The sequence below is a fragment of the Aquamicrobium segne genome, assembly GCF_042656785.1.
GTDB classification, from domain to species: Bacteria; Pseudomonadota; Alphaproteobacteria; order Rhizobiales; family Rhizobiaceae; genus Mesorhizobium; species Mesorhizobium segne.
This window is the reverse complement of sequence record NZ_JBHSLL010000003.1, coordinates 1-164121: the sequence shown is the minus strand read 5'-3', so window position 1 is coordinate 164121 and position 164121 is coordinate 1. Positions and strand designations below refer to the sequence as shown.

Annotated in this window: 168 protein-coding genes, 3 tRNA genes and 4 pseudogenes; 118 read left to right on the top strand and 57 right to left on the bottom strand. The window is 59.4% G+C overall.

The annotated features are described in order from the left end of the window. Window positions 1–78: 78 nt before the first annotated feature. From ACFPLB_RS01220 to ACFPLB_RS01200, 5 genes are all read right to left on the bottom strand, one after another. Window positions 79–1116, bottom strand: a complete 1038-nt coding sequence (locus ACFPLB_RS01220) for an Ldh family oxidoreductase (protein WP_378227420.1) — start codon at window positions 1114–1116, stop codon at window positions 79–81. Window positions 1117–1183: 67 nt separating this feature from the next. Continuing rightward, entirely contained in the window at window positions 1184–2029 is an 846-nt protein-coding gene (locus ACFPLB_RS01215) for a metal ABC transporter permease (protein WP_378227419.1), read from the bottom strand. Continuing rightward, window positions 2026–2886 carry a metal ABC transporter permease gene (locus tag ACFPLB_RS01210; RefSeq protein WP_378227418.1) on the bottom strand — a complete coding sequence of 287 codons (861 nt, stop codon included), beginning with the start codon at window positions 2884–2886 and terminating at the stop codon, window positions 2026–2028. Before ACFPLB_RS01210 ends, ACFPLB_RS01215 begins: the two co-directional genes overlap by 4 nt. Next, window positions 2883–3791, bottom strand: coding sequence for a manganese/iron ABC transporter ATP-binding protein (locus ACFPLB_RS01205; RefSeq protein ID WP_378227417.1), 909 nt, complete (start codon window positions 3789–3791; stop codon window positions 2883–2885). The genes ACFPLB_RS01210 and ACFPLB_RS01205 overlap by 4 nt, the downstream gene beginning before the upstream one ends. Before the next feature lie 13 nt (window positions 3792–3804). Beyond that, window positions 3805–4737, bottom strand: coding sequence for a metal ABC transporter substrate-binding protein (locus ACFPLB_RS01200; RefSeq protein ID WP_378227416.1), 933 nt, complete (start codon window positions 4735–4737; stop codon window positions 3805–3807). Between ACFPLB_RS01200 and ACFPLB_RS01195 the strand changes: the two genes are divergently transcribed. Continuing rightward, window positions 4664–4873 (top strand): hypothetical protein, encoded by a 210-nt coding sequence (locus tag ACFPLB_RS01195; protein WP_378227429.1) that lies wholly within the window; start codon window positions 4664–4666, stop codon window positions 4871–4873. The genes ACFPLB_RS01200 and ACFPLB_RS01195 overlap by 74 nt on opposite strands. Before the next feature lie 50 nt (window positions 4874–4923). Continuing rightward, the gene (gene ade, locus ACFPLB_RS01190) at window positions 4924–6624 is read left to right on the top strand and encodes an adenine deaminase (protein ID WP_378227415.1); all 1701 of its coding nucleotides are present in this window, start codon (window positions 4924–4926) and stop codon (window positions 6622–6624) included. A gap of 33 nt (window positions 6625–6657) precedes the next feature. On the opposite strand, the gene selD is transcribed toward ade, so the two are convergent. Beyond that, a complete protein-coding gene (gene selD / locus ACFPLB_RS01185) occupies window positions 6658–7713 on the bottom strand; it encodes a selenide, water dikinase SelD (protein ID WP_378227414.1) in 1056 nt (351 codons plus the stop codon). 198 nt (window positions 7714–7911) lie between these two features. Here selD and fdnG point away from each other — a divergent pair, with 198 nt between their 5' ends. The 8 genes from fdnG to ACFPLB_RS01145 all read left to right on the top strand — a co-directional run bounded on the left by fdnG (window position 7912) and on the right by ACFPLB_RS01145 (window position 17902). Further along, window positions 7912–10992, top strand: a complete 3081-nt coding sequence (gene fdnG / locus ACFPLB_RS01180) for a formate dehydrogenase-N subunit alpha (RefSeq protein WP_378227412.1) — start codon at window positions 7912–7914, stop codon at window positions 10990–10992. A gap of 13 nt (window positions 10993–11005) precedes the next feature. After that, window positions 11006–11983 (top strand): formate dehydrogenase subunit beta, encoded by a 978-nt coding sequence (gene fdxH, locus ACFPLB_RS01175; protein ID WP_378227410.1) that lies wholly within the window; start codon window positions 11006–11008, stop codon window positions 11981–11983. Continuing rightward, window positions 11980–12723 carry a formate dehydrogenase subunit gamma gene (locus ACFPLB_RS01170; protein WP_378227409.1) on the top strand — a complete coding sequence of 248 codons (744 nt, stop codon included), beginning with the start codon at window positions 11980–11982 and terminating at the stop codon, window positions 12721–12723. Before fdxH ends, ACFPLB_RS01170 begins: the two co-directional genes overlap by 4 nt. Window positions 12724–12933: 210 nt before the next feature. Beyond that, the gene (gene fdhE, locus ACFPLB_RS01165; protein ID WP_378227407.1) at window positions 12934–13851 is read left to right on the top strand and encodes a formate dehydrogenase accessory protein FdhE; all 918 of its coding nucleotides are present in this window, start codon (window positions 12934–12936) and stop codon (window positions 13849–13851) included. A gap of 4 nt (window positions 13852–13855) precedes the next feature. Further along, complete coding sequence (selA, locus tag ACFPLB_RS01160; protein WP_378227406.1) at window positions 13856–15259, top strand: L-seryl-tRNA(Sec) selenium transferase; 1404 nt, start codon at window positions 13856–13858, stop codon at window positions 15257–15259. 18 nt (window positions 15260–15277) lie between these two features. Continuing rightward, window positions 15278–17200, top strand: coding sequence for a selenocysteine-specific translation elongation factor (selB, locus tag ACFPLB_RS01155; protein ID WP_378227405.1), 1923 nt, complete (start codon window positions 15278–15280; stop codon window positions 17198–17200). Between the two features lie 16 nt (window positions 17201–17216). Beyond that, window positions 17217–17312 (top strand) — tRNA-Sec (locus ACFPLB_RS01150). 122 nt (window positions 17313–17434) lie between these two features. After that, the gene (locus ACFPLB_RS01145) at window positions 17435–17902 is read left to right on the top strand and encodes a Ros/MucR family transcriptional regulator (protein ID WP_378227404.1); all 468 of its coding nucleotides are present in this window, start codon (window positions 17435–17437) and stop codon (window positions 17900–17902) included. A gap of 107 nt (window positions 17903–18009) precedes the next feature. Here the strand turns inward: ACFPLB_RS01145 and dnaQ are convergent, their stop codons facing one another. The 5 genes from dnaQ to ACFPLB_RS01120 are packed head-to-tail and all read right to left on the bottom strand — an operon-like array spanning window position 18010 to window position 21605. Next, on the bottom strand, window positions 18010–18708 hold the full coding sequence (gene dnaQ, locus ACFPLB_RS01140; RefSeq protein WP_378227403.1) for a DNA polymerase III subunit epsilon: 699 nt from the start codon (window positions 18706–18708) through the stop codon (window positions 18010–18012). Then, entirely contained in the window at window positions 18701–19303 is a 603-nt protein-coding gene (coaE, locus tag ACFPLB_RS01135; RefSeq protein ID WP_378227402.1) for a dephospho-CoA kinase, read from the bottom strand. Before coaE ends, dnaQ begins: the two co-directional genes overlap by 8 nt. Then, complete coding sequence (locus ACFPLB_RS01130) at window positions 19300–20154, bottom strand: shikimate dehydrogenase (protein WP_378227401.1); 855 nt, start codon at window positions 20152–20154, stop codon at window positions 19300–19302. Before ACFPLB_RS01130 ends, coaE begins: the two co-directional genes overlap by 4 nt. Then, window positions 20147–20746: a Maf-like protein gene (locus tag ACFPLB_RS01125; RefSeq protein ID WP_378227400.1), complete on the bottom strand. Its 600-nt coding sequence runs from the start codon at window positions 20744–20746 to the stop codon at window positions 20147–20149. The genes ACFPLB_RS01130 and ACFPLB_RS01125 overlap by 8 nt, the downstream gene beginning before the upstream one ends. A gap of 37 nt (window positions 20747–20783) precedes the next feature. Next, a complete protein-coding gene (locus ACFPLB_RS01120; protein ID WP_378227399.1) occupies window positions 20784–21605 on the bottom strand; it encodes a pyruvate, water dikinase regulatory protein in 822 nt (273 codons plus the stop codon). 390 nt (window positions 21606–21995) lie between these two features. Between ACFPLB_RS01120 and hemE the strand changes: the two genes are divergently transcribed. The 3 genes from hemE to rho all read left to right on the top strand — a co-directional run bounded on the left by hemE (window position 21996) and on the right by rho (window position 25038). Next, a complete protein-coding gene (gene hemE, locus ACFPLB_RS01115; protein ID WP_378227398.1) occupies window positions 21996–23027 on the top strand; it encodes a uroporphyrinogen decarboxylase in 1032 nt (343 codons plus the stop codon). Further along, window positions 23027–23560, top strand: coding sequence for a protoporphyrinogen oxidase HemJ (gene hemJ / locus ACFPLB_RS01110; RefSeq protein ID WP_378227397.1), 534 nt, complete (start codon window positions 23027–23029; stop codon window positions 23558–23560). The genes hemE and hemJ overlap by 1 nt, the downstream gene beginning before the upstream one ends. A gap of 209 nt (window positions 23561–23769) precedes the next feature. Beyond that, entirely contained in the window at window positions 23770–25038 is a 1269-nt protein-coding gene (gene rho, locus ACFPLB_RS01105; protein WP_378227396.1) for a transcription termination factor Rho, read from the top strand. A gap of 105 nt (window positions 25039–25143) precedes the next feature. Here rho and ACFPLB_RS01100 read toward each other — a convergent pair whose 3' ends face one another. After that, window positions 25144–27315 carry a thioredoxin domain-containing protein gene (locus ACFPLB_RS01100; RefSeq protein WP_378227395.1) on the bottom strand — a complete coding sequence of 724 codons (2172 nt, stop codon included), beginning with the start codon at window positions 27313–27315 and terminating at the stop codon, window positions 25144–25146. Window positions 27316–27371: 56 nt separating this feature from the next. Between ACFPLB_RS01100 and mnmE the strand changes: the two genes are divergently transcribed. The 7 genes from mnmE to ACFPLB_RS01065 all read left to right on the top strand — a co-directional run bounded on the left by mnmE (window position 27372) and on the right by ACFPLB_RS01065 (window position 34490). Continuing rightward, window positions 27372–28697: a tRNA uridine-5-carboxymethylaminomethyl(34) synthesis GTPase MnmE gene (mnmE, locus tag ACFPLB_RS01095; protein ID WP_378227394.1), complete on the top strand. Its 1326-nt coding sequence runs from the start codon at window positions 27372–27374 to the stop codon at window positions 28695–28697. A 141-nt stretch (window positions 28698–28838) separates the two neighbouring features. Next, a complete protein-coding gene (gene mnmG / locus ACFPLB_RS01090) occupies window positions 28839–30713 on the top strand; it encodes a tRNA uridine-5-carboxymethylaminomethyl(34) synthesis enzyme MnmG (protein ID WP_378227428.1) in 1875 nt (624 codons plus the stop codon). Then, window positions 30710–31339: a 16S rRNA (guanine(527)-N(7))-methyltransferase RsmG gene (gene rsmG / locus ACFPLB_RS01085; protein WP_378227393.1), complete on the top strand. Its 630-nt coding sequence runs from the start codon at window positions 30710–30712 to the stop codon at window positions 31337–31339. Before mnmG ends, rsmG begins: the two co-directional genes overlap by 4 nt. A 39-nt stretch (window positions 31340–31378) precedes the next feature. Next, window positions 31379–32179 carry a ParA family protein gene (locus ACFPLB_RS01080; RefSeq protein WP_378227391.1) on the top strand — a complete coding sequence of 267 codons (801 nt, stop codon included), beginning with the start codon at window positions 31379–31381 and terminating at the stop codon, window positions 32177–32179. 45 nt (window positions 32180–32224) lie between these two features. Then, window positions 32225–33103, top strand: coding sequence for a ParB/RepB/Spo0J family partition protein (locus ACFPLB_RS01075; RefSeq protein WP_378227427.1), 879 nt, complete (start codon window positions 32225–32227; stop codon window positions 33101–33103). A gap of 159 nt (window positions 33104–33262) precedes the next feature. Beyond that, window positions 33263–34309 carry a DNA polymerase III subunit delta gene (holA, locus tag ACFPLB_RS01070; protein WP_378227390.1) on the top strand — a complete coding sequence of 349 codons (1047 nt, stop codon included), beginning with the start codon at window positions 33263–33265 and terminating at the stop codon, window positions 34307–34309. 107 nt (window positions 34310–34416) lie between these two features. Next, a tRNA-Gly gene (locus tag ACFPLB_RS01065) sits at window positions 34417–34490 on the top strand. Window positions 34491–34645: 155 nt separating this feature from the next. Here the strand turns inward: ACFPLB_RS01065 and ACFPLB_RS01060 are convergent. After that, window positions 34646–35134 carry a GlcG/HbpS family heme-binding protein gene (locus ACFPLB_RS01060; protein ID WP_378227389.1) on the bottom strand — a complete coding sequence of 163 codons (489 nt, stop codon included), beginning with the start codon at window positions 35132–35134 and terminating at the stop codon, window positions 34646–34648. Between the two features lie 292 nt (window positions 35135–35426). Between ACFPLB_RS01060 and ACFPLB_RS01055 the strand changes: the two genes are divergently transcribed. Next, window positions 35427–36011: an ankyrin repeat domain-containing protein gene (locus tag ACFPLB_RS01055; RefSeq protein WP_378227426.1), complete on the top strand. Its 585-nt coding sequence runs from the start codon at window positions 35427–35429 to the stop codon at window positions 36009–36011. 102 nt (window positions 36012–36113) lie between these two features. Here ACFPLB_RS01055 and ACFPLB_RS01050 read toward each other — a convergent pair whose 3' ends face one another. Beyond that, window positions 36114–36479 carry a DUF805 domain-containing protein gene (locus ACFPLB_RS01050; RefSeq protein WP_378227388.1) on the bottom strand — a complete coding sequence of 122 codons (366 nt, stop codon included), beginning with the start codon at window positions 36477–36479 and terminating at the stop codon, window positions 36114–36116. A gap of 322 nt (window positions 36480–36801) precedes the next feature. Here ACFPLB_RS01050 and ACFPLB_RS01045 point away from each other — a divergent pair, with 322 nt between their 5' ends. Next, entirely contained in the window at window positions 36802–37641 is an 840-nt protein-coding gene (locus ACFPLB_RS01045) for an LOG family protein (RefSeq protein ID WP_378227425.1), read from the top strand. 29 nt (window positions 37642–37670) lie between these two features. On the opposite strand, the gene ACFPLB_RS01040 is transcribed toward ACFPLB_RS01045, so the two are convergent. Next, window positions 37671–38378 carry a pyrimidine 5'-nucleotidase gene (locus tag ACFPLB_RS01040; protein ID WP_378227386.1) on the bottom strand — a complete coding sequence of 236 codons (708 nt, stop codon included), beginning with the start codon at window positions 38376–38378 and terminating at the stop codon, window positions 37671–37673. A gap of 126 nt (window positions 38379–38504) precedes the next feature. Between ACFPLB_RS01040 and ACFPLB_RS01035 the strand changes: the two genes are divergently transcribed. Further along, window positions 38505–39242, top strand: coding sequence for a GGDEF domain-containing protein (locus ACFPLB_RS01035; protein ID WP_378227385.1), 738 nt, complete (start codon window positions 38505–38507; stop codon window positions 39240–39242). Between the two features lie 180 nt (window positions 39243–39422). Here the strand turns inward: ACFPLB_RS01035 and argB are convergent, their stop codons facing one another. After that, entirely contained in the window at window positions 39423–40316 is an 894-nt protein-coding gene (gene argB, locus ACFPLB_RS01030) for an acetylglutamate kinase (protein ID WP_378227384.1), read from the bottom strand. A 320-nt stretch (window positions 40317–40636) separates the two neighbouring features. On the opposite strand from argB, the gene ACFPLB_RS01025 reads away from it, so the two are divergent. Then, the gene (locus ACFPLB_RS01025) at window positions 40637–40990 is read left to right on the top strand and encodes a YbaN family protein (protein WP_378227424.1); all 354 of its coding nucleotides are present in this window, start codon (window positions 40637–40639) and stop codon (window positions 40988–40990) included. 285 nt (window positions 40991–41275) lie between these two features. Here ACFPLB_RS01025 and ACFPLB_RS01020 read toward each other — a convergent pair whose 3' ends face one another. Next, entirely contained in the window at window positions 41276–42769 is a 1494-nt protein-coding gene (locus ACFPLB_RS01020; RefSeq protein ID WP_378227383.1) for a UbiD family decarboxylase, read from the bottom strand. 167 nt (window positions 42770–42936) lie between these two features. Between ACFPLB_RS01020 and ubiT the strand changes: the two genes are divergently transcribed. The 3 genes from ubiT to ubiV are packed head-to-tail and all read left to right on the top strand — an operon-like array spanning window position 42937 to window position 45431. Further along, complete coding sequence (gene ubiT, locus ACFPLB_RS01015; protein WP_378227382.1) at window positions 42937–43497, top strand: ubiquinone anaerobic biosynthesis accessory factor UbiT; 561 nt, start codon at window positions 42937–42939, stop codon at window positions 43495–43497. Between the two features lie 14 nt (window positions 43498–43511). Further along, complete coding sequence (ubiU, locus tag ACFPLB_RS01010) at window positions 43512–44495, top strand: ubiquinone anaerobic biosynthesis protein UbiU (protein WP_417281647.1); 984 nt, start codon at window positions 43512–43514, stop codon at window positions 44493–44495. Window positions 44496–44528: 33 nt separating this feature from the next. Beyond that, window positions 44529–45431 (top strand): ubiquinone anaerobic biosynthesis protein UbiV, encoded by a 903-nt coding sequence (gene ubiV / locus ACFPLB_RS01005; RefSeq protein WP_378227423.1) that lies wholly within the window; start codon window positions 44529–44531, stop codon window positions 45429–45431. Between the two features lie 27 nt (window positions 45432–45458). Here ubiV and ACFPLB_RS01000 read toward each other — a convergent pair whose 3' ends face one another. Next, window positions 45459–46556, bottom strand: coding sequence for a CobW family GTP-binding protein (locus ACFPLB_RS01000; protein ID WP_378227380.1), 1098 nt, complete (start codon window positions 46554–46556; stop codon window positions 45459–45461). 9 nt (window positions 46557–46565) lie between these two features. Then, window positions 46566–47678, bottom strand: coding sequence for a D-alanyl-D-alanine carboxypeptidase family protein (locus tag ACFPLB_RS00995; protein ID WP_378227379.1), 1113 nt, complete (start codon window positions 47676–47678; stop codon window positions 46566–46568). A 304-nt stretch (window positions 47679–47982) separates the two neighbouring features. Here ACFPLB_RS00995 and ACFPLB_RS00990 point away from each other — a divergent pair. The 21 genes from ACFPLB_RS00990 (at window position 47983) to ACFPLB_RS00890 (ending at window position 63825) form a co-directional block, all read left to right on the top strand. After that, window positions 47983–48057 (top strand) — tRNA-Gly (locus ACFPLB_RS00990). A gap of 286 nt (window positions 48058–48343) precedes the next feature. Continuing rightward, window positions 48344–48643: a hypothetical protein gene (locus ACFPLB_RS00985; RefSeq protein ID WP_354151914.1), complete on the top strand. Its 300-nt coding sequence runs from the start codon at window positions 48344–48346 to the stop codon at window positions 48641–48643. Then, window positions 48643–49062 (top strand): PIN domain-containing protein, encoded by a 420-nt coding sequence (locus ACFPLB_RS00980; RefSeq protein ID WP_378227378.1) that lies wholly within the window; start codon window positions 48643–48645, stop codon window positions 49060–49062. Before ACFPLB_RS00985 ends, ACFPLB_RS00980 begins: the two co-directional genes overlap by 1 nt. A 189-nt stretch (window positions 49063–49251) precedes the next feature. Beyond that, window positions 49252–49512: an antitoxin gene (locus tag ACFPLB_RS00975; protein WP_378227377.1), complete on the top strand. Its 261-nt coding sequence runs from the start codon at window positions 49252–49254 to the stop codon at window positions 49510–49512. 279 nt (window positions 49513–49791) lie between these two features. Further along, on the top strand, window positions 49792–50091 hold the full coding sequence (locus ACFPLB_RS00970) for a type II toxin-antitoxin system TacA family antitoxin (protein WP_378227376.1): 300 nt from the start codon (window positions 49792–49794) through the stop codon (window positions 50089–50091). Window positions 50092–50094: 3 nt separating this feature from the next. Continuing rightward, on the top strand, window positions 50095–50604 hold the full coding sequence (locus ACFPLB_RS00965) for a GNAT family N-acetyltransferase (RefSeq protein ID WP_378227375.1): 510 nt from the start codon (window positions 50095–50097) through the stop codon (window positions 50602–50604). A 334-nt stretch (window positions 50605–50938) separates the two neighbouring features. Further along, the gene (locus ACFPLB_RS00960) at window positions 50939–51430 is read left to right on the top strand and encodes a LexA family protein (RefSeq protein ID WP_378227374.1); all 492 of its coding nucleotides are present in this window, start codon (window positions 50939–50941) and stop codon (window positions 51428–51430) included. Between the two features lie 127 nt (window positions 51431–51557). Next, window positions 51558–52229, top strand: a complete 672-nt coding sequence (locus ACFPLB_RS00955; RefSeq protein WP_354193232.1) for an Abi family protein — start codon at window positions 51558–51560, stop codon at window positions 52227–52229. 130 nt (window positions 52230–52359) lie between these two features. Next, window positions 52360–53652, top strand: a complete 1293-nt coding sequence (locus ACFPLB_RS00950) for a dsDNA nuclease domain-containing protein (RefSeq protein WP_378227373.1) — start codon at window positions 52360–52362, stop codon at window positions 53650–53652. Further along, window positions 53649–54218: a hypothetical protein gene (locus ACFPLB_RS00945; RefSeq protein WP_378227372.1), complete on the top strand. Its 570-nt coding sequence runs from the start codon at window positions 53649–53651 to the stop codon at window positions 54216–54218. Before ACFPLB_RS00950 ends, ACFPLB_RS00945 begins: the two co-directional genes overlap by 4 nt. Before the next feature lie 8 nt (window positions 54219–54226). After that, window positions 54227–56155 carry an AAA family ATPase gene (locus ACFPLB_RS00940; RefSeq protein WP_378227371.1) on the top strand — a complete coding sequence of 643 codons (1929 nt, stop codon included), beginning with the start codon at window positions 54227–54229 and terminating at the stop codon, window positions 56153–56155. Between the two features lie 222 nt (window positions 56156–56377). Beyond that, complete coding sequence (locus tag ACFPLB_RS00935) at window positions 56378–56809, top strand: type II toxin-antitoxin system VapC family toxin (protein WP_378227369.1); 432 nt, start codon at window positions 56378–56380, stop codon at window positions 56807–56809. Window positions 56810–57021: 212 nt separating this feature from the next. After that, entirely contained in the window at window positions 57022–57984 is a 963-nt protein-coding gene (locus ACFPLB_RS00930) for an ArdC family protein (protein ID WP_378227367.1), read from the top strand. Continuing rightward, the gene (locus ACFPLB_RS00925) at window positions 57981–58352 is read left to right on the top strand and encodes a DUF2958 domain-containing protein (RefSeq protein WP_378227365.1); all 372 of its coding nucleotides are present in this window, start codon (window positions 57981–57983) and stop codon (window positions 58350–58352) included. The genes ACFPLB_RS00930 and ACFPLB_RS00925 overlap by 4 nt, the downstream gene beginning before the upstream one ends. 54 nt (window positions 58353–58406) lie before the next feature. Beyond that, a complete protein-coding gene (locus ACFPLB_RS00920) occupies window positions 58407–58748 on the top strand; it encodes a hypothetical protein (RefSeq protein WP_378227363.1) in 342 nt (113 codons plus the stop codon). 105 nt (window positions 58749–58853) lie between these two features. Beyond that, on the top strand, window positions 58854–61007 hold the full coding sequence (locus tag ACFPLB_RS00915; protein ID WP_378227362.1) for a ParB/RepB/Spo0J family partition protein: 2154 nt from the start codon (window positions 58854–58856) through the stop codon (window positions 61005–61007). 84 nt (window positions 61008–61091) lie between these two features. Then, window positions 61092–61397 (top strand): hypothetical protein, encoded by a 306-nt coding sequence (locus ACFPLB_RS00910; protein ID WP_378227360.1) that lies wholly within the window; start codon window positions 61092–61094, stop codon window positions 61395–61397. A 387-nt stretch (window positions 61398–61784) separates the two neighbouring features. Beyond that, window positions 61785–61949, top strand: a complete 165-nt coding sequence (locus tag ACFPLB_RS00905; RefSeq protein ID WP_009451523.1) for a hypothetical protein — start codon at window positions 61785–61787, stop codon at window positions 61947–61949. A gap of 201 nt (window positions 61950–62150) precedes the next feature. Continuing rightward, on the top strand, window positions 62151–62708 hold the full coding sequence (locus ACFPLB_RS00900; protein WP_378227359.1) for a hypothetical protein: 558 nt from the start codon (window positions 62151–62153) through the stop codon (window positions 62706–62708). A 63-nt stretch (window positions 62709–62771) separates the two neighbouring features. Then, entirely contained in the window at window positions 62772–63188 is a 417-nt protein-coding gene (locus ACFPLB_RS00895) for a hypothetical protein (protein WP_378227358.1), read from the top strand. After that, window positions 63181–63825: an antitoxin of toxin-antitoxin stability system gene (locus tag ACFPLB_RS00890; RefSeq protein WP_378227357.1), complete on the top strand. Its 645-nt coding sequence runs from the start codon at window positions 63181–63183 to the stop codon at window positions 63823–63825. The genes ACFPLB_RS00895 and ACFPLB_RS00890 overlap by 8 nt, the downstream gene beginning before the upstream one ends. Window positions 63826–63831: 6 nt before the next feature. Here the strand turns inward: ACFPLB_RS00890 and ACFPLB_RS00885 are convergent, their stop codons facing one another. Together ACFPLB_RS00885 and ACFPLB_RS00880 are read right to left on the bottom strand one after the other, a co-directional pair. Next, entirely contained in the window at window positions 63832–64221 is a 390-nt protein-coding gene (locus tag ACFPLB_RS00885) for a type II toxin-antitoxin system VapC family toxin (RefSeq protein ID WP_378227356.1), read from the bottom strand. Then, window positions 64208–64483, bottom strand: coding sequence for an AbrB/MazE/SpoVT family DNA-binding domain-containing protein (locus ACFPLB_RS00880; protein ID WP_378227355.1), 276 nt, complete (start codon window positions 64481–64483; stop codon window positions 64208–64210). The genes ACFPLB_RS00885 and ACFPLB_RS00880 overlap by 14 nt, the downstream gene beginning before the upstream one ends. Before the next feature lie 187 nt (window positions 64484–64670). Between ACFPLB_RS00880 and ACFPLB_RS00875 the strand changes: the two genes are divergently transcribed. The 5 genes from ACFPLB_RS00875 to ACFPLB_RS00855 all read left to right on the top strand — a co-directional run bounded on the left by ACFPLB_RS00875 (window position 64671) and on the right by ACFPLB_RS00855 (window position 73004). Beyond that, window positions 64671–69017: a strawberry notch-like NTP hydrolase domain-containing protein gene (locus ACFPLB_RS00875; protein WP_378227354.1), complete on the top strand. Its 4347-nt coding sequence runs from the start codon at window positions 64671–64673 to the stop codon at window positions 69015–69017. Next, on the top strand, window positions 69017–70063 hold the full coding sequence (locus ACFPLB_RS00870; protein WP_378227353.1) for a DUF7146 domain-containing protein: 1047 nt from the start codon (window positions 69017–69019) through the stop codon (window positions 70061–70063). Before ACFPLB_RS00875 ends, ACFPLB_RS00870 begins: the two co-directional genes overlap by 1 nt. Before the next feature lie 323 nt (window positions 70064–70386). Continuing rightward, complete coding sequence (locus tag ACFPLB_RS00865; RefSeq protein ID WP_378227352.1) at window positions 70387–71322, top strand: DUF2493 domain-containing protein; 936 nt, start codon at window positions 70387–70389, stop codon at window positions 71320–71322. Window positions 71323–71484: 162 nt separating this feature from the next. Continuing rightward, the gene (locus tag ACFPLB_RS00860; RefSeq protein ID WP_009451514.1) at window positions 71485–71901 is read left to right on the top strand and encodes a hypothetical protein; all 417 of its coding nucleotides are present in this window, start codon (window positions 71485–71487) and stop codon (window positions 71899–71901) included. Between the two features lie 698 nt (window positions 71902–72599). Beyond that, window positions 72600–73004, top strand: a complete 405-nt coding sequence (locus tag ACFPLB_RS00855; RefSeq protein ID WP_009451513.1) for a single-stranded DNA-binding protein — start codon at window positions 72600–72602, stop codon at window positions 73002–73004. 72 nt (window positions 73005–73076) lie between these two features. Here ACFPLB_RS00855 and ACFPLB_RS00850 read toward each other — a convergent pair whose 3' ends face one another. Beyond that, on the bottom strand, window positions 73077–73580 hold the full coding sequence (locus ACFPLB_RS00850; RefSeq protein ID WP_122519264.1) for a hypothetical protein: 504 nt from the start codon (window positions 73578–73580) through the stop codon (window positions 73077–73079). Between the two features lie 278 nt (window positions 73581–73858). Between ACFPLB_RS00850 and ACFPLB_RS00845 the strand changes: the two genes are divergently transcribed. From ACFPLB_RS00845 to ACFPLB_RS00675, 35 genes are all read left to right on the top strand, one after another. Further along, the gene (locus ACFPLB_RS00845; RefSeq protein WP_009451511.1) at window positions 73859–74104 is read left to right on the top strand and encodes a helix-turn-helix domain-containing protein; all 246 of its coding nucleotides are present in this window, start codon (window positions 73859–73861) and stop codon (window positions 74102–74104) included. Between the two features lie 128 nt (window positions 74105–74232). Beyond that, on the top strand, window positions 74233–74496 hold the full coding sequence (locus ACFPLB_RS00840; protein WP_009451510.1) for a hypothetical protein: 264 nt from the start codon (window positions 74233–74235) through the stop codon (window positions 74494–74496). A gap of 125 nt (window positions 74497–74621) precedes the next feature. Further along, entirely contained in the window at window positions 74622–74867 is a 246-nt protein-coding gene (locus ACFPLB_RS00835; RefSeq protein WP_009451509.1) for a transcriptional regulator domain-containing protein, read from the top strand. Between the two features lie 37 nt (window positions 74868–74904). Next, window positions 74905–75393 carry a DUF2285 domain-containing protein gene (locus ACFPLB_RS00830; protein WP_009451508.1) on the top strand — a complete coding sequence of 163 codons (489 nt, stop codon included), beginning with the start codon at window positions 74905–74907 and terminating at the stop codon, window positions 75391–75393. Between the two features lie 133 nt (window positions 75394–75526). Continuing rightward, complete coding sequence (locus ACFPLB_RS00825; protein ID WP_009451507.1) at window positions 75527–75808, top strand: helix-turn-helix transcriptional regulator; 282 nt, start codon at window positions 75527–75529, stop codon at window positions 75806–75808. A gap of 12 nt (window positions 75809–75820) precedes the next feature. Further along, complete coding sequence (locus ACFPLB_RS00820; protein WP_009451506.1) at window positions 75821–76999, top strand: replication initiator protein A; 1179 nt, start codon at window positions 75821–75823, stop codon at window positions 76997–76999. Continuing rightward, window positions 76996–77649: a ParA family partition ATPase gene (gene parA, locus ACFPLB_RS00815; protein ID WP_009451505.1), complete on the top strand. Its 654-nt coding sequence runs from the start codon at window positions 76996–76998 to the stop codon at window positions 77647–77649. Before ACFPLB_RS00820 ends, parA begins: the two co-directional genes overlap by 4 nt. Then, window positions 77646–78404 carry a DNA-methyltransferase gene (locus ACFPLB_RS00810; RefSeq protein WP_009451504.1) on the top strand — a complete coding sequence of 253 codons (759 nt, stop codon included), beginning with the start codon at window positions 77646–77648 and terminating at the stop codon, window positions 78402–78404. Before parA ends, ACFPLB_RS00810 begins: the two co-directional genes overlap by 4 nt. After that, the gene (locus ACFPLB_RS00805) at window positions 78401–78655 is read left to right on the top strand and encodes a hypothetical protein (protein ID WP_009452117.1); all 255 of its coding nucleotides are present in this window, start codon (window positions 78401–78403) and stop codon (window positions 78653–78655) included. Before ACFPLB_RS00810 ends, ACFPLB_RS00805 begins: the two co-directional genes overlap by 4 nt. Continuing rightward, a complete protein-coding gene (locus ACFPLB_RS00800) occupies window positions 78652–79170 on the top strand; it encodes a DUF2840 domain-containing protein (RefSeq protein ID WP_009452796.1) in 519 nt (172 codons plus the stop codon). Before ACFPLB_RS00805 ends, ACFPLB_RS00800 begins: the two co-directional genes overlap by 4 nt. Beyond that, on the top strand, window positions 79167–79727 hold the full coding sequence (locus tag ACFPLB_RS00795; RefSeq protein WP_009452794.1) for a S26 family signal peptidase: 561 nt from the start codon (window positions 79167–79169) through the stop codon (window positions 79725–79727). The genes ACFPLB_RS00800 and ACFPLB_RS00795 overlap by 4 nt, the downstream gene beginning before the upstream one ends. Window positions 79728–79761: 34 nt before the next feature. Then, a complete protein-coding gene (locus ACFPLB_RS00790; protein ID WP_009452793.1) occupies window positions 79762–80106 on the top strand; it encodes a DUF736 domain-containing protein in 345 nt (114 codons plus the stop codon). After that, window positions 80103–80870, top strand: a complete 768-nt coding sequence (locus tag ACFPLB_RS00785) for a lytic transglycosylase domain-containing protein (protein WP_009452792.1) — start codon at window positions 80103–80105, stop codon at window positions 80868–80870. Before ACFPLB_RS00790 ends, ACFPLB_RS00785 begins: the two co-directional genes overlap by 4 nt. A 247-nt stretch (window positions 80871–81117) precedes the next feature. Further along, the gene (locus ACFPLB_RS00780; RefSeq protein ID WP_074896798.1) at window positions 81118–82896 is read left to right on the top strand and encodes a relaxase/mobilization nuclease domain-containing protein; all 1779 of its coding nucleotides are present in this window, start codon (window positions 81118–81120) and stop codon (window positions 82894–82896) included. A gap of 15 nt (window positions 82897–82911) precedes the next feature. After that, complete coding sequence (locus ACFPLB_RS00775; RefSeq protein WP_378227349.1) at window positions 82912–84912, top strand: conjugal transfer protein TraG; 2001 nt, start codon at window positions 82912–82914, stop codon at window positions 84910–84912. A gap of 3 nt (window positions 84913–84915) precedes the next feature. Next, window positions 84916–85347 carry a ribbon-helix-helix domain-containing protein gene (locus ACFPLB_RS00770; protein WP_378227348.1) on the top strand — a complete coding sequence of 144 codons (432 nt, stop codon included), beginning with the start codon at window positions 84916–84918 and terminating at the stop codon, window positions 85345–85347. Window positions 85348–85408: 61 nt separating this feature from the next. After that, window positions 85409–85669 (top strand): AbrB/MazE/SpoVT family DNA-binding domain-containing protein, encoded by a 261-nt coding sequence (locus ACFPLB_RS00765; RefSeq protein WP_009452788.1) that lies wholly within the window; start codon window positions 85409–85411, stop codon window positions 85667–85669. Next, window positions 85666–86076, top strand: coding sequence for a type II toxin-antitoxin system VapC family toxin (locus tag ACFPLB_RS00760; RefSeq protein WP_378227347.1), 411 nt, complete (start codon window positions 85666–85668; stop codon window positions 86074–86076). The genes ACFPLB_RS00765 and ACFPLB_RS00760 overlap by 4 nt, the downstream gene beginning before the upstream one ends. Window positions 86077–86399: 323 nt before the next feature. Next, window positions 86400–86555 carry a hypothetical protein gene (locus tag ACFPLB_RS00755; protein WP_378227346.1) on the top strand — a complete coding sequence of 52 codons (156 nt, stop codon included), beginning with the start codon at window positions 86400–86402 and terminating at the stop codon, window positions 86553–86555. An 8-nt stretch (window positions 86556–86563) separates the two neighbouring features. Then, complete coding sequence (locus tag ACFPLB_RS00750) at window positions 86564–87829, top strand: DUF2235 domain-containing protein (RefSeq protein ID WP_378227345.1); 1266 nt, start codon at window positions 86564–86566, stop codon at window positions 87827–87829. Window positions 87830–87832: 3 nt separating this feature from the next. Continuing rightward, the gene (locus tag ACFPLB_RS00745; RefSeq protein WP_378227344.1) at window positions 87833–89635 is read left to right on the top strand and encodes a hypothetical protein; all 1803 of its coding nucleotides are present in this window, start codon (window positions 87833–87835) and stop codon (window positions 89633–89635) included. Between the two features lie 256 nt (window positions 89636–89891). Beyond that, window positions 89892–90836: a HamA C-terminal domain-containing protein gene (locus tag ACFPLB_RS00740; RefSeq protein WP_378227343.1), complete on the top strand. Its 945-nt coding sequence runs from the start codon at window positions 89892–89894 to the stop codon at window positions 90834–90836. Next, window positions 90833–93439 carry a DEAD/DEAH box helicase gene (locus tag ACFPLB_RS00735; protein WP_378227342.1) on the top strand — a complete coding sequence of 869 codons (2607 nt, stop codon included), beginning with the start codon at window positions 90833–90835 and terminating at the stop codon, window positions 93437–93439. The genes ACFPLB_RS00740 and ACFPLB_RS00735 overlap by 4 nt, the downstream gene beginning before the upstream one ends. Continuing rightward, a complete protein-coding gene (locus ACFPLB_RS00730) occupies window positions 93439–94176 on the top strand; it encodes a DCL family protein (RefSeq protein WP_378227341.1) in 738 nt (245 codons plus the stop codon). The genes ACFPLB_RS00735 and ACFPLB_RS00730 overlap by 1 nt, the downstream gene beginning before the upstream one ends. A 566-nt stretch (window positions 94177–94742) precedes the next feature. Further along, window positions 94743–95741 carry a P-type conjugative transfer ATPase TrbB gene (trbB, locus tag ACFPLB_RS00725; protein ID WP_378227340.1) on the top strand — a complete coding sequence of 333 codons (999 nt, stop codon included), beginning with the start codon at window positions 94743–94745 and terminating at the stop codon, window positions 95739–95741. Next, window positions 95738–96067, top strand: coding sequence for a TrbC/VirB2 family type IV secretion system protein (locus ACFPLB_RS00720; RefSeq protein WP_009452106.1), 330 nt, complete (start codon window positions 95738–95740; stop codon window positions 96065–96067). The genes trbB and ACFPLB_RS00720 overlap by 4 nt, the downstream gene beginning before the upstream one ends. Next, window positions 96067–96348: a VirB3 family type IV secretion system protein gene (locus tag ACFPLB_RS00715; RefSeq protein ID WP_378227339.1), complete on the top strand. Its 282-nt coding sequence runs from the start codon at window positions 96067–96069 to the stop codon at window positions 96346–96348. Before ACFPLB_RS00720 ends, ACFPLB_RS00715 begins: the two co-directional genes overlap by 1 nt. Before the next feature lie 10 nt (window positions 96349–96358). Beyond that, window positions 96359–98872: a conjugal transfer protein TrbE gene (gene trbE, locus ACFPLB_RS00710; RefSeq protein WP_378227338.1), complete on the top strand. Its 2514-nt coding sequence runs from the start codon at window positions 96359–96361 to the stop codon at window positions 98870–98872. Further along, a complete protein-coding gene (trbJ, locus tag ACFPLB_RS00705) occupies window positions 98869–99645 on the top strand; it encodes a P-type conjugative transfer protein TrbJ (RefSeq protein WP_378227337.1) in 777 nt (258 codons plus the stop codon). Before trbE ends, trbJ begins: the two co-directional genes overlap by 4 nt. A gap of 20 nt (window positions 99646–99665) precedes the next feature. Continuing rightward, the gene (trbK-alt, locus tag ACFPLB_RS00700; RefSeq protein WP_378227336.1) at window positions 99666–99953 is read left to right on the top strand and encodes a putative entry exclusion protein TrbK-alt; all 288 of its coding nucleotides are present in this window, start codon (window positions 99666–99668) and stop codon (window positions 99951–99953) included. A 3-nt stretch (window positions 99954–99956) separates the two neighbouring features. Further along, a complete protein-coding gene (gene trbL / locus ACFPLB_RS00695) occupies window positions 99957–101315 on the top strand; it encodes a P-type conjugative transfer protein TrbL (protein WP_378227335.1) in 1359 nt (452 codons plus the stop codon). Then, window positions 101312–102001, top strand: coding sequence for a conjugal transfer protein TrbF (gene trbF / locus ACFPLB_RS00690; protein ID WP_378227334.1), 690 nt, complete (start codon window positions 101312–101314; stop codon window positions 101999–102001). The genes trbL and trbF overlap by 4 nt, the downstream gene beginning before the upstream one ends. Then, entirely contained in the window at window positions 101998–103014 is a 1017-nt protein-coding gene (gene trbG, locus ACFPLB_RS00685; RefSeq protein WP_378227333.1) for a P-type conjugative transfer protein TrbG, read from the top strand. The genes trbF and trbG overlap by 4 nt, the downstream gene beginning before the upstream one ends. Then, window positions 103011–104186, top strand: a complete 1176-nt coding sequence (locus ACFPLB_RS00680) for a TraB/TrbI/VirB10 family type IV secretion system protein (protein WP_378227332.1) — start codon at window positions 103011–103013, stop codon at window positions 104184–104186. The genes trbG and ACFPLB_RS00680 overlap by 4 nt, the downstream gene beginning before the upstream one ends. Continuing rightward, the gene (locus ACFPLB_RS00675; RefSeq protein ID WP_378227331.1) at window positions 104186–104455 is read left to right on the top strand and encodes a DUF2274 domain-containing protein; all 270 of its coding nucleotides are present in this window, start codon (window positions 104186–104188) and stop codon (window positions 104453–104455) included. Before ACFPLB_RS00680 ends, ACFPLB_RS00675 begins: the two co-directional genes overlap by 1 nt. Here the strand turns inward: ACFPLB_RS00675 and ACFPLB_RS00670 are convergent. The 8 genes from ACFPLB_RS00670 to ACFPLB_RS00635 form a co-directional block, all read right to left on the bottom strand. Further along, entirely contained in the window at window positions 104449–105348 is a 900-nt protein-coding gene (locus ACFPLB_RS00670; RefSeq protein ID WP_378227330.1) for a LysR family transcriptional regulator, read from the bottom strand. The two genes, ACFPLB_RS00675 and ACFPLB_RS00670, sit on opposite strands and share 7 nt — an antisense overlap. A gap of 412 nt (window positions 105349–105760) precedes the next feature. Further along, window positions 105761–106447, bottom strand: coding sequence for a thiol:disulfide interchange protein TlpA (gene tlpA / locus ACFPLB_RS00665; protein ID WP_378227329.1), 687 nt, complete (start codon window positions 106445–106447; stop codon window positions 105761–105763). Window positions 106448–106498: 51 nt separating this feature from the next. Continuing rightward, window positions 106499–107116 (bottom strand): SCO family protein, encoded by a 618-nt coding sequence (locus ACFPLB_RS00660; RefSeq protein WP_378227328.1) that lies wholly within the window; start codon window positions 107114–107116, stop codon window positions 106499–106501. Continuing rightward, window positions 107116–107619 carry a copper chaperone PCu(A)C gene (locus tag ACFPLB_RS00655; protein ID WP_378227327.1) on the bottom strand — a complete coding sequence of 168 codons (504 nt, stop codon included), beginning with the start codon at window positions 107617–107619 and terminating at the stop codon, window positions 107116–107118. The genes ACFPLB_RS00660 and ACFPLB_RS00655 overlap by 1 nt, the downstream gene beginning before the upstream one ends. A 53-nt stretch (window positions 107620–107672) precedes the next feature. Next, window positions 107673–108077: a hypothetical protein gene (locus ACFPLB_RS00650; RefSeq protein WP_378227326.1), complete on the bottom strand. Its 405-nt coding sequence runs from the start codon at window positions 108075–108077 to the stop codon at window positions 107673–107675. 210 nt (window positions 108078–108287) lie between these two features. After that, window positions 108288–108743: a pseudoazurin gene (locus tag ACFPLB_RS00645; RefSeq protein WP_050475089.1), complete on the bottom strand. Its 456-nt coding sequence runs from the start codon at window positions 108741–108743 to the stop codon at window positions 108288–108290. 22 nt (window positions 108744–108765) lie between these two features. After that, window positions 108766–109434 carry a class I SAM-dependent methyltransferase gene (locus ACFPLB_RS00640; RefSeq protein ID WP_378227325.1) on the bottom strand — a complete coding sequence of 223 codons (669 nt, stop codon included), beginning with the start codon at window positions 109432–109434 and terminating at the stop codon, window positions 108766–108768. A 13-nt stretch (window positions 109435–109447) separates the two neighbouring features. After that, window positions 109448–111697 (bottom strand): heavy metal translocating P-type ATPase, encoded by a 2250-nt coding sequence (locus ACFPLB_RS00635; protein ID WP_378227324.1) that lies wholly within the window; start codon window positions 111695–111697, stop codon window positions 109448–109450. A 146-nt stretch (window positions 111698–111843) separates the two neighbouring features. On the opposite strand from ACFPLB_RS00635, the gene ACFPLB_RS00630 reads away from it, so the two are divergent. The 3 genes from ACFPLB_RS00630 to ACFPLB_RS00620 all read left to right on the top strand — a co-directional run bounded on the left by ACFPLB_RS00630 (window position 111844) and on the right by ACFPLB_RS00620 (window position 114835). Next, window positions 111844–112821: an endonuclease/exonuclease/phosphatase family protein gene (locus tag ACFPLB_RS00630; protein WP_378227323.1), complete on the top strand. Its 978-nt coding sequence runs from the start codon at window positions 111844–111846 to the stop codon at window positions 112819–112821. Window positions 112822–113250: 429 nt separating this feature from the next. Continuing rightward, the gene (locus tag ACFPLB_RS00625; protein WP_378227322.1) at window positions 113251–114402 is read left to right on the top strand and encodes a cell wall hydrolase; all 1152 of its coding nucleotides are present in this window, start codon (window positions 113251–113253) and stop codon (window positions 114400–114402) included. Window positions 114403–114406: 4 nt separating this feature from the next. Continuing rightward, window positions 114407–114835: a methyltransferase family protein gene (locus ACFPLB_RS00620; protein WP_378227321.1), complete on the top strand. Its 429-nt coding sequence runs from the start codon at window positions 114407–114409 to the stop codon at window positions 114833–114835. Window positions 114836–115351: 516 nt separating this feature from the next. On the opposite strand, the pseudogene ACFPLB_RS00615 reads toward ACFPLB_RS00620, so the two are convergent. Then, window positions 115352–116326: pseudogene (locus tag ACFPLB_RS00615) on the bottom strand (IS1595 family transposase); the annotation flags it as partial. Between the two features lie 630 nt (window positions 116327–116956). Between ACFPLB_RS00615 and ACFPLB_RS00610 the strand changes: the two are divergent. The 3 genes from ACFPLB_RS00610 (at window position 116957) to ACFPLB_RS00600 (ending at window position 118795) form a co-directional block, all read left to right on the top strand. After that, window positions 116957–117517 (top strand): manganese efflux pump MntP, encoded by a 561-nt coding sequence (locus ACFPLB_RS00610; protein WP_378227320.1) that lies wholly within the window; start codon window positions 116957–116959, stop codon window positions 117515–117517. 153 nt (window positions 117518–117670) lie between these two features. Then, window positions 117671–118030, top strand: coding sequence for a TFIIB-type zinc ribbon-containing protein (locus tag ACFPLB_RS00605; protein WP_009453085.1), 360 nt, complete (start codon window positions 117671–117673; stop codon window positions 118028–118030). Window positions 118031–118051: 21 nt separating this feature from the next. Next, entirely contained in the window at window positions 118052–118795 is a 744-nt protein-coding gene (locus ACFPLB_RS00600; protein WP_378227319.1) for a DsbA family protein, read from the top strand. A gap of 40 nt (window positions 118796–118835) precedes the next feature. On the opposite strand, the pseudogene ACFPLB_RS00595 reads toward ACFPLB_RS00600, so the two are convergent. From ACFPLB_RS00595 to ACFPLB_RS00585, 3 genes and pseudogenes are all read right to left on the bottom strand, one after another. Further along, window positions 118836–119215: pseudogene (locus tag ACFPLB_RS00595) on the bottom strand (transposase); the annotation flags it as partial. Continuing rightward, entirely contained in the window at window positions 119190–119663 is a 474-nt protein-coding gene (gene lspA / locus ACFPLB_RS00590; RefSeq protein ID WP_009452636.1) for a signal peptidase II, read from the bottom strand. The gene lspA and the pseudogene ACFPLB_RS00595, both read right to left, overlap by 26 nt. 99 nt (window positions 119664–119762) lie before the next feature. After that, window positions 119763–119969, bottom strand: a complete 207-nt coding sequence (locus ACFPLB_RS00585) for a heavy-metal-associated domain-containing protein (RefSeq protein ID WP_009452637.1) — start codon at window positions 119967–119969, stop codon at window positions 119763–119765. Between the two features lie 203 nt (window positions 119970–120172). Between ACFPLB_RS00585 and ACFPLB_RS00580 the strand changes: the two genes are divergently transcribed. Next, on the top strand, window positions 120173–120721 hold the full coding sequence (locus ACFPLB_RS00580) for a hypothetical protein (RefSeq protein WP_378227318.1): 549 nt from the start codon (window positions 120173–120175) through the stop codon (window positions 120719–120721). Here the strand turns inward: ACFPLB_RS00580 and ACFPLB_RS00575 are convergent. Continuing rightward, window positions 120678–121091, bottom strand: coding sequence for a MerR family transcriptional regulator (locus ACFPLB_RS00575; RefSeq protein ID WP_035029533.1), 414 nt, complete (start codon window positions 121089–121091; stop codon window positions 120678–120680). The two genes, ACFPLB_RS00580 and ACFPLB_RS00575, sit on opposite strands and share 44 nt — an antisense overlap. Window positions 121092–121246: 155 nt before the next feature. Here ACFPLB_RS00575 and ACFPLB_RS00570 point away from each other — a divergent pair, with 155 nt between their 5' ends. From ACFPLB_RS00570 to cydX, 14 genes are all read left to right on the top strand, one after another. Next, window positions 121247–121756, top strand: a complete 510-nt coding sequence (locus tag ACFPLB_RS00570; RefSeq protein WP_009452640.1) for a copper chaperone PCu(A)C — start codon at window positions 121247–121249, stop codon at window positions 121754–121756. Window positions 121757–121907: 151 nt separating this feature from the next. After that, window positions 121908–122558, top strand: a complete 651-nt coding sequence (locus ACFPLB_RS00565; RefSeq protein WP_035029367.1) for a transglutaminase-like cysteine peptidase — start codon at window positions 121908–121910, stop codon at window positions 122556–122558. A gap of 588 nt (window positions 122559–123146) precedes the next feature. Continuing rightward, window positions 123147–124154, top strand: coding sequence for a L,D-transpeptidase family protein (locus ACFPLB_RS00560; RefSeq protein WP_378227316.1), 1008 nt, complete (start codon window positions 123147–123149; stop codon window positions 124152–124154). 485 nt (window positions 124155–124639) lie between these two features. Then, the gene (locus ACFPLB_RS00555) at window positions 124640–125326 is read left to right on the top strand and encodes a L,D-transpeptidase (RefSeq protein WP_035029365.1); all 687 of its coding nucleotides are present in this window, start codon (window positions 124640–124642) and stop codon (window positions 125324–125326) included. Window positions 125327–125400: 74 nt separating this feature from the next. Further along, window positions 125401–126033 carry a DsbA family protein gene (locus tag ACFPLB_RS00550; protein ID WP_009452645.1) on the top strand — a complete coding sequence of 211 codons (633 nt, stop codon included), beginning with the start codon at window positions 125401–125403 and terminating at the stop codon, window positions 126031–126033. Between the two features lie 12 nt (window positions 126034–126045). Beyond that, complete coding sequence (locus tag ACFPLB_RS00545) at window positions 126046–126912, top strand: peptidylprolyl isomerase (RefSeq protein WP_009452646.1); 867 nt, start codon at window positions 126046–126048, stop codon at window positions 126910–126912. Then, window positions 126896–127471: a L,D-transpeptidase gene (locus ACFPLB_RS00540; protein ID WP_009452647.1), complete on the top strand. Its 576-nt coding sequence runs from the start codon at window positions 126896–126898 to the stop codon at window positions 127469–127471. The genes ACFPLB_RS00545 and ACFPLB_RS00540 overlap by 17 nt, the downstream gene beginning before the upstream one ends. Beyond that, window positions 127471–128526 (top strand): flavin-containing monooxygenase, encoded by a 1056-nt coding sequence (locus ACFPLB_RS00535; RefSeq protein WP_378227315.1) that lies wholly within the window; start codon window positions 127471–127473, stop codon window positions 128524–128526. Before ACFPLB_RS00540 ends, ACFPLB_RS00535 begins: the two co-directional genes overlap by 1 nt. A gap of 231 nt (window positions 128527–128757) precedes the next feature. Next, on the top strand, window positions 128758–129330 hold the full coding sequence (locus tag ACFPLB_RS00530) for a GbsR/MarR family transcriptional regulator (protein WP_378227422.1): 573 nt from the start codon (window positions 128758–128760) through the stop codon (window positions 129328–129330). A 13-nt stretch (window positions 129331–129343) separates the two neighbouring features. Then, window positions 129344–131077 carry a thiol reductant ABC exporter subunit CydD gene (gene cydD, locus ACFPLB_RS00525; RefSeq protein ID WP_378227314.1) on the top strand — a complete coding sequence of 578 codons (1734 nt, stop codon included), beginning with the start codon at window positions 129344–129346 and terminating at the stop codon, window positions 131075–131077. Next, on the top strand, window positions 131074–132765 hold the full coding sequence (gene cydC, locus ACFPLB_RS00520; protein ID WP_378227313.1) for a thiol reductant ABC exporter subunit CydC: 1692 nt from the start codon (window positions 131074–131076) through the stop codon (window positions 132763–132765). The genes cydD and cydC overlap by 4 nt, the downstream gene beginning before the upstream one ends. 21 nt (window positions 132766–132786) lie before the next feature. Continuing rightward, on the top strand, window positions 132787–134364 hold the full coding sequence (locus ACFPLB_RS00515; protein WP_378227312.1) for a cytochrome ubiquinol oxidase subunit I: 1578 nt from the start codon (window positions 132787–132789) through the stop codon (window positions 134362–134364). 6 nt (window positions 134365–134370) lie between these two features. Further along, complete coding sequence (gene cydB / locus ACFPLB_RS00510) at window positions 134371–135528, top strand: cytochrome d ubiquinol oxidase subunit II (RefSeq protein WP_378227310.1); 1158 nt, start codon at window positions 134371–134373, stop codon at window positions 135526–135528. Window positions 135529–135653: 125 nt separating this feature from the next. Then, a complete protein-coding gene (gene cydX / locus ACFPLB_RS00505; RefSeq protein ID WP_082206143.1) occupies window positions 135654–135767 on the top strand; it encodes a cytochrome bd-I oxidase subunit CydX in 114 nt (37 codons plus the stop codon). A gap of 70 nt (window positions 135768–135837) precedes the next feature. On the opposite strand, the gene ACFPLB_RS00500 is transcribed toward cydX, so the two are convergent. Next, window positions 135838–136536, bottom strand: coding sequence for a heparan-alpha-glucosaminide N-acetyltransferase (locus ACFPLB_RS00500; RefSeq protein WP_378227308.1), 699 nt, complete (start codon window positions 136534–136536; stop codon window positions 135838–135840). Window positions 136537–136673: 137 nt separating this feature from the next. Here ACFPLB_RS00500 and ACFPLB_RS00495 point away from each other — a divergent pair, with 137 nt between their 5' ends. Next, window positions 136674–137411 (top strand): cytochrome c biogenesis CcdA family protein, encoded by a 738-nt coding sequence (locus tag ACFPLB_RS00495; RefSeq protein WP_050475065.1) that lies wholly within the window; start codon window positions 136674–136676, stop codon window positions 137409–137411. A 29-nt stretch (window positions 137412–137440) separates the two neighbouring features. On the opposite strand, the gene ACFPLB_RS00490 is transcribed toward ACFPLB_RS00495, so the two are convergent. Together ACFPLB_RS00490 and ACFPLB_RS00485 are read right to left on the bottom strand one after the other, a co-directional pair. After that, a complete protein-coding gene (locus tag ACFPLB_RS00490) occupies window positions 137441–138358 on the bottom strand; it encodes a cation diffusion facilitator family transporter (RefSeq protein ID WP_378227307.1) in 918 nt (305 codons plus the stop codon). A gap of 133 nt (window positions 138359–138491) precedes the next feature. Continuing rightward, window positions 138492–139778, bottom strand: coding sequence for an Nramp family divalent metal transporter (locus ACFPLB_RS00485; RefSeq protein WP_378227306.1), 1287 nt, complete (start codon window positions 139776–139778; stop codon window positions 138492–138494). Window positions 139779–139962: 184 nt separating this feature from the next. Between ACFPLB_RS00485 and mntR the strand changes: the two genes are divergently transcribed. Continuing rightward, window positions 139963–140403: a manganese-binding transcriptional regulator MntR gene (gene mntR / locus ACFPLB_RS00480; RefSeq protein WP_378227305.1), complete on the top strand. Its 441-nt coding sequence runs from the start codon at window positions 139963–139965 to the stop codon at window positions 140401–140403. A 49-nt stretch (window positions 140404–140452) separates the two neighbouring features. Here the strand turns inward: mntR and ACFPLB_RS00475 are convergent, their stop codons facing one another. The 5 genes from ACFPLB_RS00475 to ACFPLB_RS00455 all read right to left on the bottom strand — a co-directional run bounded on the left by ACFPLB_RS00475 (window position 140453) and on the right by ACFPLB_RS00455 (window position 144354). Continuing rightward, window positions 140453–140938 carry a cytochrome b gene (locus ACFPLB_RS00475; protein ID WP_378227304.1) on the bottom strand — a complete coding sequence of 162 codons (486 nt, stop codon included), beginning with the start codon at window positions 140936–140938 and terminating at the stop codon, window positions 140453–140455. Window positions 140939–141081: 143 nt separating this feature from the next. After that, window positions 141082–142548, bottom strand: coding sequence for a multicopper oxidase family protein (locus ACFPLB_RS00470; RefSeq protein ID WP_378227303.1), 1467 nt, complete (start codon window positions 142546–142548; stop codon window positions 141082–141084). A 90-nt stretch (window positions 142549–142638) separates the two neighbouring features. Further along, window positions 142639–142989: a hypothetical protein gene (locus ACFPLB_RS00465; RefSeq protein ID WP_378227302.1), complete on the bottom strand. Its 351-nt coding sequence runs from the start codon at window positions 142987–142989 to the stop codon at window positions 142639–142641. Between the two features lie 95 nt (window positions 142990–143084). After that, window positions 143085–143576, bottom strand: coding sequence for a DUF305 domain-containing protein (locus ACFPLB_RS00460; protein WP_378227301.1), 492 nt, complete (start codon window positions 143574–143576; stop codon window positions 143085–143087). A gap of 16 nt (window positions 143577–143592) precedes the next feature. Beyond that, window positions 143593–144354 carry a MauE/DoxX family redox-associated membrane protein gene (locus ACFPLB_RS00455; RefSeq protein ID WP_378227300.1) on the bottom strand — a complete coding sequence of 254 codons (762 nt, stop codon included), beginning with the start codon at window positions 144352–144354 and terminating at the stop codon, window positions 143593–143595. 252 nt (window positions 144355–144606) lie between these two features. Between ACFPLB_RS00455 and ACFPLB_RS00450 the strand changes: the two genes are divergently transcribed. Then, complete coding sequence (locus ACFPLB_RS00450; protein ID WP_378227421.1) at window positions 144607–144867, top strand: DUF411 domain-containing protein; 261 nt, start codon at window positions 144607–144609, stop codon at window positions 144865–144867. Window positions 144868–144928: 61 nt separating this feature from the next. Here the strand turns inward: ACFPLB_RS00450 and ACFPLB_RS00445 are convergent, their stop codons facing one another. Together ACFPLB_RS00445 and ACFPLB_RS00440 are read right to left on the bottom strand one after the other, a co-directional pair. Then, on the bottom strand, window positions 144929–145672 hold the full coding sequence (locus ACFPLB_RS00445) for a GGDEF domain-containing protein (protein ID WP_378227299.1): 744 nt from the start codon (window positions 145670–145672) through the stop codon (window positions 144929–144931). A 191-nt stretch (window positions 145673–145863) separates the two neighbouring features. After that, window positions 145864–146451, bottom strand: a pseudogene (locus tag ACFPLB_RS00440) (arsenic resistance protein); the annotation flags it as partial. Here ACFPLB_RS00440 and ACFPLB_RS00435 point away from each other — a divergent pair. Beyond that, window positions 146446–146841: pseudogene (locus tag ACFPLB_RS00435) on the top strand (hypothetical protein); the annotation flags it as partial. The pseudogenes ACFPLB_RS00440 and ACFPLB_RS00435 overlap by 6 nt on opposite strands. Window positions 146842–146988: 147 nt before the next feature. Beyond that, a complete protein-coding gene (locus ACFPLB_RS00430) occupies window positions 146989–148251 on the top strand; it encodes a DUF2254 domain-containing protein (protein WP_378227298.1) in 1263 nt (420 codons plus the stop codon). A 579-nt stretch (window positions 148252–148830) separates the two neighbouring features. Here ACFPLB_RS00430 and ACFPLB_RS00425 read toward each other — a convergent pair. Both ACFPLB_RS00425 and ACFPLB_RS00420 read right to left on the bottom strand, forming a co-directional pair. Then, a complete protein-coding gene (locus tag ACFPLB_RS00425) occupies window positions 148831–149403 on the bottom strand; it encodes a hypothetical protein (RefSeq protein ID WP_378227297.1) in 573 nt (190 codons plus the stop codon). Further along, entirely contained in the window at window positions 149400–150551 is a 1152-nt protein-coding gene (locus ACFPLB_RS00420) for a response regulator (protein WP_378227296.1), read from the bottom strand. Before ACFPLB_RS00420 ends, ACFPLB_RS00425 begins: the two co-directional genes overlap by 4 nt. Window positions 150552–150665: 114 nt before the next feature. Here ACFPLB_RS00420 and ACFPLB_RS00415 point away from each other — a divergent pair, with 114 nt between their 5' ends. The 4 genes from ACFPLB_RS00415 (at window position 150666) to ACFPLB_RS00400 (ending at window position 154240) form a co-directional block, all read left to right on the top strand. Continuing rightward, window positions 150666–151655: a hypothetical protein gene (locus ACFPLB_RS00415; protein ID WP_378227295.1), complete on the top strand. Its 990-nt coding sequence runs from the start codon at window positions 150666–150668 to the stop codon at window positions 151653–151655. Window positions 151656–151666: 11 nt separating this feature from the next. Beyond that, entirely contained in the window at window positions 151667–152182 is a 516-nt protein-coding gene (locus ACFPLB_RS00410) for a hypothetical protein (RefSeq protein WP_378227294.1), read from the top strand. Window positions 152183–152300: 118 nt separating this feature from the next. Beyond that, window positions 152301–152876: a putative pterin-binding protein gene (locus tag ACFPLB_RS00405; RefSeq protein ID WP_378227293.1), complete on the top strand. Its 576-nt coding sequence runs from the start codon at window positions 152301–152303 to the stop codon at window positions 152874–152876. Further along, window positions 152873–154240 carry a sensor histidine kinase gene (locus ACFPLB_RS00400; RefSeq protein WP_378227292.1) on the top strand — a complete coding sequence of 456 codons (1368 nt, stop codon included), beginning with the start codon at window positions 152873–152875 and terminating at the stop codon, window positions 154238–154240. Before ACFPLB_RS00405 ends, ACFPLB_RS00400 begins: the two co-directional genes overlap by 4 nt. 3 nt (window positions 154241–154243) lie before the next feature. On the opposite strand, the gene ACFPLB_RS00395 is transcribed toward ACFPLB_RS00400, so the two are convergent. The 10 genes from ACFPLB_RS00395 to ACFPLB_RS00350 all read right to left on the bottom strand — a co-directional run. Beyond that, on the bottom strand, window positions 154244–154816 hold the full coding sequence (locus ACFPLB_RS00395; RefSeq protein WP_378227291.1) for a hypothetical protein: 573 nt from the start codon (window positions 154814–154816) through the stop codon (window positions 154244–154246). Window positions 154817–154831: 15 nt separating this feature from the next. Further along, entirely contained in the window at window positions 154832–155371 is a 540-nt protein-coding gene (locus ACFPLB_RS00390) for a hypothetical protein (protein WP_378227290.1), read from the bottom strand. A gap of 168 nt (window positions 155372–155539) precedes the next feature. Further along, window positions 155540–157357, bottom strand: a complete 1818-nt coding sequence (locus ACFPLB_RS00385; RefSeq protein ID WP_378227289.1) for a hypothetical protein — start codon at window positions 157355–157357, stop codon at window positions 155540–155542. Window positions 157358–157365: 8 nt separating this feature from the next. After that, window positions 157366–157911, bottom strand: a complete 546-nt coding sequence (locus ACFPLB_RS00380; RefSeq protein WP_378227288.1) for a hypothetical protein — start codon at window positions 157909–157911, stop codon at window positions 157366–157368. Window positions 157912–157933: 22 nt separating this feature from the next. Continuing rightward, the gene (locus ACFPLB_RS00375; RefSeq protein WP_378227287.1) at window positions 157934–158470 is read right to left on the bottom strand and encodes a hypothetical protein; all 537 of its coding nucleotides are present in this window, start codon (window positions 158468–158470) and stop codon (window positions 157934–157936) included. A 34-nt stretch (window positions 158471–158504) separates the two neighbouring features. Next, complete coding sequence (locus tag ACFPLB_RS00370) at window positions 158505–160526, bottom strand: VWA domain-containing protein (RefSeq protein WP_378227286.1); 2022 nt, start codon at window positions 160524–160526, stop codon at window positions 158505–158507. 128 nt (window positions 160527–160654) lie between these two features. Next, window positions 160655–161149, bottom strand: coding sequence for a DUF805 domain-containing protein (locus tag ACFPLB_RS00365; RefSeq protein WP_378227285.1), 495 nt, complete (start codon window positions 161147–161149; stop codon window positions 160655–160657). 303 nt (window positions 161150–161452) lie between these two features. Continuing rightward, a complete protein-coding gene (locus ACFPLB_RS00360) occupies window positions 161453–162754 on the bottom strand; it encodes a tyrosine-type recombinase/integrase (RefSeq protein WP_378227284.1) in 1302 nt (433 codons plus the stop codon). Between the two features lie 392 nt (window positions 162755–163146). Continuing rightward, complete coding sequence (locus ACFPLB_RS00355) at window positions 163147–163317, bottom strand: hypothetical protein (RefSeq protein WP_378227283.1); 171 nt, start codon at window positions 163315–163317, stop codon at window positions 163147–163149. A gap of 12 nt (window positions 163318–163329) precedes the next feature. Next, the coding region (locus ACFPLB_RS00350) for a terminase TerL endonuclease subunit (RefSeq protein WP_378227281.1) at window positions 163330–164121 on the bottom strand (792 nt) is incomplete at its 5' end.

Genomic DNA, 164121 nt, shown 5'->3' with positions numbered 1-164121 from the left:
TTTCTCTTCCGCTCTGGCACTCGCAGCAACCGTTATCTTCTGGCTGTGATCAACGAGTCCTGAGCCTAGTCAGTAGCTTCAGGAAATAGCCGCCAGCCCCACTTCCTCCAACCGGTCAAGTTGCGCCGATTCTTCGGCGCTCAATGCAATACCTTCAGCCAATGTCTGCTTGCGGGCTGCAAAGCGCCGCTGTGAAGGCAGGCGTGCACCTTGTCCGACAATGGCTTCAAACAGCACTTCAGCCCGCGCAAAGGGATCGCCCGGCCGGCCGGCGGCAAAACGTTCGGGGCTCATGGCGATAATCAATTCGCCATGGCGCGGGGCCAGCGTGGTGGTGCCCAGAAAATCCAGGGCTTCCTTGCTGGTAAAATCACCGATCATGATGCCAGCCAGCAATTCAATCATGGTCGAGATGGCCGACCCCTTATGGCCGCCAAATGGCAGCATGGCGCCAGCAAGGGCAGCTTCCGGGTCGGTGGTAGGCTTGCCATCGACATCAATTGCCCAGCCTTCAGGCAATTGGCGGCCTTCGCGGCGATAAAGCTCAATCTCGCCGCGTGCTGCAACGCTGGTGGCAAAATCAAACACATAAGGCGGCTTGTCTTCGCCACGCGGCCAGCCAAAGGCAAAAGGGTTGGTGCCAAGCAGCGGCTGGCTGCCGCCGCTGGGGGCAACCGTGGCATAGCTGGGGCACATGGCGATTGCCGCCACACCCAGCCCATTCAATGTTTCCACCTCCGGCCACAGGGCAGAAAAATGGGTGCAATCATTGATGACAAGGGCTGCAATACCAAGTTTTCTGGCGCGTTCGGCAAGCGCAGGAGCGCCAAGCGCAAAAGCTGCACAGGAATAAGCACCACCTGCCCCCACACGCAAAATTGCCGAACCGTCATCTTCAAGCACGGGCTTTGCATCAGGCGACACCTTGCCGGCCTTGAGCGTGCGCAGGCAGCCTTCAATGCGGTAAATACCGTGTGATTTGCAGCCGTCACGCTCTCCGGCCACAATCACGCTGGCCAGTGCTGCGGCATGTTCAGGCGAAAGCCCGCCTTTGCCGAAGATAGAAGCAACCCGTGCTTCCAGTTTCGCAACACTGATCACGACGGTTTTGCTCATGGCAGCGCCTGCTCCTTTGTCACTGGTCTGTGCCTGTTATCTGTATTGTCGCAAGCAGGCTGCTTTTTCAAGCCGCAGGCCCGCCAGACACAGGCGCCCTTCCGGCAATGGAGTATAAAAAAGCGCCCAGAAAAAGAACCGTCATGACCAGCACAATGGTTGGAGCCGGTGCACTGTCGATAAAAAAGGACGCATAAACACCGATGAAGGATGAGACCACCCCCACCAGCATGGCAACACACAACATGCCGGAAAAACTGCGCGCCAGAAGAAATGCAATAGCTCCCGGTGCAATCAGCATGGCAATGGCCAGAATAATGCCAACGGCCTGCAAGGCACCGACGATTGTCAGCGAAATCAGCGCCAGCAATCCATAATGCAGCACCCCCACCGGCAGACCGGCCACCTGCGCCTGCCCGGGATCGAAGGCATGGAGCAAAAGATCACGCCATTTTACCAGAACGGCACCGCTGGTCAAAACAGCGATGGCGGCAGACAGCGCAATATCATGGCCCGACACGCCCAATATATCGCCAAACAATATATGGTCGAGATGCACATCGGTCTGCACCTTGACGTAAAGCACCAGCCCCAGCCCAAACATGCCGGAAAAGACGATGCCCATCACCGTATCCTGCTTGATACGGCTGTTGTCTTTCAAAAACCCGGTGGCGACAGCGGCAAACATACCCGCAGCAAAGGCGCCGATCGCATAGGGAAAGCCGATAATATAGGCAATCACCACGCCCGGAAACACCGCATGGCTGATGGCATCGCCCATTAGCGACCAGCCCTTGAGCACCAGAAAACAGGACAAGAGCGCCATCGGCAACGCCACAAGCACAGCAATGATCATAGCGCTGACCATGAAATCAAAGCGAAAAGGCAGGCCAAGCGTCTCAATCAGGCTCATGGCGCAGCCTCTTTAAGTGTAATAGCCGCCTTCCGCCGCGCGGCCAGCCAGCCATGTTTGGGAGCAAGCAGGAAGGCGGCAAGGAAGATAAGCGTTTGCATCACCACGATGATGCCGCCCGTCGCCCCATCCAGAAAATAGCTGATATAGGCACCCAAAAAACTGGTGAGCGCGCCAATAGCGACAGCCAGCACCAGCAGGCGTTCAAACCGGTCGGTCAACAGATAGGCGGTGGCACCTGGCGTCACCACCATGCAGATGACCAGAAACGCCCCCACCGTCTGCATGGCGGCCACTGCGCAGGCTGAAAGCAGGGAAAAAAACACCACTTTAAGCGCTGTCGGATTGAGGCCAATCGTGCGGGCATGGCTTTCATCGAAGAAAGTGACCATCAAATCCTTCCATTTGAACAAAAGCACCATAAGCGAGACGAAGCCGATCAGCGCCAGTTGCAACGTATCTTGCGGGGTGATGGCCAGGATATTGCCCAGCACAATGGTCTGGATGCTCACCGGCGTGGGCGAGATCGAGATCATGAACAGGCCCAGCCCGAAAAAGGCGGAAAATATCAGGCCGATAATGGCATCTTCCTTCAGCCGTGTGCGCTGGTTGAAAAACAGCATGGCAGCCGCCGCCAGCCCGCCGGAAAAGAAAGCGCCGATGGAAAAGGGCAGGCCCAGCATATAGGCCCCGGCCACACCCGGCACGATGGAATGCGAAAGCGCATCGCCGATCAGTGACCAGCCCTTGAGCATCAGATAGCACGACAGGAAGGCGCAGACCCCGCCCACCAGTGCCGACACCCACATGGCGTTGACCATGTAATGATAGGAAAACGGCTCTAAAAGCAGGCTCATTTGGCGTCTCCGCCAAGCTTGTGTTCCATATTGTCCTTCTCGCCATAAAAGACGAGGGGCCGCTCATCATCAGAAAAAACGGAAAGGCGGCGGCGGTCGTCATCGTCATGCAGATGTTCGCCACCCAGCACGAAATGGCGCAACACGCCGCCAAAGGCGGCTTCCAGATTGGCTTGTGTGAAAACCTCGCTGGTGAGGCCATAAGCCAGCACCGTGCCTTTCAAAAGAATGGTGCGATCACAAAATTCCGGCACGGAACCGAGATTATGGGTGGAAACCAGCATCACCCTGCCCTCGTCACGCAATTGACGCAACAGGACAATGATCTGCTCTTCCGTTTTGACATCAACGCCGGTGAATGGCTCATCAAGCAGGATCACACCGCTGTCCTGCGCCAGCGCCCGGGCCAGAAACACACGCTTTTTCTGCCCCCCGGACAATTCGCCAATCTGACGCTTGCGATAGGCGCTCATGTCAACACGGGCCAGTGCAGCAGTCACCGCCTCATGATCGCTGGAGCGAGCCATGCGCATCATGCCCATATGGCCATAACGGCCCATCATCACCACATCTTCAACCAGAACCGGAAAATTCCAGTCCACTTCTTCCGCCTGCGGCACATAGGCGACAAGATTTTGACGCAGTGCCTGTTTTACCGGCAGATCAAGAATGGAAATTGTGCCCTTCGCCAGTTTTGCAAAGCCCATGATGGCTTTAAACAGGGTGGATTTTCCTGATCCATTGACGCCGACAAGAGCGGCAATCGTGCCTGTCGGTATTGAAAAGCTGGCATTTTGCAGCGCCGTATGCCCATTGCGATAGGTAACGGTTGCGTCTCTCACCATAATGCCCGATTGCGCATCCGAGGATGGTGAGTTGGCCTGTTCTTTTACAGAGGCTGTCACTTTACCGGTTCCCTTATGGTATGTCTGTCCGTGTCAACCCCTTGACGATGGTGTCGGACGTTACTCGCAGCAGATCCAGATAGGTCGGCACCGGGCCATCCGTGTCGCTGAGCGAATCGACATAAAGCACACCGCCATACTGAGCGCCGGTCTCGCGCGCCACCTGACGGGCTGGCTTGTCGGAAATGGTGCTTTCTGAAAAAATCACCGGAATGTTATTTTCACGGACCGCATCAATCACTTTCCTGACCTGCTGCGGGGTGCCCTGCTGATCGGCATTGACGGGCCACAGATACAGTTCTTTCAAATCAAAATCGCGGGCCAGATAGGAAAAAGCACCCTCGCTCGACACCAGCCAGCGCCTGTCTGCAGGAAGGGCATCAAGTTCAGCCTTGATCGGACCAATCATGGCCCTGATCTTGTCTTTATAGATTTCTGCATTTTCTGTGTAGGTTTCCGCATTTTCCGGGTCATATGTGACAAAGGCATCACGAATATTATCAACGTAAATCAGCGCTGCATTTGGCGACATCCAGGCATGCGGATTGGGCTTATCCGTATAAGGGCCTTGCGAAATGCTGATCGGCTCCACGCCATTTGAAACGACAACATCTGGCACATCTTTCAAATTCTGGAAGAATTTTTCAAACCAGAGCTCCAGATTCAAGCCGTTCCATAAAACAAGATTTGCGCCTTGCGCCCGCAAAATATCGCCCGGTGTGGGCGCATAGCCATGGATTTCTGCACCCGGCCGGGTGATGGATTCCACGATAGCGGCATCACCGGCAACATTTTTTGCCATGTCGGCAATCACCGTAAAACTGGTCACTGCCTTGAATTTTTCTGTCGCGTGAGCGGGTGCATGAACAGGCATGATCGCCAACAATGCAGCAAACACACTACCTGTCAGCCCGGCCAATAAAGAGCGCCTTTTCAGGAAAGACATTAAGATTTCCTTGGATATTAAAATTGCTGTAGCCTTACTTATGCTATTGAGAATGAATTGCAATAAGAAAATAGCACTTAAATCAGATAACGCCTGTTTTATGGATATTCGTCCAAACACCTTCCCAGCATCTTGAAACATGCTGTACCTTTGCGCTGATTTTCAAAGATTGATGGAGCAGCGATAATGGCGACAAGACTGGGGCAGATGATCGATCAGGGCGCAGGACGCGAACCGGCTGATCTGGTGCTAAAAAACGGCCGCTTCTTCGATCTTGTCAGCGGGGAACTGGTTGAGGGCGACATTGCCATTTGCGGTGATCGCATTGTCGGCACCTGTGCTTCTTACAAGGGCGTGAAGGAAATCGACATTTCCGGGCGTATTGCCGTGCCCGGCTTTATCGACACGCATCTGCATATTGAATCTTCACTGGTCACACCGCAGGAATTTGACCGCTGCGTGCTGCCGCGTGGCATCACAACGGCCATCTGCGATCCACATGAGATTGCCAATGTGCTGGGACTGGAAGGTGTTACCTATTTCCTCGACAGTGTAGCGCACACCATCATGGATATTCGGGTGCAACTGCCAAGCTGTGTGCCGGCCACGCATCTGGAAACTTCTGGCGCACAACTGACCATTGATGATCTGTTGCCGCTGGCTCATCATCCAAAAGTAATCGGCCTTGCCGAGTTCATGAATTTCCCCGGCGTTCTGGCGCGTGACCCGCACTGCATGGCCAAGCTGGAAGCCTTTCAGGAAGGGCATATTGATGGTCATGCACCGCTGTTGAGCGGCTATGGGCTGAATGGTTATCTTGCTGCCAAAATCCGCACCGAGCATGAGGCGACTTCCGCAGAAGAAGCGCTGGAAAAACTGCGCAAGGGCATGTATGTTCTGGTGCGTGAAGGCTCGGTCTCAAAAGATCTGGCCGCCTTGCTGCCGATCCTGACCGAGCGCAATTCGCCTTTCCTTGCACTGTGCACCGATGACCGCAATCCGCTCGATATTGCCGATCAGGGGCATCTCGATCACATGATCCGCACCGCCATTGCCGCAGGCGTCGAGCCGCTGACCATTTACCGGGCGGCTTCCATTTCAGGAGCGCGCGCCTTCGGGCTGTCAGATCGCGGCCTGATTGCCCCCGGCTGGCGGGCCGATCTTGTGGTGCTTGATACGCTGGAAGATTGCCATGCACAGATGGTGTTTTCGGCAGGACGCCTCGTTGATGATGCGCTGTTTGCTGCCCGCCAGCCCGTGGCCCCGGTCGGGCGTCACAGCGTGCGGGCGCGCCCCGTTGCAGCCGCCGATTTTCACATTCGCTCCAATAATGGCCATACCCGCCGTACCATCGGCATTGTTCCGGGCAAGATCATTACCCGCGATCTCGAATTTGACCTGCCCGTCGGTGAAAACGGCTTGGAAATCAGCCTTGCCGATGATGTTTTAAAGGTCGCTGTTGTGGAACGGCATGGCAAAAACGGCAATATTGCCACCGGCTTTGTCCATGGCTTTGGCTTGACGGCAGGGGCCATTGCCTCAACCGTCAGCCATGACAGTCACAATATCTGCATTGTCGGCTGTTCGGATGAAGATATGGCGCTGGCCGCCAACCGGCTGGGCGAAATCGAAGGCGGTTTTGTCGTGGTGCGCGATGGACAGATATTGGCCGAACTGGCCCTGCCCGTTGCCGGGCTGATAAGTCTCGACCGCTATGAAACCGTGCGCGACAAGCTGAAGGCGCTGCGCGCCGCCGCCCTGCAACTCGGCTCCACACTGGAAGAGCCGTTTTTGCAGCTTGCCTTCATTGCCCTTCCGGTCATTCCCCATCTTAAAATCACCGATATGGGGCTGGTCGATGTCGATCGCTTTGAATTTGTCCAATAAAGCGGCCTACGTCCTTCTGGATGCACGGCGTTCTCAAGTCTCAACAATCAGCCGGGCAGGCCCGCTTTCCACATGTCCGACAAGCGCTGTGCGGGGATAGCCTGCCGTCTTGATGCGCTCGATCAGGGTTTGCGCCATGGCAGGATCGACGCTGACAAGCAGCCCGCCGGACGTCTGCGGATCGGTCAGCAGATGTCGCTGCCAGTCTGGCATGTTTTGCGGCAAACTCACCTCATGCCCATAGCTTTTCCAGTTGCGATGGGAAGCGCCTGTTACAAAACCTTCTTGAGCCAATGCGGCAGCCTGAGCAAAAAACGGCACATATGATGCGTTCAGCCTGATGGTGACACCAGAGCCGCGCGCCATTTCAAGCCCGTGGCCCAGAATGCCAAAGCCGGTCACATCCGTCATCGCATGTACGTTGTTTTCAGCCCCAAGCTCGGCTCCGATCCGGTTGAGCAGCGTGGTGGAAGCCAGCATTTCCTCATAGGCTGCTGGCGCCAAAGCCTGCTTCTTGATGGCAGCAGAATAGATGCCAACGCCAATAGCCTTGGTCAGGATCAGGCTGTCGCCTGGCCGAGCCGCATCGTTGCGACGAATTTGTGCGGTCGGGCAGGTGCCGATCACCGCCAGCCCATAAACAGGTTCGGGACAATCGATGGAATGGCCCCCGGCAACCGGGATGCCGGCCTCAGCACAGATTGAAGCACCACCGGCCAATATCTGGCGAATATCGGCAGGGTCCATCTTGTCGATCGGCATGCCGACAATGGCCAGCGCAAAGATCGGTGTGCCGCCCATGGCATAGACATCGGAAATGGCGTTGGTGGCGGCAATGCGCCCAAAACTTGCCGGGTCATCAACCATCGGCATGAAAAAATCCGTCGTGGCAATCACCGAGGTTGTGCCGTCAAAGTCCCACACGGCTGCATCATCTGCCGTGTCAGTGCCAACCAGCAGCGAGGCGTAAGGGCCTGCCTTGGGCATTTCGCTTAACAGATCCTGAAGCACGGCAGGCGCCAGCTTGCATCCGCAACCGCCACCATGAGCAAGGCTGGTCAGTCTTGGTTTTTCAGCAGAACTACTCATGCAGAACCCCATATCTGATGCTGTAACCACAGTAACTTCTTGCATCAACAACAGTACAGAACAAGCTTTAATAAACATGACTAATTATATCATATTTATATACTTTGACAGAATGCCGCAGCAGGCGTAGCCTTTATTTCACAGTTGGTCTGAATTCTGATCGACCAAAGAGTCAAATTGCCAAGGAGGAGGTCTCCCATGAATATGGAAATCTCGCGGCGTAACTTCCTGAAAGGAGCCGGGGCCGGTGTCGCTTTGACGACGCTGGGCGCATTTGGCTTTGGGGAGGCAGAGGCCGCATTTGTTGAAGGGCTGCGCGCCTACAAACTTGCAGGCACCACCGAAACACGCAACACCTGCCCCTATTGCTCGGTTGCCTGCGGCGTCATCATCTATTCAAAGGGAGATCTGGCGCAGGGTACGGCCAGGGCCGTGCATCTGGAAGGCGATGTCGACCATCCCACCAATCGCGGCACGCTGTGCCCCAAGGGTGCGGCCCTGCTCGGCTTCATTCAGGCTGAAACCCGCCTGACCACCCCGAAAGTGCGCCATCCCGGCTCCGACCGTTTTGAGGAAATCTCCTGGGACGAGGCGCTGGATGATATTGCAAGGCTGATGAAGAAGGACCGCGACGCCAACTTCATCGAGCGCAATCAGGCTGGCGTAACGGTCAATCGCTGGACGAGCACCGGTTTTCTTGCAGCTTCCGCGACAACCAATGAGACGGCATTTCTGACCTATAAGGCTGTACGATCGACAGGCATTGTTGCCTTCGACAATCAGGCGAGGGTCTGACACGGCCCCACGGTGTCCAGTCTGGGCCCAACTTTCGGTCGTGGTGCAATGACAAATTCGTGGACGGATATCCGTAACACGGATCTGGTTATCATCATGGGCGGCAATGCCGCCGAAGCACATCCTTGCGGTTTCAAATGGGTGACGGAGGCGAAAGCCAACCGTGGCGCCAAGCTGATCGTCGTCGATCCGCGCTATACGCGCTCGGCAGCCGTTTCAGACTATTACGCCCCCATTCGGCAAGGCTCCGACATCGCCTTCCTGCTTGGCGTCATCAACTATTGCATCAACAACGACAAGGTGCAGTGGGATTATGTGCGCGCCTTCACCAATGCCTCCTATATCGTCAAGGATGGCTTTGACTATCAGGACGGGCTGTTTACCGGCTATGATGAGGAAAAGCGCGATTACGACCGCCAGACTTGGGATTATGTCATCGGCGAAGATGGCTATGCACAAGTTGATGAAACATTGCAAAATCCACGCTGTGTGTGGAACCTGTTAAAACAGCATGTTTCGATCTACACGCCCGAAATGGTCGAACGCATTTGCGGCACACCGAAGGAAAAATTCCTGAAAGTATGCGAAATGATCGCCGAATGTTCCACGCCGACAAAGACGATGACGTCGATGTATGCACTGGGCTGGACACAGCATTCCAAGGGTTCGCAAAACATTCGCTGCATGGCGATGCTGCAGCTTATCCTCGGCAATATCGGTGTGCGTGGCGGTGGCATGAATGCGCTGCGTGGCCACTCCAACATTCAAGGGCTCACCGACATCGGCCTGATGTCGAATCTGATCCCCGGTTATCTGAATATTCCCAATGAAAAGGAGACCAGTTACGACAGCTATATCAGTTCGCGCGGCTTCAAGCCGTTGCGGCCGAACCAGATAAGCTATTGGCAAAATTACGAAAAATTCTTCGTTTCGTTCCAGAAAGCGATGTGGGGCAAGGCTGCCACACCGCAAAATGACTTTGCCTATGATTATCTGCCCAAGCTCGATGTGCCCGCCTATGACGTGTTACGGGCCTTCGAGATGATGGATCAGGGGCAGATGCATGGCTATTTCTGTCAGGGCTTCAATCCCTTGCTGGCCTTTCCCAACCGGGGCAAGATCGCACGCTCCTTGTCGAAGCTTGACTATCTGGTCGTTATCGATCCGCTGGAAACCGAAACGGCCCGTTTCTGGGAAAATCACGGCATCCACAATGATGTGGAGACAGAAACGGTCCAGACCAGAGTCTACCAGCTTCCTTCCACCTGCTTTGCAGAAGATGAGGGAGCGCTGGTCAATTCAGGGCGCTGGCTGCAATGGCACTGGGCGGCACAAAACGCACCAGGCCAAGCCAAGCATGACACCTGGATCATGGCACAGCTTTGGCTGCGTCTGAAGAAGCTCTATGAAGAGGAAGGCGGTCCCTTCCCCGATGCCATGCTCAATCTTCACTGGCCCTATCAGGATCCGGGCAATCCGCATCCGGCCGAACTGGCAAGAGAGATGAACGGCTATGCCGTCACCGATCTTGTCGATCCGGACGATCCGACCAAGGTGGTGCTGGAAGCTGGCAAGCAGGTTCCGGGCTTTGGCGCCTTGCGTGATGATGGCTCCACCGCCTGTGGCTGCTGGATCTATTCCGGCTGCTACACCGAGGTCGGCAACATGATGGCGCGGCGCGACAATAGCGATCCTGATGACACCGGGGCCTATTCGAACTGGTCGTTCTCATGGCCTGCCAATCGGCGCATTCTCTATAATCGCGCTTCTGCCGATCTCAATGGAAAGGCCTGGGATCCAACCCGCAAGCTCATTGAGTGGGATGGTGAAAAATGGAGCGGTTATGATGTGCCCGACATTCCAGTCACCGCCCATCCACGCGATGTCGGACCGTTCATCATGAATGCGGAAGGGCAATCACGCCTGTTCAGCCGTGGTCTGATGCGTGATGGACCATTCCCGGCGCATTACGAGCCGTTTGAATCGCCGGTGGCCAATGTCGTGGCCCCTGACATACGCGGCAATCCGGTCGCCCGGGTGTTTTCCAGCGATTTGGAGACTTTCGGTGATGCGCAGGAATATCCTTATGCAGCAACATCTTACCGGCTGACCGAGCATTTCCACTACTGGACCAAGCATGTTCAGGTCAATTCCGTTCTCCAGCCAGAATTTTTTGTCGAAATTTCGGAGGAACTGGCAAAGGAGAAGGGCATTGCCAAGGGCGGCTGGTGCCGGGTGTGGAACAAACGTGGCTCCATCTTTGCCAAAGCGCTGGTTACCAAACGCATCCAGCCGCTGATCTGCGATGGCAAGCCCGTCCATGTGGTCGGCATTCCGCTGCATTGGGGCTTCCTTGGCAAGGCGAAAAAGGGCTTTGGTCCAAACTCGCTAAGCCCGTTTGTGGGGGATGCCAATATCGAAACGCCGGAAACCAAGGCGTTCCTGGTCAATATCGAGCCGTCTGACGGCCCGGCGGCAGTATAGGGAGGATGATGCCATGACAATCAACGTCAACCCTCCTGTCGCTCCCGATGTAACCATGCAAATGGGACCGCAGGACTATATCAGGCGCTCCGCCTCCTCCGTTCCAGAGCCGGCGCGCCAGCTTGAACCGGTTGCCAAGCTGATCGATGTTTCCAAATGCATCGGCTGCAAGGCCTGTCAGTCGGCCTGTTATGAGTGGAATGATCTGCAGGAAGAAATCGGTTTCAACACCGGTGTCTATGACAATCCGCTCGACCTGACGCCGGATAGTTTTACGGTGATGCGGTTTACCGAATGGGTGAACCCTGAATCGGAAAATCTCGAATGGCTGATCCGCAAGGATGGCTGCATGCATTGTGCCGATCCGGGCTGTCTGAAAGCATGTCCGGCCCCCGGCGCCATCGTGCAATATTCCAATGGTGTGGTGGATTTCATTCAGGAAAACTGCATCGGCTGCGGCTATTGCGTGAAGGGTTGTCCCTTCGATATTCCGCGCATTTCCAAGGTCGATAACCGGGCTTATAAATGCACCTTGTGTTCCGACCGTATCGCGGTCGGGCAGGGGCCTGCCTGCGCAAAGGCCTGCCCCACCAAGGCCATTGTGTTCGGCACCAAGGACGAGATGAAGGCTCATGCGGCTGACCGCATCGAAGATCTGAAATCACGCGGCTATGACAAGGCCGGGCTTTACGATCCGGCTGGCGTTGGCGGCACCCATGTCATGTATGTTCTGCAACATGCCGACAAGCCGTCAATCTATGCCGGACTGCCGGACAATCCGCGCATTTCACCGCTTGTGGAAGCGTGGAAGGGGGTCAGCAAATATGCCGGTTTTGCCGTCATGGGCTTTGCGGCTGTTGCCGGCGCCCTGCATCTGGCCGTCTCGGGGCGCAACCGGGTAACTGTTGCTGATGATGAAGATGCCCGCCATCTGGTTGAAAACGCCCCCGGCACAGAAAGGCTCGATCCCGACAAGGAGACGCTCTCATGACCGACAGCACCTTGCACGGCCATAATGCGCCAAAGGCGAGCAAAGACGAGATTGACCATGGTGATCGCCTTTTGATGGGGCGCAAGATCGTGGTCAATCGCTACACCAGATGGGCCCGCCTCAACCACTGGATCACGGCCATCAGCCTGATCCTGCTGGCCCTGTCAGGAATGGCGCTGTTTCACCCCTCGCTCTATTGGCTGACCGCCCTGTTTGGCGGTGGGCAATGGACACGCACACTCCACCCATGGATTGGCGTGGTCCTGTTTATCTCCTTTACCGGCCTGTTCATCCGCTTTTTCAGGCTGAACCTGCCGCGCCGCGAAGACGGGCAATGGGTGGCGCAGCTTGGCGATGTCTTGAAAAGCAATCCCGACAAGGTACCTGAAGTCGGCAAATATAATGCCGGTCAGAAATTCATCTTCTGGGCCATGTCCTTGCTGATCATCATTCTCATCATTACCGGTCTGATGATCTGGGAGCGTTATTTTTCCCATTATCTGACCATTCCGCAATCGCGTGTGGCGGTGCTGGTTCATTCCATGGCCGCAATTGCCATCATCTGTGTGTGGTTCATCCATGTCTATGCCGCCTTCTGGGTGGCAGACACGTTGCGCGCCATGACACGCGGCCATGTCAGCGGCGGCTGGGCCTGGCGTCACCATCGCAAATGGTTACGCGCCCTTGCCGCCTATGGCGGGGAGCGTGACAAAAAACCTGTATCCAAAAAGCAGGTCTGACTTATCAAAATGCCGTCGTTTTAAAAGCGGCGGCATTTATTGCAACCGGGCAGCAAGAATACTCTAAGCTCTTGTTTTAGCCGCATTTTGCAGCCAGATGGTTCCATCTGGCTGCAAAATGCTCAAAAACCTGTCTCTCAAAACTGGTTTCCAGTTCGGGAAACAGGCTTTAAAATGCCCCGTGGCCGGTGCGGCTCGAGGAGAAATCGCATGTCTCGCAAAAATCCCATTCCGGGAGATATGACGGCAATCGGCGAAATGAGAAACCCGCCTTTTGCACGGATGCCCGATCCGGTTCGCCTTTTTGAACGCCGCGCAAAGCGCTTTCATCAATTTTCCAGCCCTGACGGCATTGGCCCTTATCTTGATTTTCTGGCTGGCATTGCCGGAGCGCAGCAGAAACTGGCAGGAGAACTGCCTGAACCTGCCCCGCTTGACGAGGCAAGGCTGCAACGGGCGCTGAACCATGCCATACCGCCGCTTGATCGCAATGCTTTCAAAGCCGATGTACAATTCTGGTCACTGACTGACCAGCTTTTTGGCCAGTTGGAAAGTTTAAAAAAGCCGGCAGCAGCACAAGCAGCCCTGTCAAAAGTGCAAAAAGCCGACAAGGCTGCTCTCAACACCATGATCGCCGATCTGATGGCCGATTCCGTCCCGGTCGAGGCCATGGCTGAATATGCTTATGTCGCAGCCACCCTCCAGCTTTTCTTTGTTTGCGCGGCTGCCGTGTTGCCGGAAAAAGAATTGAAACCGGTAGGGGATGGTGCCTGTCCGGCCTGCGGCGGGCCGCCGGTTTCTTCACTCATCGTTGCCTGGCCACATGCCAACGGCAATCGCTTCTGTTCCTGCGCATTATGCGGCACCTTATGGCACCATGTGCGCATCAAATGTGCAATCTGCTCATCGACAAAGGGAATCCGCTATCAGGAGATCGAAGACGGCCCCGGTTCCATCAAGGCGGAAACCTGCGATGAATGCGGCTGCTACGTCAAAATCTTCAATCAGCAAAAAGACAGCTCGCTTGATCCTTTTGCCGATGATGTCGGCAGTCTCGGGCTTGATCTTTTGATGCGGGAAACAAATTTCCGGCGCGGTGCATTCAATCCATTCCTGCTGGGCTATTAGCCTTATGAACACAAATTTCCGTGCCATCCCCTCCACTGACAGCGTGTTGCAATCCTCAACCGGACAGGCGGCAGTGCAGCGTTTTGGCCATCAGCAAACGATTGCCCATATCCGTGCCCTGCTGGAGCAGGAGCGGGATGCAGTGCGCCAGAACGGCAAGCTGCGGGATGCCGAAACCCTTGGCGCGCTGGTGCTAGGCAATCTGGAAGCCACTTCACAGGCGGCCCTGCGGCCGGTTTTCAACCTCACCGGCACAGTGCTGCACACCAATCTGGGCCGGGCACTTCTGGCAGAAGAGGCTGTTGAGGCGGTAATTGCTGCCATGCGCGCACCGGTGGCGCTCGAATATGATCTTGCAAAGGGCCAGCGCGGCGAGCGTGACGACCATTTGCGGGCGCTGATCTGCGAACTGACCGGCGCAGAAGATGCAACCGTGGTCAATAATAATGCTGCTGCGGTTCTGCTTGTTCTCAATACGCTGGCTGGCCATGGTGGGGGAGCCATCGTCTCGCGCGGCGAACTGGTTGAAATTGGTGGCGCTTTCCGTATGCCCGACATCATGGCGCAAGCAGGCGCACGCCTGATTGAGGTCGGCACCACCAATCGGACCCATGAGAAGGATTATCGCGCCGCCCTTGAACAGGAAAATGTTGCTCTCCTGCTGCGGGTGCACACCTCCAACTACCGTATTGAAGGGTTCACCAGTGCGGTTCCAGCCGCCATTCTGGCAAGGCTGGCCCGCTCATCTGGCATACCGCTGGTCAATGATCTTGGCTCCGGCACGCTGGTTGATCTGTCCCGCTGGGGCATCAAGCGCGAACCGACCGTGCGTGAGGCCATCGCTGAGGGCTGCGATCTTGTCACCTTCTCCGGCGACAAGCTGTTGGGTGGGCCACAGGCAGGCTTTATCATTGGCAAAAAAGAGTTGATTGCCGCCATCAATCGCAATCCGATGAAGCGGGCATTGCGCATCGACAAGATGCGCATGGCGGCACTGGAAGCAACTCTGAAGCTGTATCGTAATCCCGACCGGCTGGCGCAGCACCTGCCTACCTTGCGCCTGCTGGCCCGTAGCCATGAAGACATTGCGACCCTTGCCCGCCATATGCAGCCGGCTGTTGCCGCAGCACTGGGGCCTGCTTGCAAGGTATCCATCATCGACTGTGCCAGCCAGATCGGCTCTGGCGCCCTGCCTTTAGATATGCTGGCATCTGCCGGGCTGGCGCTTTGCCCTATAAAAGGCACTGGAGCAGCACTGGAGCAACTGGCAACACGCCTGCGCCAATTGCCCATCCCGGTTATTGGCCGCATTACCGAAGGCGCGCTGGTGCTTGACCTGCGCTGTCTGGAAGATGAGGCAGGTTTTATTGCCAATCTTGCGGGATTTTCCAATGTCCGGCTCATATAAAAGGCAAGGGGCCAGACCATGATCGTCGGCACAGCCGGTCATATTGATCATGGCAAAAGCGCGCTGGTTCGCGCTTTGACCGGCATTGAGCCTGACCGGCTCGCCCAGGAAAAATCCCGCGGCATCTCCATTGAGCTTGGCTTTGCCTATCGCACATTTCCCAATGGCAAGCGCATTGGTTTTGTCGATGTTCCCGGCCATGAGCGCTTCATTCACACCATGCTGGCGGGCGCTGCCAGCATTGATTTTGCCTTGCTGATTATCGCCGCCGATGATGGCGTGATGCCGCAAACGCGCGAGCATCTGGCTATTTTGCAGCTACTCGGCCTCCGGCACGGACTTGTCGTGATCAGCAAGGCTGATCTGGCCGATGATGAACGTCTTTTAGCCGTCGAAATCGAGATTGAAGGCCTGTTGGCAGGGACGCTATTGGAAGGCGCTGAGGTGCTGGCTGTTTCCAGCCTGACCGGTCAGGGCATGGCGGAACTGGAACACAGGCTGATGCAGGCCGCAGAAATGATGGGGCTTCGCAATGCCTCTGGCCTGTTTCGCCTGTCGGTTGATCGCGCCTTTACCCTTTCAGGTGCGGGCACGGTGGTGACTGGCAGCGTCCTTTCAGGGCAGGCAGAAATTGGAGATATGGTACGCATCAGCCCCAGCGGATTAACAGGCCGTATCCGCTCCATCCATGCGCAGAATGAAAAGGCTGAGCGCACTCATGCTGGCGACCGCTGCGCGCTGAACCTTGTTGGCGATGGCATCGGGCGTAATACCATCGCACGCGGTGATATGGTGATTGATCCTCTCCTTCATGCGCCAACGACCCGCATCGATGCCGAACTCGATATATTGGCAACCGAGCCACAGCCGATCAGCCAATGGTTTCCGGTTCATCTGCACCATACGGCAAACCAGATACCGGCGCGCATTGTTTTGTTGAGCGATGAGCCAATCCAGCCGGGATATAAAAAAATCGTGCAGCTTGTGCTGGAACGCCCCATAGCAGCCAGTGTCGGAGACCGCTTCGTCATTCGCGACACATCAGCCCGCCGCACGATTGGTGGCGGCCGCTTTCTTGATCTTAAAGCACCGGCCCGGCGGCGACGTTCACCTGAGCGGCAAGCGCAACTGGCTGCACTTTCTGCCACTGATCCGGCTATCGTCCTTGCCACCCTTCTCGGCACCTCGCCTTTTTGGATTGATTTTGATCAGTTTGCCAAAGATCGGGCACTTGGTCCGAATGAGAGAGCGCGGCTTGCTGAGACTGTCATCCTGATCCCGCCAGAAAATGGAACAATTGCAATAGCGCCGCCGCGCTGGCTGCGCTTGCGCCAACGCATTCTGGCAGATCTTGAAGCTTATCACATAGAAAACCCGGATCAGCCGGGCATTGGACTGGAGCGGTTGCGAATAGCGGGCGAAATAAAGCCACCTGCACCCATTTTTCGTCTCATCCTGCAAGGTTTGCAAAGGCAAGGTAAAATCTCGCTCGATGGAGCATGGGTTCGCTTGCCCGGCCATGCGGTGCAGTTTGCTGAGGAGGACGAACCCATATGGAACCAGATCTGGCCCCATCTTGTCGGTGCGGAGCGTTTTCGCCCGCCCCGCACCCGCGACTTTTCAACCATGACCGGGCTGAGCGAACAGAAGATGCGCGATCTGCTGAAAAAATCAGCCCGCATGGGGCTGGTTCATGAAGTTGCCCATGACAGTTTTTTTGCCCGTTCTGTTTTAGCCGACATCGTTAAAATCATGCGCGATATAACGTCCACGAGGCCAAAGGGCGAATTCATCGCTGCCGATCTGCGGGACCGGCTGGACAATGGCCGAAAGGTCTCTATTGAAATATTAGAGTTCTTTGACCGCCATGGCGTGACAATCCGGCGTGGTGACCTGCGCCGCCTCAATCCGCACAGGCTCGACCTGTTCGGTGCACCATGACCGGCAATGCTCTAATGGAGGAGAATCGTCCCCGGTGGGGCGTCCGGACTTCAAATCCGGGTGGGGCTGCGAGACAGTCCCAGGTGGGTTCGACCCCCACTCTCTTCCGCCAGTTTTATAAATAATCATTTTAGGGCCAGGACCTGTCCCCAGAACCTGTTTTTAAAGATCAACACTGTTGCTTTTAAGTTCACAACAGTTTTAAAAACAAGAAGGGCGGACAGGAGATTAAAAATGGCTGAACAAAATAATCCTATTCCACATCCTGAACTAGATATTGAACTGACCGCGGATATTGTTTCCGCCTATGTATCCAATAATCCGGTTCCGGCCAGTGAACTTGCCGCTCTTATCGCCAATGTTCATGCATCACTGAAACTATTGGCTGGCGGAGCTTCGGCTCCTGTTGAAGAACCTCAAAAACCGGCAGTCAATATCAAGAAATCTATTCATGACGATTATATTATCTGCCTGGAAGATGGTAAAAAATTCAAATCGCTCAAGCGACATCTTGCGACCTATCATGGCCTGACCCCGGAAGAATATCGGGCCAAGTGGAATTTGCCGGCCGACTATCCGCTGGTTGCTCCAAATTACGCTATTGCTCGCTCCAATCTGGCAAAACAGATGGGCTTGGGACGAAAAAAATCCACTGGCCCTACATCTGAAGTCAAAAAACGCGGGAGCCGCAAAACGACCTAATGCATTTTGTGAGTACAGATGGAATCATCTGACGCAAGCACAATGCGGTTAAAACAAGAGTTTGGAGCCTTTTGCAGTCAGCCGATTCTGTCTGACTGCAAGAACCTTTAAAAAATCTGTCGCCAGATGGCTTTTTCACCAATGGTTTCAACCAATTGGGCGTGCGCTGCCCGCTCATCCTGACTTAGGCGCGAGGGCAGGGCGGCAGGGCGCGCATCAATCTTTATTGCAACCGTGCTTGTGCTGGTCTGTTCTGCTGTTGTCTCGACAACGACATCCAGCCCCAGCGCGGCCTGTTTTCCGCCAATAAGCTCGATATAGACTTCAGCCAGAAGCTCGGAGTCAAGCAAGGCGCCATGCCTGGTGCGGTGGCTGTTGTCGATGCCATAGCGGCGGCACAGCGCATCAAGTGAATTGGGCCCCATCGGATGTTTGCGCTTGGCCAGAACCAGCGTGTCCACCACCAGTTCAGGCATAATGGGCGGATGACCAATCCGGGCAAATTCGGCATTGATGAAATTAATGTCGAAACTGGCATTATGCGCCACCAGCTTTGCACCTTCGATGAAAGCCATGAACTCTTCCGCAATGCCGGGAAAATCCGGTTTGTCAGCCAGATCTTCGGCACTGATGCCATGCACCGCCTGCGCTTCAGGATGAATTGGATGCCCCTGCGGATTGATATAGCAATGGAAGCTGCGCCCGGTTGGAAAGCGGTTTACCAGTTCGATCCCGCCAATCTCGATAATACGATCCTCGCGTGAATCCAGTCCTGTCGTTTCCGTATCGAAAATGATCTCACGCATCGGGTAACTCCTCAATATCAGACAATTCGGCAATGATTTTGCGGATATGGGCGCGGGTAGTGTCAAATCCCTGACTTGTATCCAGAACATAATCCGCCAGCCGACGCTTTTGAGCATCCGGCATCTGCCGTGCCAAAATTGCCTCAAACTTTTCAGGCGTCATGCCGGGCCGTTTCAACACCCTTTCGCGTTGCAGTTCAGCCGGGGCAGAAACAACAATAATTTTATCCACCCGCTCGCTGCCGCCTGTTTCAAACAGGAGCGGAATATCAAGAACAGCAAGTTTTGCGCTTAAGCCACGCTGTGTTTGTAAAAATCTATCCGCATCTGCTTGCACCAGCGGATGAACAATGGCTTCCAGCCGCTTTATCGCCGCTGCATCACCAAGCACCATCCGACCAAGAACTTCACGATCCACGATTTTATTTATAGTGCTTCCGGGAAATTCTGCCTCAACCAGCGGTGCAGCCACCCCGGCATAAAGACGATGCACGGCTTCATCCGCATCATGAACCGCAATCCCTTCCTCGCGAAACATCGCACCTGCCGTTGATTTGCCCATACCGATGGAACCGGTAAGGCCAAGCACAATCATGTGGCCACTCCAAGATCATTCAAAATAAGCCTGCGCAATTCTGGCGTGACCTTGGGGCGTGTTCCAAACCAGCGTTCAAAACTGGGAACAGCCTGGTGCAGCAACATGCCAAGACCATCAACGCAGCGCAGGCCGCGCTGGCGAGCAGCTGCCAGCAAGGGCGTTTCCAGCGGCACATAAACAATATCGGTGACAATGGCCGTATCAGGCAGAAGCATCGGATCTGCTGGCAACCCTTCATTACCAGCCATGCCTAACGCTGTGGTATTGACCAGCAGACCGGCATCAGGCAGCAAATCACCAACTTCTTCCAGACGATGGGCTGAAATTCTGTCTGAAATGCCGCCGCCAAAGCGATCGCGCAACTCTTGTGCGCGCTTAAATGTGCGGTTGACGATGCGAATATCGCGCACGCCACGCTCTTTCAAGGCATGGATGATAGCGCGCGCCGCACCACCAGCCCCCAGCACAATAGCGGCTCCATTATCGGCCCAGCCTGGTGCATGTTCATCCAGATTGGCAGCAAAACCATGCGCATCCGTATTGCCACCCCACAGACGACCCTTTTCAAACCACAGCGTATTGGCCGCACCGATCAATTCAGCAGCCTCATCGCGATGCGCAACCAGTTCAAAGATGGCTTCCTTGTGCGGAATGGTGACATTGCCCCCGCAAAAGCCATTTTTTTGCAGATCCGCAATAAAATCTGTCAGATTTTGAGGCGCAACATCGATTGCCTCATAGCTGCCCGATAAATTACTGGTTTTCAGCCAATGAATATGGATTTTTGGCGAACGCGAATGAGCGACCGGGTGGCCAATAATAAAAGCTTTTTTTTCAATATTACCCATCAATGACTCCCATATCGCGTAATTTTGTCAGAAGCGGCATCAAAGGCAGACCGACAATCGTAAAATAATCGCCCTCGATCTTTTCAAAAAGCTGAATACCTTCACCCTCAATCTGATAGGCGCCGACACTGGACAAAGCCTTGTAGCCGACCCGCGCCAGATGCCGACCGATAAAAGCCGGGTCAAGCGCACGCATGGTCAAATTGGCAATGCCAATATGCGTCCATAAAACCTGACCATCACGAACCAGAACGGCTGCGCTGTTCAACTGATGGGTCTTGCCCGATAGGCTCAACAGATGACGGCGCGCCCCTTCCATATTGGCAGGCTTGTGAAAGATTTTATCACCCAAAGACAAGGTCTGGTCACAGCCCAGCACCAGCGCACCGGGCCGTCTTTTACTCACCTCGACAGCCTTGGCTTCAGCCAGAATGGCTGCCACATCTTCAGGCGAAACGCCACTATCAGCCAATGGGGCTTCCACGGCACGCTCATCAATTTCAGCAGGTACCGCCTCAAGATCAAGACCGGCATTGACCAGCATCGCCTTGCGAAACGGACTGCCAGAGGCAAGGATCAGTTTTTCTGCCATGAAGATTTTTGCCTTGATTGTAGCCCGTTGCAAGGATTTACCGGCTCTTAGCCCGCAGGGCAAGAATGGCAGCCGCCGTTTCCTCAATGGAGCGGCGGCTGACATCAATCATTGGCCAGTTATAACGGGTACAGATCTGGCGCGCATAAGAAAGCTCTTCGGAAATTGAAACACGATCCACATAGCTGCCACCTTCAAAAGTGCTGGTGGTGCCAAGCGTGCGGTTCTGGCGAATATGAGAAATGCGCTCTGCCGTTGCCACCAGTCCGACAATCAGCGGTTTTTTGGCCTTGATAAGGCTTTCAGGGATCGGAACCCCGAGCACAATGGGAATATTGGCAGTTTTAATGCCCCGATTGGCCAGATAGATGCTTGTTGGTGTCTTTGACGTGCGCGAAATACCAATCAAAACAATGTCAGCTTCTTCCATGTCAGCCGGCAATTGCCCGTCATCATGCTCCATGGTAAAATTGAGGGCGTCGATCCGGCGGAAATATTCCTTGTCCAGCACATGCTGCGCTCCAACCCTGCGCCCCGCCGGTGTTCCCAGATAAGACTGAAAAACGGCCAGAACCGGCTCCAGAACCGAAACACAAGGCAGGCCCATTGCCGCACATCGCGCATCAATAAGGCCGGAAAGTTCCTGATCAACCATTGTGTATAAAATAATGCCGGGTTGGTCTTCGATCTCCTCAAACACCTGCAATAGCTGCTTTTCATTCCGGATCAGCGGATAAGTATGCTCGATGACGCCCGCATTTTTATATTGGGCGGAAGCAGCACGGCCGGCGGCCAGCAGAGTTTCGCCAGTCGCATCAGAAATCATATGAAGATGAAAGAAACTCTGCGGCTTGTTCACATTATACATCCAGGTCTGTGGGCGAGTGTGGACAAGAGGGGAGGAAACTCGTTCTTGTTCAAGGCACATGTATTAAATGCCGACTTGTCCACAATTTGGTCCGGCGTGAATCTGTTTGCCAGGCTGGGGACAAGAGTGGGAATAAGAAAAACCGCTATTTTAAAATCCACAGCCAGAATTTTTTAGTTTTGCCCAAATCTTTTTGATTCAATTCGGGTTTTGATCCTTGTCCCCAATATTCTACAATTTTTAATGAGGACAGTCGCGACAATATGCTGAATGGCCTTTTGGCTCAAAAATCTGGAAAACTCATAATCATCGATTCTAACAGACTCATAGAATCAGAAGAATCTTTCATTCAAAGATTTGTTTTTAAGTTTTGGAGACGCTATGAGCGCCGACCGGAAAATGATGCGAGTTTTAAAGGGTGAAACAGTTTTTCCACCTCCCTTATGGATGATGCGTCAGGCTGGTCGCTATCTGCCCGAATATAAAGAAGCACGCAAAGAAGCCGGATCATTTCTCGACCTGTGCTATAATCCTGACCGGGCGGTGGAAGTGACATTGCAGCCGATTGAGCGCTTTGGCTTTGACGCATCGATCCTGTTTTCTGATATTCTTGTTGTGCCACATGCGTTGGGCCGTGATTTGCGCTTTGAAGAAGGACGTGGACCGCTGATGACACCGATCACGGTTGGTGAAATCGAGGCGCTCCACGCAGAAGCGTTTCACGTGAATCTGGAGCCTGTTTATGAAACAGTGCGCCGATTGCGCCAGAAATTGCCACAGGAAACCACGCTGATCGGCTTTTGCGGGGCGCCATGGACAGTCGCCACCTATATGATTGCAGGACATGGAACGCCCGATCAGGCTCCGGCCCGGTTGTTTGCGTATCGTGAGCCGGAAGCTTTTAAAAAACTTCTTTCCATTCTGGCCGATCAATCGGCAGAGTATCTGATCCGCCAGATCAAGGCGGGTGCTGATACGGTTCAGATTTTTGATTCCTGGTCAGGGGTTCTGGATGAAGCTTCTTTTGAGGCTTTTTGTGTAGAGCCAGTTGCCCAAATCGTGCGCAAGGTTCATGAAATCTATCCTGAAATTCCCATTATCGGTTTTCCAAAAGGGGCAGGTGCTCTTTATGCAACCTATCGGGAAAAAACCGGAGTGGCAGCACTTGGGCTTGATTGGTCAGTGCCGCTTTCTCAGGCAGTCGAATTGCAAAAGCAGGGGCCGGTACAAGGTAATCTTGATCCCTTGCGGCTCGTTGTCGGCGGCAAGGCTCTGTCTGACGGAGTGGCGACAATCCTTGATGCGCTAAAGGACGGGCCGTTTATTTTCAATCTTGGACATGGCATCGTTCCTCAAACGCCAATTGAGCATGTTGAAGCGATGGTGCGTCAGGTTCGTGGGGAAATGGGCTGATGAAAACGACTGTACAGGCAAGCAATCATAATGCAGCCTGGCGGGCTCTGATATCGGTTGTCATCCTTATTGCGCTGACATTTGTACTTTTTCTTTTTGCCCCTGAGGAAAGTTACGACTGGATCAAGGCAGCCCATGTGATTGCGGTCATCTCATGGATGGCCGGGATGCTTTATCTGCCTCGCCTGTTTGTCTATCACGCAGATGTTGAAAAAGGGTCTGCCCAGTCTGAAACCTTCAAACTGATGGAACGGCGCTTGTTGCGCGCCATCATCAACCCGGCCATGATGGCAAGCTGGATTTTTGGGCTATGGCTGGCCTGGAGCAGGTTTGGCTTTCAAGGTGGCTGGTTGCATGCCAAGATAAGTTTTGTTTTGATCTTGTCGGGTGTTCACGGCTATTTGTCGGCTGCAACACGCAAATTTGCCGAGGATCGGAACGAAAAAACAGCCAGGCATTGGCGGATCATCAATGAAGTGCCAACTGTGTTGATGATTGTGATCGTCATTTTGGTGATTGTAAAACCGTTTTAAATCTTTGTTTTAACCGCATTGTGTTTGCGCCAGATGGCGCCATTTATGCTCATAAATGTTCTAAAAGCCCTTATTGCGCTCTGGCTGGCATAAGAGTAAAAGGAAACTCCTTCCTTCTTTATGCGTCGTCGGTTTATCCACCTTTGAGCGCGCATAGCATATCATCGCATTCGCCGATAATTTTCTTCCCTACACTTTAGAGTCCCGCCATGCAGGAAATGAAACTCGCAGAGTTTAAAAACAAGAAGCCGCCCGAGTTGATTGCTTATGCTGAATCACTTGAGGTCGAAAATGCCAGTGTCATGCGCAAGCAAGAGTTGATGTTTGCCATTCTCAAGAAACTGGCTGCACAAGATATTGAAATTATTGGCGACGGTGTCGTTGAGGTGTTGCAGGATGGTTTTGGCTTTCTGCGTTCAGCCAATGCCAATTATCTGCCAGGCCCGGATGATATTTATATCTCGCCTTCGCAGATTCGCCGTTTCTCGCTAAAAACCGGCGATACGGTGGAAGGGCCGATTCGCAGCCCCAAGGAAGGGGAGCGCTATTTTGCGCTGCTCAAGGTCAATACGATCAATTTCGATGACCCGGAGAAAATTCGCCATAAAATCCATTTTGACAATCTGACGCCGCTTTATCCCAATGAGCGTTTGAACATGGAGGTGGATACTCCTACCACCTCCAAGGATATTTCTGCGCGGGTGATTGATCTGGTTGCCCCATTGGGCAAGGGCCAGCGTGGCTTGATTGTCGCGCCGCCACGCACTGGTAAAACGGTGTTGTTGCAAAATATCGCCCATTCCATCACCACCAATCATCCTGAATGCTATTTGATTGTGTTGCTGATCGATGAGCGCCCTGAGGAAGTGACTGACATGCAGCGCTCGGTGAAGGGTGAGGTCGTGTCCTCAACCTTTGATGAACCGGCCACACGTCACGTTCAGGTGGCTGAAATGGTGATCGAGAAGGCCAAGCGTCTGGTTGAGCATGGCCGCGATGTTGTCATTCTACTTGATTCCATCACTCGTCTGGGCCGTGCTTACAACACGGTGGTGCCGTCCTCCGGCAAGGTGCTGACCGGTGGTGTGGATGCAAATGCCTTGCAGCGCCCGAAGCGGTTTTTCGGGGCAGCCCGCAATATCGAAGAAGGTGGCTCGCTGACCATTATTGCAACAGCGCTGATCGATACCGGAAGCCGCATGGATGAAGTGATTTTTGAAGAGTTCAAGGGTACCGGCAATTCGGAAATCGTTCTGGATCGCAAGGTTGCCGACAAGCGCATCTTCCCGGCCATGGATATTCTGAAATCGGGAACCCGCAAGGAAGACCTTTTGGTACAGCGTCAGGATCTGCAAAAGATTTTTGTATTGCGTCGTATTCTTGCCCCGATGGGAACAACCGATGCGGTTGAATTCCTGATTGACAAGCTCAAGCAGACGAAGACCAATTCGGACTTTTTCGATTCAATGAACACCTGATCTGTGTTTTACCTATCGTCAGGTTGATTGGAAGGCGGGACCATGGATCATGGTTCCGCCTTTAAAGCGGGTTACGTTGAATCTTTCAGATTTACGTAACCCGCTTTAAGCTTTTGTTTTTATGCATGTCTTTATCTCGAAACTGGTTCTCAAGTCTCGAGAGACAGGCTTTAATATGCTCTCCAGAAGATCAGGGTCGGTGATGACGGGGCGGCAGCTTTGTCCTGTGCACAGATAGGCCCCGGCCTTGTCTGTTACAGGCGCCATATTGCCGGGAAGGCTGACATCCATTTGGCTGCCAATGGGTAAAACAAGATCAACCCGGCGGGGATCAGGATATCGATTCGCAACCGGAACAAAGCTGTAATTCTGTGGGTGTTCCACCATCACCAGCTTGTGTGGTTCACGTGCCAGTTCACAGGCGGTGAAAATACCAATCTGGCCGTAGCTTTGCCTGGCTGCCCGCCCGGCTGCATATTCTGCTACTGTCCAGGCTTTCTGCTGGAGATCAGGATCACCGGTCAGTGAGGCCAGACGTGTCAGGGCTTCAATGATTTGTGCGGTTGCCGATGGGATTGCTTCATCAACATCGCCACGAATACGAACCGGAACATCAAGACTGTCTGAGGCGCTTAGATAATAGCCGGTTTTACTGTCATCACTGTACCATTGGTCCAATTGATGGATAAAATGATGAGCGTTCTCAATATAGGTTTTTTCTCCGGTCGCCTCAAACAGGGAAATGGCTGCATTGATCATCGCTCCATAATCAGATGATAATGCTGGAAACTGGTTTTTTTCACCTAGAGCATCGGACCAAAAAGTGGAATCGGTTTTTGGATAATTCCGATGCTCATTCAAAGAGTTAGAGCGTCCTTTGTGCGTCCGATAGGACGCACGGCGCTCTAATGTGGAATGTGGCAAACGCCCATCCTGCGCCGTCGTGAGGATATGTTGAAAAGCCTGTTTTGCTGCTTTTATCCAGTCACAACGGCCAAAACTACGCCCACATTCAGCCAGTGCAGAGATTACCAGTCCGTTCCAGTCGGTCAAAATCTTGTCATCACGGCCGGGTCGTATTCGCTTTTCTCTGGCGGCAAGCAGGCGCTGTTTTAGTGGGGTTAATTCAGTTAAATGATCCGTTGCGGCCAATGCCTGTTTGCGGGTCTGAAACAGGATTGGCTTTCCCTCCCATGCTGGTGGCCTGGCAAGAAAATGATGGGCGAAGAAAAATGGGGCATCATTTTTAAGAACCTCTTCTATATCTTCTTTTTCCCAGAGATAGAAAAGCCCTTCCTGACCTTCACTGTCGGCATCAAGACTAGAGGCAAAAGCTCCCTCTTCGGTTCTCATTTCGCGCAGCAGAAAACCGATGGTTTCTTCGATTCGGATACGAAACAATTCTGAATTGCTTTGGGCATAGGCCCAGTTGGCAAGACGCAGCAACTGGGCATTGTCGTAAAGCATTTTTTCAAAATGCGGAACCAGCCATTCGGCATCGGTGGCATAGCGGGCAAGTCCGCCGCCAATGTGATCATATATGCCACCGGCAAGCATATGTTCGAGGCTTTCAATCACGCTTGAGCGCTGTTTTTCATTGCCGGTATTGAGAAAGGACAGCCACAATGCCTGCATGAAAGGAGCATTGGGAAATTTAGGCGCACCTTTCAGCCCGCCCGCCTGCCGATCAATCATCTGTTCGATATTTTCAGCCAGATCAGGCAGTGTGTTCTTCTCTATGGCTGCTTTATCATGTGAGGAACCAAGTTTTTCCTGAATATGACGGCTCAAATTATCAGAGCTGTTTAATATGTCAGCGCGTTTGTTGCGCCATGCGCCTGCGACTGCTTCAAGCACTTCAACAAAGCCGTGTCGGCCAAATCGGCTTTGCGGTGGAAAATACGTACCGCCCCAGAAGGGTCTGGCATCGGGTGTTAAAAACATGGTAAGGGGCCAGCCACCCTGATCTCCCATTGCGGTCAGGGCTGCCATATAGGTCTGGTCAATTTCCGGCCGTTCTTCGCGATCGACCTTGATATTGACGAAGAGACGGTTCATGACGGCAGCAATTTCAGGGTTTTCAAAGCTCTCATGAGCCATGACATGGCACCAGTGACATGCTGCATAGCCGACGGAAAGCAAAACAGGGCGGTCAAGTGCCTGCGCTTCTTCCAATGCAGCGGAAGACCAAGGGCGCCAGTGCACAGGGTTGTTCGCGTGCTGCTGTAAATAGGGGCTTGCTTCGTCAAAAAGCAGATTGTGCGCGGGCAGGGTCATAGGCCAGTCCTTCCCGGAATGAGCCAAAGTGTTGAAGTTATTGTAATATGGAACAAATGATATTCAATGACACAATTGTTGCGCTGTCGAGCGGAAGGCTTCCAGCGGGCGTTGCTGTCATTCGAATTTCCGGTCCTCAAACTCGATTCGTTATCGAAACGATGAGCGGTCATTTGCCTTTACCAAGACAAGCGGTCTTGCGGGCATTTTACTCACAAGGCGATGGTGAGATTCTTGATCGTGGCCTGCTTGTATTCTTCCCGGGACCGCGGAGCTTTACCGGCGAAGATGTAGCAGAGCTGCAAATTCATGGTGGTCAGGCTGTTGTTAGCGCCATGTTAAAGGAACTGACGGGCTTCCAGCATGTTCGCTCTGCCGAGCCTGGAGAATTTACCCGGCGGGCTTTCATGAATGGAAAGCTGGATCTGGTGAAGACCGAGGCGCTGGCTGATCTGATCAATGCCGATACGCAGGCACAAAGGCGTTTTGCCCAGCGCAATGCGGATGGTGCTCAAAGTGTGCTTTATGCAGATTGGCGCAAGCGACTGATTCATGCCCGCGCCATGATTGAGGCCGAGATAGATTTTGCCGATGAGAGTGATGTGCCGGGCTCGGTTGCTGCAACAATATGGGCCGATACGGCGTGTCTGGCACAGGAAATTGAGAAGCATATTGAAGGCTTTACCGCGGCTGAAATCATCCAGGATGGTTTCAGGGTGGTTATATTAGGCGCTCCAAATGCCGGAAAATCAAGTTTGCTGAATGCCTTGGCTCAACGAGATGCAGCGATTGTTACGGATGAAGCTGGAACTACGCGGGATCTTCTTGATATTGTTCTTGATCTTGGCGGCTTGAAAATCATTGTAACCGACACCGCCGGCTTGCGTGAAAACCCCGGCCGCGTTGAGGCGATCGGCATTGAAAAGGCGCAAGCCAGAGGCAAGAAGGCTGATCTGGTTCTTTTTCTGGAAGACATGTCAGACCCACAAATGGTTGAGATCGACTGGCTGGCCGGGGATCATATCAAGGTTGGAACAAAGCTGGACCTCATCGAATTCGACCAGACACAGCATGATCAATATGATTTCTGCATTTCTCATTTAAGCGGTCATGGAATAGCTGATCTTCTGGAAGCGATAAAACAAAAAGCTGAAGCGCGACTTGCGGCAGCTGGAGACATTCTCCCATTTCGGATGCGGCATGTTGAATTGTTGGAAGAATCGCTGGAGCATTTGACAGAAGCTCAAAATACCCTGCAGCCGCTGGAAATCCGGGCCGAGGAATTGCGTCTCTGCGCCAATTTACTTGGACGAATTTCAGGGGCGGTCAATGTCGAGGATTTGCTTGATGTCATTTTTTCACAATTCTGTATCGGCAAGTGATTCACGTGAAACAGGTTTTATGGGGTGACTCACGTGAAACACCCAAATGGCATGAATTAAAAGTTTCACGTGAAACATTTAAAATACTCATTGACCTTCAAAAATATGATAGAAGTTGCTTTTCCGACCAGAGAAACTGTCATGAAATCCGAATATGATGTCATTGTTGTAGGTGGTGGCCATGCCGGTTGTGAGGCCGCCAGTGCTGCGGCTCGCAGTGGTGCAATAACGGCATTGGTCACTCTTCGTGCTGATACGATTGGCGCCATGTCGTGCAATCCGGCGATTGGTGGACTTGGCAAAGGTCAGCTTGTGCGCGAAATTGATGCGCTGGATGGCTTGATGGGCCGGATTACCGATCAGGCTGGCATTCAATTTCGTATGTTGAATCGTCGTAAAGGCCCGGCGGTGAGAGGCCCGCGAACACAAGCGGATCGTGAGCTGTATAAACAGGCTGCTCAACAGGCCCTGCAGAAACAGGCTGGGCTTACGATTATTGAAGGTGAAGTTCAGGATCTTGAAATTCAGGATGGTGGGATCAGGGCCGTCATCCTTGCCAATGGCAGAAGGTTGCCCTGTGGTGCCGTTGTTTTGACGACCGGCACATTTTTGCAGGGCCTGATCCATATCGGGGATCGTAAAATTATTGCTGGTCGCATGAATGAGCAGGCCACAACCGGGTTGTCGGCCACTCTGGCACGAGAAAATTTCAAGCTTGGCCGCCTCAAGACAGGCACGCCACCGCGGCTTGATGGGCGCACAATTGACTGGAAGTCGTTGGAAATGCAGGCTGCTGACGACGAGCCAGTGCCTTTTTCTTCAATGACAGATCGTATCACTGTTCCTCAAATCGAATGCGGGATTACGCGCACCACCCCTGCTACACATCAGTTGATCCGGGATAATATAAAGCGCTCGGCCTTATATTCCGGTTCGATCGGAGGGATCGGGCCACGCTATTGCCCGTCTATTGAAGACAAGATCGTCAAATTTGCGGATCGGGATAGCCATCAGATTTTTCTGGAGCCGGAAGGGCTGAACGATCATACGGTTTATCCAAACGGTATTTCTTCATCGCTGCCTGAAGATGTTCAACTGGATCTTCTCAAGACCATTCCGGGGTTGGAAAAATCCGTCATGCTTCAACCGGGTTATGCGATCGAGTATGACCATGTCGATCCTCGTGAACTTAATGCAACGCTTGAGACCAGACGCATTAAGGGTCTGTTTCTGGCAGGACAAATCAATGGAACCACGGGGTATGAAGAAGCGGGCGGGCAAGGCTTGCTGGCGGGCATTAATGCCGCACACCGGGCTTCAGGGACGGAATTGATAACGATCAGCAGAACGGAAGCCTATATTGGCGTTATGATCGATGATCTGATTCATCAAGGGGTGACGGAACCTTATCGAATGTTTACCTCCCGGGCAGAATTTCGTCTGTCTTTGCGGGCTGATAATGCAGATGAGCGATTAACACCGCTTGGAATTCGTCTGGGTATTGTTTCAGATGCGCGAAAGAGCAAATTTGAGCAAAGCTGTGAAGCATTGGGCCGCGTACGTTCACTGGCGCAGTCTCTGGCGATCAGCCCCCAACAGGCGGCCGCACATGGTCTGAATGTTAATCATGATGGTGTTCGCCGCACCGGTTATGAGTTGCTCAGCTATGAAGGTGTTGATGTCAAATGGCTATCAAAACTTGATCCCGGCTTTGATAATATTGACAGAAAAACGGCGGAAGCATTGGAAATCGAAGCGAAATATTCTGTTTACATCGAACGGCAGAAGGCGGATGTGCTGCGGATTCAGGCGGAAGAGGGGCGCAGCATTCCAGTTGGCCTTGATTTCGGAAATATTCCGGGGCTTTCGAACGAGCTCAAGCAAAAAATTGCAGAAAGACAACCACATTCAGTTGCTGAAGCCTTGCGCATTGAGGGCATGACGCCAGCAGCTATCGCCTTGATTGTTGCGCATGTCCGCAATCATGAGAATGCAGCCAGAAGGGGCGCGGCATGAAGGATCAGCGTTTTGAAGCGCTAAGGCTTGCCGCAAAATCTGTTTCACGTGAAACCTATGAGGCGCTTCGAGAGTTTGAGACGCATTTTCTTAAATGGAATCAAAGCATCAATCTTGCCGCCCTCTCCACATTGTCCGACACCTGGAACCGGCATATTGTGGACAGCGCCCAATTATATGGCATTGCTCCTGAAGCAACCCGGTGGCTGGATCTGGGATCAGGCGGTGGGTTTCCCGGGCTGGTTCTGGCTTTTCTGATCCGCGAGCGGACTGGTCATATTGATCTGGTTGAGAGCAATCGAAAGAAAGCCGGTTTTTTGCAGGCCATGACAGGCGAGTTTAATCTCCCGGCACGAGTGGTCGCGCAACGCATAGAAAATGCACCCAAACTGGTCGAGCAGCCACAAATTGTGACAGCGCGAGCGCTGGCGCCATTGCCGAGCTTGATAGGGTTGGCTTCGCCCTGGTTGCTGAAAGGTGCTGTTGGGCTTTTTCATAAAGGACGGGATTACCGCTCTGAGGTTGAAGAAAGCAGTCAACGTTGGGTGTTTGATCTGATAGAACATAAAAGTCTGACAGGCTCTGACAGCGTCGTACTTCAAATCAGTGGTTTAAGTGCCAGATAAACAAACTGGTTTATCGGAATGAAATTCCGGCAGGAAAGAATGATCAGCAACACTCCGCGTATCATCACTGTAGCGAATCAGAAGGGCGGCGTCGGCAAGACGACCACCGCGATCAATCTTGCAACCGCACTGGCAGCTATTGGCGAGAAAGTTCTTATTGTTGATCTTGATCCGCAGGGTAATGCCAGTACAGGGCTGGGTATCGATCGCAAGGACCGTTTGATTTCATCTTATGATGTGCTGACGGCAAATGCGACGATTGAGCAGGCGTCGGTTCAGACGGAGGTTCCAGGGCTTTGGATCGTTCCATCAACGCTTGATCTTCTGGGTGTTGAAATGGAAATTGCAGCAGCGCCGGATCGCGTATTGCGGCTGCGAAATGCCTTGCGGGTGGCATCACAACGCTCTGAGCCTTTCACCTATATATTGCTCGACTGTCCACCTTCGCTGAACCTTTTGACGTTGAATTCGATGGCGGCGGCAGATTCTGTGCTGGTTCCGCTGCAATGTGAGTTTTTTGCGCTGGAAGGGTTGAGCCAGTTGCTGCAAACCGTTCAGCAGGTGCGTGGCTCCATCAATCCACAATTGGAAATTCAGGGCATTGTGCTGACCATGTTTGACGGGCGCAATAATCTGGCCAATCAAGTGGTACAGGATGTGCGCGCCCATATGGGCGAAAAGGTCTATGAGACTGTTATTCCGCGGAATGTGCGGGTGTCGGAAGCGCCTTCCTATGGCAAGCCGGCAATTTTATATGATCTGAAATGCTCGGGAAGTCAGGCATACCTGCAATTGGCCTCGGAAGTTATCCGTCAGGAACGGCGTTTGCGGGCGGCCTGAGGGGGCAGACAATAATGATTCGGTAGTGAAACGGTTTGGTTGGCTATGAACGAAGATCCTTCAAGAAAAAGACTGGGCCGGGGATTGGCCGCGCTGATTGGTGAAATTGACCGGCCAGCCGAGGCACAGGCGCCGGTAACGAAGGCAGATGGCAAGGTGCCGATTGAATTTGTTGCCCCCAATCCGCGCAATCCGCGTCGCCATTTTGGGGAGGCCGAACTGACCGATCTTGCACAATCCATTCGTGAGCACGGTATTGTTCAGCCGGTGGTGGTGCGCTCAGCGCCGGGCTCGACGGGGCGCTATGAAATCATTGCCGGAGAGCGGCGCTGGCGGGCGGCGCAGCGGGCCGGGCTGGTGGAAATTCCGGTCATTGTTCGTGAGGTTAGTGATCGCACGGCACTGGAACTGGCCATTGTCGAAAATGTGCAGCGTTCTGATCTGAATCCGATCGAAGAAGCGCTGGGTTATGAACAGCTTATTGAAGAGCATAGTTACAGTCAGGCGGATCTGGGCCAGGTGATTGGCAAAAGCCGCAGCCATGTAGCCAACACGCTGCGCTTGCTCAAGCTGCCGGATGTTATCCGGGATCTGGTGGTTGATGGCTCGTTGTCGGCTGGTCATGCGCGCACTCTGGTAACGGTTGAAGACCCGGTGGGGCTGGCCAGACGCATTATTGAAGAAGGGCTTTCCGTGCGTCAGGCAGAAGCGCTTGCCCAAACACCCGCAAGCAGTTCTGCAGATCAGAAACGGACTGCTGGTCCGGCAGAAAAAGATGCGGATACGCTGGCTTTGGAAAAACTGCTGACTGATACAATCGGCTTGAAGGTTGTCATTGCGCACAAGCAACGGGGCGGTGAATTGCGGGTGGCTTACAAGACATTGGATCAGCTTGACGATCTGTGCCGCAAGCTGAAGCTTTAGCCGCCTTTGTGCTGCGCTTAGAGCGCCGTGCGTCCAATCGGACGCACAAAGGACGCTCTAACACTTTGAATGAGCATCGGAATAATCCGAAAACCGATTCCACTTTTCGGTCCGATGCTCTAATTTCCATCTGACTGCAAAATGTTTTAGAAGCCTTTCATGGCGCAGAAAAAAGCACATGAAGTCGACGCCTGGCTGGCAAGGCCGGATCGTGAGACTTTTCTCATTCTTCTTTACGGTCCTGATCGAGGGCTGGTGGCGGAACGGGCTAAAGCCTTTGCTGTCGGTACCGGTTTGCCGCTGGACGATCCTTTCAGCGTGGTGAAACTGGATGGGGGGGATGTGGAAAAAGGTGAAGGGCGGCTTTCACAGGAAGCCCGCACAGTACCGATGTTTGCTGATCGTCGCTTGCTATGGGTTCGCAATGCGCCGGGCCAAAAGGCATTTGCCGATGAGGTGAAGGCTTTGCTTCACGAACCACCACGTGATGCGCTCATTTTGATTGAGGCAAGCGAGTTGAAGAAAAATGCTCCATTGCGCACTGTCGTGGAGACAGGAAAAGGCGCAATGGCCCTGCCGTGCTATGCGGATGGGAGCCGTGACATTGAAGCGCTGATTGATGATGAACTGCGTCAGGCGCGTATGAGCATGGGGCCGGATGCGCGTCAGGTATTGCGTCGCAATCTGGGGGGGGATCGCCTTGCCACCCGTGCTGAATTGCAGAAACTGACGCTCTATGCGCAAGGTCAGGCGGAAATTTCCGTTGAGGATGTCCTGCTGATGACCGGCGATGTGTCGGGGCAATCGCTTGATGATGCCGTTGATGCGATTCTGGAAGGGCGTGTGAGTGATTTTGACAGCGCTTTTACACGCCATTGTCAGTCGGGAAGTCAGCCATTTTTAGCGCTTTCTGGCATGATGCGTCAGTTTCATGCGCTTCATGCCATGCGTGGCGTCATGGAAGATGAGGGGCGCAATGCTGTTTCGGTGGTAAGTGCTGCAAGACCGCCGATCTTTTTTGCACGGCGAAAGCTGGTTGAGCGTGCGCTGGAACGCTGGAATCGACATTCCATAGAGCGAGCTTTATTGCGGTTACACATGGCTGTGCTGCAAACCCGCCGTCGGCCGGAACTTGGCACAGCACTTGTGCGTCAGGCCCTGCTTGGCATTGCGGTTGAAAGTGCGCGCCTGTCACGGCGGCGTTAAAGCATTTTGCAGTCAAATAATTTCATTTGATTGCAAAAGCTCTAAAATCCTGATCTTGAAGCAGGATAAGCTTTTTTGTAAGAAAAGCGACAGGCTTTAAGCCTGATGCGGGTATGATGTAATGGTAGCTTGTCAGCTTCCCAAGCTGAACGTGCGGGTTCGATTCCCGCTACCCGCTCCAGTTTCTCGCTGTTATTTCAACTATAAAATTCTCTAAGCTCTTGTTTTCGATGTATTTTTGTAACGTCAGATGTAACCCATCTGTACTCACAAAATGCTTTAAAATAAAACGGCCCGCACAAGGGGCGAGCCGCCTTATAATTTTGTCAACAAGCCTTATTCGGTGGCGGCACCGATGGCCATCAGGCCAGCTTTAGCGCAATTGGTATCGATATCCCCATTGGGTGCACCGCCAACACCAATGCCACCGACCAGCGCCTTGTCAAACTTGATTGCCAGACCGCCGCCTTGAATGACCATGCGGCTGTCCATGTCACGCAAGCCGTCATTGGCCGCATTGGCGGCGATGAATTCGGCCAGGCCTGCCGTATCGCGGCCCATGGCAGCGGAGGTGAAAGCCTTGCCGGTGGCGCTGGCGCCTGTATGGGGGCCAGAATTATCGGCTTTCAACAAAACCTTGGTTGAACCATCACGCGCCACAATGGCAACGCTGACATTGTGGCCTTCAGCAGCGCAAGTCATCAGCGCAGCGTCGGCAGCCTGAATGGCCAGTTCAAGCGGGAGGTAAGGGGCTGTTGGCAGGTCCTGTGCCGAAGCAGCTACAGGGATCAGAAAGGCAGAGGCCAATAGGAGAGTACGAATCATAAGGGTACCTTTTATTGTGATCATCATCAAATCACCCCCGCAGCTTTTCTATCCCATGCAGAGCTTGAATTCCATATCCCTGGCCTCACAATTTTTTCTTCCCTCAAGTGTATCATGGCTTTCAGATGTATGGCTTGTTTTTGCCGCATTTCTACTGCGTTTTCCGGTGTATCTGACTGCAAAAAGCTTGTGGGAGAATTCCAATATGTGTTGTCGAATCATCCGTAATACAGCTGCAGTGTTGTTTGTCATCACCGTGTTTTTTATCGGAGCAGGATCAGCCGTGAGCGCAATGGAACTTCATGATGCAGCCGGAAAGAACAACGCTGCTCTCGTTACCCGGCTTCTGGCTGAGGGTACAAAAATCGATAGCCGCAATGATAGCGGCGCCACCGCGCTTCTTGTTGCCACCCATGCCAATGCAGTGGATGCGGCGCGTGTGCTGATTGAGGCGGGGGCTGATGTCAATGCCAAGGATAATATCCATGACAGCCCCTATCTTTATGCCGGGGCGCGCGGCCATCTTGATATTCTCAAGCTGACACTGGCGCATGGGGCAGATCTGAAAAGCACCAATCGCTATGGCGGTACGGCGCTGATCCCAGCTTCCGAGCGCGGTCATGTCGAGACGGTCAAAACCCTGATTGAGGCTGGATCAGATGTTGATCACGTCAACAATCTGCACTGGACGGCTCTTTTAGAGGCCGTCATTCTGGGGGATGGTGGCCTCTCCCACCAGCAGATTGTTGAATTGCTGGTCAAGGCCGGGGCCAATGTCAATCTGGCCGATGGCAATGGCGTGACGCCGTTACAGCATGCCCGTCAGGCCGGTTATCAGGAGATTGAGCAGATCCTTGTTGCGGCTGGAGGCCGCTAGAGAATTTCTTGTTTTCACGAAAACAGATGAAATGCTCTAAACTATTGTTTTTGCCGCATTTGTGCTTTCGTCAGATGGTGCCATCTGTGCTCGCAAAATGCTTTAGTGTGGGCTGTCTGTGCGGTTTCCGTACTGGTTGGGTCCGGGAGTGCCTGACATGAAGGCAAGCACTCCAACGGCCAGAATATCAAGCAATAATGTGGATATCGCCCAGCCGCCGGGCCTGTTGCAATCATGCAGCCGTTTGATCGATAGCATCACATTGCTCCACAATGATGCAAGGATTGCCGCCAGCATAAGCATGGCCCAGCCTGTGCTTGGCTCTGTTTCCGTCGAATAGCGCACGAATTGATAGGCGGTAAAAAAACGGGCCATATAAGAAAGCGCACAGGCCATGACATACACACGACGGCTAATGCGCCCTGATGTGCCAAAGAAAAGCCAGAAAATTCGTTGAGAGCCGGTCACGTTTCAGCCTCTGAGCAGTGTATGGATTGTAATTTGAAGATTTGCCAGATCGGGCTGCGGCATTTATTGCTCCTGCGCAAGCCTTGTGAGGCGATTGTTAACGGAATGGCAAGCCGTGCGGACCCTATTTGAAGGCATGGTGAGGGTCAATTGCAGCCAGGGCATTTCTTGTTTCTTTGGCGGCGGTTGGAAACGCTGTAGAGCATGATGATTTTTTCTTGAATCGTCATCATGCTTCAAGCTTTTGTTTATACGCATGATCTTATCCGAAAAGTCTGCAACTTTTCAGGGTCAGGGCGCAGGGATTTTAGGATATTGCATGATGAATCCAGAAGAAAAGACAGGCTGGACGCCATTACCTCACTCTGACGAAACGCTGGAGCAGGTGCGAAACGTGCCTGATACCCCACAGACACGCGCCGCAACCTATCGCCTTGCCTGGAGCGATGAGGATTTCATGACGCGGCGTGAGTTGCGTCCCATTCGTCTCCAGCTTGAATTGCTTAAGCCTGAAATGACCCTGACCGAACGGGGCATTCGCTCCACGGTTATTTTATTTGGTGGAGCCCGTCTGCCCGAACCGGGTGGCGATGCGTGGGCTGCCAAAAACGAGACGCAAAAGCGCAATCTTGAACTCAACAGTGTCTATTATGAAGAAGCGCGCAAATTTGCCCGCCTTTGCTCGGACTATTCAGCCTCCACCTATTATCGTGAATTTGTGGTGGTGACAGGCGGCGGACCGGGCGTGATGGAAGCGGGAAACCGCGGAGCCGATGATGTTGGCGCCCCTTCCATCGGCCTTAATATCATCCTGCCGCATGAACAGGCGCCTAATCCATATGTGACGCCGGAATTGTGTTTCAATTTTCACTATTTTGCGATCCGCAAGATGCATTTTGTCATGCGCGCCAAGGCCATTGCGGTTTTTCCGGGTGGCTATGGCACCATGGATGAACTGTTTGAAACGCTGACACTGATCCAGACAGGTCGCATGGAGCGGGTGCCCGTCATCCTGTTTGGCAAGACCTTCTGGAACCGCGCTGTCGATCTCGATTATCTGGCTGAACAGGGCGTTATCAGCCCCGGTGATCAGGACATTATCGACTATGTCGACACCGCTTCCGAGGCGTGGGAAATCATCAGGAAATTCTACAGTCTTTGAAAGGCATATAAAGGTTGTAACAGCTCCCCTTACCGGCTTGCCGTGACAATTCGGGTCAGAAACCCGGCAAGGTCATCTGTTACATAGTCGACATCATCTTCTTCATCCGGATCGCTTTCCCAGATTTCAGAAAATACCGGCTCAAAATTATTGGGCACAACAAGCACGGTGGTCATGCCCATCTTCTTCGGCACAGCCAGATTGCGGGCCAGATCTTCAAACATCACCGCATTTGTGCCGATGATCGAATGCAGGCTCGTAAATTTTTCATAAGGCGCCGGGGCAGGCTTTGGCGTCAGATCCGCAGCTACAATATCAAAAATATCGTCAAAATGATCAAGAATGCCAAGCTGACGTGCAGCGCGTTCAGCATGGGTGCGGTCACCATTGGTGAAAATGAAGCGACGCCCCGGAAGCTGGTGAATGGCAGCGCCCAGAACCGGATCCGGTTTGAGCCAGGAATAGTCGATGTCATGCACTTTCATGAGGAAATCATCGGGATCAATGCCGTAGAGATTCATCAATCCGTTGAGTGTGGTGCCATATTCACGATAGAGGGTCTTTTGCAATTCACGGGCTTTTTCGCGCGACAATGCAAGAAGCTCTGAAACATAGGCCGTCATGCGCGCATCGACCTGTGAAAACAGGTTCGTGTGGTGCGGGTAAAGCGTATTGTCGAGATCAAAAACCCAATCTGTAACATGGGCGAATCGGGAAATGTCAGGAACTTGTACCATGGTTGACTTATGCCATGAAAAACCGGGTTTGGCTCCCCATTCATTGCAGGTTCATCCAGCTTCTGGTCCATGGACAAAAATGGCTGCGGGCGCAATCGCCACAAAGAGGGAAAAGAGTTGTTGCATGTGATTATCAAGGCTCTGGCAATTGCACTGGCCTCGGCAGCAAGTTCAGTGCTGCTTGCGATAGTGATCCTGCCATTTTTCGGCGCCACTTTGGGAACGCTGGGCCTGCTCATGTGTATCTTGTGCCCGCTGATTATTGCATGGCCCGCCACAAGCTACATGATCTGGCAAAATAACAGGCTGTCACTTGCACATGCCGAACTTGCCATTGCGCATCAGCGCCTGATGGAAAAAGCGCGCCGGGACGATATGACAGGCATGCTCAATCGGGAAAGCTTCTTTGGCAGTCTGGAAAAGACAAGGCGCAAGACCGATGCAGGTGTACTGCTGATCATTGATGCCGATCACTTCAAATCCATCAATGATCGTTTTGGCCATCTTGTCGGTGATGAAGCCCTGCGCCATATCGCCAGCGCACTGCATGAAGCCATTCGTGCCGGTGATATGCTTGGCCGGATTGGGGGAGAAGAATTCACCGTCTTTTTGGCCGGGGCCTGTGAAAAAGAGGCTGTTCTTATTGCAGAGCGTATCCGCCAGCAGGTGGAAAAGATTGAGTTTCAGGCCGAAGATAACCAGATCGTGCCGCTGACAGTTTCAATCGGCGGCGCCATATGGCAACCGGGAGCAACCATTTCAGACATGATGCGGATTGCGGATCAGCGGCTTTATGAAGCCAAAAAACGTGGTCGCAATCGGGTAATATTTGACCCGAACAAGAAAAATGCGAAAGCAGCCTGACCGACAGTTTTGCTTTTTTTAAAATGCTTTAGAGCATTTTGCAGCCAGACGGAATCGTCTGGCGTCGCAGAAATGCGGCTAAAACAAGAAATTAGAGTATTTCATCCGTTTCCATAAAAACAAGAAATGCTTTAGAGCACTCTTTTATCCAAAGAGTCTGCAACTTCTCAGGATCGTGTTTTAAGGCACAATCAGCGTGCCTGCGCCATGCTCGGTAAAGAGCTCGAGCAACACGGAATGGGCGGTCTTGCCGTTGAGGATCACCACCCCTTCCACGCCACGCTCTATCGCCTCGATACAGGTTTCCACTTTCGGGATCATGCCGCCTGAAATCGTGCCATCGGCAATCAGCTTGCGCGCCTGCGAGACGGTCAACTCATCAATCAGCTTCTTGTTCTTGTCCAGAACACCGGGAACATCGGTCAGGAACAACAGGCGCGTGGCATTCAGCGCGCCGGCAATGGCTCCGGCAAAAGTATCGGCATTGATATTATAGGTGTGCCCATCGCGACCGGGCGCTACCGGGGCAATCACCGGAATCATTTCAGAACGGGCCAGCAGATCGAGCAAAGTGCGGTCTACCTCCACCGGCTCACCGACAAAACCAAGGTCCAGAACGCGCTCAATATTGGAATCGGGGTCCTTGATGGTTTTGCGGGCTTTCTGGGCAAAGACCATATTGCCATCCTTGCCGCACAAGCCAATCGCCCATTCGCCCTCGGAATTGATAAGAGCGACAATTTCCTTGTTGATGGAGCCAGCCAGAACCATTTCCACGATCTCGACCGTTTTCTGGTCAGTCACGCGCAAACCGCCTTCAAATTTGGATTCAATGCCCATGCGCTCCAGCATCGCACCGATCTGTGGCCCTCCGCCATGCACGACGATGGGATTGACGCCAGACTGCTTGAGCAGGGCAATGTCGCGGGCAAAGGCGCGGCCAAGTTCAGTGTCGCCCATGGCGTGTCCACCATATTTGACCACCACGGTCTTGTTCTCGTAACGCTGCATATAAGGCAGCGCTCTGGAGAGAAGTGTGGCTTGCATTTCGGCGTTGGCGTCCCGATCCGTCATCGCTCAAATCCCGTTGAGTATTTTGCAAGACCAGATGACGTCATCTGGTCTTGCATGAATGGGGCTAAACAAAAAGCCAGCGCCTCATAACCGGAAAAGACGAAGCGGGCAAATACCATGTTCAGTTCTTGCCAGATTGCCGGGTCGCCTTGCTACAGGATTAAAGCTGATATGATTTGTCCACTTGATTGAGGCTTGTTCGTGTTTGATGGTGGCAGGCGTCAACACTATTTCTTCACACGCTTTTATAATGCAAGGCTGACAGACCCATGCAAGCTGAACAACAGCCCCGCACAGAACTCCAACAGATTTCGGCCTTCATGCGCTATGTCTTTCTCGCACTCGGGTTTTTCTTTGTCGCATTGGGTTTCATCGGCGCATTTTTACCGGTGCTGCCGACCACGCCATTCCTGATCCTGGCTGCGGCCTGCTTTGCCAGATCATCACAACGTCTGGAACTCTGGCTTCTTGACCATCCCCGTTTCGGTCCCTTGCTGCGTGACTGGCGTTTGCGCGGCGCCATTCCGCGCAAGGCCAAGATGATGGCGCTGATTGGTACCGGACTTGGCTTTTTCTTGTTCTGGTTTGGCAGCAATCCGGGCCCATTGCTGGCGCTTTCAGTGGCAGCCCTCATGCTGACAGGCCTGATTTATGTGTTTACCCGCCCCTCCTGACCTCCTGAGGGGAGAGCAAAAACAGTGGGCTGATTTTGGAAAAAAGACAGCGCCTTGTTATTTGCAAAATGCAAAAATCGGGCTGCGACATTTTAATCTACTAAATTAGTAGACAAAGGCTTGATCCACGAATGCGATCATCCTATCTGACAGTCGTGCCGGGCGTTCTCCTCCCATTGCGCCAGGCACGTTCCCCTCTGGAAGGTTTCAACTTTCCATATTTAGGCCGGGCTTTTAAGTCCGGCCCTTTTTTTGCCTGCAGTTTGGTTTTGGAGTATTTTGCCGTCAGATATCTGACGGAAAAAATTCATGCCAGCGAGACGTAACCTGCTCGGCAATCGATGCATCCATGACAAGTCCGTCTGGCCAGTTACGGCGGGTCTCCGTGCCGATTTTCCTTGTCGCATCAAGACCCATCTTGCCACCCAGCCCTTCAAGCGGCGAGGCAAAGTCAAGCGGATCAACCGGGGTGCGGTCGATGACCAGCAGATCGCGTGCAGCATCCATGCGGGTGGAAACCGCCCACATCACATCTGCCCAGCATCGAATATCAATGTCATCATCAACCACGATAATCGTCTTGGTCATCGAAAATTGCGGCAGCAATGCCCAAAACCCCATCATGACGCGCCGCGCCTGTCCGGCATAGGTCTTGGCAATGGAAATGACGGCAATCCGGTAGGAACAGGCTTCCGGCGGCATCCATATATCGATGATTTCCGGGATCGCCTGCCGCAGCAATGGTTTGAAGACCTCCAGAAGCGTGATACCCAAAACAGACGGCTCATCGGGTGCACGACCGGTAAAAGTGGTCAGATAATGGGCCTGATCGCGCAGGCAAAGTCGTTTCAGCGTAAAAACCGGATAGGATTCAGCCTCATTATAATAGCCGGTATGGTCACCAAACGGTCCTTCCAGCGCAACCTCTGTCGGTGAGACCGTGCCTTCCAATATGATCTCGGCACTTGCGGGCACATGCAGCGGAATGGTGGCGCAGGGCGCTATGCTGGCGCGCCGGTTGGCAATCATCCCCGCCAGCGCCAGTTCAGATACGCCTTCGGGTGCGGGCATGACGGCGCCAAGCATTGTGGCGGGGTCGGCGCCGATGACCACGGCCACCGGCATGTCTTCGCCTCGTGACTGCCAGAGCCGGTGGTGGGCTGCCCCGCCGCGCATCGGCAGCCAGCGTAAAATGGCCCGGTCACGATCCATCACCTGCATCCGGTAAATACCCAGATTGTAGCTGGCCGGATCATCTGCGCCCGGTGGGCGGGTGATTACCACCGGCCAGGTGATCAGTGGTCCGGCATCTCCCGGCCAGCAGGTCTGTACCGGCAGTAATGAAAAATCCGGGTCAAGATCGCGCCACTTTCGTGGCCTTGCCGTTTTCCTTGGCCGCGCCTGCAAGGCGCTGCGTGCTGCGGGCAGTAATGAGTGCGCTTCACGCAGGCTTTGCGGCGGTTGCGGGGAGCGTAGCCAGGCCAGCATTTGCCCCAACCCCTTGAGACCCTCAATATCTGTGCCAAGCCCGGCGGCTACCCGTGAAGGGGTTCCAAACAGATTGGCCACCACCGGCATTTGCGCTTTATTGCCCTGCCGATCCTGAGCTTTGGCCAGACACAGAGCCGGGCCGTGGGTAGCAATCACCCGGCGGTGCAGTTCGGTAATTTCCAGATACATGGAAACCGGCGCATCAATGGTTTCAAGCTCGCCTTGCGCTTTCAGATATTCAAGAAAAACCCCCAGAGTAGGGAAAGGTGGGAGTGTGCGCTGATACATGAAAGAAATACCCTGCCTGACCGCAGACTCCCGACTATCATGCACAGCGGAGGCAGATATTGCGCTTGAACAAAGACAATCAATCTTGCTTTTGTTTGTCCAAACGCAAACAGGTTTTCCTTTTCCTTTTTATAGTCACCGCGCCCGCGATAATTCAGAGGGATGCGATGACCCTGGACCCCAATGATGATGCCAGCCTGGATGCCAGTCTTCCGGGGCTGGTTCGGCTTTTGCCGGCTTTTCCCGGACGGCCATTAGGGCCATTGCTGACGCAGGCCTTGCGATCGCTGGCCCGGCGGCGGCCCGAGACTTTTGAGCGGCTCGGCGAATTCAGCAAGGCGCGTTTTCTCATTGATCCAAGCGACCTGCCTTTTGCCTTCCATGTGGTGCCGGATGGGCAGGCGGCTTTGGTGCGGACAGCGGACAGGCAAAGCACTGCCGATTTTGATGTCACTATTCGCGGGCCGATCCTGCTGCTTCTAGGTATTCTTGATGGCTCGCTGGATGGCGATGCGCTGTTTTTCCATCGCGCTATCACAGTCAGCGGCCGCACCGAAGCGGTGGTGGCGTTGCGCAATGCCATAGAAGATGCCGAATTGCGCCCTTCAGACCTGCTTGGCTTGCGTGGCGCAGTCGCCCGGTTTGCCGATACCGGCATCTTGAACGGGCTTTTGCTTGCCCGCCGCTTTGTTGCCGGTGCATCCCGGCCCGAAAGGACAGTTTCATGACCGCAAATGGCCGCATGGAGCTTGTTTGCCCTGCCGGAACACCTTCAGCCCTTCGCGCCGCTGTGCAGGCAGGTGCGGATGCAATCTATTGCGGTTTTCGCGACGAGACCAATGCCCGCAATTTCCCCGGTCTTAATTTCTCGCCTCAGGAAATGGCTGAGGGCATTGCCTTTGCTCATGAGCATGGCAGCAAGGTATTGGTCGCCATCAACACATTTGCCCGTGCCGGTAACACCGATCCATGGCGTCGGGCTGCCGATACGGCTGCTTCTTGCGGGGCTGATGCGATAATTGCTGCCGATATTGCCGTGCTCGATCATATGGCCAGCCAGCATCCCGGCACCCGCCTGCATCTGTCTGTACAGGCAGCAGCGGCAACGCCTGAAGCAATAGGTTTTTATGCCGATGCCTTCAATGTGCGCCGCGTGGTGCTGCCGCGTGTCTTGTCCGTTCAGGAAATTGCCGCTCTCAATCGTCAGATCAGCGTCGAGACCGAGGCTTTTGTGTTCGGGGGCCTGTGTGTGATGATCGAGGGCCGTTGCTACCTGTCGTCTTACGCTGCCGGGCGTTCGCCCAATCTCAACGGTGTTTGTTCTCCGCCTGAAATGGTCACCTATGATGAGGACAAGGACGGCACTGCCGCCCGGCTTGCCGGTTTTACCATCGACCATTACGCACCGGGTGAACCGGCTGGTTATCCAACCCTGTGCAAGGGCCGGTTCAAGGCAGGCGACAAGGCAGGCTATCTGTTTGAAGATCCGGTGAGCCTGAATGCAGGCAGCATGATCGTGGCCTTCAAGAAGGCGGGAGTGACTGCCCTGAAAATTGAAGGCCGCCAGCGCGGCAAGGGCTATGTCACGCAAGTGGTGCGGGCTTTCAAAAAGGCGGTCGATGCAGCTGAGCAGGGCCATGACGCCACCGAGATCGACAGCATCCTTGCCAGCCTGTCCGAAGGTGGCCGCCAGACCACCGGCGCTTATCGCAAGATCTGGAGATAGGCCGTGCAACAGGATGCCCCGACACAGATTGCCTTGACGCATGTTGCCTTGACACTTGGGCCATTATTCTTTCACTGGCCTGCGGAGCGGTTGCGCAATTTCTATTTTCGTATTGCCGATGAAGCAGCCTTTGAACGGGTTCATATTGGCGAGGTTGTTTGCGGCAAGCGCATGCCGTTTTCTGATCCCGTCTGGCCGGAAATCATTGAGCGGCTGGAGCGCGGCGGCAAGGAAGTGGTGCTTGCCACATTGGCGGCCCCGGCCACAGTGCGTGAACGCAAATCCATTGCCGCCTTGTGTGAAGCCGGGCATATGGTCGAGATCAACGACATCACCGCCTTGCCTGCCCGCAGCGGCAGGCCCTTTGTTACCGGCCCGTTCTTGAATGTCTATAATGAGGCGACAGCGCGTTTTCTGGCCCGCCATGGCGTCACCACCATCTGCCCGCCGGTTGAATTGTCACTGGAAACGGCAGGCACTATCGCTGCGGCCTGTCCTGAAGTCGAATTTGAGCTATTTGCCTTTGGCCGTCTGCCACTGGCTTTGTCGGGTCGCTGCTATCATGCAAGGCTGCATGGGCTGCACAAGGATTCTTGCCAGTTCACCTGCGAGCAGGACCTCGACGGGCTGGCGGTCGATACGCTCGATGACCAGTCTTTTCTTGCCATCAATGGTGTGCAAACCCTGTCGGCGGAGGTTCATGCCGCATTGTTTACATCGCAAGCGCTGATCCGCCATGGCGTGAGGCGGCTGCGACTGTCACCGCATGATTGCAACATGGTGGAAGTGGCGCGTATCTATCGCGCTCTGCTTGATGGCGCATTAAGCCCTGAAGACGCCCGTTTTCAGCTTTCCTGCCTCGACCTGCCGGGGCGGCTGGTCGATGGCTATGCGCATGGCAAGGCCGGTGCATTGTCCGTTGTTCAGCCAGCCTGAAGCTGGCGCATGATCTTGTTGGCCATCTTATTGGCCGGGGATCGCCAGCGGATTGCTTTCCAGTGCGGCGCGGTCGGGCATGTCGATTTGCGGTGTGTTGGTGATGGCTGCAAACAGCCGCTTTATATAATCGCCCGGCATGTCGAGCGTGATCAGCACCAGCCGGGTGCCGCGCTTTTCATCCGGCCAGAAGGGCAGGCGCGCCGGAGGGTGCAGGGTTTTTTGCACGCCATGCACCACCAGGGGCCGGGAGGGGTCTTCAGCAAGCTCGACAATGCCTTTCATGCGCAGCAGGTTTTCACCATGTGTTGAGCGCAGCAGGTCAAAAAACATCTCGATGGCGGTAAACGGCACCGGTCCATCATGGATCAGTGTATCGGTACGGATACGAGAATCGTGATGATGATGGTGCGCATGGCCGTCATCATGGTCGCAATCATGCCCATGCAAATCCTCGTCCTGCGCTTTGCCCAACCAGCGGCGCACATCTGCGCTTTTGCTTTGCGGGTCATAAAGCCCGCAGTCAAACAGATCGCCAAGCCCTGCCTTGCCGACATCAAGGATGGGCGCTGACGGGTTGAGCTGTCTTAGCCGCGCTGTCAGTTGCGCCAAATTTTCTCTCGCCCCCCCCATATCCAGTTTGGAGATGATGAGGCGATCGGCAATGGCAGCCTGCTTGACCGCTTCCAGATGGGAATCGAGCGTTGATGCACCATTGAGTGCATCAACCAATGTCAAAACGCCATCCAGCCGGAAAGCCTGTACCAATACCGGATGGGCCATGATCGATTGCAACACCGGAGCCGGATCTGCCAGCCCGGTTGTCTCAATGACAACCCGTGACAAGGCAGCAATGCGCCCGGTCTGGACCCGGTCAACCAGTTCGGCCAGCGTGTCGATTAGTTCACCACGCACTGTGCAGCACAGGCAGCCATCCGAAAGCTCGATAATACCATCTGATGCCTGCTCGACCAGCAGATGGTCGATGGCGACATCACCAAATTCATTGATGATGACAGCCGTATCCTTAAGCTCGGGGTCTTTCAGCAGGCGGTTAAGCAAGGTTGTCTTGCCCGAACCGAGAAAGCCGGTAAGCACGGTGACGGGGATGGGAAAGCGGGTCATGGCTTTGGATCAACCACCTTGCGAGGCGTTGGCAAATACTGGAGGTGGCAGATCCGGGCGCCAGCCCGGCACGGGCACATCAGCATATTCCACACGTCCGATCATGGCTTTTGGCACTGGCCCTGTTGCACCGCCAAGGTCAACGGTGACCAGTCTGGGATTGGTCAGCTTTTGCTGATAGATGGATTTTTGCGCATTTTTTGGGCCGGTTGAGGCTTCTGACTGGCTTGCCGCATCAGCCGGTTTGCAGATCACGGGGCGCAGATTGGTTGGTGTTTGCATATCGCCATAAGGCACCAGTGATGCAATGGTGGCGCTGCCCTGGCCTTGCGTGGCAAAACCGGCATCAAGCAGCTTTGCCACCGCCTCTGCACGGGTAACGCCGTTTGTTTCGCCAAACACCACGGCTGCCAGAGTGCGGCCGTTGCGGGTGGCGGTGCCAACCAGATTAAAACCGGATTCGCAGACAAAGCCGGTTTTCATGCCATCTGCGCCCGGATAACGGCCAACCAGAAGATTGAAATTGGGAATTTGGGTCTTGCCAAAAAGCAGCCCTTCAATGGTGTACCAGTCATTATATTGCGGAAAATCACGGCGTATTGCGCTCACCAGCAGCGCCATGTCGCGTGCGGTTGTATATTGATCAGGCGAAAACAGCCCATTGGGATTGACGAAATGTGTGCCGCTCATGCCCAGACGGGCAGCTTCAGCATTCATGCGTGCAGCAAAATCGGCCTGCGTGCCGCCAATATTTTCGCCAATCGCCATCGCCACATCATTGGCCGACTTGATCATCATCATCTTCAGCGCATTGTCGAGACGCATGATCTGCCCGGTCTTGAAGCCCATTTTGCTGGGCGGCTGTTTGGCAGCGTTACGGGTCATGCGAATGGGCGAATCAAGTGCTGCTTCACCTGCTTCTATGGCGCGAAAAGCAACATAGGCTGTCATCATCTTGGTCAAAGATGCAGGATACCAGCGCTTGAAGGCATCTTCATGGGCCAGTACCTTGCCGGTGTTCAACTCAAACAGCAATGTCGGGTTTGCAGATGCGGTAGCTGAAAGAGCACCAAGCCCGATTGCGCTTGACAGCGCCAGTTTCACAAAACGTCTCGTGGTCATGATAATCAAAATACCCTGTGCCATGTCCGGCCTGGCCCCGGGTCATCAAGGCTGCACGTCATAATTGTGCTGCCCGTTCCCGGCTGCTTCAGCAGGTGCTATTTAATCTATATGATAACAACAAGGCAAAATGCATATTTTTTGGAATTGCCATTTGTTCATTTGCAGTTGAGGAAATCATGTCGCCTTGAACCTGCTGCTGAAATGCAGGAAAATGTAGAAAGCTGAAAAAGCCTTCTTTTGCCTGTTGCAATTGGTGAGGTCTTAAGCCATATAGGCGCGGCTTGCAGTAAATGCTGCGCGAGCGGGTGTAGCTCAGGGGTAGAGCACAACCTTGCCAAGGTTGGGGTCGAGGGTTCGAATCCCTTCGCCCGCTCCAAAAATAAGCAATGATTTCAAGCATTTAACAAGCGCCCTACGGGGCGCTTTTTGCTTCCCCGGCCCAACTTCGCAAAGCGGGGAAGCAGGGGGGAAGCACGAGGAAGCAAATTCCAGCGTGCCGCAGCGCACAATCGGCGACCCGCCAAGGCCCTGCCGTTCCGCTCTCTTCCGCAAATCGACCACCGATTCGACTCCCTGCGTTTCGCCGACTTCGCGCGGCAATGCGACGTTGCGTGCTTCGATTTCTCTGGTTATATTACTGGAAATATCTCTGGAGATCAACCTTGGGAAGCTCGCAGCGCCGTGCAATTCAAAACTATCGCTCTCGCCTCAGTGAGAAGGGCCTTGTGCGCTTCGAGGTGCTCGGCCGTGACTCCGATCGCGACCTTATCCGCTCACTCGCCAAACGTCTTACCGAGGACACGCCCGAAGCCTCGCGGCTCCGTACTGCCGTCAGCAAAAGCATGGCCGGTGACGAATCAAGGAAAGGCGGCATCCTCGCCGCACTGCGCCGGTCCCCGCTTGTCGGGGCTGACCTTGATCTCACGCGCTCCCACGAGGCCGGGCGGGATACCGACATTTGATGCGATACCTGCTCGACACCAACGTTATCAGCAACATCACCAAGCCGTCACCATCGGAATCGCTCCTCGCGTGGATGGCCGATCAGAATGACGACGACCTCTACATCGCGTCGCTGACGGTCGCGGAAATCCGACGCAGCATTCTCGAAAAGCCGGCAGGCAAGAGACGCAACGATCTGGAAGACTGGTTCTGCGGCCCCGAGGGTCCGCAGGCGTTGTTCGCCGGTCGTGTTCTGTACTTCGACGAGCCCGCCGCCCTGATCTGGGCGCGCTTGATGACCGACGGAAAGGCCGCTGGCCGACCTAGAAGCGCGATCGACACGATCATCGCCGCAGTGGCCGAAGCTAACAACTGCGTTGTCGTCACGAGTACCGGGAAGGACCTCGCTGGCGTCGAGTTTATCAACTCACTTCGTTAACGGCGGTGCGAAAAGTATTCCCCGCCGGGTATTGCAGGCGTCAAGAGTAGTCCATTGCAGCATTGAAATTTCGTGTCTGGCTTTTGTGGATGACAGGTCAAGATGTGTGCAAGCGCACACCAGAGAGCCTTCCCGTGTCAGCCGACCAGAGAGACGCATAATACGGCTGTATATCTACAGGAGGTCGCCATGTCCCATATTGCCAAGGTCTTCCGGGCCGGCAACTCCCAGGCCGTCCTGCTGCCAAAGGATTTCCGCTTCACCGTCGATGAGGTCGAGGTCACGCGCGAGGGCGATGCCGTGATCCTGCGCCCGAAGTTAGGTACGGCTGGACGTTGGGCCTCGCTGCGCGCGGCGATCGACCGGGGCTTCAGTCCCGACTTCATGGCGGACGGCAGGGAGCAGCCAAACGAACAGCACCGTCCCGATCTCGACCCAGCGTTTCATTGATCTGCGGACTCTTCGACATCAACGCGGTGATCGCGCTGGTGAGGCACCTTTCGGAAGCGCTTCTGCGCAGGGTCGAATCCACAGAGACGGGTTCGCTGACCATCTCTTCCGTCGTTGCCCATGAGCTCCACTTCGGCGTCTATTGCAGCCGTATCGGTTTCCTCCCGCAGTCGTGGAACTAACCGAGCGCAAACGTCGACGCTTTCAGGCAGCAGACGACAGCTAGTGTATTGCATATTGCACTACGATCCACTATTCTCTTTCCAATAGGAGAGCGCAATGGCTACCACAGCTGGACGTAAGGAACATCCGATCTCGATGCGTCTGCCCGAGGCCGACATCGCGATGATCGATCGTGCGGCCGGCCTACGAGGCCGATCGCGTACGGATTTCGTGCGCGACGCGGCCGTGCGTGCGGCCGAGGAAGTGCTGATGGAGAACGGGCTCATCCGTATGACCTCGGAAGGCTTCGCTGAATTCATGGCAGCGCTATCCGGTGCGGGAACGCCGGTGCCCGAATTGGTGGAAGTGGCAAAGCGTCCGGCCCCGTGGGAATCCGGCTATACGGCCAAGCGCTAAGCCGTGGCGATTTCGGCGCCCGAGCCTCTCACCGCAGCTCACGACGTTTCGGAATTCAGCTGCGGAAAGCCGACGCTGGACCATTGGCTCAGGACTCGCGCCCTTTCCAATCAGGAAAAGGGCTTTACGGCCGTCCTAGTCGTTCATGAAGTTGGACGTGTCGTCGGATACTATGGTCTTGCGCCTACGGCCGTTGTTCCGAACGTGCTGCCACGCTCCATCCGTACCGGCCAGCCGCCAGATCCTGTTCCCTGCCTGCTGCTCGGCCAGCTTGCGACCGATATCAACTGGGCCGGACGCGGGATCGGTACCGGTCTCCTGAAACATGCACTCGAGCGCTGCGTTCATGCAGCCAGCCTCGTAGGCGGCCGCGCGCTCATGGTCAACGCGGTCGATGACGAGGCTGCCGCCTTCTGGCGCCGGCGAGGATTCCTCCCGTCCCGAGACGATCCACTCGTGCTGCTCCGCTCGATCACCGATGTTGCTGTATCTTTGGCAACGCTCGGCCGGTGAGTGTCAACGGTGGATTTGCGCCCTATTTCGGCCATTCAGGGTACCGTCGTGGATTCCTGAAAGCTGCCGGTCCGCTGCAGGGTCTATCATAGGGTGTTTGCGCTCTGCGAGGTAGGTGAGTTTCCTAGCCTACGGTGGGTGCGCCTCCTGACCCAGGTGGGGCCCAGAACCTGTCCACTAATTAGGATCACGGAATTAGGGCTATTCGGTAACAGCGGAAGCACGGTAGGCACGTCGGTCAGAAATTTAGCCCACCTCGTCCTCTCCGACCTATTGCGGTCAGTGGCGGAGCGTCCTTATCTGTCGGGCACCACAACGAATCTGAGTATTTTCCATGACCATGCCCAACACAGTTGTCCCGTTCCCACCCAAGAGCGAAGACGAAACCCCCGGCAATTTCGAGAAGATCTGGGGGAAGAAGGTAAAAGGCCATGGATACGCTGCCATTCCGAGCATCATGATCCGGGCACAGCACCGTCTTGGCATCAACACGACCCAGTTCTCGATCCTTATCCAACTCCTCGAGTATCTGAGGACCCCTGGCCGTGACCCTTTCCCGACCAAGCAGCAACTGGCCGACCGGATCGGCATCAAGTCCTCCACCGTCAAGGCCAACATGCAGGCCTTGGAGAAAGCAGGCTTCATCGAGAGGGAGCAGCACAGGACCGCGGTAGGTGACTGGGGAGCCAACACCTACCGCCTCGACGGCCTTATCGCTAAGATCAAGGCCCTTGAGCCGGACTTCACCCGGGAACGTGAGGAGAAAGAAGAGGCCCGCAAGAAGGCCGAGACCCCGAGGGGCAAGCGGACTAAGACAAAGGGTTAGACTAGGGGAATACTCGACCTATCCCCAGAAAAGAATTACCCCGGCCGCATGCCTAGGGCAGAGACGGTACCGGGGTCTACGGTTTCAATATAACCCCGGGTGGGTGAGAAATCAACCCTAGAGTGACATGGACATGGAAGCAGCCATATACCCCGGCCTAGAGTCCACCCTCTCAGCAGACAGGTTCGGTACCTATCTAGGGTGGGCCAAGCAGGACCGCAACCGCGCCCTTGAGCTCTACACCCTCAACGCGGCCCTATGCGAGAGCCTCTACACCCCCCTGCACATGCTCGAGGTGGCACTGCGCAACCGCATCCACCAAGTGATGAGCGGCACGTACGGGGAGACATGGTATGATCTTGAGGCCTACCAGAGCAACGACGTCCAGGTCGAGATGCTCCAGAAGGCCCGAGAGGACCTTGCCGAGAAGGGCAAGCACGAGACCCCAGGCAGAATGGTGGCATCCCTCACCTTCGGCTATTGGACTGCCATGCTCGGCAAGGAATACGAGGACCTCTGGCAGAAGACCTTGAAGGACATAGCACGGCGCGAGGATGGTAAGGGTCTCAGGCGCAAGGATTTCTCCACCCCCCTTGGGCCGATCCGCATGCTACGCAACCGCATCGCCCATCATGAGCCAATCCTCTACTGGAATCTGCCCAAGCACTATAGCGCCATCCTGAAAATGACAGAGTGGCTTTCGCCGGTCGCGGCCGCATGGTGCCGGGACTGCTCGCGCTTTGAAGCCCTCTATCCAGAGCAAGGCGTGGAGCTTTTCAAGGGCGAGGCGGCGGGATGAAATGCAAGGCCCGCACCCTTCAAGGAACTAAATAATCCACCTGCGTTAACTTCGATGGCAAGCAAATGCCATTCGTCCATCGCAGCAACACCCATATTCCATACTTGCAGCTCGGCTCTGATAGGATAGCATGCGCAATTGGTGGGAAATTGGGCTATGCATTGACGTTGTGAAATCTCCCGATCTGGTTCTGGATAAAGCTGATCCCGGTGACGACGTCTCTGCACGTTTTGACTATCAGCATACATATGCTGCGATAAACGCAATCCGCCTCATTACCGGAGAAGGAGACTGCGTTGAGATTATCTGCGAGAATCACGAAGATTTCCTGGTAAAGAACGGTGCCGGGAAGTTCATTGGTACCCAGATTAAGACCCGCAAGATTACGCTCTTGCCCTTCAAGGCTGGCGAGGAACAGGTCACGAATGCTCTTGGGAAATTTTGCCTGCTGGACCAGAAATTCCCTGGCTGTTTCGAAGGCTTCGACTTCACGACCAACCATTCCTTCTGGAAGAATGAGCAGTCGCTGAACAACCTCCCCTGGCTCCTCGACTCGCTCCGGCAGCGGGGCGGCATCAAAGGCCTGCGTGAGAACAATCCGCTGCGCCAATATGTCGAAGGGATCGCTGCCAGTACCGGCCTCAGCCCCCAGAATGTCGCTGCCACCCTTGTAAGGACGACGATTCGGGGTCACGAAGCGGAAATCACCCATATAGGCAGCAACCTGCAGGAGGCACTTTGCGAGTGTCCCGGCATAGAGGAATTGCCATATGCCACGGTCGCCGCGATTGCAAAAGCGCTGGTCCAACTCGCGCGAGAGGCGTCGGCCAAGACGCTACGGGGAGCGATAACGGAGTTGTTCGCTCCAGGAACCGACCTGAAGCAAGCGGTCGACGACCAGCTTCTCGCCGGGAAGCGCATCTGCAAAGACGACGTTCTCGCTGTCATCGACCGGTTCAAAAGCGGCAGCAAGCCATACGAAGATATCAACGTCTCGACGCTGGTAACGCCCTCTGATGCGCCTTCCGATCTAGTGATCGCGTTCCGTAAACTAGCAAAGGGCGGCGTCGAGGCCGGCCGTGTCACGAACATCGCGGATCGTGTCCGCTCCTTCGAGGCGTTGTTCCTCGAATGGAGCCGGAAGTACGGGGCGGACGAGGCAACGAAGCGCTACAATAACGTGCTCGCGGCGGTGCAATTCGAAGCCGCCGAGGCGCATGCCGGTGCCGAGAAGGGCGGGGAGCCTTACGGTTCGGCGATGTTCGGCGTGCTTGCCGAACGCCTGATGGCGCGCGCCAGGGACGATCGTGATCAACTCCACGGTTGCCGCCCCGAGCATCTGATCGGCGCCGCGGGTCTTCTCACGCAGCAATGCAAGACGTGGTGGTCGCCGCACTTCAACGCAGCCGAGGACGCGCCATGAGCTTGGACCTCGTCGAGATCGTCACCGCGTTGGACAAGGACGAGGACGTGCACCTTGCCCGCATCATCGTCCTGCTTAAAGCTTTCTCGCAACCGGACGCCCCGGCGGCGATCGAAGGCATCACCAAGCTGGCGAAACTCGATTTCCTGCTCCGCTATCCGTCATGCTTGGAGAAAGCCCTTATCGCGCGCGGGGTTTCCGCCAAAAACATTCCGGTGGACGACTTCGAACGGCTGACCATCGAAGCGCGGATGATACGCTACCGCTACGGCCCGTGGGATCACCGGTATCGCCGCTTCCTCAATATTCTGGTGGCACGCCGCCTCGCAGTCGTACGCACCGACGGGCGCACAATCCACATCGACCTTACTCCGCAAGGGGGCGATCTCGCGGAGAAGCTGATTGAATCGCCGGGGTTCTCGCGAGTTTATGAGCGCGCAGTGCTGTTGAGGAAGCATCTCAACCTGAAGGCGCGCGCGCTGATGGAATTTATCTATGAACAGTTCCCGGAGCTGACATCGCTGGAGTTCAACGAAGGGATCACGTTTACAGGGGACGCCCGATGAAACTGCTAATGGAATCCCTTGTCCTGCTCTGCAAGCAGAGCGAGGAGCGCGTGCATTTCGGCCGACGGATTTCTTTCTTCCACGGTGAGATGTCCACCGGCAAATCCACGATCGCGGAACTGATCGACTATTGCCTTGGTGGCTCGCTGCAAAAGACGCCCGCTATCCAGAGTGAGCTTGTCGGAGTTCAGCTTCAGGCGGTCATCCGCGATACGGCCCTGCTGATCGAGCGCAACCCCAACACAACCACCTCGGTTGAGGTGAGTTGGGAACGTGACGGCGAGGCCGGACGCGAGAACCTGCCCCTTGCTGCCGGCGAAGTGCCCATCGTGGGCGACGAGATTTACAACTACAGTGATTTTCTCCTGCGCACCCTCGGCATGCCGGTGCTGAAAGTCCGCAAGCGCAAGGACGATCCGGAGTCGGCCCTCCAACGCCTGAGTTTCAGGGATTTCTATAAATTCTGCTATCTCGACCAGCCGGACCTTGATTCCAGCTTCTTCCTGCTCGACCAGCCTATCCGGCAGGAAAAGTCCAAGGATGTGCTGCGCTACGTTCTGGGCTTCCACAGCGACAGGCTGAATGAACTACAGGCCGAGCTTTCGGAAACCCGGCAGGAACAGCGCACGATGCGCGAAGCGGCCAGGCAGATCGACGAGTTTCTCCATCGGTACGGCTTTGCGTCGAAAGCAACGATCGAGGCCGAGATCGACAAGCTCAACGACGAGGAGGAGAAACTCGATCATGAGATTGAGAATCAGGGCAGTGACGATCTCCCCGCTTCGACCGTCGCCGAAGAGGATCAGGCGCTGATCGGCGGACTTTCCGATGCCATCGCATCGAAAACAGCAGCGATCGCCGATATCGAGCAGCGCCTAAAGGAACAGGAATCGCTCATCGCGGAATTCTTGGCAATGAAATTCAAGATCGCCCGATCCTCAACCGCCTCCGAGTTGCTGAAGGGCGCGGCGTTTCATGCCTGTCCGGCCTGCGGCACGGAGGTCAGCCGGAAAAGCGACGCAGCGCATTGCGTGTTGTGCAAGTCAGACCTCGCGGAAGCGCCCGGCGGATTTGAAAGCGATAGCGCCGTGATGGAGCGCGACCTGTCCGACCGCATCGACGACCTGAAACGGTCCGTGCAGCGCCTCAAGAGATCGCACGACCGGCAGAACGAGGAACTGGGCGGTCTCACGACCCGGCGCGCCGATGCGCAGCGACGCGTGGATGCTGCCCGCAGGCAGGTGGAGTCAGAATATATGAAGCGCGCCCGGCGACTTGAGAGCCGGCGTGGCGAGATCAGGGAACGGCGCCGCCTTCTGGTGCGCATCATGGGCATGCCGGGCGAAGTCGAGGCCAAGATGAAAGAGGCCGACGCGCTGTCAACGCGCATCAGCGAGCTTGAGCGGAATATTCAGACCGAACAGGGCCGGTTCGATGCCGGACGGAAGAATGTCGATGCGCTGGAAAAGAACTTCCATGCGTTGCTTCGCGCCATCCATTTTCCGGAGATCAAGGCGGACGACAAAGTCTTCCTGAACCAACGTACCTGGTTTCCCTACGTGCATCCGAAGGGCAATGAATCCCTTGCCTGGACGTACAGCGATGCCGGCTCCGGCGGTAAAATGGTGCTCTTTAAGATATGCTTCGCACTTGCGCTGCACCAGACAGCGGCGCAACGGCATCTGCCGTTACCAAGATTTATCGTCATCGACTCACCGATGAAGAATATCACGCCGGACATCAATCCGGAGATATTTCAGAATTTCTATACCGAGCTTTATCGGCTGTTAGATAACGAGCTTAAGTCGTGGCAATGTATCATGATTGACCAGACATTTTTTGAGCCGCCAGAAACACTTGACGACCATCTGGAACGCCGACTAACTCAAAATGACCCAGATCATCCGCCGCTAATACGCTACTATCACGGTCATTGACTGCATATCGATCAAACTAGCCGCGTTTGTCCGCTCACTCGCCAAATGTCTTACCGAGGACACGCCCGAAGCCTCGCGGCTCCGTACTGCCGTCAGCAAGAGCATGGCCGGTGACGAATCAAGGAAAGGTGGCATCCTCGCCGCGCTGCGCCGGTCCCCGCTCGTCGGGGCCGACCTCAATCTCACGCGTTCCCACGAGGCCGGGCGGGATACCGACATTTGATGCGATACCTGCTCGACACCAACATCATCCGCAATGTCACCAAGCCGTCACCATCGGAATCGCTCCTCGCGTGGATGGCCGATCAGAATGACGACGACTTCTACATCGCGTCGCTAACCGTCGCGGAAATCCGGCGCAGCATTCTCGAAAAGCCGGCAGGCAAGAGACGCAACGATTTGGAAGACTGGTTCGGCGGCCCCGAGGGTCCGCAGGCGCTGTTCGCCGGCCGCGTTCTGTCCTTCGACGAGCCCGCCGCCCTGATCTGGGCGCGCTTGATGACCGACGGGAAAGCCGGCGGTCGGCCGAGAAGTGCACTCAACACCATCATCGCTGCCATTGCCGAAGCCAATGGATGCGTCGTCGTCACCGACAATGAAAAGGACTTCACCGACGTCGAGATCATCAATCCGATGCACGGCCCAACGATCTGAAGAAACGCAGGCGGGTCCTGGCCACCTGCGGTTCTCACCTGATGTGATAGTGCGGCAGGCTTCGAGTTTGCTGGTGTTCACGCTCAACATTGTGAGCGGGACGCTGCCCGTCACCAGGCCAATCGCCGATAGAGTTGAGAGTGCGGACGGGTTTGCCGTGACGGGTTGAAGGCTGGGAGAGAGGCTTCCGGCGCCCGTCGCGGAGAACCGCAATGTCCAGACATGATCGCAGCGTTCGCACCGGCTCGAACCGGGCGAACCTTTATGACGAGATCACCACCAAAATCATCGCCGAACTGGAGGCCGGTCGCGTGCCGTGGGTGCAACCCTGGGGCACGTCGGCTGCCAAGGCGCCACTCGGCCTGCCAAAAAACGCCGCCACCTCCCGGAGCTACAGCGGCATCAACGTGCTCATCCTTTGGGGCGCCGTCATCGAGCACGGCTTTCCCAGCCAGGGCTGGCTCACATTTCGGCAGGCGCTTTCGCTTGGGGGCAATGTCCGCAAGGGCGAGCACGGCACCACAGTCGTCTATGCCGACCGCTTCACCCCGGAAGACGAGAAGCGTCGTGCCCGCGAGACCGGCGACGAGGCCCATGCTATCCCGTTTCTGAAGCGGTACACGGTATTCAACGTAGCGCAGTGCGACGGGCTACCCGACGACATCGCGAGGGTCGCACCGCCGCCACCGCCCGGCCTGATCGAGCCGCGAGTCGAGGCGCTGATAAGGGCGACGGGCATCGACTTCCGCATCGGCGGCAACCGGGCCTTCTACGTCCCGTCCCAGGACTATGTGATGGTCCCGCCGCCGCAGGCGTATTTCGAGCCGATCAACTGGCACCGCACGGCGCTGCACGAGTTAGGTCACGCCAGTGGCCATCACAGCCGGCTGAACCGTGACCTGTCCGGCTCGTTCGGGACCAGGCTCTACTCGGTCGAAGAAATCACAGCCGAACTGATCGCGGCCTACAGTTGCGCTGCGCTCGATATTGTGCCGACCGTACGCCACGCGGATTATATCGGGGCGTGGCTTGAGACGCTTCGCGAAGATTCGCGCGCCATCGTGCGTGCCGCCTCGCAGGCGAGCAAGGCGGCCGACTGGCTGCTGTCCTTCCTGCCGGACGACGAGCAGCTTCCAGCCGAGCCCGAGACCGCTATCAACAGGAGGGCAGCATGATCCTCCTGACGGACGAGCTGCGCGCGCAGCTTCTCGCCAACGGCCGCCAGCGCGACACCGATCATGTGCCGGTCGTCAAATTCTTCAACCCGCTTGGCGCCGGCGTCTGGCTCGCGACCGAACTCGATGCCGACGGCGACATCCTCTTTGGCCTGGCCGATCTCGGCGAGCCGGAGCTTGGCTATTTCTCGCTCGAGGAGATGGCCTCGGTGCGCCTGCCTTTCGGGCTCGGCATCGAGCGCGACATTCTCTTTTCGGGCGACTTTCCGATTTCGGTCTGGGCCGAGGCTGCGCGGGAAGCCGGCAGCATCCGGAGTGCCGAACGGATCATCTATGCCGCGGCGCGTGCGCGGCGGGAGGGCGCCTGATGCGCTTCCGCCGCTGGCATAGACCCATCTCACCTGACGATGGAGGACAGCGTGATGATGCCTCCTGATCGTTTGCGCTCGCTGCTGGCGCGCATGGAAGACGCGCTTGCGGTTGCGCGGCGCAATCTCGCGCTTGCCGAACGCGCACTGAGCAATCGCGCCGAGGGCGAGACGATTCGTCTGCGCCCGAAATCCCGGCACTACCACCGGCGTATGAGCCGCTGGACAGGCGCCGACGAAGCGGAATACCGACGAGTGCTGAATCGCCTCATGGCAGTCGCGGGGCCGGATCTTGAACGGCTTCGGCGCAAGATCGACCGGCAGGAGGCGGCGATCCTCACGCTGCGCCGGAAATACCGGGTGAATGCGGAGCGCCCGCAGCGCTTCGACTGGTAGCGTCGCGCGCGCGGCCCGGTCGAGAGTGAGAGAGAGGCTGGGGGATTTCGTGACGGGTTGGAAGGTCGAGAGAGGGTCTCGGCCGCCCGTCACGGAGAAACCACCATGGCCAAAGCTGCCAGGAAGTCGAAGAAGCCCGCCACCGCGATGATCGTCTTCTCGCGCTCGCGTGACATTCCCTTCAATCGCATCCGCCTCTCGGACAGCAATGTTCGCGAAACCGACGTCGAGGCCGGTCTCGACGACCTCACCCACGACATCGACCGTCGCGAAGACATTGTGCAGGGCATCAATGTTCGCGCCATCCTCGACGCCGACGGCAACGAGACCGGCGATTTCGAGACCCCGGCCGGCGGTCGCCGCTTCCGCGCGATCGCGCGTCTGGTCGAGGCCGGACGCTTTTCCGCCGATGGCCTCGTTCCTTGCCTCGTCAAGAAGGCCGACGCCAAGACCTCGGCCGTCGACGACTCGCTCGCGGAAAACATGCTGCGGCTCGGCCTGCATCCGCTCGACCAGTTCCGGGCATTCAAACGCATGTTGGACGATGGCATGACGAAGGAGGAGATCGCCGACGCCTATCGCACCACGCCGCGCTACATCACGCAGCGTATGCGCCTGGCTTCGGTCTCGCCGACACTTCTGGAAGTCTATGCGCGCAATGGCATGCCGCTGGCGATGCTGGAGGCGTTTACCGTCAATCCCGATCACACCCGCCAGGAACAGGTCTGGGAGGCTGTCCAGCGCTCCTATAATGTCCAGCCCTGGCAGGTCCGCCAGCTCCTGACCGAGACCACCGTTCCGACCGATGACAAGCGCGCGCGCTTCGTCGGCGTGGACGCCTATGAGCAGGCCGGCGGCACGATGCTGCGCGACCTCTTTTCCGAGGACGACGGCGGCTGGCTCGAAGACGTGGCGCTTCTCGACCGTCTGGTCTCGGAAAAGTTGAAGGCGGTTGCCGATGACGTGGCGGCTGAGGGCTGGAAGTGGATCGCTGTCGATACCAGCCATTCCTATGGTTACGACAACGGCCTTCGCGAGATCACTGGCAGCGTCGTCGATCTCACCGACGAGGAGCGCGCTGCTCGTGAGGCACTGCGCAACGAATACGACGATCTGGAATCGGAATATTCCGAGCATGACGAACTGCCGGAGGAGATCGATCGGCGGCTGGGCGAGATCGAGGCCGCTCTGGAGGACTTCGAAAAGCGCCCCAGCGTCTATGATCCTGCCGAGATTGCCCGCGCCGGTGTCTTCGTCAGCATCGACCGCGCCGGCGAGCCTGTCATCGAGCGTGGCTATGTCCGGCCCGAGGACGAGCCGGCGACCGACGCCGGGGATGGCGAGAACGAAAACACCGTCGTCGCCGGAAATGACGGTGAGGTGCACCGCGCCGTCATCACCGTCGGCGGCCAGCCGGTGGAAGCCGAAGAGGACGATGAGAACGATGGGATCAAGCCGCTGCCGGAACGGCTGGTCGCCGAACTGACGGCCCATCGCACTGTCGCGCTTCAGGAGGCGCTCGCCAACAATCCGCACGTTGCGATGACGGCGCTGCTCCACCGCATGGTGATGGAGCGCTATCACTACTCAGCGCCGACCGGATGCCTTGAGATTTCCGTTCGCCAACGCTACTTCCCCTCGCAGGGCGCAGATCTCAGCGACAGCCCCTCGGCCAAGGCGATCGGCAAGCGCTTCGACGCCTGGAAGACCGATCTGCCTTCCGACGAAGCGGCGCTCTGGGACTGGATCGCTGCGCTTGACGAGGCGAGCCGCATGGCGCTTCTCGCCCATTGCGTCAGCTATGGCGTCAATGCGCTTTACGAGCGTCCGAACATCCACAGCGCCTCCGGCATCTCGCAACACGGCCTCGACCGACGCCTTGCCGGGGCCGACCGGATTGCCCGCGCCACCGGCTTCGATATGGTGGTCGATGCAGGATGGCGGCCCACGGTCGAAAACTATCTCGGTCGCGTGACCAAGCTCCATATTCTCACGGCGGTTCGTGAGGGCGCAGGCGAACGGGCGGCCCAACTCATCGACCATCTGAAAAAGGGCGACATGGCCAAAGAAGCCGAGCGCCTCTTGGCCGACACCGGCTGGCTGCCCGAACCGCTGCGCCTGGTCGATCTCGATGGTGATGCGTCCGCCGACACCGATGGCAAGGTCGAGGCTTTGCCCGCCTTCCTCGCCGGTGATGATGATGAGGAAGCGGCCGCTGAAGACGAAGAAGCCAGGCAGCACCTCGTCGCCGCGGAATGACCCTCTGGGGGCGGCGCGGACCGCCCCGCATCATTTTTCAACTCGCCCGGCCATCGCGCCGGGCATTTTTTTATGGAGACCGTCATGGCTGACCACATCGACATCGACTTCATCTTTCAGACTGACCGCGAAAATCCCCCGGCGGAGCGGTCGCTGCCCTGGGAGGAGACGCGCGACGGTGTCACCGTCGTCGTCGAGCCCAAGCCGCATTGGGCCAAGGACTTGCGGGCCTTTCGGTTCGATGCCCGCGAATATTGCCATTATGCCGACTGGACCCGGCATGGTGCGCGCGCCCGGTTTTACGGGCATATAGATACCTGTGGCGATGGTCTGCTGCTGAAGGCTCGCGCCCTGATCGTCCGCGAGATCGCAGAGGGGCTTTGGAGCTGACCATCCGCCCGGTCGAGTTCCAGTCTCACTAGCAAGCGCCATCCTTGCGACACTGTTTGGAGCTGGTTTCCTCCCCCCCCCCAGCCAGAAATACCGGTCAGGTTGAGACCGACATGGAGGAAAGGCTGGCGTGGCAGAGTATCTGCGACGGGTATCCGACATCTGTCAGATGCGATGAACCATTCCCCGCTTCCATTCGCAAACCTTGGTCCGATCCGTCTCTTCGTCAATCAACCCCAGAGGGGGTCGGCTTACGCGAGCGTGCCGCCCTCGAGGATTCGGAGGAAGTCCGAACGCCCTCGGGTGATTGCAGATCCGGTCAGACACTTCGGGCGCCTGTCGCGCGGGGGATGGTCCCCCGCCTCCCAAAGACAGGAGCCGGAACCCATGTCCTATGCAGATGCCACCGCCTTCGCCGCCAGCCTCGCCACCACGCTGATGGTCCCGATTGTCGTGTTCCAGGCCGGGGATGGAACCCACGGCGCCATGCCCGCCAACGAATTCGACGGCGACGACGAGATGGTGGAACTGGAACTCGACCCATGGAGCTGAGGCGCGAAAGCGCCTCATTCCCGCCGGCCCGGAACGCGCAGGATGCATCCGGGTCTTCCGCCATGCGATGGTTGGCCCATCGCCAGAAATGGCGCCGGAAGCGGACGCTTTCGGCAGATGAGAGGAAGAGGTCGGGCCTTTGGCCGTGACGGGTTGGATGCTGAGAGAAAGGCTCTCGGCGCCCGTCGCGGAGCAAACCAGATGAACCACATCAGCCAATCCACCTTCGCCCCGATCGGGCGGATTCTTGCAGATCGGGTGCTGCCCGAATGTCAGCGGGCGCAGAAGTTGCCATTGCGCATTTCCTGCTTTGGCGCCGTCAGCTATGCTGGAGCCACGGATGCCGATTATCGCGACCGCAGCGTCTTGCTCGGTGAGGCTGCATCGCCGGAAGGTGCCATCGCTCTTGCCGGGCTCTGCGTTTCGCGCGGCGACATCGGCCTTGGCGACGACACCGCGTTGTCCTTCGAGCCGCACCTGATTGTCATTCAGGACCGCGCGCTCGGCCTGGTCCTCGCCGGTGAAATCCGTGCCGGGATCATCCTCTGGCAGCAGCCGGTTGCCAGCGACAGCGAGGCCCGCCGCATCGTTATCGAAGCCAGCCGGCAGCGCGGCCTGGCATTCGCTGCCTCCGGGCGGAGCGATCATGCGTCGGCCAGCGCCCTGCGGTTCCGGGCGGCACTGCTGGAAGCCCGGCTGGTCGATCCGCTTTGGCGCGAGGCCGTCGCCGAGCTGCTCCATCTGCCGCAAGCAGCCTGATCCCTTTTTCTTTCTTCAATCAGCCCGGCCTTACGCCGGGCTTTGTCGTTTCAGGAGCCTGTCATGGCCGACTACTTCACCCATTTCTCCTGTCTGCTCGATGTCGGCACGCCGGATAATGCCGCTCATGCCCTCGACCTCTATAACACCCTGTCCGACGCGAACGCCGACGAAGAACCGCCTTCGGACAGCTTCCTCCTCTCGATCCAGCCCGAACATGGCGGTACACAGCTCTGGATGCGCGATGACGTCACCGGAGATCCCGAGCACGTTGTCCAATTCGTCAAACGCTGCGCCGCAGCATTCGGTCTCACCGGCCGCTGGGGCTTTCAGTACGCCAACACCTGCTCGAAGCCGCGCGTCGACGGCTTCGGCGGAGGTGCACATGTTCTTGACCTGGCCACCGGGGAAACGGTCGCCTGGACCTATACCGATGGCTGGCTCGCCGAGGTGCTGGACGGAGGCGATCCCGATGCCTGAGATCATCGAAACCACGGTCTATCGGCTCGATGAGCTTTCCGATGCCGCAAAGGACAAAGCCCGTGCCTGGTATCGTGAGGGCGGCTTCGACTACGACTGGTATGATGCGGTCTATGAAGATTTCCAACGGATCGCGTACATCCTCGGCATCCGCTTCAAGACCAGTGCCGTGCGGCTTATGGGCGGCGGATCGAGGCAGGAGCCGCGCATCTGGTTTCGGGGCTTCTGGTCGCAAGGTGATGGAGCCTGCTGGGAGGGGTTCTACTCCTACCGGAAAAACGCCTCCGCCGAGATCCGATCCTATGCGCCGCAGGACGTAAAGCTGCATGAGGTTGCCGATGCGTTGCTGGCGATCCAGCGCTGCAATTTCTACCAGCTTCGCGCCGAGGCCAGCCATCGTGGGCATTATTATCACGAATACTGCATGTCGATCTCGGTCGAGCGCGACAGTCCGACATATCAGGACATGACCGTCGATGCCGAGGAGGTCGTCATCGAGGCGCTGCGCGATCTGGCGCGCTGGCTTTATCGTCAGCTGGAGCGTGAATACGAATACCTGACTTCGGACGAGGCGGTGGACGAGACCATCACCGCCAACGACTACACCTTCACGGCGGGGGGTCGCCGTTTCGGTTGATCGCGGTCAGGGTTCGCGAATGCCCGTATATCCGGCGGCTTTCGCCGCCTTGACCAGCTTGCGGTCGAAGCTCGCGAAACCCTCGCAATGCGCCGCGCGGCCGAGATGCAGCGCATCCGCGAAATCCATTCCCGTCTCGGCAAGGTCGAGGGCGGCGGCGACGATTGCACCGTCCTCGACCGTCACGGTCGGCAGGCCGGCGAAAACCCGTAGCGCGTGGGCGATTTCTGCCGGGCGATATTCATAGGTGCTGCGCAGCACCCATTCGGTTTCGAGGATCACCGTGACGCCGGCAAAGACCGGCTGCCTGTCGATCAGGTCGCGGGCGCGCGGCGATTGTTTCGGATGGTCACCGGTCAGGTAGCGGACGACCAGATTGGTATCAATCGCGAGCATGGCGGCGCTTTGCCTCGGCCAGCACGCCGGCATCCATCTCCTCAAGCGTCTTTGGCTTGCCCTTCCAGGCCAGCATGCCGAACACGTCTTCCGGTCGCGTCTCGGCGAAGGCTGGGACTGGCTTCAGCAGCACGCCCTCCGGCGTCTCCTCGACCACGAGCCGCGTTCCTGCCCCCCATTCCCGCCGCTGGCGGATGGCGCTGGGAAGGATGACCTGTCCCTTGGTGGAGACGGTGGTGGTGAGCTTATCCGCGTTGGCCATCGGCCCTAACCTTTCATGGCGTAAGACAAACGTAAGATAACCGCTTGCGCGCCATCATTCAAGCAGTGACCGACGGCGGCCGTGCTTCCGGGTAGAGGGAGAGGAAGGCCGGGACGGGTTCGAGCCTGTGCGATCGAGAGAGCGCTGCGCGGGCTCGATCCTGTCCCGCTCTCCCGAGGTTTTTCCCATGAACATGATTTCCGTATCCGCAGCGGCATCCGCGACAGTGCCGGTTCCGCTTGCCTCCGACGCTGACATCCCTGCCTCCGTCTTCGCCGCAGCACAGATCCTTCTTCCTCATCTCGAACGTGGTCAGCGCATCGACGCAGCCACATTGCGCGGCACAATGGAGATTGCCTTTGGCGCATCCGATGCCACTGGCGCCTGGAACTGGAAGACAGCCTATGACGCCTGTGAGGCGGCAACCGTTCTTTTCCTGCGCAAATACGGCAAGGCGCTTTTCCGTAAATCCGCCTCTCCGGCAACGGTGCTGCCACAGTTCGCCAAGATTGCCGGTCTCCTGCCGACGCATACGCGCCGCTCTGAAGAGGCGCAGTCCTTCCAGCAATTCTCGACCCCGATTCCGCTCGGCCTGGCGGCCGTGACGGCGGCGGCGATCACGCCGGCAGACTGTGTGCTGGAGCCGTCGGCAGGGACCGGGCTCCTCGCCATCCTGGCCGAGATCACAGGCGGCTCACTCGTTCTCAACGAACTCGCCCAGACTCGCACCGGTCTCCTGTCTCTCCTCTTCCCGGCCCTGTCCATCTCCCGCTTCGATGCCGCCCAGATCGACGATCATCTCGAAGCCAGCCTTCTGCCGTCCGTCGTGCTGATGAACCCGCCGTTCTCGGTCATGGCCAATGTCGAGAGCCGTGTGGCCGACGCCGCCTTCCGCCATATCGCCTCCGCGCTGGCGCGTCTTGCGCCCGGCGGCCGCCTCGTCGCGATTACAGGAGCGAACTTCGCACCCGACGCGCCGGCCTGGACCTCGGCCTATACGCGTCTGCAGGAGCGCGGCCGCGTCGTCTTCTCCACCGCGATTGACGGCTCGGTCTATGCCAAGCACGGCACGACCTATCCGACACGACTCACCGTCATCGATAAGCTCCCAGCTGACGATCCTGCCGCATTCCCTGCCGCGCCCGGCGTCGCGCCCGATGTCGCCACGCTGCTCGGATGGCTCGCCGAGCATCTGCCCACCCGGCTCCCCGTCGATCCGGCCGTCGCCGTGCCCCCGGCTGCGCCAGCCGCCGCCCGCAGCGTGCGGGGCTATCTCACCCGCGCCGCCAAGGCCGCTCCCGCCCCAGCGATGGCCGAACCGGAAGGCGCGCCCCTCGACTACGAGACCGTCGATTGGTCGCCCGCGGAGGGCGACCGCATCTCCGACGCTATCTATGAAGAATACGGATTGCAGGCGATCCGTATTCCCGGCTCTCAGGCGCATCCCACCATGCTGGTGCAGTCGGCGGCGATGGCCTCCGTCGCGCCGCCGAAGCCGGCCTATCGCCCGCATCTTCCGGGCGCGATCCATGCCCTCCTGTCGGATGCGCAGTTGGAGACCGTAATCTACGCCGGCGAGGCCCATGCCGATTATCTCGCCGGTTCGTGGACGGTGGACGAGACCTTCGATCTCGTCTCCGCCGCACGCGAAGATGCGAAGAATGCCGTGCGTTTCCGGCGTGGCTTCTTCATCGGCGATGGCACCGGCGTCGGCAAGGGCAGGCAATCGGCCGCGATCATTCTCGACAATTGGCTCCAGGGCCGCCGCAAGGCGATCTGGATCTCCAAGTCCGACAAGCTCCTGGAGGACGCCCAACGCGACTGGTCGGCGCTCGGGATGGAGCGTCTGCTGGTCACGCCGCTGTCGCGGTTCCCGCAGGGCAAGCCGGTCACGCTGCCGGAAGGCGTCCTATTTACAACCTATGCCACGCTACGTTCCGACGACCGTGGAGAAAGGGTTTCCAGGGTCAAGCAGATCGTCCAATGGTTGGGCTCCGACTTCGATGGAGTGATCATTTTCGACGAGGCGCACGCGATGCAGAACGCCGCCGGCGGCAAAGGTGAACGAGGGGACGTCGCTGCGTCCCAACAGGGCCGCGCCGGCCTGCGCCTTCAGCACGCCTTGCCGAATGCCCGAGTCGTCTATGTCTCGGCAACCGGCGCCACGACCGTCCATAACCTCGCCTATGCGCAGCGGCTCGGCCTGTGGGGCGGCGAGGATTTTCCGTTTTCCACGCGGGCCGAGTTCGTGGAGGCGATCGAGGCCGGCGGGGTTGCGGCGATGGAGGTTCTGGCCCGCGACCTTCGCGCGCTCGGTCTTTATACCGCCCGCTCGCTCTCCTTCGACGGCGTGGAATACGAGCTGGTCGAGCACGCGCTGACGCCCGAGCAGACCCGCATCTACGACGCCTATGCCGGCGCATTCGCCGTCATCCATAATAATCTCGATGCAGCGATGGAGGCGGCCAACATCACCGGCAGTGCCGGCACTCTGAACAAGCAGGCGAAATCCGCCGCCCGTTCCGCGTTCGAATCGGCCAAGCAGCGGTTCTTCGGCCATCTGCTCACCAGCATGAAGACCCCGACGCTGATCCGGTCCATCGACGCCGATCTGGAGGCAGGCCATGCCGCCGTGATCCAGATCGTCTCGACCGGCGAGGCGCTGATGGAGCGCCGCCTGGCCGACCTGCCGACCGAGGAATGGAACGACGTCCGTATGGACATTACCCCGCGTGAGTACGTCCTGTTGTATCTGGAAACCAGCTTCCCGGTGCAGCTCTACGAGCCCTTCACCGACTCAGAGGGTAATCTGTTCTCGCGTCCGGTGTTCCGCGACGGCCAACCCGTCGAAAGTCGTGAGGCGGTTGCACGCCGCACCGCACTGATCGAAAAGCTGGCCAGCCTGCCGCCGGTTCCGGGCGCGCTCGACCAGATCGTCCAGTATTTCGGGTGCGATCTCGTCGCGGAGGTGACTGGCCGCTCGCGCCGCATCATCCGCAAGCCGGGCACCGGTGACATCGGCGACCGGCTCGTGGTCGAGAACCGCGCCGCCGCAGCCAATCTCGCCGAGACGCAGGCGTTCATGGACGACCAGAAACGCATCCTGATCTTCTCGGATGCAGGCGGAACCGGCCGCAGTTACCACGCGGAGCTATCGGCGCGGAATACGCGGCTGCGCGTGCATTACCTGCTCGAACCGGGCTGGAAGGCCGACGCCGCCATCCAGGGCCTCGGTCGCACGCATCGCACGAACCAGGCGCAGCCGCCGCTCTTCCGGCCCATCGCGACCGACGTCAAGGCCGAGAAGCGTTTTCTCTCCACCATCGCCCGACGTCTCGATACACTCGGCGCGATCACGCGCGGTCAGCGCCAGACTGGCGGACAGGGCCTCTTCCGACCCGAGGACAATCTGGAGAGCCATTATGCCCGCGACGCGCTGCGCCAGCTCTATCTCCTTCTGGTCCGCGGCAAGGTCGAAGGCTGCTCGCTCGACCGCTTCGAATCCGTCACCGGCCTGAAGCTGATGGATTCGACCGGCATCAAGGACGATCTGCCGCCGATCACCACCTTTCTCAACCGGCTGCTGGCGCTGACCATCGAGCTTCAAGGCATCCTGTTTGCCGCCTTCGAACAGTTGCTGAACGCCAGGATCGAGGGCGCGATCGCCAGCGGCAGCTACGATGTCGGGCTGGAGACGCTGACGGCGGAACGCTTCACCGTCACCGATCGCCAGACCATCTATACCCATCCGGGCACCGGCGCGGAAACCCGGTTGCTGACGATCACGCAGCGCGAACGCAATCGTCCGGTTACGCTGGACGATGCGCTTAGCTATCTCGACGACCGCCAAGCGAAGCTCCTCATCAACGAGCGTTCGGGCCGCGCCGCCGTCCAGATCCCGACCACCAGCATCATGCTGGACGATGGCGAGATCGAGCGGCGCGTACGGCTGATCCGGCCGATGGACAGCCACAACATCCCGGTCAGGATGATGGGTGAGACCCATTGGGTTGAAGCCGACGAGCACTCCTTCTCAGCAGCCTGGAATGCAGAAATCGCGGAGGTGCCGGAATTCTCCGACAGCACGATCCATATCGTCACCGGCTTGCTGCTGCCGATCTGGAAACGGCTTCCGCACGAATCCTCGCGCGTCTATCGCCTCCAGACCGACGAAGGCGAGCGCATCATCGGCCGCAAGGTCTCGCCGGCCTGGGCGGCCAACGCGGTAACGACCGGCGCCAGTTCGCTGACGCCGGATGCCGCCTTCACCGCACTGATGGATGGCCGCACCGTCCTCGATCTTGCCGAGGGGTTGCAGCTTCGCCGCTCCCGCGTCATGGGCGTCAGCCGCATCGAACTGTCTGGTTTCACCGACACAATGCGCGAACGCCTCACGGCCTACGGGCTGTTTCATGAGATCATCTCGTGGAAGCTGCGCATGTTCGTGCCGGTCGATGCCAATGGCCCTGTGGTTCTCGGCAAACTGCTCGACCGCTGGCCAGTGCAGCGCATCGGTGAACGGGAGGCAGCGTAATGGCCCGTCATGATGCTTCCGAACTGGCAAGCCGTCTCGGTCGCAATGCCGAGGCGGTCTGCCGCCACTACCTGTCGTCCGGCCGCCGCGCCGGACGATACTGGGTCGTCGGCGACGTTCAGAACAGCCCCGGCCGTTCGATGTTCGTGCGCCTGACCGGGCCGGAATCCGGCAAGGGCGCTGCGGGCAAATGGACCGATTCCGCGACCGGAGAGCATGGCGATCTTCTCGACGTCATCCGCGAGACGCTCGGCCTGACCGACTTCAAGGACGTCGCCGAGGAAGCGCGCCGCTTCCTTTCGCTCCCACATCCCGAACCTGAAAAGGCGAGAACGCCGACGGGCAGGACGTCAAGCAGAGCGTCGTCGGGATCACCTGAAGCGGCGCGGCGGCTCTTTGCCATGTCACAGCCAATCGGCGGCACACTCGCAGAAGCGTATTTCCGCAATCGCGGCATTACGGCTTTGCACGGAACCGCCAGCCTGCGCTTTCATCCCCGGTGCTATTACAGACCTGATGATCATGCGCCCCGGCAGATGCTGCCCGCGATTGTTGCCGCCGTTACCGATCTGGCGGGGCGGCAGACCGGAGCGCACCGCACCTGGCTCGCCCCCGACGGCGCAGCGAAAGCGGATGTCGAAACCCCGCGGCGGGCGATGGGCGACCTTCTCTGGCACGGCGTCCGCTTCGGGGTGACCGGTGAGGTGCTCGTCGCCGGCGAAGGGATCGAGACCGTGCTGTCGCCCCGTCAGGTTCTGCCCCATATGCCGATGATGGCGGCGCTCTCGGCCGCACATCTCGCCGCCATCCTGTTCCCGCCGGCGCTGCGCAGGCTCTATGTCCTCAGGGATCGCGATCCGGCCGGGGACAACGCGCGAGACAGCCTGATCGCCAGAGCCGCGAGTGCCGGGATCGAAGTGTTGGGATTGTCGCCGGTGCGTGGGGACTTCAACGAGGATCTCCGCGAAGCCGGCGCCGATGCCTTGCGGGTGGCGCTCGCCGGTCAGCTTCATCCTGATGACAGAGCGCGTTTTCTGGAGGCATGAGGGGATCGGCGAAAAAGGAGGCGTGTTGCGGTCCGTCTTTTCCTGTCGTCGCTAGGGATCACCCTGCGCTGCCTGTCGGAGAGGCCACGCACACGGCCTTCTCAAAGGGCGATCGGCCCACAAACGATCCGGGCAGGCAATGGCCGGGTTCGGGCTATTTTCCGCCGGCGGCTGCGCCACCTTTGCATCGCGACAGACAAAATAGCCCGCACCCGGTCATCGAGCCCTCGCGGGAGCGCGAGGATGCCAGCCCGGCCCGCCCGTGGGCTTTCGACGCCTGCGAAGGCCGCGATGGGCGCGGCTCCAGACGAAGGAAGCTCCCGATGATGCACGAAAACGACGATACGGGTTTCGAGCCGGTTCACACCTCTTCCCCCACCGATCATGTCCTCACCGAACTCCAGCTTTACGGCTGGCGCCCGTTTCAGGATGAAGCGGACCCGAGGCCGCTTCCCGAAGGCAACGCCGTCGCCGGCGCCGTCGCGGACATCTTCGACGCCCTGATCGCCACGCTCGGCGATACCCGCCTCGAACCCGACCTTGACGAATTGCTCTGGTCGACCGTCAATGTCTTCCATCGCGCCACCAGCCGGGTAGAGCGCGACCTGGACGACAACGAACTGGCGCAGCGCCGCCTTCAGAGGGAACAGGACGGCAGCGAGGTGAAGTCCGTCGAGCTGGAACGCCTGACGGCAGAAGGGCAGACATTCATCGAACGGCGCAACAGCATGGAACTCTTCCGCGACATCGCCGCCGAACAGTTCGAGCGCCACACCGGCACCGCTTGGCGCCCCCGCAGCGGCTCGATGGTCAACCATCGCAACCTCACCGCCGCGATGATCGACAGCCGCGACTTCCTGGCCGCGAAGCGCCGGGCCGAGACCGAGGTGATGCTGCCCCCCGGTCCCAAGGTCGCCCTGACCGGCGGTCTCGACTACAATGACCACGGCCTCATCTGGGCGAAGCTCGATCAGGTCCGCGCAAAACACACCGACATGGTGCTGCTGCATGGCGGTTCGCCCAAGGGCGCTGAACTGATCGCCGCGAAATGGGCGGACAATCGCAAGGTGCCGCAGGTCGCCTTCAAGCCCGACTGGACGAAGCACGGCAAGTCCGCGCCCTTCAAGCGCAACGACGCTCTGCTCGACGTCCTGCCCGTCGGCGTTCTCGTTTTTCCGGGGTCGGGTATTCAGGAAAACCTTGGCGACAAGGCCCGCAAGCTCGGCATCCCCGTCATGAAGTTCGACGGCGGCGCGTAAGCGCCGCCACCTGGCGGCTGTTCCAGTCGCCGATACTTGACTACTGGAGAGGTCAATGGCTCTTATGGACCATCCTTGCAGAACCGGAACAGTAGCATAGTCGCAGGCGGAGCGTATCCACAGGCAGCCTGCCGTGACCCTCAACCGTTTCTGGAGGTTTCCATGACGCTGATCCTGCTTGCTATCTCGCTGACGATCATGCTTTGCATCATTGCCTACAATCTCGCGATCTACGCGCTGCCCGTCATGGTTGCGATCTCGGCCGCGCAGTATGCGTGGGCCGGCGGCGCCGGAATATTCATGAGCGGCTTTGCGGGCGCAGGAGCCGCTTTGCTGTCGATTGCGCTGGTGATCGGCATTCTCGGCTTCGCGAAGAGCCCGACCTTGCGCGTGATTGCGCTCGCGATGTTCGCGATCCCTGCCGCCATCGCCGGATATGCCCTCATGCATGGCGTCACGAAGAACGCAATCGACTCGACGGTAGTACTCAATCTGCTCGGCGGAGCAGGCGGCCTGTTCATCGGTATCGCCGCTATGGTCAATCTGAACGCGCTTGGTGTCTCTGTCTTCTCTCGTTGATTCGGCAACTGCGGGCCATCATTCCCACGATGAAAGCCGGTGGCCTGTGCCGCCGGGTTCTGTCTTTCCTGCCAAAAATTGGCATGTGACGTCAGTTCTGCCGTTATGCCGTCGCTTCCGGCCTGCTTCATCCCGACCGTGGAGGCTCGGACACGGAATGCCTCTCGCGCCCGTAACGGTCATTGTCTGGTTGCCGGTCCAAATAGCGATGAATGCGGCCCACGATTACCTTCATCACCTTTCCCAGCTCCGCCTGACCGGTCGTCCGCAAATTAAGCGAATACGGTGAGGTTCCATATCTGGTAGCCCGATAAGCTTGTCCGGTTTCTTCCCCGCCAACCTCCAGTAGGACAGATGCATGTGGCTTAAAGAGGAGAACGGCAGGCGCCGCCTATCCGTGCGTTATGAGCGGACCCGACGGTTTGTTGTTGACGGCAAGGATGGTTCTGCTGTGCGCCTCGGTTCGTACCCGTCTCAGCGGCGCCATCCCTCCGACTGACTGATCCCCTAAGTCCGTGCGGTTTCCGGCCGCAACCCACGCGGCTCCGGACCGTGTTGCCGCGCAAGCGCGACTGCCCGCTCCACTCCGGGCCTTATGGGCGAGCTGCCAGCGAGCAGGCAGTTGCAGGCGTCTCCCGCCGGCCTTGGCCGGGTCTCGTCGGAGGGATGGTCCCTCCGAGAAGCAACGGAGACTTACAATGCAGAACATCGTCATTCTCGCCGGCAACATCGGTCAGGACCCTGAAACCCGTACCACTCAGGGAGGCACCAGCATCACCCACTTCACCCTGGCCACTTCACGTCCCCGCTACTCGGACGGCAAGGTTGTCCGCGACGAGAACGGCTACCGGGTTCAGGATACTGAATGGCACCGGATCACCTGCTTCAACGGTCTCGGCAAGACGGTCCAGCAATACTGCGAGAAAGGCATGAAGGTTCTGGTTCGCGGGCGCATCCACTACACGAAGTGGACGGACCAGCAGGGCAACGACCGCTACGGGTGTGAGATCATCGCCGAGACGGTTGATTTCCTGAGCCGGGCGAAGCAGACTGAAAACAACGACGGTAGACAGTCCGACTACGACGACGAAATACCGTTCTAGCCGGAAGAGATGGAAACCCGGCGGCGTAAGCCGCCGGGCCTCCCTCATGTTTTTCCGCATATTTACTCAGGTCTACTCGCAGGAGATCGATATGATCTCGCGTGAATCATCGTCGTAGAAAACGTTCATCCGTTCACGACCGAGATTCGACGTTACCGCGCATATCGAGCACGTCATCCGCCATGTTGCGTCAGCCGGCCTTTCAGGGAGCGCATCAAGCTGTTTGCCGATAAAGCCCTGAAACTCCGAAGCTCGGCACCTGTCTCCAAAATAATATATCCGCGGACCATCCGCCGTCTCGGTGATCCAGACGCCGGGAAGGCGCGGATGATTGCGGATCGTCGAATTCTCCGGCGCCCAATAGGTGAAAGGCGGCAACGGATCGGCTTCCACAATCACCTTCGGTTCAGATTGCTGAGCCGGCGTCGTGGTTGTCCCCTGGGACAAGGCGACTCCCGACGCCGCAACCATGGTCATAAAGAAGATAGCGGACAGAGCGGCGACAAACTGCAATTGAGATACTCTCGCACTATTGTTGGGGATTCCCAGCGTCCAGTTTTGATCGTCAAACGACAAGCTATCCCGTGAAGGCGGCAACAAGACGGCTGGATAGGCGAGTTGTGGTGGACGGCAATCATCACGGGACCAACGTCGATGAACTGGCCCCCTTCGCCTCGTAAGGAGTGATGCCGGGCCACCATCGGCGCGGCGCTCGGCAAGCCGAATCACTCGGGGGTCTCTTACGCTTGCATGATTGCCTCAGCGAGCGATTATGGCTCGATTCTTTTGTAAACTACGGCTATTATAGCCGTAGTTCTGGCGCGAGACTCAGTGCCGGTGGGAGGTGATCTTGTATGATCACCGCCCATCAAACTCGGGCCGCGCGCGCATTGCTGGGTTGGACACAGGAGACGCTCGCAGACAGGGCCACCGTATCGCTGACCGCGCTCAAGCGCATGGAGTCGGTCAATGGGGAGCGCGTCTTCGAGAGTACTGCCGACAGGGTTCGCAGGGCGTTGGAAGCGGCAGGCATTGTCTTCATCAATTCCGACCGGCATATCGGAGTGATGCTGGATGTCCCGAACACTGTGCGTCGCTGACGCCATGTCCCCAAACCGGACGCGATGCCGCATGCGTGCGCGCTATGGTGAATCGTCGTTTACCAATCACGTCATTGTGATATTGTGCGCGCCATCGCACCAGACGTCGCAATTGGGGAAAGGACGCAATGGCGACGCTATCCTTTCGTGATGAAGCACCCAACGGCGATTTTCTCACCGATTACGACCGCATGCATGTGAAACTCTATTGTCGTCTGCTCGATGCCGAGGCGGACGGTGCTGACTGGCAGGAAGCCGTCGAAATCCTGTTCGGCATCGACCCCGACACCGAGCCCGAGCGCGCGCGCCGGATACACGATACGCACCTCGCCCGCGCCCACTGGATGACTGAACACGGCTACAAGATTCTGCGCCTCGGCCGCCTGAACTGAAGTTTCGTAGCCCATCGCATTGCTGACAAGGCAAGACGGTTTGCGGCCTGAGGCACTTCCGCGGCGCGCAACCCGGCCGGATCATCTTCCCGTTTGACCTGCGTTCGTAGCCTGGGAGGAATATCATGAGACCCGACACGTCGCGCTGGCGGATAGAGTCCGCTTATCGGTTCATGGACGAGGCAGGCGTCGATCATCTCGCCTGGGAGTGTCTACGGCGGAACGGCGACTATCAGCAAGACTATCGTGACCTGCGGCGTGCAGACCGCCTTGGCAAGCCGCTCCCCGAAACGATGGAGAGCCGCTGGGGGTTGCGATTTCGCGGCCCGGCCACGTCTGACGGCAGGCGACCAACCGATCTTCTGGAGTGAGACTGCCGACACCGCTATTCTGCGGCTGGCGGGCAACTTGGCGCCTGCCCGGGAGGGAGCCGTCACCCTGCGCGCCTTCCTTGCCGGTGAGAAGAGGATCACGCCAGACGAACTCCATCTCCTCCTGCGCGAGATCGGTACTGGTCTGCACCTGGTCGCCGATCCCGCGATTCGGCCCGACGATCCGATATCGGTTGCTATCGCGCTTGACCGCGACGGTCTCGATCGCATTGCCGCGCTCGACCGCCTGCTGCGCCACCTGGCCGGCTACCGCGTTCCGCCCGATCAGCGCATGACCGCCCAACAGCGAAGGCGGCTCAAGGCGATGCTGCGCGCTGTCGACGCCCGCCAGCATCGCGCCAGCCAGCGCGAGATCGCACAGGTCCTGTTCGGCGTCGAGCGCATCGCCAAGGAGCACTGGCAATCCTCGCCACTCCGCGACACCGTACGCGATCTCATCCGTGACGGCACCGCCATGATCGCCGGCGGTTATCTCAAGCTTCTGCGTTTCCGCCGCCGCCTCTGACCCCGCCCCGGTCAGGGTGGGGTTATTCGATACCCCCTGAAATCCCCCACTCCCTGCGCCCCGCTTCTTCGCCACCGTGACCCCTGACCGCCGCTCCCCCCGAGCGGCATCCCCCAGAGCCACGGAGGCATCCATGTACCCCAATCCCGCTCTCCTGCCGCCGCGCTTTCTGCGCACGAGGGAAGCCGCAGACTTTCTCGGCCTCTCGCCCCGCACGCTGGAAAAGCACCGGACCTATGGCACCGGACCACTTTTCCGCAAGCTTGGCGGCCGCGTCGTCTATGCGATCGACGAACTCGAAGCCTGGGCCGAGCGTGGCACCGTCGCCTCGACCTCCGATCCGCGCGGCAGCGTGCTGCCCGCCCTGCCGGGCAACAGGCAGCACTATCCCGCGCCTAGTCGCTCGGCGCGTTGAGGGCTGTCAGGCATGTCCCGACGCCTTCCTATCTCGGAGCGCGCGCGCCTCGACCCTTTCGTCATCGCGACGGGCGACGCCAGCCCGCGCGACCAGCGCGACCTCATGGAGCGCCCATTCTTCTCGCTGTCTAAGTCGCGCCGCACCGTGCCGATCCTCTACGAAGCCGGCGCCGTGCGCGTCGAGGTCTTTGCCGTCCCCGAGCATGGCATGGCTACGATCTGGGACGCGGATATCCTCATCTGGGCGGCGGGTCAGATCGTCGAGGCCGAGAACCTCCGCCTTGCGACCTCCCGCTTCCTGCGCTTCACGCCCTACCACCTCCTGACGGCTATCGGCCGCGAAACCGGCGCCAGCGACTACAAGCTGCTCAAGGCCGCGCTGACGCGGCTGCAATCGACCTCGATCCGCACGACGATTCGCAATGGCGAGCATTGGCGGCGGCATCAATTCTCCTGGGTCAACGAATGGGAGGAACTCACCCGCCTCGACGGCCGGGTCGAGGGCATGGAGTTGGTCCTGCCCGATTGGTTCTATCGGGGCGTCGTCGACCGCTCGCTCGTCCTTGCAATCGACCCGGCCTATTTCCGGCTGAAGGGCGGGATCGAACGCTGGCTCTATCGCGTCGCCCGCAAGCATGCCGGCCGCCAGCGGCATGGCTGGGTTTTCGACCTCCACCACCTTCATGAGAAATCCGGTAGCCTCGCGCGCGTCTCCGATTTTGCGCTCCAGATCCGCCGCATCGCCATGCGCCAGCCGCTGCCCGGCTATCACCTGGGCATCGAGCGCGACGGTCGCCGTGAAATATTGCGCATCCTGCCCGCGCCGTCATCGGCCGGGCCTGTGGATAGTGCTGTGGATGCAATCGGGAGATCACACGCACGACCCTTCGGGAGATCACACGCAAGTCCTTCGGGAGATCACACGCAAAGGCGCCAGCTAACGCTTTGGCCCGACACGACGATTCCCGGCCTTAACTTAGAGTCTAACAATAATACTAACTTTTATGAGCGCGCGCGCGATGTGGAAAACCTCATTCGCGACACGGCCCGAAGTCTCGGCATCGCCGGAAAGAAGGGCACGCCGGCCGGGCCATCCGCTGCGAATCCGTCAACGGCGCCCGACGGCACCGGCTTCGCTGAAACCGTCGCCCCACGGCTCCCCCTCGATCGGCTGGGAGAACGCCGATGATCGTCGCCTTCCTCAATCAGAAGGGTGGTGTCGGCAAGACGACGCTTGCACTCCATCTCGCCGGCGAGATGGCGTCACGCGGAAGCCGCGTCACCCTGATCGACGCCGACCCGCAAGGATCGGCTCTCGACTGGTCGCAGCAACGCGCGCGCGAGGGCCTGCCTCGCCTGTTCGGCGTCGTCGGCCTGGCGCGCGACACGCTGCATCGCGAAGCGCCGGAAATCGCCGGCGGCGTCGATCATGTCGTCATAGACGGCCCGCCGCGTGTTGCCGGCCTGATGCGCTCGGCGCTGCTCGCCGCCGACCTCGTGCTGATCCCGGTGCAGCCGTCTCCGCTCGACGGATGGGCTTCGGCCGAGATGCTGGCGCTTCTGGCGGAAGCGCGCATCTACCAGCCGCAGCTCGCCGCCCGCTTCGTCCTCAATCGCTGCGGCGCGCGCACCGTCATCGCACGCGAGACGGCCGAGACGCTGGCTGACCACGATCCTCCGGTGCTCGCCACCACCATCGGCCAGCGCGTCGTCTTCGCCAACGCCGCGCAGACCGGACGGCTCACATCCGACATCGACCGCCATTCGCCGGCAACGCGCGAGATCGCGGCGCTGGCCACCGAGATCGCGCGCCTCGGCGTCGGGAGGACCGCGCCATGATTGTGCTCCCCGAAATCATACTGTCCGGCGACTGCCGGGACCGCATGCCATCGCACGGTCCGTTCGACATGATCCTCGCCGATCCCCCTTACGGCGACACGTCGCTCGCATGGGACCGGCGGGTCGAGGGCTGGCTAGTGCTCGCACGCGCGGCGCTTGCGCCAACCGGCTCGATGTGGGTCTTCGGCTCGCTGCGCAGCTTCATGGCGAGCGCCGGCCGTTTCGCAGACGCTGGCTTGCGGCTCGCCCAGGAGATCGTCTGGGAGAAGCAGGACGGGAGCAGCTTTCATGCCGACCGCTTCAAGCGCGTGCATGAGCTGGCCGTCCAGTTCTATCCGGCCGAGACGCCCTGGGGCGAGATATACAACGATCCGCAGACCACGCCCGACGCGACCGCCCGCACGGTGCGGCGCAAGCAGCGTCCACCCCATACCGGCAAGATCGATCCCGGCTACTATGTCAGCCATGACGGTGGCCCACGCCTGATGCGCTCGGTCATCTACGTGCGCAACTGCCACGGTCGCGCCATCCATCCGACCGAGAAGCCTTCCGCCCTCCTCGAAATCCTCATCCGCACGAGCTGCCCGCCCGGTGGTCTTGTCGGCGATTGGTTCGCGGGATCCGGTGCGGCCGGCGAAGCCTGCCGGCTCTCCGGCCGTCGCTACATCGGCTGCGAGATCGACCCGACGATGGCCGACCGCGCCCGTGACCGCATCGCTGCCGTCTTGCCATTCCATGACGGAGGCCCGTCATGACGTCCGGCACGGACAAGCGCGGCTTCGCCACGCGCCCGGCCGATCCCGATAACTGGATCAAGATCGGCGACGCAGCGTCGCCACGCAGGGATGCCGCCGACGTCTATTCGGCGCGGCTGACCGTGGACATCACGCCGGCGTTGCGCGGCCGCATCAAGATCGCGGCCTTCCAGCGCGGCGTCACCGTCGCCGACATGCTCCGCGACCTGTTCGCGCGGGAGTTCCCGCCTGCTGATGGAGGAACGCCATGACCGGCTTCCAGCCCGGCCGCATGGGCGGCCACGCGCTGCCTGACGACGCGCCTGCCTTCACCACGCTGGTTCACCTCACCTGGGAAGAAGGCCGGATTGAGCACCGCATCCGCTTCGGCCGGACGATCTACCAGCGGAAGATCGACCGGCGCAGCCGCGTCGTCGGCTTCGCGCCGAACAGCGTCTTCGCCTTCGTCCGATGGGCGTCGAACGATTATGGCACCGTCGTTTCCCGCATAGACATCCTGCGGGCGATCGGTCGCGGCGAGCCGTTCCAGACGCTGCCTTTCGTCCGTCCGGGCGGCGACCTTCTCCTGAAGCTCCACGGCTGGCCGAAGGTCGAGCGCGTGCTTCAGCTCATCGACGCGATTGATGCGCTCGGTATCGAGCCAGCCGACGCCGCGCCAGCCTATTGGCGGCACGTCCACAACCGCCTCACCGCCAACGCGGAACCGCGCCTCTATACACGCGACCAGCACGATGCCTGGCGCGCGCGCCGGAGCATCCTGCCATGAGTGCGCGCCGCGTCACGCTCGCCGCCATGCTGGCCGGTGCGGTTCTCGTTGCCGCGCCGATCGTCAGCGGCCATGCCCCGCGCTTCATCTGGAACGCATCGGCCAGTGTTCCGATCGGACTCTATTCGCTCGCGCCCGTTCGGTCGATCGCGGTCGGCGATCTGGTCGTGGTGCTGCCGCCCGACGACCTCGCCGGCTTCCTCGACGCACGCGGCTACCTGCCGCGCGGCCTGCCGCTCATCAAGCGCGTACTGGCGCTGCCCGGCACCGAGGTCTGCCGCCGTGGTCCGTCCGTGATCGCTTACGATCACGCCTATGGCGATGCGCAGCCGCGCGATCGCTTTGGCCGCGATCTGCCGCAATGGCAGGGCTGCCGTGTGATCGCCGCCGGTGAGGTCTTCCTGCTCAACTGGGACTCGGGCGACAGCCTCGACGGCCGCTACTTCGGCGCGCTTCCCGCCTCGGCCGTCATCGGCCGTGCGCTTCCTCTCTACACCGACGAAGACGGCGACGGCCACTTCCGCTGGTGCTTCGCCGATCCGGCCCTTGAGCCGTGAACTTCCCCTCAACCGCACCACAGGAGACGACATCATGGCAGACCTCGGCAGTTTCACCCGCACGGAAACCGGTTTCAAAGGGCGCTTCGAAGGGCTCGGCATCGAAGGGTCGCTCACCTTCGTTCCGGCCAAACCTTCGGAGGCCGAGAACGCGCCGGCCTACCGCATCCTGCTCGGCGACGAGAACGGCCGCGATATAGGCGCGGGCTGGTCGCATGTCGGCGAAAAGGCCGGCGAATTCGTCTCCATCGAGGTTTACAGCCCGCTGTTCGGCTGGCTGCGCGCCAACCTATTCCGCGACAGCGACGACGACGACACCGTCTGGAGCCTCCACACCAACGACCAGCGGACCAAGCGCGCTGAAGGAACCGACAAGTGACGGATCAACGTCCTGCCGGCGTCGGACGGCGTTCTTCCGTCCGGCGTCCGGTGCTCCTCCTCTTCCTTTCCGGCCTGCTTCTCGGCCTCGCGCCCGCGCCCGCGATCCGTGCGCAAACCGTGCAGGCCGCGCGGCCGGAGGTCGGCGGTCCCTATGCCGTCGACATCGCCGAGGCCGCGCACCGTTTCGGCATTCCGGCCGCATGGATCGCGGCCGTCCTCGCCGCCGAAAGCAATGGCGATCCGACCGCCGTATCGTCGGCCGGTGCAATGGGCCTGATGCAGCTCATACCCGCAACATGGGATGAACAGCGCGCGCTTCACCGGCTCGGCAACGACCCCTTCCAGCCGCGCGACAACATTCTCGCGGGCTCAGCCTATCTGCGCGCCATGTGGGACCGCTACCGCAATGTCACCGACATGCTCGCCGCCTATAATTTCGGCCCCGGCCGGTATGACGAATACCTCGCAGGCGAACGCGACCTGCCGGCCGAAACGCGCGACTACATCGCCGCGCTCGTTCCCCTTTTCGGCAGCGATCCGCTCCCGCCGGGCGCTATCGTCGGCCCGCCGCGCATCACCGATTGGCGCGATGCACCGCTCTTCGTCACGGCTCCGGCCGACGTGGTATCTGCATCCCGTCTGCACGGCAAACGCAGCGTGGGCGCAACTTCGGATGCGTCTTCGCCGTCGCTCAATCCGCTCGCGCCATTCTCGTCCGGGGCGCTGTTCGTCGCCCGCCCGGCCTCGGGAGGTATGCCATGAGCGGAATCGCGCCCCTTCGCGTTGCAGCGAACTGCCGGAAAGGGAAGGAAGGGTCGCGGGCCGGGAGAGGCACGGCGACAGGAAGACGGCAAGGTAAAAGCGCCTGCGCAAACCACCCGCAAGCCATTGGAATGGCTTGGTGTTTTACGCATATGGCGATCGGTCGTGCATACGCATGGGCGATTTTGTCAGCAAAATCAAAGGCAATTTGTATGGGCGGCCCCGCCGTGCCTCCTGGGAGGCGCGCATGAGCGACGACAGCGATTTCCGCATCCGCCCTGGCAAGCCGCGCTCGACCCGCGTGCCGCGCACCAAGACCTTCATCAACCAGGTGCTACGCGCGGCCAGGCAAGCGAGCAACACGCCGGTTCGCGGATCAAGCTCGCCGTCACGGCGGGTCGGCACCGGCCGCTCGACCTTCGGCCGCGGCCGCAATGTGATCTCTCGCAACCGGCTGCTCGGTTCGCATCGCCGCGTCGTCGCCAAGGCGCGCATCGCCCGACATCGGGGTCGGGCTTTCCGCTCGGCACCGATCTCGGCGCATCTCTCTTATCTGAAGCGCGAAGGCGTCAGCCGCGACGGCGAGAAGGGCGTCATGTTCGATGCCGACAACGACCGCGCCGACGATCTCGGCTTCGCCGATCGCTGCCAGGACGACCGGCATCATTTTCGCTTCATCATCTCCCCGGAAGACGCCGGCCAGATGGAAGATCTGCGCGCCTTCACCCGCGATCTTGCAAAACAGATGGAGGCCGACCTTGGCACGCTCCTCGATTGGGTCGCCGTCGAGCATTGGAACACGGACAACCCGCACGTCCATCTTCTCGTGCGCGGTGTCGACGACACCGGCGCCGATCTCGTCATATCGCGCGACTATATCAGCCACGGCCTGCGCGGACGGGCCGAGGAGTTGGTCGACGCCGAACTCGGCCCCAAGCCCGAGCACGAAATCCGCGCCAGCCTCGCGCGCGAGGTCGAAGCCGACCGCTGGACACGCCTCGATCGGGAGATCACACGCCAGTCCAACGAGCTTGGCTATATCGACCTGCGGCCCGAGGCGAAGGGGCCGGACGATCCCCAAATCCGTCGGCTACTCGTCGCCCGCCTGCGCCATCTCGAAAAGATGGGGCTCGCCGCCGACGCCGGCGTCAACGAATGGTTCGTCGAGCCGGGCGCGGAACGGGTGCTCCGCGATCTCGGCCATCGCGGTGACATCATCAAGACCATGCACAATGCCTTCGCCGGGCTCGGCGAGGAGCGTGGTGTCGCCGACTTCGCAATCGACCCTGGCAAGGACGGGTCGCCGATCATCGGCCGGCTGGTCGACAAGGGCCTGCATGATGAGCTGACCGGCGAAGCCTATGCCGTGATCGATGGCACGGATGGTCGCGCCCATCACGTCCGGCTGCGCGGCATCGAGGCGCTCGAGCGCACGCCGCCGGTCGGCGGCATCGTCGAGGTTCGCCGCTTCGGCGGGCCGGACGATCCCCGGCCCACCATCGTCCTCGCCAACCGCTCCGACCTCGATCTCCAGACCCAGATCACCGCGCCGGGCGCGACCTGGCTCGATTACCGGCTGGTCGAGAAGGAGGCGATGCCGCTCGGCGCCGGCGGCTTCGGCCGCGAGTTGCGCGAGGCGATGGACGCGCGCGCCGAGCATCTCGCCGACGAAGGCTTCGCCCGGCGCGAGGGCCAGCGGATCATTCTCCAGCGCAATCTCCTGGCGACGCTCCGCCGACGCGAACTCGACGCCGTGGGCGAGCAGCTCTCGGCCGAGACCGGCTTGCAGCATGTGAAGGCGCAGGCCGGCGAATATGTCGCCGGCACCTATCGCCGCCAGCTCTCACTCTCCTCCGGCCGCTTCGCCGTGGTCGAGGGGATCGGTCCGGACGGCGGGCGCGGCTTCCATCTCGTCCCCTGGTCCCGCGAGATCGAACACAAGCTCGGCCAGCACATCTCCGGCGTCGCCCGCAGCGGAGGCGGCATCGACTGGTCACTCGGCCGCAAGCGCGACCTCGGCCTCTGACGAAAGGAACCTCCCATGTCCGGCACCAAAATCCTCTGGGGGCAGATCAGCATCGTCTTCCTGATCGTGCTCGCCTCGGTCTGGGGCGGCACGCAATGGGTGGCGTTCCGTCTCGGCTTCCAGCCCCAGCTCGGCCCGGCATGGTTCGAGATCGCCGGCTGGCCGGTCTACTATCCGCCGGCGCTGTTCTGGTGGTGGTATTTCTATGAAGCCTATGCCCCGCGCATCTTCGCCGAGGGCGGCATCATCGCGGCGTCGGGCGGCTTCATCTCCATCGCCGTCGCCATCACCATGTCGGTAATGCGTGCCCGCGAGGCCAACGACATCGACACCTATGGCTCGGCACGATGGGCCGACCGCACGGAGATCGAGCGCACCGGCCTGCTCGGGCCGGACGGCGTGGTCCTCGGCCGCTACGAGCGCGACTATCTGCGGCATGACGGGCCGGAGCATATTTTGTGCTTTGCTCCGACGCGCTCGGGCAAGGGCGTCGGGTTGGTCGTGCCGAGTCTGCTGACCTGGCCGGACTCGGCGATCGTCCACGATATTAAAGGGGAGAACTGGCAACTCACCGCCGGATTCCGGGCGAAGCATGGCCGTGTCCTGCTGTTCGACCCAACCAATGCCGCGTCGGCCGCCTACAATCCCTTACTCGAGGTGCGGCGGGGCGAGTGGGAAGTGCGCGACGTGCAGAATGTCGCCGACGTGCTGGTCGATCCGGAAGGCAGCCTGGAGAAGCGGAACCATTGGGAGAAGACCAGCCACTCATTGCTGGTCGGCGCCATCCTGCATGTGCTTTACGCAGAAGCCGACAAGACGCTCGCCGGCGTCGCCGCCTTCCTCTCCGATCCTCGCCGCACGATCGAAGCGACTTTGGACGCGATGATGGCTACCCGCCATCTCGGCGAAAAGGGACCACATCCCGTCGTCGCGTCGACGGCGCGGGAACTGCTCAACAAGAGCGACAATGAACGCTCGGGTGTCCTATCCACCGCCATGAGCTTTTTGGGCCTCTACCGCGATCCGGTGGTCGCTGCCGTGACCTCGCGCTGCGACTGGCGCATCGCCGATTTGATCGCCGACCCGAAACCGTCGACGCTGTTTCTGGTCGTTCCGCCCTCGGACATCTCGCGCACCAAACCCCTCATTCGCCTCGTGCTGAATCAGATTGGCCGGCGATTGACCGAGGACCTCCATGCCAAGGACCGGCGGCATCGCGTCCTGATGCTGCTCGACGAGTTTCCTGCGCTCGGCAGACTCGACTTCTTCGAATCGTCGTTGGCGTTTCTCGCCGGCTACGGCATCAAGAGCTTCCTCATCGCCCAATCGCTCAACCAGATCGAAAAAGCGTATGGGGCGAACAATGCGATCCTCGACAATTGCCATGTGCGCGTCAGCTTCGCGACCAATGACGAGCGCACCGCCAAGCGCGTTTCCGATGCCCTCGGCACGGCGACAGAGATGAAGGCGATGCAAAACTATGCCGGCAGCCGCCTGGCACCGTGGCTCGGCCACATCATGGTGTCGCGTTCCGAGACCGCCCGCCAGCTCCTCACTCCCGGCGAGATCATGCAGCTCCCACCAGATGACGAGATCGTCATGGTGGCAGGAACGCCGCCGATCCGGGCGAAGAAGGCGCGCTACTACACCGATCCCCGCCTCATGGAACGCGTCCTGCCACCGCCGGATCCGGCGACGATCGCCGTCAGTGCGCGGCAGGACGGATGGTCGGCGCTCAAGCCCCTGAAACCTGATGCCGAGCTGGTCGCGGCCCCCGAGCCGACTGCCAAGGACGACGAGGACAAGGCCAATTCGAGCCTTCGCCGGGAACCGGAGCTGCCGGACCATGTGGAGATCGTCCACGAGAAGAAGGAGCCGGAGCCCGAGAACGAGTTTCGGCACCTGCTCGGCGACGATCAGGAAGACATCGCCCGGCAGCGCCAGGCCATGCGCCGCCAGATGCACGGCCTCGCGCGCCAGGTTTCCATGGACCCGAACGACACCATTGATATGTGAGGAATGACCTTGCGCCAACGCCTATGCCTGACCCTTCCTTCCGACCTGCTCGCCCGACTCAACGATCTCGCCGACCGTCGCAAGCTGTCGCGCTCGGCCGTCGCCGAAGCGGCTATCGCCTCATTCCTGTCGCCCGACGCCCTCGACACGCGCGAAGCCGCCTTTACCCGCCGGCTCGATCGCCTGTCGCGCCAGACGGCCCGGCTTGAACGCGACGTGCGGTTGACCGCCGACACGCTGGCGCTGTTCGTCCGCCACTGGCTGACCATCACCCCGCCTCTGCCGCCCGAGGCTCACGCGACCGCGCAGGTCAAAGGCAAGGAGCGGTTCGAGGGTTTCGTCCAGACGCTCGCCATACGGCTCCAGCAGGGCAGTAGCTTCCTGAGTGAGATCCCCGACGATATTGATCCAGGCCGAGAAGACGCCGATGACTGACCATGCTTGTGGAATGTCGACTTCGAACGTATATACATTACCGTATATACAGGAGGTCCCCATGCCCCATATCGCCAAAGTCTTTCAGTCCGGCAACTCGCAGGCTGTCCGCTTGCCGAAGGAGTTTCGCTTCGATGTTGAGGAGGTGGAGGTGTCGCGCGAAGGCGACGCTGTGATCCTGCGCCCGAAGTCCGACACAAGCCGTCGGTGGGCCTCGCTGCACGCCGCCGTCGAACGCGGCTTCAGCGACGACTTCATGGCCGACGGGCGCGACCAGCCCGAGGATCAGGAGCGTCCCGAACTCGATCAAGCGTTTCAGTGAGCCTGCGTCTGCTCGACACCAATGCGGTGATCTCGCTGGTGGCGCGACGCTCCGATGCGTTGCTGCGACGAGTCGAGGCGTCCGAACCTGGCTCACTGGCCGTTTCCTCCGTGGTCGCGCACGAACTCTATTTCGGCGCCTACCGCAGCGAAAAGATCGCGTTCAACCTCGAAACGCTCCGGCTCCTCTTCGCCGATCTCGGCGTCCTCGACTTTGATCGGGAGGATGCACGCGTGGCCGGCGAGATCCGAGCCGAGCTGAAGCGACGGGGAACGCCGATCGGCCCCTATGATCTGCTCATCGCCGGCCAGGCCAAAGCGCGGGGCCATATACTCATCACCAACAATACCGGCGAGTTTTCGCGTGTCGCAGGATTGCAGGTCGAGGACTGGACCATAGCCAGATAGTCGTTCGGATGGCCAGTCGTTCTCGCAACGGATCAATATTAGAGAATCGTCAGCTCGCGACGCAGTTGTCGCCGCTCGGGATGTTTCCGTCGCCGCCCGAAATTTGCGATTGGTTTGGTTCTTCATGGACGGGGCACCGGGCCCGGATAGAGACTGTCAGCTTGTAGGCGTCTAATCACGGAATCCGGAACTTCGCATAGCTCGGCTCATCAGCAGCTCTCTGATCACTCAGCAGCCAAATCGCCGGTAGACAATCTAAGGCAGGAGACTAGTCTCGACTCGGGGATAGCGCGATAAGAATCGCGCCGGAGGCGGGAGGGAAGGTGCCTACAACCGACATCGACGACGAGGATCGGTGGTACGTTTCCAAGAAGATGGGAAGCGACAACGACGACTGTCGGGGCCGCCGCAGCAACATCATCGTCGCGATCGCACCTGGCGGAAGTCTTACCGTCAGCTACAATCCGCAGACCGACTAGGAACGCGCGTGCCTAAGACCGATGATCAGCTTATCGCGGGGATGGTCCCACCCAAGGGTAGCCGCAACCTGGTTGTGCTGTGCGACGGGACCGGAAACGAACTCGGGCGCGCGCTTGCTGAAGACCAGCGCGACATTCGCATCTCGAACGTCCTCAAGGTGTTCCGGATTGCCGAGAAGCGCACCAACCAGCACGTCTGGTACTCGCCGGGCGTCGGCACGATCGGACGTAGCGACTGGCTGCACCGGATCCGGCAGAAGGTTGTCGGATTCGTCGGCCTTGCGGCAGGCTACGGCCTCGACGACAACGTGCTCGCGGCCTACCGCTTCCTGGTCGAGACTTGGCGGCCGGGCGATCGCATATTCCTTGTCGGCTTCAGCCGAGGTGCGTGGACGGTTAGGGTCCTTGCCGGGATGCTCCACCTCATCGGACTGGTCCGGCTCGACCAGATGAACATGTGTGACAGCGCGCTTGAGACGTACAAGCGCGCCGCTGCCGAGGACAAGTTGCCTTTGGCTTGGCATTTCGCGCGCGTCATCAACGCACGCTATCCGACGATCCACTTCCTAGGCTGCTGGGATACCGTCGCCTCGGTCATCGTCCCGCGGCCTGATCGCTTCTGGCTGCCGAGCTTTGAAGACCTACCGTTCACTAAGACCAATCCGAGCGTCGCGACCTTTCGCCATGCCCTTGCGCTCGACGAGCGCCGCGCGCTGTTCCAGCCTGCCGAATGGATTCAGCCGCAAGCTTTCGTGCCCAATCGGTTTCGTCCCGACGAGACGCGAACGCAGGATATCGAGCAACGCTGGTTCCCGGGCGTCCATTCGGACGTGGGCGGCGGCTATCCAGAAAGCGAGAGCGGGCTTTCGAAGCTCGCCCTCGTCTGGCTGCTAGACGAGTGCGGGAAGGCCGGGATGAAGCTCAACAAGCCCAACTACCGCCATCTCGTGCTAGGCGCACCAAAGGAGGGCAGCGGGCACCAGTATCGCTCGCCCGATCCGGCCGCAACGATGCATCGATCACTTAAGCGTGCTTGGTGGCTAGTCGAGGCTGTACCAAAGCGTGTGAGAAAATCGATGTGGCCGCGGCCCTCGCTGTTCGGGCTCTACCTACCGTTGGCACAACCCCGTTGGGTGGATGCTGAGCATTCGCTTGATCCCTCGATCGCGGCCCGCATGGACAGAGTGCCGAGTTATCGGCCTGTCAACTTGCCCGCGGCGCTGCAGGCTTTGCCGGCACTGCCTCGATCGGATCCACCAGTCGACCGGGGGTGACCAATGCTCGAACAGCTTCAGACCGCGCGTAGCGCGCATTTCTATCGTAGACGCAGACGCCTCACAAAAAAGGCAGTTCAAGAGCTATTCGTCGAACTTCGGCACGAGGCGCTTAATCCAGGTCAAACGTTCTTCAGGATCGAGCGCGCCCAGCGCGCTGACGCGCGCTACTCGGCAATCTGTTTCGCTTACGACCGGCCGGTCCCGTTTCTCGCCAACGAGACGGTGGACCGCGTCCACGGTTTCCTTTTGCTGGTCGAGCGCCGCGAGACCGTCGCCGTATTCAAGGCAGGCCTGGACGTCACGAACGCGTTCAAGCGCACTTTTCTCGAACCGCTGGGTCGCTCGCGGGTCGAACGGGCAATTGCACGTCATGATGCGGTGTTCGAGAAGCTAAGCCTGCGCAACATGACGACCTCGCCATTTGCTCTCCGCTCAAAAGTGCTCGAGGCACGCGATCTGCAGAATGCGATCGCGACTTCGAGTGCGACGCGTTTCATCCCCCAAGGTTACCGCGTGCGCCGCGAGGATGGCAGCTATTCGGCGACCCCGAGCACGGGCCGGATAACGGTGCGTGCCGATCGTGCCTCGTGCGTGGAAGCTGTGGATTGGGCGAGCCAGATCGTCGACCTACTCGACGATGAGGCCGCCGAGGCGTCGCCGTTCATCCGTACCTTCGCGCGGTCGATCGAGCTGTCACAGCTACCGGCGGACATCCGACCAACCTATTTCGCGGTCGACACGATGGGCCTAGCGGAGGCAATCTTCGAGGCTGACGACACGGCTCGGCTGGTGAGGGAGACCGAAGCTGGTTGGGAGCAACTATCCAAAACCGAAGCCGAAGAGATCATCGCCGATTTAGACCGGACATACGATGTCGCTATCGATCGTACCAATATCCAGCTGGAGTACCAAGGTGCCGCTGCCGGGGTGCTGCGGTTTAGCAAGTCGCGGATCGCGCTCAAGCAATTGGATATCCCCGCCACCGCGGTCTTCGTCGAACGTACTGACCATGCCGTCGGGACCGATCCGGACCGTGTGCCACTCGCGCGCTATCTCGATGCCGAAGATCTCTTTACCGTTCTCTTCAGCGACCTTGCGCTTGCCTACGTTAACGGCTCTCTGTTCCGCGACGAGGCCATGGTGGGTGGTGGGGCGGAGTTCCTCCGGCACCTACGACCGCGCGACGAACTCGCCGTCGCCACCGACGAAAAAGGCGCGTTCGTCCATGGCCAAGCCGCGTTCGACGCGGACTCGGTGTTCGGTATCGTCGCCGATGGTCTGGCCGCGGAGGACATCCTCATCTGCGACGATCTCGGTGACGAGTGGGCCGATTTCATCGGCGTCTCGACGCTGACATCTCCGGCAATAGTCAGCTTCTACCATGCCAAGCACGGCACTCGCTCCTTAAGCGCGTCGGCCTTTCATGAAGCCGTCGGACAGGGGATCAAGAACCTCGGCCGCCTCTCGTTGTCGGGCGAGGCTATGGCCGCTAAGTATGCCTCGTGGGACGACGTCTATCGCAAGGACGGGGCCGAGACGGCAATCAGGCGATTCATACGGGGCGGAACGCGAAACCAGATCGAGCAGGCGATCACCAATACGGTTGGCGCGCCGGATGTTGTCCGCCGGGTGTTTATCGTGACGTCCTCGCTCAGCCATGCGGACGTCGCCGAAGGCTTCGCGCGGGCGGCAGACGGGCAATCGGTCCGCCCACACTTCGTTCAGCTCTACTGGATTCTGATGGGGTTCTTCTCGGCCTGCGCGGAGATCGGTGCAATTGGATATGTCATTTGTCAGCCATAGGAAGCCGTATGAATATGGCTGTAACGGGCGAAATTGGTGGGCTGGGGAGCGAACCGTCTGGTGTAGAGAAAACGCCACAGAAGAACCGCTGTTCAGACTACTGACGCTTCCACATGCCCCCAGAAAGGCGAAGCGGTTTGTAGCTGCTGCACCACTTCCGAAACTGGTGACAAGACTGCAGGATTTCTTGGCTTTTGACTTGCGAACGCATTTATTCCCTTGCATTATCCGAGTGTTATCGGTGTGGGGAAACTAAGTGGCAGCGATCACCAGTGAGCAACTCGACGCAATACTGTCGGGTGACCCCGAGGAATTAGGAGTATATCTGCACCTCGTCGACCGAGATATTCAGATCGAGGATCACAAGGTCACAGTGCATTGCCACTGCCTCACGACCGATGCAAACGGGAGGGTCAAGGTCAAGCGCCTCGCCGAATTCATGCGCAATGCGGCCGCCGACTACGCTATCCCCCGCAATCGGATCGAAGAGGCAAAAGAGCGCGACGCACGATTTCGCTCGACCTCCGCGGTCTCAAAGCTTCATCAGGAGGCGCGTGGGGTCTTCACGGACCTCGCCACCACGGGCGAAGGAGGCGAATTGCTTCTGTTTCTGCTGGCGGAGCGTTTCCTCGGGCTGCCGCATGTCCTGTGCAAGATGGATCTGAAGACGGACACGCGGATGCATTATCACGGCGCCGACGGTGTCTATGCAGCCGTCACGGACGATGGTCGGCTGAAACTGTATTGGGGCGAGTCGAAGGTCTACGGCGATCCGACCGACGCAATTCGGGACTGTCTCAAGTCACTGGCCCCCTTCCTTCTCGAAGAGGATCACGAGGGTTCATCGCGTGAGCGAGATCTCCTTCTTCTCAGCGACAAGGCCGACCTTGGTGATCCGGACCTGTCGGCGGCGTTCAAGCGCTATTTCGATACCACGTCGCCCCTGTCGAACAGCATTGAATACTGCGGCGTTGCGCTAGTTGGCTTCGACGCAGATTTCTATCCATCTAGTGAAATCAAGGGCGTTCTGGAGGACATGGTCACGGCGGCGAAGACTGGTCTAGAGAGCTGGAAAGGAGCCGTGGGACGTCGGCTGACGGCTGAAAAACTCCAGCAATTCGAGATCCACCTCCTCTGCTTACCCTTACCTTCGGTGGAGAAATTCCGAGAAGCGTTCCTCGAGGCAATGGGACACTCATGACCGAGAGCGAACTTCAGGAATGGTTATTCGAGACGTCTTTGCAAAATGAACTTCGGCTACTCGGCCTTGTCACTGCATTACTGGAACTCGACAACGTCACCAAGGACCCATCGCTCGAAAACGTCAAATTCGACTGGCCGCGGTTGCTCTTCGCAGCGAGCATTCTCGCCAGATCAGGGAAGCGAGCACATAAGGAGGCGAGCTTACGAATCGCAACTGGTGCGATGCTGCTTCCAACCTCCGAACCTGTCAGGGATGCGGCCGCGGTCCTTTTCAACAAACTGTCGAATCAGCGATCCGCCGCCCTTGCCGAACAACGCGGGCGATTGCGCCCCAGTCTGGAATCGCGGCTGGGGATTGCGCTACGCATTGAGGATCAGCGAAGCCAACTGGAAAACTCGATACTCCTTCAATCGAGCGGAGAGCGCTTGGCTGTCAACGAATTCCAATTGAAGTTTTGGTCAGCGGCCGTCCAAGATAAGGCATGGTTGTCCGCTTCTGCTCCAACAGCTTCCGGCAAGACGTTTCTCGTTTTGAAGTGGCTTGTGGACTCACTGGGGGCAGGCAAGGTCCGATGCGCCGTTTATCTCGCGCCGACACGCGCTCTGGTCTCGGAGATCGAGGCCTCGCTCAAGGAGACCCTGGCTCAATCCGACATTGATGCGGAGGTCACCTCGCTGCCCTCGGCACAAAAGTACGGCGCCCTGGCGAGGGACTCCAAGAAGTGCGTGCTCGTATTCACTCAAGAGCGGCTCCATCTCCTCGCGAACCTCATGAACGATCAACTTGACGTCGACCTAATCGTGGTCGACGAAGCCCAGAAAATCGGAGATCCTCAACGAGGGGTCATCCTTCAGGATGCAATCGAGCGCCTCTTACGCGCAAGCCCTCACATGCGGGTCGCCTTTGTGAGCCCCGCGACTCAAAACCCTGAAATCCTTCTGGACGATGCCCCAGAGATCACACCAACGTGTGCCATAGACAGCGACGTTGCGACGGTTTTACAGAATATCATCGTCGCTCAACAGGTTCCGGCGAAACCCACCAAATGGGCATTACAGTTCCGCTATGGTGAGGACTGTCTGCCTATCGGTACCTTGAACTTACAAAGCAAGCCGAACACGATGAGAAAGCGCCTTGCTTTCATCGCTGCGTCTGTCGGCCAGCGTGGTGGCACGCTCGTCTATGCCAATGGCGCCGCCGATGCAGAAGAGATTGCTCTCCTGATTAGCCAATTCACCGAACGGACCGACGTGGTGGATCAGGAATTGGCCGATCTGGCTGACCTTGCTAGGAAGTGTGTCCATAAGAGCTATATGCTCGCGCCGCTGGTCGAACGCGGAGTGGCATTTCACTACGGCAACATGCCTTCCCTAATTAGGCTGGAAATCGAGCGTCTATTCAGGACGGGAAAGCTGAAATTTCTCGTCTGCACGTCGACGTTGATTGAAGGAGTCAATCTGTCGTGCAGAACCATTGTTGTTCGTGGCCCGAAGAAGGGTAAGAACACCCCTATGGAGCCGCAAGATTTTTGGAACCTTGCGGGGCGGGCGGGACGTTGGGGCAACGAGTTTCAGGGCAATATCATCTGCATTGACGCCTCCGACGAACGTGTTTGGCCGTCGGGGGTGCCGCAGCGGACGCGGTACCCCATCCGCCGCGAGACCGACGCCGCACTATCTAAACTCGACGATCTTGTGGCCTACATTTCTTCTCGGTCAACGGCGGAAGCTCCCGATACCCACCGGGTAAAAGAATTCGAGCAGGTCAGCGCGTACCTGACCACCACCTACATGCGCGAACGCTCTCTTGCGACCGCGCCGTGGGCCAAACGCAAATCTGATGAGGATATTCGCAAACTCGAAGACGTCCTGACGCAGGCGACCGCTACCATGAGCGTAAATCCGGAAATTGGCTCGCGCAATCCTGGCGTCAGCTTGTTCGGCCTTGAGCGCCTTCTAGCCTATTTTAGAGCCTACCCGGGCGCGCCCGAGGATCTGTTGCTGGCGCCATCGGAGAGTGACGATGCCTACGACCGCTTTACCGAAATCATGGAGCGGCTCAACGAGAATGTACTTATCGTTTTCCTGCCCACTACGCTCATTCCGCTTCACGCGATCATCGTTCTCGAGTGGATGAAGGGCTTTTCGCTACCGACGATGATCCGCCGACGTATTGAGTATCTTCAACGGCGGGGAAGCCCAATAGATACAGCGAAGGTGATCCGTCAAACCCTCGAACTTATCGAGGGCACTGCCCGTTTCCTCGCGCCGCGATACTTCTCCGCTTACGTCGACGTCTTGAATCAGCATCTGAGAGAAATTGGACGAGAGGACCTTATAGATAACGACCTAGAGATCGGGGTCGCGCTCGAATTCGGCGTAACGTCCATCACCATGCGGTCCCTCATGGAGCTCGGAATGTCCCGCATCAGCGCCGTGGCCCTATACGAGGTAATCGCGATGGATGGGCTGGACGAGGAGGGTTGCATTGAATGGATACAGGAACGCCGCGAGCAGCTCGATAGCATAGGTCTACCGGCCATTGTTATCCGAGAAGTGCGCGAGCGAGTGCTCGCGAAGGTTCCTTTGGAGGAGGATTGATGGCCAAACCTGTCGAACTTTCGAATGGTCGAAGCTGGAAGACGAAATCAGCTGCTAAACTGCACTTCAAGACTATGTTGGCTCGGTATGGAGATGGGGACATCATCGCCGACTATGACGACCACAGCGATCTCTGCGCCCTGCTGGAGCGATTCGATGTGCTGATTGCTGACAGTGCGCCCAAGATCGGCCCCGGGATCGAGAGGTTCGAGCGGCGACTGAACAAAGGTGACGGCTGGTCCAGCCCAGGCTTTTGGGTGGTAAGGATCGACAAAACTGCGACCGACTTCAGCTATGTCAAAGCAGTGGACGGTACTGCTAAGTCCCAGTCGCAGGAGTTTTACGATGCCTGCCATAACGCAGTCTCACGCGACCTTTTGCACATGAAACAGCGACAGTTTGACCACTTCGCGAATGCCGATGGTGAGATTGAATGCGATATTACAGGCCAGCTGGTGGTCTATGCCGACGCTAACCTCAATCACGCGAACCCGCCGTTCGGGGCCATTGTCAACGGATTTCGCAAACTGAAAGGTTGGGAGCTTGCGTTTCCACTAGGAACGCTTACGACTTCGAAGGATGCACAATTGTCCACGCGTTTTTCGGATGATGCTCTTGCCCGCGAGTTCCGAAACTACCACCATAATCTTGCGGTCTTGCGCATAGTGGCGAAATCCAGACCACCTGGAAGCACTACAATGTCTCTAACGGTGAAGCGCCCGTTGCGCTTCAGTTAATCCACTTGAGGCTTGAAGAGACCGCTGAGGCGAATCTCGGCGTTATGCTCAACACCGCCTCAAAGAAGCAGACGGTGCATCTGAGGATTGCGTATTTATATTAAATCGCAGTCGCGAAAATCAATGCTTGGGGCCGTGAGAACCTGCAAAGTGTTCGCTGCCGGCTTCCGCTTTCGGGTAGCTGCAAAGCTGATCCCAATGGCCGTAATTGGGGCGCATTGCTGTCAAAGGACAGCGGCCACCTAAACGGCCGCTTTGCCAACTCCGCCGCCCAGAAGCGGACGGATAGGAATTCACCTCGAAAGCCGCTGTTGATACGCCTCAACTTTGGTCCGGCTTTGCCATGTTCGCCAGCACCTACTGAAATGCCATGGACGCTGCACTCACAACACAGCTGATTCGTGTTCGGACGCTTGCTCGCGTGGGAGCAACTCCGCCGTTCTCCTGTATTACTGCGCTGCGCTACTACTACGACCGAAACTTGTTGAATCGGCCCGTTTTGCCGTCCTTTTAGTTATCCCCATCCGGGGACCGCATTCGCCCTTCTCCCCGGAAACGGGGACGAGATGGCTAGCCAAAATCGCAAACAGGCAACGATGGAACGTGGTGCGCGCATGCTACGCACCGCGCTCGGGCCTGCCATCTCGGACCTGTTGCGCGACCCCTCCATCGTCGAGGTGATGTTGAATCCCGACGGACGCATCTGGGTGGATCGCCTCGCCGGGGGACTGGAAGACACCGGCGAAAAGCTAACCCCGGAAGACGGCGAGCGCATCGTCCGTTTGGTGGCCCACCATGTCGGGGCGGAAGTCCATGCCCGTTCCCCGCGCGTCTCGGCCGAGCTGCCGGATTCGGGCGAACGGTTCGAGGGCCTGCTTCCGCCTGTCGTCGCCGCACCGACCTTCGCCATCCGTAAGCCCGCCGTGGCCGTCTTCACCCTCGACGATTATGTCGCCGCCGGGATCATGGCCGAAGCCCAGGCCGCCGCGCTGCGCGAAGCCGTCGCATCGCGCGCCAACATCCTCGTGGCGGGCGGCACGAGCACCGGCAAAACCACGCTCACCAATGCGCTGCTGGCCGAAGTCGCCAAGACGCAGGACCGCGTCGTCATCATCGAGGACACGCGCGAGCTGCAATGCGCGGCCGAGAACGTCGTCGCCATGAGAACAAAGGATGGCGTTGCGAGCCTCTCCGATCTCGTCCGCTCCTCGCTGCGCCTGCGCCCCGACCGCATCCCGATCGGCGAGGTGCGCGGCGCCGAGGCGCTCGATCTCCTCAAAGCATGGGGAACCGGCCACCCCGGCGGCGTCGGAACGATCCACGCCGGCTCCGCCATCGGCGCGCTGCGCCGCCTCGAGCAGCTCATCCAGGAGGCGGTCGTCACCGTCCCGCGCGCCATGATCGCCGAAACCATCGACCTGGTTGCCGTCCTTTCCGGCCGGGGCGCCGCCCGTCGCCTTGCCGAGCTTGGCCGCGTCGAAGGGCTCGGCCCTGACGGCGACTACCGGCTTTCCCCCGCCAATCCAGAGCCAACCCCGACCCACGATCAAGGAGAACATGCATGATCCGCCGTGCCTTCCGCGTCCGCCGCCATATCGCAACCGCCGCCGCCTTCACCTGGGTCGCGCTGCTGACCTCGCCGGCCCTGGCCTCGGGCTCGTCCATGCCCTGGGAGGCGCCGCTTCAGTCCATCCTCGAATCCATCGAGGGGCCGGTGGCGAAAATCGTGGCGGTCATCATCATTATCGTCACCGGCCTTACGCTCGCCTTCGGCGATACCGGCGGCGGCTTCAGGCGGCTGATCCAGATCGTCTTCGGCATCTCGATCGCCTTCGCGGCCAGTTCGTTCTTCCTGTCGTTCTTCTCGTTCGGCGGCGGGGCGGTGATCTGATGGCGGCCGTCCTTGAACAGCTCGACGCCGTGCCGGGGTTCACCGCCCCGGTTCACCGGGCGCTGAGCGAGCCCATCCTGCTCGGCGGCGCACCGCGCTCGGTGGCGATCCTCAACGGCACGCTCGCCGGGGCGATCGGCCTCGGTCTCCAGCTCTGGCTCGCCGGCATCCTGATCTGGGCGCTCGGCCATGTCGCCGCTGTCTGGGCGGCGAAGCGAGATCCCCACTTCGTCGAGGTCGCGCGCCGCCATCTGCGCGTGCCTGGCCACCTGTCGGTGTGAGGCGCGCGCGATGATGAACCTCGCAGAATATCGCCGCACCGCCGCCCGCCTCGCCGACTACCTGCCCTGGGTGGCTCTGGTCGGTCAGGGCGTCGTGCTGAACAAGGACGGTTCTTTCCAGCGCAGCGCGAAGTTCCGCGGCCCGGATCTCGACTCCGCGGTCGCGGCCGAGCTGGTCGGCGTCGCCGCGCGCCTCAACAATTCCTTCCGCCGCCTCGGCTCCGGCTGGTGCATCTTCGTCGAGGCGCAGCGGTCCGAGGCCGGCATCTATCCCAACGATGTCTTTCCCGATCCCGCCTCCGCTCTGGCCGATGCCGAGCGCAAGGCCGATTTCGAGGAAGAGGGCAGCCACTTCGTCTCCGACTACTACCTCACCTTCCTTTGGCTGCCCCCGGCAGAGGAGACTGCACGCGCCGAAAGCTGGCTCTACGAGGGCCGCGAGACCTCTGGCGTCAACCCTCACGAGCTAGTGCGCGGCTTCGTCGACCGCACCGACCGTGTGCTGGCGCTGCTCGACGGCTTCATGCCCGAGTGCCGCTGGCTCACCGACGCCGAGACCCTGACCTATCTCCATTCGACCGTCTCGACCAAACGGCATCGCGTACGCGTGCCGGAGACGCCGATCTATCTGGACGCGCTGCTCGCCGACGAGGCGCTGACCGGCGGGCTCGAACCGCGCCTCGGCTCGGCCCATCTGCGCATCCTCACCATCACCGGATTCCCGAGCGTCACGACACCCGGCTTGCTCGACGATCTCAATCGTTTGGCATTTCCTTATCGCTGGTCCACCCGCGCGATCCTGATGGACAAGACGGACGCGACCAGGCTGCTTACGAAAATCCGGCGTCAATGGTTCGCGAAGCGCAAGAGCATCGCGGCAATTCTGAAAGAGGTGATGACGAACGAGCAATCGGCGCTCGTCGACACCGATGCCGCCAACAAGGCCGCCGATGCCGATCTCGCGCTTCAGGAACTCGGCGCGGACATGGCCGGCATCGCCTATGTCACCGCGACCGTCACGGTCTGGGACGAGAACGCCCGCCGTGCCGACGAGAAGTTGCGACTGGTCGAGAAGGTGATTCAGTCCCGCGATTTCAGCGTCATGGTGGAGACCGTCAATAGCGTGGATGCTTGGCTCGGCTCGCTGCCGGGCCACGCCTATGCCAATGTCCGCCAGCCTCCGATCTCGACGCTCAACCTTGCCCACATGGTCCCTTCGTCCGCCGTGTGGGCGGGGCCGGAAAGGGACGATCACTTCGGCGCGCCCCCGCTGCTTCATGGCAGGACCGAAGGATCGACCCCTTTCCGGCTCTCACTTCACGTAGGCGACGTCGGCCACACCCTCGTCATTGGTCCCACCGGCGCGGGCAAGTCGGTGCTGCTGGCGCTCATGGCGCTGCAATTCCGGCGCTACCCGCGCAGCCAGGTCTTCGCCTTCGATTTCGGCGGCTCCATCAGGGTCGCCACTCTGGCGATGGGCGGGGACTGGCACGATCTCGGCGGCCGGCTGACCGAAAGCTCGGTCTCGCTCCAGCCGCTCGCCCGCATCGAGCAGACGCAGGATCGCGCCTGGGCCGCCGACTGGATCGTGGCGATCCTCCAGCGCGAAGGCGTCACGATCACGCCCGAGGCCAAGGAGCATATCTGGACCGCGCTGTCCTCGCTCGCCTCGGCCCCGATCGAGGAGCGCACCATCACCGGCCTGTCGGTGCTGCTCCAGTCCAACGATCTGAAGCTCGCCATCCAGCCCTATTGCGTCGGTGGCCCCTATGGGCGCCTGCTCGACGCGGAGGCCGAGAACCTCGGAGACGCTTCCGTCGTCGCCTTCGAGACCGAAGGTTTGCTTGAAAGCGGCGCGGCGCCCGCCACTCTCGCCTATCTCTTCCACCGCATCGCCGACCGCCTTGATGGGCGCCCGACGATGATTGTCATCGACGAGGGCTGGCTGGCGCTCGGCGATCCCGCCTTCGCCAAGCAGTTGGGCGAATGGCTGGTCACGTTGCGCAAGAAGAACGCCTCCGTCATCTTCGCCACGCAATCGCTCGCCCAACTCGAAAAGAGCAGCATCGCGCCGGCGATCATCGAGAGCTGCCCTACGCGACTGCTCCTGCCCAACGACCGCGCCGTCGAGCCGCAGATCACCGCGATTTACAGGCGGTTCGGCCTGAATGACCGCCAGATCGAGATCCTGGCGCGCGCCATCCCGAAGCGGGACTACTACTGCCAATCGAGGCGCGGCGATCGGCTGTTCGAGCTGGGCCTGTCCGAAGTCGGCCTCGCGCTCTGCGCCGCCTCCTCGAAATCCGACCAGGCTTTGATCGCCGACATCCTCGCCGAGCATGGCCGCGATGGCTTCCTTGCGGCGTGGCTCACGGCGCGCGGCGTCGAATGGGCGGCCGACCTCATTCCCAACCTCACCAACATCGCCGCCGCACCGGAGTCCCTGGTGCCAGAAGCGGCGCTGGCGGCGGCGCTCGATCTTACCGATGCCCTTGAACTTGACCCAGAGGAGATCATGCCGTGACCAGATACCGTCTTCCCCGTCTCGCCGGCGCTTCCCTGCTCGCGCTCACGCTCGCCGCGCCGCTGGTGCTGTCGCCGGTCTTCACCACGCCGGCCCACGCCCTCTTCGGCTTCGGCCGGATCGTTTACGACCCGACCAACCACGCCGAGAACCTTCTGACGGCGGCGCGGACGCTTGAGCAGATCAATAACCAGATCACCTCGCTCCAGAACGAGGCGCAGATGCTTATCAACCAGGCGAAGAACCTGGCGAGCCTGCCCTACAGCTCGCTCCAGGCGCTTCAGCAAAATGTGCAGCGCACCCAGCAGCTTCTAGGGCAGGCGCAGAACATTGCGTTCGACGTGCAGTCGATCGACCAGTTGTTCCGGCAGGACTACGGCAATCTCTCCCTCAACGCCACCGACCAGCAACTCATCACCGACGCGCGCAGCCGCTGGGAAAATACCGTTGGCGGCTTGCAGGATGCGATGCGCGTCCAGGCCGGGGTCGTAGGCAATATTGACGCCAATCGCTCCGAGATGTCCGCGCTCGTCGGCGAAAGCCAGGGCGCTACTGGCGCGCTGCAAGCCACCCAGGCCGGTAACCAGCTCCTCGCCCTCCAAAGCCAGCAACTCTCCGATCTGATCGCCGTGATCTCGGCCAACGGAAGAGCGGATGCCCTTTCCGAAGCCGAGCGCGCCACGGCCGCCGAGCAAGGCCGCATCCAGCGCGAACGCTTCCTGACCCCAGGCTCGGGCTACCAGCCTGGCGACGCAAGCATGTTCAACAACTGACGGGACGGAAGGGGGACATCATGGACGGCAAGGTGCTGGCCCGGATCGCGGCCATCATATTCGTCGCCATCGCCATCACGGCGACGATCATCGAAATGACCCGCGATGAAAAGACCGGGCCAGCGCCGGCGGTGCCCGCGCTCCAGCCAGCGGCCGACCCGCTGCGGCTGGAGCAGCGCCGGTGTCAGGAGCTGGGCGAAGCTGCCGCCAATGACGCAGCGTGCCTGCGCGTCTGGGCCGAGACCCGTGACCGCTTCCTCGGCCGCTCGCCAGCACCGGCAGCGCCCGCCCCGAACGAAGGGCGGTGAGCCATGGGCGGCACCGGCGTAATTGACAACTTCCTCGGCATCTTCACCAGCTACATCGACAGCGGATTCGGCCTGCTCGGCGGTGAGGTCGCCTTCATCGCCACGACCTTGATCGTCATCGACGTCACGCTGGCCGCCCTATTTTGGGCGTGGGGCGCCGACGACGACATCATCGCCCGCCTCGTTAAGAAGACGCTGTTCGTCGGCGTGTTCGCCTACATCATTTCCAATTGGAACAACCTCGCGCGCATCATCTTCGAGAGCTTCGCCGGCCTCGGCCTCATGGCGTCCGGCACCGGATTCTCTACCGCCGATCTTCTGCGTCCCGGCCGCGTCGCCCAGACCGGCCTCGACGCCGGCCGGCCGCTGCTCGAATCCATCAGCGATTTGATGGGCTGGATCGCGGTCTTCGAGAACCTGGTCCAGATCCTTTGCCTGTTCTTCGCCTGGGTGCTGGTCATCCTCGCCTTCTTCATTCTGGCCGTGCAGCTCTTCGTGACGTTGATTGAATTCAAGCTGACCACGCTCGCGGGTTTCGTGCTGATCCCGTTCGGGCTCTGGGGCAAGTCGGCCTTCATGGCCGAGCGTGTTCTTGGCAATGTCGTCTCATCCGGCATCAAGATCCTCGTCCTGGCCGTCATCATCGGCATCGGCTCGACCCTGTTCAGCCAGTTCACCGCCGGCTTTGGCGGCGCGACCCCGACCATCGACGACGCGATGGCCATCGTCCTTGCCGCTCTCTCCCTTCTCGGCCTCGGTATCTTCGGTCCCGGCATCGCCACGGGTCTGGTCTCAGGCGGCCCGCAGCTCAGTGCGGGCGCCGCCGTCGGCACCGGGCTTGCCGTGGGCGGCGCGGCGATCGCGGCCGGTGGTGCGACGATGCTCGCCGCGCGCGGCGGCGGTGCTGCGCTGTCGGGTGGGGCCGCGCTGGCTCGAGGCGGCGCATCGGCCGCCGGCGCAGCGTCCTCGGCCTATACGCTCGCCTCCATGGGCGAAGGCGGCGCGTCGGGCGTCGCCGCCGGTCTCGGCGGCGTTGCCCGCGCCGGAGCTTCTGCGGCCGTCTCGCCGCTGAAGCGCGCTGTCTCCCGCGCCGCCGACAGCCTTAAATCCAGCCACACGGCCGGCGTGAAAGGCGCATTCGAGACCACCGGCGGCGCCTCGACCATGGGGACGCTGGGCGGCGGCGCATCGGAGGGATCTGCAAGCACGCCGTCGCCCGATGGTCCGCCCGCCTGGGCGCAGCGCATGCGCCGCAGCCAGGCCATGAGCCACGGCGTCACGGCCGCCGCCCATGCCGTCCGCTCCGGTGACAGCCATGGCGGCGGCTCCTCTATCAGCCTTTCCGAAAGCGACCGCACATGAACATCTTCAAGCGACCCACCACCCATTACGGCAAGACGCCGGAACCCGTCACACCCTATCAGAAGGCCGCCCAGGTCTGGGATGAGCGCATCGGGTCCGCCCGTGTTCAAGCCCGCAATTGGCGCTTCATGGCCTTCGGCTGCCTGATCCTCTCGGCCGGCTTCGCCTCGGCGCTGGTCTGGCAATCGGCCCGCGGCACCGTCGTTCCCTGGGTGGTCGAGATCGACCGCTACGGCGAAGCACGCGCCATCGAATCCGCCGTCGCCGACTATCGGCCGACCGACCCGCAAGTGGCCTGGCACCTTGCCCGCTTCATCGAGCAGGTACGGGGCCTGCCCTCGGATCCCATCGTCCTGCGTCAGAACTGGCTCCGCGCCTACGAGTTCACCACCGATAGGGGAGCGGTGGCGTTGAACGAGTACGCCAGGTCGAACGATCCCTTCACCCGCGTCAGACGCCAGCAGGTCTCCGTCGAGGTCTCCAGCGTGATCCGGGCGTCCCCCGATTCATTTCGCGTCGCCTGGACCGAGCAGCATTACGAGAACGGCCAGCTCTCCCGCACCGAACGCTGGACCGCCATCCTTACCATCGTTCTGCAGCAGCCGCGCACCGCCGAGCGCCTGCGCGCCAATCCCCTTGGAATCTATGTGAACGCGATCTCGTGGTCGCGGGAGTTGTCTCAATGATCCGAAATCCCCACAAAACCGGACCCATGGCTTTCCGTAAATCCGCCTTCGCGGCTTTGCTGGCGACCACCATGCTCGCCGGCTGCGCGTCCAACCGCACGCCGCAGTTCAGCTACGATGCCGATGTGCCGGCGCTTCCGATCATCAGGACCGCCGTGGCCGACGGCACGCCCCGGCCGGTGCATACCCCACCGGGCTGGACCGTCGCGCGCGGCGGCGCGGCGGCCACCACCCCGGAGGGCCGTGTCGGCAACGCCAATGCAGCCGCGCGCGTTGAGCCGCGCCGGGAGGGCTACTACAATGCGATCCAGATCTATCCCTGGTCCGAAGGCGCGCTGTTTCAGGTCTATGCCGCCGTCGGACAGATCACCACGATCGCGCTGGAGCCAGGCGAGAGCTTGACCGGGGCTGGTCCGATCGCAGCCGGCGACACCACCCGCTGGATCATCGGCGACACGGAAAGCGGCTCCGGCACGGCGCGCCGCGTCCATGTTCTGGTCAAGCCGACGCGCGCGGGCATCTCCACCAATCTGGTGATTACCACGGACCGCCGCACCTATCTCATCGAGCTGCGGGCGAGCGAGGAAACGTGGATGCCGGCCATCGCCTGGGCCTATCCCGCGCCGCCGGCAAGCCAGCGCGTAACCGCACCGGCCGCGCCGATCATTCCGGCCGAATCCGCGCGGAACTATCGCTACGGGCTCACCGGAGACAATCCGCCCTGGCGTCCGACCACCGTGTTCGACGACGGACGGCGCGTTTACGTCGTGTTCCCGCGCGGGATCGTCCAGGGCGAGATGCCGCCCCTGTTTGTCATCGGCTCGGGCGGCGAACCGGAGATCGTCAACAGCCGCATCTATCAGAACGTGCTCATTGTCGATCGCCTCTTCGGCGCGGCCGAGCTTCGGCTGGGCTCCGGCAACAGGCAGCAAACTGTCAGGATCGTCCGCGTCCAGCCGGGCCAGACGGCAGCCTCGGAGCAAACCACGGCAATGGGAGGAGCGCCGTCATGAGCGATAATGACGCCCGGAAACAGGAAGGCGTGGAGCTGGCGGGAACGGCCGGCGACGGCACGGGGGCGATGCGCCTACGCGCTGAAGCGCCGCGCATCACGCGCATCTCGCGCAAGGTGCTGATGGGCGCGGGGCTGGTGGCCGGCATCGGCATCGGCGGAGCGTTGATCTATGCGCTTCAGGGCGTCGATCGGGTTGCCCAGCCGGAGGAGCTGATCTCGACCGATCGCCGCCAGACGGCGGACGGCTTGCAGGGCCTGCCCGGCAGCTATGGCGACGTTCCGGTCCTCGGCCCGCCGCTGCCCGGCGATCTTGGCGGGCCGGTCCTGCGCGCCCGCGAAGAAGGCCAGCCCATCCCCGCCACCCCGATGCCGGTTCCCGCAGCCGATCCCGAGGAACAGCGCCGGCTTGCCGAGCTGGAAGCCGCCCGCACCAGCGAGATCTTCTTCCAGATCAGGGCCGGCCAGAACGCAGGCTCCCCCTCGACCCCGTCCGTTCCGGGCCTGACCGGGTTGACCAGCGCCGCAACGCAGGACCGGCACCTTGCTTTTCTCAACGCCGAAGTGGACCGCCGCACTGTTGCACCGGATCGCGTCATGGCGCCGGCATCGCCCTACATCCTTCAGGCAGGTTCGGTGATTCCGGCGGCGCTCATAACCGGCATCCGCTCCGACTTGCCGGGTCAGATCACGGCCCAGGTGACGCAGAACGTCTATGACAGCCCAACCGGGGCTCTCCTCCTCATCCCGCAGGGAAGCCGCCTTATCGGTGAGTATGACGCCGGTGTGACCTTCGGGCAAAGGCGAGTGCTCCTCGTGTGGAACCGCCTCATTCTTCCCAATGGCCGCTCGATCGTGCTCGAGCGCCAGCTCGGCGCCGATGTCTCGGGCTATGCGGGCCTGGAGGACGGGATCGACTACCATTGGTGGGATCTGATGAAGGCGGCCGGCCTCTCGACGCTCCTCGCCGTCGGCGCAGAACTGGCGACGAGCGACGAGGATCGCCTGGTCCGTGCGATCCGCGACGGCGCCCAGGACACGGTGAACCAGGCCGGCCAGCAGATCGTCCAGCGCCAGTTGCAGGTCGCCCCGACCCTGACGATCCGGCCCGGATTTCCCGTTAGGGTAATCGTGGCGCGCGATCTAGTCCTCGAACCCTACGGAGCCCATTGATGGCCAATCTCAAGCTCGGTCCGTTGCCCAAACTTGGCATCGTGCGAATGACAGTCCCGATGCCAGAGCCGCTGAAGGAGGAACTCGACCTTTACGCCACCGAATACGGCCGCCAGTATGGGGAGGTCGACACCGCCACGCTGATCCCGCACATGCTGGAAGCCTTCCTGCGTTCCGATCGCGGCTGGCGCAGCCGCAAGTCTAAGCTTACCGGCAAGGTGGGATCGGTCGTCACTATCAAGCCGAACGCGCCGCCGACCGATCACTGATCGAGGCGGGGACGCCGTCGCGTTGCCAACTCTCGCGCAAAGCTCAGGAAGCGCCGCAGCGCCGGATTGTCGCTCGATGGCGACCACACCGCGCTGAACGGCACGATGTCTTCACGCGCCGTCAGCGGACGCAACATGAGGTCTGGATAGGACATGCTGGTCCAGCCCTCCGAGACCAAGGTTATCCCGTCGCCGATCGCCACCATGTGCATCAAGGTTTCTTCCGTGACATGGCGGTAAGTCACGTTCGGATAGGTGCTGTAGTCTGCGAGACGGCGGACGATATAGTCATGCACCTCCGGCCCTGGCTCCATCGTCGAGACGATGAAACGCTCGTTGCGCAATTGCGACCAATCCAGCGCGTTACACCCGGCCAGCGGATGCGGCACGGCCATAGCAACATGCACGCGCTCGCGCCACAATTCCTCGACGTCGCAGCCAGCGAACGGCGCATAGCCGGTGAAGAAAGCGACGTCGAGTTGCCGAGAACGGATCGCGCGCAAATGATCGCGGCGACCACCATCCACAATATCGAGATCTATGCCCGGATAGCATTGGCGGTAGGTCGCGATCAATTCGCGCAGAAAGCCACCGCCGAGCGTGGTGATAATGCCGATCCTGACCGTGCCGTCCTCGACCCGGCCGGCCGCGCCGGCGCGCTGCAGGACCACCTCCGCCATCTGGAGGATCGGGATGATGTCGTCGAGGAACCGGCTACCGGCATCGGTCAGTCGGACGCCCGAGGTAGTGCGCTCGAACAGGGAAATGCCAAGATTGTCCTCGAAGTCGCGCACATGACGGCTGACGCTTGACACCTTCATCCCGAGCGCGCCGGCCGCCCCCGAAAAACTCATCTGTTCAGCTGCTGCCAGCACATAGCGTAGTGCCCGCATGTCAAAAGGGAGCCCCTCGGCAGGCCAGCGTACGGGGCGTTCCCAAAGGGGCGGGTCCGATCCGTCCATAGCCGGTGGTCGTTCCTCGTCACCTTTGAAGATGCTGCCCCGCGTGAAGCGATCCTGTCCCCTCACATCGCATATCCGATACTCTGACGCGCGCTTTGGCAAAACCGACCAAACATTGTCGATGCAGGTGCGCCGAAGCGAGGGGCTCGGAACTGTCCTGGGCAGCCTCTGTCAGGTTCTATTTGTAAAGTGTCGGACCCGTAATCACCTTGCGCAGGCGCCTGTATCTCTGGGGCTTCTTCAATTGGAAAATCTGATCCCAATTCGTGCCACCACGCTGTCTATGTCATCCGATTTATTGAAGCCGAGAACGCCAAGCAGGCACACTCTGCGTTCATTTGCCCTACGACTCTCTATTGGCACCTCCGATCGCAGTCCTTATCAATGCCTTGGCATCGTCACTCGCCCATTCAGCTGGGCCGTTCATGTGTGCGAGAAGGCATCCCTCTTTACTGACGAGCAACGTAACTGGCAGCCCCAACGCCAGGCCCTGTCGCTTCAGGTTGTTGAATAAAACGAGCGTTGGCTCGCGATAAAAACCAAGACTGTCGATTCCAATTTCCTTGAGAAACGCCTTCGGTTTGTCATCTCCGCCGGTATCTACATTCACAGCAATAACCTGGAATTTGTCGTCACCCATTTCAGCTTGAAGTTCGTTGAGTGCCGGCATTTCTTCACGACACGGTGCACACCACGTGGCCCATAGGTTGATCAGGAGTGTCTTTCCCGCCAGGTTCCCTACGCTTAATGGCGCTCCGTCAGCGTCACTGAATGTCAAATCGCGCATAGCTAGGGGCTTCTCGGTCGCAAGCATTGCCGCGACTTCACCCTGTGAAGCACTCTTTATCGCTATCATCTGTTCGGACGAAACAGGGCAGCTATCCGGTAAGCCCGCGGTAGCGGCGCTCCCTTGATCCTCGTTGGAGAATCCGCCGAAGATAATAACCCCTCCTATTCCAGCAAACATTCCCGCAACAGTTGCAAAAATGATCAGGAATTTGGTTGATTTATTGGTGTTTTCCTGTGTCAATTTCCGACTACTCCCGCAAGTTCAGTCGTCCTTCTCGAAAATGCTCAGAGATCATCCATCAACCCGTTCGCTTATCAGGCGCTTCAATTTTGCAAGCATCACACTTGCTTCCTCTTCATAGTCCATCGTTCCGAAGAACCTTCCGTCGGCATCCATCAGGATGACGCTGGCCGTGTGATCCATCGTATAATCACCGCCCTCCAACGGAACTTTCGCATGGTAGATTTTGTAGGCCTTCGCCACGGCGTCAATCTGTTCGGCAGTGCCGGTAAGCCCAATGATGCGGTCATCGAAAGCCTCGAGATACTGCTTCATTTCCGCAGGCCCATCGCGCTCGGAATCTACCGAGACGAACACGAAATTGAGCTTGTCTGCTTCTGGGCCGAGTTGTTCCGCCAGAGTTGTCAGTTCGAACAGAGTGGTCGGACAGACGTCCGGGCAGTAGGTGAAGCCGAAGAAAACAGCACTCGGCTTACCGAGGAGGTCCTTCTCCGAGACGGTCTGCCCTTCAGTTCCGGTTAGCTGGAAAGGCCCGCCTACCGTAGCGACGCCCGTGCTTCGAGACTGAACACCTGATTGCCTGTTCTCCGCAATGATAGTGACGGCAGCCAACGCCATCCCAACGGCGAGCACACCCGCTGAGAGCAATCCGATTGTACGCCCGCGCATCAATCTTCACCATCATGCGATAACGCAGAGCCGCCCTGATGATCCGATTGCGCCTCACCCAGGGCTCCTGCGACGAGCTCTACCTCTACCGAACCGGCCATCTCAAATTGAAGAGTGACCGGAACCATGTCGCCCTCCCTGATCGGCTCCGTCAGATCGATCAGCATGAGGTGATAGCCGCCTGGCGCGAGCTCAATCTTGTCGCCGCTAGCAATCGCCATCCCATCCGGCACCGGGCGCATCTTCATGATGCCGTCGGCCATTTCCATTTTATGGATCTCGACGCGAGATGCGGCAGGGGAACTGGCGCCGACAAGCCTGTCGTCGACTGTGCCATTGTTGACTGCTTTAAAGTATCCGCCGCCAACTTTTGCTGCCGGTGAAGTTGCACGGGTCCAAGGATGGTTGATGACGATGTCGCCTACGCTAAACTCGTGAGCGAACGAGGCGGAAGAATAGACAAGAGCAGCAGATGCCGCGAGGATACGGATATAATTGCGCATTGGTTTCTCCATGCAACAGAAGAGGCGCAGTGACACGCCGGGTCGTTTTTCTGTCAGACGGAGAACGTGGGTGGCGCTCGTGCTCCAAGCGCTGGGACGAAGGGGATTTTCGGAGGAACACTCTTTTCGAGCGGCTGCATCCGCTCGCTACGCAAAGTCTGCGGTATCAGCGAGAGCAAATCCACCGACACCGGCTCCAACGTCGGCCCCGATGAAGCCGCTGCCTTACAAAAGGCTGCGCAACAGTCCTTTCCGAGAAACTCCAGGCCGCCCTCTGGGCTGTTATAATCTGTCCCGGATGGGGCGCAGATGATGAAGCCCGGATCGGACTCGCCGATCATCGTGATCGTCTTGGCGTAAGCGGAAGCGAGGCCCTGCAGCAAAAGGACGTAGGCAAGCAGGCCGACGGCAAGGCCAGTTATCCAACATCCATTTCTGATCCTGCGTGCAAGCTGCATGATTGAATCGCTAAACGAACCGGGCGGCTTTGTCGATATGACAAGCCGCATTGAGCTTTCGGGTTATTCCACACATTAAACGATACGATAACAGGTGCAGAGAACCGCGGCTCTCATGTTTGCAGATCAGATCTGTCCTGCACCGGGATGGCAGCACCTCGCTTCTCCTAGGGCTGGCGCTACCATCCGGTTTTGGTCCGACGTCCAAACTCAGGCGGCCGGAACGGCATCCAGGAGCTCGTCAAAGAGCTTCTTTGCTTTCGGCGGATGCTTGACAGCCCGAGCTTCATCCATGTTACCTGGTGCGCCTACGGCAACAAGCATCACCATTCCCATGCCGTAGTGAGGCGTACATTTCACGCCGTAGACGCCTTCTTTCTCTATGGTGATGGTAATCTCTTCATTGAGTTTGCCCTTGAAGGGTTCCGCGCCTTCGGGCAGCATACCCTTAATGCTTTCGGCATTGTGGGACTTGTCGGTTGGAATGAACGTAACGGTATCGCCGATCGCTGCCGTGACGAAGTCCGGTTCATAGACCATCACGCCCTTCGTTCCCTTATTCAGCATCTGGACCTCATGATTGGTTCCGGTCTGCGCGCGCGCAGGCGATACAGAGACGACTGTCAGTGCGGTCGCACCGGCGAGCATCTCGCGTCTTGTGAACATATCAAACTCCTTAATGTTGTTGTTACTGATGAACCGGTTCCCCTTCCTGACTCGTCATGGTCAGGTTATTTCGATCTTCCGCCTGTCGTGCAGGCGAGGTCCGTTCAGCCGGCGTTCGCGATCGCGAATGCGATATCCGGTAGACCGATGCGGGCGGCATGTTCCGGAACACGGTTCCGAGCAATACTGCGTCCAATCCGGCTTTATGAAGGATGGCGTCCGAGACCGGACACCGCATGCCATAGGTGAATTGAAACAAACTGCTGCCCGGCTCAAGCCTGAGCGCCACGCCCCGGATGATACGATACACGGTCCGGGTTGGCATCGACAGAAGCGGGAGTCCGCTGATGATGGCATCATATCTGGCAGCCTTGCCGATCCCTGCCGCCGACAGCCGGGCAGCGCTGCCCCGGACGATCCGCGCGCCGGGGAAGCCGTTGGTAAGAAGCTCTGCGAAGCTTTCATCCAGTTCGACCAGTGTCAGTTGCTCCTCGGCAAGTCCCTGCGCCAGAAGCGCACGGGTGAAGACGCCTGTTCCCGGGCCGAGCTCGAGAACTTGCCCGGTGGTGTGATCGACGGCCTTTGTCATCAACCGGGCCAGCGAAGCTCCTGAAGGCAGGACCGCGCCCACCATCAGCGGGTTGGCGATCCACTGGCGAAGAAACGTCAGATGCTGCAGCCTCTGAACCACTACCGGGCGCTCCTTAGGTACGGATGCCTCGCCATGCGAGAAGGCGCATCGCATTGGCGGTGACGAGAACGGTCGCGCCGGTGTCGGCAAGAATCGCGGGCCAGAGCCCCGTAATCCCGAGAACGGTCGTTACGAGGAACACGGCTTTCAGCCCGAGCGAGATGACGATGTTCTGCCAGATGTTGTTCATCGTCAGCCGCGACAGGGAAACCATGTTCGCGACGTCCTTCACCCGGCCATGCAAGATCGCGGCATCCGCCGTTTCGAGCGCGACATCGGTTCCACCGCCCATGGCAATGCCGATGTCGGCGGCGGCAAGTGCGGGCGCATCGTTTATGCCATCGCCGACCTTCGCCACGAAGCGGCCTTCCTGCCGCATTTCCCTGATCATCCTCTGCTTGTCCTGCGGCATCAACTCGGCGCGGGCTTCCATTCCGAGCGAAGCGGCGATGGCTTTCGCGGTGCGGGTGTTGTCACCCGTGAGCATGACAGAGTCCGCGCCCAGTTCGCGAAGAAGCGCGATGCCCTCCTTTGCGTCCTCGCGCGGCTCGTCACGCATGGCGACCAGACCGGCGATCTCCTTGCCGGCAAGAAGCACTGAAACCGTCTTGCCTTCATCGTTGAGCGCAGCGATGCGGACGGAAAGCGCCTCGTCGATCTGAACCTCTTCCCCAGCAGCGCGCGGTGACGCGAGAAACAGCTTCACACCGTCGAGCGTTCCCACCACACCTTTGCCGCCGACCGCGCCAGCCTCGGACGCGGCCGTCAGGGGAACGCCCTCGCTTTCCGCCCTCGCAAGAATCGCTACGGCAAGCGGATGGCTGGAGCCGACTTCAAGAGCGGCAGCGAGGCGCAACGTCTCGCGTTCGTCTCGTGCGACACCAACGATGTCAGTTACCTTCGGCTTGCCTTCCGTAAGGGTTCCCGTCTTGTCGAAGGCGACGCGGTTCACTTTGCCGAGATTCTCCAGCACCGAGCCGCCCTTCATCAGCAAGCCGCGTCGCGCGCCCGCCGAGAGGGCGGCGGCGATTGCCGCTGGAGTGGAGATGACCAGCGCGCACGGGCAACCGATCAGCAGGACGGCAAGGCCGCGATAGATCCACGTGCCCCATTCCGCGCCTGCCACCAACGGCGGAATGATCGCAATCAGCGCAGCCACCACCATCACGCCGGGCGTGTAGTACCTGGAGAAGCGGTCGATGAAGCGCTCGGTTGGGGCCTTGGTCTCCTGAGCTTCCTCGACGAGAGTAATGATCCGCGCAATCGTATTGTCGGCGGCAGCAGCCGTCACCCTCACCCGAAGCACACCTTCCTGGTTGACGGTGCCGGCGAATACGTTGTCGCCCTCTTCCTTGCGTTTGGGCACCGACTCGCCCGTCACCGGCGCTTCGTCGACAGCGCTCTCACCTGACAACACCACACCGTCTGCCGGCACACGATCACCGGGACGCACCATCACGATAGCGTCGACCGCTAGGCTCTCGGCCGGGACGGTCTTCGTCGTCCCGTCTAACTCCAGCAGCGCCGTCTTGGGCATCAATGTCGCGAGAGCACGAATGGATGCTCTCGCGCGCCCGGTTGCAATGCCTTCGAGAAGTTCGCCCACGAGGAACAGGAAAACGACGACCGCCGCCTCCTCGGAAGCATTGATGATCACTGCGCCGACCGCAGCTACCGTCATCAACGTCTCAATGGTGAACGGGCTGCCGTTCATTGCTCCGAAGATGGCCCGGCGGGCGATGGGGATGAGCCCGACGGCCATGGCGACGATGAAGCCCCAAGGCTGCGTCTGGGGATAGATCTGCGCAAGGCCGAAAGCGATCGCCAGTGCGGCACCGCACAGTATGGTCAGTCGAGCCTTGGAGGTTTTCCACCACGGCCCGTCGGAAGGTCCGTGATCGTGCCCATGCAGACCCGCCAAGGTATCCGTTTGGCCGGTCCTCTCGCTCGAATGATTGTGGGTTCCCTCAGCATGACCGTGGTTGCAATCGGGGCCGTGGCGATGACCTGCGCCTTCCTCGGCGACAGAAACATCTTTTGCTGCAATCGGGGTCGTCTTGTAGCCGAGGCTGCCGACCTTTTTGGCGAGTGCATCGATGTCAACGCGTTCGCCATGGGTAACGGTCATTGTCCCGGCGACAACCGAAACCTTGACGTCTGCGACGTTGTCTAGACGACGTACCGCAGTGTCGATCTTGGTGGCGCAGCTTGCGCAATCCATGCCCTCGACCCGGAACCGGGTCCGGCGTCCATCAGCACTCATGGCCGGCCTCCTGTCATACAGGAGCAAAGCTATAAAACCTCAGGTGGCTAGAGGGTCAAGCACGATTATCGATTTGGTGTGGCTTGTTGACTTTTGCGGGCAGGTCCGTGAACTGGCAGCCAATTTTATGAAAGCGCGGTGTCGTGTTGTCTTTTCTCCGCCGTCGCCATCTGGCCGACTTTACTGTTCCATTAATCACCATCGTGCAGCTTTTCTATATTGCGGCCCAGTTCGGCTCGCACCTTCTTGCCCGCGACCTGTGGGCAGCCGACATGGCGAACTTCATTCGCCCGCACCTTCTCGCTGCTGGAATTGCGCTGTTTGCAATCAGTCTCGTGCCGCGATCCCGGCTTACGCGAGTCGGCGCAGTGATCTCACTTTTTGCCGCCATTTTTCCATTCGTCTTCCTGCCTACCCCTGCCACCGGAGGCGGTGGCAGCCAGTTCACGATTATTTCGGCCAATGTCCTCTCGGACAATCGCGATCCCCGGCCCTTTCTCTCCATCCCGGAAGTCGCTTCAAGTGATATCGTCGTGCTACAGGAAATGCGCCCCGTCTGGCAGGATGCACTGGTCAAAAGCGGATTATGGCGCTTCGAAAGCAGCCGGGATCTACGGGCTAACACTGACATGAAGGTGTTCAGCCGCTTTCCGATCATCAGCGAACAGGTCGTTTCCCAAGCAAGCCGCGACACGGGAGGCCGGCACCCTCTCAGGCTCGAGCTCCTGATCGAAGACAGGCAGGTCATTCTCTATGCTGTTCACGCCCAGACACCACGGAGACCATCGATGTGGCGAGAGCGAGCGGCTTATTTTCGCGATCTGACACAAGCGCTTCTGCAGGAAGATGGCGATGCAGCCGTAGTCATCGCTGGAGACTGGAATATGCCGCCTTGGTCGCCCTTCTTTCAGGACTTTCTCGCAGAAACTGGCTACCGAACTACGGAATCGGCGTGGTGGCCTTCACCCACGCGATTCAGCACCCGCTTCGGCAACATTCCGGCCTTGGGCACGCCGATCGACAGGATCGTCATCTCGCCGAATATGGGGCTTGCCAGCCTAGGTCTCGGACCGCGCTTTCAATCCAACCATCTTCCGGTTATCGCGCGTCTTACCCTGCCTTGAAGGATACATTTGCCTCCGATCAGATGCTCGAAAAGCCACGTCATGCGACCAACCCCGAGGTCGCCGCAGCAGAACGACGTAGTGTCTTGGCGATCGCGACCAGCGTAAGAAAACTCCAGAAGGGTCCCCTCAGCACACCGGCCGCCACCGTCAATTGGGCAGCGAACAACGTCGGCAATCTTCCGGGTTTGTCGAGCGCCGGAGCAGCCGGCCGGAAGGCGTCTGCGCCCTTGAATAGCCAAGACCGGGCACGAACCAGAGCAAGACCAGACAGCCAAAACCCGGAAGCGTGGACAAGCGACATGAGGTTCAATGGGAGCCTGGATAAGCCTGCCGTGACATTGCGACGCGCAGTCGCAGTAGTGTTAACTTTCCATCAAGGTTAACAATCGATTCTCCTTCTGCGTGGGGCATCCGGAGAATGAGATATTGCGGTCCAAACCGAAAGCCACTTTCGAACGACAATCATCGAACGGCCATCGGCGTGTGCTTGCGATTCTCGGCGCAAGTTGGTTCGTGTTCGGCTTCGCATCGCCCACGGGGATCCAGGGCACCAAATCCGAGTTGGGAATCGCTCCCGGGCCGGATCGCTGGGCGGTATATGTCGAGCAGGCCGACACTTGCTCTCATCTGAAGGAGCTCCGGCTGCCCAGTGCCGCTATTCCTGGTGATGACGAAAACCTGGATCTGGTGCTCGGCGGTCAACGGGTCAACTTGCAGGCGGATCGAGAGGTTTCTTCCACGTCCCAGCGGGTGGTTGAAGAAGCGAAGAAACCACGTCTGATCAGCGTAGCGTATCGGAAAAATCTGGAGACCCCTGTTGGAGAGCAGGCGTTGGCTTCACGGCTACTTTCGTCGGGGACCGACGCGTCATACTTTCTGCGCGGCTTTTCAAAACAGGCAGATCCCGAAATGGTGGCGGGCCTGTCTACGTTTCATAACCCAGCAGACGACCGTCTGGCCGGTGTGCCGGCGGCGCTTGCCGACCTGGTCAACAACGATGGCGCCGACATCCTGGCCACGGCCTACGCCCCAAAGGACGAATTCCATGCGTCTTCCAATGCCTTCGCGGCTTTGCTCGGCGCCGACGAGACAGCCGGTCGCTTCGTTCCGCCCACGATCGAAGGTGACCACGATTGGATGAAGCAGCCTCTACCGGGATCCGTCTTCTCGACAGCCGAGCAGAAGTGCCTTGCTACCGCGATTTATTTCGAGGCTCGGGGCGAGGAGGTGAGGGGGCAAGCCGCGGTCGCGCAAGTCATTCTCAATCGGGTGCGCAATCCTGCATATCCAGCAAGCGTCTGTGACGTAGTTTATCAAAATGACAACTGGATCAACAAATGCCAGTTTTCCTTTGCCTGCGACGGCGTTCCGGATGTCATTACAGATCGACGCGCGTATCGTCTGGCAAAGGACGTGGCCATGGCAGTTACCGGCGGGAAGATATTCTTACCCGAAGTGGCGTCATCGACCCATTACAACGCCACCTACGTCAGCCCGCGTTGGGCTCGCTCCATGGAGCGTATGACCCAGATCGGTTCACATATTTTTTACCGCACATTCGGCGGGGGGTGGAGTTAGATCATTGTTAGGGACAATTGGTACGAAATCCCCAGTCGAGCGCAAGAGGATTTTTGTAACGTGGCTGGTGGCACCAGCCTGGCTGGCGATGCTGATCGCAACGCAGCCGGAAGGCTTTGAAACGCTGGGCTACAGCCTGATTGAGTTTCTCGGATTCTTCCTGGTGTTTGTTGCCGTTCTCGGAAGGCTCTGGTGCACTCTATATATCGGAGGCCGGAAGGATCTGGATCTCTGCCAAAGCGGTCCGTATTCCCTTACCCGCAATCCTCTCTATTTCTTCTCCTTTCTCGGTCTCGTCGGCGTCTGCCTTGCGGCTCAAAACATTGTCTTGATGATCATAAGTGCGGTCGCATTCCTGGTTTACTATCGACCGGTAATCAGGAATGAGGAAACCACTTATCCCGTTCGCTCAGGGGACCACTACATATTGTGATGCTTGAAGGCGGCCCTGCCCCGGGAGAGGGCAGTAAACAGACCAAAAGGCGGCGGGAACGGCGCTGATCTTTGAGGACGATGTCACGATTCGGGGCAGGCAGTCATTGCCTGCCTGTGGAATAGCGCTGAGGATTCGGTGCTACTCGGCTGCCAAGGCAGCAGTGATTGCCCGCGCTGGCTTCGGGAGGATCCTGGGAAGCAATGCGTCGGGGTTCGGGTATCGACGGTTGGTGTTACGTTCCTCGCCCGGCCTCCGCGGCACCAATACCGGGCGCAAGGGCCTCTTGCGGCGCACGTATTCTCGCGGTTCCTCGAATTCGCGAACGCCGTCGAAGCTCCATTGGAGCGCATCAAAAACTTCCGGCCGCTCTTCGCGCAGGCGGTCCACCCAGTAAACAAGGTCACCGACTACTACGGCCCGGTGCACTCGGTACAAGCGGGCGATATCCCTCACAATCTGTCGCTTGTTGGGGTGGCACATCTCCATGATCTCTTTGATGTGCTCCTTCTTCCACTTGGTCGTATCACCGACGATGCCGCGGTGGGTCGCAGGACCGACCCGGCGGCCGATACCGAGCATGATGTCCATGTTGCTGCGGAAGCCGCGCCGCCTGTTCCAGCGGAAGACGAACTCGTTGAGATAGGCGTCGAGATGCTTTTCGCGGAAGCCGTGGAACGTGCCCATAGCCCACCGCTTCAGGTTCCCGAAAACCATGTGGATCCATTTGAATACGATGTGCGCGGGCAGGCCCAGCTTCGTTAGATTGACCTGCGTGAGGGGGCGGTCCGGCACCTTTTCGTAGGACGCCAGGGCATCCGTGCGAAGATGGGTCCCCGGGACCGTGTTGGCAACAATGAACGGCACGATGCTCGCGCTAGACCGATCCTTGATGCGGGCCAGCCGGATGCGGCCAACGCCATGCTCTCCATGGGTCTCGACAGCGCATGCGAACCATATCTGGTTGTGGGTGCTGCTGCCGCCGCCGCGCTTCAGGTAGTCCTCGCCGCGACGATAGGCAAAGGCGGACTCGTCTACATCCACTGTGCCCGAAAGAGGCGTGCGGTCCGGGTTGATCATGGCCCGCCGAAGCTTGTGCAGCAGGAGCCATGCGGTCTTGTAGGACACACCGAGCTTGGGTTGAAGTTGCAAGGCCGAGATCGAGTTGGAATGCGTCGCCATCAGGTAGGCGGCGATGAACCATTTGCGGAGCGGCAGGTGCGTGCCCTGCATGATCGTTCCAGCGATAACCGATGTCTGCTTACGACAGCCGGGCTTGTTGCCCTTCCCCGAGCATTCGAAGAGCCACGGCCGCGCCTCGAGGCGCCAAGCCTTCTTCGAGCCGCAGTGCGGACAGACGAACCCGTCAGGCCACCGCTTCTTGGCCAGATATTCTGCACAGGCGTAGTCGTCGCGGAAAGTCTCCACGAATTCCTCGATCGACGGTGGCCTGTCGTTCTTCCACCGGGTCGGAAATAGCCGCCTGCCCATGCCAATGCCAAATAGGCGCCAGCCGCCGCGATGTCACGCAGGAACTCCAGATATGGTTACCACCTGAGCGAACGGGATAAGTGGTATGAGGAAAAGCGGCTGCTGTCCCTCTTTGGGCCGGACTACATGCTATACATGGCGAGAGTTCCTCGCTTCTTTCCTCGCCTCGATTTGCCGGAAAGCGAAGACACCGTCGTTGTCCACTCTCGGGCATTTGTACGGTCGTTGACGGAAGTCATGTGGTTCCTTGTCGCCATCGTCGGAATTGAAGTTCTTGAAGAACTGCGCCAAGCGGCGGTTATCTCTGGCTGGCAACTCCCATTGTAGGCTGACCCGCTCCATGTAGTGCTGCGTCGACGGCGCCACGCTTCACGCTAAGCCCCGCCAGATGCAAATGAGTATCAATTGCCCATCTAGCTGAATTAATTTGACTTTTTGGATCCGTGTTCCTATCTCCCGGCCAATCAGGGAGTAGTCACCGCGCCCGCGCGGGACCGTGTCAACAGGCTTGCGCACATGCGCATGGCGCGGTCAGCCGATTTAACGGCCCGACGAGACTGTGGCGCCACTGTTCCTATGCGGACGAGCAGGGGTTGGCGCCCGGTAGATGTCCGTCGGGATCACTCTCCAATGTCGCCCTTCACCATTGCCGTACTCGCCCTGAGTATGTCCATCGATGCCTTTGCAGTCTCTATCGGACGAGGGGCCGCCATCGGCTCGCCGCCCCTGAGAGATGCGTTACGAACAGGTTTGATCTTCGGCATTGTCGAGGCGACAACGCCCATTCTCGGTTGGATCGCCGGCGTTGCAGCCAGCCGCTTTGTCCAGGCTGTCGATCATTGGATCGCCTTCGCCCTCCTCGCGGGCGTCGGCATTCATATGCTCTACGCGGCAATCTGGGGCTCTACGGATAACCCGTCCAAGGGAAGATCGCTCACCGCCCTGATGGCGACGGCGGTAGGAACCAGCATCGACGCCATGGCGGTGGGTATCTCTCTCGCGTTTCTTCAGGTCAACATCGTCATCGTCGCGGTAGCAATAGGGTTTGCCACCTTCGTGATGTCCTCGGGCGGCATGCTTGTCGGGAGGCTGATAGGCCATCGCCTCGGCAAGCTAGCCGAACTGATTGCAGGTCTTGCACTTTGCGGCTTGGGGACGATGATCCTGCTCGAACACCTGTCACCAATGTGAAAAGACGCTTGAGATCGTGGCCGCGCAACAGTTTTGCGGCGTCGCTTTCCAAAGGGAGCTGCGACATTTGAACACTTGAACCTCAACCTGCTCGAGGTCCTACCTTTCCGTTAGCGGGGTGCATTGGTTTACTCAAATAGGTTGGATATCGCGATGTCAGGAACGCTTCTCAACTCGCTAGGATCGGGCACCAAAGCCACCGGGGCTCTTTGCCCACATTGCAGGGTCGACCTCGTTATGAGCGAGCGTCAGGGTATCGAAATCGACTACTGCCCGAAATGTCGCGGCGTGTGGCTGGATCGCGGCGAACTCGACAAGATAATCGAACGAAGCGCTGCGGAAGAGGTGCAATACGCCCAGAGGCAATCTGGTCGCGGACGTACGCAAGTGTCCTCACGCAATACATCAAATGACTGCCGCGAAGATCACCGCCGCGACTATCGCGACCATGATCGTCATGGCGGACACCATGGTCGAGGGCACGGTTCTTTCCTCGGCCGATTGTTCGACTGACACCCCGCCAGGAGCGGAACGATGAAAGCTGCGCGCATTGGTCGGCTAAGGTGGTTCGCCATTGCCGTGTTAACAACGGCCTCGCCGGCCTATGCCCAATCGATCGATCGCGCGGAGGTCGAGAAGATCGTCCGCGAATACATCATGCAAAACCCGGAGATCATCGAGGAAGCACTTACGGAGCTTGAGAAGCGGAACCAAGCAGCTCAGGCCGAGGCCAGGTCACAAGCGATAGTGGCCGAGACTGATGCGTTGCTCCGAGCGAGCGACGATGTGATCCTGGGAAACCCGGACGGGGATGCTACGCTCGTCGAATTCTTCGACTTCAACTGCGGTTATTGCAAGCGGGCGGCACCTGACGTCAAGGCGCTTGTCGCCGAGGATCCCAAGCTGCGGATCGTCTTGAAGGATTTTCCCATTCTTGGGCCGGGCTCGGTTGAGGCCGCGAAAGTGGCTCTGTCCGTGAAGCGCGTTGCCGGCGACGCCGTTGCGCGTGATTTCCATGTCAGATTGATGGAAATGCAAGGACAGATAAACGCTAGCCGGGCTTTGGATCTTACCGAAGAGATGGGACTCGACCGCAAGAAGCTGTCGGAAGAAATGGCTACTCCGGCGGTCGAGGCAATCATTGCGGCAAACCTCGCGCTGGCACAGCGGCTCGGCCTGACAGGAACGCCCTCGTTCGTCGTCGGAGATCAAATCATCGAGGGCGCCGTTGGAAAGGAACCGCTTGCCGATGCAATCGAAGCGGTCCGCCAGAAATGAGCTCTCCGAAGACCAATGCTCTGCCTCTTTGGACGGCAAACTTGGTATCCGTCTCGGCGAACTGATCGAAAAGCAGGTTCACGGGCTTCCGGGCCATTTCCGGCAGCCGATCCAGGTGCTCCTCTAATCGATCGACGTTCTGTACGCCCTTCGCCGCTATGATACCGAACTCCGTCATGTGGGCGCGGATCGCGTTGCCGATCTGCGCGCGTTGGCGAACCAGAAAGTCTCACGTGCGGTGAAGAACCAGAACCGATGAGAAGGCTTCGCTCTTGATGGCGACAAACCGCATCGAGGGGCGTTACGGCTATCACAGATGGCGGCCGCATCCGCGGCGTTTGTCTTCCGGCGCTTCATGTAAGGCTTCACATAGGACGGTGGCATCAGCCGGACATCATGCCCTATCGCCTGAAGCTTGCGCCTTTCCGAAAATGACGCTCTCGGCGAGAAGGAGCCCTGCGCCGCACACGATGCCGACATCTGCCATGTTAAAAGCTGGCCAGTGCCATTCACCAAGGTAGAGGTCCAGAAAGTCCGTTACTCCGCCAAGGCGCAGTCGGTCGACTATGTTTCCAATCGCTCCGCCCGCGATTAAACCCAAGGCAAGCACGACTATGCGCGACGTCGCTTGCGACATCCAGATCAGGAGCATAACGAGCACAGCCGAAGCGAGGGCGACCAACAACCATTGCGACATGCCGCCAAGAAGCCCAAAGCTCACACCCGTATTTCGTCCCAGGATGATGTTGAAAAAGTCGGTGACCGGAATGACGCGCGGCGGGACCATAACATGGTTCACGATCCACCATTTCGTAGCTTGGTCGACGACAAACCACGAAATCGCTGCAAGAAGGCCAAGACGGATCATACCTAAATCGTTTCTCCTTCGGCTGAGTTCGCGAATGATGCGTGGCCTCCTTGATATTGGGGGCGCTTTCCATGCGGCTGCTCACAAGTTCAAGCGTGCTCATCGCGATACGTTGTAGCCCAAGCTCTCCACCGCCTTGAAGACAGCGTCCTGCGATGTCTTCGAGGGATTGAGCTTGACAAGCGCACTATTGTCGATGAGCGAAACCTTGGCAGCCTCAACGCTAGGCAGTGCGCGCACTGCTGACTCGATCTTGTCGACACAGCGTGCGCAATCCATGCCCTCAATCTTGAATTCAATGATCATTGATACTCCCGCTGTCACTGATATTTCCTCTGTATGAGGATGGTGACCAAGCTGGCATCTCTGGTAGCTAGAGGGTCAATAGCCATACCTCAGATTTTCTGCCTGACTTGACGCCTCTGGAGAATTGGCGTTTTCAAGCTTGCTCGTCTTTCCGTGCCTTCGGGCGATATGCGGGTGTAATCTAGACGGTCAGGAACGTCCTCATGCTCTCTCTGCGGCTTCGATCTCAGTTGGCCGGTATTGCTATCGTCCTTGTGGCGGAAGGCGCGGCGATAGCCATGCCCACCGGCGTCTTCTTGCTCCATCCCGGCAACACGGCCCCCAGCGGAGCCGATTGTCGCAGTCTATCCGCCCGCGTGCGACCCTCCGTCGAAAAGGCAGAAGCATGGTACTGGGGACGCGCGCCTTTCGGCTCGGAGATGGAGTTCTACCTGTTCCTTAGTAAAACCAGGATGGAAACGACATTTTCGGCCGAAGGCGACTACGACACCGGAGAGCTTCGCAATCTGCAAACGAGAGGCGACAAGACGACGTTTGAGCTGGTGCCCGACGATCATCCGGCCCAAGTCGTAAGCGGATGGATCGAGCAGAGCCGCGACGGCTCAGTGCTTTCCGTTACGCTACATGACGTTCCCACGATCGCCGCCGAAATGGACCGACCGCACTACCTATTACTGCAGCTTCGATGCGGGCACGCAAATCTGACCGTCAGTGTTCGGTCATGCAGAGATCGTGATTGGCGAGCGATCTGATGACGTAGCAATCCTTCATATGGCCGTCGTGACAGGTGCCGACCATCCGGGTGAGTTCGCGCTCGAGCTGCTGAAGTCGGCCGATCTTGTCACGAACCATCTTCAGCTGGCGTGCGGCAATCTGGTCGGCATCCTTGCACGGGCGTTCCGGATGAGCGCTAAGATCGAGGAGTTCGCGGATAGCCTCAATAGTAAAGCCGAGGTCGCGCGCATGCTTGATGAACGCCAGGCGCTCCCGGTCCGACGTTTCGAACCGGCGCTGGTTGCCCTCCGTCCGGTCTGCGGGTTTCATCAAGCCCATTTCCTCGTAGTACCGTATAGTCGGCACCTTTACCCCGGTCTGCTTCGACAGCTCTCCGATCGTCAGCAAAGCTAACACTCCTTGCTCCAAGTTTCTCTCTCCCTCCAGAGACATGCTATCCCTATCTTCCTGCAACACGACAAATGGTCCTCCCAGTTGAACAATTTGTGATCACTTTCACTCAACCCGCACCTGTATCGTGAACGTCATTCGGACAGAGACTCATGAAGCCAAAATTACATCTTCTCCTCTTGGCCGTGGTCGCGGTGCCCAGCATCACCGTTGAAGGCAGCGCACGGGAAATCCTGGTCTCGCACGAGAATTCGGTGAAAATGCTCCAGATCGAGCATGCCGAGGTGCTCATCTCTTCTTCAAATACGTCGTTGCGGACGATGTATCTGACAATATGGAACGGGACGACCTCCTCAGAAAACCTGATCGGTGTTGAAAGCGACAGCTTTACCGGCGTCACGGTCTTCAGAAATACCTTCGGCCGTCGTGAGCGAATGAATAACGTCCTGACGATTCCTGCCCATGCCGAGCTCAAGATGGTGGAACCGGGAGTTCATCTGGCGCTTGACGGATTTGTCGCCAATCCGCTTCAGCCGAACACCATGCCGCTCACATTACGGTTCGAACGCAGCGGCTCCATCACGGTAAACGCAAAAATTGTGCAGGACAGGAGCGAGCTGACCCACCACCGTCATGGCGAACAAGATACTCCATCCGAGTGACACTCGATGACCGAAGCCGGTCGGTAAACACAAGACTAAATAACACAGGCAGATTTTCGAGGTATTTGAATTTAATTTATCATATTGATTTTATTTGATTTTTCCCAGTGCTGCGTAGGTTCTCTCCATCAACAGTCGGGGAGACAGGACAATGAGGACTATCTGGGGCACGGCAATTGCCTTTCTCATGCTTTGCTCGGCAGCGGTGGCAAGTGCGGCGCATTACAACCCAACACAAGCCGATCGTCCCAACATGCGGACGTTCGGGACGACCTCAATGCCGTATGGCTATTATGATTATTGTCAGCGTTACAAGGATCGATGCGCGCGCCGGGCGGGAGGGACGATGGTCGAACTCACACGCTCCGCATGGAGCAACATCGTCCGCATCAATGCTGAAGTGAATAGCATTCCAGCCTTGACAGATATGGAAATCTACGGCGTTGAGGAGTTCTGGGAATACCCGACGAGCGCAGCAGATTGCGAAGATTACGCACTTCTCAAACGCCAGCGTCTAAACGAAATCGGCTATCCGCTGGGCGCACTGCTGCTCACCACCGCACGAGATGCCAAAGGCGGCGGCCATGCGGTACTCACGGTCGTGACATCTCTGGGTGACTTCATCCTCGACAATCTCGAACAGAAAGTACTGCTTTGGAGCGATGCGAAGATTTACTTCCTGAAGCGTCAGTCCCAGCGGAACCTCAACCAGTGGGTAAGCCTACGCACCGACGAAGAATTTCTTATATCTTCCGGTAACAACCATGCGCCTTCAACCGCTGCCACGAGCGTGAACAGGTAAACCGCGAAGCCTCCGTAGATCATCTCCATGGTGTTATGGCCGAGGCCCACACATACCAGCGCGAAAACCAGCGTCAGAACGGAGTAGGCGGCGGCACCCGCGGCGAAGAAGGAAAATATGAAAAGCGACATGAACTGGACCGCTGTCTCCCGAGACTGCGGTCCATTGTTTCACAGCAGAATGGAGCCGGCCATTCAAGGCCGTGTGATACAGATGTTATTCTGGCGTCGATACCGCTGCGGGAAGGCGCGTCTCGGCCTGAATATGATACAGGCTGAAGCTGAACACCGCGGCAATGAAAAGGACGAGCCCCAGAAGCACGACCATGTTCATTTTTGATCGGCGGCGTGTGATTCGCAGCGTTTCTGCACTAGTCAGATGGTCCAATCTCTTCACCGTTCTAAATTATCTTCAGGCCCGCAAGCAGGGTTGCTCCCTTTAAACCCCAACTGACGCGAGCAACAGGAGGGTCGATGCGGTGATGTGTCGCTCGCGAATTCGTCAGACGCAACCGGCCGTTAACTATGCTAGCAACAGAATAAGGATGGTGTTCTCTGCCGCTCCGAGGCTCGGATCTGGTTCTGTTTCATGTTCTACGCGTTAAAAGCAATGTCCGTCGGCCTTCTTGCCATTTCACTCAGCGGTTGCGTCTCGAGTGTGCTGGATGTCGACAACAAGGCTTCCCAGCCTATTCCGGCCTTGCTGGTCGCCGAGATGTCGAGAAAGTCGATGTCTCCCTCTTCGCCGATCCTTGTTCGCATTTTCAAACAGGAGAGCGAGCTGGAAATATGGAAGCAGGATCGCACCGGCAAATATGCTCTCCTGAAAACATACCCGATGTGCCGATGGTCCGGGAAACTCGGCCCGAAGACCCGTGAAGGCGACCGTCAGGCGCCGGAAGGCTTTTACCACGTCAATGCGGGAATGCTGAACCCCACCTCCCAATATTACCTGTCTTTCAATCTCGGCTATCCGAACCGGCTTGAAGCGGCACTGGGGTATTCGGGCGACGCCCTGATGGTGCACGGCGCCTGCACCTCCTCGGGATGCTATGCGCTAACCGATGATGGGGTCGCCGAGATCTACGCCGTCGCGCGCGAGGCTTTGAAGGGCAGCCAACAGTCCTTTCAGGTTCAGGCTTTTCCCTTCCGCATGACGCCGCAAAATATGGCGAAGCATCGTGATGACCCCAACTTTGCGTTCTGGACCGACCTGAAGCGCGGCTACGACAGCTTCGAGGTAACGCGTCGCCAGCCCAGGATTTCGCATTGCGGCGGTCGATATGTCGTGGACACAGAGTTTGAGGCCGGCGAGCCGCGCAATCCGCTTGCTGCCTGTCCACCGGCCGTCAACCAGTCTCATCCGGCGATAGCCGATCGTACGCAAACCGATTTACGACAGGCAGACATACTGGTTTCGAGCGGGAGTGCGCTGTCAGCTCATTCTTACGTAGACGGTGGGATGCATCCGAGCTTTCGCAGGCTACTGAAACGGAATGGTCAGGATGCGCTTGCGAAGCGAACATCGCCGCGGTCTTCTGTGCCCGTCAGTCGGCCCGACGCAGCGCTCGCGGACCCGCATTCTCCGGACGAGTAACGGACATGTTGCGTGGTTTTCTGTCACTGCTGGTCGCCCTGTTGTTGACCCTGCATTTGAGCGCTGCAGCGTCCATCGCGGCACCGGCAACAGACGGTCGCAGCCTGGTTTCATCAGATCTCTTCATAAATACTGGAGAAAGCTCCGAAATCTCTGCGGTCGACGACAACAATCCCGCACCGGAACCCCTCCCTTCATCCTGTCACGATCATTGCGCCAAACTGATGGCCTACACCGCATATCCCTCGGTGCCAACAACTGTCGAACCATGCAGGGATTTTGGCGAGTTCCGCTTGGAGTCAGCCGGCGTTTCCGGCTTACTCCGACCTCCCCGATAGCAAGACGCAAGGGGTGTGAATACGACGGCGGGCAAGCCTTTGACCGTCGAGCAATGTATCGCACTTCGCCCTTCAGTACGACCGCTAATCGCGGCGATATTGTCAGCTATAAGGAGCGAAGCTTTGAGCTCGAATTATCAAGACGTGATGCTATCACGTCGCAAACTTCTCACTGTGGCTGCGGCTGCGACAGCAACTGTGGCTCTACCAGGCTGTGCGACAATCCAGGTTGCGCCAGCCACTCCCGAACCCGAAAAACCCGCTGTAGATGTCGGATATGCCCGGATGTATGGGGCGATGCCGGAGGAAGATTACCCAATCCCTGCTGTCGATTTAAGCAAGGTGAAGCGTCGCTACTATCGTCAACTCGTCAACGATCCGACCGGCGAACGGCCTGGGACGATTGTCGTCGACACCTCCGCATTCCATCTCTATCTCGTGCTGCCCGATGGGAAGGCGATGCGCTACGGCGTAGGGTTGGGACGTCAGGGTTTTACATGGTCAGGGTCTGGCGTCATTCAGTACAAGCGGCGCTGGCCGCGGTGGACTCCTCCTGAGGAAATGATTGCGCGACAACCAGAACTTGAGAAATACAGCGCAGCCAATGGCGGCATGGATCCAGGGCTTAACAACCCGCTCGGTGCACGCGCTCTCTATATTTTCCAGGATGGTGTGGACACACTTTACCGAATTCACGGCTCGCCAGAATACTGGACCATCGGCAAAGCCGTATCCAGCGGATGCGTCCGACTGATCAACCAGGACATCATCGACCTCTACAATCGTGTTTCGACGCCGGCACCCGTGATCGTTCGGGGCGGTTCGACAGCTTAGATGTCAGCACGAAAAATCACTTGAACCTCTAGCGGGCAGAGCTTGTAGCCTCCGGCTTTCAAAAGGATTCACCCATGAAACGTCGCAATTTTCTCATCTGCACTTCAGCCATGGCGCTGGCTTGCGCTGCATCGCCACTGGCATTTGCACAGCCAACCGAGCAGGAGCTTCTCGTGCCAGGAGCCCTGCCGGACAAGACATTCGGCACCGACGATGCACCTGTAACTATCATCGAATACGCGTCTCTGACTTGTCCGCATTGCAGAACATTCCATATCGACGTCTGGCCCGGCCTGAAGGAGAAATATGTCGATACCGGAAAGGTGCGCTTCATCATGCGCGAATTCCCGTTCGACCCGCGCTCCACCGCCGGCTTCATGCTGGCGCGGTGCGCGGGCGACGAAAAGTGGTATCCGACCCTCGACCTTCTTTATCGAACCCAGGAGACATGGGCCCGCGCCTCAGACGGAACAGGCGCCATGAAATCTGTCATGGGCATGACCGGCATGGACGAAGCCGCGTTCGAAGCATGCCTTCAGAATGAGGAACTGATGCAGCAGGTGCAAGCGGTTGCAGAAGTTGGGCGCGGCTTTGGCGTCGATTCCACCCCTACTTTCTTCATCAATGGCAAAATGTACAAGGGTGCTCTGAGCGTCGCGCAGTTCAGCGACACCATCGATCCGCTGCTTGCAGCGTCGGGCCAGTAGGGACGCCATCAGATGACAATCTTATTTTCCAATTCTTCAAGAAGCCTGCGTCGGATCGCCCTGGCTCTTCTGATGACCACAGCATGTAGTTCGGCATTCGCACAGCCGGAAGACGTTGTCGCCCGCGTGAACGGTAGCGACATAACACGTGCAGACGTCGCGGTGGCTCAGGAGATGTATGATTCCCAACTCGGGACCATGCCAGACGATGCCAAACTCTCTGTTATCGTCGATACGCTGATCGAAATGCGGATCATCTCCGACGCAGCGAAGAAAGCAGGTATCGCAGATCAGGACGAATACAAGCGCCAGATGCAGTTCTTTGAACAGCAGACACTGCGGGCCAATTTCATGGAGCAGAAGGCCGCTGAAGCCGTTACCGAAGACGCTATCCGCCAAATCTACGATCAGCAGGTCGCTTCGATACCGGTGGTTACCGAGCGACGGCTGCGCCATATCCTGGTGGCATCTGAAGACGAGGCGAAGCAGATCATCACTGCTCTCGGAGAAGGTACCTCCTTCGCCGATCTTGCCGCCAAGAGTTCCCTCGATGCCGTGTCGAAAGTAAACGGCGGAGATTTGGGCTTCGTCCCCGAGGGGCAGACAGTACCGGAAGTCGATGAGGCGGCCAAAAGGCTGAAGACAGGCGACTACACCAACGAGCCGGTGCGGTCTCCATTCGGGTTTCACGTCATCAAGCTCGAGGAGAGCCGCGACAGGCCGCCACCCGCCTTCGAGTTGGTCGAACCGCAAATCCGTCAATCTCTGAAGGCTGCCGAAGAACGTCGGATTTCAGCTGAGTTGCGGGCCATAGCAAAGGTCGAGAAGCTCGTGCCGGATGTTAGGGCTCCGCAGGAGGATGATGGCCATGACCATTGACCGTCGGGCGTTCGGCTTTGGCCTTCTGGCTGCCGCTGCGGGTTCTCTCACGCCGGTCAGCGCTTTCGCAAATGCTCGACCTGTCAAAATCGAGCAGCGATTTCTGCCCCAACGGGTCAGACACAATTTCACGGAGCCTGTCGGTACCATCATCGTCGCGCCGCGTGAGCGGTTTCTGTACCTCCTGGAAAGCCCTACGCTGGCACGCCGCTACGGGATAGGGGTGGGTAAAGCCGGGCTGGCGTTCAAGGGCAGCGCAATTATCGAGCGCAAGGCCAAGTGGCCTTCATGGCGCCCCACACCGAACATGATCAAGCGAGACCCGCAACGTTATGCAAGACACGCAGGCGGCGTTCCGGGTGGCCCGAATAACCCCCTCGGTGCGCGAGCGCTCTACCTCTATCGAAACGGACGCGACACATATTACCGCATTCATGGAACCAACGAGCCGTGGACGATCGGCAAGGCGGTTTCCAACGGATGCATCCGCATGCTCAATGATCACGTCCGGGAACTCTATGAGTTAACGCCCATAGGTACGCGCGTCGTGGTGGTGTGATGAACCGGCACATCCTCGTCATCGGGGCTGGCCAGGCCGGTCTTGCCGCAGGCTACCACCTGCGCAGGGCCGGCCTATCTTACATCATCGTTGACGGGAGCAACCGCGTTGGCGATGTCTGGCGTAACCGATATGACAGCCTGACTTTGTTCACCACCCGTCAGTTCAGTGTGTTGCCGGGAATGCAGATTCCGGGCAACCGGGACGGCTACGCCGATCGCGACGAGTTCGCCGAGTATCTGGAATCTTATGTCCGGCACTTTGAGCTTCCGGTCAAACTCGGGGCACACGTGTCGCGTCTGGCCAAGTCTGCCGACGGTTTCGAAGCGATGCTCTCAAATGGCGATATCATCTCTGCAACCGAAGTAATAATCGCCACCGGAGCATTTCAGGTTCCGATCGTTCCCCCCATCTCAGCGGAGTTGGGTTACGAGGTCCTGCAGTTGACGGCGGCAACATTCCGCAACTGCAACCAGTTGCCCGATGGGCCCGTTCTGGTAGTCGGAGATGGAACAAGCGGACGCGACATAGCGATTGAATCCAGGAAGCGCCAACCCGTCCTGCTCTCCGCCGGCAAACCGCGAAAGCTTCTACCGGAACACATTCTGGGAAAGTCGATTTGGTGGTGGCTCAACCTTGTTGGCGCATTGGAAGCACCGGCAACATCTTTCCGGGGCCGCATAGTCAGAAAAACCGACGCTTTCCCGGACAGGGGTTTGCGAGACGAGGCATTGCAGAAGCTCGGTATCCGGCTCATGAGCCGGCTTGTGGGGGCGGAAGCAGATGTCGTGAAGTTTTCAGACGGCAAACTCGCTCAGGTCCGTACGGTGATCTGGGCTGTTGGCTATCGCGACGAAACCGAATGGGTGGACATCGAAGACGCAGTCCATGCCAAGACCGGCTTCGTCCACTCAGAAGGCGTGTCTCCGGTTAAGGGCCTCTACTTCCTGGGGAGGCCATGGCAGCGCAATCGCTCTTCCGCTCTGATCATGGGTGCAGGCCCTGATGCCGCGTCAGTGATCAGGAAACTGAGAACTGATCACGTGCAGGCGTAGCGACACCTCGTCGGTTCACGATGTAGTCATCGTCCAATATACGACAAGAATGGTTTGGTGACAGCGTAGGTGCCGCACGACGGCACGGTTTCGAGGCCGAAGCTTTCCAAACATCAGTATAGCGTCGCACCCGTGACAAACCGCCTCGCGCATCCGCTTGGCGGTTGATCCGCTTCGCATGTTAACTTACATGAATTTCAGAAATTTCTGAAATTCATGAAGTTGCATACTATGAACCTCTCCCCAACTATTCAGGCCTTCGTCTTGCATTTCGGCGAAATGGGCAACCGCTGGGGCATCAACCGTACTGTCGGGCAGATTTATGCACTGCTCTACGTCTCGCCGAAACCACTCTGCGCCGACGCCATCGTCGAGGCGCTCGGCATTTCGCGGTCCAACGTCTCGATGAGCCTTCGCGAGCTTCAGGCGTGGAATCTCGTCATCCTGAAGCATGTTCCCGGCGACCGGCGTGATTTCTTCACCGCCCCCGACGATGTCTGGCAGATTTTCCGCACGCTCGCAGAGGAGCGCAAGAAGCGAGAGGTCGATCCAACCCTGTCGGTGTTGCGCGACCTTCTGATGCTAGAACCCGCCAATGACGACGAGCGCTATGCCCGCGCGCGCCTTTCGGAGATGCACGGTCTGATCGAACAGGTGACCAACTGGTACGACGACGTCAAGAAACTCGATACCGGGCGGCTTGCGTCACTCCTGTCGCTCGGATCGAAGGTCACGCGGCTTCTGGACGCACGGGACAGGATCATCTCAATAGGACGCGGGCGCAAGAAAGCGGACCGCTCATGAGCGGTTCGGGACCATGAGCGCGCAGGTCACAACCACGGCGCGCGCCGCTACCGATGCAGGTGATCCGTCTGCCCGCGCCGCCGCTCCTGCTACGTCGACGACGAGGCCCGGCCTACCCCGTTTTGCCGCTGCCCTTCAGATATCCGCCTCGCTTCTGTGGATACCGCAGGCGGCAGCCATCGCCTTCGCCATTGGCAACATCGCCGATGGCGCGCCCGCGCAGGCGGCGATCCTGCCTGCTTTCTGCATCTTTCTGCTCGGAGTCCTGCGCGCGGGGCTCGACCGTGCCGGCACGACCCGCGCCTGGGACGATGCCCGCGTCCGCCTTTCCGCCCTGCGCGCCAATGCCGCCGCCGCCGTCGCAACCCGTTCTCCGCTCGATGCGTCCCGGCCTTCCTCCGGCCTCGTCGCCAGCACGCTCACCGAGCAGGCCGACGACATCGTACCCTGGCTCGCGCGGTTTCTGCCGCTGCGCACCCGCGCTGCGGTCGTTCCGCCGATCATTCTAGGCTTCGTATTCGTCTTTTCGTGGGTCGCCGCCCTCGCCTTGCTGATGGCAGCGCCCGTCATACCCATCTTTATGGCGCTGATCGGCTGGCAGGCGAAAGCGGCCAGCGAAAGGCAGCTTACCCGTATGGGTAACATGAACGCCTTCCTTCTCGATCGGCTGCGCGGACTCGCCACCATCCGCGCCTTCGATGCGGTGGATAGTACCGCCCTCCGGCTGCGCGCAAACGCAGAAGAATTGCGAACCTCCACCATGGCGGTGTTGCGCATCGCCTTCTTGTCGTCGGCCGTACTGGAACTGTTCGCCGCCCTGGGTGTGGCGCTGGTGGCGGTCTATGTCGGGTTTCATTTTCTGGGAGAACTGAACTTCGGTGCTTGGGGCGGAAAGCTGACGCTGGCGCAGGGTCTCTTCGTCCTGCTGCTCGCGCCCGCCTTCTTCGAGCCGCTACGTGATCTCTCGTCCGTCTGGCACGACCGCGCCGCCGGGCAAGCAGGACTGGAGGCGCTCGACCGCATTACGCGGGGCGGAACGAAAATCGTTGGCGGCCCGGAAAGTACAGCCGTCGAAGTCTCCGGTGCGCTTTCGGTGTGGATCGACGGCCTCACCTTCCGCCATGCCGAATCGGCGAACGCGACCTTCAGCGATTTCGCCCTATCCATCGACCCCGGCGAACATGTCGCGGTGATGGCCCCTAGCGGTGGCGGAAAATCCACCTTGCTGGCGCTTGTCGCGGGCCTTTCGTCGCCCGATAACGGCATCGTCCGGCTTGGCGGCGAACCGATGAACCATGCCAGTGCCGCTCACCTGCGCGCTCGCATCGCATGGCTCGGCCAGCCCCCGCATATCTTTTCCGGCACGCTCCGCAGCAACATCACACTCGGGCGACCAGGCATCGGCACGAGGGACGTTGCCCACGCCACGGAAGCCGCCCATATCGCACACCTTGCCGCGCAACGTGGCCATGCGATGATCGGCGAGAACGGAGCCGGCCTGTCGGGCGGCGAGACTTTGCGGCTGGCGCTGGCGCGTGCGGCTGTGGGCATCCGGCCCGGCCTAATCCTTGTGGACGAGCCGACCGCCCATCTCGATTCTGTCACAGCCACTGAAATTACCGACCGCCTGCTGGCCATCGCGGAAGGGACAACACTGGTCGTCGCCACCCACGATCCCGCGCTTGCGGCCCGCATGGACCGCGTGGTCATGCTGCCCGCTCCTGCGCAGCTTGAGGTTCTGGCATGAGCCGTCTCTCCGCCCTACGCCCCGTGCTCGCCCTGTTCTGGACCGGTGACCGCCGCATGCTCGTCTATGGCACCCTGCTGTCTTTCATCACAGCACTTGCCGGCATTGCTTTGCTCGGGCTGTCCGGCTGGTTCATCGCCGCAACGTCGATCGCAGGCCTCACGCTCATCACGGCGCTCACTTTCGACGTGTTCATGCCGTCCGCCGGCATCCGCCTTCTTGCCATAGGCCGCACCGCCTCGCGCTACGGCGAAAGGCTTGTCACCCACGACGCCACGCTAGGCGTGCTGGCTCACCTGCGCGAGCACGTGTTTCGCGGGTTCGCCCGTGCCGACGCAGCACGTGGTCTGGCCGCCAACCCGTCACGGCTCCTGTTTCGGCTCACCATCGATATCGACGCCCTCGATTCGCTTTACCTGCGGGTGCTGGCGCCCGTGCTTGTCGCAGCCGGCGCAGCCCTGGCCATCGCAGCTGCGCTCGCTTTCGTCCACCCCTTGCTCGGCCTTTCCTCCGCCATCGTCCTGCTGGCCGCGGGCCTTGGTATTCCGTTTCTCGCCTCTCGCCGCGCTGCAGCATTCGCCCGCCGCCGCGCCCACGCGTTAGAGGCCCTGCGGTCGCGCTCCATCGACCTCGTGCGGGGACAGGCCGACCTTGCCATGACGAATCGTCTTGGCGCGCAGGTTCGTGCCATCGAAGCCGCAGACATTCGTCTGGCCCAGGCCGACCGCGCGCTTAATCGTGCCGAGGCCGGTGCGGGCTTCGGTCTCGGCATTCTATCTGCAGCCCTGCTCGCCGGCGTCTTGCTTGCAGCCGCCTTCCTTGCCGAAGCCGGCACCATCGGCGCACCAATCGCCACTTTTGCCGTGCTGCTGGCGCTTGCCAGCCTGGAACCCTTCGCGCTCCTGCGCCGCGGCGCGGTCGAGTTCGGCCGCACACTTCAGGCGGCAACGCGTCTCGGCCCGCGCCTGACGAACCGCTCAGACCCACCTAAGCTCGGCCGTTCCGCAGAACATGGCATGGCGATCAGGCTGGAGTCTGTAAGCGTCGGCCATCCCGGCGCGGCGCGTTCGGTCCTGTCCGACATTTCCGTCGCCATCCGCCCCGGCGAACGCATCGCGCTGGTGGGTGCGAGCGGAGTTGGCAAATCCACGCTTCTATCGCTGTTAGCCGGAGAACTGAACGCTTCAAGCGGCAATCTCACTGTCCATCCCTGTGGCCTGCTCACCCAACGCACTGAGCTTTTCCGCGACACGCTGCGTGGCAATCTCGCGCTCGCCCGCCCCGGCGCATCCGATACCGAAATGATATCGGCGCTCGAAGCTGCGGGGCTGGCAAGCTATGTCGCATCTCTGCCCGGCGGTCTCGACACGATACTCGGCGAGGGCGGTGCCGGGCTTTCCGCTGGTCAGGCGCGCCGTCTGGCGCTTGCTCGCCTGCTGTTGCGCGATGCGGCCCTCTGGCTGCTCGACGAGCCGACAGAAGGCCTCGACGGTAACACTGCACGTGACGTGGTCGCGCGCCTCGATGAACGCGCCACCGGCCGCATCCTGGTCGTCGCCACCCACACACGCCGCGAGGCGTCGCTTGCCGACCGTATCCTCGTGCTGCGCGACGGCCGCATCGCCGCCGACGTTGCGCGCGGCACACCCGCCTTTGACATGGAACTCAGCCAGCTGAGGCCCGATTGACATGACCCACCGGAGCCAGAAATGGAACTGAACATCGTCGACCTATCGCGGCTGCAATTCGCCATCACCGCGCTGTACCACTTCCTTTTCGTGCCGCTCACCATCGGCCTGTCGATTCTGATGGCGATCATGGAAACGGTCTACGTCATGACCGGCCGTGACATCTGGCGGCAGATGACCAAGTTCTGGGGTACGCTCTTCGGCATCAACTTCGTGCTCGGCGTTGCCACCGGCATCGTCATGGAATTCCAGTTCGGCATGAACTGGAGCTATTACAGCCACTATGTCGGCGATATTTTCGGCGCGCCGCTGGCGCTCGAGGGGCTGATGGCCTTCTTCCTCGAGGCCACCTTCGTCGGCCTATTCTTTTTCGGCTGGGACAAGCTGTCGAAACTCGGCCACCTCGCCGCCACGTGGGCGGTTGCGCTCGGCTCCAACTTCTCGGCCTTGTGGATTCTCATCGCCAACGGCTGGATGCAGAACCCGGTCGGTTCCGCCTTCAACCCGCAGACCATGCGCATGGAGGTGGACGACTTCTATGCCGTCATCTTCAATCCCGTCGCGCAGGCCAAGTTCGTCCACACGGTCTCGGCCGGCTATGTCGTCGCCTCCATCTTCGTGCTCGGCGTGTCGGCCTGGTATCTGCTCAAGGGTAGGCACATCGCGCTCGCCAAACGTTCGATGACGGTCGCGGCCTCGTTCGGTCTCGCCGCGTCCCTGTCGGTCGTGGTGCTGGGCGACGAGAGCGGCTACCTTTCCACCGAGCACCAGAAGATGAAGCTCGCGGCGATCGAGGCGATGTGGCACACCGAACCCGCGCCCGCCGCATTCACCGTCATCGGCATGCCCGATCAGGCCAAGCGCAAGACGCATTACGCCGTCCGAGTGCCGTGGGTGATGGGCCTGATCGGCACCCGCTCGCTCACCGCCGAAATCCCCGGCATCCACGAACTGGTTGAACTAGCCGAGACCCGCATCCGGCAGGGTATCATCGCCTTCGACGCGCTCCAGTCGATCCGTGCGGCCAACAGCGCCGCCGCCATCCCCGACGACGTCGCCACCCGCTTTGAGGATACCGGACGCTATCTCGGTTATGCGCTCCTGTTGCGTCCCTATCTGGACGATCCGCGCCAGGCGACCGACGAGCAGATCACTCAGGCCGCATGGGACACCGTCCCGCATGTACCGGTCCTGTTCTGGGCCTTCCGGGTCATGGTCGGCCTCGGCATGTTCTTCATCGTCCTCACTGCCACCTTCTTCTACCTGTCGGCCCGCCACCAGCTTGACCGCTATCCGTGGTTGCTCAAGCTCGCGGTGTTTTCGATCCCGCTGCCGTGGATCGCGGCTGAAGCAGGCTGGATCGTCGCCGAGGTCGGTCGCCAGCCATGGGTGATCGAGGGTGTGCTGCCCACCGCCGCCGCCGTTTCCGATCTTGGAGCGACCACCGTGCTGTTCACCATCGCCGGCTTCGCGGCCATCTATACGGTGCTGTTCATCATCGAGGTAACGTTGATGCTCGCTGCGATCAGGAAAGGCCCGGACGAAGACCATGAACCCGAACAGAAGCTTCTCCCCGAAGCGCTCGAACCCGCGGAGTAGGCCCTCATGATTCTGCACGAACTCATCGATTACCAGACCCTGCGTCTGATCTGGTGGCTGCTGCTCGGCATTCTCATTATCGGCTTCGCGGTGATGGACGGCTTCGACCTCGGCACCCAAACCCTGCTGCCCTTCGTGGCGGAATCCGACCTCGAGCGCCGCGTCGTCATCAATGCGGTCGGACCGATCTGGGAAGGCAACCAGGTGTGGCTCATCCTCGGCGCGGGCGCGATCTTCGCCGCATGGCCGCCGCTCTATGCCGTGTCGTTCTCCAGCTTCTACCTCGCCATGTTCGCCATCATCGCCGCACTCATCCTGCGCCCAGTCGGCTTCAAGTACCGCTCCAAACGCGAAAGCCCGCGCTGGCGCGCCAGCTGGGACTGGGCCCTGTTCATCGGTGGCGTCGTGCCAACGCTGATCTTCGGTGTCGCGGTCGGCAATGTGCTACAGGGCGTTCCCTTCCGTCTCGGCCCTGATTTGCGCATCTTCTACGACGGCTCGACCCTGTTGGAGCTGCTCAATCCCTTCGCGCTCCTGTGCGGGCTCCTGTCAGTGACGATGTTGGTCATGCATGGCGCGTCATGGCTAGTGCTAAAGACCAGCGGCCCGGTCGCCGACCGCGCCCGACGCTTCGGCACGCTCGCGGCGACGGCCACCGTCGTCCTGTTTGCGCTTGGCGGCCTGTGGGTTGCGGTTGGCATCGAAGGCTACCGCTTCGTCTCCGACATCGTCACCGACGGGCCATCCAACCCGCTCGCAAAGACCGCCGAACAGGGCGCCGGCTTCTGGTTCGCCAACTACGCCGCCCAACCATGGACGCTCGCGGCGCCCGCGCTCGGCTTTGCAGGTTCACTTCTGGCGCTGCGGTTCCTCGCCCTGCGCCGTGAGGTGCTGACGCTTCTGTCGAGCGGGCTGTCGGTTCTCGGCATCATCGCCACCGTCGGGCTGGCGATGTTCCCGTTTATCCTACCGTCGTCGATCGACCCGAATTCCAGCCTGACCGTCTGGGACGCCTCATCGAGCCACTTGACGCTATTCATCATGCTGGTTTCGACGGGGATCTTCCTGCCCATCATCGCGCTCTACACCACGTGGGTCTACCGCGTTCTATGGGGCAAGGTGGACGAGAAAGAAATCAGCGATGGCTCCGGCCACGCTTATTAGCCAATCCTGCACAAGTGGAAACCGGTTCTGCGTCCGCAATAGCATAGAAATTTTTGAAACCGCCGCATTGGGTCAAAAATCAGGAACCTGTTTCCGGCTCAATGCGGTTAGAAAGGACAAGCTTCATGTGGTACTTCGCCTGGCTACTTGGCCTGCCGCTCGCCGCCGCCTTCGCCGTCCTTAACGCTATGTGGTACGAACTGGTGGAAGACGATGAGAAAAAGGATGCGTCGTCTTGAGTAACGATCTCAGTCGGAGTCGTTCAAATCCGGCCGGCCGCTGCAAGCGAACATGCACTCTATTAGAAACCTATAAGATCTGAGCAAGCGGTATAATGATCGCCAGCATGATCGGCTGGTGCAGCAGGTAAATCATCAGGCTGCGCTTCCCCATCCAGACGAGTGCATCCCCTGAATGGCCAGCCGGCAAGAAGCGGTCGAGTGCGCTTTCTTTTCTCCTATCGACCAACATTTTCGTTCCGGCCATCCCTATGAGGGTAATGCCAACCCACGGGAAGATCGGTACGAAATCGTTACTCGGCGGCACGCTCTGCGCAAATCCGATCCAGGCGAGCCAGCGTGTGTCGAAGAGTTCCGACTGCCAAAAAGAAGGGACAAGTACCATGGCAAGGCCACCGGCAAGACTTAACCACCAAGGTGTACGCAGGAAGAAAGAGCCCACCAATGTCGCGACGGCGATAGCATGCAGGATGCCGAAGTAAATGAACGTTGCCGGAAAAACATTCCATGTCACCAGTGTAATGGCCGCAGCCGCGATGCTGATCTTTGCAAGACGGCGCAGATAAGCGCCCGCTCGGAACGGAGCGCGGGAGGATAAGACAAGGCCGACCCCGACCAGCATCATGAAGCTTCCGGCAAGCACGCGCCCAAAGCCGAGCCAGAGTGGATGGTATGCGATACCTGAAATGAAACCAGTAAATTCGAGGTCCCACACAAAATGGAACAGCACTACGCCGGCAATTGCCAGACCGCGCCACGCATCGACCATGTAAACACGGGCTATTGTCTCGATATCGCTTCTCCTCTCCGCAAAAACATTTTGTAAAAGCTCATCCCGCTAGAGGGTCAAGATGTCGCTGCTGCAGCGCATTGACCCTCTAGCGGGATGAGCTTGTATACGCGGGCATGGAATTCGAGATCTCAAATATCGGCGTGGTGGCGGCGATCGCTGCCGGTGCCATTTCCTTCCTGTCACCCTGCGTGCTTCCGCTGGTGCCGGGCTATGTGTCGTTTATAGCCGGCAACTCCACCCGGGCTGAACGCAGCGATCCGGACAACAAAATGTCCGTCGCCTGGCTGAGTATATGTTTCATCCTTGGCTTCTCGACGGTGTTCGTCATACTGGGAGCTGGAGCCACCGCCCTTGGCCAGTCGCTTCGCGCCTACAGTTACGAAGCCGGCATCATCGGCGGTGTCATTGTCATAATCTTCGGCCTTTTCACCACCGGGCTTCTGCGGCTGCCCATGCTGCAAAGGGACGTCCGCTACCATGGCAGCCTGTTCACCGGCGGGCCGACGGGCGCATACTTGCTTGGTCTGGCATTCGCGTTCGGCTGGACGCCTTGCATCGGCCCGATTCTCGGGGCAATCCTGACAGTCAGCGCTGTGTCGGCGACGGCACTGGATGGCGTCGCGCTCTTGGCGCTCTACTCCCTTGGCCTGGGAATACCCTTCTTTCTGGCCGCGCTTTTCACAGATCGACTGATTGCATTCCTTCCCAGCCTACGTAAGACCGGGCGAGCGCTGCAGGTGACCGCCGGCGTCATCATGATCATCATGGGTCTCGCCATGGTGAGCGGCTACATGACCTGGTTCGCGTTCTGGCTGCTGGAGAAATTTCCGGTTTTCGGGTCGATCGGCTAAGACCAGCCAATCGCGTGAAACCTTAGGGATCATATCGTATCGGCTCGACGAAGGGCGCCGCGGGGATCGACCTGAACGGTCACATGATCGATCGCGTAGCGCTCCTTCAGCCAGGCCCTGATTGCGGGAGGCAACTGAAGCGGATCGCCCCCCGGTGCCGGCGTGACATGAACCGTGGCGACGACGGTGTCGTCCGTCAGCGTCCACGCATGAAAATGACCCGCTTCCTCAACCTGGGGTAACTCGCTGAGTTCCCGTTCAACGTCGCTGGCATCCAGCCCGCGCGGCACCGCCTGCAGTAGTACCCGGATCGAGTCGCTCACCAGTGTCCAGGCCGAACGGACCACCAGAAGCGCTACCAGAACCGAAAGGATCGGATCGAGCACCGTCCAATCCGTCAGCATGATGCCGACGGCGGCAGCGATGGCCCCAACCGATCCCAGAAGATCGCCGACGACATGAAGCAACGCTCCGCGAAGGTTGCTGTCACCCTGGGAACCTCGCATGAGGATCCAGGCTCCCGCCATATTGACCAGCAGCCCCACCGTCGCGACGGTGAGCATCGGACCCGCCAGAACCTCGACCGGCTGTTTGATGCGACCGACAGCTTCCCACGCGATCCAGGCAACCAGAAGAAGCAGGGTCGCCCCGTTTGCCAGCGCGGCAAGGACGCGCACGCGATGGAACCCGTAGGTCCGGGTGTTGTCCGCAGGCCGGCGAGCCACGCGATAGGCGATCAGCGCAAGAAGTAGTGCTGCCGCGTCCGACACCATGTGACCGGAGTCCGCGATCAGCGCGAGCGAACCGGAGAGCCAGCCGCCGATTGCCTGCACAGCGGCGTAACCGGCAGTGAAGATGAAGACGAGCCGAATACGCCGCTCATTGCCGGCGGTCACAGACGTTCTGTGGTCATGCCCGTAATCATGTCCATGAGTTTGCGAGTTCATGTTTCCATCTTCGCCATGTTTCCGCTCCCGTCACAAACCCTTTTTAATTTTTCTTAACCCCACATGGCTCTGGACCATGTGTTGCGAAGAGTGAACGAACAGGTCAGCCCTGTCGGAGTCGGGACGCGTCCCCTCAGCCCGCCAGAAACGGCACAGAGACGCCAAATACGTTCGCGAGCAACGTAAAATTCAGTCCGAGAACGATCGTGGCCCCGATGAACGCAAGGCACCGTACGGCCGGCCGCATTGCGTATTCGCCCATGACGTCCCGTCGAGAGGTGAATATGATCAGGGCTATCATCGGCACTGGCAGGGCGATCGACAACACGACTTGGCTCATCACCAACGCTTGGGTCGGATTGACGCCCATCGCGACGACCACGAAGGCCGGCGCCATGGTAACGAGGCGCCGCAGCCATATCGGGATATGGAAATGCAGAAAGCCCTGCATGATCGTTTGCCCCGCCATGGTGCCCACCACAGAACTCGAAACCCCCGAGGTAATCAGGGAAACGAGGAACACGGAGGCAGCCGCGGCTCCAAGCAACGGCGTCAGCATATGATAGGCGGTTTCGATTTCGGCCACGTCACTGTTGCCCTGATGAAAGGCGCTTGCGGCCATGATGACCATCGCCATGTTGACCATTCCCGCGATGGCCAGAGCGATCACAACCTCGATGTTGGAGTAGCGCAGCACCTTGCGGCGGTCATTTTCATTCCGGATACGGACACGCGACTGGGTCAGGCTCGAATGCAGGTAAATGGCGTGTGGCATTACTGTAGCGCCGATGATGCCGACTGCGATTGTCAGTGCGGCAGCGTCAGGAAGCTGCGGCGTGACCAGTCCAACAGCCGCCTGTCCCCAGTCGACCGGGGCTATCAGCAGTTCGATAAGGTAACAAAGGCCGATGATGGCCACCATCGTGCCGATGATAAGTTCCATCGGCCTGAAACCATGTTTCTCGAAGATCAGGATGCCATACGTCACTATGGCCGTGACCGACATGCCCCAGAATATGGGAAGGTCGAAGAGCAGCGCCAGACCGATGGCGCCACCGAGAAACTCCGCCAGATCCGTCGCCATGGCCGCCACTTCGCTGATCGCCCACATCACCCACACCACTGGTGCCGGGAACCTGTCACGCGACATTTCGGCAAGGTTCTTGCCTGTCACGATGCCGAGGCGGGCGGACAATGCCTGGAAAAGCATGGCGATAAGGTTTGCCAGAAGCACGACCCAGAGCAACTGGTACCCATAGCCCGCGCCGGCCTGGATGTTTGTCGCGAAATTGCCCGGATCGACATAGGCGATCGAGGCGATCACCGCCGGCCCGGCAAAAAGGAGGCGGCTGGTAAAGCCGCGTCGCTCACCGGATAGTACCGCAGCCATCCCGTGGCGCGTGCGCTCTGTATCGTACATGAGGGTATATCCTGATGCGGTTGCAACTGGATTTATAGCCTATGCTATATTATGTGCAATAGGGTAATGATAAGCGCGGCGCATGATCCGGGCGGTCCGTTTGCCAATTCGCGGAAACAATTATACCCTTGGCTAACTTTGAGCCTTGCGCCCATCTCTCCGAGCACGCGAATAACTGGTACAGATGACTAAGCCCAACAACTCACCGCCCCGTCCGGCCCAGCACGCACGCCGCTTCGCACATGTCCGGGAATGTCAGGCAAGCGCGCTTATCGAAGACTACGTCGAGATGATCGGCGACCTGATTGAAATCAATGGAGAGGCGAGAATTGCGGACATCGCCGCGCGAATGGGCGTGGCGCAACCTACCGCAACCAAGGCTGTCGCGAGGCTGAAACGGCAAGGTTTGGCGACGTCGCGTCCCTATCGCGGAATCTTCCTGACCGAGGAAGGCAAGCAGCTTGCCGACCGGGTGCGGTCACGCCATCTCATCGTCGTTCAGTTCCTGGTTGCCCTCGGAGTGCCGGAGGAAACAGCTCAGATTGACGGCGAAGGCATCGAGCATCACGTGTCGGAACACACTCTGGCAGCGTTCGAGAAGTTCCTGGGAATGGCCGAACTTTAGCTTTGCGTCACACCCTCCAGCCAACCGCAAGCCTCCGGGACAGCCTGCCTCAACCTCGCGGGCGAAGGATGCGGATTAACACGCCGTCACGCATCACGGCATGAATGATTGCCGCGCCGATATGAAGGACGAGCATCGCAAGAATCAGATTCGCACCGAAGACGTGAAGCGGCGCGATGGAGAAAGTGATGTAGCTCGCGATGAAGCCGATGGCTGCCTGTCCCAGGAGCACAGCGTAGAAGGCTAGGTGAAGGAGCCGGGCCGCCGCCGATGCACGGCTTTCCCGCCTCAGGACCGGCACGATCCCATGGGAGCGCCACCGCAGGAACAGCCGCAGCACCATAAGCACCCCGATCGCCATTCCGGACCAGTTGTGCACCGAGTGAAGCAGCAAGTCGGTCGGGTCCGGCTGAAGTCCGGCATGCACGGCGTCGTGCGTCCGCCCGATGCTGCCGCCCGTCTGGTACTGGACGAGCACGAGGGTAGCAACGAGCCAGTGCAGGACAATCTGAATGAGCGAGTAGCCGGGTTTCATGGTCAGGTTCTCGCGAAAACGCGTTGAAATCGAATTAACGGTCAGCCGATCGCATATTCGGCGCCGGGTTCCAGCCGAAAAGACGATCGATCGCGCGGTTGCAGGTCTCAAGCGGGGCGCGTGAAAGTGCCCCGCTTGATGCTTCAGGCCGAGACCGCGAACTCGGTCATCATCCCGGTCTCCAGATGCGGCATGTGATGGCAGTGCAGCATCCAGCGCGCTGCCTCACCGGCGTCGAGCGCGACCGTCACCATGGACATCGGCGGCACATAGATAGTGTCGCGCCTCGCGCCCAAGATGCGCTGGCCGTTCACGCCGACGACTTGGAACGTGTGGCCGTGCAGGTGCATGGGATGGCCCATCATCGACATGTTGTGGAACATGATCTCGACCCGCTCGCCCGAGCGGGCGGCGACGGGATTGTGCTCGCCCCAGACCCTGCCGTCGATGGTCCAGCGATAGGGCTGCATCGTGCCGCCCAGCATGACCATGGGGCTGCGCTGCGTCTCGCGTTCCGGCAGCGGCACCAGCGCGACGAGACGCGTTTCCTGCGACAGGTCGGTGTCGAAGGCGGGGGCCTCTTCATCGGCCAGCGCGGACAGCCGGGGAACCGCCGCCCCCGGGGCGGCAAGGACGAGGCCTGTCCTCTCCCGCGCGCCTTCGCGCAGCGCGAGGATTGGCCAGGCGCCCGTACTGTCGAGATCGAGCTCGAGATCGAGCCTCTGCCCCATCGCGATGCCGAACCGCGAGCCGGTCAGGGGCTGGACGCCTTGGCCGTCGACCGCGACCAGCCGCGCCTCGACCTGCCCGGTGTCGATCCAGAACACCGTGGCCGCGGCCGCGTTCACGATGCGCAGCCGCACGCGGCCATTGCGCTCGACGCGGATGACGTCGGGATCGGAAAGCGTCCGGTCATTTGTCAGATAGGCGTCCCAGTCATAATCGTTCAGGTCCATCTCCATGCCGGCCATGCCCGCCATTCCGTTCATGGCCATGCCGCTATCGCCCTGCATTCCTTGCATCATCTCATGGTTCATGCCGCCGTGATCCATGTCGCTCTGGCCGGAAGGCGGATGACCTTGGGTGATTTCCTCCATGACTTCGGCCGGCGACTTGAAGGCGAAATCGTGCAGGAACATCACCACCTCCTGCCGGTCGGCGCTGGCGTCCGCCTCGCTGCGGACGATGAGCGGTGCGGCCAGAAGGCGCATTTCGTGCAAGGGGATGTGGGCGTGCATCCAGTAGGTGCCGGGAATGGTGGCAAAATCGTAACCCCGGGCCTCGCCGGGCGTCAGCTTGGGCATGGGCATATCCGGAACGCCGTCCTGTTCGTTGGGCGGGATCTGTCCGTGCCAGTGGATCAGCGTGGCCTCCGGCAGCTCGTTGGTAAGGTCGACGCGGAAGCGCTGGCCGGGGTGGAGCACGAGACCCTGTCCCGATGGCCCCTCAAGGCCCCATACGGTCGCCGCGCGTCCGTCGATATCGAGAACGCGGGACGCGGCCCGTAGGCGGGTGGCCGGCGCTTGCGCGAAGCCCGGCCGGGTGAAGGAAGTTGCCGCAAGTGCAGCGGCGCTCGCGGCGAGAAAGCCGCGTCTGGACATCATGGTCATGATCGTCTCCAAGGGGAAGCCGTCCGGCTCCCCGTCTCTGAATTGAAAATTGGTCCGTTCGGGGTGTCGCCATTCCGGTCGGTGAAAGATTCAGAGGAGACGCGGCTTGGGAGGTCGTTCCGTCAGCATCGGCTCGATGCCTTGCAACAAGCGCAGGGCTCGCGGCGCTGGAACCGATCGGGTCACGCGATGTGTATCGCCCTCGCCGGTGATGCCATGGAAGACCTGCAAGCCGGCGCAGACCCATGCGCAGGCGGCGGCATCGCGGGCGCAATCGGTCTGCCCGGCGCATGCATGCGCCTCCTCCATGCCGTCGGGTTCACTCGTCATGCCCGTCATGTGGGCCGCCGGCATGTTGGCCATCGGCGCCTGATAGGCGCGCGCCAACGTCGGGGCGATCCCGATCGTCAGGACGGTAATGAGCACGAGTATCAGGCGCATGATCGGCAAAAGATTACGCTATTGGACCAGGATGTCGATGCGACATGATCTGCCGGTTCGGGATGATCGCTGCCCTGAGCCGGAAATGACTGCCCTCACTGATCGAGGCGCTCATTGATCCGCTCCATGATCTGGATTTCGGAACGCTGAGCCTCGACGATCTCATCACAGAGCGCGACAAGTTCAGCATCGCGCAGATCAGCTTCACGGCACATCAGGATAGCGCCGGAATGATGCGGGATCATCGACGCGATGAACTGGCGGTCGTCGATCAGCGCCTGGGCGCGGGTTGCGCCGAAGGATACGACAGTGAGCGCCAGGAACGCGACATGAAGGGCGATGTTGAGCCGCTTGCGGGGGAACATGCCCGGCATGGTCGCCAGCATGAAGATGCCCATCGGTGCCCACATGGTGATGGCCATGTGGAGCATGTTGAGATTGTTGCGGAAATCCCCGAGCCCGTCGATCATCGTGAACATGACGACGTACATGACGATCAGGCCCAGCGCCATGTTGATCCAGAACATCAGATAGGGACGTCCGCCGGAGCCGTGGCCATGGTGACCGGAATGAGAGGACTGCGCCATATCGGTACTCCTTTCCTCAGTGGCCGAGGCCGACGCCGACCGGCTTGAGCAGCATCCAGACGGCCATGCCGACCATCATCAGGTTTTCCGTCAGCGACACGAAGCCCAGCGGCACGTTGCTGTCGCCGCCGACGCAGGCGCATTTGAGTTCGCGCTTGTCGATGTAAACCGCCTTGAAGACCGAGCCCGCGCCGATCACGCCGATGAAGAGCGCGACGGGAATGGACAACCACACCAACGCCCCGGCGATCATGAGAATGCCGGCGAGCGCCTCGGCGAACGGATAGATATATGAGTATCGCACCCAGCGCTGCGCCAGGAGGTCGTAGTTGAGGAACATAGTGGCGAAGCCTTCCACATCCTTGAGCTTTTGCAGAGCGAGGAGACACATGGAGATGGCGATGAACCACTCAGCCGCCTCGACGGTAATCAGGCTGCCGAGCGCCGCCCAACTCGCGGCGAGCGCCATGAGCGCCGCCATCGAGAACAACGCGGCCACCGGCGTATAGGTCGTTGCGTCCTTGTCCCTCACCTCCTTGCCGAAGAAGGCGAGAAGATTGTCATAGCCGCCGATCCGCTTCCCATCGATGAAGGTCTGCGGCGTCGTCTCGACGCCGTGCTCTGCCTTGAAGGCGTCGATCTCGGCGCGCGAGGTCAGTTCGTGATCCTCGACCTCGTAGCCTTCGCGCCTGAGCAGATCGAGCGATTTCAGACCCCATGGACAGGTGTGCTCCGCCGTCACCATCCGGTGGAGTTCGGCGTGTTTTCCAGATGCCATTCTCCGTTCCTTCGATATTCGGCACCTTTTGCCCTGACGCGCTCTTGCGTAGATGCAATCCTGCCGCCATGGATAAACCGCAAAGCCGGCCTGGGAGTTCCATATGCGATCGGTCCCGGCGGGCTGATGGCAGCCTCCCCGCCATACAAGGCGCAGAGTGCAGGGCGAGGGAGCAGCCCCTTGGTGCTAAGGTGAACCGGGTTGGGCGCGTGCGGAGCGCGTTCTTTACCGTAGCAGATCGTCTGACCGAAGATCTGGCACTCTCAAGACGATCCGGGCATCCTGGTCGGTCTGCAATCCTGCCACACTGGCATCATCGCAGGCTATGCGGTCGAGGGTCATGTTCCGGCCGGAGACGTGCTGCGCTTGATCGCAGAACGCCCCTCGGCGGCGGGGATCGCCGTGCCGGGCATGCCACTCGGTTCGCCCGGCATGGAGATGGGCCAGCGGCGCGATCCCTACGACGTGATCCTATTCTGCCCGGCTGGTCGCTCGGTCATCGCCCACTACTAGATCAGGATGAAGGCGATGGGAGGGGTCCCGAACGGTCCATCTCACGATGGCCAGCCACAGTTCATGCGGCCGGATCCAGTGCGGGCGCGTGAACAGGACGGTTGCGCTTGAAACGATACAGATCCTTGTCGGTGCTCACGAGCATATCCTTGAACGACATTCCCGACCGACAGCGCTGCTGGCTGATCGTCATCGATAACGCATAGTCGCCAAGTCCGCTCCGTTTCCGGAATTCCTGCATCGTCTCTTCGTTGACACGCCGGCGCAGCGTGTCGAAATTCTTGCCGTCGATACGTGCGACGAACGCGCAGAACTCGTCACCGCCAATGCGGGCGATCAGTGCGTCATCCCCGAGAACGCGCATCAAGGCAGTGGATGCCGTAAGCACGGCCTCGTCTCCCACGCTGTGGCCGTATCGATCATTGATCTGCTTCAGGTAGTCGATATCGGCGAGTATGAATGTGCCCCCCACACCGATAGACTGCGCAAGCTCGAACTGTTCGATAAAGCTGCGCCGGTTGAGCAAGCCCGTCAGCGGATCCGTCATGGCGCGCCGGCTCAGTTCCGCGTTCTTCTGAAGCATTTCCCGATAGGAGCGATTCAGCTGTTCGAATCGAGTGAAAATCAGGAGGCTGATCGGAATCCCGACTGCAAACGGCAGAATCAGCCTCACCGCGATGGTGATCGCGTCAGCTTCAGCACCAACGAGCCAACGGGCCCCCGTCGAGATCGATATCGTCAGGCAGGCCGCAGCCAGTGTCGTAATCGCTGTTCTTCGAACCACATAGCCCGAGGGATACCTCAACGTGCGTCTCTCACCTCTCGATTGATCGTGTTTCGTAACCAAGTATCAAATAGATGGTGCCAATCCAGTTAAGGCAATCGGTAAAATGTCCGCCAAGCCGTACTGAAGAAGTGACGGTCGGGGGGGCACCACGCCGCAGAACACAGTGCCAGGCCCGCTTCCGCTCCATTTTCCTGCTGTGAACGAAAGCATCAACGATGAGCCTTTGATGTAGGAGAAAGCCCGGCGTCCCGTTCGTACCAGCCCTTCGAGCGGTTCACGATCCAGACGACGGACAGCATGACCGGAACCTCGATCAGCACGCCGACGACCGTGGCGAGCGCCGCGCCGGACTGGAAGCCGAGCAGGCTGATCGCGGCGGCGACAGCGAGTTCGAAGAAGTTCGACGCGCCAATCAGTGCCGAGGACCGGCGACGCAATTCGCCCGCCAGCCGGTTGAGCAGATAGGCCAGGCCGGAATTGAAATAGACCTGTATCAGGATCGGCACGGCCAGCAGACCGATGATCGCGGGCTGGATGATGATCTGTTCGCCCTGGAAGCCGAACAGCAGAACCAGCGTCGCTAGCAGTGCAACGAGCGAAGCCGGACCGAGCTTTGCCAGAAGCCCGTCGAGCGCGGCCTGCCCGCCGCTCGCCAGCAGGCGGCGGCGCATAATCTGCGCGATGATGACCTGGATGACGATATAGAGCACGACGGACAGCACAAGCGTGCCCCACGGCACGGTGATCGCCGACAGGCCCAGCAGCAACCCGACGATCGGCGCGAAGGCGACGCAGAGTGGAACGAGAGGCTTGGTGTGAGAGCGAAAATCCCCGCCAACACGCGCCGTTCGACCAATATCGGGACTTTCCGCGCCTATGTAGAGGCCTACCTGCGCAACCATCCGGGCGTGCATCAAGCAATGACCATTATGGTTCGTCAGCTTCCTTCCGGTCCCGAGGGGTTGCCGCTCGAGATCTACTGCTTCACCAACACGACAGCCTGGGGAGCCTACGAAGGCATCCAGGCCGACATATTCGATCATCTCTATGCCATCCTGCCGGAGTTCGACCTGCGCGTATTCCAGAGTCCGAGCGGCCTGGACCTTCAGATACTGTCCTCCTGCCGAAGCAAAGACGAAGATGTGCTGTTCGCCGAGAGCCGGCCGGTCCGACGGAAGAGCCTCTAAAACGCCATTTTCTTTCAGACGATCCATCTCTATCGACGGCATTCTTTGTATGGATGCTGCTGCTTTGTTCTAAATCCGGTTTCATGACATCATGATCCGGTTAGAGTTGAGAGGATGGAGACACGCGTGCCGCGATGGCGATGGTTGATGGCGCAGTTGACACGACGGCTGTGGGTGCGGGCCACGCTAATCGGAGGGTTGGGCGTTCTGGCCGCAATCCTGGCGGCCGTGGTCGAGCGTTATATTCCTTGGGACATGCCTGCAAGCATCAGCGCCGACGCCGTGGACAGCCTTCTGACCATCATCGCGTCGAGCATGCTCGCCGTGACCACCTTCTCCCTCAGTGTCATGGTCTCCGCATACGGCTCCGCAACCAGCAACGTCACACCGCGTGCCACGAAGCTGCTGGTCGAAGACCGATTGACGCAGACAGTCCTGTCTACATTCATCGGCTCGTTTTTGTTCGGCATCGTAGGGCTGATCGTCCTCAAGACCGGAGCCTATGGCGAACGGGGACGCGTGGTCCTGTTCATCGTCACGATCGCCGTCATCGCACTGGTCGTCATTTCACTATTGCGCTGGATCGATCATCTCACCCGGCTCGGGCGCGTCGGCGAAACGACCGACCGGGTCGAGGAAGCGACGCGTCAGGCGATAGAGGCGCGACTAGATGAACCTTATCTCGGCGGCGCGCCGTTGCATGATCGCGACAGCGCCGTTCCCCCCGGAGCCGTCATGATAAGTGCCTACACGATCGGCTATATACAGCACGTCGATATGTCCGCGCTTTCGGGATTCTGCGACGCGTACGATACCACTGTATTCGTTAACGCAGTTCCCGGCACCTTTGTATATCCGCATACGCCACTCGTATGGATAGGTGGAACAAAGGACACCAAAGATACAGAGGCGATCCGTGAGAAGATAAGCGCGGCTTTCTCGATTGGCGACGAGCGCTCGTTCGACCAGGACCCCCGATTCGGCCTCGCCGTTATGAGCGAAATCGGCTCGCGGGCGCTCTCTCCCGCAACCAACGATCCGGGGACTGCTATCGATGTAATAGGCCGAACGACGCGGCTGCTGAGTATCTGGGCGCGGGGTTGCGACCAGGATGCGCCGGAGGAGCAGAAATATCCGCGTGTCCATGTGCCACCTCTCACGACGGCCGATCTGTTCGAGGACGCCTTCATGCTGATGGCGCGCGATGGCGCGGGCCTGATCGAAGTGCAATTGCGTATCCAGAAAGCTCTGATGGCACTTGCCCGCATGGATAACGATGCCGTCAGGACGGCCGCCCTGCGCCAGTCGCGCATGGCGCTCGATCGTGCGGAGGTGGTTATGGCGCTGGAGGCGGACAAGATGCGCCTGCGCGAGTTGGTTGGAGCAGATTTGGGTTCGGCAGCCGAATGATCCGGAGTCAGAGTGACAAGCACCGTCCGATAGCGGGATGTACGACACCCGAGACCGAGAGCAAGCTGCTTCTCGTGTTTTTCCGCTGCTTCACCAAATAGACCGATCCAGCGACATACCTATGTTTGTGCAACTGACCGTCCGATTATGATCGACTGACCGCATCGACCGGGCTCCATCGTCGCGGTCGAACATGTCGGGACGCTCGCCTATGTTGCCGGAACGGGCAAGCACTGGATTACTCGCCAACGCGCAATCAGCGCCGGGTTGGTCGTCCTTTCCGGGGCGGTCCTGGCGGCATGGTATCAATTCAACGCCGCCAGCACATAGCGCAGCGCCCGCATGTCGAAAGGAAGTCCGTCCGCGGGCCAGCGCACAGGACGTTCCCAGAGTGGCTCGTTCGTTCCGTCCATCGCCAATTTTCTTCCTCCTCAAGAGTGGCGATACGGCGTCCGCAGGTGCCTCCTTTCAAACTCGGTTAGGGTGTTGCCGCACCTTTGCACTCCTTGATAGCCTTCATGATTGAGTAGACTCCCATTTTTTGACTGAGCTACTCTCAGTCAGATTTCTGGTATCTCACTAATTGGCTGAGTGAGGATCGAGGTTTCCGACCCGCCGGACCTCCATGGTCCGGCAGTCCCAGCCGGGAACCAGGTCGGCCGCCGCCTGACGTGCCAGCACGTTGGCGTTCCGGTTGGCAAGCGCATCGATATAGGCGACATGGCAGGTATTGCCCGGCTCGATCCTGGTGACGACAAGCACCTGCGTATCGGGAATGAAGCCTTCTGATCGATCGAGATGGTAGCGCAATATGCTGGCCACAGGCTGTTCGCCGAGATCGGGATGATCGGCGATCAGCCATTCGAGCTTTTCGCCGATGGTGTTGAAACCTGGCATCGTCTGGCTCGCCGCCATCTCGTCGCGGGCATCGAACCCATAGGACACGAACATCCGCAGGTCGCTATCCGCGATCAGAAGCGGGTAGCCCTTATAGCCGGGACAGGCCAGTTCTGAGCTGTAGCCCGGGTCGGTCGCGAGCATAACGCAGTTGGAGGAATCGGTGTCGGTATAGGCGCTGCGCCATTCCTGTGCATTTGCCAGGCTGAGAGTCGCCATGCCCATGACGATACCAGGAAGGATAGCCTTGTTCATTGTCGGACTCCTGCCTTGCCCGCATCAGGGGCGGCGATCGACGCAAGCGCGGTGAGAATGAGGGCGATAAGATCAGCCTGCCGATGGGTTCCGGTCTTTTCAAACACATTGCCCAGATGGAAAGCCACGGTGGTCGACGATATCGAGAGATCGGCGGCGATCTCGCTGGTTCGCCGTCCATGCGCCAGCGCGCAAGCAACATCTGCTTCGGTCAGGGTCAATCCGAACAGTTCGGAAAGGATCGTGCCGGAAACCTTTGGCCGGCGCGACGGGTCGGAGATGAAGATGACCGCCTGCGGCGCGCCGGCGTCCCGATCGTGCGCATGCGGAAGCGCGCAAACCGTCAGCAACAGATCGCGCTCGCCTGACGATGGCACGCACAGGCTGGCGAGATGGTCTTGGCCTTCGCTCGCCGCGGAGCATGCGGCCTCGATGATCGCGGCAAGCTCGCCGCTCAACCGCGACGACGCCGCGCACACCGTTTCGCCGATCATGAGCCCGCCACCGGCCTCGTGGATGTCGCGGGCAACGCGGTTGGCAAACACCACGCGCGATCCTGAGACCAGAACCACCCCGAATGAAAGCATGTCGAGGATACGCTCCATGCCGGCGCTCTTGCCGGAGGGTGATGCCGAAAGCGCATCCCGGAGCGTCGCCACATCCTCCTCGACCTTCCGGCCGATCCGCTCGATCTGGCCCAGGCGAGCCCCGATGGTTGCCAGCATGAGGTCGAAATCGATCGGCTTGACCAGATAATCGTCGGCACCCGCGCGCTTGCCGTTGATAATGTGGTCGCGTCCGCCCAGCGCCGTAAGGAAAACCAGGGGAACGTCCGCCAGATCGGGCCGCGTGTCGCGCATGGTTTCGAGAAAGCCGAAACCGTCGAGGCGTGGCATCGAGATGTCGCACAGAATGAGATCGGGCCTTCGTGCATTAAGCAGCGTGAGTGCCTCCCGGCCATCGGCGGCTCCCAGCGCGTTGTACCCCGCGATCACCAGTTCATCGATGATGTCCTGCCGCAGGCGGCGTTCATCCTCGACGCAGAGAATTGTTTTCGCCGTCCCGCCTCCCGACATCGCCCGATGCGCCTCCCTCCGATGATAGCAGACCCATCCATTCAGGACCGGTCCGCATGTGGATGTTGCCATGTCGATCCTACCTCAAAGCAATGGGGATCGCCCCCTGTAAACGAAGGGGGACGCTGGGTGCGCGTCCGGTTAGATTTACCGGGATTTGAATCGGCAAGCCGGAGTTGCTGGACCATGTGGGACTTTTCCGTCGGACGTGCGCTAAGCCTCATGTTCCAGACATTACCCTTCGTACTGCTCCGCATGGCCGTCTATTTCGGGGCGGCTCTCGCCTATGTGCTTGTGACAGGCGCCGGCGCCGGCATCGGCTGGGGCATCGGCGGTTTCGGCGACAGCGGTTTTCAGGCGAACGCGACGATATGGGGCGGCGTGATCGGCTTCGGCCTCGTCGGCACCGTGATGTATCTGGCGCGGGAATATGTCCTTTACATCGTCAAGGCCGGACATATCGCGGTGCTGGTCAAGCTGCTCGACGGCGAACAGATGCCAGAGGGGCGCTCGCAAATCGCCTATGCCCGCCAGGAGGTGACGAAACGCTTCGCACAGGCAAGCGTGCTGTTCGGGGTCGATCAACTGGTCAAGGGTGTGCTGCGCGCCATAACCGGGCTGGTGCGCGGCATCATGAGCATCCTGCCGATCCCCGGCGCGAAACAGTTCGTGTCGATCGTTCACGCCTTCCTGCGCATCGCCGTCGGCTTCATCGACGAGGTCATCCTCGCCTACGCTATACGCACGAAATCCGACAACGCATGGGCATCGGCCCAGACCGGCCTCGTCCTCTACGCCCAGAACTACAAGCCGATGCTGAAAAACGCGGCGTGGCTGGCGCTCATCGTCTACGGGCTGTCGTTCGTCGTCTTTCTGGTGATGCTCGCGCCGGCCGCACTCGCGGTCTATCTGATCCCAGGAGCGTGGTCGGCCGGCGGCATCGTCTTTGCGCTGATTTTCGCATGGGCGGTCAAGGCGGCGCTGCTCGAGCCGTTCGCGATCACCTGCATGATGGAGGTTTATTTCCGCACCATCGCCGGACAGGCTCCCGATCCGGCCTGGGAAGCCAAGCTCGACAGCCTCTCGGCAAAGTTCACCAGGCTCAAGGAAAAGGCGCGGACCTATCAGCCGCCTCAGGCCACGCCGGGGGCGTCAGCGGGATCCAGCGCCGGATGAGGGAGTGTACGATGCTCAACAGGCTTCTGGTTTTCGTCGGGCTGTCGCTTGCCGCTCTGGCCGGCCTGTCCGGTTTGGCGCATGCGCAGCAGGCGGCGAGTGGCGAAGCCCTCGTCATCCTTGGCGGGAGCACCCATACCTTGCAGGTTTTCGAGTGCAGGCGCGACTATCCTTCACCGACCGAGCCTGATCGAACGATCTCGCTCGCACTCAGCGCCGCACCGGCGGGAACGCCCGACGATCTGCTGGAGCCGTTGCGAAACAATGATGATGGTGGAGGCGGCGACGTGCTGGCAGCCATGGAAGCGGTGCTTGCCAGGGGCGCCGTGCTGAGCCTCGCACATCATGCGGACGGAGGGGATGTGGTGACTTTCTTTCCGTCGCAGGACATGGAGAATACCGTCGCGATTCTCTCCGAGGACGGCTTCCTGGAGATGACGGACGAAGGCATCTCTGGCACGACGGCAGCGAGCACGATGGACGGTGCGCCTCTGGGTGATTTCGTCCTTTCGGCCGCTTGTCCCTGATCATTCCCGCTGCCGATCTAATCTGGTGCGGCGAGACAGGCGTCCTCGGCGGCGTGGACATGATGCCAAGGGTCTGGTTTTCTGAGCGCGCATTTCGTTCAGAAGAACCGGGGCCTGGATGCTGAAGATCAAATCAACCACCGCGGCGGGAGTATTCGCAAGGATGCGGGAACAGGCAACAATGCTGCCGCTATCGGCGCTCGCCATTGTGATGTCGGTGTTCCTGGCTCCGCCGCCCGCACATGCGCATGAGGACACGCTTCCGGCTCCCGAGGGTGAGATCATCCTCACCATCACCGGCCAGATTGCGCAGACCAATCTGGACGCCAGCGCCGTGTTCGATGAGGCGATGCTCGCGAAACTCCCGTCTGCTGTTCTCGAAACCACCACGGCCGTGACCGATGGTCTCAGGCAGTTCGACGGCTTCTTGATGCGGGATCTGCTTGCACTTGTCGGCGCCCAAGGCGAAACGGTGACCGCAACCGCGCTCAACGACTATGTCATTGACATTCCCGTCGAGGATTTCGAGCGCTTCGACGTACTCGTTGCCACGCATATGGACGGACAGCGTTTATTGTCGCGCGATATGGGGCCGCTCTGGATCGTTTATCCGCGCGAGGATCATGCGGATTTGCAGGATATCCGCTACGACTACCGCTGGGTCTGGCAGCTTGTCCGGCTGGACGTCGAATGATCCGGCGCAACGAAGTTCTCGCCTATGTCATAGCCGGAATCGCCATTTTTGCCTTTGTGGTTCTTCTGGTCTTCGCCTTGTTCCGGCTGGCCGGCACGGAAGCCGAGATGCGCGAGAACGAACGCGACAACATGCTGTGGGCGCTGTCGCAGGCTCATGCGGCCGTGCTTCTGCTTGACGCCGAAATTGCCCGACAGGCGGGAATGCCACAGAGCATGGCGGACGTGGAAAGGCGCTACAATGTCGTACTCAGCCGCTTGGCCCTGCTCAACCGGGGACCGCAGGCGCGCTATATCAGCGATTTGGGGCTCAGCGACAATCTGGCCGCGGCCGACCGTGCGATACGGTCGATCGAGGACGATATTCTCGGCCTCTCCTATGGTGACGTCGAGGTGGCGGCGGCGATCCATGACGCCCTCAAGCCCTTGATCGGAGACCTCGGACTGGCGGGAAACCGCTCCATGGTCCGGCAGTGGGATGCGACCGGCGCCCGCCTCGACAGGCAGCACGAGTCTATCGCCCAGGTCATCGTTTCGATCGTGGCGATCATCATTCTGGGAACCGTCCTGTCCGTCATCATGCTGCGCACCATGGCGCAGCGCCAGCGCCTCATGCGTTCGTTCGTCCGTGAGCAGGAGATCGCGGAAGCCTATCGCAACTTCGTTGCACTGGCCTCCCATCAGTTTCGCACACCGCTCGCTGTGATCGACTCCTCGATGCAGCGGCTGTTGCGCAGCGGCAGGGGGATGAAGCCTGAGGAGATCGAGGAACGGGCCAGGCACATCAGGGGCGAAGTGCGCGGGCTCAACGAATTGATCGGCGCGACACTCGATGTCGTCAAGCTCGACGCCGGACAGGTCAGCGCCGATCCCGCCAGATGCGACATCGCGATGCTCGTGGATCGTGTCCGCACGCGCCAGCTCGAAGCGACGCCCGGCCGCACCATAACCGTCCGCGTTGGGCGTGAAGTGCCGCCGGCAATCGAAACCGACCCGCTGCTGGCCGAGCAGGTTCTGGGCAATCTCGTCTCCAACGCCGTCAAGTATTCCCCTCCGACCGAACCTGTTTTTATCCGTGTGACGGCCGAGAACAGGCAGATATGCTTTGCGGTCGAAGACCGTGGCGTCGGCATCCCCCAGGACGAGCAGGAAAAGCTATTCGGACGCTTCTTCCGCGCCAGCACGGCGCAGGACGTTCCCGGAACGGGCGTCGGCCTGTCCATCGCATCCCAGCTCGCGCGCCTCCTTGGCGGGGAGCTGGACTTTATCAGCCGGGCCGGGATCGGCTCGACCTTCACGCTCAGGCTGCCCCATGAGTGGGCAAGTCCGGGCACCGCGCCGCGTGTCGAACGGCTCCCCGCCTGACCATCAGTTGCCGGTCTGCGAATACACGAGCCTCTGCCTCATGGTAATGCCGTCGATGGTCCACATATTGCCGCCGACAAGCAGGCCATCGAGCGATGCGAAAAGTCGGATCGTAAACTCGAATTGCCGCCCATCCTGCGCGGTTCCAATCCCCGTCCCGATGATCCTGATCAGCGAGTTCACGTCGCAATCGAGAACAATGCCCATATCCTCGGTGCTGGTGACCGGAATCCCCCCGACATTGTCGGCACCGATCCAGTCCGGTTCATCGCTACCGATGTGGTGGAAGTCGACCGAGGGGGCGCCATCTGTAAGCATGACTAGCACGTCGTCGATCAGGGCGAACGTCGACTGATAGGTCTCGATATTGGGATTGGGTATGGTCATGCCGCCCGAGGACAGCGCGCTCGGGCCTGCCGTGACCGTATAAACCCCGACCAGATCGTCCAGCTCGGGCTGGTAGGCGCAAAAGGCCAACGGTTCGGGGTCCTGCGCGGCGACGGGCATGGTCAGGAATAGTGCTGCGAGCGCGGTGACCGATCCGATGGCCTTGGTGACTGTGATTTGACGCCGCATTTTCTCCTGCCTTGTTCAATCTTGTGCCGGAACCCGCACCTGTGTTTCGACAGTGCCGGATATCGGCCGGCAAGTGCTCTCGTCGGGGTCGGCATAAAGCTTCTCGGCCCGGCACAGTTCTGCGGAAAATGTCGCTGTTATTTGTCCGATATCGCCGGAAAGATCGTATGCCTCAATATCGATCTGCACATTGCGCCCATCCCACACGGGACCGGACATGCCCTCGGTAAAAAGGGTAATGCCCACGCCTGCCGGGCGAGAATAGTCCGGCTCCACGTTGCCGCTGAACCCTCTCGAATACATCACCTCAATGTTGAGAATTTCCCGGGCGGAAAACCTTGGTTCCCTATAGGCATTGATCGTCAAGGTGCTTATGGACCCGAAGGTTGTGATCTCGGCAGATGCGATGGTTCTTTCGCTATCCTGATTAATGACCGTGAACCACTCGTTCTCTTCTGCGTCGAAATTGAACGCGACCCTGCCAAATTCTTCCGCGCTGACCGGCTGGCAAAAAAGGGCGGCAAGGAGAGCCAGGGCGCCAATTTTTCCAAACATCGAAATCTCCATCCCAAGTCTAATCAGCCCGTAGTCGGCAGGACCACCATGTCGTCGACTAGCACGCAGACGACTTGCGCGCCCCCTTCGTTCGCAGGGGTAGGTCCCGCTGTCGCCGCGAGATCGGATGCGCTGGAACAGAGGCCGAGGCTATCGTGGTCCGAATGCCTACCCGTCAAAGGCCGCGCACCGTTCGGCTCCCATATGCGCGACCTGATTGCGTACGCTGAATTCGACGTCGATGGCGAGCGGGTTGGGACCATCGGGAGGGGTGTCGCCACTGGTATAGACCTTACGGCCCAAGGACCCGAGGATGCGCGCGTTTCCGGTGATCCAGCGTGGCGTAACTGAAGAAAGGGTCAAGACCCCTCCGGCGGCCTCATACCGCTGCGGAAATCCCCCGGCGAGCGGGTTGCTTTCACCCAGGACGAATCCGGCAATCACTTGGTCCGGATAATTCTCGGGTCTTACACCGTCCGGATTACTGACGATCGGATAGGTTCCCGGCACGATCGGCCCCTCGTGATCCATCGCGAAACTGATCGCGCTTGAATTCCGGCCGTCGGACAAGGATATCCTTAAAAGACACGGCGCGGCAAAGCCTGCATCCGGCGAGGCAAAGGGGCTGCCGTGGGGGGAAAGAAAGCCACTCATCCGATCCAGCGTCGCGATGGCCGAGCCAATCGCCTCGCCGCCCGGTTCCGCCTCGCCCGGCGGCTGGCCCGTGCCCTTAACGAGGATATACTCGTGATAGACGGTTGCGATCAGCTCGAAATCCTGCGGTTGGTAGGCCGCCGGATCGCGCGCGACATTGACGACGCGCACAAAGAGTTCCTCGTACGTGGAAAGCTCGTTCAGCGCCTTGCCCCCGATATCGGCGAAATAGACGTTACGACCGGCGCCGGGTTCGTCATAGCGGGTGTCGCCCACGATCAGATGCAGCGCATCGGGGTCATCCGCCTCAAGCCGGATTTCCACTTCGCTCGCACCGCTCTGTTCCTGCTCGATGATGCCGACGACTTTGACAAGGAAAGCCCGCGCGGACACCGGATCGACGCTTCCCTTTATTGTCGTCGTGTACTGGGGCTGTGCCGTGGGGCGGGTGCGAAACTCCACGACGCTCTCATAGTGCTGCTGGTCGTCATGGCGGGCAATGAAGCCGGGATAGATGTCGTACAGACCCTCGGCGTCGATCGTGCGGAGCGCGCCATCGACCATGGCAATAGCGGACGACTGGTCTGCCTGGCTTTCAAGACCACGAAAGAAATCGTGGAGAATGCCGAACCCATCCGGCCGGCTGCCGCCATAGGTATCGGCGACATGGAGCCAGAACGGATAGGCAATATAGTGCTGGTTCCCAGTCCGCCCCCGCAAACGAAATCGATCAAGAGGAGAATCGAGCCAGGGCGATCCCAAGTCTGATATGGTATGGCCCTCGAAGGCCAGTTCGGCCGCCTTTGCCGAGCCTTCAATCACCCAATTGGCCGCATCTCCGAGGGAATGGAGATGGTGACTTCCCGGATAAGCGAATTGTATGGCGTGGAACAGTTCATGCGTGGGGGCGAAGTACCCGCCTTCCATTTCTGCGCCCATGGCGAAATAATACGCGTAATCGAGGTCGATCCGCCGCTGGCTGGGGAAATACAGGCCCACGACCCGTTCGCCTGTGTCAGAGATCAGGCCATCCTCGACAAAGTTGACGGGGTAAGCCTGCCGCACGATCCCCATCGGGTCGATTGCGGGCGCAAGGAAGCCCATGGCCTCGAACCGCTCGCTGGCTTCGGAAAGTTGATGGAGGAAAACCTCGACTCCGGGATCATCAAGGCTGCAACGGCCACGGATGTCCGGGCCACAGAAGGGCTCCCAGTCCGTTGTCGGCCAATTCTGGGCCAGGGTGGGGAATGGAAGTGCGGCGATGATCAGGCCAATCGCCGCACGTCCAATCCAGGAGGCCAAGCCGGTCTTTCGGGTGCGGGCGTTCAACATTGGCCCACTCATTCCCGCCGGATGATTGCTGTATCAACGGAACCGCTGACGGGCTGACAGGTGCTTTCGTCGGGGTTGCCATAAAATTCGGCCGAATAACAGAACTCGGCCGTGAAGGTTCCGGTCAGATGCCCCGCATCTCCCTCCAGATCGACGGTGGAGATGTCGAGCTTCGCGTCGCGGCCGATCCAGTGCGGTCCAATGCCACCCTCGAGATTCCAGACGATATCGAAGCGCATCGCGCGCGTGTAATCTGGCGGGCCGGGCTGGGTGATCGAGCGCGGATATATCCAGGTCAGCGAAAGCCGTTCAAGGGTTGCGGCACCGGGATCGGGGAAGGCGTCGATGTCGATGCTGTCGGTGATCGACCGGCTCGACAACTGCGCTGAAGGGCGGGACTTCCCCCTGACCTCATGGGTGAGGGTGAACCATGTGTGTTCCACACCATCGAAGGTGAACCGCACCTGGCCCAGTTCTTCCGACCATGCAGGCAGGGCGCAAAACCCGGCACCGAGCGCCGATGCGAGGAGAAGGCGGGAGAGTGCATGTTTCATGGGTCGGTTCCTGCCGGTTTCGCTAATCGGAGCCCATCTTGGCCACGGTGACATCGAAGGTCAGATCGACGTCGAGCGTGTCGTCGGGATCGGGATTGCGATGATCGACACTTTCCACGCTGGTCAGAACGCCCGTCACCGTTCCCGAGACTGCCAGCAGTCCGTCGTCCTCGACCGCGCTGGTGACGGTCAGGGCAAGCGCGTTTTTCTCTTCGGAATGCACCAAATATTTCCCGACATAGGCGCGAGAAGGCGTCGTGCCCCTGATGGTGGTTTGGAGTTCGACGAAAGTGTGTCCGTTTCCGGGCAGATCAACGGCTTCAATCTGGAAGTACAGCGCGCCGAGATTTTGCTGTGCTAGTGCATCACCGCGGGCGATGAGCGAGACGAGGATCCAGGTGACATCAAGGCCCCCGTCATAATCAGATTGCTCCGGCCAGATGGTCAGTTCGACCTCCTGCCCCCCGATCGTGCCGGTAACCGTTCCCCCGGATTCCGCCGCGACAGTGGCGGCGGTCAGGGCAAGGGCTGCAAAAGCCGCGGCGATGGTTCTGAACATGATGTTCCCACTTCTGATGTCCTGACGCCCCGGCTCAATCGCCGACCGCGATCATTGCGCGGCCGAGGACGCTCTGGCTGGAAATGTCGAGGAACCGCACTTCATACTTGCCCGGTTCGTTGGGCAGCGTGATTTCCGTTTCCTGCTCGGCGCCGACGCGATGCGCCGAAATCCAGGTGAAGTCCGGCGCATCGGCGCGCGCCAGCGCAACGCGGCGATCGGCATCGTCGGCCTCGATTGTCCAGGAGACGGTTACGGTTTCGCCCGGTGCGGCAGTAGCCGGAACGCTCAGCCCAGCTCCGTCGTCAAGCGGCGCATCGGCAGCGACGACTTCAACGGGGCTGGAGGCCAGCGTCCTGCTGCCCTCGTCGAGCACGTAGCGCACCTCGTAGAGGCCCGGTTCGGCAGGCGCCCGCAACGAGATGCTGTCATTGCTTTCAACGCGTCGGTTGGCAAGATGCGCACCTTCGTCCGCACCGACCGGTACGATGGTCACCCAGTCGCGCGGATTGACGGTCTCGCCCCAGGTTACGGTGAACGTGGTTTCTGCCCTGACAATCGAGGGCGCCGACACGGTCTGCTCGGCCTCGACAACTTCCACCGGGGTTGAGGCAAGCGTCCTGCTGCCCTCGTCGAGCACATAGCGCACCTCGTAGAGGCCCGGCTCGGCAGGCGCCCGCAACGAGATGCTGTCGTTGTTCTCGACGCGCCGGTTGGAGAGGTGCGCGCCTTCGTTCGCCCCGACCGGGACGATGGTGACCCAGTCGCGCGGGTTGACGGTTTTGCCCCACGTCACCGTGAACTCGGTGCCGAAGATCACCGTCGCCGGGGCCGAGACGGTCTGCTCGGCCTCGACAACTTCCACCGGAGTCGAGGCAAGTGTCCTGCTGCCCTCGTCGAGCACATAGCGCACCTCGTAGAGGCCCGGCTCGGCAGGCGCCCGCAACGAGATGCTGTCGTTGTTCTCGACGCGCCGGTTGGAGAGGTGCGCGCCTTCGTTCGCCCCGACCGGGACGATGGTGACCCAGTCGCGCGGGTTGACGGTCTCGCCCCATGTCACCGTGAAGTTGGTGCCAACGGTCGCGGTCGCCGGGGCTGAAACGGTCTGCTCGGCCTCAACGACTTCCACCGGGGTCGAGGCAAGCGTCCTGCTGCCCTCGTCGAGCACATAGCGCACCTCGTAGAGGCCCGGCTCGGCAGGCGCCCGCAACGAGATGCTGTCGTTGTTCTCGACGCGCCGGTTGGAGAGATGCGCGCCTTCGTTCGCCCCGACCGGGACGATGGTGACCCAGTCGCGCGGGTTGACGGTCTCGCCCCAGGTCACCGTGAAGTTGGTGCCAACGGTCGCGGTCGCGGGGGCCGAAACGGTCTGTTCCGGGGCTTCCGGTTCCGCCGCCGGCTCAGGTTCAGGCTCCGGTTCGACCGCCGGTTCGGTTTCGATGACCGCCTGCACTTGCGTCATGGCAGTACGCAGTTCGTCCGCATTCTCGGCCGGCACGAAAATCCCGCCGGTGTTTTCGGCGATGCAGGCAAGCTGCTCGTGTTCCTCGCGCGAAAGGTCGAAGCCTATTACATGCGCGGTAAAAGCGATGCCCTGACGCTCCAGTTGCGCGGCCAGCGCGCATGGATCGGCCTGGCAGGTTTCCACCCCGTCCGAAACCAGAACCACCGTCGCGGGATTGTCCCTGTAGGAGAGGGTTTCCGCGGCCTGCTCGACCGCGGCCGTCAGCGGCGTGCGGCCCCGCGGGGTGATCGAATTGACGGCTTCGAGGAAATTCTCTCTCTCGACCGGGCCGGGCGCGATCATCATCTCGATATCGGTGCAGTCGCCCTCCCGGCGATGTCCGTATGCCAGTAGCCCCAGATTGGTCGACTGCGGCCAGGTCTCGACGAGATCGGCCATCACGTCGCGGGCGATCTCGATCTTGGAAACCCCCTCGATCTGCCCCCACATGGAGTTCGACCCGTCATAGACGATCATCACATCGTCGGCCGCGGATGCGGCGATCGGTGCGAGCCCGAACAGGGCAAACGAGATTGCGGCGATTGTTTTCATGGGCCTGGCTTCCGAAGGTTGGCATTGAGAGGATTTCCGGCATGGCAGGCTACCGCGCGTCGAAACGGGTGTCCCCCTTCGTTTGAAGGGGGCGGGCGGACCATCGACCGCGCAAGGCCGGTCCGGGGTCAGCCCGGAACTGCCTCCTGGGCCTCGCCCATCAGAGGGTCGGGGCCATAGCTGTTGGCGCCGCTGGTTCCCTTGAGAAAGCCAAGCGTCACCAACGCCCAGATGGCGACGACGAGGGTTACCAGGTTGAGAATCCAGCCCAGCGCGTTCGGCATATGGATGGATTGCCCCGCAATGGCTTGATAGCTGCCCGTAATGCCGAGTAGGTCGCATAGCTGCGAGATGAGGCCGGGCGCGATGAAGACGACCATCAGGAGACCGGACTTACCCCGATCATGCAGCCGCTTCACGCCAAGGGCGGCGCCTGGATACAGAAACGCCAACGACAGGATCAGCCCCGCGAGCGCGCCCATCGTCGCATTTGCTGCCGAGATCGGCACCAGGACGGCGAACGAAATGACGATTGCGACCACGAACAGGATCAGGCCCGCAATCCAGAATGGCTTTCGATTGATGCGCCCCTCGAACGAGGTGTAGAGATACTGAAAATCCATGCCTGTCCTCCTATTCGTGGTGCGCACATCGGGATGCTTGCGGGATCGGAAGCCCTCGATGAATCACCAAGCTCCGGCTACGAGCCAACGCTAACCGAACGCGGAATCTGGCGCCCCCTTCGTTTAGAGGGGGAACGGCGATCGCGGTGGAGGGACAAGTCAGAGGGTATCAAGCGACGCGCGTGACTCGATTAGGGCGCTTGCCGCCCGGTTCACGGGGAAGCCATAATCGAGGCGCAACGTCAGCTCCCGACGGTCTTGCTTCCAACAACAAGATCGCCTCGAATGAGGGATCGGGATCGCTCATGCCTCGGCGAACATTTTGACGCTTTGCGCGTAGCGCATACGCTTCACCTGCTTCATGGACAGCAGCTCACCCCCGTCGAGCAACCGGGCGATCTCGGCCGAGACCTGATCGGCAGCGATCACGAGCGCGGCGTCGAGGTGGACATAGCGTTGTGTCACCCCTCTCGGCCCATGCCCGAGCAATCCGGAGATCGTCAGTTCGGTGAAGCCGAGGGATGCCGCGATGCTCGCAAAGGTGTGGCGCAGGACATGTGGCGTCACTTTCTCCAGGCCGGCGCGGGCGCATACCCGGTCGAGGACACGGACGACACCGATGAAATGGCCATCGCCCCAATCGGCCGGGAAGACATAGGGCGACGCGCTGCGCTGCCCCTGAGCCATTAGTTCCATGATCGCCGCATCGCCGGCCGCACGCATCTGCGCGCCGGACTTGGTTTCGGGGAAGGCCACGCAATTGTCGTCAGGCTCGACCCACTCCTTTCGCATCGCCAGCACTTCCATGCGACGGAAGCCCGTCAGCAGCATAACGCGGATGGCTGCAAGCCCGGTCGGATGCTCGCCCTCGCGCTCCATCTGCTTCATGATCTTGCCGAGATGCCGGACTTCGCCGGCGCTGAGACGCCGCTTCAGCTTGTTCGAGGCGATGACCCGCACACCGTTCGCAGGGCTCTGCTCAATGATCCCGAGCCGGCGCGCGTGATTTAGCAGGCTGCGAAGCGTGCTGATCGCACGGCCCGCGACTCCCGCCCCGCCGGAGGTTTGACCGCCACGTCCGGCCCGGCGCACCCGCGCAGACCTTCCGGCGGCGATATCGGCCTGGAGTCTCTCAATATCGGCCAGCCTTAAATGCGCAACGACGCGTGTGCCGATTAACGGCTTGATGTGCTGTTCGATGCGGCTGCGATCGCCGGAGACCGACGATGCCTTGATGGGGCGCCGGTTCCTGCCGAGCAGGCGGCCGGCTTCCGCTTCTTCCAGATACCAGTCGCAGACTTCCGCCACCGTCATCCCTTCACGGGCCGCCCGGCGCTCCTGCGAGGGATCGGCGCCGTCGATGACCGATGCCAGCTTCTTCTTGGCGAGATCGCGCGCGACCTCGACCGTGAGAACGCCATACTGCCCAATCACGAACCGGCGCGTGCGGCGTTCTACGTTCCTGTACTGGATGATGAACGTCTTCGTCCCCGACGGCTTCACCCGCACGCCAAATCCGCGCACTTCGGTATCCCACAAAAACACGTCGCGGTCCGGATTGTGCTCCAGGGCTTCAACGATTCTTTTGGTCAACTTCGGCATCATAAAACTCCTTCAGATCTCGCCTTCCTTTTCCTTTGAGCGGTCGCTACGGAGGAGGCGCGCGGGATCGACCAAATCTGCTTCCCCACGCAGGTGCAGCATGGCCGGGGAAGCAGGGGGGAAGCAGCAGAACGGAAATCCACGGCGTTTCCAGCGTATGGGCGCGGAAAGCGGTGTCAACGTAAGTTATTGAGGTATAGGGGTTTTTCGTAGTTTTGCGCGTTAATACTTGCTGGAGCGAAAACTGCCCGGACGAGTTGCCAAGGTTGGGGTCGTGGGTTCGAATCCCATCGCCCGCTCCAATTTTCCAACAGAAAATCAAGCAGTTAGATGGCCTCCATAGTGAGGCCATTCTGCTTTCTGGATGCTGCGGAACCATGGCGGAACCAGTTGAATCAGAAGAACGCCATCTCGTCAGACCAAGCGTCACTGTCATAAATCGACCTTGCCTCACCGGCGACGGCGCGGGAAACGGCCATCCATGACGCCACCGCCCCGTCGATGCGGTCGGTCGATTTGCCCTTGTGCATGGTGCGGTTGCCGGCGCTGTCGGTATGGATCGCCACATTGTCGAAGCACTAGCGCAGCACTGGATGCCCGCCATGCAGGAACCGGCCTGCAAGAATAACGCGCTCCAACTCATTCAAGGCCGGTGATTGCGTCACCCATCCCTGCCGCAGCGTGGCGACGGGATAGCCGTCATCAGTGAGCGGACCCATGACAGCCTGCGCATAGGCGGCGTCGAAGTTTATCTCGCGGACATCGAACCGTTCACACAGATCGCGGATGCACTGCTCGACAGCGCGATAGTCGATCACGTTGCCGGGCGTGGCGGTGATGAAGCCCTGCTCGGCCCATAGGGGATAGGCAACACCGTCGCGCTCGGCACGCGCCCTGAGATTGTCACCGGGAACGAAGAAATGCGGGACGATATGGCAATTCTCGTCATTGTCCACGATGCAGGCGACCACGGCCGTCAGGTCGGTGGTGCTCGACATATCAACGCCGATCCAGCATGGCGCGCCTTCCGGCACCGGGACCGGCTTGGCGGTCAGGTCATAGATGCCCATGTCGATGAAGGGATCGGCAGAATGATCGAGCCAGATATTCAGGTTGAGCTGTCGGAAGCTTTCGCGGTCGCCGGGCCGGTTCTCAGCCTCGCGGGCATACTGGCGCAGCCCGTCCAGATCGGGATAGCCGTGGCGCAAAGCGGGATTGACGAGATGCCAGACCGCCTCGTCCTTCCAGTCGCTGTCGGCCGGAGCCTCGAAGATGATGGGCAGCGTGGCTGGATCGTCTATTTCTGTTGATTTCCGCTGAGATCTGACCCGGGATTGGGGGATTTTTCCACTGAGATTTGACCCATGTTT

Bases quoted from the DNA above. Each gene is read 5' to 3' on its own strand.
- ACFPLB_RS00935 (WP_378227369.1), top strand. From the start codon at position 56,378: ATGCGATACCTGCTCGACACCAACATCATCCGCAATGTCACCAAGCCG.
- ACFPLB_RS00605 (WP_009453085.1), top strand. From the start codon at position 117,671: ATGTCAGGAACGCTTCTCAACTCGCTAGGATCGGGCACCAAAGCCACC.
- cydB (WP_378227310.1), top strand. From the start codon at position 134,371: ATGATTCTGCACGAACTCATCGATTACCAGACCCTGCGTCTGATCTGG.
- ACFPLB_RS00940 (WP_378227371.1), top strand. From the start codon at position 54,227: ATGGAATCCCTTGTCCTGCTCTGCAAGCAGAGCGAGGAGCGCGTGCAT.
- ACFPLB_RS00765 (WP_009452788.1), top strand. From the start codon at position 85,409: ATGCCCCATATCGCCAAAGTCTTTCAGTCCGGCAACTCGCAGGCTGTC.
- ACFPLB_RS01130 (WP_378227401.1), bottom strand. From the start codon at position 20,154: ATGGGTAATATTGAAAAAAAAGCTTTTATTATTGGCCACCCGGTCGCT.
- cydX (WP_082206143.1), top strand. From the start codon at position 135,654: ATGTGGTACTTCGCCTGGCTACTTGGCCTGCCGCTCGCCGCCGCCTTC.
- ACFPLB_RS00995 (WP_378227379.1), bottom strand. From the start codon at position 47,678: ATGACCACGAGACGTTTTGTGAAACTGGCGCTGTCAAGCGCAATCGGG.
- ACFPLB_RS00370 (WP_378227286.1), bottom strand. From the start codon at position 160,526: ATGAAAACAATCGCCGCAATCTCGTTTGCCCTGTTCGGGCTCGCACCG.
- ACFPLB_RS00895 (WP_378227358.1), top strand. From the start codon at position 62,772: ATGGCCGACTACTTCACCCATTTCTCCTGTCTGCTCGATGTCGGCACG.
- ACFPLB_RS00385 (WP_378227289.1), bottom strand. From the start codon at position 157,357: ATGTTGAACGCCCGCACCCGAAAGACCGGCTTGGCCTCCTGGATTGGA.
- ACFPLB_RS01040 (WP_378227386.1), bottom strand. From the start codon at position 38,378: ATGGTACAAGTTCCTGACATTTCCCGATTCGCCCATGTTACAGATTGG.
- ACFPLB_RS00730 (WP_378227341.1), top strand. From the start codon at position 93,439: ATGGCCAAACCTGTCGAACTTTCGAATGGTCGAAGCTGGAAGACGAAA.
- ACFPLB_RS00825 (WP_009451507.1), top strand. From the start codon at position 75,527: ATGTACCCCAATCCCGCTCTCCTGCCGCCGCGCTTTCTGCGCACGAGG.
- ACFPLB_RS00600 (WP_378227319.1), top strand. From the start codon at position 118,052: ATGAAAGCTGCGCGCATTGGTCGGCTAAGGTGGTTCGCCATTGCCGTG.
- ACFPLB_RS01170 (WP_378227409.1), top strand. From the start codon at position 11,980: ATGACCGACAGCACCTTGCACGGCCATAATGCGCCAAAGGCGAGCAAA.
- ACFPLB_RS01210 (WP_378227418.1), bottom strand. From the start codon at position 2,886: ATGAGCCTGCTTTTAGAGCCGTTTTCCTATCATTACATGGTCAACGCC.
- ACFPLB_RS00400 (WP_378227292.1), top strand. From the start codon at position 152,873: ATGATCCGGCGCAACGAAGTTCTCGCCTATGTCATAGCCGGAATCGCC.
- argB (WP_378227384.1), bottom strand. From the start codon at position 40,316: ATGACGGATCGGGACGCCAACGCCGAAATGCAAGCCACACTTCTCTCC.
- ACFPLB_RS00800 (WP_009452796.1), top strand. From the start codon at position 78,652: ATGACCGGCTTCCAGCCCGGCCGCATGGGCGGCCACGCGCTGCCTGAC.
- ACFPLB_RS00680 (WP_378227332.1), top strand. From the start codon at position 103,011: ATGAGCGATAATGACGCCCGGAAACAGGAAGGCGTGGAGCTGGCGGGA.
- ACFPLB_RS00795 (WP_009452794.1), top strand. From the start codon at position 79,167: ATGAGTGCGCGCCGCGTCACGCTCGCCGCCATGCTGGCCGGTGCGGTT.
- fdxH (WP_378227410.1), top strand. From the start codon at position 11,006: ATGACAATCAACGTCAACCCTCCTGTCGCTCCCGATGTAACCATGCAA.
- cydC (WP_378227313.1), top strand. From the start codon at position 131,074: ATGAGCCGTCTCTCCGCCCTACGCCCCGTGCTCGCCCTGTTCTGGACC.
- hemJ (WP_378227397.1), top strand. From the start codon at position 23,027: ATGAAAACGACTGTACAGGCAAGCAATCATAATGCAGCCTGGCGGGCT.
- ACFPLB_RS00955 (WP_354193232.1), top strand. From the start codon at position 51,558: ATGGACATGGAAGCAGCCATATACCCCGGCCTAGAGTCCACCCTCTCA.
- ACFPLB_RS00415 (WP_378227295.1), top strand. From the start codon at position 150,666: ATGTGGGACTTTTCCGTCGGACGTGCGCTAAGCCTCATGTTCCAGACA.
- ACFPLB_RS00900 (WP_378227359.1), top strand. From the start codon at position 62,151: ATGAACCACATCAGCCAATCCACCTTCGCCCCGATCGGGCGGATTCTT.
- trbB (WP_378227340.1), top strand. From the start codon at position 94,743: ATGGCTAGCCAAAATCGCAAACAGGCAACGATGGAACGTGGTGCGCGC.
- ACFPLB_RS00870 (WP_378227353.1), top strand. From the start codon at position 69,017: ATGGCCCGTCATGATGCTTCCGAACTGGCAAGCCGTCTCGGTCGCAAT.
- ACFPLB_RS01025 (WP_378227424.1), top strand. From the start codon at position 40,637: ATGCGCTATGTCTTTCTCGCACTCGGGTTTTTCTTTGTCGCATTGGGT.
- selD (WP_378227414.1), bottom strand. From the start codon at position 7,713: ATGAGTAGTTCTGCTGAAAAACCAAGACTGACCAGCCTTGCTCATGGT.
- ACFPLB_RS00580 (WP_378227318.1), top strand. From the start codon at position 120,173: ATGCTCTCTCTGCGGCTTCGATCTCAGTTGGCCGGTATTGCTATCGTC.
- parA (WP_009451505.1), top strand. From the start codon at position 76,996: ATGATCGTCGCCTTCCTCAATCAGAAGGGTGGTGTCGGCAAGACGACG.
- ACFPLB_RS00560 (WP_378227316.1), top strand. From the start codon at position 123,147: ATGTTCTACGCGTTAAAAGCAATGTCCGTCGGCCTTCTTGCCATTTCA.
- ACFPLB_RS00360 (WP_378227284.1), bottom strand. From the start codon at position 162,754: ATGATGCCGAAGTTGACCAAAAGAATCGTTGAAGCCCTGGAGCACAAT.
- ACFPLB_RS00950 (WP_378227373.1), top strand. From the start codon at position 52,360: ATGCGCAATTGGTGGGAAATTGGGCTATGCATTGACGTTGTGAAATCT.
- cydD (WP_378227314.1), top strand. From the start codon at position 129,344: ATGAGCGCGCAGGTCACAACCACGGCGCGCGCCGCTACCGATGCAGGT.
- ACFPLB_RS00975 (WP_378227377.1), top strand. From the start codon at position 49,252: ATGTCCCATATTGCCAAGGTCTTCCGGGCCGGCAACTCCCAGGCCGTC.
- ACFPLB_RS00865 (WP_378227352.1), top strand. From the start codon at position 70,387: ATGATGCACGAAAACGACGATACGGGTTTCGAGCCGGTTCACACCTCT.
- ACFPLB_RS00660 (WP_378227328.1), bottom strand. From the start codon at position 107,116: ATGCGCGGGCGTACAATCGGATTGCTCTCAGCGGGTGTGCTCGCCGTT.
- trbE (WP_378227338.1), top strand. From the start codon at position 96,359: ATGATGAACCTCGCAGAATATCGCCGCACCGCCGCCCGCCTCGCCGAC.
- ACFPLB_RS00855 (WP_009451513.1), top strand. From the start codon at position 72,600: ATGCAGAACATCGTCATTCTCGCCGGCAACATCGGTCAGGACCCTGAA.
- ACFPLB_RS00945 (WP_378227372.1), top strand. From the start codon at position 53,649: ATGAGCTTGGACCTCGTCGAGATCGTCACCGCGTTGGACAAGGACGAG.
- ACFPLB_RS00570 (WP_009452640.1), top strand. From the start codon at position 121,247: ATGAAGCCAAAATTACATCTTCTCCTCTTGGCCGTGGTCGCGGTGCCC.
- ACFPLB_RS00410 (WP_378227294.1), top strand. From the start codon at position 151,667: ATGCTCAACAGGCTTCTGGTTTTCGTCGGGCTGTCGCTTGCCGCTCTG.
- ACFPLB_RS00475 (WP_378227304.1), bottom strand. From the start codon at position 140,938: ATGAAACCCGGCTACTCGCTCATTCAGATTGTCCTGCACTGGCTCGTT.
- ACFPLB_RS00780 (WP_074896798.1), top strand. From the start codon at position 81,118: ATGAGCGACGACAGCGATTTCCGCATCCGCCCTGGCAAGCCGCGCTCG.
- ACFPLB_RS00430 (WP_378227298.1), top strand. From the start codon at position 146,989: ATGGCGCAGTTGACACGACGGCTGTGGGTGCGGGCCACGCTAATCGGA.
- ACFPLB_RS00925 (WP_378227365.1), top strand. From the start codon at position 57,981: ATGATCCTCCTGACGGACGAGCTGCGCGCGCAGCTTCTCGCCAACGGC.
- ACFPLB_RS00545 (WP_009452646.1), top strand. From the start codon at position 126,046: ATGACAATCTTATTTTCCAATTCTTCAAGAAGCCTGCGTCGGATCGCC.
- ACFPLB_RS00675 (WP_378227331.1), top strand. From the start codon at position 104,186: ATGGCCAATCTCAAGCTCGGTCCGTTGCCCAAACTTGGCATCGTGCGA.
- ACFPLB_RS00885 (WP_378227356.1), bottom strand. From the start codon at position 64,221: ATGCTCGCGATTGATACCAATCTGGTCGTCCGCTACCTGACCGGTGAC.
- lspA (WP_009452636.1), bottom strand. From the start codon at position 119,663: ATGATCCGTCTTGGCCTTCTTGCAGCGATTTCGTGGTTTGTCGTCGAC.
- mnmG (WP_378227428.1), top strand. From the start codon at position 28,839: ATGAAATCCGAATATGATGTCATTGTTGTAGGTGGTGGCCATGCCGGT.
- selA (WP_378227406.1), top strand. From the start codon at position 13,856: ATGAACACAAATTTCCGTGCCATCCCCTCCACTGACAGCGTGTTGCAA.
- ACFPLB_RS00460 (WP_378227301.1), bottom strand. From the start codon at position 143,576: ATGGCGCAGTCCTCTCATTCCGGTCACCATGGCCACGGCTCCGGCGGA.
- coaE (WP_378227402.1), bottom strand. From the start codon at position 19,303: ATGATTGTGCTTGGCCTTACCGGTTCCATCGGTATGGGCAAATCAACG.
- trbF (WP_378227334.1), top strand. From the start codon at position 101,312: ATGAACATCTTCAAGCGACCCACCACCCATTACGGCAAGACGCCGGAA.
- ACFPLB_RS01200 (WP_378227416.1), bottom strand. From the start codon at position 4,737: ATGTCTTTCCTGAAAAGGCGCTCTTTATTGGCCGGGCTGACAGGTAGT.
- ACFPLB_RS00465 (WP_378227302.1), bottom strand. From the start codon at position 142,989: ATGCGCCTGATACTCGTGCTCATTACCGTCCTGACGATCGGGATCGCC.
- ubiT (WP_378227382.1), top strand. From the start codon at position 42,937: ATGACCCTGGACCCCAATGATGATGCCAGCCTGGATGCCAGTCTTCCG.
- hemE (WP_378227398.1), top strand. From the start codon at position 21,996: ATGAGCGCCGACCGGAAAATGATGCGAGTTTTAAAGGGTGAAACAGTT.
- ACFPLB_RS00805 (WP_009452117.1), top strand. From the start codon at position 78,401: ATGACGTCCGGCACGGACAAGCGCGGCTTCGCCACGCGCCCGGCCGAT.
- ACFPLB_RS00770 (WP_378227348.1), top strand. From the start codon at position 84,916: ATGACCTTGCGCCAACGCCTATGCCTGACCCTTCCTTCCGACCTGCTC.
- ACFPLB_RS00645 (WP_050475089.1), bottom strand. From the start codon at position 108,743: ATGTTCACAAGACGCGAGATGCTCGCCGGTGCGACCGCACTGACAGTC.
- ACFPLB_RS00485 (WP_378227306.1), bottom strand. From the start codon at position 139,778: ATGTACGATACAGAGCGCACGCGCCACGGGATGGCTGCGGTACTATCC.
- ACFPLB_RS00610 (WP_378227320.1), top strand. From the start codon at position 116,957: ATGTCGCCCTTCACCATTGCCGTACTCGCCCTGAGTATGTCCATCGAT.
- ACFPLB_RS01220 (WP_378227420.1), bottom strand. From the start codon at position 1,116: ATGAGCAAAACCGTCGTGATCAGTGTTGCGAAACTGGAAGCACGGGTT.
- dnaQ (WP_378227403.1), bottom strand. From the start codon at position 18,708: ATGCGTGAGATCATTTTCGATACGGAAACGACAGGACTGGATTCACGC.
- mnmE (WP_378227394.1), top strand. From the start codon at position 27,372: ATGATATTCAATGACACAATTGTTGCGCTGTCGAGCGGAAGGCTTCCA.
- ACFPLB_RS00735 (WP_378227342.1), top strand. From the start codon at position 90,833: ATGACCGAGAGCGAACTTCAGGAATGGTTATTCGAGACGTCTTTGCAA.
- ACFPLB_RS00790 (WP_009452793.1), top strand. From the start codon at position 79,762: ATGGCAGACCTCGGCAGTTTCACCCGCACGGAAACCGGTTTCAAAGGG.
- ACFPLB_RS00540 (WP_009452647.1), top strand. From the start codon at position 126,896: ATGGCCATGACCATTGACCGTCGGGCGTTCGGCTTTGGCCTTCTGGCT.
- ACFPLB_RS00980 (WP_378227378.1), top strand. From the start codon at position 48,643: ATGCGATACCTGCTCGACACCAACGTTATCAGCAACATCACCAAGCCG.
- ACFPLB_RS00970 (WP_378227376.1), top strand. From the start codon at position 49,792: ATGGCTACCACAGCTGGACGTAAGGAACATCCGATCTCGATGCGTCTG.
- ACFPLB_RS00890 (WP_378227357.1), top strand. From the start codon at position 63,181: ATGCCTGAGATCATCGAAACCACGGTCTATCGGCTCGATGAGCTTTCC.
- ACFPLB_RS00495 (WP_050475065.1), top strand. From the start codon at position 136,674: ATGGAATTCGAGATCTCAAATATCGGCGTGGTGGCGGCGATCGCTGCC.
- ACFPLB_RS00915 (WP_378227362.1), top strand. From the start codon at position 58,854: ATGGCCAAAGCTGCCAGGAAGTCGAAGAAGCCCGCCACCGCGATGATC.
- ACFPLB_RS00365 (WP_378227285.1), bottom strand. From the start codon at position 161,149: ATGGATTTTCAGTATCTCTACACCTCGTTCGAGGGGCGCATCAATCGA.
- ACFPLB_RS00550 (WP_009452645.1), top strand. From the start codon at position 125,401: ATGAAACGTCGCAATTTTCTCATCTGCACTTCAGCCATGGCGCTGGCT.
- fdhE (WP_378227407.1), top strand. From the start codon at position 12,934: ATGTCTCGCAAAAATCCCATTCCGGGAGATATGACGGCAATCGGCGAA.
- ACFPLB_RS01000 (WP_378227380.1), bottom strand. From the start codon at position 46,556: ATGACCCGCTTTCCCATCCCCGTCACCGTGCTTACCGGCTTTCTCGGT.
- ACFPLB_RS00565 (WP_035029367.1), top strand. From the start codon at position 121,908: ATGAGGACTATCTGGGGCACGGCAATTGCCTTTCTCATGCTTTGCTCG.
- ACFPLB_RS00455 (WP_378227300.1), bottom strand. From the start codon at position 144,354: ATGGCATCTGGAAAACACGCCGAACTCCACCGGATGGTGACGGCGGAG.
- ACFPLB_RS00490 (WP_378227307.1), bottom strand. From the start codon at position 138,358: ATGAACTCGCAAACTCATGGACATGATTACGGGCATGACCACAGAACG.
- ACFPLB_RS00375 (WP_378227287.1), bottom strand. From the start codon at position 158,470: ATGTTCAGAACCATCGCCGCGGCTTTTGCAGCCCTTGCCCTGACCGCC.
- ACFPLB_RS00960 (WP_378227374.1), top strand. From the start codon at position 50,939: ATGACCATGCCCAACACAGTTGTCCCGTTCCCACCCAAGAGCGAAGAC.
- ACFPLB_RS00655 (WP_378227327.1), bottom strand. From the start codon at position 107,619: ATGCGCAATTATATCCGTATCCTCGCGGCATCTGCTGCTCTTGTCTAT.
- ACFPLB_RS00845 (WP_009451511.1), top strand. From the start codon at position 73,859: ATGATCACCGCCCATCAAACTCGGGCCGCGCGCGCATTGCTGGGTTGG.
- ACFPLB_RS01060 (WP_378227389.1), bottom strand. From the start codon at position 35,134: ATGATTCGTACTCTCCTATTGGCCTCTGCCTTTCTGATCCCTGTAGCT.
- ACFPLB_RS00390 (WP_378227290.1), bottom strand. From the start codon at position 155,371: ATGTTTGGAAAAATTGGCGCCCTGGCTCTCCTTGCCGCCCTTTTTTGC.
- trbL (WP_378227335.1), top strand. From the start codon at position 99,957: ATGGGCGGCACCGGCGTAATTGACAACTTCCTCGGCATCTTCACCAGC.
- ACFPLB_RS00840 (WP_009451510.1), top strand. From the start codon at position 74,233: ATGGCGACGCTATCCTTTCGTGATGAAGCACCCAACGGCGATTTTCTC.
- ACFPLB_RS00420 (WP_378227296.1), bottom strand. From the start codon at position 150,551: ATGGCAACATCCACATGCGGACCGGTCCTGAATGGATGGGTCTGCTAT.
- ACFPLB_RS00875 (WP_378227354.1), top strand. From the start codon at position 64,671: ATGAACATGATTTCCGTATCCGCAGCGGCATCCGCGACAGTGCCGGTT.
- ACFPLB_RS01080 (WP_378227391.1), top strand. From the start codon at position 31,379: ATGATCAGCAACACTCCGCGTATCATCACTGTAGCGAATCAGAAGGGC.
- rho (WP_378227396.1), top strand. From the start codon at position 23,770: ATGCAGGAAATGAAACTCGCAGAGTTTAAAAACAAGAAGCCGCCCGAG.
- ACFPLB_RS00775 (WP_378227349.1), top strand. From the start codon at position 82,912: ATGTCCGGCACCAAAATCCTCTGGGGGCAGATCAGCATCGTCTTCCTG.
- ACFPLB_RS00530 (WP_378227422.1), top strand. From the start codon at position 128,758: ATGAACCTCTCCCCAACTATTCAGGCCTTCGTCTTGCATTTCGGCGAA.
- ACFPLB_RS00905 (WP_009451523.1), top strand. From the start codon at position 61,785: ATGTCCTATGCAGATGCCACCGCCTTCGCCGCCAGCCTCGCCACCACG.
- holA (WP_378227390.1), top strand. From the start codon at position 33,263: ATGGCGCAGAAAAAAGCACATGAAGTCGACGCCTGGCTGGCAAGGCCG.
- selB (WP_378227405.1), top strand. From the start codon at position 15,278: ATGATCGTCGGCACAGCCGGTCATATTGATCATGGCAAAAGCGCGCTG.
- ACFPLB_RS00720 (WP_009452106.1), top strand. From the start codon at position 95,738: ATGATCCGCCGTGCCTTCCGCGTCCGCCGCCATATCGCAACCGCCGCC.
- ACFPLB_RS01055 (WP_378227426.1), top strand. From the start codon at position 35,427: ATGGAACTTCATGATGCAGCCGGAAAGAACAACGCTGCTCTCGTTACC.
- ACFPLB_RS01045 (WP_378227425.1), top strand. From the start codon at position 36,802: ATGAATCCAGAAGAAAAGACAGGCTGGACGCCATTACCTCACTCTGAC.
- ACFPLB_RS00395 (WP_378227291.1), bottom strand. From the start codon at position 154,816: ATGCGGCGTCAAATCACAGTCACCAAGGCCATCGGATCGGTCACCGCG.
- ACFPLB_RS00535 (WP_378227315.1), top strand. From the start codon at position 127,471: ATGAACCGGCACATCCTCGTCATCGGGGCTGGCCAGGCCGGTCTTGCC.
- ACFPLB_RS00835 (WP_009451509.1), top strand. From the start codon at position 74,622: ATGAGACCCGACACGTCGCGCTGGCGGATAGAGTCCGCTTATCGGTTC.
- ACFPLB_RS00515 (WP_378227312.1), top strand. From the start codon at position 132,787: ATGGAACTGAACATCGTCGACCTATCGCGGCTGCAATTCGCCATCACC.
- mntR (WP_378227305.1), top strand. From the start codon at position 139,963: ATGACTAAGCCCAACAACTCACCGCCCCGTCCGGCCCAGCACGCACGC.
- ACFPLB_RS00930 (WP_378227367.1), top strand. From the start codon at position 57,022: ATGTCCAGACATGATCGCAGCGTTCGCACCGGCTCGAACCGGGCGAAC.
- trbG (WP_378227333.1), top strand. From the start codon at position 101,998: ATGATCCGAAATCCCCACAAAACCGGACCCATGGCTTTCCGTAAATCC.
- ACFPLB_RS00715 (WP_378227339.1), top strand. From the start codon at position 96,067: ATGGCGGCCGTCCTTGAACAGCTCGACGCCGTGCCGGGGTTCACCGCC.
- ACFPLB_RS00405 (WP_378227293.1), top strand. From the start codon at position 152,301: ATGCTGAAGATCAAATCAACCACCGCGGCGGGAGTATTCGCAAGGATG.
- ACFPLB_RS00860 (WP_009451514.1), top strand. From the start codon at position 71,485: ATGACGCTGATCCTGCTTGCTATCTCGCTGACGATCATGCTTTGCATC.
- rsmG (WP_378227393.1), top strand. From the start codon at position 30,710: ATGAAGGATCAGCGTTTTGAAGCGCTAAGGCTTGCCGCAAAATCTGTT.
- ACFPLB_RS00910 (WP_378227360.1), top strand. From the start codon at position 61,092: ATGGCTGACCACATCGACATCGACTTCATCTTTCAGACTGACCGCGAA.
- ACFPLB_RS00920 (WP_378227363.1), top strand. From the start codon at position 58,407: ATGATGCCTCCTGATCGTTTGCGCTCGCTGCTGGCGCGCATGGAAGAC.
- ACFPLB_RS01145 (WP_378227404.1), top strand. From the start codon at position 17,435: ATGGCTGAACAAAATAATCCTATTCCACATCCTGAACTAGATATTGAA.
- ubiU (WP_417281647.1), top strand. From the start codon at position 43,512: ATGGAGCTTGTTTGCCCTGCCGGAACACCTTCAGCCCTTCGCGCCGCT.
- ACFPLB_RS00500 (WP_378227308.1), bottom strand. From the start codon at position 136,536: ATGGTCGATGCGTGGCGCGGTCTGGCAATTGCCGGCGTAGTGCTGTTC.
- ACFPLB_RS00880 (WP_378227355.1), bottom strand. From the start codon at position 64,483: ATGGCCAACGCGGATAAGCTCACCACCACCGTCTCCACCAAGGGACAG.
- ACFPLB_RS00635 (WP_378227324.1), bottom strand. From the start codon at position 111,697: ATGAGTGCTGATGGACGCCGGACCCGGTTCCGGGTCGAGGGCATGGAT.
- ACFPLB_RS00810 (WP_009451504.1), top strand. From the start codon at position 77,646: ATGATTGTGCTCCCCGAAATCATACTGTCCGGCGACTGCCGGGACCGC.
- ACFPLB_RS01020 (WP_378227383.1), bottom strand. From the start codon at position 42,769: ATGTATCAGCGCACACTCCCACCTTTCCCTACTCTGGGGGTTTTTCTT.
- ACFPLB_RS00555 (WP_035029365.1), top strand. From the start codon at position 124,640: ATGCTATCACGTCGCAAACTTCTCACTGTGGCTGCGGCTGCGACAGCA.
- ACFPLB_RS01215 (WP_378227419.1), bottom strand. From the start codon at position 2,029: ATGAGCCTGATTGAGACGCTTGGCCTGCCTTTTCGCTTTGATTTCATG.
- ACFPLB_RS00820 (WP_009451506.1), top strand. From the start codon at position 75,821: ATGTCCCGACGCCTTCCTATCTCGGAGCGCGCGCGCCTCGACCCTTTC.
- trbK-alt (WP_378227336.1), top strand. From the start codon at position 99,666: ATGGACGGCAAGGTGCTGGCCCGGATCGCGGCCATCATATTCGTCGCC.
- ACFPLB_RS00745 (WP_378227344.1), top strand. From the start codon at position 87,833: ATGCTCGAACAGCTTCAGACCGCGCGTAGCGCGCATTTCTATCGTAGA.
- ACFPLB_RS01100 (WP_378227395.1), bottom strand. From the start codon at position 27,315: ATGACCCTGCCCGCGCACAATCTGCTTTTTGACGAAGCAAGCCCCTAT.
- ACFPLB_RS00425 (WP_378227297.1), bottom strand. From the start codon at position 149,403: ATGAACAAGGCTATCCTTCCTGGTATCGTCATGGGCATGGCGACTCTC.
- ACFPLB_RS01195 (WP_378227429.1), top strand. From the start codon at position 4,664: ATGATCGCCAACAATGCAGCAAACACACTACCTGTCAGCCCGGCCAAT.
- ade (WP_378227415.1), top strand. From the start codon at position 4,924: ATGGCGACAAGACTGGGGCAGATGATCGATCAGGGCGCAGGACGCGAA.
- ACFPLB_RS01125 (WP_378227400.1), bottom strand. From the start codon at position 20,746: ATGGCAGAAAAACTGATCCTTGCCTCTGGCAGTCCGTTTCGCAAGGCG.
- ACFPLB_RS00470 (WP_378227303.1), bottom strand. From the start codon at position 142,548: ATGACCATGATGTCCAGACGCGGCTTTCTCGCCGCGAGCGCCGCTGCA.
- ACFPLB_RS00380 (WP_378227288.1), bottom strand. From the start codon at position 157,911: ATGAAACATGCACTCTCCCGCCTTCTCCTCGCATCGGCGCTCGGTGCC.
- ACFPLB_RS00670 (WP_378227330.1), bottom strand. From the start codon at position 105,348: ATGCGGGCACTACGCTATGTGCTGGCAGCAGCTGAACAGATGAGTTTT.
- ACFPLB_RS00585 (WP_009452637.1), bottom strand. From the start codon at position 119,969: ATGATCATTGAATTCAAGATTGAGGGCATGGATTGCGCACGCTGTGTC.
- ACFPLB_RS00650 (WP_378227326.1), bottom strand. From the start codon at position 108,077: ATGCAGCTTGCACGCAGGATCAGAAATGGATGTTGGATAACTGGCCTT.
- ACFPLB_RS01075 (WP_378227427.1), top strand. From the start codon at position 32,225: ATGAACGAAGATCCTTCAAGAAAAAGACTGGGCCGGGGATTGGCCGCG.